At 61.9% G+C, this 230686-nt stretch carries 203 protein-coding genes and 7 pseudogenes (1 of these 210 cut by a window edge); 74 read left to right on the plus strand and 136 right to left on the minus strand.

Features of this window, described 5'->3' with window-relative positions:
- Nucleotides 1-372 precede the first annotated feature (372 nt).
- On the plus strand, nucleotides 373-609 hold the full coding sequence (locus tag JP75_RS26315; RefSeq protein WP_152565891.1) for a hypothetical protein: 237 nt from the start codon (nucleotides 373-375) through the stop codon (nucleotides 607-609).
- A gap of 88 nt (nucleotides 610-697) precedes the next feature.
- Nucleotides 698-2668, plus strand: coding sequence for a M23 family metallopeptidase (locus JP75_RS16790; protein ID WP_035085301.1), 1971 nt, complete (start codon nucleotides 698-700; stop codon nucleotides 2666-2668).
- Between the two features lie 4 nt (nucleotides 2669-2672).
- Here the strand turns inward: JP75_RS16790 and JP75_RS16795 are convergent, their stop codons facing one another.
- Both JP75_RS16795 and JP75_RS16800 read right to left on the minus strand, forming a co-directional pair.
- A complete protein-coding gene (locus JP75_RS16795; RefSeq protein ID WP_035085303.1) occupies nucleotides 2673-3014 on the minus strand; it encodes a VOC family protein in 342 nt (113 codons plus the stop codon).
- A gap of 61 nt (nucleotides 3015-3075) precedes the next feature.
- The gene (locus JP75_RS16800; RefSeq protein ID WP_051960824.1) at nucleotides 3076-3993 is read right to left on the minus strand and encodes a LysR family transcriptional regulator; all 918 of its coding nucleotides are present in this window, start codon (nucleotides 3991-3993) and stop codon (nucleotides 3076-3078) included.
- Between the two features lie 98 nt (nucleotides 3994-4091).
- On the opposite strand from JP75_RS16800, the gene JP75_RS16805 reads away from it, so the two are divergent.
- Nucleotides 4092-5090 (plus strand): MBL fold metallo-hydrolase, encoded by a 999-nt coding sequence (locus JP75_RS16805; RefSeq protein ID WP_035085305.1) that lies wholly within the window; start codon nucleotides 4092-4094, stop codon nucleotides 5088-5090.
- 157 nt (nucleotides 5091-5247) lie between these two features.
- Here JP75_RS16805 and clpB read toward each other — a convergent pair whose 3' ends face one another.
- Complete coding sequence (gene clpB, locus JP75_RS16810; RefSeq protein ID WP_035085307.1) at nucleotides 5248-7863, minus strand: ATP-dependent chaperone ClpB; 2616 nt, start codon at nucleotides 7861-7863, stop codon at nucleotides 5248-5250.
- 1117 nt (nucleotides 7864-8980) lie between these two features.
- Here clpB and JP75_RS16815 point away from each other — a divergent pair.
- Together JP75_RS16815 and JP75_RS27385 are read left to right on the plus strand one after the other, a co-directional pair.
- A complete protein-coding gene (locus tag JP75_RS16815; RefSeq protein WP_152565892.1) occupies nucleotides 8981-9310 on the plus strand; it encodes a hypothetical protein in 330 nt (109 codons plus the stop codon).
- Nucleotides 9311-9324: 14 nt separating this feature from the next.
- On the plus strand, nucleotides 9325-9657 hold the full coding sequence (locus JP75_RS27385) for a CPCC family cysteine-rich protein (protein WP_201772947.1): 333 nt from the start codon (nucleotides 9325-9327) through the stop codon (nucleotides 9655-9657).
- A 134-nt stretch (nucleotides 9658-9791) separates the two neighbouring features.
- Here the strand turns inward: JP75_RS27385 and JP75_RS16820 are convergent, their stop codons facing one another.
- The 7 genes from JP75_RS16820 to JP75_RS16850 all read right to left on the minus strand — a co-directional run bounded on the left by JP75_RS16820 (nucleotide 9792) and on the right by JP75_RS16850 (nucleotide 18482).
- On the minus strand, nucleotides 9792-10583 hold the full coding sequence (locus tag JP75_RS16820; protein ID WP_035085313.1) for an alpha/beta fold hydrolase: 792 nt from the start codon (nucleotides 10581-10583) through the stop codon (nucleotides 9792-9794).
- A 147-nt stretch (nucleotides 10584-10730) separates the two neighbouring features.
- Nucleotides 10731-11621: an alpha/beta fold hydrolase gene (locus tag JP75_RS16825; protein WP_051960825.1), complete on the minus strand. Its 891-nt coding sequence runs from the start codon at nucleotides 11619-11621 to the stop codon at nucleotides 10731-10733.
- A 235-nt stretch (nucleotides 11622-11856) separates the two neighbouring features.
- On the minus strand, nucleotides 11857-12483 hold the full coding sequence (locus JP75_RS16830) for a DUF4167 domain-containing protein (RefSeq protein ID WP_051960826.1): 627 nt from the start codon (nucleotides 12481-12483) through the stop codon (nucleotides 11857-11859).
- A gap of 339 nt (nucleotides 12484-12822) precedes the next feature.
- Nucleotides 12823-13728 carry a peptide chain release factor N(5)-glutamine methyltransferase gene (gene prmC, locus JP75_RS16835; protein WP_035085315.1) on the minus strand — a complete coding sequence of 302 codons (906 nt, stop codon included), beginning with the start codon at nucleotides 13726-13728 and terminating at the stop codon, nucleotides 12823-12825.
- Entirely contained in the window at nucleotides 13725-14801 is a 1077-nt protein-coding gene (gene prfA / locus JP75_RS16840; protein ID WP_035085316.1) for a peptide chain release factor 1, read from the minus strand. Before prfA ends, prmC begins: the two co-directional genes overlap by 4 nt.
- A 78-nt stretch (nucleotides 14802-14879) precedes the next feature.
- Entirely contained in the window at nucleotides 14880-17147 is a 2268-nt protein-coding gene (gene ptsP, locus JP75_RS16845; protein WP_035085318.1) for a phosphoenolpyruvate--protein phosphotransferase, read from the minus strand.
- 69 nt (nucleotides 17148-17216) lie between these two features.
- Nucleotides 17217-18482, minus strand: coding sequence for an aspartate kinase (locus JP75_RS16850; RefSeq protein WP_035085320.1), 1266 nt, complete (start codon nucleotides 18480-18482; stop codon nucleotides 17217-17219).
- Between the two features lie 184 nt (nucleotides 18483-18666).
- On the opposite strand from JP75_RS16850, the gene ubiG reads away from it, so the two are divergent.
- On the plus strand, nucleotides 18667-19407 hold the full coding sequence (gene ubiG / locus JP75_RS16855) for a bifunctional 2-polyprenyl-6-hydroxyphenol methylase/3-demethylubiquinol 3-O-methyltransferase UbiG (RefSeq protein WP_035085323.1): 741 nt from the start codon (nucleotides 18667-18669) through the stop codon (nucleotides 19405-19407).
- Nucleotides 19408-19410: 3 nt separating this feature from the next.
- Here ubiG and JP75_RS16860 read toward each other — a convergent pair whose 3' ends face one another.
- Nucleotides 19411-20136 (minus strand): DNA alkylation repair protein, encoded by a 726-nt coding sequence (locus JP75_RS16860; RefSeq protein WP_035085588.1) that lies wholly within the window; start codon nucleotides 20134-20136, stop codon nucleotides 19411-19413.
- A gap of 189 nt (nucleotides 20137-20325) precedes the next feature.
- Between JP75_RS16860 and JP75_RS25445 the strand changes: the two genes are divergently transcribed.
- Nucleotides 20326-21450, plus strand: coding sequence for a GGDEF domain-containing protein (locus JP75_RS25445; protein WP_160194707.1), 1125 nt, complete (start codon nucleotides 20326-20328; stop codon nucleotides 21448-21450).
- 528 nt (nucleotides 21451-21978) lie between these two features.
- A complete protein-coding gene (gene ilvD, locus JP75_RS16870) occupies nucleotides 21979-23832 on the plus strand; it encodes a dihydroxy-acid dehydratase (protein ID WP_035085325.1) in 1854 nt (617 codons plus the stop codon).
- Between the two features lie 243 nt (nucleotides 23833-24075).
- On the opposite strand, the gene JP75_RS16875 is transcribed toward ilvD, so the two are convergent.
- The 6 genes from JP75_RS16875 to JP75_RS16900 all read right to left on the minus strand — a co-directional run bounded on the left by JP75_RS16875 (nucleotide 24076) and on the right by JP75_RS16900 (nucleotide 27807).
- Nucleotides 24076-24942 (minus strand): aldo/keto reductase, encoded by an 867-nt coding sequence (locus JP75_RS16875; RefSeq protein WP_035085328.1) that lies wholly within the window; start codon nucleotides 24940-24942, stop codon nucleotides 24076-24078.
- 77 nt (nucleotides 24943-25019) lie between these two features.
- Nucleotides 25020-25379: an MmcQ/YjbR family DNA-binding protein gene (locus tag JP75_RS16880; RefSeq protein ID WP_035085331.1), complete on the minus strand. Its 360-nt coding sequence runs from the start codon at nucleotides 25377-25379 to the stop codon at nucleotides 25020-25022.
- Nucleotides 25376-25801, minus strand: a complete 426-nt coding sequence (locus JP75_RS16885) for a DUF1178 family protein (protein ID WP_035085335.1) — start codon at nucleotides 25799-25801, stop codon at nucleotides 25376-25378. The genes JP75_RS16880 and JP75_RS16885 overlap by 4 nt, the downstream gene beginning before the upstream one ends.
- 63 nt (nucleotides 25802-25864) lie before the next feature.
- Nucleotides 25865-26692, minus strand: coding sequence for a carbon-nitrogen hydrolase family protein (locus JP75_RS16890; protein ID WP_035085339.1), 828 nt, complete (start codon nucleotides 26690-26692; stop codon nucleotides 25865-25867).
- Nucleotides 26693-26715: 23 nt separating this feature from the next.
- Nucleotides 26716-26970 (minus strand): glutaredoxin 3, encoded by a 255-nt coding sequence (gene grxC, locus JP75_RS16895; RefSeq protein WP_035085342.1) that lies wholly within the window; start codon nucleotides 26968-26970, stop codon nucleotides 26716-26718.
- Nucleotides 26971-27000: 30 nt separating this feature from the next.
- Nucleotides 27001-27807 carry a ComF family protein gene (locus JP75_RS16900; protein ID WP_244446338.1) on the minus strand — a complete coding sequence of 269 codons (807 nt, stop codon included), beginning with the start codon at nucleotides 27805-27807 and terminating at the stop codon, nucleotides 27001-27003.
- Nucleotides 27808-27856: 49 nt separating this feature from the next.
- On the opposite strand from JP75_RS16900, the gene JP75_RS16905 reads away from it, so the two are divergent.
- The 4 genes from JP75_RS16905 to JP75_RS16920 all read left to right on the plus strand — a co-directional run bounded on the left by JP75_RS16905 (nucleotide 27857) and on the right by JP75_RS16920 (nucleotide 31765).
- Nucleotides 27857-28687: a methyltransferase domain-containing protein gene (locus JP75_RS16905; protein ID WP_035085345.1), complete on the plus strand. Its 831-nt coding sequence runs from the start codon at nucleotides 27857-27859 to the stop codon at nucleotides 28685-28687.
- Nucleotides 28688-28689: 2 nt separating this feature from the next.
- Entirely contained in the window at nucleotides 28690-29226 is a 537-nt protein-coding gene (locus tag JP75_RS16910; protein WP_152565893.1) for an AAA family ATPase, read from the plus strand.
- Between the two features lie 28 nt (nucleotides 29227-29254).
- Nucleotides 29255-29647 carry a cupin domain-containing protein gene (locus JP75_RS16915; RefSeq protein ID WP_035085348.1) on the plus strand — a complete coding sequence of 131 codons (393 nt, stop codon included), beginning with the start codon at nucleotides 29255-29257 and terminating at the stop codon, nucleotides 29645-29647.
- Nucleotides 29648-29812: 165 nt separating this feature from the next.
- Nucleotides 29813-31765 carry a methyl-accepting chemotaxis protein gene (locus tag JP75_RS16920; RefSeq protein ID WP_244446347.1) on the plus strand — a complete coding sequence of 651 codons (1953 nt, stop codon included), beginning with the start codon at nucleotides 29813-29815 and terminating at the stop codon, nucleotides 31763-31765.
- A 195-nt stretch (nucleotides 31766-31960) separates the two neighbouring features.
- Here the strand turns inward: JP75_RS16920 and JP75_RS16925 are convergent, their stop codons facing one another.
- The 4 genes from JP75_RS16925 to JP75_RS16940 all read right to left on the minus strand — a co-directional run bounded on the left by JP75_RS16925 (nucleotide 31961) and on the right by JP75_RS16940 (nucleotide 36788).
- Nucleotides 31961-32527, minus strand: coding sequence for a CarD family transcriptional regulator (locus JP75_RS16925; RefSeq protein WP_035085351.1), 567 nt, complete (start codon nucleotides 32525-32527; stop codon nucleotides 31961-31963).
- 368 nt (nucleotides 32528-32895) lie between these two features.
- Nucleotides 32896-33234 (minus strand): ferredoxin FdxA, encoded by a 339-nt coding sequence (gene fdxA / locus JP75_RS16930; protein ID WP_035085354.1) that lies wholly within the window; start codon nucleotides 33232-33234, stop codon nucleotides 32896-32898.
- Between the two features lie 150 nt (nucleotides 33235-33384).
- Nucleotides 33385-33789: an RNA-binding S4 domain-containing protein gene (locus JP75_RS16935; RefSeq protein ID WP_035085357.1), complete on the minus strand. Its 405-nt coding sequence runs from the start codon at nucleotides 33787-33789 to the stop codon at nucleotides 33385-33387.
- A 2-nt stretch (nucleotides 33790-33791) separates the two neighbouring features.
- Nucleotides 33792-36788 (minus strand): helicase-related protein, encoded by a 2997-nt coding sequence (locus JP75_RS16940; protein ID WP_035085361.1) that lies wholly within the window; start codon nucleotides 36786-36788, stop codon nucleotides 33792-33794.
- Nucleotides 36789-37273: 485 nt separating this feature from the next.
- Between JP75_RS16940 and JP75_RS16945 the strand changes: the two genes are divergently transcribed.
- The gene (locus JP75_RS16945; protein ID WP_035085364.1) at nucleotides 37274-37597 is read left to right on the plus strand and encodes a nuclear transport factor 2 family protein; all 324 of its coding nucleotides are present in this window, start codon (nucleotides 37274-37276) and stop codon (nucleotides 37595-37597) included.
- Between the two features lie 367 nt (nucleotides 37598-37964).
- On the opposite strand, the gene JP75_RS16950 is transcribed toward JP75_RS16945, so the two are convergent.
- Nucleotides 37965-38738 (minus strand): DUF3108 domain-containing protein, encoded by a 774-nt coding sequence (locus JP75_RS16950; RefSeq protein ID WP_035085367.1) that lies wholly within the window; start codon nucleotides 38736-38738, stop codon nucleotides 37965-37967.
- A 236-nt stretch (nucleotides 38739-38974) separates the two neighbouring features.
- Between JP75_RS16950 and rpmB the strand changes: the two genes are divergently transcribed.
- Nucleotides 38975-39259 (plus strand): 50S ribosomal protein L28, encoded by a 285-nt coding sequence (gene rpmB / locus JP75_RS16955; RefSeq protein ID WP_035085370.1) that lies wholly within the window; start codon nucleotides 38975-38977, stop codon nucleotides 39257-39259.
- Between the two features lie 120 nt (nucleotides 39260-39379).
- Nucleotides 39380-40072: a queuosine precursor transporter gene (locus JP75_RS16960; RefSeq protein WP_035085373.1), complete on the plus strand. Its 693-nt coding sequence runs from the start codon at nucleotides 39380-39382 to the stop codon at nucleotides 40070-40072.
- On the opposite strand, the gene JP75_RS16965 is transcribed toward JP75_RS16960, so the two are convergent.
- On the minus strand, nucleotides 40069-40779 hold the full coding sequence (locus JP75_RS16965; protein WP_035085376.1) for a hypothetical protein: 711 nt from the start codon (nucleotides 40777-40779) through the stop codon (nucleotides 40069-40071). The two genes, JP75_RS16960 and JP75_RS16965, sit on opposite strands and share 4 nt — an antisense overlap.
- A gap of 69 nt (nucleotides 40780-40848) precedes the next feature.
- A complete protein-coding gene (locus JP75_RS16970; RefSeq protein ID WP_201772948.1) occupies nucleotides 40849-41820 on the minus strand; it encodes a L,D-transpeptidase family protein in 972 nt (323 codons plus the stop codon).
- A gap of 334 nt (nucleotides 41821-42154) precedes the next feature.
- Here JP75_RS16970 and JP75_RS16975 point away from each other — a divergent pair, with 334 nt between their 5' ends.
- Complete coding sequence (locus JP75_RS16975; RefSeq protein ID WP_035085379.1) at nucleotides 42155-42694, plus strand: glyoxalase superfamily protein; 540 nt, start codon at nucleotides 42155-42157, stop codon at nucleotides 42692-42694.
- Between the two features lie 50 nt (nucleotides 42695-42744).
- Here JP75_RS16975 and JP75_RS16980 read toward each other — a convergent pair whose 3' ends face one another.
- The 6 genes from JP75_RS16980 to JP75_RS17005 all read right to left on the minus strand — a co-directional run bounded on the left by JP75_RS16980 (nucleotide 42745) and on the right by JP75_RS17005 (nucleotide 53633).
- Nucleotides 42745-44643, minus strand: a complete 1899-nt coding sequence (locus JP75_RS16980; RefSeq protein WP_035085381.1) for an ABC transporter ATP-binding protein — start codon at nucleotides 44641-44643, stop codon at nucleotides 42745-42747.
- Complete coding sequence (locus JP75_RS16985; RefSeq protein WP_035085384.1) at nucleotides 44640-46442, minus strand: ABC transporter ATP-binding protein; 1803 nt, start codon at nucleotides 46440-46442, stop codon at nucleotides 44640-44642. Before JP75_RS16985 ends, JP75_RS16980 begins: the two co-directional genes overlap by 4 nt.
- 335 nt (nucleotides 46443-46777) lie before the next feature.
- Entirely contained in the window at nucleotides 46778-50218 is a 3441-nt protein-coding gene (gene pyc / locus JP75_RS16990; protein ID WP_035085387.1) for a pyruvate carboxylase, read from the minus strand.
- Nucleotides 50219-50325: 107 nt separating this feature from the next.
- Complete coding sequence (locus tag JP75_RS16995) at nucleotides 50326-50742, minus strand: protein tyrosine phosphatase family protein (protein ID WP_035085390.1); 417 nt, start codon at nucleotides 50740-50742, stop codon at nucleotides 50326-50328.
- A gap of 104 nt (nucleotides 50743-50846) precedes the next feature.
- Nucleotides 50847-52418, minus strand: coding sequence for a putative bifunctional diguanylate cyclase/phosphodiesterase (locus JP75_RS17000; RefSeq protein ID WP_051960830.1), 1572 nt, complete (start codon nucleotides 52416-52418; stop codon nucleotides 50847-50849).
- Between the two features lie 156 nt (nucleotides 52419-52574).
- The gene (locus tag JP75_RS17005) at nucleotides 52575-53633 is read right to left on the minus strand and encodes a glycine betaine ABC transporter substrate-binding protein (RefSeq protein WP_160194711.1); all 1059 of its coding nucleotides are present in this window, start codon (nucleotides 53631-53633) and stop codon (nucleotides 52575-52577) included.
- Nucleotides 53634-53854: 221 nt separating this feature from the next.
- On the opposite strand from JP75_RS17005, the gene JP75_RS17010 reads away from it, so the two are divergent.
- Nucleotides 53855-55051: an ABC transporter substrate-binding protein gene (locus JP75_RS17010; protein ID WP_035085396.1), complete on the plus strand. Its 1197-nt coding sequence runs from the start codon at nucleotides 53855-53857 to the stop codon at nucleotides 55049-55051.
- Nucleotides 55052-55122: 71 nt separating this feature from the next.
- Nucleotides 55123-55716: a class I SAM-dependent methyltransferase gene (locus JP75_RS17015; protein WP_035085400.1), complete on the plus strand. Its 594-nt coding sequence runs from the start codon at nucleotides 55123-55125 to the stop codon at nucleotides 55714-55716.
- Nucleotides 55717-55719: 3 nt separating this feature from the next.
- Here JP75_RS17015 and JP75_RS17020 read toward each other — a convergent pair whose 3' ends face one another.
- The 13 genes from JP75_RS17020 to JP75_RS17080 form a co-directional block, all read right to left on the minus strand.
- Entirely contained in the window at nucleotides 55720-56391 is a 672-nt protein-coding gene (locus JP75_RS17020) for an RES family NAD+ phosphorylase (protein ID WP_035085403.1), read from the minus strand.
- Nucleotides 56382-56915, minus strand: a complete 534-nt coding sequence (locus JP75_RS17025; RefSeq protein WP_051960831.1) for an antitoxin Xre/MbcA/ParS toxin-binding domain-containing protein — start codon at nucleotides 56913-56915, stop codon at nucleotides 56382-56384. The genes JP75_RS17020 and JP75_RS17025 overlap by 10 nt, the downstream gene beginning before the upstream one ends.
- 60 nt (nucleotides 56916-56975) lie before the next feature.
- Nucleotides 56976-58265, minus strand: a complete 1290-nt coding sequence (locus JP75_RS17030; protein WP_035085406.1) for a branched-chain amino acid ABC transporter permease — start codon at nucleotides 58263-58265, stop codon at nucleotides 56976-56978.
- Complete coding sequence (locus JP75_RS17035; RefSeq protein WP_035085409.1) at nucleotides 58262-59266, minus strand: branched-chain amino acid ABC transporter permease; 1005 nt, start codon at nucleotides 59264-59266, stop codon at nucleotides 58262-58264. The genes JP75_RS17030 and JP75_RS17035 overlap by 4 nt, the downstream gene beginning before the upstream one ends.
- Before the next feature lie 3 nt (nucleotides 59267-59269).
- The gene (locus JP75_RS17040; RefSeq protein WP_035085411.1) at nucleotides 59270-59974 is read right to left on the minus strand and encodes an ABC transporter ATP-binding protein; all 705 of its coding nucleotides are present in this window, start codon (nucleotides 59972-59974) and stop codon (nucleotides 59270-59272) included.
- Nucleotides 59975-60026: 52 nt separating this feature from the next.
- On the minus strand, nucleotides 60027-60812 hold the full coding sequence (locus JP75_RS17045) for an ABC transporter ATP-binding protein (protein WP_035085413.1): 786 nt from the start codon (nucleotides 60810-60812) through the stop codon (nucleotides 60027-60029).
- Between the two features lie 156 nt (nucleotides 60813-60968).
- Nucleotides 60969-61331, minus strand: coding sequence for a methylglyoxal synthase (locus JP75_RS17050; RefSeq protein WP_051960832.1), 363 nt, complete (start codon nucleotides 61329-61331; stop codon nucleotides 60969-60971).
- A gap of 35 nt (nucleotides 61332-61366) precedes the next feature.
- Entirely contained in the window at nucleotides 61367-61726 is a 360-nt protein-coding gene (locus tag JP75_RS17055) for a DUF1801 domain-containing protein (RefSeq protein WP_035085415.1), read from the minus strand.
- Nucleotides 61727-61809: 83 nt separating this feature from the next.
- On the minus strand, nucleotides 61810-63423 hold the full coding sequence (locus JP75_RS17060; protein ID WP_035085416.1) for a globin-coupled sensor protein: 1614 nt from the start codon (nucleotides 63421-63423) through the stop codon (nucleotides 61810-61812).
- A 150-nt stretch (nucleotides 63424-63573) separates the two neighbouring features.
- The gene (locus JP75_RS17065) at nucleotides 63574-65274 is read right to left on the minus strand and encodes a methyl-accepting chemotaxis protein (RefSeq protein ID WP_051960833.1); all 1701 of its coding nucleotides are present in this window, start codon (nucleotides 65272-65274) and stop codon (nucleotides 63574-63576) included.
- Between the two features lie 365 nt (nucleotides 65275-65639).
- Nucleotides 65640-68048 (minus strand): methyl-accepting chemotaxis protein, encoded by a 2409-nt coding sequence (locus JP75_RS25450; RefSeq protein WP_051960834.1) that lies wholly within the window; start codon nucleotides 68046-68048, stop codon nucleotides 65640-65642.
- A 249-nt stretch (nucleotides 68049-68297) separates the two neighbouring features.
- Nucleotides 68298-70334, minus strand: coding sequence for a methyl-accepting chemotaxis protein (locus JP75_RS25455; RefSeq protein ID WP_051960835.1), 2037 nt, complete (start codon nucleotides 70332-70334; stop codon nucleotides 68298-68300).
- Nucleotides 70335-70494: 160 nt separating this feature from the next.
- The gene (locus JP75_RS17080) at nucleotides 70495-72501 is read right to left on the minus strand and encodes a methyl-accepting chemotaxis protein (protein WP_051960836.1); all 2007 of its coding nucleotides are present in this window, start codon (nucleotides 72499-72501) and stop codon (nucleotides 70495-70497) included.
- Here JP75_RS17080 and JP75_RS26815 point away from each other — a divergent pair.
- Nucleotides 72488-72802 (plus strand): hypothetical protein, encoded by a 315-nt coding sequence (locus tag JP75_RS26815; protein ID WP_169745533.1) that lies wholly within the window; start codon nucleotides 72488-72490, stop codon nucleotides 72800-72802. The genes JP75_RS17080 and JP75_RS26815 overlap by 14 nt on opposite strands.
- Here the strand turns inward: JP75_RS26815 and JP75_RS27075 are convergent.
- The 5 genes from JP75_RS27075 to JP75_RS17105 form a co-directional block, all read right to left on the minus strand.
- Entirely contained in the window at nucleotides 72799-75309 is a 2511-nt protein-coding gene (locus tag JP75_RS27075; protein ID WP_051960837.1) for a methyl-accepting chemotaxis protein, read from the minus strand. The genes JP75_RS26815 and JP75_RS27075 overlap by 4 nt on opposite strands.
- A gap of 222 nt (nucleotides 75310-75531) precedes the next feature.
- Entirely contained in the window at nucleotides 75532-75921 is a 390-nt protein-coding gene (locus JP75_RS17090) for a response regulator (RefSeq protein WP_035085417.1), read from the minus strand.
- A 112-nt stretch (nucleotides 75922-76033) separates the two neighbouring features.
- Nucleotides 76034-77080, minus strand: a complete 1047-nt coding sequence (locus JP75_RS17095; protein WP_035085418.1) for a protein-glutamate methylesterase/protein-glutamine glutaminase — start codon at nucleotides 77078-77080, stop codon at nucleotides 76034-76036.
- Nucleotides 77077-77919: a CheR family methyltransferase gene (locus JP75_RS17100; RefSeq protein ID WP_035085419.1), complete on the minus strand. Its 843-nt coding sequence runs from the start codon at nucleotides 77917-77919 to the stop codon at nucleotides 77077-77079. Before JP75_RS17100 ends, JP75_RS17095 begins: the two co-directional genes overlap by 4 nt.
- A gap of 173 nt (nucleotides 77920-78092) precedes the next feature.
- On the minus strand, nucleotides 78093-78683 hold the full coding sequence (locus JP75_RS17105; RefSeq protein ID WP_051960838.1) for a chemotaxis protein CheD: 591 nt from the start codon (nucleotides 78681-78683) through the stop codon (nucleotides 78093-78095).
- Between the two features lie 163 nt (nucleotides 78684-78846).
- Here JP75_RS17105 and JP75_RS17110 point away from each other — a divergent pair, with 163 nt between their 5' ends.
- Nucleotides 78847-79200, plus strand: a complete 354-nt coding sequence (locus JP75_RS17110) for a hypothetical protein (RefSeq protein WP_152565894.1) — start codon at nucleotides 78847-78849, stop codon at nucleotides 79198-79200.
- 123 nt (nucleotides 79201-79323) lie between these two features.
- Here JP75_RS17110 and JP75_RS17115 read toward each other — a convergent pair whose 3' ends face one another.
- The 5 genes from JP75_RS17115 to JP75_RS17135 all read right to left on the minus strand — a co-directional run bounded on the left by JP75_RS17115 (nucleotide 79324) and on the right by JP75_RS17135 (nucleotide 83513).
- Nucleotides 79324-79749 carry an OsmC family protein gene (locus JP75_RS17115; protein WP_035085421.1) on the minus strand — a complete coding sequence of 142 codons (426 nt, stop codon included), beginning with the start codon at nucleotides 79747-79749 and terminating at the stop codon, nucleotides 79324-79326.
- Between the two features lie 152 nt (nucleotides 79750-79901).
- Entirely contained in the window at nucleotides 79902-80390 is a 489-nt protein-coding gene (locus JP75_RS17120) for a chemotaxis protein CheW (protein WP_035085422.1), read from the minus strand.
- Between the two features lie 108 nt (nucleotides 80391-80498).
- Nucleotides 80499-82832, minus strand: coding sequence for a chemotaxis protein CheA (locus tag JP75_RS17125; RefSeq protein WP_051960839.1), 2334 nt, complete (start codon nucleotides 82830-82832; stop codon nucleotides 80499-80501).
- Nucleotides 82833-82860: 28 nt separating this feature from the next.
- Entirely contained in the window at nucleotides 82861-83226 is a 366-nt protein-coding gene (locus JP75_RS17130) for a response regulator (protein ID WP_035085423.1), read from the minus strand.
- Nucleotides 83223-83513 carry an STAS domain-containing protein gene (locus JP75_RS17135; RefSeq protein ID WP_035085424.1) on the minus strand — a complete coding sequence of 97 codons (291 nt, stop codon included), beginning with the start codon at nucleotides 83511-83513 and terminating at the stop codon, nucleotides 83223-83225. The genes JP75_RS17130 and JP75_RS17135 overlap by 4 nt, the downstream gene beginning before the upstream one ends.
- A 163-nt stretch (nucleotides 83514-83676) precedes the next feature.
- Between JP75_RS17135 and JP75_RS17140 the strand changes: the two genes are divergently transcribed.
- Nucleotides 83677-84996 carry an NAD(P)H-dependent oxidoreductase gene (locus JP75_RS17140; RefSeq protein ID WP_035085425.1) on the plus strand — a complete coding sequence of 440 codons (1320 nt, stop codon included), beginning with the start codon at nucleotides 83677-83679 and terminating at the stop codon, nucleotides 84994-84996.
- Between the two features lie 15 nt (nucleotides 84997-85011).
- On the opposite strand, the gene JP75_RS17145 is transcribed toward JP75_RS17140, so the two are convergent.
- Nucleotides 85012-85983: a zinc-binding dehydrogenase gene (locus tag JP75_RS17145; RefSeq protein ID WP_035085427.1), complete on the minus strand. Its 972-nt coding sequence runs from the start codon at nucleotides 85981-85983 to the stop codon at nucleotides 85012-85014.
- A 120-nt stretch (nucleotides 85984-86103) separates the two neighbouring features.
- Between JP75_RS17145 and JP75_RS17150 the strand changes: the two genes are divergently transcribed.
- Entirely contained in the window at nucleotides 86104-86913 is an 810-nt protein-coding gene (locus JP75_RS17150) for a siderophore-interacting protein (RefSeq protein WP_035085429.1), read from the plus strand.
- 33 nt (nucleotides 86914-86946) lie between these two features.
- Here the strand turns inward: JP75_RS17150 and JP75_RS17155 are convergent, their stop codons facing one another.
- The 3 genes from JP75_RS17155 to JP75_RS17165 form a co-directional block, all read right to left on the minus strand.
- Nucleotides 86947-87438, minus strand: coding sequence for a hypothetical protein (locus tag JP75_RS17155; protein ID WP_051960840.1), 492 nt, complete (start codon nucleotides 87436-87438; stop codon nucleotides 86947-86949).
- A gap of 67 nt (nucleotides 87439-87505) precedes the next feature.
- Entirely contained in the window at nucleotides 87506-88390 is an 885-nt protein-coding gene (locus JP75_RS17160) for a carbohydrate kinase family protein (protein ID WP_035085430.1), read from the minus strand.
- Complete coding sequence (locus JP75_RS17165) at nucleotides 88387-89358, minus strand: pseudouridine-5'-phosphate glycosidase (RefSeq protein WP_280113999.1); 972 nt, start codon at nucleotides 89356-89358, stop codon at nucleotides 88387-88389. Before JP75_RS17165 ends, JP75_RS17160 begins: the two co-directional genes overlap by 4 nt.
- Before the next feature lie 401 nt (nucleotides 89359-89759).
- Here JP75_RS17165 and JP75_RS17170 point away from each other — a divergent pair, with 401 nt between their 5' ends.
- The 4 genes from JP75_RS17170 to JP75_RS17185 all read left to right on the plus strand — a co-directional run bounded on the left by JP75_RS17170 (nucleotide 89760) and on the right by JP75_RS17185 (nucleotide 94027).
- Entirely contained in the window at nucleotides 89760-90851 is a 1092-nt protein-coding gene (locus tag JP75_RS17170; protein ID WP_152565895.1) for a polyamine ABC transporter substrate-binding protein, read from the plus strand.
- 57 nt (nucleotides 90852-90908) lie between these two features.
- The gene (locus JP75_RS17175; protein ID WP_035085436.1) at nucleotides 90909-92063 is read left to right on the plus strand and encodes an ABC transporter ATP-binding protein; all 1155 of its coding nucleotides are present in this window, start codon (nucleotides 90909-90911) and stop codon (nucleotides 92061-92063) included.
- Between the two features lie 298 nt (nucleotides 92064-92361).
- Nucleotides 92362-93216, plus strand: a complete 855-nt coding sequence (locus tag JP75_RS17180) for an ABC transporter permease subunit (RefSeq protein WP_244446348.1) — start codon at nucleotides 92362-92364, stop codon at nucleotides 93214-93216.
- A gap of 1 nt (nucleotide 93217) precedes the next feature.
- A complete protein-coding gene (locus JP75_RS17185; protein WP_035085439.1) occupies nucleotides 93218-94027 on the plus strand; it encodes an ABC transporter permease subunit in 810 nt (269 codons plus the stop codon).
- A 635-nt stretch (nucleotides 94028-94662) separates the two neighbouring features.
- Here JP75_RS17185 and JP75_RS17190 read toward each other — a convergent pair.
- Nucleotides 94663-95022, minus strand: coding sequence for a hypothetical protein (locus tag JP75_RS17190; protein WP_035085441.1), 360 nt, complete (start codon nucleotides 95020-95022; stop codon nucleotides 94663-94665).
- 399 nt (nucleotides 95023-95421) lie between these two features.
- Here JP75_RS17190 and purU point away from each other — a divergent pair, with 399 nt between their 5' ends.
- Complete coding sequence (purU, locus tag JP75_RS17195; protein WP_035085443.1) at nucleotides 95422-96276, plus strand: formyltetrahydrofolate deformylase; 855 nt, start codon at nucleotides 95422-95424, stop codon at nucleotides 96274-96276.
- Nucleotides 96277-96447: 171 nt separating this feature from the next.
- On the opposite strand, the gene JP75_RS17200 is transcribed toward purU, so the two are convergent.
- From JP75_RS17200 to JP75_RS17220, 5 genes and pseudogenes are all read right to left on the minus strand, one after another.
- A complete protein-coding gene (locus JP75_RS17200; RefSeq protein WP_035085445.1) occupies nucleotides 96448-96888 on the minus strand; it encodes an RrF2 family transcriptional regulator in 441 nt (146 codons plus the stop codon).
- A 619-nt stretch (nucleotides 96889-97507) separates the two neighbouring features.
- Nucleotides 97508-99295: pseudogene (locus tag JP75_RS17205) on the minus strand (cation:proton antiporter domain-containing protein); the annotation flags it as partial.
- A gap of 147 nt (nucleotides 99296-99442) precedes the next feature.
- Complete coding sequence (locus tag JP75_RS17210; protein ID WP_035085446.1) at nucleotides 99443-100534, minus strand: ATP-dependent DNA helicase; 1092 nt, start codon at nucleotides 100532-100534, stop codon at nucleotides 99443-99445.
- The gene (locus JP75_RS17215; RefSeq protein WP_035085448.1) at nucleotides 100534-101217 is read right to left on the minus strand and encodes a fumarylacetoacetate hydrolase family protein; all 684 of its coding nucleotides are present in this window, start codon (nucleotides 101215-101217) and stop codon (nucleotides 100534-100536) included. Before JP75_RS17215 ends, JP75_RS17210 begins: the two co-directional genes overlap by 1 nt.
- The gene (locus tag JP75_RS17220; RefSeq protein ID WP_035085450.1) at nucleotides 101210-102271 is read right to left on the minus strand and encodes an aldo/keto reductase; all 1062 of its coding nucleotides are present in this window, start codon (nucleotides 102269-102271) and stop codon (nucleotides 101210-101212) included. The genes JP75_RS17215 and JP75_RS17220 overlap by 8 nt, the downstream gene beginning before the upstream one ends.
- Before the next feature lie 328 nt (nucleotides 102272-102599).
- On the opposite strand from JP75_RS17220, the gene JP75_RS17225 reads away from it, so the two are divergent.
- The 3 genes from JP75_RS17225 to JP75_RS17235 all read left to right on the plus strand — a co-directional run bounded on the left by JP75_RS17225 (nucleotide 102600) and on the right by JP75_RS17235 (nucleotide 105477).
- The gene (locus tag JP75_RS17225; protein ID WP_035085452.1) at nucleotides 102600-103466 is read left to right on the plus strand and encodes an EamA family transporter; all 867 of its coding nucleotides are present in this window, start codon (nucleotides 102600-102602) and stop codon (nucleotides 103464-103466) included.
- A gap of 59 nt (nucleotides 103467-103525) precedes the next feature.
- Entirely contained in the window at nucleotides 103526-103927 is a 402-nt protein-coding gene (locus tag JP75_RS17230) for a YciI family protein (RefSeq protein WP_035085454.1), read from the plus strand.
- A gap of 95 nt (nucleotides 103928-104022) precedes the next feature.
- Nucleotides 104023-105477 (plus strand): GumC family protein, encoded by a 1455-nt coding sequence (locus tag JP75_RS17235; protein WP_051960841.1) that lies wholly within the window; start codon nucleotides 104023-104025, stop codon nucleotides 105475-105477.
- Nucleotides 105478-105503: 26 nt separating this feature from the next.
- On the opposite strand, the gene JP75_RS17240 is transcribed toward JP75_RS17235, so the two are convergent.
- A complete protein-coding gene (locus JP75_RS17240) occupies nucleotides 105504-106295 on the minus strand; it encodes a WecB/TagA/CpsF family glycosyltransferase (RefSeq protein ID WP_051960874.1) in 792 nt (263 codons plus the stop codon).
- Nucleotides 106296-106405: 110 nt separating this feature from the next.
- Nucleotides 106406-107464, minus strand: coding sequence for a glycosyltransferase (locus tag JP75_RS17245; protein ID WP_035085455.1), 1059 nt, complete (start codon nucleotides 107462-107464; stop codon nucleotides 106406-106408).
- A 121-nt stretch (nucleotides 107465-107585) separates the two neighbouring features.
- Here JP75_RS17245 and JP75_RS17250 point away from each other — a divergent pair, with 121 nt between their 5' ends.
- A complete protein-coding gene (locus tag JP75_RS17250; protein ID WP_035085457.1) occupies nucleotides 107586-108446 on the plus strand; it encodes a DUF6492 family protein in 861 nt (286 codons plus the stop codon).
- Here JP75_RS17250 and JP75_RS17255 read toward each other — a convergent pair.
- Both JP75_RS17255 and JP75_RS17260 read right to left on the minus strand, forming a co-directional pair.
- On the minus strand, nucleotides 108443-109366 hold the full coding sequence (locus JP75_RS17255; protein WP_035085608.1) for a glycosyltransferase family 2 protein: 924 nt from the start codon (nucleotides 109364-109366) through the stop codon (nucleotides 108443-108445). The two genes, JP75_RS17250 and JP75_RS17255, sit on opposite strands and share 4 nt — an antisense overlap.
- Nucleotides 109367-109406: 40 nt before the next feature.
- A complete protein-coding gene (locus tag JP75_RS17260) occupies nucleotides 109407-110732 on the minus strand; it encodes an O-antigen ligase family protein (RefSeq protein ID WP_035085459.1) in 1326 nt (441 codons plus the stop codon).
- Nucleotides 110733-110969: 237 nt separating this feature from the next.
- Between JP75_RS17260 and JP75_RS17265 the strand changes: the two genes are divergently transcribed.
- The 7 genes from JP75_RS17265 (at nucleotide 110970) to JP75_RS17295 (ending at nucleotide 119502) form a co-directional block, all read left to right on the plus strand.
- Complete coding sequence (locus JP75_RS17265) at nucleotides 110970-112025, plus strand: endo-1,4-beta-xylanase (RefSeq protein WP_035085460.1); 1056 nt, start codon at nucleotides 110970-110972, stop codon at nucleotides 112023-112025.
- A gap of 6 nt (nucleotides 112026-112031) precedes the next feature.
- Nucleotides 112032-113468, plus strand: a complete 1437-nt coding sequence (locus JP75_RS17270) for a lipopolysaccharide biosynthesis protein (protein WP_035085462.1) — start codon at nucleotides 112032-112034, stop codon at nucleotides 113466-113468.
- Between the two features lie 301 nt (nucleotides 113469-113769).
- The gene (locus tag JP75_RS17275) at nucleotides 113770-115209 is read left to right on the plus strand and encodes a UbiA family prenyltransferase (RefSeq protein WP_035085464.1); all 1440 of its coding nucleotides are present in this window, start codon (nucleotides 113770-113772) and stop codon (nucleotides 115207-115209) included.
- On the plus strand, nucleotides 115209-116546 hold the full coding sequence (locus tag JP75_RS17280; protein WP_035085466.1) for an FAD-binding oxidoreductase: 1338 nt from the start codon (nucleotides 115209-115211) through the stop codon (nucleotides 116544-116546). The genes JP75_RS17275 and JP75_RS17280 overlap by 1 nt, the downstream gene beginning before the upstream one ends.
- Before the next feature lie 9 nt (nucleotides 116547-116555).
- Nucleotides 116556-116978 carry an EamA family transporter gene (locus JP75_RS17285; RefSeq protein ID WP_035085467.1) on the plus strand — a complete coding sequence of 141 codons (423 nt, stop codon included), beginning with the start codon at nucleotides 116556-116558 and terminating at the stop codon, nucleotides 116976-116978.
- A gap of 56 nt (nucleotides 116979-117034) precedes the next feature.
- A complete protein-coding gene (locus JP75_RS17290; protein ID WP_035085469.1) occupies nucleotides 117035-118045 on the plus strand; it encodes an NAD-dependent epimerase/dehydratase family protein in 1011 nt (336 codons plus the stop codon).
- A gap of 11 nt (nucleotides 118046-118056) precedes the next feature.
- Nucleotides 118057-119502 carry an aspartate aminotransferase family protein gene (locus JP75_RS17295; protein ID WP_035085471.1) on the plus strand — a complete coding sequence of 482 codons (1446 nt, stop codon included), beginning with the start codon at nucleotides 118057-118059 and terminating at the stop codon, nucleotides 119500-119502.
- A 49-nt stretch (nucleotides 119503-119551) separates the two neighbouring features.
- Here JP75_RS17295 and JP75_RS17300 read toward each other — a convergent pair whose 3' ends face one another.
- Nucleotides 119552-121237: a hypothetical protein gene (locus tag JP75_RS17300; protein WP_425277289.1), complete on the minus strand. Its 1686-nt coding sequence runs from the start codon at nucleotides 121235-121237 to the stop codon at nucleotides 119552-119554.
- 226 nt (nucleotides 121238-121463) lie between these two features.
- On the opposite strand from JP75_RS17300, the gene JP75_RS25465 reads away from it, so the two are divergent.
- Both JP75_RS25465 and JP75_RS17310 read left to right on the plus strand, forming a co-directional pair.
- Entirely contained in the window at nucleotides 121464-122879 is a 1416-nt protein-coding gene (locus JP75_RS25465) for an exopolysaccharide biosynthesis polyprenyl glycosylphosphotransferase (protein WP_051960843.1), read from the plus strand.
- Nucleotides 122880-122964: 85 nt separating this feature from the next.
- Complete coding sequence (locus JP75_RS17310) at nucleotides 122965-124698, plus strand: GumC domain-containing protein (protein ID WP_035085473.1); 1734 nt, start codon at nucleotides 122965-122967, stop codon at nucleotides 124696-124698.
- On the opposite strand, the gene JP75_RS17315 is transcribed toward JP75_RS17310, so the two are convergent.
- Together JP75_RS17315 and JP75_RS17320 are read right to left on the minus strand one after the other, a co-directional pair.
- Nucleotides 124695-126122 carry an aminobutyraldehyde dehydrogenase gene (locus JP75_RS17315; RefSeq protein ID WP_035085475.1) on the minus strand — a complete coding sequence of 476 codons (1428 nt, stop codon included), beginning with the start codon at nucleotides 126120-126122 and terminating at the stop codon, nucleotides 124695-124697. The genes JP75_RS17310 and JP75_RS17315 overlap by 4 nt on opposite strands.
- Nucleotides 126119-126886 carry a gamma-glutamyl-gamma-aminobutyrate hydrolase family protein gene (locus JP75_RS17320; RefSeq protein WP_051960844.1) on the minus strand — a complete coding sequence of 256 codons (768 nt, stop codon included), beginning with the start codon at nucleotides 126884-126886 and terminating at the stop codon, nucleotides 126119-126121. Before JP75_RS17320 ends, JP75_RS17315 begins: the two co-directional genes overlap by 4 nt.
- 102 nt (nucleotides 126887-126988) lie before the next feature.
- Here JP75_RS17320 and JP75_RS17325 point away from each other — a divergent pair, with 102 nt between their 5' ends.
- Together JP75_RS17325 and JP75_RS17330 are read left to right on the plus strand one after the other, a co-directional pair.
- Nucleotides 126989-128350 carry a glutamine synthetase family protein gene (locus JP75_RS17325; RefSeq protein ID WP_035085476.1) on the plus strand — a complete coding sequence of 454 codons (1362 nt, stop codon included), beginning with the start codon at nucleotides 126989-126991 and terminating at the stop codon, nucleotides 128348-128350.
- The gene (locus JP75_RS17330) at nucleotides 128350-129651 is read left to right on the plus strand and encodes an NAD(P)/FAD-dependent oxidoreductase (RefSeq protein ID WP_035085478.1); all 1302 of its coding nucleotides are present in this window, start codon (nucleotides 128350-128352) and stop codon (nucleotides 129649-129651) included. Before JP75_RS17325 ends, JP75_RS17330 begins: the two co-directional genes overlap by 1 nt.
- Here JP75_RS17330 and mnhG read toward each other — a convergent pair.
- From mnhG to JP75_RS25470, 21 genes are all read right to left on the minus strand, one after another.
- Nucleotides 129648-130013, minus strand: coding sequence for a monovalent cation/H(+) antiporter subunit G (mnhG, locus tag JP75_RS17335; RefSeq protein ID WP_035085480.1), 366 nt, complete (start codon nucleotides 130011-130013; stop codon nucleotides 129648-129650). The genes JP75_RS17330 and mnhG overlap by 4 nt on opposite strands.
- A complete protein-coding gene (locus JP75_RS17340; protein WP_035085482.1) occupies nucleotides 130010-130291 on the minus strand; it encodes a K+/H+ antiporter subunit F in 282 nt (93 codons plus the stop codon). Before JP75_RS17340 ends, mnhG begins: the two co-directional genes overlap by 4 nt.
- Entirely contained in the window at nucleotides 130288-130773 is a 486-nt protein-coding gene (locus tag JP75_RS17345; RefSeq protein ID WP_035085484.1) for a Na+/H+ antiporter subunit E, read from the minus strand. Before JP75_RS17345 ends, JP75_RS17340 begins: the two co-directional genes overlap by 4 nt.
- Nucleotides 130770-132368 (minus strand): monovalent cation/H+ antiporter subunit D, encoded by a 1599-nt coding sequence (locus JP75_RS17350; RefSeq protein ID WP_425277290.1) that lies wholly within the window; start codon nucleotides 132366-132368, stop codon nucleotides 130770-130772. Before JP75_RS17350 ends, JP75_RS17345 begins: the two co-directional genes overlap by 4 nt.
- 1 nt (nucleotide 132369) lies before the next feature.
- Nucleotides 132370-132705, minus strand: a complete 336-nt coding sequence (locus JP75_RS17355) for a Na+/H+ antiporter subunit C (protein WP_035085486.1) — start codon at nucleotides 132703-132705, stop codon at nucleotides 132370-132372.
- Complete coding sequence (locus tag JP75_RS17360; RefSeq protein WP_051960845.1) at nucleotides 132696-135599, minus strand: monovalent cation/H+ antiporter subunit A; 2904 nt, start codon at nucleotides 135597-135599, stop codon at nucleotides 132696-132698. The genes JP75_RS17355 and JP75_RS17360 overlap by 10 nt, the downstream gene beginning before the upstream one ends.
- Before the next feature lie 150 nt (nucleotides 135600-135749).
- Nucleotides 135750-136580 carry a phosphonate ABC transporter, permease protein PhnE gene (phnE, locus tag JP75_RS17365; RefSeq protein WP_035085488.1) on the minus strand — a complete coding sequence of 277 codons (831 nt, stop codon included), beginning with the start codon at nucleotides 136578-136580 and terminating at the stop codon, nucleotides 135750-135752.
- A 3-nt stretch (nucleotides 136581-136583) separates the two neighbouring features.
- Nucleotides 136584-137495: a phosphonate ABC transporter, permease protein PhnE gene (phnE, locus tag JP75_RS17370; RefSeq protein ID WP_244446340.1), complete on the minus strand. Its 912-nt coding sequence runs from the start codon at nucleotides 137493-137495 to the stop codon at nucleotides 136584-136586.
- Nucleotides 137496-137556: 61 nt separating this feature from the next.
- On the minus strand, nucleotides 137557-138477 hold the full coding sequence (gene phnD / locus JP75_RS17375) for a phosphonate ABC transporter substrate-binding protein (protein ID WP_035085490.1): 921 nt from the start codon (nucleotides 138475-138477) through the stop codon (nucleotides 137557-137559).
- 32 nt (nucleotides 138478-138509) lie between these two features.
- Nucleotides 138510-139325 (minus strand): phosphonate ABC transporter ATP-binding protein, encoded by an 816-nt coding sequence (gene phnC, locus JP75_RS17380; protein WP_035085492.1) that lies wholly within the window; start codon nucleotides 139323-139325, stop codon nucleotides 138510-138512.
- A 55-nt stretch (nucleotides 139326-139380) separates the two neighbouring features.
- Complete coding sequence (locus tag JP75_RS17385; RefSeq protein WP_035085495.1) at nucleotides 139381-140580, minus strand: alpha-D-ribose 1-methylphosphonate 5-triphosphate diphosphatase; 1200 nt, start codon at nucleotides 140578-140580, stop codon at nucleotides 139381-139383.
- Complete coding sequence (locus JP75_RS17390) at nucleotides 140567-141298, minus strand: phosphonate C-P lyase system protein PhnL (RefSeq protein ID WP_035085497.1); 732 nt, start codon at nucleotides 141296-141298, stop codon at nucleotides 140567-140569. The genes JP75_RS17385 and JP75_RS17390 overlap by 14 nt, the downstream gene beginning before the upstream one ends.
- Before the next feature lie 9 nt (nucleotides 141299-141307).
- On the minus strand, nucleotides 141308-142129 hold the full coding sequence (locus tag JP75_RS17395) for an ATP-binding cassette domain-containing protein (RefSeq protein WP_051960846.1): 822 nt from the start codon (nucleotides 142127-142129) through the stop codon (nucleotides 141308-141310).
- The gene (locus JP75_RS17400; RefSeq protein WP_035085498.1) at nucleotides 142126-143040 is read right to left on the minus strand and encodes an alpha-D-ribose 1-methylphosphonate 5-phosphate C-P-lyase PhnJ; all 915 of its coding nucleotides are present in this window, start codon (nucleotides 143038-143040) and stop codon (nucleotides 142126-142128) included. The genes JP75_RS17395 and JP75_RS17400 overlap by 4 nt, the downstream gene beginning before the upstream one ends.
- The gene (locus JP75_RS17405) at nucleotides 143037-144122 is read right to left on the minus strand and encodes a carbon-phosphorus lyase complex subunit PhnI (RefSeq protein WP_035085501.1); all 1086 of its coding nucleotides are present in this window, start codon (nucleotides 144120-144122) and stop codon (nucleotides 143037-143039) included. The genes JP75_RS17400 and JP75_RS17405 overlap by 4 nt, the downstream gene beginning before the upstream one ends.
- Nucleotides 144123-144124: 2 nt before the next feature.
- The gene (phnH, locus tag JP75_RS17410) at nucleotides 144125-144664 is read right to left on the minus strand and encodes a phosphonate C-P lyase system protein PhnH (RefSeq protein WP_035085503.1); all 540 of its coding nucleotides are present in this window, start codon (nucleotides 144662-144664) and stop codon (nucleotides 144125-144127) included.
- Complete coding sequence (locus JP75_RS17415; protein ID WP_035085505.1) at nucleotides 144664-145107, minus strand: phosphonate C-P lyase system protein PhnG; 444 nt, start codon at nucleotides 145105-145107, stop codon at nucleotides 144664-144666. The genes phnH and JP75_RS17415 overlap by 1 nt, the downstream gene beginning before the upstream one ends.
- A complete protein-coding gene (gene phnF, locus JP75_RS17420; protein WP_035085507.1) occupies nucleotides 145100-145855 on the minus strand; it encodes a phosphonate metabolism transcriptional regulator PhnF in 756 nt (251 codons plus the stop codon). The genes JP75_RS17415 and phnF overlap by 8 nt, the downstream gene beginning before the upstream one ends.
- Before the next feature lie 120 nt (nucleotides 145856-145975).
- Nucleotides 145976-147064, minus strand: a complete 1089-nt coding sequence (locus JP75_RS17425) for a helix-turn-helix domain-containing protein (RefSeq protein ID WP_051960847.1) — start codon at nucleotides 147062-147064, stop codon at nucleotides 145976-145978.
- 401 nt (nucleotides 147065-147465) lie between these two features.
- Nucleotides 147466-148830, minus strand: coding sequence for a metal-dependent hydrolase family protein (locus JP75_RS17430; protein WP_051960848.1), 1365 nt, complete (start codon nucleotides 148828-148830; stop codon nucleotides 147466-147468).
- A gap of 136 nt (nucleotides 148831-148966) precedes the next feature.
- A complete protein-coding gene (locus tag JP75_RS25470; protein ID WP_051960849.1) occupies nucleotides 148967-149536 on the minus strand; it encodes an SH3 domain-containing protein in 570 nt (189 codons plus the stop codon).
- Nucleotides 149537-150293: 757 nt separating this feature from the next.
- Here JP75_RS25470 and JP75_RS17440 point away from each other — a divergent pair.
- From JP75_RS17440 to JP75_RS17465, 6 genes are read left to right on the plus strand one after another with little or no spacing between them, the layout of a single operon-like run.
- A complete protein-coding gene (locus JP75_RS17440; RefSeq protein ID WP_035085509.1) occupies nucleotides 150294-151736 on the plus strand; it encodes a basic amino acid/polyamine antiporter in 1443 nt (480 codons plus the stop codon).
- A 17-nt stretch (nucleotides 151737-151753) separates the two neighbouring features.
- The gene (locus JP75_RS17445; RefSeq protein WP_425277291.1) at nucleotides 151754-152992 is read left to right on the plus strand and encodes an arginine deiminase; all 1239 of its coding nucleotides are present in this window, start codon (nucleotides 151754-151756) and stop codon (nucleotides 152990-152992) included.
- 29 nt (nucleotides 152993-153021) lie between these two features.
- Nucleotides 153022-153402 (plus strand): PLDc N-terminal domain-containing protein, encoded by a 381-nt coding sequence (locus tag JP75_RS17450; protein ID WP_035085510.1) that lies wholly within the window; start codon nucleotides 153022-153024, stop codon nucleotides 153400-153402.
- Nucleotides 153399-154124, plus strand: coding sequence for an exopolysaccharide biosynthesis protein (locus JP75_RS17455; RefSeq protein WP_035085511.1), 726 nt, complete (start codon nucleotides 153399-153401; stop codon nucleotides 154122-154124). The genes JP75_RS17450 and JP75_RS17455 overlap by 4 nt, the downstream gene beginning before the upstream one ends.
- A gap of 46 nt (nucleotides 154125-154170) precedes the next feature.
- Nucleotides 154171-154734, plus strand: a complete 564-nt coding sequence (locus JP75_RS17460; protein WP_035085512.1) for a DUF308 domain-containing protein — start codon at nucleotides 154171-154173, stop codon at nucleotides 154732-154734.
- 1 nt (nucleotide 154735) lies between these two features.
- Entirely contained in the window at nucleotides 154736-156202 is a 1467-nt protein-coding gene (locus JP75_RS17465; protein WP_035085513.1) for a Na+/H+ antiporter NhaC family protein, read from the plus strand.
- A gap of 9 nt (nucleotides 156203-156211) precedes the next feature.
- On the opposite strand, the gene JP75_RS17470 is transcribed toward JP75_RS17465, so the two are convergent.
- Together JP75_RS17470 and JP75_RS17475 are read right to left on the minus strand one after the other, a co-directional pair.
- Nucleotides 156212-157246 carry a helix-turn-helix domain-containing protein gene (locus tag JP75_RS17470; protein ID WP_051960850.1) on the minus strand — a complete coding sequence of 345 codons (1035 nt, stop codon included), beginning with the start codon at nucleotides 157244-157246 and terminating at the stop codon, nucleotides 156212-156214.
- A 100-nt stretch (nucleotides 157247-157346) separates the two neighbouring features.
- Nucleotides 157347-157820: a hypothetical protein gene (locus JP75_RS17475; RefSeq protein WP_035085514.1), complete on the minus strand. Its 474-nt coding sequence runs from the start codon at nucleotides 157818-157820 to the stop codon at nucleotides 157347-157349.
- A 203-nt stretch (nucleotides 157821-158023) separates the two neighbouring features.
- On the opposite strand from JP75_RS17475, the gene JP75_RS17480 reads away from it, so the two are divergent.
- Together JP75_RS17480 and JP75_RS17485 are read left to right on the plus strand one after the other, a co-directional pair.
- Nucleotides 158024-159202: a succinylglutamate desuccinylase/aspartoacylase family protein gene (locus JP75_RS17480; RefSeq protein ID WP_035085515.1), complete on the plus strand. Its 1179-nt coding sequence runs from the start codon at nucleotides 158024-158026 to the stop codon at nucleotides 159200-159202.
- A 62-nt stretch (nucleotides 159203-159264) separates the two neighbouring features.
- Nucleotides 159265-159966 carry an META domain-containing protein gene (locus tag JP75_RS17485; protein ID WP_051960851.1) on the plus strand — a complete coding sequence of 234 codons (702 nt, stop codon included), beginning with the start codon at nucleotides 159265-159267 and terminating at the stop codon, nucleotides 159964-159966.
- A gap of 143 nt (nucleotides 159967-160109) precedes the next feature.
- Here JP75_RS17485 and aceA read toward each other — a convergent pair whose 3' ends face one another.
- Both aceA and JP75_RS17495 read right to left on the minus strand, forming a co-directional pair.
- Nucleotides 160110-161405 carry an isocitrate lyase gene (gene aceA / locus JP75_RS17490; RefSeq protein WP_035085516.1) on the minus strand — a complete coding sequence of 432 codons (1296 nt, stop codon included), beginning with the start codon at nucleotides 161403-161405 and terminating at the stop codon, nucleotides 160110-160112.
- Nucleotides 161406-161484: 79 nt separating this feature from the next.
- Nucleotides 161485-161712, minus strand: a complete 228-nt coding sequence (locus JP75_RS17495) for a hypothetical protein (RefSeq protein WP_035085517.1) — start codon at nucleotides 161710-161712, stop codon at nucleotides 161485-161487.
- A gap of 153 nt (nucleotides 161713-161865) precedes the next feature.
- Between JP75_RS17495 and JP75_RS17500 the strand changes: the two genes are divergently transcribed.
- The 6 genes from JP75_RS17500 (at nucleotide 161866) to JP75_RS17525 (ending at nucleotide 168460) form a co-directional block, all read left to right on the plus strand.
- Complete coding sequence (locus tag JP75_RS17500; protein ID WP_035085518.1) at nucleotides 161866-163272, plus strand: helix-turn-helix domain-containing protein; 1407 nt, start codon at nucleotides 161866-161868, stop codon at nucleotides 163270-163272.
- A 110-nt stretch (nucleotides 163273-163382) separates the two neighbouring features.
- The gene (locus JP75_RS17505; RefSeq protein ID WP_201772949.1) at nucleotides 163383-163571 is read left to right on the plus strand and encodes a hypothetical protein; all 189 of its coding nucleotides are present in this window, start codon (nucleotides 163383-163385) and stop codon (nucleotides 163569-163571) included.
- 84 nt (nucleotides 163572-163655) lie between these two features.
- Complete coding sequence (locus JP75_RS17510) at nucleotides 163656-163934, plus strand: YtcA family lipoprotein (protein ID WP_035085520.1); 279 nt, start codon at nucleotides 163656-163658, stop codon at nucleotides 163932-163934.
- Nucleotides 163934-164977 carry a multidrug transporter subunit MdtN gene (gene mdtN / locus JP75_RS17515; RefSeq protein WP_051960852.1) on the plus strand — a complete coding sequence of 348 codons (1044 nt, stop codon included), beginning with the start codon at nucleotides 163934-163936 and terminating at the stop codon, nucleotides 164975-164977. Before JP75_RS17510 ends, mdtN begins: the two co-directional genes overlap by 1 nt.
- Nucleotides 164958-166946 carry an FUSC family protein gene (locus JP75_RS17520; protein WP_051960853.1) on the plus strand — a complete coding sequence of 663 codons (1989 nt, stop codon included), beginning with the start codon at nucleotides 164958-164960 and terminating at the stop codon, nucleotides 166944-166946. The genes mdtN and JP75_RS17520 overlap by 20 nt, the downstream gene beginning before the upstream one ends.
- Nucleotides 166946-168460, plus strand: coding sequence for a TolC family protein (locus JP75_RS17525; protein WP_051960854.1), 1515 nt, complete (start codon nucleotides 166946-166948; stop codon nucleotides 168458-168460). Before JP75_RS17520 ends, JP75_RS17525 begins: the two co-directional genes overlap by 1 nt.
- A gap of 467 nt (nucleotides 168461-168927) precedes the next feature.
- Here JP75_RS17525 and JP75_RS17530 read toward each other — a convergent pair whose 3' ends face one another.
- On the minus strand, nucleotides 168928-169929 hold the full coding sequence (locus JP75_RS17530; protein ID WP_035085523.1) for an oxidoreductase: 1002 nt from the start codon (nucleotides 169927-169929) through the stop codon (nucleotides 168928-168930).
- Nucleotides 169930-170022: 93 nt separating this feature from the next.
- Here JP75_RS17530 and JP75_RS17535 point away from each other — a divergent pair, with 93 nt between their 5' ends.
- Nucleotides 170023-170949 carry an AraC family transcriptional regulator gene (locus tag JP75_RS17535; protein ID WP_160194712.1) on the plus strand — a complete coding sequence of 309 codons (927 nt, stop codon included), beginning with the start codon at nucleotides 170023-170025 and terminating at the stop codon, nucleotides 170947-170949.
- A 148-nt stretch (nucleotides 170950-171097) separates the two neighbouring features.
- On the opposite strand, the gene JP75_RS17540 is transcribed toward JP75_RS17535, so the two are convergent.
- From JP75_RS17540 to JP75_RS17555, 4 genes are read right to left on the minus strand one after another with little or no spacing between them, the layout of a single operon-like run.
- Nucleotides 171098-172693, minus strand: a complete 1596-nt coding sequence (locus JP75_RS17540) for a glycoside hydrolase family 43 protein (protein WP_035085527.1) — start codon at nucleotides 172691-172693, stop codon at nucleotides 171098-171100.
- Between the two features lie 50 nt (nucleotides 172694-172743).
- The gene (locus JP75_RS17545) at nucleotides 172744-173679 is read right to left on the minus strand and encodes an aldo/keto reductase (RefSeq protein WP_035085528.1); all 936 of its coding nucleotides are present in this window, start codon (nucleotides 173677-173679) and stop codon (nucleotides 172744-172746) included.
- Nucleotides 173676-174710 (minus strand): L-idonate 5-dehydrogenase, encoded by a 1035-nt coding sequence (locus tag JP75_RS17550; protein WP_035085529.1) that lies wholly within the window; start codon nucleotides 174708-174710, stop codon nucleotides 173676-173678. The genes JP75_RS17545 and JP75_RS17550 overlap by 4 nt, the downstream gene beginning before the upstream one ends.
- An 18-nt stretch (nucleotides 174711-174728) precedes the next feature.
- On the minus strand, nucleotides 174729-175796 hold the full coding sequence (locus JP75_RS17555) for an ABC transporter ATP-binding protein (RefSeq protein ID WP_035085530.1): 1068 nt from the start codon (nucleotides 175794-175796) through the stop codon (nucleotides 174729-174731).
- A 105-nt stretch (nucleotides 175797-175901) separates the two neighbouring features.
- Between JP75_RS17555 and JP75_RS17560 the strand changes: the two genes are divergently transcribed.
- The gene (locus tag JP75_RS17560) at nucleotides 175902-176678 is read left to right on the plus strand and encodes a GntR family transcriptional regulator (protein WP_035085531.1); all 777 of its coding nucleotides are present in this window, start codon (nucleotides 175902-175904) and stop codon (nucleotides 176676-176678) included.
- 43 nt (nucleotides 176679-176721) lie between these two features.
- Here JP75_RS17560 and JP75_RS17565 read toward each other — a convergent pair whose 3' ends face one another.
- From JP75_RS17565 to JP75_RS17605, 9 genes are all read right to left on the minus strand, one after another.
- A complete protein-coding gene (locus JP75_RS17565; protein ID WP_035085532.1) occupies nucleotides 176722-178683 on the minus strand; it encodes a LamG-like jellyroll fold domain-containing protein in 1962 nt (653 codons plus the stop codon).
- A 16-nt stretch (nucleotides 178684-178699) separates the two neighbouring features.
- Complete coding sequence (locus tag JP75_RS17570) at nucleotides 178700-179530, minus strand: carbohydrate ABC transporter permease (RefSeq protein WP_051960855.1); 831 nt, start codon at nucleotides 179528-179530, stop codon at nucleotides 178700-178702.
- A 3-nt stretch (nucleotides 179531-179533) separates the two neighbouring features.
- On the minus strand, nucleotides 179534-180421 hold the full coding sequence (locus tag JP75_RS17575; RefSeq protein WP_051960856.1) for a carbohydrate ABC transporter permease: 888 nt from the start codon (nucleotides 180419-180421) through the stop codon (nucleotides 179534-179536).
- Nucleotides 180422-180488: 67 nt separating this feature from the next.
- Nucleotides 180489-181787: an ABC transporter substrate-binding protein gene (locus JP75_RS17580; protein WP_035085533.1), complete on the minus strand. Its 1299-nt coding sequence runs from the start codon at nucleotides 181785-181787 to the stop codon at nucleotides 180489-180491.
- A gap of 79 nt (nucleotides 181788-181866) precedes the next feature.
- Nucleotides 181867-182001: an SDR family oxidoreductase gene (locus JP75_RS27390; protein ID WP_201772950.1), complete on the minus strand. Its 135-nt coding sequence runs from the start codon at nucleotides 181999-182001 to the stop codon at nucleotides 181867-181869.
- A 560-nt stretch (nucleotides 182002-182561) separates the two neighbouring features.
- Nucleotides 182562-183347 (minus strand): SDR family NAD(P)-dependent oxidoreductase, encoded by a 786-nt coding sequence (locus JP75_RS17590; RefSeq protein WP_035085537.1) that lies wholly within the window; start codon nucleotides 183345-183347, stop codon nucleotides 182562-182564.
- A 9-nt stretch (nucleotides 183348-183356) separates the two neighbouring features.
- Entirely contained in the window at nucleotides 183357-184235 is an 879-nt protein-coding gene (locus JP75_RS17595; protein ID WP_035085538.1) for a carbohydrate ABC transporter permease, read from the minus strand.
- Nucleotides 184235-185167, minus strand: a complete 933-nt coding sequence (locus JP75_RS17600; protein ID WP_035085540.1) for a carbohydrate ABC transporter permease — start codon at nucleotides 185165-185167, stop codon at nucleotides 184235-184237. The genes JP75_RS17595 and JP75_RS17600 overlap by 1 nt, the downstream gene beginning before the upstream one ends.
- 1 nt (nucleotide 185168) lies before the next feature.
- The gene (locus tag JP75_RS17605) at nucleotides 185169-186419 is read right to left on the minus strand and encodes an extracellular solute-binding protein (RefSeq protein ID WP_035085542.1); all 1251 of its coding nucleotides are present in this window, start codon (nucleotides 186417-186419) and stop codon (nucleotides 185169-185171) included.
- A gap of 99 nt (nucleotides 186420-186518) precedes the next feature.
- On the opposite strand from JP75_RS17605, the gene JP75_RS17610 reads away from it, so the two are divergent.
- Nucleotides 186519-187427, plus strand: coding sequence for an N-acetylglucosamine kinase (locus JP75_RS17610; RefSeq protein ID WP_035085543.1), 909 nt, complete (start codon nucleotides 186519-186521; stop codon nucleotides 187425-187427).
- A gap of 17 nt (nucleotides 187428-187444) precedes the next feature.
- On the plus strand, nucleotides 187445-188467 hold the full coding sequence (locus JP75_RS17615; RefSeq protein ID WP_051960857.1) for an SIS domain-containing protein: 1023 nt from the start codon (nucleotides 187445-187447) through the stop codon (nucleotides 188465-188467).
- On the opposite strand, the gene JP75_RS17620 is transcribed toward JP75_RS17615, so the two are convergent.
- On the minus strand, nucleotides 188464-189651 hold the full coding sequence (locus tag JP75_RS17620) for an ROK family transcriptional regulator (RefSeq protein WP_244446341.1): 1188 nt from the start codon (nucleotides 189649-189651) through the stop codon (nucleotides 188464-188466). The genes JP75_RS17615 and JP75_RS17620 overlap by 4 nt on opposite strands.
- A 68-nt stretch (nucleotides 189652-189719) precedes the next feature.
- Between JP75_RS17620 and JP75_RS17625 the strand changes: the two genes are divergently transcribed.
- The 5 genes and pseudogenes from JP75_RS17625 to JP75_RS25950 all read left to right on the plus strand — a co-directional run.
- Nucleotides 189720-190706 (plus strand): phosphotransferase, encoded by a 987-nt coding sequence (locus JP75_RS17625; RefSeq protein WP_051960858.1) that lies wholly within the window; start codon nucleotides 189720-189722, stop codon nucleotides 190704-190706.
- Nucleotides 190703-192016: an aspartate aminotransferase family protein gene (locus tag JP75_RS17630; protein ID WP_035085546.1), complete on the plus strand. Its 1314-nt coding sequence runs from the start codon at nucleotides 190703-190705 to the stop codon at nucleotides 192014-192016. Before JP75_RS17625 ends, JP75_RS17630 begins: the two co-directional genes overlap by 4 nt.
- Entirely contained in the window at nucleotides 192016-193482 is a 1467-nt protein-coding gene (locus JP75_RS17635) for an NAD-dependent succinate-semialdehyde dehydrogenase (RefSeq protein ID WP_051960859.1), read from the plus strand. Before JP75_RS17630 ends, JP75_RS17635 begins: the two co-directional genes overlap by 1 nt.
- Before the next feature lie 88 nt (nucleotides 193483-193570).
- Nucleotides 193571-194608, plus strand: a complete 1038-nt coding sequence (locus JP75_RS17640) for an ABC transporter ATP-binding protein (RefSeq protein WP_035085548.1) — start codon at nucleotides 193571-193573, stop codon at nucleotides 194606-194608.
- Between the two features lie 178 nt (nucleotides 194609-194786).
- Nucleotides 194787-195014: pseudogene (locus JP75_RS25950) on the plus strand (DUF983 domain-containing protein); the annotation flags it as partial.
- Between the two features lie 53 nt (nucleotides 195015-195067).
- On the opposite strand, the gene JP75_RS17650 reads toward JP75_RS25950, so the two are convergent.
- From JP75_RS17650 to JP75_RS17685, 8 genes are all read right to left on the minus strand, one after another.
- Entirely contained in the window at nucleotides 195068-196864 is a 1797-nt protein-coding gene (locus JP75_RS17650) for a GH39 family glycosyl hydrolase (RefSeq protein WP_160194713.1), read from the minus strand.
- Nucleotides 196865-196871: 7 nt separating this feature from the next.
- Nucleotides 196872-197633: an SDR family oxidoreductase gene (locus tag JP75_RS17655; protein ID WP_035085550.1), complete on the minus strand. Its 762-nt coding sequence runs from the start codon at nucleotides 197631-197633 to the stop codon at nucleotides 196872-196874.
- Nucleotides 197630-198469: a 5-deoxy-glucuronate isomerase gene (locus JP75_RS17660; protein WP_035085552.1), complete on the minus strand. Its 840-nt coding sequence runs from the start codon at nucleotides 198467-198469 to the stop codon at nucleotides 197630-197632. Before JP75_RS17660 ends, JP75_RS17655 begins: the two co-directional genes overlap by 4 nt.
- Nucleotides 198470-198476: 7 nt before the next feature.
- Complete coding sequence (locus JP75_RS17665) at nucleotides 198477-199523, minus strand: ABC transporter ATP-binding protein (RefSeq protein ID WP_035085554.1); 1047 nt, start codon at nucleotides 199521-199523, stop codon at nucleotides 198477-198479.
- Nucleotides 199520-200602: an ABC transporter ATP-binding protein gene (locus JP75_RS17670; protein WP_051960861.1), complete on the minus strand. Its 1083-nt coding sequence runs from the start codon at nucleotides 200600-200602 to the stop codon at nucleotides 199520-199522. The genes JP75_RS17665 and JP75_RS17670 overlap by 4 nt, the downstream gene beginning before the upstream one ends.
- Entirely contained in the window at nucleotides 200577-201707 is a 1131-nt protein-coding gene (locus JP75_RS17675; RefSeq protein WP_051960862.1) for an ABC transporter permease, read from the minus strand. Before JP75_RS17675 ends, JP75_RS17670 begins: the two co-directional genes overlap by 26 nt.
- Before the next feature lie 10 nt (nucleotides 201708-201717).
- A complete protein-coding gene (locus JP75_RS17680; protein WP_035085555.1) occupies nucleotides 201718-202704 on the minus strand; it encodes an ABC transporter permease in 987 nt (328 codons plus the stop codon).
- Nucleotides 202705-202797: 93 nt separating this feature from the next.
- Nucleotides 202798-204726, minus strand: a complete 1929-nt coding sequence (locus JP75_RS17685; RefSeq protein WP_051960863.1) for an ABC transporter substrate-binding protein — start codon at nucleotides 204724-204726, stop codon at nucleotides 202798-202800.
- 158 nt (nucleotides 204727-204884) lie between these two features.
- On the opposite strand from JP75_RS17685, the gene JP75_RS17690 reads away from it, so the two are divergent.
- Nucleotides 204885-205925, plus strand: a complete 1041-nt coding sequence (locus JP75_RS17690) for a LacI family DNA-binding transcriptional regulator (RefSeq protein WP_084587758.1) — start codon at nucleotides 204885-204887, stop codon at nucleotides 205923-205925.
- Nucleotides 205926-206017: 92 nt separating this feature from the next.
- Here JP75_RS17690 and JP75_RS17695 read toward each other — a convergent pair.
- Nucleotides 206018-206925, minus strand: a pseudogene (locus JP75_RS17695) (LysR family transcriptional regulator).
- 190 nt (nucleotides 206926-207115) lie between these two features.
- On the opposite strand from JP75_RS17695, the gene JP75_RS17700 reads away from it, so the two are divergent.
- Nucleotides 207116-207937: an aldo/keto reductase gene (locus tag JP75_RS17700; RefSeq protein ID WP_035085654.1), complete on the plus strand. Its 822-nt coding sequence runs from the start codon at nucleotides 207116-207118 to the stop codon at nucleotides 207935-207937.
- A 167-nt stretch (nucleotides 207938-208104) separates the two neighbouring features.
- The gene (locus JP75_RS17705) at nucleotides 208105-208551 is read left to right on the plus strand and encodes a PPC domain-containing DNA-binding protein (protein WP_051960865.1); all 447 of its coding nucleotides are present in this window, start codon (nucleotides 208105-208107) and stop codon (nucleotides 208549-208551) included.
- Nucleotides 208552-209110: 559 nt separating this feature from the next.
- Here the strand turns inward: JP75_RS17705 and JP75_RS27395 are convergent.
- On the minus strand, nucleotides 209111-209470 hold the full coding sequence (locus JP75_RS27395; protein ID WP_051960866.1) for an ABC transporter permease: 360 nt from the start codon (nucleotides 209468-209470) through the stop codon (nucleotides 209111-209113).
- A 17-nt stretch (nucleotides 209471-209487) separates the two neighbouring features.
- Between JP75_RS27395 and JP75_RS17715 the strand changes: the two are divergent.
- Nucleotides 209488-210144, plus strand: a pseudogene (locus tag JP75_RS17715) (ABC transporter permease); the annotation flags it as partial.
- 18 nt (nucleotides 210145-210162) lie between these two features.
- Here the strand turns inward: JP75_RS17715 and JP75_RS26620 are convergent.
- From JP75_RS26620 to JP75_RS17735, 5 genes and pseudogenes are all read right to left on the minus strand, one after another.
- Entirely contained in the window at nucleotides 210163-210312 is a 150-nt protein-coding gene (locus JP75_RS26620) for a hypothetical protein (protein ID WP_160194714.1), read from the minus strand.
- A 165-nt stretch (nucleotides 210313-210477) separates the two neighbouring features.
- Nucleotides 210478-210684, minus strand: coding sequence for a sigma factor-like helix-turn-helix DNA-binding protein (locus tag JP75_RS17720; RefSeq protein ID WP_035085556.1), 207 nt, complete (start codon nucleotides 210682-210684; stop codon nucleotides 210478-210480).
- An 8-nt stretch (nucleotides 210685-210692) separates the two neighbouring features.
- Nucleotides 210693-210902 carry a sigma-70 domain-containing protein gene (locus tag JP75_RS17725; protein WP_035085558.1) on the minus strand — a complete coding sequence of 70 codons (210 nt, stop codon included), beginning with the start codon at nucleotides 210900-210902 and terminating at the stop codon, nucleotides 210693-210695.
- 168 nt (nucleotides 210903-211070) lie between these two features.
- A complete protein-coding gene (locus JP75_RS17730) occupies nucleotides 211071-211571 on the minus strand; it encodes a VOC family protein (protein WP_035085560.1) in 501 nt (166 codons plus the stop codon).
- Nucleotides 211572-211594: 23 nt separating this feature from the next.
- A pseudogene (locus tag JP75_RS17735) lies at nucleotides 211595-212415 on the minus strand (aldo/keto reductase).
- Nucleotides 212416-212520: 105 nt separating this feature from the next.
- On the opposite strand from JP75_RS17735, the pseudogene JP75_RS17740 reads away from it, so the two are divergent.
- The 3 genes and pseudogenes from JP75_RS17740 to JP75_RS17745 all read left to right on the plus strand — a co-directional run bounded on the left by JP75_RS17740 (nucleotide 212521) and on the right by JP75_RS17745 (nucleotide 214420).
- Nucleotides 212521-213434 (plus strand): annotated as a pseudogene (locus JP75_RS17740) (LysR substrate-binding domain-containing protein).
- A 208-nt stretch (nucleotides 213435-213642) separates the two neighbouring features.
- A complete protein-coding gene (locus tag JP75_RS26625; protein ID WP_160194715.1) occupies nucleotides 213643-213828 on the plus strand; it encodes a hypothetical protein in 186 nt (61 codons plus the stop codon).
- Between the two features lie 96 nt (nucleotides 213829-213924).
- Nucleotides 213925-214420 (plus strand): annotated as a pseudogene (locus JP75_RS17745) (Dps family protein).
- A gap of 152 nt (nucleotides 214421-214572) precedes the next feature.
- On the opposite strand, the gene JP75_RS17750 reads toward JP75_RS17745, so the two are convergent.
- The 4 genes from JP75_RS17750 to JP75_RS17765 form a co-directional block, all read right to left on the minus strand.
- Nucleotides 214573-215340 (minus strand): alpha/beta fold hydrolase, encoded by a 768-nt coding sequence (locus JP75_RS17750; protein WP_051960867.1) that lies wholly within the window; start codon nucleotides 215338-215340, stop codon nucleotides 214573-214575.
- The gene (locus tag JP75_RS17755; protein ID WP_035085562.1) at nucleotides 215337-216806 is read right to left on the minus strand and encodes an NAD-dependent succinate-semialdehyde dehydrogenase; all 1470 of its coding nucleotides are present in this window, start codon (nucleotides 216804-216806) and stop codon (nucleotides 215337-215339) included. The genes JP75_RS17750 and JP75_RS17755 overlap by 4 nt, the downstream gene beginning before the upstream one ends.
- Before the next feature lie 37 nt (nucleotides 216807-216843).
- On the minus strand, nucleotides 216844-217257 hold the full coding sequence (locus tag JP75_RS17760; protein ID WP_035085563.1) for a carboxymuconolactone decarboxylase family protein: 414 nt from the start codon (nucleotides 217255-217257) through the stop codon (nucleotides 216844-216846).
- A gap of 76 nt (nucleotides 217258-217333) precedes the next feature.
- Nucleotides 217334-218533 (minus strand): CaiB/BaiF CoA transferase family protein, encoded by a 1200-nt coding sequence (locus tag JP75_RS17765; RefSeq protein ID WP_035085565.1) that lies wholly within the window; start codon nucleotides 218531-218533, stop codon nucleotides 217334-217336.
- Nucleotides 218534-218685: 152 nt separating this feature from the next.
- Between JP75_RS17765 and JP75_RS17770 the strand changes: the two genes are divergently transcribed.
- Together JP75_RS17770 and JP75_RS17775 are read left to right on the plus strand one after the other, a co-directional pair.
- On the plus strand, nucleotides 218686-219519 hold the full coding sequence (locus JP75_RS17770) for an alpha/beta fold hydrolase (protein ID WP_035085567.1): 834 nt from the start codon (nucleotides 218686-218688) through the stop codon (nucleotides 219517-219519).
- Between the two features lie 67 nt (nucleotides 219520-219586).
- A complete protein-coding gene (locus tag JP75_RS17775) occupies nucleotides 219587-221062 on the plus strand; it encodes an MDR family MFS transporter (protein ID WP_051960868.1) in 1476 nt (491 codons plus the stop codon).
- Nucleotides 221063-221260: 198 nt separating this feature from the next.
- On the opposite strand, the gene JP75_RS17780 is transcribed toward JP75_RS17775, so the two are convergent.
- The 7 genes from JP75_RS17780 to JP75_RS17810 form a co-directional block, all read right to left on the minus strand.
- Entirely contained in the window at nucleotides 221261-222259 is a 999-nt protein-coding gene (locus tag JP75_RS17780; protein WP_035085568.1) for an ABC transporter permease, read from the minus strand.
- A 16-nt stretch (nucleotides 222260-222275) separates the two neighbouring features.
- Nucleotides 222276-223796 (minus strand): sugar ABC transporter ATP-binding protein, encoded by a 1521-nt coding sequence (locus tag JP75_RS17785; RefSeq protein WP_051960869.1) that lies wholly within the window; start codon nucleotides 223794-223796, stop codon nucleotides 222276-222278.
- Between the two features lie 31 nt (nucleotides 223797-223827).
- Entirely contained in the window at nucleotides 223828-224772 is a 945-nt protein-coding gene (locus JP75_RS17790; protein ID WP_244446343.1) for a sugar ABC transporter substrate-binding protein, read from the minus strand.
- A gap of 184 nt (nucleotides 224773-224956) precedes the next feature.
- Entirely contained in the window at nucleotides 224957-225913 is a 957-nt protein-coding gene (locus JP75_RS17795; RefSeq protein WP_035085572.1) for a Bug family tripartite tricarboxylate transporter substrate binding protein, read from the minus strand.
- A gap of 314 nt (nucleotides 225914-226227) precedes the next feature.
- A complete protein-coding gene (locus JP75_RS17800; RefSeq protein ID WP_244446344.1) occupies nucleotides 226228-227844 on the minus strand; it encodes a GMC family oxidoreductase in 1617 nt (538 codons plus the stop codon).
- Between the two features lie 36 nt (nucleotides 227845-227880).
- Nucleotides 227881-229356 carry an aldehyde dehydrogenase family protein gene (locus JP75_RS17805; protein WP_244446345.1) on the minus strand — a complete coding sequence of 492 codons (1476 nt, stop codon included), beginning with the start codon at nucleotides 229354-229356 and terminating at the stop codon, nucleotides 227881-227883.
- Nucleotides 229357-229588: 232 nt separating this feature from the next.
- A protein-coding gene (locus JP75_RS17810; protein ID WP_035085576.1) for a tripartite tricarboxylate transporter permease crosses the window boundary here: on the minus strand, nucleotides 229589-230686 show its 3' portion. The gene runs 411 nt beyond the window's last position; 1098 of the gene's 1509 nt are visible here — the last part of the coding sequence; its start codon lies beyond the right edge, outside the window — the gene reads right to left on this strand; it ends in the stop codon at nucleotides 229589-229591.

The raw sequence follows: 230686 nt of genomic DNA on the forward strand, positions 1-230686 counted from the left end.
TCAAAGAGCTGACCTTCAAACCACACAGGCAGAACGTCGGTGAGGAATTACCCTCGAATTTCAAACCCAACCAGAAGCAGTTCTTCCCCGGCCTAAACCGGCGTCATACCCGCCTTGTCAGATTTTAACGCCAAACAGTGGGAACAACCAAAGTCGTTCGCGTCGTCAGCGCCGCGGTAGATAAGTGAACCAGGGCTCCTTGTCAACACCGCTTTTCAGAATTTCGGCAGAACCGATTTTCTCGGTCACTTAATTGTCGAATTTATCATTCGTTTTCAGTGACTTGCTTCCGTGCCCGCCGCCGTTTGGCGCCGCGCTCTTCAGCGATGAGCGGGTTATAGGGGCGACCCGTTTTCCTGTAAAGCCCCCTCCATGACAAAAACGACATTTTTCGGTTTTGACCTCGTCCTGCGTGTGGAAAACACGACTGGATCACCAGAGATTTCAGGCGCCTCCGGCCCTTTGTGGTTTTCGGCAGATTTTTCAGGACCTTCTCCCCTTTATAGGGGCGGTTATGATCGCGAACGGCACGATATCCCAAAACTCCGCGCTTTCGCCGCATTTGCGGAAGATATGACGGCCATTGAAATCATTGTCGGCTCTCCTTAGGCTGCGCCTCACGCTATACCTATATAGAGAAGAGGCCGCTCGCTTCGGCCCCTGGGGGAAGACCTATTCAATATCAAAGGACGGCGCGTTGAACGCTGCGCAACGAAATCGCCACGCTTCCCTGCTGCGTGCCAGCGGGTTCGAAGATGGCCCGGCCCTGACAGTTCAGTCGACCGACGGTGAAATTCCGCAGGGTCGCGAGCTGAGTTTTGCCTGGTTGAGCGGCACGGTGATGACCGGCCTTACCTCGGTCCTGCTCATGGGCGCGGCGCTCTATGTATCCTTCCAGGGCCAGGACACGTTTTCGACTGCCTATAAGGCGCTGCAGCTCGCGGCACCGAAACTCGAACAGCCCTTTGCGACCGATATCACCGCAAAGTCCTCGCGTATTCGTCCCGTCGCTGCCACCCGTTCCGACCTCGAAACCATCGAGGCTTCCATTCGCCAGGTGGTCGATGGCCGCGAGATCCTGCGCAACCAGCCTTTCACCCGCCTCCGCGCCACACTCGCGACGACAGCGACTTCTCTTTCTGCCGATGCGCCGGCCTATGATCCCGTCGCCATTCTCAATGCCACCCAGCCGCTGCAGGCCGGCGCCCTCGATCTCAATGCCGACGTCTATGGCACCGATGTCGATGGCGAAGTCGCCGTGCGCCAGGCCGACATGCCGGCAAGCTTCATTCCCGCCCGCGCCATCAGCGATGAAGTGGCCGCCGATTTCGTTCGCGGTTCGGCCGAAGCGACCTTCTACACGGAAGATGCACCGCCGACCCTGGCCTATGCCGCGCTCGGCCCCAGCCTCGATGCGCTGGCCAAGGAGGGCACGCCCTCTTCTCCCAATGGTATTGCGGAAAATGTGACTGTCGTTCCCAAGACGACCCTTGCCGCCAATAACGGCCCCGGCCGCACCGAGCGTTTTCTGACCGTCCGCGAAGTCGGCCCCCTCGCCGATACCCTGGTACGCAACGGCTTTACCCGTGCCCAGGTCTCGATGGTGGAAAACACCCTCGCCAATCTCATGCCGGCAAGCGGCCTGCCGGCCGGCATTCGCCTGCGCATTCTCTATGGTCCGCTGACCAGCGACAGCAACAGCCTCGTGCCCTACCGCATGTCGATCTATCGCCCCGAAGGGGTGCAGGGCGATCCGCATATCGCAACGGTCGCCCTCAGCGACAATGGGCAATATGTCGTGGGCTTGCAGCCCGATTGGGTCGATTTCCCGCATGAAGATATCGAGCAGATCAATGTGGGCAATCTGCCCACGGTCTATCGGTCGATCTGGGAAACCGGCCGCAAGCACGACCTCGACGACGACACTATCCAGCGCATTGTCGGTATGTTCGCCTATGACGTCGACATGACCAAGCGCATCTCGGCCGGCGACACCATCGAAATTCTCGAGACCCAGGACGCGCCGGATGCCAAGCCCGAGCTGCTCTATGTCTCGCTCAACCTCTCGGGCACCAAGCGCCAGCTCTATCGCTTCGCCACAGAAGACGGCACCGTCGATTTCTATGACCCCGATGGCGAAACCGGCAAACGCTTCCTCAATCGCCGTCCGCTCGAAGGCGGCGGCACCCTGCGTTCGCGCTTCGGCTATCGCATTCATCCGATCTTCAAAACGCGAAAACTGCATACCGGCGTCGATCTCGCCGCCCGCTCCGGCACGCCGATCTATGCAGCCGGCGACGGCGTCATTTCCTATTATCGCTGGCAGTCCGGCTACGGCAACAAGATCGAGATCCAGCACGTCAACGGCTATGAAACCGCTTATGGGCACCTCTCGCGCTATGTCGACGGGCTCGGCGTCGGCAGCAAAGTGCGCCAGGGCCAGCTCATCGGCTATGTCGGCTCGACCGGCCAGTCGACCGGCCCGCACCTCCATTTCGAAATCCTGATCAACGGCAATCTCGTCGATCCCCTGAGCGTGAAACTGCCCAAGGACAATGTGCTGGCGCCGCAATATCGCGACGCCTTCAACCAGGCCATGGCCCAGATCGACGACCTGCTGGCTCGCGAGGGCACTCCCACGCAGGTCGCCGCCGCCAAGACCCCATAAAGGCCTATTCCGCGCGCGCAACCCAGACGGCAAGCTGATTGCCGCCGGGCTCGCGGAAATGAAACCGCCGCCCGCCGGGAAAATCGAACTGGGCGCGGGTGATCACGCCGCCCGCGGCAATGACGCGCCGCTCGGCATCGTCGAGATCGTCCGTCCTGACAATCGCCATGGTCGCTGCAACGCGGCCTTCCGCCTGATCAATACCGCCATCGATCCCCGCATTTTCGAGCCCGTCATAATCCGGCCCATAGCTGGTGATCCCCCAGCCGAAAGCCGCAGTGAAGAAGGCGCTGCTCTTCGCCCGGTCCGTCGAGGGAAACTCGACATAGTCGATCTTGTCAGCCATTTTTGCGCACCTGTTTGTTCTTGTTATGTTCTAGATCGTCGCTGAACGAAAAGCAAGCCGTTCAAGCCGCAAGATCGGCACTGATAGCAAAACCCGGCAGGCCAGCCAGATGCTCGACCAGCGCCGCACGAAAAGCGCGGACATTTGGCGTGTCCTTCAGGTGCGCGCGATATACGAGATAAAGCGGCTTGGATATGGTCACGTAGCCCGGAAGCACCACTTCCAGGGTCCCTGCCTCCAGCCGGTCGCGAATATGAAAAAGCGGCGCCTTGGCAAAACCGATCCCATTGAGCACGGCATGTAGGGTGAGATCGGGATGCTGGGCGGAAAAGGCGACGGAAACCGGCGCCGAAAGCGCCTCCTCGCCACGAGCCAGCGCCAGGCTGTGCTCCTCGGGATCGTCACGATATTGAATATAGCTCAGGCGCTGCAAATCTTCCGGCCCCTCTGGCCGGCCGACAGCATCAAGATAGGCCGGCAAAGCAATAAGCACACCTTCCATGAACCCGATGCGCCGCACCAGGCCCGTCCCGTCCCCGGGACGCCCGCCGCGCACGGCGATATCGACGCCTTCCGCTTCAAGATCGATCACCGCATCGCTGGTGATGACATCGACCCGCAACCCGGGATGACGCTCCCGCAGCAGTGCCAGCACCGGTCCCATCACCGCTTGCCCGAACAGCATGTTGACGGTAACCCGCAGCTTGCCGGAAACTTGCCCGCGCAAATCTTCCAGCGCCGATTGCATCTCGGCCAGTGAAGCCAGCACCCGCAAGCCATGCCTATTGACCAGGAGTCCCGCCGCCGTCGGCTGTACGCCATGGCGCGACCGCACCAGCAATTGCTGGCCGACAGCGGCCTCAAGCCCGGCGATTTTCTGGCTTATCGCCGGCTGGCTCACCCCCAGCCGCCGCGCCGCCGCCGTCAGCGATCCGGTTTCGAGGGCAAGGGCGAGACTGCGCAGGGCCAGATCGTCCATAATCGTTCCTTATGTAATCCCTAACAAAAACCCATCTGAATATCGCATCTGCTTATATCTAACTGATCCCTCGTTGTCATCGACACTGGAGGTTCATCATGACGCAATCCGCCCTCTCCCGCCGCAGCCTGCTCGCCTCGCTGGTTGCTGCCCCTGCTTTCCTCGCCTTGCCGGCTTTCATCCGCACCGCCAATGCCGAGGCCACGGAAAGCGTCCCGGCCAGCAACCACAGTGCGGTGATCCGCCGTCGCGTCGGCGATATCGAGCTTTTCGCGCTGGCCGATGGTTTTTCCAGCCTGCCGAGCCAGATTCTTGTCGGCATGGAGAACGAGGTCGCCACGGCAGCCGCCCGCATTGCCCACAAGCCCCACGATCCGGCGAGCCTCACCATCTCCATCAATACCTATTTGATCCGCAGCGGCGATCGCCTCATCGCCGTGGATACCGGCGCCACATCCGCCATGGCACCCACGCTCGGCGCCTGGCGCAGCAGCCTCGCCGAGGCCGGCATTGTCCCCGAAGATGTGGACACGCTTTTTCTCACTCATGCCCATTCCGACCATGTCGGCGGCATGACCGACGCGGCGGGCGCCCGCACCTTACCAAATGCCCAATTGCTTCTCGCCGAAGCCGAATGGAGCTTTACCCATGACGAGGCGCTCTATGCCTCGCTGCCACCCGAATTCCAGCCCAATTTCCGCTTCTCGCGCGGCCAGCTCGCGCCCTATGCCGAGGGCCGCAAGGAGCTGGCCATGACCAAGGAAACCGAAATCGCCCCCGGCGTCACCGCCCTGCCCATGCAAGGGCACACGCCGGGCCATATGGGCCTGCGCCTCGAAAGTCAGGGCGAAACCCTCCTCATCTGGGGCGATGTCGTGCACGCGCCGGCCTATCAGTTCACCCGGCCCGATTGGTCCGTCGCTTTCGATGCCGACATGGCCTCGGCCATCGCCACCCGCCAGCGCCTCCTCGATATGGCGGCGACGGACGACCTGATGGTCGCCGGCATGCATCTCGATTTCCCCGCGCTCGGCTATGTCGAGCGCCACGGCACCGCCTATCGTTACCTCGCGGCCCCACCCGATTTCCGCGTCTAGAGCATGTCTCCCGAAAGTGGGTACCGGTTTCGGGATAAAGACATGCGTAAAACCAAAGACCGAAAGCGCGTAGAGCGAATCTAAAAGATCGCCACGCGCTTTAGGCAAACAAAAAGGGCGCCGTCACCGGCGCCCTTCTCTCAAAAATGCTCTTCGCCTATTCGGCGGCCCTGCTTTCGGCGTGACCACCAGGCAGCAGCACAATGCCGTCATCGTCGGCATCGACCACCACGCGTTCGCCATCGGCAACCTTGCCCGAGAGAATTTCCTCGGCAAGGCCATCCTGCACTTCGCGCTGGATAACGCGCTTTAGCGGACGCGCACCGTAGGCTGGGTCATAGCCTTCATTGGCGAGCCATTCCCGCGCCTTGGGCGTCAGTTCGAGCGAGATATCCCGGTCCCTGAGCAGCTTTTCGAGCCGCCCAAACTGGATATCCACGATCGAACCCATATGCTCGCGACCGAGGCGATGGAACAGCAGGATCTCGTCGATACGATTGAGGAATTCCGGCCGGAACGCCGCCTTCACCGCATCGAGCACTTTTCCGCGCACCAGTTCCACCGGCTCACCATCCTTGAGCTCGACCAGGTATTCGGCACCGAGGTTCGAGGTCAGGATGATGACCGTATTGCGGAAATCGACCGTACGCCCCTGCCCATCCGTCAGCCGCCCATCATCGAGCACCTGCAGCAAAACGTTGAACACATCCGGATGCGCCTTTTCGATCTCGTCGAAGAGCACGACCTGATAGGGCCGGCGCCGCACGGCTTCCGTGAGCACACCACCTTCGTCATAGCCGACATAGCCCGGAGGCGCGCCGATCAGCCGAGCCACGGAGTGCTTTTCCATGAACTCCGACATATCGAGCCGCACCATGGCGGTTTCGTCGTCAAAGAGAAACTGCGCCAAAGCCTTGGTCAATTCGGTCTTGCCGACGCCCGTTGGCCCGAGGAACATGAACGAGCCGATCGGCCGGTTCGGATCCTGCAAGCCGGCGCGCGACCGCCGCACGGCCTTGGCCACCGCGGCCACGGCTTCGGCCTGCCCGATGACGCGAGCGCCAAGCGAGCTCTCCATATGGAGGAGCTTTTCCTTTTCGCCTTCCATCATCCGGTCGACGGGAATGCCGGTCCAGCGCGACACCACCTGCGCAATGTCGGTCGGCTCCACGGTTTCCTTGGCCATCAGCGGATCGGGCTTGCCGTCGCCATCCGGATCATCGGCCGTCTTCAGCCGCTTTTCGAGATCGGGAATGACGCCATAGGCCAGCTCACCCGCCTTGGCGAGATCGCCCTGGCGCTGCGCAATTTCGAGCTGCGAACGCGCCGCATCCAGCTCTTCCTTGAGCTTTGTGGATCCCTGCAGCCTTTCCTTTTCCGCAAGCCACTTCGAGGACAAAGCCTGCGCCTGTTCCTCGAGCCCGGAAAGCTCATGCTCCAGCCGATCGAGACGAGTCTTCGACCCGTCATCGGTTTCCTTCTTCAGCGCCTCGCGCTCGATTTTCAGCTGCATGATGCGCCGGTCGAGTTCGTCCAGCGCTTCGGGCTTGCTATCGACCGCCATGCGCAACCGCGCCGCCGCCTCGTCCATCAGGTCGATGGCCTTGTCGGGCAGGAAACGGTCGGTGATATAGCGGTTGGACAGCGTCGCCGCGCTCACCAGTGCCGAGTCGGCAATGCGAATGCCATGATGCAGCTCGTATTTTTCCTTCAAGCCCCGCAGGATCGAGATCGTATCTTCCACGGTCGGCTCGGACACAAACACCGGCTGGAACCGCCGGGCCAACGCGGGGTCCTTCTCCACGTGCTTGCGATATTCATCGAGCGTCGTCGCACCCACGCAGTGCAGTTCGCCGCGCGCCAAAGCGGGTTTGAGAAGGTTCGACGCATCCATGGCGCCATCACCCTTGCCCGCCCCCACCAGCGTATGCATTTCGTCGATGAACAGAATGATCTGCCCCTCGGCCGACTGCACTTCGTTGAGCACGCTCTTCAGCCGCTCCTCGAACTCGCCCCGATATTTCGCGCCGGCAATCAGCGCACCCATGTCGAGCGCAAGCAGGCTCTTGTTCTTGAGCGATTCCGGCACATCGCCATTGACGATGCGAATAGCGAGACCCTCGGCAATCGCCGTCTTGCCCACGCCGGGTTCGCCAATAAGAACCGGATTGTTCTTGGTCCGCCGGCTCAGCACCTGAATGGTGCGCCGGATTTCCTCATCCCGCCCAATAACGGGATCAAGCTTACCTTCGCGCACATCCTGCGTCAGGTCGCGCGCATATTTCTTCAGCGCATCATAGGCATTCTCCGCCGAAGCCGAGTCCGCCGTGCGCCCCTTGCGAATTTCCTCGATGGCCGTGTTCAACCCCTGCGGCGTCACCCCAGCCGAAGCCAGAATCTTGCCCGCATCGGTATCCTTCTCGACCGTCAGCGCCAAAAGCAGCCGCTCGGCCGTCACATAGCTATCACCAGCCTTCTGCGCCGCGCTCTCGGCCGTGTCGAAAACACGCGCCAGTTCGCGGCTGAGATAAAGCTGCCCGGCATCGCCCGAAACTTTTGGAATCTTGTTGAGCGCAGCTTCAACGCCGGCCCGCGCCGCCTTGGCGTCGCCACCCGCGCGTTCGATCAGCCCCGAGGCGAGCCCCTGGTCATCGTCAAGCAGCACCTTAAGCAGATGGACCGGCGCAAACTGCTGATGGCCCTTGCCCAAAGCTGCCGTCTGCGCGCTCTGGATAAAGCCGCGCGAGCGCTCGGTATATTTTTCGATATTCATTCAACTCTCCTTGTCTCGCTCGCCACCCAGCCCTCGATAGGCACCGGCATGACGACGGAAGCGTCGTGTGCAAAACGCCCGGCAACCCGGCGCGCTCCGTCACACGAGGATATATGGGGAGGTTTTTAGAACGGGCAATGCCGTGGCGGAGCTAAATTGGAAGCGGCGCTGCGTCCTTGAGAGGTCCCAGCCTGGTCTGTTGCGACAATGTCGGCAAGGGGGTGGTAAGCCGACAGTCAGGTTTTGGAGCTGCAGATAGAAAAGCGGCCAACACACTGTCATTCCAACAAGCACCATCGCCCAATACGGCCCTATGAACTCTGGGCCGCTCGCTCTAGATATCGCGAATACCTTCCGAAGCGGTACCTACGCGTAAGTCATGACCACTGCGCCAACAACGCCTTATCGAGTCATCGGCGACAACGGCCGGGTAGACGGAGGATATTGGACGAGGACCAAGCCCACGGGGCCGCTAGCATCGGTGATAGACAGCGCACTGGATCAAAACTGGGGAAACACCGCGACAAGGGTTGTTGAAATGACAGTACCTGCCGGAACTCGTCTGTTTGAAGGTATCGCGGCGCCTCAGCGTGGCCTAGTGGGTGGTGGTAACCAGATCTATTTCGATCAGAATCTTAACCCCCTCAATCCAACCTGGATAAAGTAATGTCGGAATGCACATGGGAAGAAATTCACGGCTTTAGCTCGTTGGGCGAACACACGCGCTTTGTGTCCTGGATCGAGAGACAGAAAGAAATGAACGTTTGTGAAGAACTCCTCCAGCCTGAAAGCCCCTTAGGCGCCTTTCCGAGTCGCTTATTCAAATGCCGCGCCGACGGAGCAATTTGGAAATTGACGGTCCCGGACCCTGGATACTTCCCGGGATCGTGGCTTCCGTCGGACGACCGGTAACGAGCCGATCGACGCAACTGTCACCCGTCCACGTCAAAGGCGACCGGAAGGGCCTTTGATCGGGTTGCGTACGTTGCTAGGGCCCATTGACGAAGGAGGCAACGTAAAGTTGCGACCGCAGCATGAATAGGTGCTCTCCCAACGTAGATACTGAGTGCCTCTACGATCCCAAACTTGCGGACACACGATGATAGTACTGACAAGAATGTTCGATGGAGATCTGCGGGTCAATCGCACGGTGTATTCGATCTATTGGCCCCGGCTTCCGGCGCACTCAGCGGACGTGCGCCACTACCTCGTGGTTGCCGATGAAAACTGGTCTGGTCTCACTACAGCAACTGAAGACATGTGCGAGGTCGTTGACCCCGACCTGAGCGATTTTGACCTCCGAAAAGGAGCGGATGGAAGAGACATGCTTGTCCACTGGGCGGCAGTTGAAGACGCACTGCTCGACAGGATGATCGAATACGACCAAGCAGCAATGATGGAATTTCGACGAAGGCTTGAGGGGGGACGCCCCGCCATCAGGGTCTAAGCGCAGTTGAGAAAGTGAGTATTATCCTACGCTTTCCCTGTTCATGCTGCGGGTTTCTAACGTATGTCTATCCGCCCGCTGGAGGCTACGAAGTCTGCCCGGTTTGCTTCTGGGAAGACGACCCTGTCCAGGCAGCGGACGAAAACTATGCAGGGGGTGCAAATCGCGTCAGCCTTTCCACAACCCGCAGAAATTTCCGCGAGTATGGGGCCAAGGACCGACTGTCGTTGCCGCATGTTCGTCCGCCAGAACCACGCGAGCTGCCAGCTGACTTGTCGACATCCCCTCTTTGGGCAAGGTCAGAGTTCCGCTGCTCTCGCTCCTGTCTGGCGACTATTCGGAGCTAGACAAGCCGATAGCGAGTTCGGCGCATCTAGTGTCCTCTTTTGGCAAACGGCCAGACGCCGTGCTCCGACTGGAATGGGGTCGAAAGCAGCCGAGTCTAAATGCACCACTTCGGCCACCGAGGCCTCCCGCCCACCTACCCCTGCAAAAACGCCCTCGCATGCTCAAACACCGCCGGCGCCCCAATAATCGTATGATGCGTCACCCCCGGAATGATGGCCAGCCGACTTGGGGAGCGCAGTGATCCATCGAGGCCCGCGTCCCTCTGCCCGCCACCGAGCAATTTGTAGAAATCGACCACATGCTCGGGTCGGATGGAATCGGCATCCGCGAAAACCAGCAGCGTCGGCGCCTTGATGGTTTTGACCCCTTCGGACCAGTCATAGTCCCTGACGCCGAGCTGGCCCGATTTGCGCATCACCCTCACCCAATCGACATCCGGGTAAAGCTCAGCCAGAGGCGATTGGGCGATGCTGCCGCCGATTGCATCGGCCATGTCGGGCATTTTCTCGAATGCCGCCCTGACTTCCGGATAGTCGCCATTCCGGGCATAGCCGGCCGACACGATCACCAGTTTTTCCAGCATATCGGGATGTCGAATGGCAAACTGGATCGCGATCTTGCCACCGAACGAATAGCCCATGACGCTGGCCTTCTCGATTCCGCGATCCCGCAGCACCGCGGCAACGTCATCGGCCGCCTGCTCGATGGACCAGGGCGTGTCGCTATCCTTGCTCAGACCATGCCCGCGCGCATGAATGGCGATCACCTTGAAAGCCCCGGCCATGGCCGCAAGCGGCGCACCGAAGAAACCGGAAGGGTTCACGCCGCCATGCAGCATGAGCAGCGGCGCACCTTCGCCATGGATTTCGTAATAGAGCTCGGTTCCCTCAACCGGCGCATATCCGCTCTCGATCGCCTGCGACATGGTGTTTCCCTCTCCTGATTGGGCCGTAACTTTTGTGGGCGCCGCCAGCGCGGCGAAAACCAAAAGCACCCCGACAATTGCTTTCAACATCGCCTCCCCTTGAGCCCGCAGGCCCAGACCCGGCTTCGGATCCTCAGCCTAGTTCCCTCATTCCTCGATCGCCAGAAAGTCGATCACCGCCTCGGCAAACCGCGGATCGGTATTGATGTTGTAATGCGTCGCACTGGGAACGACGGCAAACCGATTGGGCGTCATGCCTTCGCCGGCCCAGCCGCCATCGGCCTGACCACCGCCCAAAAGTTCGAAGAAGCGGGTGGCATGACTGATCCGCACCGCGTCATAATCGGCGACGACAAGCAGGGTCGGGGTTTTGATCTCGCCGATCTCAGACGACCAGTCATAGTCATTGCCGATAAAGGCACCCATCTGCCCGAGCAGTTTTGGGAAATTGGCAGGGTCAGGCGCGATCGCCTTATAGGCTTCGTAGAGCGGGGTTTGCATCAAGCCCTCGGCCTGCTCCGCGCTGATGCTCCGCATCCCCTGGGCGTTATAGTCGTGCCAGCCGGAATAGGCATAGGGCGCCGAGGCGACCACCAGCCGGTCCAGCACTTCGGGATGATCGATGGCAAGGCGAATGCCGGTGATCCCACCCATGGAATAGCCCACGACATCGGCCCGTTCATGCCCCAGCCATTTTATGAGTTCGGCGACATCGGTCGCGAAAGCTTCAAAACTCATTGGCCGATCAAAGGGCAAGGTGCGGCCATGCGCCTGAAAATCCACGGCGATCACCTGGTGCCCCTTCGCCAGTGCGGTGAGCGTGGGACCGAAATCATTCATATTCTGCAGTCCGCCATGCAGCAGCACCAGCGGCTCGCCCTCGCCGAAAACGGCATAGGCCAGGTCGATGCCATTGACGGGCGCATAGCCCGACTGGCTTGGGGTAGGAAGAGACATGTCCGCCTCCTGGGCGCGAATGGAGGGATTGGCGAAGACGAAAGCTGTCGCTGCAAGAAGGCTGGCCAAAAGTTTCAGCATGGTCATTCCCCTGAGGTGCAATTGTCAGGGCGACGAATGAGCGATGGCATTTTCGACAGGGGAGCCGAACAAACTGCCTCGGCCCGGGGCAGTGTGAGACTGCCAAACCGCCAAACAACAGAAATGCAATGGGGAAGACTGCGCGCCAGATCGGACGGGACCGCGACGCGTCTTGGCCGCAACAGCAGCCAAAAACAAAAGGCCGGGCATCTCGCCCGGCCTTTTTCTGAAATTCTTACTCCGCTGCCGGAGCCGTCCCTGCCGTCAGGAAGGCCGGCAATTCGCCGACATCGGGCTGCGGCGCATTGGCGGGATCGACATTGCCTTCCCCGCCAGCCGGACGACGGCGGCGCGGACGACGCTCGCGCGGCTTGCGGGCCGGCTGTTCGCCGCCTTCGGCAGCAACCGCCGGCTGAGCCGCTTCGCCACCCTCTGCCGCAACCGGCTCGGCGCTTTCAGCGACGGCGGCCACGACACCGGGCTGCTCGTCATTGGCCTCGTGGCCATTGTTGACCTGCACCGGCTGGGGCGAAGAGAAGCGCGAGTTCATTTCCGAGACATCGTCATCGAACTCGTTATCGTCCTGGTTCTGGCCATCGCGCTGGCCATTCATGGCCTGCTGGGCGGAAGAGACGATGCGGAAATAATGTTCTGCGTGCTGGAGATAATTCTCCGCCATCACCGAGTCACCAGACGACTGGGCATCGCGCGCCAGTTGCAGGTATTTTTCGGCGACATGAGCCGCATTGCCGCGGACCTTTACGTCCGGACCGTTGCTCTCATAGTTGCGCGACAACGGATTGACGTGCTTGCGTCCACCGTTCCGGCCACGCTGCCGGTTCTTGTTCTGGTTTGGTCTCATCGGGTCGCTTTGTCTAACTCTAGATCGGTAAGCGTCACATCTGGGCGGACCGGACTTTTGGCGGGTCTCGCCCCACATCCCGCGAACATCGCTGTGGATGGGGTTATACTGGTTTCATGAAGACCGTATGCTCTCTGCAGCGCCCCCGGAATAATCCGCCCTTTTGATCCCGCTTAGTCCCCAAAGGGAACAAGCACGGCCCCTGCCGCAAGATTTGGATATAGGGTGTGGTCGCCGCGGCGCCCATGATGCGCCATTGACAGCAGGGTCAAACTAGCGGTTTTCGCCGATCTTGACCAGCACAAAGTATCTTGTGCCCAGTTTCTGCCTTTCGACACGCTAGATGTGGTGCGCCGAAACCACACGATCAAGGCCCGCCAGGTCCTTCTCGACCGCAATTTGCGAAAAACCTGCCGCCCCAAAGAGATTCGAAACCGCCTCCCCCTGATCATAGCCGATCTCGACCAGAATTTTGCCACCAGGCTTCAACCACCGCGCCGCCTCGGCTGCAATGATCCGATAAGGCCCCAATCCATCCGGTCCCCCATCCAGCGCCAGCCGCGGATCAAAGTCTTTCACCTCGGGCGAAAGTGTCTCCACAACCTCGGACGAGATATAGGGCGGATTGGAAAGAATGAGATCGAAGCGCACGTCCAGCCCCGCGCCCGATGCAGCACCCTCCCCCTCGCGGGGAGGGGTGGGGAGGGGGGCCAGAGCCCCGAACCAATCCCCTTGTCTCAGGTGCAATCGATTAGCCACCCCGTTCCGTTCGGCATTCCGCCCCGCCATTTCCAGCGCCCGCGGATTGATATCCGTCGCCACCGCGCGCGCATCCGGCCTGTTCGCCAAAACCGAAATCGGAATACACCCCGATCCCGTCCCAAGATCGACGAACCGTCCACTCTTCGGCAGCGCCTTCAGCGCCAGATCGACCAGCAGTTCCGTGTCGGGTCGCGGCTCCAGCGTCGCTTCGTTCAGCGCGAACTCGAGCCCATAAAATTCCTTGTGCCCAAGAATCCGCGCCACCGATTCACCGGTCAGCCGCTTCTGCATCAACTTGGTGACATCAGATGCTAACAGTCTGCTAACCAACTCGCTCTCACGCACCGCCAATTGCAGCGCATTAAAACCGAGCGCGTGCCCCACCAGAAGCTTGGCATCCAGCGTCGCCGTGCCAACGCCTTTTTCCGTGAACACATCCCGCCAGCGCCGCCAAAGCGCGCCGACAGTAACCTCGTCACTCAGTTGGAACTCTCCATGGCGGCGAGCTGCGCCGCCTGGTTTTCGGTGATCAGCGCCTCGATCAGTTCGTCCAGCGCTTCGCCCGCTATCACCTTGTCGAGCTTATATAAAGTCAGGTTGATGCGATGATCGGTAACCCGTCCCTGCGGGAAATTATAGGTCCGGATACGCTCCGAACGATCCCCCGAACCCACCTGCCCCTTGCGCTCGGCGGAGCGCGCGCTATCCCGCTCCTCGCGCTGCATTTCATAAAGCCGCGCCCTAAGCACCACCATGGCCTGCGCCCGGTTCTGGTGCTGCGATTTCAGTGCCGACGTGACGACAATCCCGGTCGGCAAATGGGTAATGCGAACCGCCGAGTCGGTGGTGTTGACGTGCTGCCCACCGGCACCCGAAGCGCGCATCGTGTCGATGCGGATATCTTCATTTTTGATATCAATATCAATGTCTTCTACCTCGGGCAGCACCGCCACCGTCGCCGCCGAAGTATGGATGCGACCCGAGCTTTCTGTCGCCGGCACACGCTGCACGCGGTGCACGCCGGACTCATATTTCATCCGCGCATAAACGCCCTTGCCCGACACATTGGCGATGACTTCCTTGTAGCCCCCCATTTCGCCAGGGCTCTCTTCCATCAGCGTGACCTTCCAGCCGCGCAGCGCTGCATAGCGCTCATACATGCGGAAGAGATCACCAGCGAACAGCGCCGCTTCATCGCCACCCGTGCCGCCACGGATTTCGAGGATGATCGATTTCTCGTCGGCCTCGTCCTTGGGCAGCAGCATGACGCGGATCGATTGGGTAAGAAGCTCAATCTTTTCATCGAGTTCTTCGATTTCCGCGGCGGCCATTTCGGCCATGTCCTTGTCCGGTCCCCTGGCAAGGGACTCGGCCTCGGCACGGTCGCGCTGGGCCTTCTGATAGGCATTGATTTCGCCCACGATCGGGGAAAGGTCCGAATGTTCCTTGGAGAGTTTTGCCAGCTCATCCGGGCTCGCGCCGCCGGAAAGGGCAGCTTCGATATATTGGAAACGGGTGGCAAGCGCGTCGAGCTTGTCCTCAGGCAAAGCAGGCATTCGGGATCTTTCCGGAGCTATCGGGGCTCTGGATAGTCGCCATCCCCGCCAATCGCAAGCAGAACTAGGGTCGAGACCCTAGCCCATGGGCAGGTTCTGCTTCTCCACCCATTCTTTCAACAAGTCCCGAATAGCGACGCCATCGGCACCCACGCTCAGGGCCGCCGCAACCGAATCCTGGATCGGCTTGAGGTCGACATTGAGCACCAGTTCCTTGATCGGCCCGATGGATGCCGGCCCCATGGAAAGCCGCGTCATGCCAATGGCCATCAGTGCCAGCGCCTCCATCGGCTTGCCCGCCAATTCGCCGCACATGGTCACCGGCTTATTGTGCCGCCGTGCCGCATCGACCACCAGCCGCATGGCGCGCAGACGGGGCAAGGCGATGGCGTCATAATTCTTGGAAACGCGCGGATTGGCCCGGTCGGCGGCGGTCAGAAACTGCACGAGATCGTTCGAACCGATAGAAACGAAATCGGCCTCGGGCATGATCTGGTCCAGCTCGAACAGCAGCGATGGCACTTCCACCATGGCCCCCAGTTCAAGCCGCGATGGTATGGGCTCGCCGGCACGACGCAGGCGCTCCATTTCCTTGGCAACCACGAGCTTGGTCTGACGGAACTCAAACGTCTCCGTGACCATCGGCACGAGAATCTTGAGCGGGCGCCCCTTGGCCGCCATCAGCAGCGCCCGCACCTGGGTGCGCAGCAGGCCCGGCCGATCAAGGCCAAGCCGGATCGAGCGATAGCCCATGGCCGGGTTTTCCTCAGCCATCGAGCGCAGATAGGGCACGACCTTGTCGCCGCCGATATCGAGCAGACGGAAGACCACCGGCCGGTCGCCGGCAATCGCCATGGCCTCGGCATAGAGGTCGACCTGCTCCTGCAGACGCGGCAGCTTGCTCGCGATCATGAACTGCAATTCGGTGCGGAAGAGACCGACCCCGCTCGCACCGGTATCGTCGAGCATAGGCAGGTCGGCCACGAGCCCGGAATTGTGCAGCAGCGTGATATCGACGCCGTCCTTGGTGACGCTCGGCTTGTCCTTGAGCGCGGCATAGTGCGCCCGGCGCTTGGCCGAAATCCGCACCTTGTCGACATAGGTCTGTTCGACATCGGGCGTCGGCCGCAGATGCACCTGCCCGGCTGGACCATCAATGATGATGTCGTCGCCGCTTTCGCACATGGAGACGATGGAATCGGCCTGCCCCACCGCCACGAGCCCAAGCGAACGCGCAACGATGGCAACGTGCGCCGTCGCCCCGCCCTCTTCGAGCACAAGCCCGCGCAGCTTCTTGCGGTCATATTCGAGCAGTTCCGCCGGCCCCATATTGCGGGCGACGAGAATAGCATTGTCGGGCAGTTCGCGATGCGCGGGCTGGCTCGTATTGGTCAGGACGCGCAGGAGGCGATTGGCGAGATCGTCGAGATCGTGCAGCCGGTCGCGAATATAGGGGTCGGTTTGGCGCAGCATGCGGGCGCGGGTATCGTTCTGCACCCGCTCCACCGCAGCTTCAGCAGACAGGCCATTGTCGATCGCCTCGGTCAGCCGGTTCACCCAGCCCCGGTCATTGGCGAACATGCGATAGGTTTCAAGAATCTCGCGATGGTCGGAACTGGGCTGCATGTCGCCATGGTCGAGCATGGCATCGATGGAGACGCGCATGCTGGCCAAGGCCTTGTCGAGCCGCGCCTTTTCCGCCTCGGTATCGTCGGCGATGAAGTTGACGACGACCACGCGGGGATCGTGCAGCACCACGGTGCCGAGCGCGATTCCATCGGTAAAGCTAACGCCGTTGAACATGCGGGGACGCCTGAGATCGATATCGGACCCCGGCTTGATCAGATTGTCGAAATCCGAGGTCGCGACCATTTCCGCAAGGATTGTGGCCGTAGTCAGCATGGCCTCGGTTTCATCCTCGCCATAGTGGCGGCGCTCGGCATTCTGGACGACCAGAACCCCCAGGGTTTGCCCGGCTCTGAGCACCGGCACGCCGAGGAATGAATTATATTTGTCCTCGCCCGTTTCGGGGCGATAGGCAAAGCCGGGATGGCTCGGGGCGTCGTCGAGGCTGAGCGGCTCGGCCTCGGACGCGATCAGGCCCACAAGACCCTCGCCGAGGCGCAGCGTCGTCATGTGGACCGATTCGGCCTTGAGGCCCTTGGTGGCGAAGAGTTCGAGCGCACCGTCATCGCGCAATACATAGAACGAGCACACATCGGCCCGCATATTGTCGGCGATCAGGCCCACGATCTTGTCGAGTCGCGCCTGCGAAGCCAGAGGCTCCGCCATGGTTTCGCGCAATTGCCGCAGCAGCACCCTTGGGCCGCCTATGGTCGTGACCATCCCACTATCGGCAGCCCCGCCGAGCCGCCCCCCTAGTTCGGACGCGGCTCCTTTCCCCTCGAAACGAGATCAGGCGTCCTTCTTGTCCAATCCGTAATAGGTGTGCAGAGCGCGAACCGCAAGCTCAGCATATTCTTCATCGATCAGGACCGAGGTCTTGATTTCCGAAGTCGTGATCAGCTGGATATTGATGCCCTTGTCGGCCAGGGCCTTGAACATGGACGATGCAACGCCCGCATGGCTGCGCATGCCGACGCCCACAACCGAGACCTTCGCCCCGCCCTTGGATCCCGAAAGGCGGGCATATTCGAACTTGCCGCCATTCTGTTCAAGCGCCTTGACCGCCTTGTCATATTCGCTGTCAGGCACGGTGAAGGTGATGTCGGTGGTCGCGCCATCATCGGCAATGTTCTGCACGATCATGTCGACGATGATGCCTTCGTCAGCGAGCTGGCCAAAAATGGCAGCGGCAACGCCGGGCTTGTCCTTGACGTCGCGAAGGGTGATCTTGGCCTCGGCCTTGGCGAGCGTCACGCCCGAAACGATCTGCTTTTCCATGATCTCATCCTCATCGCAAACGAGCGTGCCGGGGACACCGGGCTTTCCATCAGGCGCAATCTGGGGCGCGTTGGGGTCATCAAAACTGGAGCGCACCAGGAGGCGCACCTTGTGGGCCATGGCCATTTCGACCGAGCGGATCATCAAGACCTTGGCGCCGAGCGAGGCCATCTCAAGCATTTCCTCGAAGGAAATCTTGGTCATGCGCTGCGCCTTGGGCACGATGCGCGGGTCCGTCGTGTAAACGCCGTCCACATCGGTATAGATGTCGCAGCGATCTGCGCCGACGGCCGCAGCCACGGCCACAGCCGAAGTATCCGAACCACCGCGACCCAAAGTCGTCACGCGGCCATGGGGCGAAATACCCTGGAAGCCGGTGATCACAGGCACCCAGCCATCCTTCATGCGCTTGTCGAGTTCGGTCGGCTCGATGCCGGTAATTCGCGCCGCGCCATGCGCATCATCGGTATGGATCGGCACCTGCCAGCCCGCGAACGACCGCGACTGGATGCCCATTTCGCTGAGCACGATCGCCATGAGGCCGGCCGTGACCTGCTCGCCCGAGGCGACCACGGCGTCATATTCGCGCGCATCGTGGAATTTGCTCGCCTCGTTGACCCAGCCAACCAGTTCATTGGTTTTGCCCGACATGGCGGAAACGACGACGGCCACTTCATTGCCGGCTTCGACTTCGCGCTTCACATGGAGGGCGGAATGGCGGATGCGTTCGATATTGGCCATCGAGGTGCCACCGAACTTGACGACGATACGGGCCACTTTCTTCCCCGGTCTTCCGCCGAACCCGGCGGTACGCTTTCATTAGCGCGGGGAAATGCCACAAAGCGCGGTTAGGATCAACTGGGATCACGCGCTCAGCGTCACCAGTGATCGCGCCCTGCGTCACCCCGCGCCTTGAACCAGCCCCGGATGCTCTGCCATATGGGGGAAGAAGGAGCACGCAATGTCCCAGACCACGATCAACGACGCCGAGATCGCCAAGTTCACGGCCATGGCCGAGGAATGGTGGGACCCCAAGGGCAAGTTCAAGCCGCTCCATAAGTTCAATCCGGTGCGTCTGGCCTATATTCGCGACAATCTGGTCTCCCATTTTGGCCGTGATACTTCGGGCATGCGCCCTCTTGAGGGCCTAAGAATCGTCGATATCGGTTGTGGTGGTGGCCTCCTTTGTGAACCACTTACCCGGCTTGGCGCGAAAGTGACCGGTGTCGATGCTGCCGAGCGCAATATTAGCATCGCCAGGATCCACGCGGATAAGTCGGGGCTCGATATCGACTATCGCGTCACGACGTCCGAAGCCCTGGTCGCGGCCGGCGAGAAATTCGACGTCGTCCTCAACATGGAGGTCGTGGAACACGTCGACAATGTGCCGCTCTACATGAAGAGCTGCGCCGATCTCGTGGCGCCGGGCGGTTTGATGTTTACCGCCACGCTCAACCGCACTGCCCGCGCCTATGCCCTCGCCATTCTCGGCGCCGAATATGTGCTGCGCTGGCTGCCCAAGGGCACGCATGACTGGAAGAAGTTTCTTACCCCCGACGAGATACGCAGTCTCCTCACCCGCAACGGGCTGAAAGTCACCGAGGGCAAGGGCGTCACCTTCAATCCCATCGCCGACGAATGGCGGCTCTCCTCGGATATGGCGGTCAACTACATGCTGCTGGCGGAACGCCCTACCGCCTGATTTTCATTTGCCGCGCTTGAGCCATTCGGCGCGTTCGGCAGCGGAAAAATGCTCGATGGCATAGCGCAGAGCGACGCGCGGCATGGTATCGGCATGCCTGTCGAGAAAGGCGCGCAATCGCTCCTGCGCAGAGCGCTCGGTCTCACGCAGCACGCCGCCGACCACCTTGTTGATGAGATCCTGAGGGTCGTGGACGAGAATTTCGGCGATGGCAAAGACGTCGTCGAGATCGCCCTTGCGGGCAAAGGCCATGGTCGCAAGCATGGCCGTACGCCGTTCCCAGAGATTTTCTGAACGGGCCAGCGTGTAGAGCACCGAACGATCGCGATCGCGCAGCCAGACGCCGACGATCTGCGGCGCGCCAAGATCGACCAGGTCCCAATTGTTGATCCGGTCGTGTCGCCGCAGATAGAGCGCCGCCAATTCCCCACGCCGCTCTTGGGTGGTTTTCTTGAGGCCGAACTGCTTGGCCATGATCGAAACCGCACCGGCCCGCGCCTCGTGGATATCGCTGTCGAGGAGCTTTTCGATTTCATCGAGCGGCATCAGCACATGCTCTTTGGCGAGCGCAAAGACCGTGCCCATGCGCACGCCGATAAACCGGTCGCCCTCGCCATATTCGCCCTTTCCCGATTTGAAATAGCGCCCGATCTTGCGCAGTTCCTCGTCGGACTGGTTGGCTTCGAGGGCCCTGACAAAATCCTCGGACCTCGGAAAACGATCAGCCATCGCCTGCCCTCCCCGTTGCTTGCTTGAGATCACCACGAAAATCGCCATCAGATCGAGTTCGATGATCTGCCTTAACGCCTGCTCAACACACTGCATCGAAAATGCTCGCCGGGGCACGATCAAATCAGCGATTGGGATTTTGATAGCCACTCCATGCCCGATAGCCAGCAATTCAGTGCGACATCGCCCGTGAAGAATTTGAGACAGGCGGCCTTTGACTGGCTGACGACGCCGGCTGACCCGGCCAATGAGAACATTCGCGCCGAATTGTGCCGTACCCTCGTGACGAGCAAGACCGCCGTCGCCCTTGGCGCAGCCAGCGTGATCATCCTCGTCGCCGCCATCGGCCTGCTCAAGGACGCGCTGGAAGGCATCTGGGTTGGCGCCGCCATAGCTGCCGCGCTGGCGCTTCGCCTCTATTCGCTGATGCGCGCAGCGGCAGCGCCGGAAAGCGAAAACGCCATGCGCATGGTGGTCGAGGCGGGGCTCCTCTATGCCGTGGGCATCGGCCTTGCCGGCGTCGCCGCCATTTCGAGCGGCCAACTGGCCATCGTCGTTCTCGGCGCCCTGGTCGTGACCGGGCTCGTTTTCGGCTTCTGCATCACCAATAGTGGCGTACCGCGTTTTGCCACGACGCAGGCCCTGATCGTCATGCTGCCCTTCATCGCCGCAGCGGGCATTTCCGGCCCTCCCGAAATGCTGATGGTCTTCCTGCACGCCCCCATCTGGGTCGGCGGGTTGATCCTGCTCATCAAGACCAGCCACCAGCGTCTTGCGAGCCTGATCAAGGCGCAGGCGACGAGCCGATACCTGGCCTATAACGACGCTTTGACCGGCCTCGCCAATCGGGCCCAGGTGATGAGCACATTGCAGCAATTGGCCACCAACCGCCCCGGCCCGCGAAAACCCGTCCAGACCCATACGCCTTACCTCTTCTATCTCGACCTCGACGGGTTCAAGGGCGTCAACGACAACTTTGGCCACGGTGCCGGTGACGCGTTGCTGCAGGCTGTCGCGCAACGGCTCAAGGACAATGTCCGTCTCTCCGATCTGGTTGGGCGTCTGGGCGGCGACGAATTCGTCCTCATTCTCGAAGACTATCCGGCCGACCGGATCAGTCTGCTGGCGGAACGCCTCACCCAGGCCATGGCCGAACCATTCGACCTGCCCGAAGGCGAAAAGGCCCTGATCGGGGTCAGTATCGGCGGCGCCCCGCTGGGGATTGATCCGCACCTCGCCCTCGCCCAGGCCGACACCATGCTCTACCGCGCCAAGCATCGCGGCCGCGGCACGCATGTCCTCGCCGGTATCTGAAGCCAGGCCACGACCATGCGCTCCCATCGGCCTTCGCCGTGGGATTTTGCTGTTGGACGGACCCCGGAGCGGCATTCGCCTCGAAGTATTTTGATAATTGAAGCGGATACCGCTCCGGAGTGCCCTCTTTTCGGGCGGGAACTATGGGCGACCCTTGATCGCTCGTCGCAGGCGGCCAGCCCCGAACGTACGCTGGAGACGATCCAGCGCCGGGCCCCCTCGCTACTGTCGTCTGCAGACCGTCCGTGCGAGGTTGGATGGGGCTATTATGGGGGCAGAATTGGAGGCGGGGATAAGATGGATATCTTTTGTCCTCATCCATCCCGCCAGTCGTCACCACCGGAGCTGGATTGCCGGGACGAGCCCGGCAATGACGACGGATCGACCAGGGCGGGGGCGAGGTTCCAGGCCCGCAATATCGAGAGTACCGTACGGTACGGTACGGAAAATCCTTGAAGCTCCTCTGGAATGGGTCTAAAGAAAAGGGAACTCCGGCCCCACCGGCGACAACGTATTGAGGAAACCGCCATGCCTGTCTATCGCTCCCGCACAACCACTCATGGCCGCAACATGGCCGGCGCGCGTGGCCTGTGGCGCGCCACCGGCATGAAGGAAGGCGATTTCGGCAAGCCCATTATCGCCGTGGTTAATTCCTTCACCCAGTTCGTGCCCGGTCACGTGCACCTGAAGGATCTTGGCCAGCTCGTTGCCCGTGAAATCGAAGCCGCCGGTGGCGTCGCGAAAGAGTTCAACACCATCGCCGTGGACGACGGCATCGCCATGGGCCACGACGGCATGCTCTATTCGCTGCCGAGCCGCGACATCATCGCTGACTCGGTCGAATACATGGTCAATGCGCATACCGCCGACGCCATGGTCTGCATTTCCAATTGCGACAAGATCACGCCCGGCATGCTGAACGCGGCCATGCGCCTCAACATCCCGGTGGTCTTCGTTTCCGGCGGCCCGATGGAAGCGGGCAAGGCAATCGTGAAGGGCAAGCTGCAGGCGCTCGATCTCGTCGACGCCATGGTGATGGCTGCCGACGATCACTATACCGACGAGGAAGTGCAGGCTGTCGAAGAAGCCGCCTGCCCCACCTGTGGCTCGTGCTCGGGCATGTTCACCGCCAATTCGATGAACTGCCTTACCGAAGCCCTGGGCCTCTCGCTGCCGGGCAATGGTTCGACGCTCGCTACCCACTCGGACCGCAAGCGCCTCTTCCAGGAAGCCGGCCACCTGATCGTCGATCTCGCCCGCCGCTATTACGAGCAGGACGACGAAACCGTGCTGCCGCGCTCGATCGCGACCAAAGAGGCGTTTGAAAACGCCATGGCGCTCGATATCGCCATGGGCGGCTCGACCAATACCGTGCTGCACATCCTCGCCGCTGCCCATGAAGGCGGCGTCGACTTCACCATGGACGATATCGACGCCCTGTCGCGTCGCGTGCCGGTGCTTTCCAAGGTGGCCCCGGCCAAGAACGACGTGCACATGGAAGACGTCCACCGCGCCGGCGGCATCTTTGCAATTTTGGGCCAGCTCGATCGTGCGGGCCTGATCAACCGCAAGGAACCAACAGTTCACGCCGCGACCATGGGCGATGCCATCGACAAGTGGGACATCTCCCGCACCAATTCCGAGAGTGTTCGCAACTTCTACATGGCCGCTCCGGGCGGCGTGCGCACGACGGAAGCCTTCTCGCAATCCAATCGCTGGGCCGAACTCGACACCGACCGCACCAATGGCGCGATCCGTTCGCCCGAACACCCCTTCTCCAAGGACGGTGGTCTCGCTGTCCTCAAGGGCAATATCGCGCTCGATGGCTGCATCGTGAAGACGGCGGGCGTCGATGAATCGATCCTGAAATTCACCGGCCCGGCCCGCGTCTTCGAAAGCCAGGACTCAACGGTGAAAGCGATCCTTTCCAACGAGATCAAGCCCGGCGACGTGCTGGTGATCCGCTATGAAGGCCCCAAGGGCGGCCCCGGCATGCAGGAAATGCTCTATCCCACGAGCTACCTGAAATCGAAGGGTCTGGGCAAAGCCTGTGCCCTCCTCACCGACGGCCGCTTCTCCGGCGGCACTTCGGGCCTCTCCATCGGCCATGCTTCGCCTGAAGCGGCCGAGGGCGGTGCCATCGGCCTCGTGCGCGAGGGCGACATCATCGAGATCGACATCCCCAACCGCACCGTCAACGTGCTGGTGTCGGACGCCGAAATGGCCAGCCGTCGCGCTGAACAGGACAAGCTCGGCTGGAAGCCGGCGCATCCGCGCAAGCGCAAGGTGACCACGGCGCTCAAGGCCTATGCCGCCCTCGTGACCTCGGCCGCCAAGGGCGCCGTGCGCGACACCAAGGCCATCGACAAGCTCTGGAACTAGGCACTCGACCGCGCCACCAAAAGCGTCATCCTCGGTGAACCCCGAGGATGACAGGCTGTGAATTTGCGACAATCGCGTGACAAGCAGCAAGAGCGGTGCTAAAGCCCCGCTCAGCCACTCAGCGGTCTGCCAAGACAGCTGAACTGGTCAGGCCCGATAGCGGGGATTCCACCCTCCCTATTGGGCCGACCCTAACCTTCCCGACATTGCCGGACGCATAGCCGCCAGATCGAGACGGAAGCCTTAGCGGCGACCGATCGCGTCCAGCGTCGCAAAATCCTCGTCGCTGAGCTTGACCGCTGCCGCGGCGACATTGTCATCGAGATGCTTCACTTTGCCGGTGCCCGGAATGGGCAGCATGACCGGGGAGCGTTTCAGGAGCCAGGCAAGCGCGATCTGGCTGCCGGAGGCATTGTGCTTCTGGAGAATCGCCTTGGCGCCCTCATGGCCTTCGACGAGGTCGCCACCGGCCAGCGGGAACCACGGAATGAAGCCGATGCCGTTCTTCTCGCAATAATCCAGCACCGCTTCGCTCTTGCGATTGGCAAAGTTGTAGAGGTTCTGGACGGTCGCGACCTTGAAGTATTTGGAGGCTTCCTCGATGTCGGCGACGCTGACTTCAGAAAGGCCGACATGACGGATGAGGCCCTCCTTCTGCATGGCGGCGATGACTTCGAACTGATCGGTGCGCGGTACCTTGGCGTCGATGCGATGGAGCTGCCAGAGATCGAGGCGTTCGAGCTTCAGGCGGCGAAGGCTGGTCATGACGCCCTGGCGCAGAAATTCGGGGCGACCGACCTGGTGCCATTCATCGGGGCCGGTACGGGTGAGACCGCTCTTGGTGGCAACGATCGTGCCCTGCGAATAAGGCGCCAGTGCCTCGGCGATGAGGTCTTCGCTGATATAGGGACCGTAGCTTTCGGCGGTATCGATGAAATCGACATTGAGTTCCGGCAGGCGTTTCAGCACGCGGATGGCTTCGTCGTGATCTTCCGGCGGCCCCCAGATGCCCTTGCCGGTGATGCGCATGGCACCAAAGCCCAGGCGGTTGACGTTCAGGTCTCCGCCGATGGCAAAGCTGCCCGACAGGCTTGCGTCGAGTGTGGTCATCTCAATCACTCCATAGATGGGCGCGAAAGGCGGCGGCCCGAAGACAGGCCGCGACCCCACGCTCAGGATTTTGAATTTCAGCCCTCGAGGATACCGAGTTCTGCCCGCAGCTTTTTGGTCAATCCCTTGGCGACCAGTACATGCGAGCGCCCGATATAGGCGAGAAGGTCATCGGCACTGAGGGGCGAGCCCTCGGTCACCGAAACCCATTGGCGCTTGGCGAAATAGGCAGCCTGCTCGACGCCTTCAAGGGCCGTCAGGATATCAAAACTGTCTTCGCCGCATTTAAACACCAAACGCAACGGCGCAGCATCGGACAAAAGACAAAAGACCTTGCCGCCGACCTTGGCGACGCGCGCATCCCATTGATCGACGAAGGTCACGCCCGGGCGTTGGGCGAGCTTCTGGTCAAACTGGGTGCGCTCGAAAAGGTTCAATTATGTTCCTCGGGAACATCAGGCAGCGGCAGGAAATCGACGCCGTCTTCGAGAAGAGCGGTTACTTCGTCGCGTGTCGCTTCGCCATAGATGCCGCGCGCTTCGACTTCCTCGAAATGGATCTTTCGCGCCTCTTCGGCAAAGCGATCGCCGACATAATCGGCTTCCGTCGTCACCTGCCGGCGATATTCGCGCAGCATCTCGCGAAACTTCTTGGCGTCGGGGTGAGCGGCGGAGAGCGGCACGCGCTCATTGTCGGTGCGCGCCACCGCGGGGGCCATCGGCGCCTTTTCGACATGGGCTTCGCCGCAGACGGCGCAATTGACGATGCCGCGGGCCTGCTGCTCGTCATAGGCGGCAGCGCTTTTGAACCAGGCGTCGTAGCGATGCCCGTTCGAACACTGGAGTGCGTACTGGATCACGTTTTTTTCGTTTCTTGGGAGGCGCCAAGGCTGCGCCTCACCTCAAGCATATAGGATCGGGGATCAGCCGTGCAAACTCGGCTTTGCAAAATCGCGCGCATTGGCGAGCGCCGGAATGCGCTGCCGCGCTTCCACCACCGCCTGCGGGTCGATCTCGACCACCAGCACGCCCGGCTCATCGTGGTCGAGCTCGGCAATCACCTTGCCCCAAGGGTCGATGATGAGCGAGTGGCCATAGGTCGAACGGCCATTGGCATGCGTGCCGCCCTGCGCGGCAGCAATGACATAGGAGCCGGTCTCGATGGCCCTTGCGCGCAAAAGCACATGCCAATGCGCCTGCCCCGTCGGCACGGTAAAGGCAGCCGGCACGGCAATCAGGTTGGCCCCGGCATTGGCGAGCGTGTTGTAGAGTTTTGGAAAGCGCATGTCGTAGCAGATGGAAAAGCCCAAGGTGAATGGGTCCAGCGGAACTGTGACGGCCTCTTCGCCACCCTTATAGGTCGCGCTTTCGCGATAGGCATTGAGCCCGGCAATATCGGCATCGAAGAGGTGAATCTTGTCATAGGTCGCGAGCTGCTCGCCCGTCGGCGCGAACAGCACCGAGCGATTGGCAAAGCGCCCGTCTTCGAGCGGAATCGGCAGCGAGCCGATATGGATATGCAGCCCGAGGCGTTTCGCGAGGTCACCGACCCTGGCCAGTTGCGGATGGCCTTCGAAGGGCGCCGCGACCGAGCGCAACTGGTCGCGGTTTTCCGGGAAGATCATCGTCACTTCCGGGGTAAGGGCATAATCGACGCCCTGCGCCGCCGCCTCGGTGAGGAGCGGTTCGAGCGCAGCAAGATTGGCTTCCGGATCAAGGCCCGAACGCATCTGGATGGCGGCGATTTTCATCTTTTGGTACCCGGAAAGGACTTTTACTGGGCAAGCAGCGGATCGAGCCCGCCGGCGCGGTCGAGGGCCGCCATATCATCGTAGCCGCCGACATGGGTCTCGCCGACGAAAATCTGCGGCACGGTGCGCCGGCCATTGGCGCGCTGCGTCATGGCTTCGCGCAATGCCGGATCGAGCACGGTGATTTCGGTATAGTCGACGCCCTTATCCTCGAGCAGCGCCTTGGCGGCGTGGCAATAGGGACAGGTCGGAGTCGTATAAATTTCAACATTGGCCATGGATCTGGGGCTCCAAAATCATTTTCATCCTTATATGGGCACTTCCTCGCCGCTGACAACGCGGGCAAAGGTCAGAACGTCAACTTCGCTTGCGCCACTGCGCAACAAGACGCGCGTCACCGCCTTTACCGTGGCCCCGGTTGTATAGACATCATCGACCAGCACCACGCGTCGCCCCCTGATGCGCACGAGCGCCTCGGGATGGGCCGAAAAGGCACCCTGCACGTTTCGCGCACGGCCATCGCCGGAAAGCCCGATCTGCGACCGCGTCTTCTTGTGCCGTCTGACGAGGAATGGATCGACATCGAGCCCGAGCTGGCGGCCGAGCGCCTTTGCCAGCAGGTGGGACTGGTTGTAGCGGCGAAAGCGCAGGCGGCTGCGGTGCAGGGGTACGGGCACGAGCAGCGGCCGCGCAGGCCAGAATTCGTGGCCGGCGCCCGCCATCAGCCGCGCACAGAATTGGGCCAGTTCGGTCCGGTCGCCATATTTGAGCCGCGTCACCAGAGACTGCGCCACCTCGCCATAGCGCACGGCGGCGCGAGCCCGAGCAAAGGGCGGCGGATCGGCGAGGGCCTCTGCGCTGACGGCATCGGGCCCCAGCGTCGCCTCGAAGGGCAGGCCAAGCACCGGACAGAGTGGCGCGGTGATCGGCACGAGGCCGGCAAAACATTTCGGGCAGAGACCAACACCCTCGGCGATGGGCATGCCGCAAGCGGCGCAGGCCGGCGGGTAGAGCTGGTCGAGCAGAGCAAGGGCGGCGCGACGCCCGCCCTGCAGCACAAGGCCTGCGAAACCCCCGCCTTTGACTTCCCGCGCCCCGCTCTCCATAAGGACCATAGTGCTTCAAGGCTGCTCCATCGGCCAGTTGTTTTGAGAAGTTTCGGTTTTGTCCCAGCCGCCTCGCCTGTTCGATCCCGCCCAGCTCGCCCGCAACCTCAAGCGACGCCCCTCGCGCGAAAATTTCGTGCGCGATCTGGTCTTTGACGATCTGGCGGATCGGCTCGGCGCGCATATGCGCAATTTTGCCGACGCCGTGCTCATTGCGCCCGATGTCGACCTGCTGCCCGAGCGGGTTGCTACCGCCTCCGGCACCGTCAGCTTCCACAAGGTGGAGGCCTTTGCCGGCGACGACGATTTTCCCGCCCTGCCAGAGGGAAATTTCGACCTCATCGTCTCCCTGCTCCACCTGCAAGCCGTCAATGACGTACCCGGCCACATGGCACGCCTCCGCGCCCGGCTGCGGCCAGATGGCCTCCTTCTCGTCGCCATGATCGGCGGTGAGAGCCTTTCGGAATTGCGCGAAGCTTTTTTGGCCGCCGATCTCGCCGTCGCCGGCGGCGCCTCTGCCCGCGTCGCACCGATGGCGCAGGTCCGCGATGCCGGGGCGCTGCTGCAGCGCGCCGGCTTTGCCCTGCCGGTGGCCGATGTCGAAACCCATCGCGTCCGCTATGCCAATGCCTTTGCGCTGATGACCGAATTGAAGGCTCTGGGCGCCGCCAACCCGCTGACCGACCGCCCCCGGCGTTTTGCCACCAAAAGCCTGCTCACCCAGGCGGCGGCCGCCTACCAGGAAGCGTCTGCCGATGACGATGGCCGCGTGCGGGCGACGCTGGAGGTGATCTGGCTCGCCGGCTGGGTGCCGCATGAAAGCCAGCAGAAACCTCTGCGGCCGGGCAGCGCCAAGGTCAGCCTCGGCGACATTCTCAAGAAGGGCTGACCATGCTGGATCTGGCGGGCCATATCGCGATCATTTCCGGCTCGCCCGGCTCGGGCAAAACCACCGTCGCCGACGCAATGGCGCATCTGCCCGGCGTGCCAAAGGTGCATGTCCATTCCGACGATTTCTGGGGCAATATCAAGCATGGCCATATTCCGCCCTGGTTGCCGGAATCGGACGAGCAGAACCGCATGGTCATGCAGATTGCCGCCGACGTCTCCGCCAGCTATGCGCGCCACGGCTATTTCGTAGCGCTCGATGGCGTGGTGCGGCCCTGGTGGCTACCGGCCTTCGAAGCCCTCGGCCTGCCGCTCCACTATCTGGTGCTGCGCCCACCGGTCGAAGAGGCCATTGCCCGCTGCACGGCACGTGGCGGGGATAGCCTCACCGATCCCGCGGTGGTTGCCGATCTCCATGGCCAGTTCGCCGATCTCGGCGTCTATGGGCGGCACGTGCTCGACATAACCGGCCTTGATCGGACCGGGACCCTCGACGCTGTCATTGCGGCACTCGACAGCGGAGCCTATCGTCTCACCTGACGGAAGGGACGTCGGGGAGGGACGAAAAATGAAAGAATGCAAGGTTATCCGCGGCGGCCTGGGCTTTCACGGCAAGCAGGGCATGGACTATTTTTCGGGTGTTTCGGCCGAAAGCGCCGGATCGACCGGCATTTGCATGCACATGCTGGTACTGCCGCCCGGCGGCAAGGCCAAGCCGCATTTTCACGAAAGCCATGAGACGGCGATCTTCCAGCTCGAAGGCTCGACCTCGTTCTACCATGGGCCCAATCTGGAGTTCTTGGACGAGGTCCATCAGGGCGACTATGTCTATATCCCGGCCGGCGTGCCGCATCAGCCCTTCAACCCGACGGATAGCATCGCCCGCGCCCTGATCGCCCGCACCGATCCCAAGGAGCAGGAAAGCGTCGTGCTGCTGCCCGAGAGCATGAGCCGTTTGTAGGCCTCGCGCGCTTACCGAAAATTATCCAAGCCACCCTAGAACTGGACGGAAAGCCCAAAGGGCGTTCGGGAGGAACTGAGATTTTTAGCGGTCCGCAGGAGCGGCCACAGGAACCCCATGTCCCTCAAGCATATGCCTATCCTTCAGAAATTCCTATTGACCATCGTGGTCATGGCCGCCGCCGGGGTGATCCTCGGCACGGTGAGCTGGCGCGAAATCACCAGCCTCAAGGACACCATGCTGACCGTCGGCGCCAAGGAAGAGGCGGCGCGCGAAGCCATGGACCTGCGCATGGACATCATCGCCATTTCGCGCATGACCTATCAGCTCGCCATGGCGCCTGAGCGCTCCGCAGACTTCGTCGCCGAAGCGGCACGCCGCACCGAAGAAATGCTCGGTCGCTTCCCGAAAATCGAAGCGGCAGCCGATGCGAAGGAAATGCAGCTCCTTGCCGATATCAAGCCGGTCATGACGGCCTATTTCGGCAAAATCGACGCCATGCTGGCCGTTGCTCCTGGCGGCGACATGACCGCTATCCGCGCCGCGCTCGATGAAGCGCTCACGGCCCAGAAAGTCGTGACCGACACGGTAAAACTCTACAGCACCTATTCGGGTGAGCTGATGGCTTCCATGCGCACCGAGGCCGAGGCCCGCGCCAATACCGCCCTCGTGGTCGTCATCGCGACCGCTGCAACCGGCATCCTGCTCGGGCTCATTCTCTCGATCCTGATCGGCCGCCGCGCCATCGTCGCTCCGGTCCGTGCCCTCACCGAGAAGATGGAGCTGCTTGCCGACGGCCAGCTCGACATTACCGTCGAGGAAGCCAGCCGCCGCGACGAAATCGGCAATATGGGCCGCGCGGTCGAAATTTTCCGCGAAAATGCCCGCCAGATCGCCGCGCTCAGCGCCGAGGAGGCCGAGCGCGCCCGCGCCCTCGTCACCCGCGCCGAGGTCATGGATCGCATGGCGACCGAAGTGCACACCGTGGTGGAAGCGGCAAGCCGCGGCGACTTCACCTATCGCGTTTCCGGCAATTTCGGCGATGAAGGGCTTAATGCCATCGCATCGAGCCTCAATGGTCTCGTCGAAACCGTCGATCGTGGCCTCAACGAAAGCGGCGAAGTGCTCTCGGCCCTGGCCGACGCCAACCTCAACAAGCGCGTCGAGGGTCATTATGAAGGTGCCTTCGCCCGCCTCAAGACCAATACCAATGCCGTGGGCGATCGCCTGACCGAAATCGTCGGCCGCCTGCGCAATACCTCGCGGGCGCTAAAAACCGCGACCGGCGAAATCCTCTCCGGCACCAATGACCTCGCGGAGCGTACCACCCGCCAGGCCGCGACGATCGAAGAAACCTCGGCCGCCATGGAGCAGCTCGCGTCCACCGTGCAGCAGAATGCCGAGCGCGCCCACGAGGCCAGCAAGGCTTCCGGCGCCCTGACCACTGCCGCCGAAGAAGGCGGCGCGGTGATGAGCGACACCACCGCGGCCATGGAGCGCATTTCGTCTTCCTCGGCCAGCATTTCCAACATCATCGGCCTCATCGACGACATTGCCTTCCAGACCAACCTCTTGGCGCTCAACGCATCCGTGGAAGCGGCGCGTGCCGGCGAGGCCGGCAAGGGTTTTGCCGTGGTCGCCGTGGAAGTCCGCCGTCTCGCCCAGTCGACCGCGGAAGCCTCGCGCGACGTGAAAAACCTCGTCGAGCAGAGCGGGCGCGAGGTCGCCAGCGGCTCCCAGCTCGTCGTCGAAGCGGCCAAGAAGCTCAACATGATGCTCGACATGGCCCGCTCCAGCAATTCGCTGATGGACGGCATTGCCCGGGACAGCCGCGAACAGGCCTCCGCCATCGACGAAGTCGCGGTGGCCGTACGGCAGATGGACGAAATGACCCAGCACAATGCGGCGCTGGTCGAAGAGACCAATGCGGCCATCGAGCAGACCGAAGGCCAGGCCAGCGAACTCGACCGCGTGGTGGATATTTTCAGGCTCGATGGCGGCTCCGCCGCACGCCCGGCTGCGCCGCGGGCCAAGCCCGCTGCCGCGGCAAAGCCTGCTGCCAGCCGTTATCTGTCGCAGGGCAATGCGGCGATCTCGGAAGACTGGAGCGAGTTTTAGGAACTCAAAGGCCCCCTCACCCGCCCCTTCGGGTCGACCTCTCCCCCAAGGGAGAGGCAGGCTCCGACCTCTCCCTTTGGGGGAGAGGTCGACGGCGAAGCCGGCGGGTGAGGGGGCCTTCCACCGATAACACCCAAAAACAAAAAGGCCGGCATTGCTGCCGGCCTTTTGCATTCTCGGTGTCGAAAAGACTGCTTACGCAGCTTCCTCGTCGCTTTCCGATTCAGCGGCATCCGCCTTGGTGCGCTTCGGGCTCTTGGCGAGCTGCTTTTCGATGAGCTGCACGGCCTCGGTCAGCGTCAGCTTGTTGACGGCGCTGATTTCGCGGCTCATGCGGTCCATGGCCTGCTCGAAGAGCTGGCGTTCGGAATAGGACTGCTCGGGCTGGTCGTCGGAGCGATAGAGATCGCGCACGACTTCGGAAATGGCGATCAGGTCGCCCGAATTGATCTTTGCTTCATATTCCTGGGCGCGGCGCGACCACATGGTGCGCTTGACGCGAGCCCGGCCCGTGACGGTTTCGAGGGCCTTCTTGACTTCGTCTTCTTCGGCCAGCTTGCGCATGCCGACGGACTTGATCTTGGCAACGGGAACGCGAAGGGTCAGCTTGTCCTGCTCGAAGCTGATGACGAACAGTTCGAGAGTGAGGCCAGCGACCTCTTGCTCTTCGATGTTCACGATCAGACCGACGCCATGGGCCGGATAGACGACATACTCACCCGTCTTGAAACCGAGCCGCTGCTGAGACTTCTTGGCTACCATATGCTGGAACTCCTTGTTGACGCCCCAGAATGAGCAGTTCCTTGCGGGAAGGACTGGTCATCCACACTACTTCGCCCGTTCATACGGGCTCTTTTACAGTACGAGCACCCACGGTCTTCGGTTCCGCTTTGTTCCGAAGCGCCATGCAACAGGGAATGTTGTGTCAAAAAAATCGTGCCTTGCGGCACGGTCTGGGTGAAGGGCTGAACTGCATTTAGAAGGACCATAGCACAAAAATTCAGCAAAATCAAAAGGAACGAATCGCCTCCGCGACTCGTCCCTCCCGCGTCATCGACTGCCCATGACAGCTCAATGACAAATCCTTGCAAATGCTTAACTTCTCGGCGCCAGTAGAAGCGCCCGACCAATCAGTCGCCTTCGCCGGGGGCTTCGGAAAAATACTTTTCGAGCTTGCCGGTCTCGCCATCACGTTCTTTTGCCTCTGGCAGGGCATCGCGACGCTCGGTCAGATTGGGCCAGGCGGCGGCATATTTGCGGTTGAGTTCGAGCCAGTTGTCGAGGCCGCTTTCCGTGTCGGGCCGGATGGCCTCGGCGGGGCATTCGGGCTCGCAGACGCCGCAATCGATGCATTCATCGGGATGAATGACCAGCATGTTCTCGCCTTCGTAGAAACAGTCCACCGGACACACTTCCACGCAGTCCGTATATTTGCAGGCGATGCAATTATCAGTGACGATATAGGTCATAGAGAGGGCAGTCCTTGGCGGTCGCCGCGGCCCGGGGGCTGGCTTGGCGGCAGTCTCAACGGGTTTGGTGCTAAACTCTTTTCAGTTTTCGGGCAAGGCGCTAGCGCGGGACGGATTGGCGCAATTTCAGGCTGTGCTGAAAATGTGTGCCTAGTCGCCTTCGTCCTTGAGCGCGTCGGTCTCGCGGCGCTCCTTCTTGGTCGGTCTGCCGGCGCCCGCAGGACGCTCGGCAATGGCCGCTTCGTAGGGCGAACGCTCGGCCTTTGGCAGCGATGGCGGCGAAATATCTTCGTAGAGCCCCTGCGCTTCGCTTGCGGGCCCACGCCGCGTACCGGCATCGAGGATACGCCAGACAAGGATGCGGCCATGGAGCGACATGGTCAGCACGTCGCCCGCGCCGACCTTGTGATCGGTGCGCTCCGTCCGTTCGGAATTGACCCGAACGGCGCCGGTTTCGATGAGTTTTTGCGCCAGGGTGCGCGATTTGACGGCGCGCGAGAAAAACAGGAACCGGTCGAGCCGCTCCTTGTGGAGCGTATCGCCCGGCCCTGCCAATCTTACTCCGACTTGCCGCGCAGGGCGGCAAGGGCTGCGAACGGGCTATCGGGATCGAAGGCCACCTTGCGCTCTTCGCGCGGCGGGCGGCGATCGCCACGTTCGGGGCGTTCGTTCTTGTGGTCCGGACGCGGACGTTCCTCGTTGCGCGGGCGCGTATTGGCCGGACGGGTATTGCCGGCGGGACGCGCGGCAGCGGCCTCGCCTTCGGGACGACGCGGACCCTTGGGACGCGAGCGATCCGGACGGCCACGACCCTCGGTCTTGGCTTCGCCACCCTCGGCATTGTCGCGGCGACGACCTTCCGAACGGGCCTTGCCATTGTGATTGTGGTCGTTGTGGCGACGGCCACCGGGGAACCAGATTTCGTCGAATTCCGGCTCGGCGGGGGCAGCAGCTTCAGCGGCGACCACGTCTGCGGCAACGGCTTCAGTAGCGGCCGGCGCTTCAGCTTCGACAACCGGCGTGTCTTCGGCCGGAGCGTCGACCTCGGCCGGATTGTCGGCGAGCACTGCATCGAGCGCCGGCGCTTCAGCACTGGCTTCGGCAGCAGGCGCCGCAACCTTGGGGGTGCGACGGACGCGGTAGCCGAGCGAGGACAGGATCGAAGCGAAATCTTCGCCCGAGCAACCGAGGAGGCTGGTCATTTCCACCGTAACGCGGAAACCATTACCCTCGGCAGCGCCGGCCGGCGGCTCGCCTTGGAAACGGGTCGGGTCGATGGCGATCAGCGGACGGATGATGTCGGCGAGGCGTTCGAGAATGTCGACGCGCACGGCGCGCTTGCCAGCAACCTTGAAGCCGGCGATCTCATAGAGACGCGGATCGACTTCAGGATCGACGAGGAAGGACGTACGGCCTGAGAGCACGATATGCGGAATATCGGTGACGCCCGGCTGGCGGATGCCGCCATTGCGCAGCGCAAAGAGGATAAGGGCCAGCTCACGCGGGGCCGGCTTCAAAGAAAGCGGCACATAGATGTGGTAGGCGCCGAACTTGATGCCGAGCTTGCGCATCTTGCCGCGCACGTCCTGGTCGAGGCCTTTCACCTCGTCCGAGACCTGTCCACGGGGCAGGAGACCGAGATGCTCGAAGAGCTGGAAAGCGATGCCGCGGGCGGGACCATCGACATCGGCCGGCGCTTCGAGCGCCATGACCTGTTCGAGGGTCGTGTTGACGTGGTGGCGCAGCCAGAGCGCCAGACGATCCTGCACGCGTTCGAGATCGACGCCGGTCAGCGATTCGTCGGCGAGGATGATGATGCGCGGCCGATAGAGGCTGTCGCCTTCGGCAAGTTCGGCCACCACATCGCCGCGCCAGCGCAGGCGACCATCGGTGGCGAGAACGAATTCCTCGTTGGGCGCGCCGGCCAGGCGATCGGCGCGATTGCGGATCTCCGGCGCCACGACCTGATCCGCTGCAGTGCGGGTGCCCTTGGCATCGAGCTCGCCATCGGAGCGCGCCAGGGTGAAGCGGAAGCCTTCGAGCGTGCCGAGAAGGTGGCCTTCCAGCCTTACTTCGCCGCGCTCATTGATCTCGGGAGATACCATACGTTTGTCTTTCAGGTGGCGGAGCAGCACGCTGGTGCGCCGGTCGACGAATCTCTGGGTGAGGCGCTCATGGAGGGCATCACTCAGGCGATCTTCAATCTCACGGGTCTTTTCGCGCCAATAGTGTGGGTCTGCAAGCCAGTTTTTGCGGTTGGCGACGAAGGTCCAGGTCCGGATCTGACGGATCCGGTGACTGAGCGTTTCAATGTCACCTTCGGCATTGTCGCAAAAGCGAACCTGCTCGGCAATCCAATCAGCGTTGACGGATACATTTTGCCTCAAATCCGAAAAGATCCGGGTGACGATCTCGCCATGCGCCGCCGGCGAAATCCCCTGGTAGTCGGGAATCCCGCAGCATTCCCAGAGCAGTTTGACCGCTTCGTGGCCGCGCGCGAGCCCAGCCGCCTCATTTCGCGATAAAAATTCCAGCGCCAATTGATCGGTCGCCATGGGCACGCGGGTGAGGTTCTTATCGTCGGGCGACTTTTCAAGGCTCGAGCGCAGCCGGTCGATGGAGGAAAAATCCAGCGCCGAATTGCGCCACTGCAAAACTTTCACCGGCTCGAAGTCATGCGTTTCGAGCTGAACCACCAATTCTTCGTCAAAAGCATCGGTGCCGCCGGTCACGCCAAAAGTGCCATTGCGCTTGTGACGTCCAGCGCGGCCTGCGATCTGGCCGATCTCGGCAGGGGTCAGCGGCCGGGTCTGGTGGCCGTCAAATTTTGTGTCATCGGCAAAGGCGACGTGGTGGATATCGAGATTGAGCCCCATGCCGATGGCGTCGGTAGCGACGAGAAAATCGACATCGCCATTCTGATAGAGCTCCACCTGCGCATTGCGGGTCCGCGGCGAGAGCGCGCCCATGACCACGGCAGCGCCCCCACGTTCGCGACGGATCAATTCGGCGATGGCATAAACCTGCCTCGCTGAGAAAGCGACGATGGCACTGCGGCTCGGCTGACGCGAGATTTTCTTCGAGCCGGCATAGGTCAGTTGGGAAAAGCGCGGCCGCTCGATGATTTCGGCATTGGGCAGAAGTCTCTTGATGACATTGGCCATCGTGCCCGAGCCCAGGAGCAGCGTCTCGTGAAAGCCGCGCGCTTTCAAGATGCGATCGGTGAAGACATGGCCGCGATCGAAATCGGTCGCCGTCTGGATTTCGTCGACGGCAACGCAGTCGACATGGATATCCATGGGCATGGCTTCCACCGTCGCCACCCAATAGCGCGGCTTGGGCGGCACGATCCGCTCCTCGCCCGTCACCAGGGCTACGGCCTGCTCGCCGACACGCTCGACGACGCGGGCATAGACTTCGCGCGCCAGCAGGCGCAGCGGCAGGCCGATCATCCCGGTGGGATGGGCCAGCATGCGCTCGATGGCGAAATGGGTCTTGCCGGTATTGGTCGGCCCAAGGATGGCCTTGACCGACTGGGAGTTTGCAGAAGTCATCGCAGCTCTATTTAGGGTGCCGCACGGCCCATGGCGAGGGGCGAGAGCAATTGTCCTACGAAAGCACGCCTTTTTGTGACAGGGCGTTCGCTGCTTAAGATTTGGAACGGAGATAGAACGAACAGGGACAGAATCAGTTTCGACTCATGAATCCCGATTTGTTCACGGCAATATCTAGTGGGCCGACAAAGGGAAAAGCCACTATCGCTGTCACACCAGCGTCGCGCATGACCGATTTACGGAAAATCCGAGTCAGTTTCATTACGAAATCATGAAAATCGAGTGATTCCAGTTATTTACGAATGAAAAATGAAGGTGCGAGCGTAAAAAAATTCTTTGCCGTTAGCCTTCGGGTCCGGCCGATCTGCGGCTCCGGAGCGGCATGTTCACACTTTTCCGTTTGACGTCCCAAGATGGGTCGGCTGCTGACAGGGATCGTCAGCGGACCGGGCATAGAACAGCTCCTGACAACAGTGAGGTTCTTCATGACCGTCTCCCCCGCCCTGCCCTCCCCGCTTGCCGAATATTTCGGCCGGACCGATGCCACCCAACTGCTGGGGCTTTTTGCGCCCGACGCGACCGTCAGGGACGAGGGCCGGGTTCATCAGGGCACTGCGGAAATCTCCGAATGGCTCGAAAGCGTCGAGGCTCGCTACCACCCGCGCTATCGCGTGATTAAGGCGGAAGAGGACAGCGAGCGCGTGGCCGTGACCTTCGAAGTGTCCGGAACGTTCCCGGGGAGCCCCGCGATCCTCAGCCAGAATTTCGTGCTGACGGGAAACCGCATCCAGCGCATCGAAACGCTGTGATGTCCCAAAGCTAGGCACTTCCGGCCAATCCCGGCACCCTCGTTAACACTTGATCCAAAGCAAGAACGAACAGGGTCAGAATCGGGATTGGCCGGTCTTTTCCGCCTTTGTTCCATACGATGGCTGGGGCCACCGGCCCGCTAGTCATACTAGTGCAGGCTTTGACCAGCCAAATGGTAGGAAATCACATTCACCTGCATAAACAATGACTTAATTCTGGTCTGCGACTCGGCTTTCCTGCCGCTTCGTTACCCGAACGAAAAGGGGCGCCGAAGCGCCCCTTAATCCCTAAAACCCCGGAATCCGGGCTCAAGAAAATGCAAAATTGAGAAAAAACCCTTTGACCGTCCCAGCTTAGGACAGCAGCTCAAAACTCGGCTTTGGTCAGGACCATGGAGAGATCGCCCATCGAGGTGCCGAGCAGCACGCGATAGGGAATAAAATAGCCGGTCTCACCGAGCGGCATGTACCAGACGAGAATGCGGCTCTCGTCGGCGAGGTAATTGGTGATCTCGTTGTTCTGGTAGTGGCCCGAAATCGGCTCATAATTGATCGAGCAGAGCACCACCGGTCCCTGATAGCCCGTGCGCGGCGAGGTGGCGTTGTCGTCGCTGACGAAACTCATATTGAGATTGAAGCGCTCGACCCCGGTAAAGACGCGCATGCGGCGATCGCAAAGGCCCTTGTCCAGCGCCCTTCCCTTGAGCACGAAGGACGAAACGAAATCCGCCACCCCCGTAAGATGGCTGCGCTCGATCGGCACGCGGTCATAATCGCTGACCGGCGGTTCGACCTTGAAGGAGGTGACATTCTGGCCGGCAAAGCCGACATCGACCGTAAAGGTCTGGCCGCTGGCGCGGGTTTCAAGCGCAAAGCTTTCCGAGCGCAGCGTTCCGCCCGTGGATTTACCCTTGGCCGTGACATTGGCCGTGCCGCTCGCCACCACGGCCCCGAGCCCGGCGACATTGGCCTTGATGCCAAGCGTATAGGAACTGCCGTCGTCATCGAGATCGATATGCATCATGGCGACATTGATGCCGCCAAGGGTGAGCACATAGCTGGCCGTCGCATCGACCGGCGCGGCTTGAACCTGGGAGAGGCCAAGAAGAAGAGCGGAGGCGGCAAGGCTGGTTCGGATCAAGATAGGGTCTCGTATCATGCAGATCGGCTTCGGACGGGCCTTTCCGCGAATCACCGATGAAAGACCAAGGTGCCGCCCAGATGTGGTACTGGCAAGGCGCTCGCAGGGGTTTGAGCCCCGCCCGGCTTGACGGATGGCCCCCTTTTCTCTAAGACGCCCGCAGATTTCACCACAATCGAGGCCCGTAGCGGGTTTTCCCGCCACGCAGGACCTTTACACAAATTAGGATATCTAACATGGCACGTCGCTGCGAACTGACCGGCAAGGGCGTTTTGGTGGGCAACACCGTTTCGCACGCTCTCAACCGTCATCGTCGTCGTTTTCTCCCGAACCTGATCAACGTGACCCTCATCTCCGACGCGCTGCAGCGCCCGGTGAAGCTGCGCATTTCTGCTGCGGCTCTCCGCTCGGTCGAGCACCGCGGTGGTCTCGATGCCTTCCTCATCAAGCAGGATGACGCCGACCTGTCCCCGCTGGCTCTGGGCATCAAGAAGGAAGTGCGCGCCGCTCTCGCGGCCTAATAGCGCTTCTGCTACAGTTTGAGCCGCGCGTGCCCCTAGGCCGCGCGGCTTTTGCTTTTTATGTAAGTCTCATCCCCGCACCGGTCTTCTGCCGGCCAGCGGATAAAAGAGGGCATTCTGATGCTATCTCGTTTCCTGGCGGCCGTGGCCGCCATGGTCGTGGTCGTTGCCGCGTCCAATATCCTGGTGCTCTATCCGTTTCAGGTCCAGCTCGGCTCGGTCAATCTCGCCGATCTCCTGACCTGGGGCGCCTTCACCTTCCCCTTCGCCTTTCTCATCACCGACCTCACCAACCGCTATGATGGCCCGCGCAATGCGCGCCGCGTCGTGCTGGTGGGCTTTTTGGTGGGTCTCGCGGTCTCGTTCTACCTGAGCTTTAATCCCCTGCCCTGGAATGCCGGCGGCGCTTCGGCAACGACGCAGCGTATCGCGCTGGCTTCGGCGGCGGCCTTCGTCACCGGCCAATTGCTCGATATCGGCATCTTTTCCCGCCTGCGTGCTTCGCGCGCCTGGTTCCTGCCGCCGCTGGTCGCCTCGCTCTTTGGCTCCATGATCGACACGGCTATCTTCTTTACCGTTGCCTTTGCGCCGGCTCTGGCCGGTATCGACGCGCTTTTCGGCCTGCAGGACGGTTCGCTGGCCTTCCCCGCGCCCTTCCTCGGCATTGGCCCGGAAGTCCCGCTCTGGACCTCACTGGCCGCCGGCGATTTCCTGGTAAAGTTCCTGGCGGCATTGGTGCTGCTGGCGCCCTATCGCGCGCTCATGGGCAAGCTCAAGCCGCTGCTGCCGTTGGGCAACCACACACTCGCCTAGCAGGTGACGCGAATCTCGGCAAAACCGGTGGTGGCTTCATCGCCGCCAGAGGTGACCGCGATCATGCAGGCCGTGCCCGGCAAGGGCACGGTGCCGCCCGATGGCACGGTGGTGCCGTCGGTCAGCGAGATATAGCCATTGTTAACATTCATCACTTCGATGGTCGTCTCGGTGCCGCAGACGGGATAGGAATCCCCGGAGGCAACAAGCAGGCGCATGCCTGAGGGCAGGCAATCGCCATCGCTTTCAGTGGACGCCGTGGGACCCGACGCGGCCGGCGTTGCTGTCGGCACTGCCTCGGCGGCCGCAGCCACGCCGCGCCAGTTCTGCTCAAGGATGGCAAGGCGATTTTCGAGCGCCGAAAGAGCAGCCGTGTCGGGTGCCTGCTCCGCGACCGGAGCCGGTATCGTCTGCGCTCCGCGCTGGACATAAAGATCAAGGCTGAGGCGCAACTGGGCGATCTCGGTTGAAACCCGCAGCATTTCCCGGCGCATATCGGTATAAATCCAGGCGCTGGCTGCGAGGGAGGCGAGCCCGATCACCGCGGCGCAAATGCCGAAGATCAGGCTCTTTTTCAACCGACGCCGACGGCGGTGCCGCCTGACGCTGGCAAGGGCCGGAGAGTCAATATCGCCCACGAGCACGTCAGGGGCCTCCCCGGCATTGCCAGTTTCCGGCGATGTCTTCTCGCTCGGCTTGTCGTCCACGCCGCTCGCTCCTCGTCACATTGGCGTGACGGAGGTCACACCAAACTGGGGCCGAACTAAGGACCAAATCTATTGCGCAGGCGTTGCAGCGACTTCGGTCGTCGACTGCGGATTGCCCGTAATCATATTGCCAATGCCCGAAAAGAACCCGGACACCGCCTCGCTTCTTTCCTTGAGCGCCGCTTCATTGGCCGCCTGACGTTGGACGCCTGCTGCCACATTGGCGAGAGCGCTGGCATCGGCAACCTTGCGGGCTTCAACCTCGGCATTCTGGTAGGTCGCCGGGCACGGCCCGATGGGATTGAGCCCCGATGCCGTCGGATTGAAGATATAGCGCTGCTCGCACACGTCCCAGGCCGGCGGAGTCTTGGTCAGGTCGAAGTAGTCGTAGCCTTCCTTGATATTCTGCCAGAATGCGAGGTGCTGATTGGAGGCGTTCTGGGTCAGGCTGGCCGTGGTCATGCGGAAGGGGAATATCTGCACCTGGAAGCTCGGATTGCCACCCTTGAAAGTTTCGCGGGCCAGGGCATAGATTTCGGCAATGCCGGCATCGGTCATGGCATAGCAGCCGACCGACTTGCAGTCCCCATGCACCATCAGGTTCGAGCCCGAACGGCCATTGGCACGGTCGAACTTGTTCGGAAAGCCGGTATTGAAGGCCAGAAAGTAGTTCGACTTGGGATTCATCAGGCCGGGCGTGATCGTATAGAAGCCTTCCGGGCTCTGATAATCGCCCTCTTTGAATTTTGGGCCGAGATCGCCCGAATAGGAGCAGATCTCATAAGTCTTGAGCATCTTGTACTGGCCCGAGCTCGTGCGCTTCCACACTTCGAGCTGCTCTTCCTTCTTGAAGATGCGCACAACCATGGCTTCGCCCGGCGAGGAGCCCATGTCGTGAAGCGCTTTCACCATGGCTGGGGCCAGGGGGACATTGTGCCGGTTGTCGCCACCCCCGACGAAGTTGGAGCAGGCGGCGAGCCCGAAGCCCAGCCACGCGATGATGATGAACGCTGCGATGCGATGAAAGATATTGGCAGTCACGAACAGGGCCCGAAAAATCCGCCCAGAGGGGCATGGTTAGCGCAGCATGACTAGGCTGGGTGAAGGAAGCCTTATCACGCCGCCCGGTCAGGCGGAAAGCTCCCCACTTTCACGCAATAGTGTGGATACCGGCCGCGCATTTTGACCCGATGACAGGACTGCTCAAACCCGCTAGAAAGCCTGCAGTGGCCGGAAGGTGGCCCGCAGCTCGCGCCTGGTTTCAGGCATGGCAAATGCCTTCCTCTTGCGACACGCGCTTTCCCTTTCCTTCCGGGCGACGCCGTCGGCAATGCGAGCGCTGACCCGGACGTTTCGCCCCTATGGAGACGGAACCATGCGCGATTTTCGCGATGCAAAGGCCATGGCCAAGGCTTTGAAACTGGCCCTCGAACAGGACGGCGCCGAGATTGCCCATACAAGGGCGCTCGAGATCGTGGCCCGCCAGTTCGATTTCCCAAGCTGGAACGTGCTTTCAAGTAAGATCGAGACACAGGAAGACAAGCCTGCCATCGCCTTCGAACAGGCGGTGCCGATCGTGCGCATCTTCGATCTGGCAAAGACCCAGGAATTCTATTTCGATTTCTTGGGTTTCTCGCTCGATTGGGAGCATCGCTATGGCGAGAATTTCCCGGTCTATATGCAGGTCTCGCGCGGCGGACTGCGGCTGCATCTTTCCGAACATGCCGGCGACGCGACGCCCGGCGGCAATATGTGCGTCTATATGAAAGGCATCCGCGCCTTTCATGCCGAGCTCACGGCCAAGAATTATCGCTACATGAAGCCCGGGCTGGAAAAGAGCGATGATCGGCTGGAAGTGACCGTAACCGATCCCTTCAACAATCATATTCGCTTCATGGAAATCGTCGGCGCCTAGGCGCCACATCCGCCGTCATTGCCTTGGCAGTGACGGCGGATGGCATGTCTTCAGGTACTGGCCGCCTTGGCATTGGCCTCGGCCACCAGTTCGTCAGGAATGTCGTCGAAACTGGCATAGTTCATGTTGTAGAGGCGCGAATAGAGGCCACCCAGCTCCATGAGTTGGTCGTGATTGCCCTCTTCGATCTTTTCCCCGTTCTGCAACACGATGATCCGGTCGGCACCGCGAATGGTGGCGAGACGGTGCGCAATGACGAGGCCGGTGCGGCCCTTGAGCAGGATTTCGAGCGCCTTCTGAATCTGCCGCTCGGTATAGCTATCGATATTGGCCGTCGCTTCGTCGAGCACGAGAATTTTCGCGTCCGCAACGAGAGCGCGGGCAAAACTCAGGAGCTGGCGCTGACCCAGGGACAAGTTCGAACCGCGTTGTTCGAGCTTGCTGTCATAGCCGCCCGGCAGGCGTTCGATGAACTCATGCGCGCCGACCGCCTTGGCCGCCGCGATGACATCTTCGCGGGTCGCCGAGGCCTTGTTGTACTTGATGTTGTCGAACACCGAGCCGGTGAAAAGGAACGGCTCCTGCAGCACCATGGCGACCTGCTCGCCCAGGCTCTCCTGGGTGACATTGCGCACATCGTGCCCGCCGACCAGCACGGCCCCGCCCTGCACTTCATAGAAGCGATGGACGAGCGACATGGCGCTGGTCTTGCCCGAGCCGGTCGGCCCGACAAGCGCGACCGTCTCACCCGGATTGACCCGGAAGGAGACATTTTTCAGCACCGGCCGATTGGGATCGTAGCCGAAAACCACATCGTGGAAGGCGACCGAGCCATCCATGTCGCCGGTCAGCGTCAGCGCATCGGGCTTGTCGGTGATGGTCACCGGCAAATCCAGCACTTCGGTGATGCGGCGGCCCGAGGTCATGGCGCGCTGCATGATCGAATACTGCATGGTCAGCGAGCGGATCGGATCGAAGAAGCGCTGGATGTAGAACAGGAACGCGACGATGACGCCAACCTGCAACGCGCCATTGAGCACCAGCGAGCCGCCGACCAGAACCACGGTTGCCATGGCGATACCGGTGAGGCTGTCGACGATGGGGACCATTACCTGCGCATATTTGGAGCCGGTAAGCTGGGTTTCGAGGTTGTGATAGGCCTTGTCGTCATAGAGGTCGAAATTGACCTGCTGGCGCTCGAGGTTCTGCACCGTGCGCACGCCATTGATGCCTTCGGCCATGGCGCCATTGGTCAGCGAGTTCGTCTCATGCGCCGCCCAGAAGGCGCGTTTGGCCGGCGGCAGCCAAAAAATGCGGACGATGAACAGCACCGGCATAGTGACGAGAGTAAGAAGACCCAGCCATGGATCGAGCGTCAGCAGCACCACGACAATGCCGACCAAGAGCACGATATCGCCCACGGAAATAACGGAAGTTTCCAAAAACTCCTGCATGGAATTGACGTCGCCCTGGAGGCGGCTCATCAGGCGACCGACTTCGGTCTTGTCCATGAAGCTGAGGGATACGCGCTGCAATTGCGCGAACATGGCGCGGCGCATGTCGAAGAGGACGTTTTCCGCGACCTGCCCCACCTGCGTTTCCTGCACATAGGAAGCGCCGAAATTGAACAGCACGGCCACGGCAAAAGCGACCACGGCCCAGATGAGATTATTGGCATTGCCGCCCGCCACCATGGCGCCGTCAATGGCCCAGCCGATGATGAGCGGAATGGCGAGCTGCGTGGCGGTAAAGACCAGCACGGCCGCGACGGAGAGGTAAATCTTTGTCCGATAGGGTTTCACGAAGGCCCAGATGCGGCGCACCGTCTTGGGATCATAGGCCTTGCCAAAGACCTCTTCCTCGATGCGGTGGCTGCCTACGGAGGCGCGCGGCGGCCGCTGGCCCGGAAAACTTGCGACGTCCCGTTCGTCGTCCTCGACCACGCTCATTGGGCGGCCCTTTCTACGTCGATATCTTCGGTCGGGCGTGTCTGGAGGTCATAGAGCGCCGAATAGCGCCCGCCCAGAGCCAGGAGCTCGGCATGGCTGCCGCGCTCGACGATCTCGCCGTCTTCGAGGAACAGAATGGTGTCGGCATGCATGAGCGAAGACAGGCGATGCGCGATGATGATGGTCACGCGATCGCTGGCGTAGGCGCGGATGGCCGAGCGGATACGATGCTCGGTGCCGGCGTCGATGGCGGCGGTCGAGTCGTCGAAGACCATGACGGCCGGCCGCATCACGAGGCTGCGCGCAATGGCAAGGCGCTGGCGCTGGCCGCCCGAGAGCGACACGCCACGTTCGCCCACCACCGTGTCATAATCGGTCGGCAGGCCCATGATGTAATTGTGGAGCTGCGCGCTTTCCGCCGCCTTCTCGATCTTGGTTTCCTTGGCCCAGGGATCGCCATAGGCGATGTTGTTCTCGATCGTGGTGGTGAAGAGGAACGAGTCCTGCTGCACCACGCCGACCTGCCGGCGCAGCGATTCGATGGTCACGTCGCGCACGTCCTGGCCATCAATAGTCACGCGGCCGGAGGTCACGTCATAAAAGCGCGGGATGAGATGGGCGATCGTCGACTTGCCACTACCAGGCGCGCCGACAATGCCGATGGTCTCGCCCGAGCGGCCTTCGAAGGTAATGCCCTTGAGGGTCGGATGCGTGGCACCGGGATAGGTGAAGTGCACGTTCTCGAAGCGCAGCGTGCCTTCGCCGAGTTGCAGGGGCTTTGCGCCGGGCTTGTCCTCGATTTCGATCGCCTGATCGATAAAGGCATAGAACCGCTCGCCGCAGGTATCGGCGCGGGCGAAGGAATTGACCATGAGGCCAAGCTGGCGCACCGGCATCTGCAGAATGGTCATGAAGGTGAGGAAGCTCGCCAGCGTACCGACGCTCATTTCTCCACCGATCACCTTGTTGCCGCCGACCCAGAGCACCAGGCCCATGGCGGCAAAGAAGGAGAAGGTCATCATGGAAGTATTCTTGACGCGGATCAGGACGCGATCATGCGCCAGCTCCAGCGCCGACTTGGATGCCTTGTCGAACTTATTGAGCTCGAATTTCTGGCCCGAAAAAGCGCGCACCACGCGGATGCCGCCGAGATTTTCTTCCATCACCCGGGTCAGGATCGAGAGCCGCTCCTGCAGCACCACCCAGGTGGCGCGGAGGGTCAGTTGCGCCACCGAGGAACGCCAGGCGACAAAGGGAACAAAGCTCAGGGCGAGAAGACCCAGAACGACGTCGGTCGTCAGCAGCATATAGGCGCCGACCCCGATCAGCACCGTGAGCAGGATGGTGCGCACGAAGCCGGTCGAAAAGAACATGCGCACGCCGTCGAGATCGAGCAGGCCCAGGGTGATCAGGTCGCCCGAATGCACCCGGTCATGATAGGAATAGGAGAGCTTTTGCACCTTATCGTAGAAGGCAAGGCGCAGCTCGTAGCCGACATGATGGCCTACCGATTCCGAATAATAGTTCTGGACCAGGGTGAAAAGGCCGCGCGCTACCGAGACGAGGAGCAGCGTCGCCGCGCTCCAGAACAGGGCCTGCTGCGCCCCTTCGGCCGCTGTGCTCAGCACGTTCTGCGCCTGATCGACCGCATGGCCGAGCAGGCGTGGGATCATCAATTGCAGCACCGAGGCGATGATCGTTGCGCCAATGGCAAGGCTCGCCTGCCAATAGTGTCGCAGGGAGAAGAAGGTTATGCGCAACAACGGGCTTCGGCCTTTGCCGGCATAGACGGCGGCCAAGTGAGCCCGAGCATCGCCGCGTGAACGTTCGCGGCCAGCCTTGAGGGTAGGCAAGGGACTATCCAGACATCAAAAAGTGGGGCCCGAAGGGGGAGGCGGGGGTCCCGTCGACCGGGATCGGGCAAATCAATGCCTGCCTATAAAAGTCGCATTGCGCGTACCATTCAAGGTGCAAATTGCGCAAAATTTGCAACTTTTTGACGTCCCGAAGGGTGAAAGGCTCCAGTGGAGCCTTTCAAGTCGAAAAGGCCATCAGACCTATGGTCGAATGGCATGCACGGACGGCGAGGCAGCAAAGCCGCCTCACCCGAAATCGCTGGGCCAGGGCTAAGCCCCTATTCCAGCCGAACCAACAGGTCTTTCGCGTCGATCTGATCGCCCGGACGGATCAGCAGTTCCGCCACCGTGCCACCGACTTCGGCATGGATCGCCGTTTCCATCTTCATGGCTTCGATCGAGCACAGCACATCGCCGGCCTCGACCTTCTGGCCTTCCTTGACGGCGAGGGTCGAGATGACGCCCGGCATCGGCGCGCCGACCTGCTTGGGGTCGCCCGCCACGGCCTTGGCACGAACCTTGACTTCGCCCGCCTTCAGGCGATCGGGCACCACGATGGTGCGCGGCTGACCGTTGAGATCGAAGAAGACGCGAACCTCGCCCTTTTCATTGGTCGGAGCGCGGCCGAGATAGTTGACGACCAGCGTCTTGCCCTTCTCGATGTCGACAAGCAGCTCGTCGCCTTCCTCGAGACCATAGAAATAGACCGGCGTCGGCAGGGCTTCGGTCGGACCATAGCGATCCTGGGTCTTTTCGAAATCCGAATAGACTTTTGGGTACATCAGGTACGAGGCGAGGCGGAAATCGTCGACCGGCATGCCGACCTCGTCCGAAATCTTCTTGCGTTCGGCTTCGAGGTCGACATCCTTCAGATAGGACCCCGGCCGCTCGGTCAGAGCCGTCTTGCCCTTGAGCACCTTCTTCTGGAGAGCCTGCGGGAAGCCGCCGGGGGGCTGGCCGAGATCGCCGGCAAAGAAGCCGACCACGGAATCGGGGAAGGCAATGTCCTTGTCCGGATTTTCGACGTCGCTGCGGGTAATGCCGGCCGAAACCATGGCCAATGCCATATCCCCGACGACCTTGGAAGACGGTGTCACCTTGACGATGTCGCCGAACATCTTATTGACGTCGGCATAAGTCTGGGCGACCTCGTGCCAGCGGGTCTCAAGACCGAGCGAACGGGCCTGTTCCTTGAGATTGGTGAACTGGCCGCCCGGCATTTCGTGGAGATAAACTTCCGAAGCGCCGCCCTTGAGATCGCTCTCAAAGGCCCGGTACTGGGTGCGCACGGCTTCCCAATAGAAGGAAATCTGGCGGATCGCCTTGGAATCGAGCTGCGGATCGCGTTCGGAGCCATCAAGCGCCGCAACCAGCGAACCCAAAGTCGGCTGAGACGTCGTCGAGGACAGAGCGTCCATGGCGGCATCGACCGCATCGACACCGGCTTCCACCGCCGCCAGCACCGTGGCCGCCGAAGCGCCCGAGGTGTCGTGGGTGTGGAGGTGAATCGGCAGGTCGGTTTCGTTGCGCAGCGTCGAAATCAGCTTCTTGGCCGCAGCGGGCTTGAGCAGACCCGCCATGTCCTTGATGCCGAGAACATGGACGCCGGCAGCTTCGAGCTCCTTGGCAAGACCCACATAATATTTCAGGTCATACTTGGAGCGATCAGGGTCAAAAAGGTCGCCGGTATAGCAGATGGCGCCTTCCGCCACCTTGCCCTCGGCCGCCACGGCATCGATCGAAACACGCATGTTTTCGACCCAGTTGAGGCAGTCGAAAATGCGGAAGATATCGACGCCGCCGCGAGCAGCCTGCTTGACGAAGAATTTTACGACATTGTCGGGGTAGTTCGTATAGCCGACGCCATTGGAGCCGCGCAGCAGCATTTGCGTGAGAATGTTCGGCGCACCCTCGCGCACCTTGGCGAGGCGCTCCCACGGATCCTCATTGAGGAAGCGCATGGAGACGTCGAAGGTCGCGCCGCCCCAGCATTCCAGCGAAAAGAGGTTCGGCAGGCCACGGCTATAGGCTTGGGCGATGCGGGTGATGTCGAACGAGCGCATGCGCGTTGCGAGCAGCGACTGGTGCGCGTCGCGCATGGTCGTGTCGGTAAAGAGCACGCGGCCCTGGCGCTTCATCCACTTGGCAAGACCAACCGGACCATCGCGATCGAGCACCTGGCGGCTGCCTTCGATGACGATCAGCGGATCGAATTCCGGCACGAAGGGCGCCGCGGCATCGGCGGGCGGACGCGGGCGATCGCGCACTTCCGGATGCCCGTTCACGGTCACGTCGGCGATGTAGGAAAGGAGCTTCGTCGCACGATCGCGGCGCGGCTTGAAGTTGAACAGTTCTGGTGTCGTATCGATGAAGCGCGTCGTGTAGCGGTTCTCGACGAAATCGGGATGCGTGATGATGTTTTCGAGGAATGCGAGATTGGTCGCGACGCCACGAATACGGAACTCGCGCAGGGCGCGGTGCATACGCGCAATGGCTTCTTCAGCCGACGGCGCCCAGCAGGTGACCTTTTCCAAGAGCGGATCGTAGTAGCGGGTGATGACCGCGCCCGAATAGGCCGTGCCGCCATCGAGGCGCACGCCAAAGCCCGTGGCACCGCGATAGGCGGTGATGCGGCCATAGTCCGGAATAAAATTCTGTTCCGGATCTTCCGTCGTCACGCGGCACTGGATGGCATTGCCGTTGAGCCGGATGTTTTCCTGCAGCGGAACGCCCGATTCCGGGGTGCCGATCACGGCGCCATCGAGCAGGTGAATCTGCGCCTTGACGATATCGATGCCCGTCACTTCTTCGGTGACGGTATGCTCCACCTGAATGCGCGGGTTCACTTCGATGAAGTAGAACTTGTCGGTATCAGCATCCATGAGGAATTCGACGGTACCGGCGCCGCGATAGTTCGCGGCATTGCCGAGGCGCACGGCAGCATCGGTCAGGTCCTTGCGGACAGCGTCGGACAGATAGGGCGCCGGGGCGCGCTCGACCACCTTCTGGTTACGGCGCTGAACGGAGCAGTCGCGCTCGTAAAGATGCACGAGATTGCCGTGATCGTCGCCGATGAGCTGGACTTCGACGTGGCGGGCGCGCTCGATCAGCTTTTCGAGATACATCTCGTCCTTGCCGAAAGCCGCCTTGGCCTCGCGCTTGCCTTCCGAAACTTCCGAAAGCAGCGTCTTTTCATCCATGATGCGGCGCATGCCGCGGCCGCCGCCACCCCACGAGGCCTTCAGCATCAGCGGATAGCCGATCTCGGCGGCGAGCTTCTTGATCGCTTCGGGATCATCGGGCAGCGCTTCGGTCGCCGGCACGACCGGCACCTTGGAGGCAATCGCCATATTGCGCGCGGCAACCTTGTTGCCGAGATCGCGCATGGTCTGGGCGCGCGGGCCGATGAAGATGATGCCGGCATCATCGCAGGCATCGACGAATTCCGGGCTTTCCGAGAGAAGGCCATAGCCGGGATGGATCGCATCGGCGCCGGAGATACGGGCGATGCGGATATATTCTTCGATCTGCAGATAGGCTTCGACCGGGCCCTTGCCCTTGCCAATCAGATAGGCCTCGTCGGCCTTGAAACGGTGCAGCGCCAGCTTGTCTTCTTCGGCATAGACCGCGACGGTTTTCAGACCCAGTTCGTTGGCGGCGCGAAACACGCGGATGGCGATTTCGCTGCGGTTGGCGACGAGGATTTTCTTGATTGGCATCGATTTAAATTCCGAGCAGGAGAGGTTGAGGACCCGTTTGCCCGGGTCCGGCTCAGCAGTGTCGGTAGAATGGATGGCGGGCCATCCACGCCGCCATGGTCTTAATGTCAGCTTCTCGAAAGAATGCCGGCCAGATGGCTCATGTCATAGCCGGCCTCAGCCGCCTGCGAGATGATTTCCGATGCATCCATTTCACCGGCCTGGCTCAGCGCCCACAGGGTCGTCGAACGCGTACCGGAACGGCAGAAGCAGAATACGGGGCCGTCGCTCCCCTCGATGACGGCCTTGGTCTTCTCGACGAGTTCGGCATTGACGCCCTCTCGCCCCAGCGGAATGGCATGATAGGCAAGCCCGGCTGCCTTGGCCGCTGCTTCGATCTCCTCACCCGCCGGCTGGTCGGGAGATTCACCGTCGGGACGGTTGTTGACGATGGCAACGAAACCCAGGGATTTGAGCGTGGCGACATCTTCGGGGCTGATCTGCCCAGAAACGCTGACGTGATCGTTGATCCGCTTCAAGTCCAAGTCGCTACTCCCCAAATCCGCCCATTGGCTTCCCGCCCCCCTTATATCCACCGGGCGGCAAGCCATGCAACTGTCGGTTAGTCGAAGAGTACTGATAGTTACGCTCAGGCCGCGTCGGCGACCGCCAGACGCTTGAGCGGCGCCGGCCGGCCGAGGAGATAGCCCTGAAAGGCGCTGCAACCGGCGCGACGCAGCATGTCGAGCTGCGCTTCGGTCTCGACACCCTCGGCAATCACATCGACTTTCAGCGAGCGGGCAATATCGCAAATGGCGCCGACGATCATGGCATCGATCCGGTTGTCGCCCAGATTGGCGATATAGGTGCGGTCGATCTTGATGATGTCGAAGGCAAAGCCGCGCAGATATTGGAGGCTCGCATGCCCGGCGCCGAAATCGTCGATGGCGACCTTCAGCCCCAAAGCACGGATGGCATCGAGATTGGCCTGCTCCACCGCGCCCGCCACCATGGGCACTGTCTCGGTGACCTCGACAATCAGCATGCCCGGGTCGACGCCCATTTCCTCGACCACAAGGCCCAATTGCCGCGCAAAATCAGAGCGGCGCAACTGGGCGGGCGAGACATTGACGGCAACCGGGGTGCGCAGGGTTTCGAGATCGGCACAGGCCCGTCGAAGCACCCATTCGCCGAGCTTGTCGATCAGGTCGCTTTCCTCGGCAATGGCGATGAACTGGGCCGGCGGAATCATCCCGCGCACCGTGTGCTTCCAGCGGAGGAGTGCTTCATGCGAGCGCACGCGCATGTCGGCACCAAAAACCGGCTGGTAGTGCAGTTCAAGTTCATCCATCAGCAGCGCTGCGCGCAATTCGCGCTCGATGAAGCGGCGATGACGCTCGTCACCCAGCATGTCGGGATCGAAGGCCACGACCTGTCGCCGCCCCGCCTTTTTGCCCTTGTAGAGCGCCAGATCCGCCTTGGCGATGAGATCGTCGACATCGGTGGCGTCGGCCGGGGCCAAGGCTAGGCCGATGGTCGCCGAAAGCCGGGTCGGACGCCCGGCGACATTGACCGGCTGATCGAGCCGGCGCAGCAATTCTTCGCCGAGCCGCCGCAACGCGCCGCGATTGTCGCAACCGGGAATGGCAATGCCGAATTCGTCGCCCCCGAGGCGGCCAACAACGGCGCCGGGCATGACGATGCCGATGGTCTTGGCGAGGTGCGTTAGGGCAGCATCGCCGGCCGCGTGCCCTGCCCCGTCATTGAGCACCTTCAAATTGTCCATATCGAGCAGCAGATAGCCCAGCGACTTGTCCGAGCCGTGATGCACGTCGTTGCGTAGCGCTTCCATGAAATAGGAGCGCGTGAAAACCCCGGTCAACGCATCGCGATGCACCGAGGCCATGACGGCTCGCGTGGTCCGCGCCGAGCGCAGGAGGTCGCGGCGGATCGTGCGATGGCCGGCAATCAGCCCAACCAGCCCCAGAGCCGATAGCGCTGCAACGACAAGGATCATGAAGGGGTCGAGCCGGTCCGCGACGCGGCTGACAAGCAGCAGCGCGGTCGCGACCGCAGCCAGAAAACTGAGGGCAACGAGAATGGCAATGGAGCGATAATTCGACAGGATGAGCCCGAAGCGGTCGACCTGGCGAATATCTCGGTCACTGGCACTGCTTCTGCGCAATGCACGGCCCGGTCGGGAAAGACCACGAGCAAGCATCGCTCGGCTCCGCTCTCTTAACGAAAGATTCATAAATAGTTCAGGGGCTTAAAGGCGCATATGGCAGCACATTACGTGACCGGGCAGCGTCCCGGATGACGGTTCGATGACAAATCCTCGAAGCCCAAACTTATGGTATATGGCGCGTAAAGCCGCTCAGGGGGTCGCGCCGAGCCAGGTGCCCCAAAGATCGCGACGCGTGGCGACGAAGCGCTCCGCCATTCCTTCGGCCGTTGCGCCGGGCTCGTTGAGCTGGCCAAGCAACGTATTCATTTCCGCGATCGGCATTGTGGCCCGCTGGAAATAGGACGCGACGGTTGGGGCTTCGGTAAAAACCCACTCCGCCAATGCGGTGACGACCGTTTCGGCCGGAAAGGAAGAAGGCTTGGGCGCCGCACATTCAAGCCGCGCCAGACATTTCATCGCCTCGTCGTCATAGGCACCCATATCGAGAGCCCGGAAATCGAGCTGTGCCAGAACGGCATTAGGTTGCCAGTAATAGAGGACAAAATTCTCGCGCCGACTTACCGCTTCGGCAATCAGGGCATCCATTTCGAAGCGATTGGCCGGCTCGACCAATTGCACGAGATTGGTCAAGCCATAGGCGGCGATGAGATTGCGATTGATGACCGAACAGGCCCAGTCCGCGGGACAGGAAATGAAGCGGACGGGGCTTTCGCTTGTCTGGGTCGAGAGCAGCGACTGCAGGGCTGCCGCGCTTGGCGGTCCGCCAAAGGCGCCCTCCATATAGGCCGGCACAAACCAGCCCTCCATCGTCGCTTCGGCATAGCTCGGCGCGACACTGCGCACCATCTGGGTTTCGATGGTGCCGTTCCACACATCAGCGATCCGGGTCACCCACATTTCCGGCGCCACGGTCGGCTGCCCCGTAGACCCCATGGAAGATGCGGTTGCAGCGAGATCGCCGGGCACGATGCGCGCATCGCAGGCGAATTCGGCATTGAGGATCCGGGTGTGGATTTCTGCGAGCAGTTCTGCCGACGGCCAGCTCATGCGCGCAATGGTCATGGGCTGGGTGCCGCAGGGCGGTGGCGGGGTTGCGGGCGCTTCGACGACTTCGCCCGCGGGCTCGGCCGGCGCGGCGGCGCCTTGCGGTTGATCCTGGGCACTGTCGAGCACAGTGATCTGCGCCAGGGCCGGACCGGCCAAAAGGGCCAGCATCAAGCCAGCAAAGACAGGGTGCCGAAATCGCATGCGCATCCTCATTCCACCGGTGCCAGTCTATGCGCAATCGCCTTGCCTTAAGCAACCGCGAGCGTTCACCATTTTGCCCAAGACCCCCGGTGACTCCCCACACGAAAATGTGCAACAGTCGCGCCAGCGGGGCGCGTGAGGCGCCCCCGGTATTCGTTGTGTCGCTGCAAGGAGGAGGCTGGCAAGGCCGCCCGGCACACAACGGCAACAGAGGGACGTCCATGTTCAAAAAAACCCTGACCCTGGCGGTCGCCGCCACTGCTCTGTCCATCGCCGCTCCGGCCTTGGCCCAGGACACCGGCGCCACCATCGGCTTTATCGGTGGCTTCACCGGCCCGATTGAATCCCTGACCCCGCCGATCTTTGGCGGCGCTGAACTGGTCGTGAAGCAGATCAACGAACAGGGCGGCGTTCTCGGCGGCGAGCTCAAGCTCATCTCCGCTGACGGCGCTTGCGACGCAACAGCCGCTGCCGCCGCTGCCGACAAGCTCATCAACACCGACAACGTGACCGGCATCGTCGGTGCACTCTGCACCGGTGAAACCATCGGCGCCTTCAACGGCTCGGGTCTCTCGGGTGGCGTGGTCTTCATCTCGCCCGCCTCTTCGGCTCCGGCTCTGACCACGCTCGAAGACAATGACCTTGTCTATCGCACCACCCCGTCCGACGCGCTCCAGGGCGTGAAGCTGGCCAACCTGCTGCTGGCCAAGGGCGTCAACGACATCGCCATCACCTATGTGAACAACGACTACGGCAAGGGCTTTGCCGACGCGCTGGCTGCTGCCTACACCGCCGGCGGCGGCACGGTTGCTGCCAATCTCGCACACGAAGAAGGCAAGGCCGACTATCGTGCCGAACTCGGCAATCTCGTCGCGTCGCAGAACCTCGTGATCCTCGCCTATGCCAACGCTTCGGGTAACACCGTACTGCGTCAGGCCGTCGAATCCGGCAACTTCACCACCTACGTTGGTGGCGACGGCATGGTTGGCGACGACCTGCTGAACGGCATCGACACCGCTGCTGTGGAAGGCCTGATCGCGACCCGCGCCGGCGCCCCGACCGGCGAGGCTGTCGATATCTACAACGCCTTCACCGGCGAGAACTTTACGGCCAACGCCACCTACGCTCCGCAGGCCTATGACGCCGCCTTCCTCCTGGCTCTCGCCATCGAGAAGAACGGTTCGACCAGCCGCGAAGGTCTCGCCGCCGCGCTGCGCGACGTTTCCTCCGCTCCGGGCGAAAAGATCCTGCCCGGCGAATGGACCAAGGCTGTCGAGCTGATCAAGGCCGGCACCGACATCGACTATGAAGGCGCCGGTGGCCCGCTCGACTTCGACGCCGCTGGCGACGTTGACGGCATCATTGTCGAACTCGCTGTCGAAGGCGGCAAGTTCGTCGAAAAGGGCGCGATCCAGTAATTTCGACGCCACACGAATGGCAAATTGCGAGGCTCGGGAGCAATCCCGGGCCTTTTTCTTGGGAGAGTTTGATGGCCGACGACCCGACGCTGCGCTTTTATGCCGACAATGCCGCGGTCTATGCCGAGCATGTGACAGTGCCGACAGGAAAGCGGCTCGACGCGTTCCTGGCTCTGGTTCCAGCGGGCGGCAAAATCCTCGAACTCGGCTGCGGCAATGGCAGGGACGCAGCACACATGCTTTCCCTCGGCTTTGATGTCGATCCCACCGATGGCACGCCGGAACTCGCGGCAGAGGCCGAAAAGCGGTTGGGCCGACCGGTTCGCATCTTGCGCTTCGAACAATTGGACGCAATTGCCGCCTATGATGGCATCTGGGCCTGCGCCAGCCTTTTGCACGCGCCGGCTTCGGACCTCGTCAGCATTCTGGGCCGCATCCATCGCGCCCTGCGCCCCGGCGGCGTCTTCACCGCCAGCTTCAAAGGCGGAACCGGCGAAGGACGCGACGAGCTTGGCCGCTACTACAATTATCCGACATCGGAACGCCTTCGCGCCGATTACGCAGCCGCCGGCTGGACCGACCTCACGCTCGAAGCGAATATGGGCAGCGGCTATGACGCAAAACCCACCGAATGGCTCTGGGTCACGGCGCGGCGAGCTGCCTAGACGCTATTGCGACAGCGTCTCGACCGCGATCTGCGGTCCATCCGTGCGCACGGTCACCGACAAATGCTGGGCCTGAACCACATCGAGCACCTTGCTTGGCCGATAGGCGCAGATCGCGATGCCGCCTGCAAAGCGCAGGCTGTCATAGAGAATGCCGTCTTCCCCCGCCGCCCGCTGCTGCTCCCCAAACGCCTGGCTCGCCATATAGTCCTGCCGATCGTAGAGCTGGGGTTCATCGGCGCCGCAGAGATCGACAAAGGCTCCCTCGAGCCGCGCGACATAGACCCGAAAGCAGCGCGTGGCGCTGGGTTGCCGACGCGTAAAAGCCTCGCGTCGGAGATGGTGCGCCACCTCGGCAAGACTGGCTTCGATCTTGTCCGCAGCGTACCAGGCGCCAAGGTCCGTGCCTGAAAAACGCCCGCCGCCCGGCGCCGCATGGAGGAATGCCGCCATGACGATGGAGGAGTTGATCCGACCGAACACCCATTCGTCCCGCGGCAAGCGGGCAATGCGTTCAGCCACCAGCCGGTCATTGGTCCAACCGGCCAGTTCCATCACTGCCTCGAGATCGGCAGCGCGCGAAACAGTGTCGAAAAGCCCGATGGGCGGGAATTGCGACGGGATGAGGCGATAGCTCGGTTGCGGGGCCGGCGCGTGGCGTTTTTCTAGCGCCACACGATATCTCCGGCTGTGGTCGCCGGAAAATCGGCATCGAGCCCATTGGGCGGCATATAGACCCCGCCCCGCGCCGCATCGAGAAAGCGCCGCACCTGCAGGATACCGTCAAGCGAACCCGATACGACGAGGCTCAGCGGTGCCTGTCCGCCAAAGAGCGGCGCATCATGCGGTCCCTTGAGCCAACCCAATTGCTCCCTCGCATCGGCAAAGAGTACGCCCAAGGCCTGGTGCACGCCGAATACTGCCGAAAGACGCATCAGCGCATCGACGTCGAGCGTGACCTCGCCCTGCTCGCGCGCCAGTTTCATCCAGTTCTGATAGGTCGAGCGGCTTGGATAGCCCAGGACCAGCCGACGCTGTTCCTCGTTGAGCCCCCAGAGATCGGCAATGGCGGCAAAGGTGCGCAGCGCCGGTGCGCTCAGCCGTCGGCGATTGGCAGGCTCAAAGCGTTCAACGCCGAGAACCTGAGCCTGACCGGCAAATGTAGCCTGCGGTGCCTCACCCAACCCAAATACGGACATCTCGATCTCCTTCGAGACCAAGATTGTCCATATTTAGACATTTGTCAAGTTTTAGACAAATCAGCTTTCGCGTTTGACCACTTCGGGAATGAGGCCCGTGGGCGCAAAGCGGAGTGCAATGGTGATGACAAGACCGAGAACGAAGACGCGCATCTGGGCCGAACGCGCTTCGATCTCCGGAATCGCACCCCAGCCGAATTGCGTCGACCAGGTGCTGACGAAATCAAACACGGCCTTCGATAGTGGCTCGGAGACGACCCAGATCAACCAGAGCAACACGGCTCCGAAGAGCGCGCCCCAGTTGTTGCCGGCCCCGCCGACGATCACCATGACCCAGATGAGGAAAGTGTGATTGATCGGCTGGTAGCTTGAGGGGTCGAAAATCTGCACGAAACTGACCAGCATGGCGCCGCCGATGCCCATCAGCACCGAGCCAAAAACAAAAATTTCGAGCTGGCGGGCGGTGACGTTCTTGCCCATGGAGGTCGCGGCAATGTGGTTGTCGCGGATGGCGCGCATCATGCGGCCCCAGGGGCCGGCATAGGCGCGCGAGATCAGCCACAGCACAACGCCAAGCACGACCAAGGCAAGCAGCAGATAGCCTGCGCGCGCCGCGAGCAGCGAATTGGCGATATTCATACCGCCGGCCTGGAATTCCTGCGGCAACGGCGTCGGCCATGGGATCGGCGAGACGGTCAGCGTGCCGCGCGTCAGCCAGTCCATGTTCTTGATCAGCGCGCGGATGATTTCCGAAATGCCGATGGTGGCGATGGCAAGATAGTCGGTCCGAAGGCCCAGACAGATCTTGCCGACTACATAGGCGATACCGGCAGCAAGTACACCGCCGAAGACCCAGCCCAGGATCGGGTGGCCGCCAAGGCCGCCGACCCAGCCGCCACCGGCCGCGGATTCGATATAGGCCGCTGCCGGATCGAGCTGGCTGCGATAGAGCACATAGGCAACGAACCAGGCGAGGACGGTAAGAACCGCCTTCCACTTGCCGGTAATGCCGATACGGTCCGCCTTGCGCGCGGCAAGGACGATCAGCGCGCCGCCGGCAAAGGCGAGCAGTGCCTTGCCCAGCATGGCCGGACCTTCACCACCCCAAAAGACCGGATTGACCGGATAGGAAATGAAGGTGACGGCCGCGCCGCCGACCATGAGAAAGCCCATGATGCCGAAATTGAAGAGCCCGCCATATCCCCACTGGATATTGAGGCCGAGCGCGATCAGTGCATAGGCAGCAGCTTCGACGAGCCGCGACGAGGTAAAGGGCGCGCCCATCACCCAGCCCATGAGCAGAATGAGCACGAAAAGGCCGCCGAAAAGCGTCAGGGAACGCTGGATCATGACGAGGCTCCCTTGAAAATACCGGTGGGTCGTACAAGCAGCGTGACGACGAGAATGACGAAGGCGACGGTGAGCTTGTATTCGGTCGGCACCAAAGCCAGCGTCGGCGGCAACTGCATCCAGTCGGGCAGGATGGCATTGAGCGGCCGCAGCAGCATGGTCCAGTTGAACACCGCAAGCGTTTCAGCAAAGCCGATGAGCAGGCCGCCCGCGATGGCGCCATAGGCCTGCCCGAGGCCGCCGACGATCGCGGCGGCAAAGATCGGCAGGATGATGTTGAAGGCGAGGTCCGGCTTCAGCGTCACATCGAGCGCCAGCATGGTGCCGGCCATGCAGCCCAGCGCCCCGGCGATGATCCAGGTGACGCGCACGACGAGCGCGGTATTGATGCCCGAAACCTGAGCCAGATCGGCATTGTCAGCCATGGCACGCATGGCCTTGCCGAGCCGCGAGCGGGTCAGGAAGAAATGCAGCGCCAGGACGGACACGAAGGTGACGAGGATCATCAGCACCTGCGGCTCGGTGATCACCAGTGGCCTTGTCGAACCGATCCCGGTCAGGTCGAAGCGGAACACTTCCTTGGCTTCGGTTTCGAAGAAGGAATAGGAACCGGCGCCGAAGAAGAGGCGAATGAGGCCCTGGATCATCAGCGTCACGCCGATGGAGGCGATGAGCAGCGTCACGGGCTTGGCGCCGCGCTTGCGCAGTGGGGCATAAAAGCCCTTGTCGATGCCGAGCGCCAGAATGGCGGCCAGCACCATGGCGATGGGCAGGACGACAAAACCGGTCGGGATCGGTGTAACAATCCCCCAGGCGGCAAAGAGGCTGGCGAGCAGGAAGGCGATAAAGGCGCCGCCCGTCATCAATTCGGAATGGGCAAAGTGCGCAAAGCGCAAAATGCCAAAAATCAGCGTGATGCCGATGGCGCCGAGCGCATAGATGCAGCCCAGCACCAGACCGGAAATGATCACCTGATTGGTGAAGAAAACGAGTTCGGTCACGGCTCAGCCCCCGAGGAAAGACTTGGCGACTTCCGGGTCGGCGATCAGCTCCGCCCCGGTGCCGGTGAAGCGGTTCTGCCCGCTGGCAAGCACGAAACCCTTGGAGGCAAAGGCCAGGGCTTGGCGTGCGTTCTGCTCGACCATGAGAATGCCAACGCCTTCCTTGTTGACGCGCTGGATAGTCTCAAAGATTTCGATGACATAGCGCGGCGAAAGGCCAGCCGAAGGCTCGTCGAGCATTAAGAGCGTCGGCTTGCTCATCAGCGCACGGCCCATGGCCACCATCTGCCGCTGGCCGCCTGAAAGCTCGCCCGCCGGTTGCCGGCGCTTTTCGCGCAGCACCGGGAACATCTCGTAGACCCATTCCATGGTGCTGGAAAAATCGTCGGTGCGCGTAAAAGCGCCCATTTCGAGATTTTCCTCGACCGACATCGAGGTGAAGACGTTCTTTTCCTGCGGCACGAAGCTCAGCCCCTTGGGCACGAGCTTGTCGGGCAGGGAATTGGCGATGTTCTCGCCGCCGAAGTCGATCGTCCCGCCGGTGACCTTCAGGAGGCCAAAGATGGCCTTGAGCGTCGTCGATTTGCCGGCGCCGTTGGGGCCGACGATGACGCCGATATCCGATTTCTCGATGGCGATATTGACGCCATTGAGAATGGGCGCGCCGCCATAGCCACCCACCACGTGCTTGAGTTCAATAAGCGGCATCAGCGGGTCTCCCCAAAAAGTGGAAACCGGTTTTTGGACAAGGAGACCCGCATCAAGCAACTACCTCGGCAGGCGAGCCGAAATAGGCTTCGACGATTTGGGGATTGGCGCGGATTTCGGCCATCGGGCCCTCGGCGATCTTTTCGCCCTGCGCCATGACGATGACGGGATCGCAGAGCCGGCCGATCAGGTCCATGTCATGCTCGATGACGAAGAAGGTATAGCCAAGCTCACGATTCATGCGCTCGATATTGCCGGCCAGATCATTGAGAAGGCTCTTGTTGACGCCCGCGGCGACTTCGTCGAGCAGCACGACCTTGGCGTCGACCATCATGGTACGGCCGAGCTCAAGCAGCTTCTTCTGCCCGCCAGAGAGGTTGCCGGCCAATTCATTGCGCACATGGCCCAATTTCAAAAAGTCGATGACGTCGAGTGCCTTCTTGCGCACCTCGGTCTCGCGGCTCTTGACGAGGCCGGGCCGAAACCAGGTGGACACCAGATGCTCGCCCGGCTGATCGCCAGGGACCATCATCAGGTTCTCGAGCGCCGTCATCTGCGAAAATTCATGCGCGATCTGAAAGGTGCGCAGCATGCCGATGCGGAAAAGCTGATAGGGCTTCATACCAGTGACATCGGCGCCATCGAAGATGACCTGGCCGCTATCGGGCGTGATATTACCGGCGACCATGTTGAACAGGGTCGACTTGCCCGCGCCATTGGGGCCGATCAGCCCGGTGATCGATCCGCGACGGACCGAGAGCGAGCAATTGTTGACGGCCTTGAGGCCGCCAAATCTTTTAGAGACGTTGCGAACGTCTATAACCAAATCGGTGGTCACTAAGCGCCCCGAATTTCCTGAATGCCATGCCGCCCGGTTCAATCCAGGCAATTTTGGGGCATCTGCTCACAAGCAGGACTTATGGTCAACGCCGCTGCGCGGCCCCTGGGGACAAAAAGCCCGGGTGAAATCGATTTTTGATTGGATATCAGAGGCTCAGACCGCGGCCAGAACCGCATCGGCAGTCGAGCGATTATTGGCCAGCGGCACGTCGTAGAGTGTCGCGAGGCGCGTCAAGGCCTTCACATCGACATCGTGCGGCTGGGCCGAGAGCGGATCGATGAAGAAGATCAGCACATCGAGCCTGCCTTCGCAGATCATCGCCCCCAATTGCTGGTCCCCGCCCAGCGGCCCGCTTTTGAGCAATTGCACGGTGAGGCCCGTGGCGGCCATGACCCGGCTACCGGTCGTGCCCGTGCCCCAGAGCTCATGCTGCACGAGCTTGTGCCGATGCCGTTCGGCCCAGGCGCAAAGGTCATCCTTCTTGTCGTCGTGAGCCACGAGCCCGATGCGCGCCATGCAAGCCTCCATATGTCAGGCGTTTCAAGCACGGCTCAGGCAAATAGCGCAATGGCTTCCATGAGAAAGAGGCCGATCTCCTTGTCGGGCACGGCCTGGCCGGGAGCAAGGCGCAAAATGCGTCCCTTCTTTCCCGGCTCGCCCACCAGCAGACCATCGGGATCGGACAACAGGCTGCCGCGCTGGAAGAAGATCGAGACGCGCTCGGGCTGGGCCAGTACGGCGCAGACATAGCCCGCTTTGGCATGGCTGAAATTGACAGAGCGCCAGCCGGCCATGACCTTGCCCGAAAGCTGGGGATGGCCGGCGATGAGCGTGACAACCTCGCGGGTCAGCGCCCCTATCGCGGGCGGCATGGGTTGCAGGATGGTATCAAGGCCCTGCAGATCACCCATGCGAAACTCCCCAATGGCGAAGCGCCAGTGCCAAGTGGCGCCTCTCTGTCGGGCCCGGCAATGTCAGTCTGTGTCAGCAGACCTCAGAACTCGTCCCAATCCTGGGCCAGGGCCGCGTTGCCATGGCTCTTGGGCATTGGTTTTGCCATGGGCTTGGGCCGACGCACTGCCGAAACCGGGGCCGCCGCAAGACGCTGGTGGCCTTCGATGCGGAAGACGTCGACGATCTTGTCGAGTTCGCTCGCCTGAGCCTCCGTCTGCTCGATCGCGGCATTGGTTTCTTCCACCAGCGCCGCATTGTGCTGGGTCATCTCGTCCATCTGCCGGACGGCGACGGTGACTTCCTCAAGCGCGGCCGACTGCGAGCGGTTGGCCTGCGCGATCGTATCGATCAGGTCAGAGCTTTCCTGCGCGCCGGCAAGAATGTCGAGCAGCACTTCGGCAGCGCGGGCCACCAATTGCGTACCGCTGCGCACTTCGGCGGCCGATGTTTCGATCAGGGCTTTCACTTCCGAGGAGGCATTGGCGGCCGATTGCGCGAGACGCCGCACTTCCACGGCGACAACCGCAAAACCCTTGCCCGCCTCGCCGGCCCGCGCCGCTTCGACCGAAGCATTGAGCGCCAGGAGATTGGTCTGGAACGCGATATCGTCGATCATGCCGATGATATTGGAAATCTTGGCCGACGAGGTTTCGATGGCGCCCATTGCTCCATTGGCGGCCGTGATCGCCTCACCGCCGCTCGTCGCGCTCTCGGCCACACTGCGGGCCTTGTCGCTGGCCGTCGCCGCGCGCTTGGCATTCTCCACCACCGCCGTCGAAAGCTGCTCGATCGCAGCCGTGGTCTGCTCGATGGTCGCGGCCTGGCGGGTCGTACGATCTGCCAGGTCATTGGTGCCCGACAAAATTTCGCTGGTTGCCACCTTCATCTGGCGCGAGGTCTGCTGCAATTGCGCGACAATGGTGCTCAGGCGCTCGGCTACCGCATTGGTGTCGTGCTTGATCTGGTCGAATTCCGGATCGAGATCTGCGGTCACGCGCGTCGTCAGGTCGCCGCGCGCCACGTCCTGGAGCACCGCGCCGGCCGCCGAGACGGCCGCCTGGATCTTGGCCTTGGCCGCGTCGTCGGCCTTCCTGGTATCGTCATTGAGCTTTTCGAAATAGGCGGAAACGCCGATATCGATATCGAGCATGATGGCCTTGAGCACCGAGACCAGCGAACTGGTCAGCACCTCGACATCCTTCATGACGTCCTTGGGATCGCGCGGCACCGAGCGCCCGAAAGCGCCCTTGGTCGGGGCCAGGGCCGTGGTCATGTAATCGGTGATAATCCCGGTCACCAGCGTTTCGACGATGAGGCTATAGCCCCCGATATGCCAGCGCGGCTCAAGCCCGATCTGGGCGTGGCGCAGGCCGACGCGGGTGCTTGCTTCGAAATAATTGGCATCGAGTTGGCCCGAAGCAATGGCGCTCCAATGGCCGACCTGCTTGCCCTGGGCACGGGCCATCTGCGGCTTGCCATCGAAGAAGCGCGAAACGGCCGGAACCTTGGCGATATGGCCATAAAAGCGTTCAAGCGCCGGCACGAGATGGGCTTCGATCAGGGGGCGGATGCGCGGCAGGCGGGCCCGGGCCTCTTCATCGAGTTGAACGAAATCCAGCCGCGACTGCAGCAGCTCGTGAGAAGATTTAGACATGACCGGCCTTTAGACTAGCAAAAGAGTGCTTAGTTTTAACCGCGGGCAAGTTCCCAATCTTGATCACGATCAACTCGACAAACTTATGGTGGTCTTGGTAAATTTCCGGTTTATCGGTCCAGGAACTGCCTACATAAAGGGCAGTCCGGGCTAGGCCGCCGAGCGCTCCTGCCGCGCGCTCCTTTGCTCCTGGCGGAAGACGTCGACAATGCCGTCGAGCTTGGCGGCCTGGGCCTCGGTCTGCTCGATGGCGGCATTGGTTTGCTCCACCAGCGCCGCATTGTGCTGGGTCATCTCGTCCATTTGCCGAACGGCCGTCGCGACCTCGTTGAGCGCCCCCGATTGTTCGCGGCTGGCCCTGGCCATATCCCCGATCAGCCCAAAACTGTCCTCGGCCCCGCGCAGGATATCGTCGAGTTTTCGCGCCGCCTGCTCGACGAGCTGGGCGCCGGTCCGCACTTCGCCGGCGCTGGTTTCAATGAGTGCCTTGACGTCGGCCGAGGCCTGTGCCGCCGATTGGGCAAGGCGGCGCACTTCCACGGCCACCACGGCAAAGCCCTTGCCCGCATCGCCCGCCCGAGCCGCCTCGACAGAGGCATTGAGGGCCAGGAGATTGGTCTGGAAGGCGATATCGTCGATCAGCCCGATAATGTTGGAAATCTTGCCCGAGGAAGCCTCGATGGCCGCCATGGCCTCGGTCGCTTCCCCCATCACCGCGCCGCCCTTGGTCGCGTCTTCGGCAAGATTCTTTGCCTTTTCGCTGGCCGCCGCCGCGCGCTTGGCATTTTCCGAAACGGTCCCGGCCAGTTGTTCGACCGCGGCCGAAGTTTCCTCGATCGTCGCCGCCTGCCGTGTCGTGCGCTGCGAGAGATCATTGGCGCCGGCCAGGATTTCGGCAGTCGCGGTTTTCAGCGAGCCCGATGTGGTGCGCAAACCGCCGACAATGGTTTCGAGCTGGCTCAGCGATTGGTTGAATGCCTGCCGGAGTTGCTCATATTGGCCGATAAAGCTGGTATCGATCCGTCCGCCGAGATCGCCATGAGACATGCGCGCCAGGCTCTGGGTCAAAAGCGCGATAATGCCTTCGGCCCGCTTGCGTTCGGAAATGTCGGTGGCGAACTTGACCACCTTCACCACCTTGCCGGCGGCGTCGAAGATCGGGTTGTAGCTGGCCTGGATCCAGACTTCCCGCCCCCCCTTGCCGAAGCGCTGGAACTCGGCCGAGATATATTCGCCTGCTCCAAGCCTTTGCCAGAAAGACCTGTAGTCGGCGCTGGCGGCAAAGTCCTTGTCGCAGAACATCGAGTGGTGCCGCCCGACGATTTCTTCGAGGCGATAGCCAAGGGTCGCGAGGAAATTCTGGTTGGCCTCGATAACCGTGCCATCGAGCTTGAAAGCGATGACGGCCTGGACGCGGGAGATCGCTGCCACCTGCGCCGCATGGTCGGCGGCAACGCCCACCTGCTCGGTAATGTCGGTGGCGAACTTGATGACTTTTATCGGCTTGCCGGACTTGTCCATGACCGGATTGTAGCTGGCCTGGATCCAGATTTCCCGCCCGCCCTTGGCGAGCCGCCGATAGGCACCCGACTGAAACGAACCGCGCCGCAGCTCGGCCCAGAAATTCCTGTATTCTTCGCTCCCCGCAAAAGCGGGATCGCAGAACATCGAATGATGCTTGCCGGCGATCTCCTCAAGGCGATAGCCCGTCGCGCCAAGGAAATTCTCATTGGCTGTGATGATCTTGCCTTCGAGGGTGAATTCGATGACTGCTTGGCTGCGCGAAATAGCCGCGCACTTGGCCTCAAGATCTCGTGTTGAGGCACTCTGTCCAAAGCCCAGAGCTCGCATGATTTTGGCCTTTTCTCCGGGGCAACAGCCGCCTATCGCCCTCTCCATGAGGCTGCTCCCAGAGGGTTAACAAAACCCTGCTCAGCAAATAGAATGTTTTTCGTATTTCGGCAGGCAATATGTAAAAAGACATATCCGGAATTAATATGACAATTTCGATCAATACTTGCCGCAACAGTGCTTTCAGCAAAACTGCGTATTCACGACTGCATCGACCATTAGCAAGTCGGGAGCGATGCTGAACGCGTCCTCTATTAAGGTACAGTCCCAGAAAATGAGAAGGGGCGCCATTTCGGTGCCCCTTTGCTTTGAAAATTCTACGGATAGAAGCTTCAGCTTGGTGCTGCTATTGCGTGAGGTTCTGCTCAGAACTCATCCCAATCTGCCGAGATGGCAGCATTGCCCTGGCTGAGATAGGCGCTGGCGGCCTTCTGGGTGCTCGCGGGCCGCGGAGCGGGACGGGCAGGTTTTGACACTACCGGCTGCGGCGCAGCAGAGCGATCGTCTGTGTGGAACACCGCCACGATCCGGTCGAGTTCGCTGGCCTGGGCTTCGGTCTGCTCGATGGCGGCATTGGTTTGTTCCACCAGCGCCGCATTGTGCTGGGTCATCTCGTCCATCTGCCGCACGGCGACGGTGACTTCCTCGATTGCTGCAGCCTGTTCGCGACTGTCGCGCGCCATGCCTTCCATCAGCGCCGAATTGGAGCGCGCCGCCTCGAGCATGGCGGCGAGCTTTGCCGCCGCTTCTGCCACGAGCTTGGTGCCCGCACCCACTTCACCCGAAGAGGCTTCGATCAGCGCCTTGACGTCCGAGGATGCCTGCGCCGCCGATTGGGCGAGGCGCCGCACTTCCACGGCCACCACGGCAAAGCCCTTGCCGGCATCGCCCGCCCGCGCTGCTTCCACCGAAGCGTTGAGGGCAAGGAGGTTGGTCTGGAAGGCGATATCGTCGATCAGCCCGATAATGTTGGAAATCTTGCCCGACGAGGTGGAAATCTGCTCCATCGCCTTGGTGGCGCGGGTCATCACTTCCCCGCCCTCTTCGGCCGTACGGCTCACCAATTGCGCATCGGCATTGGCATCGCGCGCCCGGTCGGCATTCTGCAAGACGGTATGGGCGAGCTGCTCCATCGCCGCCGAGGTCTCTTCGATTGTCGCCGCCTGCTTGGTGGTGCGTTCGCTGAGATCATTGGCGCCGGAAAGAATTTCCCCGGTTGCCGTCTTGATCGAGCGCGAGGTCTGCTTGAGCTGGCCGACCACATCGCTCAGCGTCTCGGCCACGGCATTGGCGTCGTTCTTCAACTTGGCGAAGGCGCCGCTGAAATTGCCCTGCATGCGGACGGTGAGGTCGGTCTGGGCCAGCGCGCCGAGCACGATGCCGGTTTCCGACACGCCGCTATCGACCGTCTCGACCAGCGAATTGACGCTGCGTGCGAGGCTATTGAGTTCGGCATCGGGGAATTCGGCATGCACGCGCTTGGTGAAATCACCGGCAATGGCGGCATCCACCACTTCGCCAAAGGCGGCCTGCAGGTCGGTCATCATGGCACGACGCTGCTGCTCGTCCGCCACGATGCGCGCGGCTTCCGCCTCGGTCATCTGGCTGATCTTGAGCCCGTTTTCGCGGAACACTTCCACGGCCCGCGCCATATTGCCGATTTCGTCCTTGCCCTGCTGATAGGGCACGTCGAGGTCGTACTTGCCCTGCGCCAGTTCGCGCATGATGGCCGTCATCTTCTGGATCGGGCCCGAAATGAAGCCAGCGCCGAACCAGACCAGACCGAGCGCAACCAGCGCCAGGATCGCCGCGGCGCCGATAGCCAGATTGCGGGTATTGTCCACGCCGGCATAGATCGTTCCCAGCGGCACCTGCATGATCATGGTCCACTGCTCGGGCACGCCCGGGAACTGCATCTGCGTGGTCACGGCAAACTGTTGTACCCCTGCGGCATCCACATAGGCCATGCCCTGTTCCATGCGCGCCGTATCCTTGAGCGCCGCGGCAACGTCGGGGGCAACAGGTGTGCCGGCCAGGGTCGGATCGGGATTGACGATCCAGAGGCCATTATTGCTGATGAGCTGGACGGTGCCGACGTCAAAGGGCTTGAGCTGACCGATCACGCCGGCAATGGTGTCGAGCGTCAGGTCCGAGGTCAGGATGCCGATCGGCTTGTCGTCCTTGCGGACAACGACGCTGACGGTCGTCATCAGCACGGTCTTGCCACCCACCGTATAGCTATAGGGCGGCACCAGGGTGTTGCGGTTTTCCTTGATGGGCAGGTCATACCAGTCGCCGGTGCCGGCTTCGGGCGACATGTCGAGCTGCTCGACGATCAACTCGCCATTGGGCCGGGCAAAATAGGGCACGAAACGGCCGGTCGCGTCCGAATAGGCATGGCCGATGAATTCGGCGTCGCGTCCATCGGGCTGGTTCGGTTCGAAGGCCAGCGTCATGCCCATCAGTGTTGGCCGCGCTTCGATGGCCTGGGTGACGATGCGCCCAAGCTGGTCGCGATCGATCACCTCGCTTTGCATGGCGCCTTCGATGGCCGCACCCACGCCCTGGGTCATGTTGACGATGCCGCCGAGCTGGCCCGAGGCCATCTGCGAATAGGAGGCAACAAGCGCCCTGGCGCGCTCCTGCGCTTCAGTGCCCGCCGTCTGGTACATCAGGGCGATGCCGCCGGCGATGAGCCCGGCCATGCTGACCGCGAACAGAACCCCGGCGCCCGTTACCAGCTTGGCGCGAATGGAAAGATCGGAAAACTTCATTTCAACGCAATTGCCTCCACACCCTTCTGGGCGGAATTCCCTCGCACAGCCATTGCCGTCCCCCGGCTGAGCCAAGAGAAAGCACCAGTGAAGGGCCGTCTGGTGGCCGCCGAAGCGGACCATGATTTGCAATGTCTGCGTCCGACGCTAGCAATGCACGATTTGGGTTAAGTGCCGGTAAAGCATAGCGGCAAACGAAGACGGCGCCCGAGGGCGCCGCCATGCATGCTTGGGTCTCAGAGAGGAAAATCAGAACTCGTCCCAATCGGCCGCCAGCGCGGCATTGCCCCTCGATTTGAGAACGGGCGCTGCTGTACGCGCGGGAGAAGCAGGCTCGGCGCGGCTCTCGTCCACGGTAAAGATGTCGACGACCCGGTCGAGTTCGGCCGCCTGGCTTTCGGTCTGCTCGATAGCGGCATTGGTTTGTTCCACCAGCGCCGCATTGTGCTGGGTCATCTCGTCCATTACCCGCACCGAAGAGCCGACTTCGTCGATGGCCTGGGCCTGCTCCCGGCTCGCCTTGGCAATGGTCTGCATCACCTCGGCATTGCGCGCTACCGCATCGAGCATGCCTTCGAGCTTCTTGGCCGCGGTCGACACGAGGCGCGAGCCGCCGCTGACTTCCATGGCGCTCTTTTCGATCAGGTCCTTGACCTCGGACGAGGCCTGCGCCGCCGATTGCGCGAGGCGCCGCACTTCCACCGCGACCACGGCAAAGCCCTTGCCCGCTTCCCCCGCCCGCGCGGCTTCCACCGAAGCATTGAGCGCCAGCAGATTGGTCTGGAAGGCGATGTCGTCGATCATGCCGATGATGTTGGAGATTTTTGCCGAAGACTGGGTGATCCGTTCCATGGCTTCATTGGCCTCGCCCATCACCGCCCCGGTTGCCTCGGCCTCACGCGACACGCTTTCGGCATCGGCTCCAGCCTTGCCGGCCAGTTCCGCATTGCTGGCAACGGTTGAAGCCAACTGCTCCATGGCGGCCGAGGTTTCTTCGATCGTCGCCGCCTGCTTGGTGGTGCGTTCGCTGAGATCATTGGCGCCGGAGAGAATTTCCCCCGTGGCGGTCTTCAATGCTCGCGAGGTGACGCGCAATTGGCCGATGACATCGCAAAGCTTGTCGGCAACGCCATTGGTATCGCCGCTGAGCTTTGCGAAAGCCCCCTGGTAATTCCCCGCCATGCGATGCGTCAGGTCTGCCTCGGCGAGCCGCGACAGCACTTCCCCGGTTTCGCTGAGGCCGCGATCGACGGTTTCCACCAGCCGATTGACGCTGCCGGCAAGGCTGTTGAGTTCGGGATCGGCGAACTGGGCGTGAACCCGCTTGGAAAAGTCCCCGGCAATGGCGGCATCGACCACTTCGCCAAAGGCTGCTTGCAGGGCAACCATCATATCGGTGCGCTCGACGCGCCGCCGCTGCGAGGCGAGCCGCTCTTCCTCGGTCATCTCGGTCATCTTGAGGCCATTGACCCTGAAAACCTCGACCGACTTGGCCATGGCGCCAACTTCATTGTTGCGCGCCACATAGGGCACGACGGCGTCGTAGTCGCCGCCCGAAATGGTCTCCATGACCTTGGCCAGCCGCGGCACCGGGGCCAGCAGCAGCCGCGCCACGAAAAATCCGGCGACGCCGAGCACGACCAGCACGCCGCTGCCAACCGCCAGGAGCAATTGCAGCAATTGCTGGATCGTGCCGTCGACCCGGGCCCGGTCGACCCCGACATAGAGTATGCCCAGCGTCTTGCCGCCCTGATCGACGATCGGCTGATAGGCGGTGTAATAGGGCCGCCCGACGATCATGGCTTCGCCGAAATAGGCCTTGCCGGCCATGACCGAGTCATAGGCCGGGCTGGTCTTGCCCAGCACGGTGCCCAGAATCCGTTCGCCCTTTTCATCGACGATCGTCGTCGTCATGCGCACGAAATCCTGCTGAGCCTCGTCCCAGCCGAAAATCGTCGCGGATTCTCCCGTCAGCCGCACGATCGAGTCGACAATGTCATGATTGAGAAACTGGCGCGGCATGGCCCAGGCGACCATGCCGTCGAGGTCCCCATTCTCACCCCACTTGGCCTCGGAGCCCGGCAGGTTGCCCGAAAGGATCGTTGCCGCCGTCTTGAGATTGGCATGCTGTTGTTCGATCGCCTGCGCACGAAGAGCCGTACCGAGGCTGGAATAAACAGCAAATGTCACGGCGCTGATGGATAGAATAATGGTCACGACGACCAGACAAACGATGGCAGAGGTAACTTTGACGTCGGCAACAAAGGCCGAAATTCGGCTGAACATGAAATACCCCCTCAGGCGCTCGATTAAGACGAGTTTTTGCACTATCGGGGAATGTTAGCATTCGGCCATTAACCGAATATTATTGCTGATCTTCAGACGAAAATCCCGATCGACACGAGGCCGATCGGGATCAATATTGTTTGCAAACGACTGTTATTACTTAAAATTCATCCCAGTCTGCCGCGAGGGCCGCATTGCCGGCGCTCCGTAGAGCAGGCGTCCCGCCGCGTGGCGAAGCCGCGACATGCTTCTTCTCGGACGGGCGAACACTTCCAGCGCTACGGTCGTCGAGCCGAAAAATGTCCACGATCCGATCGAGTTCGCTCGCCTGGGCCTCGGTCTGCTCGATGGCGGCATTGGTCTCTTCCACCAGCGCTGCATTGTGCTGGGTCATTTCGTCCATCTGGCGCACGGCGGTCGAAATCTCCTCGATGGCGCCGGCCTGATCGCGACTATCGCGGGCAATGGCTTCGAGCGAGACGGTATTATCGCGGATGGCCCCCAGCACCGAAGCGAGCTTGTTCGCGGCCTCCTCCACGAGCCGCGATCCCGAGGCCACTTCGCCCGCGCTTTGCTCGATCAGCACCTTCACCTCGGCCGAGGCCTGTGCCGCCGATTGCGCCAGGCGGCGCACTTCCACGGCCACGACCGCAAAACCCTTGCCGGCATCGCCCGCCCGCGCCGCTTCCACCGAGGCATTGAGGGCCAGAAGATTGGTCTGGAAGGCGATATCGTCGATCATGCCGATGATGTTGGAAATCTTGGCCGAAGACTGGGTGATCCGCTCCATGGCGACGGTCGCATCCTGCATGGCGAGACCGCCATGCTCCGCCGTCTCCGTCACCTGCGCTGCATTGGCGCTGGCGTCACGGGCGCGCGCAGCATTGCCCATGACGGTCGATGCCAACTGTTCCATGGCCGCCGAGGTTTCCTCGATGGTCGCCGCCTGCCGGGTCGTGCGCTCCGAAAGGTCATTGGCGCCGGACAGGATTTCGCCGGTCGCCGCCTTCAGCGCTCCGGAGGTGGAGCGGAACTGGGTGACGATATCGGTCAGCTTCTCGGCCACGGCATTGATGTCGGTCTTGAGTTTGGCAAAGGCCCCGCGATGCTCGCCCCGCATGCGCTGGGTCAGGTCGGTATTGGCGAGGGAATTGAGCACGTTACCGGTCTCGCCAAGCCCGCGATCGACGCTTCCCACCAGCGTATTGACCGAATTGGCAAGGCCGTTGAGTTCGGCATCCGGAAATTGCTCCGGCACGCGCCGCGAGAAGTCGCCATCGATGGCGGCATCGACCACGTCGCCAAAGGCGCGCTGCAATTCGATCATCATGGCCTGACGCGCTTCGGAATCGCGGATGATGCGCGCCGCCTCCGCCTCGGTCATCTGCGCAACTTTCAGTCCGCTCTCGCGAAACACTTCCACGGCCCGCGCCATGGCGCCGATCTCGTTGCCGCGCTGCACATAGGGCACATGGGTTTCGAACCGTCCCTCGGCAATGGCCCCCATGGCCGCCGCAATGCGCGGCAGCGGACGGGTGATGATGAGACTCAGGAGATAGCCGAGAATGCCGAGCACCAGCGTCGTCACGACGGCAATGGTCAGCATGAGCACCATCATGCCCTGCACCGACTGCTCGATGGCTTCCAGTGTTTCCCCGACCAGGATAGCGCCGGCCACCGCGCCATCTTCGCGCACCACCGGATGATAGGCGGCATAATAGGTCTTGCCGCCGATCGTCTCCTCACCGAGCCACGAGCGGCCTTCCTTCATGGCCGTCATGACCGCGCCTTGCGGGTCCATGATCCCACCCTTGAGGCTGGTGCCGGCCTCATCCACAAGCGTCGTCGTGTTGATCACCAGATCCTTGGTGTCCTTGTCGGCAATGTAGATCGCCGTCTCGCCGCCGGTAACGCGCGAGATGCCGTCGACCAGTTCGGTATCGAAGAAGGGCAGCAGCGCCCAGAGCGTCACCTGGCCCAGCGCCCCGTCGTCGCCCCAATTGACCACAGTTCCGCCGGCCTTGTTGGTCGCCGCGGCGAAGATGGTTGCGGCAGTGCGCAAATTGGCTTCCTGGCGGTCGCGCCCCTGCTGCATCATCGTGCTGGAGAAGTTGAGGTAGATGCCGATCGCAACCACGCTAATCGAAACGACAATGGCGGCGGTCACCAAAGTCGCAATAATAAATCTCAGGCTTAGGCGCCCGAAAAAGGCGGATACAGACCGTGCCATTCTTGTCCCTCGGATGAGCAGCGTGGCGCGAATCTTAGAGGCGTCAAATTTAATCAAGTATTACAATGATTTAGATCGTCGTCATTTTCATTTTTTCGCCATGGCGCTGAAAATGCGGCCGATGAAATCGACACCTGGCACGAGCTTTTTCAGTAGAGGCTCCTCAAACGAAAATAGGGAAGGCTCGTTGCCGAGCCTTCCCTATATCGAGCGACGTTTCAGGATGCGTTTTACCTAGAACTCGCTCCAGTCGTCGGCCTTCACCGCGGCATTGCCGTGATTGAGATAGGCCTTGGCAACCGACTTGAGCTTGTTCTGCAGGCCGCGTGCGCCCTGCGGCTGCGACTCGGCGGGACGGGCGGCCGAAGCCACCTTCCTTCCGTCCGTTGCGAAGATATCGACGATCCCGTCGAGCTTGGTGGCCTGTGCCTCCGTCTGCTCGATGGCGGCGTTCATCTCTTCGACCAGCGCCGCATTGTGCTGGGTCATTTCGTCCATCTGCCGCACGGCCGCATTGACCTCCTCGATAGAGGACGCCTGTTCGCGGCTTTCGCGAGCAATGCCATTCATCAGGTCATTGGACGACCGCGCTGCTTGGAGCATGGCTGCAAGCTTGGAAGCTGCGTCGCTGACAAGGCGAGTACCGCCCTTCACTTCGCTGGCGCTTTGTTCGATGAGCTGCTTCACATCCGACGAGGCGCTGGCCGCAGACTGCGCGAGGCGCCGCACTTCCACGGCCACGACGGCAAAACCCTTGCCTGCCTCGCCGGCCCGCGCTGCCTCCACCGAAGCGTTGAGGGCAAGGAGGTTTGTCTGAAAGGCGATGTCGTCGATCATGCCGATAATGTTGGAGATCTTGGCCGAAGATGCCGTGATCTTTTCCATGGCCTCGGTCGCCTGCGCCATCACCTGCCCGCCGACTTCGGCAGAATTCGTCACGTCGCCCGCAGCCGCACTGGCTTCCTGTGCCCGCTGCGCATTCTGCAGCACGGTCGAAGCAAGCTGTTCCATCGCCGCGGAAGTCTCTTCGATCGTCGCCGCCTGCTTGGTCGTGCGTTCGCTGAGATCATTGGCCCCGGAAAGGATTTCTCCGGTAGCCGTCTTCAAGGTGCCCGAGGTTGTCCGCAATTCGCCAACCACGTCGGTCAGGCGATCGGCCACCGCATTGACGTCCGACTTGAGCCGCGCAAAGGCGCCCTGATAGTCCCCTTCCATGCGATGGGTCAGATCGGTATTGGCCAGCGCCGAAAGCACGACACCGGTCTCGCCGACACCGCGATCCACGGTTTCCACCAGCCCATTGACCGACCGCGCCAGCGTGTTGAGTTCGTCATCGGGGAAATCGGCTTCCACCCGGCGCGAGAAATCGCCTGCAATGGCCGCATCCACCACATGCCCGAACGAGCGCTGCAATTTCTGCATCATGGCGGCGCGATCCGCCTGGCCTCGAATGATTGATGCCGCTTCCGCCTCGGTCATTTCCGCCATGCGCAACCCGTTCTGACGGAACACCTCAACCGCCCGCGCCATGGCGCCGATTTCGTCGCCGCGATGACCGCCCGATACCTCGACGGCAAGATCGCCCTCGGCCAGCGTCTCCATCGTATGGGTCAGGCGAGAAATCGGCCGGCTGATCGAGCGGGCAAAGAAGAAGCCGAGCACTGCGGCGATAGCCAGCAGAACCCCGCCGACCAGCAGCGTCATGTTGCGCATGCTGACAACAGGCGCCAGCGCCTCGTCTTCGGGCTGCACCGCCGTCACCGCCCAGGTCACCCCGCCCACGCTGACGGGTTCGGCCCGCACTACCATGGGGGCACCGCGATAATCCGTGCTCATCCCCTCGCCGCTCTGGCCGGAGAAGGCGGCAGTCACGACGTCGGAGGTCAGCGTCGTGACGAGGACGTCGTCAGCCGCCGTCTTGGGGGATTCGCTGCGCAGGAGGCCATCCTGCCCGACCACCACGACTTCGCCGCTCTTGCCCATGCCCGAAAGCTCGGACACCCTGCTGCTCATGGCCGCGGGCGAAATCGCCAGCACCATGACGCCGGTATTTTCGTCCTTGTCGAAAACCGGCATGGCCATGAAACTTTGCGGCGTGCCGGCCGGTCCATAGACGGAGAAGTCGACAAAGGCGGCCGAACCATCCGGCAGATCCTTGGCTGCCGTGAAGGCCTGGCCCAGGCCGGAGGCAGCCAGAACCGGGTCGGTGACCACATTGCCGGCAAAATCGATATTCTTGGCGACCGAGTAGACGACGTCCCCGGTCGCGCTCACCAGCAGCACGTCGGAATAATCGCGCTCAAGTTTGAGCGTCCGGAAGCCGGGATGGAACCGCTTGTGCGGCGCGTCATAGGTCGCGCCCTTGCCATTGGCGCTGTCGAGCGCCGAACGATCGTCCTGGTTCGGGTTTTCGGTGACATAGGCGGTCTGCAATTGCAGCGCCGCGCGTTCCTTGAGCCCCATGCGCAATTCTTCGAGCGCACGCGTCAGGTTCTTCATCGCCGTGACCGTATCGGAGCGCTGCACGAAGAGCCGCAGATCCACCTCGGCGCTCGAAAAATACTCGCTCACCATGGTCGTCGCCGTATTGAGCGAAGCCTGCATGGACTGGTCGCGCTGTTCCTCAACCGTGCCAAGGCCAATAAAATAGCTGGCAATGCCGACACCGGCACTCACCACCAAAGCCGAGCCAACCAAAGCCAGTGGCAGTTTCTGCGCAATGCGCAGCTGCGGTATAAATCGCACCCTTGTTCCCCCCAAGCATGATCCGACCCAGCGGCTTTCAAGCCGGCCGCGTCCCAGCCAGCGCCAGGCGCTGCGGGTCGGCAAATCTCCTTCCGCAATCGTTACATATTTAGGTTTAACCACTTATTACGGCGTCAACGGACGTGAAAGCGGCCCGCAAAGCAAAGCGCCCGCAACCGGATGGTTGCGGGCGCTTCAGGAAATGGTTTCGTCGCTAGCCGATCAGGTCAGCGCGCCGATCACTGCCTCGATACGCTTCTTCATGGTCGAAACGTCGAACGGCTTGATGATGTAGTTGTTGACGCCAGCGGAGATGGCTTCCTTCACCTGTTCGGCGTCCGAACGGCCCGTCGCCATGATGAAGGGCATGGCCTGGGTGCGCGGATGCTTGCGGATCACCTTCAGAAGCGTCAGCCCGTCGATATCGTCCATGTTCCAGTCGGAAATGATGAGATCGACATTGGCGCCTTCGAGCTTGCCCAATGCATCGCGACCGGACTTGGCCTCGATGATGTCCTTGAAGCCGAGTTGGTTGAGAATGTATTTACAGATGCCACGCATGGACTGCTGGTCATCAACGATGAGAACGCTGACAGCACTGGCTTTGGGCATGGACTCTATCTACCTCTTACTCGCCGGCGCCTGAGCTCCGGTATTCAAGATCATCCTAAGCGGGAGAGGTTACAATTCTCTCAATCGCACAGGGTGCATTGCAGCCTTGCCGTTAAGCTGCCGAACGCAAACGAACGAGCGCATTGGCCAGTTTGGCCGCGACCTGCTCGAGCGGCGCCTGCTCGACCACCGCGCCTTCCTCGAAGGCAACGCGCGGCATGCCATAGACCAGAGCCGAAGCCTGGCTCTGCCCCACCGTATAGGCGCCGGCATCGCGCATGAGTTTCAGGCCTCGCGCCCCATCGCGTCCCATGCCGGTGAGAATGGCGCCGACCGCCATATGCCCCACCGCCTTGGCAACCGATTCGAACAGCACGTCGACGCTCGGACGATGGCCGCTGGTCAATTCGTCCTGGCTCAACCGGCATTTGAGCTGCCCCGAAGAGCGCTCGACGCGCAGGTGATAATCGCCGCGCGCCACATAGGCATGGCCGCGTTCGAGCACCATGCGGTCCTCGGCCTCGACCACTTTTATGGCGCAGAGTTCGTCGAGACGCGCCGCAAAGCGGCCGGTAAAGCCGGCCGGCATATGCTGGGCAATGACGATGGGCGGGCAATCCGCCGGCATATTGGTCAGAACAGCGCGAATGGCTTCGACGCCACCTGTGGATGCGCCGATGGCGATGAGAGCGCCGTCGGGCGCCGCCGCCGTCTTGACCGCGGCCTTGGGCGTCTCGATCCGGGTTGCGGCGCCCCGCACGTCGGTGCGCGCCGCATCGCGGATCTTGTCGCGCAGGCTCGCGCCAAAGGCATCGAGCCCGCCGGCAAATTCGGCGCTCGGCTTGGCCACGAAATCCACGGCGCCCAGTTCAAGCGCCAGCAGCGTTTCGCTCGCCCCCTTCTTGGTCAGGGTCGAGACCATGACCACAGGCATGGGCCGCAGGCGCATCAGCTTTTCGAGGAAATCGAGCCCGTTCATATTGGGCATTTCGATATCGAGCGTCACCACATCGGGATTGAGCTGCTTGATCTTCTCGCGCGCTTCGATGGGATCGGTTGCCGTGCCGACGACATTGATGTCGCCGTCGCGCGTCAGCATGCGGGTGAGCACCTCGCGAATGAGGGCCGAGTCGTCGACGACCAGAACCTTGATAGTCATGCTGCTTCTCGTTTGTTCATCCGCTTGGATTGATAGATGGTCTTGCCCACGAGGCGGAAACCTTCCCCGCCCGAGCCCAGGTTTTCCGAGTGGCCGATATAGAGGAAGCCTTCGGGAGCCAGGAGCTTGCCGAAGCGGCCGAACACGGCGCCTTGCGTCGGCTTGTCAAAATAGATCGCCACATTGCGACAGAAGATGGCGTCGAACGGCCCCTTCATCGGCCATTCGGCAATCAGGTTAAGCGGCTTGAACGAGACCAGTTCGCGCGCCGCCTGCGGCACCTGCACCGTGCCATCGCTGAGCTTCTGGAACGGCCGCGCCCGTTCGCCGCTAAGGCCCGAAAGTTCGTTTTCCGGATAGATGCCGCGCGCCGCCTTGGCGATCACGGCCGTATCGATATCCGTGGCGAGGATCTTGAAATCCCAGCGCTTGAGTTCGGGAAAGGCATTGAGCAGGTCCATGCCGATCGTATAGGGCTCCTGCCCCGTCGAGCACCCGGCCGACCAGATGCGCAGGCGCTGGCCGCGCGGTCGCTCGCTCATCAGCGCGCCGACATAGGTCTTGAGGTGATCGAAATGGTGATCTTCGCGATAAAAACGCGTGAGATTGGTCGTCAGCGCATTGACGAAGTCCTGCCCGTCGCTCGCCGACGCACCCTTTTCGAGATAGTCGACATAGTCGTCGAAGCTGGACAGATCGAGCGCCCGCACGATCTTGGAAAGGCGCGATACCACCAGGGTCCGCTTGGCGTCGCTAAGGGAAATGCCGGCGACCTTGTAGACGCGGCTTTTGATCCGCGAAAACTCGCGCTCGCTGAGGGAAATTTCTCCCTGTTCCATGAAACCTTCCCCGACTAACCAAGCCCTTGTCACGGAGCGGCAAGTTACCGTTCCGCGAGCATGGTCGCGATTGCCGCGCCATGCTGTTGAGCGAAAGTCATTCTGGCCGGTTCATTCCTTAGATTGCGTAAATTCTGCCCGGAATGCCGGGCAATATTTGCGCCATTGGCGCCTCAGAAAAGTTCGATGTCGTCGACCGGGGCCGGCACCACGACGCGGCGCTTGGCCAGCGCCAGTTCTTCCTTGGCGACATTGGCGCCGACATCACTGTCGAGGCGTTTTACGAAGGCGCGGCCCGAATGGGGCTTGAACAGCACGCGCCTCGCAAACATGCCGCCGAGGTCTTCGCTCGAAGCCATATAGCCTTCGTCGGCGAGGAACTGGCGCACGAATTCGATATTCTTGGCCCCGACATCGTCGAGGGCCGAATTGATCTTGCCGCCGCCGAACACCTTGATCTCGAGGTTGGACTTCTTGCCCGAGCCCTGCGAGAGCACCTTGTTGATCAACTGCTCCATGGCAAAGGCCCCGTAGCGGGCCGATGCGCCATACCGGTCCTTGGCCGAACCCGACTGTTCGGCGAGAAGGAAGTGGTTCATCCCGCCGACATTGGCGACACGATCCCTGACGCAGGCCGAGATGCACGAACCGAGCACGGTCGAGAACGTGACATCCTGAGCCGAAGAAACGTGGCAATCGCCCTGATGGACTGTAGTGACGATACCTCTGTCGAATTCAGGCGGCAGGGAGCTATTCTGGCCCATTTGTCTACGAATACCCGTCGAGTCCAATTGCTTCCGACCTTAGCTTTAACTCGTTAGCCAAACGCTAACCACGCCAAGCGGGGAGTCCCGATCTCGCCGCAACAGCAAGAAGCGGTTTAGAAATATTCGGATAATGTGGGCCGGTAGACCTGAGGTTATGCGTATGTCATTGCAGAAGCTGGCAAGAGAGCTCGACGAGACGGCCCGTCAGTCCGCCGCAATGCTGGAAGGGATCACCGAAGCCCTCGAACTCCTGACGGATTCGACGGCCGGCAAGGACGCATCCGTGCGCCAGGGCATGATGATGATCATCACCGCCCTCCAGGGCCAGGACCGCATCGAGCAGCGCTGCCGCAACATGGCCCTCGCCGCCCGCCAGTTCTCCCTCCTGCCCCCGACGGCGCCCGAAAGCGTCTACGACGAAATCTGGCAGAGCCTCACCCTCGACGAACTCCGCGTCCCCGCCCTTTCCGGCGTCGCGGCCAACCAGGCACACGGCGAGATCGAACTGTTCTAGTTCGACGGCTTCCCACTCCATTTCGTTCGATTTGCCTCAAGCCTGGCGGCGAAGCCCATAAGGCAAGCAGCGGAACGTCACCCCTCCTCGCCCCTGAGGCGAAGAGGGCATTGAGGCCAAGCCTCAGGCGAGCCTGGCGTCCAGCGTAACCTCGATGGCGCCCAGCGCCTTTGACACCGGACAATTGGCTTTCGCCTTTTCCGCCAGTTCCTGAAATGTGGCATTGTCGATGCCGGGTACGGTTCCGACCAGGGTCAACGCGCTGCCCGTAATGCCGGTGCCGGGAATGAGCGTGACTGCCGCCTCGACCTTGAGATTGGTAGCCGGGGTCCCATTCTCGGCAAGGAAATGTCCGAGCTGCATCGCAAAGCACCCCGAATGTGCTGCGGCAATCAGCTCTTCCGGATTGGTCCCCGACTTGCCGCTCTCATCAACAAACCGCCCCTTATAGGTATAGGGCAGCGCCGAGAATGCGCCACTCTGGACATCCAGGGTGCCCGTGCCTTCGACAAGTGTTCCTGTCCAGTTCGCAGTGGCCGTGCGCTTCATCGTGCTCTCCTCAGGTTGGATCCATGCACTTCATGGCAGCGCGGAGACTAGCAGTTGCGACCATGAAGCCCAAGCATCGACATGCGCCGGCAGTCTCCCCAAACAGAAAGGGCGCCTTGCGGCGCCCTTGTCAAACTCATGCTCGGCTGGCCTTAGCCGTCGAGCTTGGCGCCATTGACCACGGCGTGGAGGTCGATGAGACCCACCATGCGGCTGTCATGGGTGATGATGCCGTTGAGGAGTTCGGTGTCGATGGCATTGCCTTCGGGCACGTTGTGGATGTCTTCGCGGCTCACGGTCAGAATATCGGACACGGCGTCGACGAGGATCCCGACCCACTTGTCACCCACGCTCATCACCACCACGACGTGGTTCTTGGTGGGCGAGGTCTGGCCGTCGCCGAACCGGGCGCGCAGATCGAAGATCGGCACGATGGTGCCGCGCAGGTTGATCACGCCGCGCACGAAGTCGCGCGTGTTCGGCAGCGGGGTGGCACCATTCCAGGCGCGGATTTCGCGCACCGTGGTGATCTCAACGCCGTAAGTCTGCTCTCCGATGGAGAAGGCGATAAGTTGCAGGGTGTTCTGGCCAACGACGGCCGTTTTATCCCCATTGTCTTCGCGGAGGCTGAGCGCTTCCATTTTCCTGGCCTTTCTGCCGCCCTTCTGGGCCGGTTACACACTGTGAGCGGCTGACGCGCCGCGCTTTACTCGTAGTCCGGCGCGGCATGCCGCCACGCCACTTGGCCACTAGGCCGCGTTCTGATGGATCTGGTGGACCCTGAGGCCCTGCACGTCGACGATCAGCGCGACATTGCCGTCGCCCAGGATCGTACCGCCGGCAATGCCTTCGACCTGCTCGAAATTTTCTTCGAGCGATTTGATGACGACCTGCTGCTGGCCGATGATGTCGTCGACGACGAGCGCCACCTTCTGGCTGCCCTCGCTTTCGCACAGCACCACGAACCGATCGTCCGGCGCCTTGGTCGAATGCATGCCGAAACGCTGGGCCACATCGATGACCTGCACATATTCGCCGCGCACCTGCAGCACCTGGCCGCCGGAGGGGACGCGCTCGAAGATGGCGCCCGAGCACTGCATGGTTTCAACGATCGAGGAGAGCGGCACCACATAGGGCGACTCGCCGACCTTGACGAGCATGACATCGAGCACGGCCAGGGTCAGCGGCAGACGCAGCGTCATGCGCGAGCCCTTGCCGGTCCACGAGCGGACATGCACCGAGCCGCCGATCTTCTTGATGTTGGAGAGCACCACGTCCATGCCGACGCCGCGGCCGGAAATGTCGCTCACCGCATCCGCCGTCGAGAAGCCGGGGGCGAAGATGAGCTGGTCGATCTGCTCATCGGTCGGCGTGATGTCGGGCGCAACGAGGCCCTTGTCACGGGCAAGCTGCAGCACGCGTTCGCGGTTGATGCCGTTGCCGTCGTCTTCGACGATGATGAGAATATTGCCGCCGGCCTGTTCGGCCGAAAGGCGAATGGTGCCGATTTCGGACTTGCCGCGCGCCTTGCGCTTTTCCGGATCCTCGATGCCGTGGTCGGCCGAGTTGCGGATCATATGGGTCAGCGGATCGGAAAGCTGTTCGATGACCGTCTTGTCGATTTCGGTGTTTTCACCGATCGTCTCGAGCTTGATCTTCTTGCCGGTCTTGGTGGCGAGTTCGCGCACAAGGCGCGGCATGCGCGAGAACACCGATTTCACCGGTTGCGCGCGGATGGCCATGACCGAGTCCTGCAAGCCACGCGTCGTCTGGGCCAGCACTTCGAGGCCACGCACCAGTTCGGTATAGCGGGCGCGAAGGTTTTCATCCATCTGCTGGGTCAGCATGGACTGGGTGATCACCAGTTCCGAGACCATGTTGACGACGCGATCGACCTTGTCGAGATCGACGCGGATCGACTGCACGCCGGAGCTGCGATTGCCACCCTCTTCGCCGCCTTCGCCGCTGGCAGCGGGTTTTGGTGCGGCAGCCGGCTTGGGCGCTGCAACCGGCACGGGGCGCGGCGGCGCGGAAGCTGAGATTTCATTGGCGAGATCGGCAAAGCTAAGCGCCGGTTCTTCGGCAACGGGCTCTGCTGCGGCAGGGGCGGCCGGCGCTTCGGCAACGAGGCGCACGGGAGCGGAAGCCACTTCGTCTTCGGTCAGCGCCATGAGATTCTCGTCGGCCTTTTCAACTTGAACGACCGCGACAGGCGCGGGAACAGGCGCAGCGGCAGGCGGCACGACATGGCCGAGCGGCACAACTTCGATGCTGCAATCGCCATCGACGAATTCGAAAACTTCGCGGATCGCGGCTTCCGTCAGGTCGGGCGCGAAGAGCGAGATTTCCCAGGAGCAATAGACGCCGAAGGGTTCGAAATCGCTCAGCGGCGGAATATCGGTGAGAATGGCGCGGACATTGATCTCGCCCAGCACCGCCAGTTCGCGGAACAGCAGCAGCGGATCATTGGCGCGCGAATAGAGCTGGCGATAGGGCGTGAACCGCACTTCCCAATGGCCCGGCTCGACCGGCATCGGCGGAGCGTCAAAGGTATCGGGCTCGACTGCTGCAACCGGCGCTTCGATTGGCTCGGCCACTTCGTCGTCAGCGACCGCGAGCTCGACGCGAACCGGCGTAAATTCGATATCGAATTCCTCGATGATCTCGCCGCTCCACTCGTCTTCGTCGCCGCCGCGCTGGCCGCGGGCAATGGCGTCGAAACGCTGCTTTTCTTCCTGGCCATAGTCGGCGTCGAGTTCTTCGCCGCTCTGGGCCGCATTGATATGGTCGGCGACGATATCATTGGCGCGGATGCAGAGATTGACCACGTCGTCGGTCATCTCCACGCGACCATCACGAACATAGTCGAGCAGGGTTTCATAGGCATGGGCGAAGCCCACAAGCCCCGAGAACCCGAAGGCGCCGGCGCCACCCTTGATCGAGTGGATGGCACGGAACACGGCATTGAGCCGGTCGGCGTCGCGCTCGCCACCTTCGATCGCGGCAAACTGTTCTTCGAGCTCGTTCATGAGCTCGGAACATTCGTCGAAGTAAGTGGCCTTGAAGTCGTCTAGGTCGCTCATGGCGCCGTACCAGCCTTAGAAGAACGTATTAGTGGACCACGCGATGGATGACGCTGATCAGCTTGTCGGGGTCGAAGGGTTTGACGATCCAGCCCGTGCCGCCAGCGGCCTTGCCCTGGTCGCGCTTGTCCTGGCTCGTTTCGGTCGTGAGAATGAGGATCGGCAGGCTCTGGTACTGGCCGCTGGCCCGCACATTCTTGATGAATTCGATGCCGTCCATGACCGGCATGTTGATGTCGGTGATGACGACATCGATATCGTGGCTCATCAGCACATCGAGACCCTGCTTGCCGTCTTCGGCCTGCAGCACCTCGAAACCGGCATTGCTCAGGGTATGATGCAACATGGCCAGGATGGTTCTGGAATCATCCACAGTCAGTACGCGCAATGTCATGGTCTCATCATCCCTGAAAATTGTGCGCCAAGGCCCAATCGATCGATCGCGGCCAACATGGCGGCGCTCGGCGCGTCGACAGCAAATTCATTATGGTTGCGGCGGGCGCTTTCGGCAGCGCTGATCAACATCAGCAGACCATTGGTCGACACGCGCTGCACGGCGCTGGCGACGACGGTCACCGCACCATCCTCGACAGCGTCGATCAGCTTGTCACGAATCGCGTCCAGCGCGTCGAGGTCGATGACCTCTGGCAAGGTGATCGCGCTTGCTTCCTGATGTGCCATTTCGTGGCCAGCCCCCGGAGTTCTCTCCTTCGCCATATTCATCTGGAACGGTTTAAGAAGTGCTAATCGCCCGGAAGCCGGGGCTTAGCGCCGTGCGACTTCCGGCGCGCTTGCCGAGGCGGGCAAGTGGCTGTAACGAGGCGGCAGTATCAGGACAATTGCCATGACCACCAAGATCGCCCTGACCGGGCTCGCCCGTGACCTCGCCGCCCGCGCCGATGCGGGCAAGCCCATTCGCGTCGGCGTCATCGGCTCGGGCGAAATGGGCACCGATCTCGTCACCCAGATGAGCCTGATGAAGGGCGTAGAAATGGCTGCCATCGCCACCCGCCGGCCCCATACCGCGCTCGCCGCCATGACCATCGCATATGGCGACGACAGCCACGGCAAGGTTGTCGACACCCCGGCTGCCGCCACCGCCGCCATCGAACAGGGCAAGATCGCCGTCACCTCGGCTGAAACTTTGGTCACGACGCCCAATATCGACGTCGTCATTGATGCGACCGGCAAGCCCGGCGTTGCCGCCGATTTCGACCTGACGGCCATGGAACATGGCAAGCATCTCGTGATGATGAATGTCGAGGCCGACGTCACCATCGGGCCCTATCTGAAAGCCCAGGCCGACCGACTCGGCGTCGTCTATTCGGTCGGTGCCGGCGACGAACCCTCGTCCTGCATGGAACTGATCGAATTCGTCACCGCGCTCGGCCTCGACGTGGTCGCGGCCGGCAAGGGCAAGAACAACCCGCTCAAGCACGACGCCGTCCCTGACGACTATCGCGAGGAAGCGACGCGCCGGAACATGAACCCGCGCATGCTGGTCGAATTCGTCGATGGCTCCAAGACCGCCGTCGAAATGACCGCCATCGCCAATGCCACCGGCTTGATGCCCGACATTCCGGGCATGCACGGCCCGGCAACCAATCGCGACGACATGGCCAAGGTTCTCATCCCCAAGGCGGATGGCGGGATTCTGAATTCATCAGGCGTCGTGGACTTCACCATTGGCAAGGGTGTGGCGCCCGGCGTCTTCGTCATCGTCAGGGCTGACCACCCGCGCATCATCGAGCGCATGGACGATCTCCATATCGGCCACGGCCCCTATTATGCATTTTTCCGGCCCTATCACCTGACGAGCCTCGAAGTGCCGCTGACCTGCGCGCGCATCATGCTCCACGGCAAGCCCGACATGGTGCCCCTGCCCCGACCGGTCGCCGAGGTCTGCGCCGTCGCCAAGCGCGATCTGCTCCCAGGGGAACCGCTCGATGCGATCGGGGAGACCTGCTACCGCTCCTATGCCATGACGGCCACTGACGCCCGCGCCGCAGGCGCCGTGCCGGTCGGCCTTCTCGAAGGCGGCAAGGTCACCGCGCCGATTGCCAAGGGCGCACTTCTTACGACAGCAAACTGCCAGCCCGATTCCTCGACCCGGCTGTTCGCTCTGCGCCACGAACAGGACGTTATGCTTGGCTACGCCTCGTAACAGGGCCGGGGGGCCTTAGCTCCCCTTGATAGCGATCTTGCCCCTGCGGCCGGGTTCGCCGCTGGCCCGCACGGCTTCTGCGACTTCGCTAATGGGATAGGCCGCCTCGATATCGAGCACCAACTTGCCGGTGGCCGCATCGCGAACCAGTTCGCCCAGCAATTCGCCAATCCGCTCGGGCTTGACCGGCGGCTTGGCACCCCAGAAGCCCTTTACCGAAATATTGCGGAACAGCAGTTCCCCGGCGGAGATTTTCAGTGGCCGCCCGGTCATCGCGCCAAAACTGATGAGCTGGCCACCATCGGCCAGAATGCTCGAAAGCTGCGCCGCACCATCGCCGCCAAGCGACTCGATCCCGCGCACAATCGGCGCCCCGCCGGTAATTGCCCGGACCTTGTCCTGCCAACCTTCACCATCGGTCGCGACCACTTGCTTGAACCCGAGCACGGCCATTTCCTCGACTGCCGCATTGCGACGCACGAGACCCAGCACTTTTACGCCCTTCTCAGCCGCGTACTGCGTCAGCAGTTTGCCCACCGCGCCATTGGCCGCATTGATGGCGATCCAGTCGCCCGCGCTGACATCAAGCGTGTCGAGCAGCATCTTGGCCGAGAGCGGCATGGAAACGAGCTGGCAGGCAGTTTCGTCACTCACACTGTCCGGAACCGGCAGCAGCCGCGCAGCGGCGCCAACATAATATTCCGCCCAGGTCTTCTCCCCGCCGCCGGCAACGCGCTGCCCGACCTTGAGATGGGCAACGCCTTCGCCCAGCGCTTCGACAATACCAACCGCTTCCGTGCCCGGCACGGCGGGAAGGCTGGGCTTGAACCCATATTGGCCGGCAATGGTCATCAGGTCGTGGTTGTGGACCGGTGACAGCACCATCTTGACCAGTACCTGACCGGGCCCCGGCTGCGGTCGCTCTACGTCCTGCGTCGTCAGAACTTTTTCCGGCGTGCCGAATTCGGAATAGATGGCGGTCTTCATGGCCGGCTCCTGTAAATTGCTATGCGGCAAAGATATGTCTCGCGCTTTGGTGTTCAAGCCCGGCTTGCCATCCGGGACCACATGAAATAATTGCTGACTGAATTATTCAGGATTAAAGCCATGACGACCGAAGCTCTCGATCCCCGTGCGCCGCAGCGCGTTCGCCACGACACCAAACTGCGTTTGCTGACCGTCACCGCCGTCACCGACATTACCCCGCTCATGCGTCGGGTCCGTCTCACCGGCGATATGGAGGGTTTCGTTTCTCCCGGCCATGCCGATCATATCAAGGCTTTCTTCTTTCCTGAAGGCGTGACCCCGCTGCTGCCCGTCATCGGCCCCAATGGCGCCGAATTCGAACCCGGCACCCGCCCGGAAATGCGCGATTATACTCCGCGCTACTGGAACAGTGCCGAAGGCTGGATCGAACTCGATTTCGTGCTGCACGGCGATGGCCCTGCCTCGAGCTGGGCCGCGGCGGCAGCGCCGGGCAAGACCCTCGTTATCGGTGGGCCGCGCGGCTCCATGGTCGTCCCGGCGACCTATGACTGGTATCTGCTCGTCGGCGACGAAACCGCCCTCCCGGCCATCGGCCGCCGTATCGAGGAATTGCCCGAAGGCGCCGTCGTCGTCGCCGTGGTCGAAGTCGACTCCGCCGCCGAGGAACAGAGCTTTGAGACCAAGGCCGATCTCGACCTGATCTATGTGCACCGCAATGGCGCCGCAGCCGGCAGGACTACGCTGCTCATCGACAAGGTCCGCTCGCTCGACCTGCCCAAGGGCGATGCCTATGCCTATATCGCGGGCGAAAGCGGCATGAGCAAGTCGGTCCGCCAGCACCTCACCGAAGAACGCGGCTTCAGTTCCGAATGGGTCAAGGCCGCTGGTTACTGGCTGCTCGGCACCGCTGACGCCCACGAGCCGCACTGAGCCTAAGGCCGGTCCCTTGGGGCCGGCACTCGCTTACTTGGTTTTGGTCTTTCCGGTTGCCGGCGCATTGGCTTCGGCCTGCAGCCGATCCATCAGCGCACGCCATTCTTCATAGGCCGCTTCCTGATCCGGCAGGGCTTCGCGCGAACCGCCGAGCTCGACCAGTTCACCCAGCACCTTTTCGACGTCGGGACCCTTTTCCGCGCATGTGCCGGCCTCGTCCAGGGCATTGAAGGCAGGGGTGTAGTAATTGGTGTCGTAGTCGTCGGTACTCAGCTTGAGCTGGCCATAGGCAAGCAGATCCGCGGCGTCGGTCAGCAGCGACCAATCCTCGTCCGTCACCTCATAGCCTTCGCAATTGCTGGAGACGACATTGGCGAGGACGACCCGTTCCAGGAATGCCTCTGCCTCTGCCCCCGAATAGGAGGTCACGTCGGGTAGCTGCACGAAGATCTTGCCATCGGCAGCGGCCTGCTGCGCTCCCACGGCAAGAAGAAGTCCTGATATCAGCGCTTTCTTGAGCATTTTGCATTCCCGATTGTTGGCTTGCCCCGAAGGTACTGAGCTTCATGGAGAAATAACGGCAGAAGGACTATTGCGGCTGACCACCCACGAATTGTACTGCCCGTGCGCCATTGGCGATGCCGCGTTCAAGGCAGTTTTCCACTGGAAGCCCCTCGGTCAGCGCAGCGATGAAGCCGGCAGCGAAGGCATCGCCCGCCCCAGTTGAATCGACGACATTCACGATTGGCGCCGGACGGCTGAAATCGACGCCATGCGCCCCGCCGACGGCGGCCCCGAACCGGCCGCGCTTGATAAGGACGTGTTTGAACTGCGCACCGAGGACGCGCATCTGCTCGTCAAAGCTGGCCACGCCCGCCAGCATTTCCGCTTCGCTCTCATTGGCAAAGAGCCAGTCTGCCCGGCCCACCCAATTGAGGAAGGTCTGCGGCCCAACCTCTTCGAGAAAGCCGATCGAGGCCGGGTCGATGGCTATGGGAATATTGCGCTTTCGTGCCCGGCCCAGCAGTGACTGCACGGCGGCGCGCGGCCCCGGCGCGAAGAAGCTATAGCCCGAGACCAGCACCAGACCCGCGCCTTCGAGGAGGCTATCGGGCAGGTCATCGGCACAGAGGTTGAGATTGGCCCCGCGATCGGTGAGGAAGCTGCGCTCGCCGCTCGGATCAAGAAGCGTCACCAGCACGCCCGATCCCAACTGTGGATCGCCGGCCAGCATCGGCGTCACGCCGCGCAGACGAAAATGCCCTTCGTGGCTCGCCTTATCGACCATGCCGACCCGGGCCGCGAACACGACATCGGCCCCAGCCGCACCTAGCCAAACGGCCTGGTTGGCACCCGAACCACCGGCGCGGCTTTCGATCGCCGCGCGCCGGTCGGAGCCGAACACGATCGGCCCCTCGGGCTTGACGATGACGTCGGTCATCACATCGCCGACGACGAGTACCCGCTTGTTCATGCGCGGCGAACGGGTGCCTTGCCGGCCTGAAGATGGGCCAAAGCAACGGCGATTTCGCCCGCCACCCGCGCGTTGTTCTTGACGAGCGCAATGTTAGACACCAGCGACTTGCCCCCCGTCAGCTCGAAGATGCGCTGCAACAGAAAGGGCGTCATCGCCTTGCCCTTCACTCCCTTGGCGTCGGCGTCGGCCAGAGCCTGAGTAATAAAGCCTTCGATGGCGCTGGCTTCCCAGGCATCGGCTTCCGGGATGGGGTTGGCGATAAGGACGCCGCCCATGTCGAGATCGGACTGGATGGCGAGCATCTTGGCGACGCCCTCGGCATCGTCGAAGCGGTGATCGACCTTGAACCCGCTTTCGCGGGCCCAGAAGGCCGGGAAATGATCGGTGCCGAAACCGAGGACCGGCACACCATTGGTCTCGAGCACTTCCAGGGTCTTGGCGATATCGAGGATGGACTTGGCGCCGGCGCAGACGACGGCGACAGGCGTGCGGCCCAGCTCTTCGAGATCGGCCGAAATATCGAAGCTGTCCTCGGCGCCGCGATGCACCCCGCCAATGCCACCGGTGGCAAAGACCTTGATGCCGGCGAGCGCGGCGATCTGCATGGTTGTGGCCACAGTGGTGCCGGCCGTGGTGCCGCTCGCTAGGAGCGCCGCAACGTCACGACGGCTCGCCTTGGCGGCCTTGTGGCCTTCCTGGGCGAGACGTTCGAGATCTTCCCCGGAGACGCCGACGCAAAGGCGGCCGTCCATGATGGTGATGGTGGCGGGCACCGCGCCGGTCGAGCGCACCACATCCTCGACTTCCCGCGCCATTTCCAGGTTCTGCGGATAGGGCATGCCATGGGTGATGATGGTGGATTCAAGCGCCACCACGGCCTTGCCCGCAGCCAGCGCCGCCTTCACGTCTGCCGATATTGAGAGATAGGCCTTGCCGCTCATCCATGCCTCTTTGGAACTGTTCATGGGCATATAGGTCTGCCCCTTGTTGCCAGCGCTTTTGCGCCCGGGCAGTTCTCTGGTCAACCCCTGCAAAAACTTCTGTTTGTCAGTCTTGTCGCTCCCAAAAAATGACTTTAGTTTGCCTCTTGATCAGAGAGGGAAAGGGCACTTCGCTGACCAGGTCTTTTGTTGATGGCGCAGCGTCTGCGCCTCGATATCAGCCCGTATCCGGGCCGATCGCAGCGATAGTCCCGGGCGCCTTTCGGCGTCCCCTAGAGACGTGTTCCCAATTGTTCACCTATTCTATGCCGGGCACTCAAAGATGAGCGCCCGGGCCTGAGCGCGGCTTGCCGCAAAGCCTGCCATTCGAACTTCCCTCCCCAAGAGGGTCTATGCCCCCGATTATTACTTGGAGCTTCCACGTTATGAACAAGACGCTCGCCCTCGCCTTTGGCGCCCTGGTGGTCGCAAGCCCCGCCCTGGCCCAGGAGGAACCGGTCCTCAACGTCTATAATTGGTCCGACTATATTGCCGAGGACACTATCGCCAATTTCGAGGCGGAGACCGGCATCAAGGTCAATTACGACGTCTATGACAATAACGAGATCGTCGACGCCAAGCTTCTCGCCGGCAATTCCGGCTATGACATCGTCGTGCCCTCGGGCAATTTCCTCGAACGCCAGATTCTCGCCGGCCTGATCCTGCCGCTCGACAAGTCCAAGCTGACGAACCTCGGCAATCTCGACCCGGCCGTGATGGCGACTGCCGCGAGCCAGGACCCGGACAACGCCCATGGCGTTCCCTATATGATCAACACCATCGGCCTCGGCTATAACGTCGCCAAGGTGACCGAAGCCCTCGGCCCCGATGCGGACCTTGAAAGCTGGGACCTGCTCTTCAAGCCCGACGTCGTTTCCAAGCTTGCCGGTTGCGGCGTTGCCGTGCTCGACAGCCCCTCCGAAGTCACCGGCATTGCGCTCCACTATCTCGGCCTCGATCCGAATTCGGAGAGCGAAGAAGACCTCGCCAAGGCCGAGGAACTGCTGAACTCGATCAAGCCCTCGATCCGCTACTTCCATTCGAGCCAGTATATCGACGACCTCGGCAATGGCGAAATCTGCCTGGCGCTCGGCTATTCCGGCGACATCTTCATCGCTTCGGACGCTGCCGCACAGGCCGGCCAGGGCAATGAAGTGACTTACCTCATCCCCAAGGAAGGCGCCGCGACGCTCTTCGATTTCCTCGCTATCCCGATCGATGCCCCGCATCCGGACAATGCCCACAAGTTCATCGACTATATCCTCAAGCCCGAAGTCGTGGCCGCGATCACCAACTACGTGTTCTACGCCAACCCGAACCTGCCGGCGCTCGAATTTGTCGACGAGGAAGTGAGGTCCAACCCGGGCATCTATCCGCCCGCCGAGACCATCGCCAAGGCATTCGTCATGAAGGCGCACTCGCCTGAATTCGAAGAGGTCTTGACCCGCACCTGGACCCGCATCAAAACCGGCCAGTAATTTTTCCGACAGGGGCGGCTTTCCGGCCGCCCCTTCATCCTTTCCGTAGGGTCCGTCATGGCCAAGAAGTCGACACAGCTCGCCATCGATACGCGTCCGTGGCGTGACACGGCCAATAACAAGCCGTTTGTCCGCATCAAGAACGTCACGAAGAAATTCGGCGACGTATTGGCGGTGCACGATGTCTCGCTCGACATCTATCGCTCCGAACTCTTTTGCCTCCTCGGCGGTTCGGGCTCGGGCAAGTCGACGCTTCTGCGCATGCTGGCCGGCTTCGAGCAGCCGACCTCGGGCACCATCGAGATCGATGGTCAGGACATGACCGAAGTCCCGCCCTACAATCGTCCGGTCAACATGATGTTCCAGTCCTATGCGCTCTTCCCGCATATGTCGGTGGAGCAGAACATTGCCTATGGCCTCAAGCGCGACAATCTCCCCAAGGCTGAGATCAATGACCGCGTCGCCGAGCTTTTGAGCCTCGTCAAATTGCAGGACTATGGCCGCCGCAAGCCGCACCAGCTTTCCGGCGGTCAGCGGCAGCGCGTCGCCCTCGCCCGCGCCTTGGCAAAACGTCCAAAACTCCTCCTCCTCGATGAACCCCTTGGCGCGCTGGACAAAAAGCTGCGCGAGGAGACCCAGTTCGAACTGGTGAAAATCCAGGAAAGCCTCGGCGTGACCTTCATCGTCGTGACGCACGACCAGGAAGAGGCGATGACCCTCGCCACCCGTATCGGCGTCATGAACCTCGGTGAAATCGCCATGGTGGGCGAGCCCACCGACATCTACGAATTCCCCAATTCGCGCTTCGTCGCCGGTTTCATCGGCTCGGCCAATATGGTCGAAGGCATTGTCACCGAGGACGAGCCGGGCCATGTGCGCATCCGTTCGAGTGAACTGGGCTGCGATATCTATGTCGGCCATGGCGTCGACTGCGCGCCCGAACAAATCCTCTGGTGGGCCATTCGCCCCGAAAAGATGTCGCTCAGCCGCGAAAAACCCGTCACCCCCCATGATGCCAATGTCACTTCGGGCATTGTAGAGGAGATCGCGTACCTCGGGGATATCTCTTTGTATCAGGTGGCGCTCGAGAGCGGCAAACGCATCCGCGTCAGCCAGACCAATTCGGTCCGCGGCAATCCCGATGCCATCACCTGGGACGAGAAGGTTTATGTCACCTGGAGCGACAGCTCCGGTTCGGTGCTGACAGTATGATGATGGTTGCAAAATACCCCTCATCCCAACCGAAATTCGCAAACGCGAATTCGGTGACCCTTCGGGCACCTTCTCCCGCAAGGGGAGAAGGGAAGCTCCGTGCCTCCCCATGCACCAGCGCCCCCCTCGCCCCTTGCGGGAGAGGGTGGATCGCGCCTAGCGCGAGACGGGTGAGGGGTATTGGCAGGAGGGGGCGCCCATGACCGCCACCCATACCCCAACCATCCCCCCGCCCCGGCGCCTAAAACCCTGGAACGCGGTTGAGCGCAGCTTGGCCAAGGTCGGCATATCGGGTCGCATGCTGGTGCTGGCGGCGCCGGTGCTTTGGCTGCTGGTCTTCTTCCTCATTCCGCTGGCTGTGGTTTTCGGCATTTCGCTCGCCACCAAGCAGTTCGGCCGCCCGCCCTATTCGCCGCTTCTCACCACCGAGGAAGGCACGGTGCAACTGACGCTGCACCTCAACAATTACATCCGCCTCTTTACCGACAATCTCTATATCGCGGCCTATCTGTCCTCGATCCGCATCGCCTTCATCGCGACGGTCATTACGCTCTTTGTCGGCTATCCAATGGCCTATGCCATTGCCCGGGCTCCTGATCGCTGGCGCAATATTCTCTTAATGCTCGTGATCCTGCCCTTCTTCACTTCGTTCCTGCTGCGCGTTTATGCGCTGACCGGATTCATGCGCGGCAATGGCGTGATCAATCAGTTCCTCGGCCTCTTCGGCGTGGAACCGCTGGTGATGATGCAGACCGATTTCGCCGTCTATGTCGGCATCGTCTACACCTACCTGCCGTTCATGATCCTGCCGCTCTATACAACGCTGGTAAAACTCGACGTGTCGCTGTTTGAAGCCTCGGCCGATCTCGGGGCGCGGCCGCTGCGCACCTTCCTGTCGGTGACGCTGCCGCTCTCGCTGCCGGGCATCATTGCCGGCTCCATGCTGGTCTTCATTCCCGCCATCGGCGAATACGTTATTCCCTCGCTGCTCGGGGGGCCGGAAACGCTGATGATCGGCCGCGTGCTCTGGGACGAATTCTTCACCGCCGCCAATTGGCCGCGGGCCGCGGCCGTGGCTGTGGCCATGCTCCTCGCCGTGGTGGTGCCGATCATGCTGTTGCAGCGCGCCCAGAGCGCCGTGGTGGAGAGATAACATGCGTCGCGGCTGGTTCCTCCCCATCGCAGCAGCTTTGGGCTTTTCGTTTCTTTATGCACCCATCGTTTCACTGGTGATCTTCTCCTTCAACGAGAGCCGCCTGGTGACCGTCTGGTCGGGCTTTTCGACCAAGTGGTATGGCGAACTGTTCCGCGATCCGCAGATGCTGGGCGCCGCCTGGCTGAGCCTGCAGATCGCCGCCATTGCCGCGACCATCGCGCTGGTGCTCGGTACGCTTGCGGCCGTGGCGCTGGTGCGCTTCCGGCGCTTCAAGGGCCGCACGCTGTTTTCCGGCATGGTGTCGGCGCCGCTGGTCATGCCCGACGTGATCACCGGTCTCTCGCTGCTGCTGCTCTTTGTTGCCATGGAAGGGTTTTTGGGCTGGCCGCGTGGCCGCGGCATGCTGACCATCGTCATCGCCCATGCCACCTTCTGCACTGCCTATGTCTGCGTCGTGGTGCAATCGCGCCTGTCGGATTTTGATCGCAGCCTCGAAGAGGCGGCCATGGACCTTGGCGCGAGCCCGGTTCGCACCTTTTTCGACATCACCCTGCCGATCATCGCCCCGGCTCTGGTTTCGGGCTGGCTCCTCGGCTTTACGCTCTCGCTCGACGATCTCGTCATTGCGAGCTTCGTGTCCGGTCCGGGCTCCTCGACGCTGCCCATGGTGATCTTTTCCAAGGTGCGCCTCGGCGTCTCGCCTGACGTCAATGCGTTGGCGACCATCATTATCGGCCTCGTGGCGACGGGTGTTCTCATCGCCACCATCATCCAGCTTCGCTCGAAGCCGAAGAAGGCAAAGGCCTGAACATCTCGGGATGTCACCCCGGCGAAGGCCGGGCGTGAACACTTTGGGCGTTTGGCTCATCAGTGAAATGACCACCTCCACGATGCGGCCCTCGGACCTGATCCGAGGGCCGGTGCGGGAGCCGCAGAGTTTGTGCTTGAGATGCGTGGCCCTCGGGTCGGGCCCGAGGGCAGCCCGGTGGGTGGAATGACAAGGGTCTGAAACAAGCATTTCCGGTGGGCACTCACTGATATCCAGCGCCAATGGCCGCCCAGCCTTTTCGGCTTGCGGTTGCATGGTCGCGACGCCCTTTGGGCGCACGGTCGCGACGCCCTTCTGGAGCACGGTGAAAAGCGGCTTTCGCCCCGAAAAATGTAAAAATAGAAGAGGCGAAAGCCGCTTCCCACGATCGGGATTTTTTGCGCACGCCTCGAGCGGTCCCCTTTTGAGGTTTTACGGTCCAGTTCGCCGTCGGAAGCATCCGGGGATGCAACGGGGGCTCACTGCCGCTTGGCCGGTGGTCGGCATCCACGCATCCGCCTGAGCGACCTCAAGCAGCCCGTCTCCCCGCCCGGCACTTCGTCGGTGCCGCGTGTTGTCGGCGGGAACGGGCAAAGAATGGCACGGTTTTGCGGGACGGGGATAAGATGGATAGATCAGGCCGGCGGGCCCTGCACCAACCAGCCATCCTCGCGAAAACTGTCGGGATCGGAATGGGCGCGGCGGAAGGCCAAAAGGCCGGCCTCGGCATCCTCGAGCGCGCGGCGTAGCGGCTCCGGCGCGATTTCCGCGCCCGCAGGCAGGCGCAGCAGGGACCGGCTGCCGGGCTCGCGCGAGATCAGGCGATAGATATCGGCCATGAACCGCCTGATGGCCACCGCCATGAGACCGGTGACCGGATCATTTTCGCGGCGCAGCGATAGTTCGAACTGCAACTCTTCGAGCTGTTCGCTGAGGCGCTGGTGTTCGGAAACCTGGTGGCCGGGAATGGCGATCTTTTCAATGAAACTGGGCATGGGTGCGGCTCCTCTCTCTTGACGGAGAGTGTGCGGCCGGATTGCGCAGGCGGGGATAGATTTGGCGGCGTCTCGCCTATGCGAAGTTTTTGTGACTGGACAGGTCCGGCGAACGGGCGCAAGCTCCTCTCATGTTCAACCAACTTTAAGGAGGTGATCCAGTGTCTTTTGAGAATGCGGTACTCGATAGAGGTCTGGGATTGAAGGTGATGTCGGGGAGTGATCTCTGCTAACACCAACCTCCTAGGCCCTCGAGGCCTATGACTCAGGGAAGGGCTGCTCCATGGAGCGGCCCTTTTCCATTTTGGCGATCAGGGGACAGGATGGGCGGCGTTTGGGCTTGACGGAAATCTCCAAGCCATTGATACCGCTGGCCGACACCTTCCTCGGAGGCCCATCTTGTCCTCGGCCAATTTCGTCCTGACCCTTTCCTGCACCGACCGTCCCGGCATTGTTGCCGCCGTGACCACGGAGCTGGCGGCGCTCAACGCCAATATCGCTGAATCCAACCAGTTCTGGGACAAGGAAACCGGTCGCTTCTTCATGCGCCTGGCCTTTACCGCGCCCGAAGGCGTGGGCCGCGACAAAATCGAGAAGGCGCTGAAATCGCCGATCGAGCGCTTTGACATGAAGACCGCGCTCAGCGACGAAGGCCGCCGCAAGCAGGTCGTTATCCTGGTCTCAAAATTCGACCATACGCTGCTGCATCTTCTCTACCAGATCCGTGTCGGCTGGCTCGATGCCGATGTGGCCGCGGTGATTTCCAACCACGAAGACGCCCGCAAGATCGCCGAAGACGCCGGCATTGCCTTCCACTACCTGCCGGTGACCAAGGACACCAAGGCGGCGCAGGAGGCCCAGGTGCTCGACATCGTCAAGACGGTCGGCGCCGATCTCGTCGTGCTCGCCCGCTATATGCAGGTGCTTTCCGACAATCTCTCCACGCGCCTCTTCGGGCAGGTGATCAATATTCACCACTCGTTCCTGCCCAGCTTCAAGGGCGCCAAGCCCTACCACCAGGCGCATGAGCGTGGCGTGAAGATCATTGGCGCCACGGCGCATTATGTGACGCCTGATCTCGATGAAGGTCCGATCATCGAGCAGGAAACGGCACGCGTGACCCATGCCATGAGCCCGGATGACCTGGTGGCCGCCGGCCGGGACATCGAAAGCCGTGTGCTGGCGCGGGCGGTCAAGCTGCACCTTGAAAGCCGGGTCATGCTCAATGGGCGCAAGACGGTGGTTTTCGGCTGAGGGCTCTTCTCCTGTCCACCAGACGTCACCCTCGGGATTGACCCGAGGGCTCTGCGCTTTCATGCTCCAGCTAAGTGAAGTGTCCTCGGGTCAAGCCCGAGGATGACGCGATGTGGTGGCGGCGTCATCGGCGAAGGACCAAAAAATCAGGCCGGCCTAAACGCCCAGCGCTTAAGCCACTTCGTCGACCGGCAGGTCTTCGAGATTGAGGGAATCGGCCAGACTCGTACTGTCGAGCACGGCGCGGGTGGCGAGGGTTACCCGCTCGAAGACGTGGCGGATTTCGCAGGAGCTCTCGTCCTTGCAGTCCTCGCATTTGCGATAGGCGATTTTCGAGAGGCAGGGCAAAGGCGCGATCGGCCCGTCGATCAGGCGCAGCACTTCGCCATACATGATCTCTTCGGGCGCTTTCACCAGTTCATAGCCGCCCATACGGCCGCGCCGGCTCGAAACCATGCCGGCGCGTTTGAGTTCGAGCAGGATCTGTTCGAGGAATTTTTTCGGAATCGCCTGGTCGCGGGAAATTTCGCCGATCATGCGGCTCTCGCCGCGCCCGGCCCGGGCCAGTGCCACAAGGGCGCGGAGCGCATATTTGGCCTTCTGCGACATCATGATGCCACTACTCCCTCGGCTCCGGCTTGACCACCGGCACGTCCGGCCCGGCCTCGTCGTCCTGCGGCCCCGGCGCTGGTTCTTCGGTCTCGGTTTCGGACGGCTCGGTGTTCTCGACCGTGTCGCCTGAGACATCCGTTTCCGGCGGCGGGAGGATTTCGACCGTTTCGGTCGCGGGCTCGGACGCCGTTTCCGAGGGCTTGGCCGGCAGGACGATGATCTCGTCGATGGCAGGCGGCGCTTCGCCGATGGACGGGGTGTCCTCTGCCTCGGGCTCCGGGGTTTCGGCCGGCTCGAGCACGACCAGTTCAACCGGTGGCGTCTCGTCTGCCGCGGCATCTGACTGATCGGCCGGTTCAAGCACGACAAGTTCGGCCGGTGGGACTTCGGCTGGCTCGGGTTCCGGGGCGGGCGGGGGCAGTTCGATGACGGCGGGGGCTTCGATGACTGCGATGGTTTCGGCGGGCTCTGGTTCCACCGGCGTTTCGACGGCGGCGGGCATGGGGATGATCGGCTCAGCGACCGCGACGATGGCAGCGGCCTGGGCCAGGATATTTTCGCTCGGCGGCAGGGGGCCGGCAGGTTCCGTCGATGCCGGTTGTGCCGGCAATTCATCGCGCAGCAGGCCCAAAATACCCTTGCCGATTTCGCGCTCGCCGCGAATGACAATGGTGGCGCCGAGGCCGCGGAGAAAGTCTTCCTCTTCCTCGGAATAGGCGCGGGCAATGATGCTGATCTCGGGATTGAGCTTTCGGCCGCTCTCGCAGACCGTGCCGGCCTCGAAAGCATTGGAAATGGCGACGACGAGGTTTTTGGCCTGACCGAGATTGGCGAGCTTCAGCGTCGCCTGGCTTGCCGCATTGCCATAGATGACTTCCAGACCCGCGGCGCGCGCGGCGGCAACGTCGTGGTCGGAATCCTCGATCACCACGATGGAGCGGCAGGCGGCCTTGAGCCCATCGGCAACGATGCGCCCGACCTGGCCATAGCCGACCAGCACGGAATGACCCGCGACAGTGAGGGGTTCGACCACATCGTCATCCGGCCCCGGCGCACCGCGCTCGATGGCCGCTTCGCGCGGCATGTCGGTGGTTGCCGGCCCCATCGAGGCGGCGGAAAGCTCGCCGGGCTCGACCCGGGTTTCCGGTGTCGCAACAGCGACGCGGCCGCCGAAGCGGGCTTCGACGCGGGGGCGCAAAAATTCGAGAAGGAAGAAGACGATGGGGTTGAGGACGATGGAGATCAGCGCGCCGGCCAGGATCAGGTCCTGCCCCTCTTCGGGCATGATGGCGAGGCTGACGCCCATGCTGGCGAGGATGAAGGAAAATTCGCCGATCTGCGCCAGGCTCGCCGAAATAGTCAGCGCCGTGCCGGCCGGGCGGCGGAACAGCAGGACGATGGCAAAGGCGGCGAGGGACTTGCCGACGACGATGATGAAGACGGTCGCCAGCACCGGCAGCGGATCGGTGAGGATGATGGTCGGGTCGAAGAGCATGCCGACCGAGACGAAGAACAGCACCGCAAAAGCGTCGCGCAGCGGCAGCGTTTCATTGGCGGCGCGATGGCTGAGTTCGCTTTCCGAAAGGATCATGCCGGCAAAGAACGCGCCGAGCGCCAGGGACACGCCGAAGAGTACGGCCGAACCCAGGGCGACGCCAAGCGCGATCGAGAGCACGGCGAGACGAAAAAGCTCGCGACTGCCGGTATGGGCGGTGAAGTGCAGCGCCCAGGGAATGACGCGGCGGCCGACGATCAGCATGAAGCCGACAAAGGCAGCGATTTTCACCAATGTGATTGCAAGCACGCCCCAGATGCCGACATCGGCATTGAAGATGCGCTCGACGAAGGACACGAAGGGATCGTGGACGCCCGTATCGGTGCCGTTGAGCCCGGCAAAGGCCGGGATGAGAACCAGCGCCAGCACCATGGTGAGGTCTTCGACGATGAGCCAGCCGACGGCGATGCGGCCGCGCTCGCTCTCGATGAGGCGGCGGTCCTGCAACGCCTTCAGGAGCACGACGGTGGAGGCGACCGAGAGGGCGAGGCCAAAGAGCAGCGAGCCGCCGAGATCCCAGCCGAGCAGGGTACCGAGACCCGCGCCGAGGGCCGTCGCCACCGCGATCTGGGCGATGGCACCGGGAATGGCGAGGGCGCGCACGCTCATCAGGTCTTTGAGCGAAAAGTGAAGACCGACGCCAAACATCAGGAGGATGACGCCGAGCTCGGCCAATTCGGCACCGAGCGCCTGATCGGCGACGAAACCGGGCGTATAGGGGCCGGCCAACACGCCGGCAAAGAGATAGCCGACAAGAGGGGGCAGGCGCAGCTTATTGGCCAGCATCCCGAAAATATAGGCCAGCACCAAACCCGCGACGATCGTGGTGATCAGGGGGGTATCGTGGTGCATCGGCCGTCCTCCGGGGCGAGAAACTCTAGTATGATGATGGGGTATCACCGTGTCAGGCGCAAGAAGCAAAGGCCTCGAAAGATCAATCCCTTGGCTCAGGCACGACAGAAACTCTAGAGAGAGGGCAAACTTGGCTGAACTGTGACTTCAGCTCACGATGGTGATGCGCTCGGCGGCGCGGGTAATGCCGGTATAGAGCCAGCGCGCCCGCTCCTCGCGAAAGACGAAACTCTCGTCGAAAAGATAGACATTGTCCCACTGGCTGCCCTGCGCCTTGTGGACGGTGAGGCAATAGCCGAAGGTGAACTCGTCGAACTGCCGCCGCTCGGCCCAGGCCATGCTTTCTTCTTCGCCGGCGAAGAAGGCCTTGTGCGTAAGCACCTTGGCTTCGCCCTTGCCCTCGTCATCGGCGAGGAGCAGCGACCATTTTCCGTTGGTGCGACGCGTCGCATCGGTGACGATCCAGATCTGGCCGTTGAGGAGCTTTTTGCGCGGATTGTTGCGCAGGCATACCATGCGGTCGCCCACCACCGGCTCGTGGAAAGGCAGGCCCTTCAATTCGCGCAGGCGGTCATTATAGGTGAGGCGCGTCTTGTTGCGGCCGACCAGCACCTGATCGGCTTCGAGCACGGCATCGCGATCGACCTGGTCGCGGCCGACGACGATGCTTTCCCCATAGCGGCCATGCTCCAGAAAGCCGCCTTCGCGCACGGCCATCGAAAGCTGGATGATGGGATTGTCAGCCGCCTGGCGATGAATTTCGGTGAGCATGATGTCGGGCTCTTCGGTGGTGAAGAAGCCCGCGCCCTGCACCGGCGGGAGCTGGAAAGGGTCGCCGAGCACGAGGATTTTCACCCCGAAAGAGAGGAGGTCGGCGCCCAATTGCTCGTCGACCATGGACACTTCGTCGATGACGATGAGATCGGCATCGGCCGCGGGGCTTTCGGGATCGAGCACGAAGCGCGGCTCGCCCTCTTTTTCCGAGACCAGGGTATAGATCAGCGAGTGAATGGTCTGCGCGCCCTTGCAGCCGCGTTTTCGCATGACGAGGGCGGCCTTGCCGGTAAAGGCGGCATATTTGACCGAACGAATGTCCTGCGCCAGATGCACGGCGAGCGTCGACTTGCCGGTGCCGGCCCAGCCGAAGAGCCGAAAAACCTGCGGACCGTTCTCGTCCTTGAGCCATTTGGACACAGCGATGAGCGCCGCATCCTGCTGTGCGGACCAGACAGGCGCCATCAGTCGATCACCGTGCGCACCGTGCCGACGCCTTCGATCCGGCCTTCGATGACGTCGCCCTTGACCACGGCGCCGACGCCGGCCGGGGTGCCGGTCATGATGATGTCGCCAGCCTTAAGCGTCACGAACTGGCTGAGAAAAGCGATGGTTTCGGCAACGCTCCAGATCTGGTCGCCAAGATCGCCGCTCTGGCGTTCGGTGCCATTGACGGAGAGCGTGATTTTTCCCGTCGCCGGATGACCGATGGCGCTGGCGGGTTCGATGGTGCCGATGGGGGCGGAATGGTCAAAACCCTTGGCCATTTCCCAGGGGCGGCCGGCCTTTTTGGCAATGGCCTGAAGATCGCGCCGGGTCATGTCGAGGCCGCAGGCATAGCCATAGACGTGGTCGAGCGCATCTTCGGGGGCTATATCACTGCCGTCCTTGCCGATGGCGACGACCAGTTCCACTTCGTGCTGAAAGTCGTCGGTCTTGGGCGGATAGGGGGTTGCAGCGCCGCCGACCACGACCGCATCGGCGGGCTTGGCAAAGAAGAAGGGCGGATCGCGCACGTCATTGCCCATTTCCCTAATGTGCTCGGCATAGTTGCGGCCGACGCAATAGACGCGCCGCACCGCATAGAGACCACCGCGGGCGATGGGGATGGACACCGGCGCATGCGGCTCGAACAGGAAATCAGCCACGCGAAAACTCCTTGGCATAGGGCCCGATGAGGTCGAGATCGACGGGGCTCAAGCGGTCCTGTGCGCTAAACGACTGGTGCCAATAGGGGTAGAGCAGCGGCGGACGGCTGACGTCGTCGAGGCGCTGGCGTTCTTCGGCGCTTAGCACGAAACTTGCCGCGGCGATATTGTCGCGGAACTGCGCTTCGTTGCGCCCGCCGATGATGACCGAGGTAACGCCCGGCCGGCCGAGCAGCCAGGAGAGCGCCACCTGCGCGCCGGACACGCCCCGGGCCTCGGCAATGGCCACGAGCGTATCGATGACCGAATAGAGCTTTTCCCAATCATAGACCGGCGGCTCGCGGAAACCGCCGACATGACGACCGGAATCCGGGCCACCGTCACGGCGATATTTTCCGGACAGCAGCCCCCCGGCGAGGGGCGACCAGACCAAAATGCCAAGGCCCTGGTCCTGCGCGACCGGCACCAGCTCATATTCGGCATCTCGGCTATGCAGCGAATAATGGATCTGCTGGGAGATGAAGCGGGAGCCATGACGTTTGTCGGCTGCCATCAACGCCTTCATCATGTGCCAGCCGGAATAATTGGAACAGCCGATATAGCGCACATGGCCATGGCGCACGAGCGTATCGAGCGCTTCCATGGTCTCTTCGATGGGGGTTTTGCCGTCCCATTCATGCACCTGGTAGAGGTCGATCACATCGGTCTTGAGCCGTTTCAGGCTCGCCTTACACTGCTCGATGATGTGGTGGCGGGAAAGGCCGATCTCATTGGGCCCATCGCCCATCTTGAAGCGCACTTTCGTCGCGACCAGCGCCTTTTGCCGGCGGCCATTCTCTTTGAGAATGTCGCCCAGAATTTCCTCCGAGACGCCGGCATTGTAGACATTGGCCGTGTCATAGAGGTTGATGCCGGCATCGAGGCAAAGGTCGACCTGCCGCGCCGCATCAGTGGGACTGGTATTGCCGATCTTCTCGCTGCCGCCAAAGGTCATGGTTCCCATCGTGAGAACCGAGACTTTGAGACCCGAGCGTCCGAGATAGCGATACTCCATCGACATTCCTCCTTTGTTCCGGCGCTTCAGGGCTAAAGAATTGCGGGATTCGGGTCAATCGGTGAACGGCGATATTAGCGATATGGCGTGCTTTTGGGCTTGCCGGCGCTTCCCGGACCGCCCAGCACTTTGCTTTCCATCCACGATGTCATTCCCGCGAAAGCGGGAACCCCTGTTTTGAAACGGAGGTCCCCGCTTTCGCGGGGATGACACCGTGATAACCAAAAGAACGGCGCTTGCTCCATGCAAGCGAGGGCGATCGGGAGGGGGTGTGCTCCAGGCTCGAACGCTGCTAATGCCACGGCACATATTTTAGAAAGCCCGTCACTTGCGGTCGCCCTCCATTCTCGTTCCCGTCCTGCTCGTTACGCTGGGCATGGTTTTTACCCAGACCGGCGCCAGCTTTGCCAAGATGCTGTTTCCGCTGGTGGGCGCCAATGGCGCGACGGCGCTGCGCCTGACCCTGGCGGCCATTGTCCTCGTCCTTGTTTTCCGGCCCTGGCGCTACAGGCTTGACCGGGCGCAATGGCGGGCCGTGCTGCTCTATGGCGCGGTGATGGGGGCGATGAACCTCTTCTTCTATGCCGCGCTCGAACACATTCCCCTGGGGATCGCCGTGGCGCTCGAATTTACCGGCCCGCTGGCCGTGGCGCTGTTCGGCGCGCGCAAGCCGCTCGATTTCGTCTGGATTGCCTTGGCGGTCTCAGGCTTTGCCACGCTGCTGCCCTGGACCGGCTTTGCCGGCGACATTTCTCCGCTCGGCATTGGCCTCGCGCTCTGTGCCGGGGCCTGCTGGGCCGGCTATATCATCTTTGGCCAGAAGGCCGGGACCGGTGGCGGCGCCCATATCGCTGCGCTGGGTGTGGCGACGGCGGCGCTGATCGCCCTGCCCTTCGGCATTGCCAGCGCCGGACCGCTCTTGATCGATCCGGCCATCCTGCCGCTGGGGCTGGCGGTGGCGCTGCTCTCCAGCGCCATTCCCTATGCGCTCGACATGGTCGCCCTGCCCCATATTCCGGCGCGGCTCTTCGGCATTTTGATGAGCGGGCAACCGGCCCTTGCGGCGCTGTCAGGGCTCGTCATCCTTGGCGAAAAACTGACGCCGGGGCAGGTGGCGGGCATGGCGGCCATCATCGTGGCCTCCATCGGCGCCACGGCGACCATTGCCCGGCCGGTGCGGGAACCCCAGCCCTAAAGACTGGATTTTCGCGTCGCGATGGGCATAGTGCGTCCCTCGGGAGAGGAAGGTGCAACATGCTCTATGCCGTTTTGTGCTATAATGACGAGAAGGCCGTTTCCACCTGGACCAAGGAGGAAGACGACGCCTGCATGATGAGGCTCGGCCGGGTGCAGGACGAATTGCGCAGCGAAGGCCGGCTCGGCCCGGTGGTGCGCCTGCAGAACACCACGGAAGCCAAGACCCTGCGCAAGGCCAATGGCGAACACGTGGTCTTTGACGGCCCCTTTGCCGAGACCAAGGAACAGTTTCTGGGCTTTTACGTCGCCGATGTCGATACGATCGACGAGGCGGTCGAATTTGCGAGGAAGCTGGCGATCGCCAATCCCGGCCTCGGCTCCTATGAAATCCGCCCGCTTCGCGTCTATCTGCCGAGCGCCCTGCCGAGCGAAGCCATGGTCACCGAACCGGCGGAATAAGCAGGTTCTCCTTAACCTCGTTGGGCAATAGGCCGCGCGAAAAGTCTGGTTCCGGCCTATATTTAGGCTCGGATTTCCAGAGACCGCCGGGCCCCATGTACCAATCCCTCAAACCAGACGCAGCAGCGCCGCAGCCCAGTGCTGTGCCGTTGCGCGCGGTCGAGGGTGCGCCGGCCGCCACGGCGCCGAAGCGGCCGGGGCCAAGCCCCTTGGCGGGCATTACCCCCTTCATGATCATCGGCTGGGTCAGGCGCTTCTGGATCGTCGTCGTCGTCCTGGCCGTGCTCGGCGCCCTTGCCGGCTATGCCGCGGGCACGCTGATCCCACCGCGCTATACCAGCTATTCCGACATCCTGCTCGACCCCAACGACCTGCAGCTTGTGGCCGACGATCTCTATACCCGCGTCGCCCAGGGCGAGGCGCAGTTGATCGATGTCGAAAGCAAGATGCGGATTCTCAGTTCCATCAGCGTGCTGGGCCGCGCCGTCGATCAGCTCGACCTGACCCAAGATCCCGAATTCGTCGATGCCGACAATGCCTCGGCATCGGCCGATGACAAGCGCATCGCCGCCGTCCGAACGCTGGGCGACCGCGTCCGCGTCAGCCGCGAGGAGCGCTCCTATGTGGTCACGACCTCGGTCTGGGCCAATACGCCGGAAAAATCGGCCGCGATCACCGATGCCGTGGTCAATGCCTTCCTGATCGAACTGGCGGCGGTGGAATCCGATGGCGCGCGCAATGCCTCCGACGCGCTGAACCAGCGCCTCGCCGAACTGCGCAATGATGCGGCCAAGGCCGAAGGCGCCGTGGTCGACTATCGCCGCGAACATGGCCTGCCGGCGACCGGCGATGGCCAGCTCAGCGCCCAGACGGCAGTGCAGATCAATACCCAGGTCGATACCGCCCGCGAAACCCTGATCGCCGCCGAAGCGCGCTATGCGTCGCTGACCTCCAGCACCGGTGGCAGTTCGCAGGAATCCGAGACTTTGGCGCAGTTGCGGACGGAATATGCGACGGCCAAGCAAAGGGCCGACGCCCTTGCCGCCACTCTTGGCCCCCGCCATCCGAGTCTCGCGACGGCCCGCGCCGAACAGGCAGCCTTGCAGGGCGAAGTCGACCAGGAAGTCGCCCGCATCGTCGAGGCGGCCCGGATCGACCTGCAACGGGCTCGCGATGTCTTCGACCAGTTGAGCAATGCCGCCGGCACCCAGCTCGGCAGCGTCTTCTCGGACGAACAGGCCCAGCTCGAACTGCGCCAGCTCGAGCGCACCGCGACCTCGACCGTGGCTATTTATGAGGCCTATCTGACCCGCGCCCAGCAGGTTGCCGAACGCAGCCAGCTCAACACCAGCAAGGTGCGCGTCATTTCGCCGGCCATGGCGCCGATTGCGCGCAGCTATCCGCCACGCACGGCACTGCTCGCCGCAGGCGGGCTGGTCGGTGGCCTCCTGGCGGGGCTGGCGCTGGCAGCGGGCCTCGGCTTTCTCCAATATCTTTTTCTGACGACGCGGCCCCGGCCGACCGCACCGCCGCGCATGCGCGCCGCCTGAGGGTCAGAAGGCCGGTCGCGTAAAACCTATTTCGAATGAAAAATGATCTGCCAGAGGGCGGCAGGATTGGTCTTGAGATAGCGGCCGAGGAGGCGCCGCGGCTCGATCATGGTGCGATAGACCCATTCGAGCCCGGCATTCTGCATCCATTGCGGCGCGCGGCTATTCTTGCCGGAGAGAAAATCGAAGAGCCCGCCCGAGGTCTTGATGACCCCGACACCGCGCAGATTTTCGAGATTGCGTGAAACGAATTCCTGTTCGCGCGGCACACCGAGCCCGATCCACAGGATGTCGGGCTGACTGGCGACGATCTCGGCAACGATGCCGGCTTCGTCCTCGGGCTTATAATAGCCATCGCGGGCGCCGGCAAAGATCAGGTTCGGATATTGCGCGCGCATATTGGCGACGGCGCGGCGATTGCCCTCGGGCGTGGCCCCGAAGAAATAGAAACGCAGGCCGGCCTTTTGCGCGAGGCGCGCCACGGCATGCACGAGATCGGTCGTCGCCACACGCTCGCTGAGTTCTTCGCTCGCCACATAGCCCGAAAGCCGCACCATGGGCATGCCATCGGCATGGATCTGGTCGGCCTCAGTGAGAAGCTGCTTGAAATCGGGATCTTCTGCGGCGAGTGCAATGACCTGGCCATTGGCGGAGGTCGAATAGAAGGGCAGCGCGTTTTGTCCGCGGGCCCGCAAGGCGGTGCGCACCAGCATGCGGGCGGATTCTTCCATGCCCAGAACCGAAATCGGCAGGCCGCCGATATTGGTGCTCGGCTCGATTTGCGTGCCGCTTATGTCGCTGTGGTCAACCGGCCGCATGGCCCATCCTGAATCATCGTCCCCCGCAAAGACGCAGGGCCAAGCAAAAGCATTCGGGCAAAACATTTAATGGCGGGTTCAGCCGATGGATTGCATTGCAGGCAAAGCCATCATTGGTCGATGCGGGTACCGATCGAGGTCCAGAGTGCTTGGACTTCCCGAGCCACATCGAACGGTTCGACGGGCTCGCTTCCGGCGGCAAGAACGGCGGCGGCAACGGTGGGAATATCGGCATCCGTTGGCACCAAGCGAATGGTTGAGGTCTCGATCAGGCGCTGGAAGAGGAGATGATGATCGAGGGCGTCCGCGGCCAGCGGCGCATTGACCACGACCCGGCGCCCCGACAGCGCGGCTGCCAATACGCTGCCGCGACGCGAAGTGAGGCCTTCGGCGAAGAGGTAGCAGAAGACGTCGACCTCGGCGAAAATGCGGGCCAGCACATCATCATCGGCAATATAGCCCGTCACCGTCACGCGGTCGGCAAGTCCGAGCTCTTGCACGCTGGCGAAGAAATTCTCTTCGACATTGTCCATGCCCCTGATGAAGGAGCCGGCAAAGACGACGCCGACATCATGTCCGGCCCGCAGCAGTTCGGCCGCCACCTGCAGCACCACGGCGGACTGTTTTTTTGGATAGATCGAACCGAACTGACCAAGGATCAGCCGTCCGGCCCGACGCTGGGCCGACAGGGCGCGGCTCCTCTCGCTCTCGACCTTTTTCTCCGAGGGCAAGATATTGGGCGGAATGGGCACCACCTGCCGCCTGCCGGTCACGAAGCGCGAAAAGCGCGTGGCGGCGAACTCGGCGGCGATTTCGGGCGCGGAAAATTTGAGACGCGTGGCGCAGAGGACGACGGGGGCGAGGACGATCCGCCGCTTCCAATCGAGCGCCAGCCATTCGTGGAGGAAGACGACGACATCCTTCCCCATCAGCCGGGCGACAAGGGCGGCAAGGCCGGGTGTGAAGAGGCGGCGCTTCCAGCCCACAATGGGAAAATTGAAGGCGACGGCATCTCGGCCCCTCAGCGCACGCAGAAGTCCCAAGAGATCGGCATCGAGCACATGGGCTGTGGCGCGGGAACCGAAATGCTGGGCCAGAAGCCGCGAAAACGCCTCCACGCCGCAGAGCTGGCGGGCCGCCGACACGAATACGAGATATTTTTGGCTCACCGCTGCGTTCCCAGCGCCGAAGTCTCGGCTTTTGCGTAACGCAACCTTAGATTCCCAGCGTTAACATGGACTTGCCTCTCGGCTTGCCGCAAAGGGCAGGTCGACCTTGCTGGAGACGCCGATGGCCGCCTCGATTTCGCTTGTTACCCCGAGCTATTCCGGGGATTTTGCGGCCTGCCAATTGCTCTGCGCATCCATGGACCGGTTCGTGAGCGGCTTTGACATGCACTATATCGTCGTCGGCGACGAGGATGCAGCGCTCTTTGCTGGTCTCGCCGGACCAAAGCGACGCGTGGTCACCAATGCCGAACTGCTGCCCAAATTCTGGTCGATCGGACGCTGGCGCGGCCGGCGCTATTCCTGGGCTCTCGGGCTCGGCCTGCCGGTCTATGGCTGGCACCTGCAGCAATTGCGCAAGATCGCCATGACCCTCGCCCAGGAGAGCGAGTGGGTGATGTGCGTCGATTCCGACAATTGCTTCGTTCGCCCGTTCGATCTTTCGACTGTTACCGTCAGCAACAAGGTGCCGCTTTTCGTGACACCGGCCGGCATCACGCCCGACCGACCCAATCACGTCACCTGGCTTGGCAATGCCTACGTCTTGTTTGGCCTGCCCGCTCCCGCACTGCCTGCCGATGACTTCATCGGGCCGATGATCGTCTGGGAACGCGAGACGGTCAGCCAGATGGTGCAGAAGATCGAAAGCTTTGCGGGAAAACCCTGGTGGTCGGCGATCGCCAGGCAGCGGCAGTTTTCCGAATACCTGATCTATGCCGCAGCCGTCGCCAGCGACCCCGCCATCGCCGAACGGCATGAGAAAACGACGCAATCCTGGTGCCTGACCTATTGGGAAGGGCCGGCGCTCGACGACAAGGGGCTGGCTGACTTCATCGGCCAGCTCGCGCCGCACCAGAATTCCATCACTATCCAGTCCCATACCCACACGCCGGCAGACGTGATCCGGCGCGCCGTTCTCGGCTAGCGCGAAGCCTTGTAAGGCGTCGGCAGGATGCCGAGGCTCGCCATGATGCGGCCGACGGGCAAAAGCAGCGGATGGCTGGCGCCAAGCAGCGAACCGGTCCGCAGGAGGACGGCGGCGCCGCGCACAATGCCGAGACCGAGACTCCCGACATTTTTCATCACGGCCGCAGCCGGCGACATATGCGTGCGATCGACGACATAATTGATGCTGCCGGTACGAATGGAGCGACGGGCGAGGAATTTTGCCGTGACCCGCTCAGCCGGAACGAATTCGTGAATGACGGCCTCTTCGCACCACCAAGTCTGAAAACCCGCGCGCTTGCAGCGGGTGAAGAATTCCATGTCGCCTCCGCCGAGGAAATTGAAACGGATGTCGAAGGGCGGCCTGGGCATGGAATCAAAGACCCGGCGACGGGTGAGGCAATTGCCCGAGCCATGCAACTGGTCGACCTGCCTTGTGACCCCGTCGATGGAAATGAAGAGCGGGTGCTGGGCAATGGCTTTTGACACGGGCACATCGAAGCGGCGTTGCACCGGTCCACCCACGAGATCGGCATTTTCCTTTTTTGCCGTCGCGACCATGGCGGTCAGCCAGCCGGGCATCGCCTCTTCGTCGTCGTCGATCATCAGGAAGAATTCGGCTTCCGGAAAGAGGACCTGCGCCTCGCCGAAGGCGCGATTGATGGCGTGGCAATTGCCCTGCTGCGGCTCGATAAAAATATGGCTCGGGATTTTGCTGTTGGCGAGCAATTGCCGGGCTCGCGCCGCGCCCTCGGACTTTGCCCCATCGTTGTCGACAACGACGAGGGCGAAGCCGAAATCAGGCTCCTGGGCCAGAACCGAGCCTATGGTTCGTTCGAGCCAATCGGGTCGGCGGAAGGTTGGAATGCAGATGACGGCCTCGATGGGCTTCTCCGTCACTCTTGCTGCCGTTTGGTTCGAAGCCATTGCGCCCAAGCTCTCAGGATAGCGCCGCACGCAGATCGCCGGGCGCTATCTGGGGTTTCTCCACCAGATCGGCATGGGCCTGCAAGCGCAGCCCGAAAACGGCGATCAGCATGGTAAACCAGATCGGACCGGAATTCTCGAAGAACGGGCTTTCAAAGCAACTGGTGAAGAGGCCGAACATCCAGATGCGGAGATAGAGCCGCGTCAGGTCTTTGTCGCTGCCGCGCGCCAGCGCCACGGATGCATGACGGCAGGGCAGAACGACGAGCCAGATCAAAACGAGGATCAGCAGCGGCCAGCCACCATTGATCAATTGGTCGAGATAGGCGTTGTGGGCATTGGCCGCTGTGACCGCCCAGGTCGAGGCCGAGGCATTGCCGTAGAAGAGCGCATCGGTCTGCCAGAAGGACTGAAAACCGTAGCCTGTAGAAGGCCGGCTGCCGATGGACGACACTGCCAGCTGCCAGATCGAGGTGCGGTCGGTAAAGGTCGCATCGATCCCGAGACCCGTGACGAAGGCGTTGATCTCGGGGGATACCGCGACGGAGAGAATGACGAAATTGATGAGGAACAGACCGCCACCGACGAAGAGCAGGCGGAACATGCCGAGGCGTTCGAAGAGCCAGACAGCAACCAGCACGGCCGGCAGCATGGCGGCCGAGGTCTTGCCACCAGAGCTGAGGAGGAAAAAGGCTGCGAGCACTGTCAGCGTCAGCCCGCTCCAGAACATTTTCATCCTAAAAAGATAGAGGCCGAAGAAAACCGCAAAGGCCATGGCGGCCGCAGCCGTATTCTTGTGACCGAAATGGCCGCGCCAATCCCCGGCCAACGCAGCTTCCGCCGCGTCGGTCGCCTGATGGATGGCGCGGGCCGGCATGAATAGAACACCGAAATAGGAGAGCGCCACCGCCAGGCAGATGCAGATGCCGACGAGCTTTGCAAATTGCGCATTGTCGCGCGGCAGCAACAGCACGGCGCTGGCCGAGAGGATGACGAGCGCCGAATAGATGGTGCGCCGCAGGGCGGCATCGGGCGTGTCGGAAAAAAAGATCGTCAGCACGATCCAGAAGAACACCAGCGCGAGGGGACCATAGGCGCGGATCGCGAGGTCGCGCGCCGGATGCAGGAACAGCATGACCAGCACCAGCCCGGACATGCCGAGCACGATCAACTGGTTGAAGGCATTTGAGCTTTCGCCATAGGCGGCAAGCTGGGCGCTGCTGGCCGGATTGGGCAGCGGGTCGAGCCCGATCCAGAAATAGAGGAAAACCAGGACTAAGAGCGCGGACGCAAACCACCCACCCTGGGGGTTATATGTTTCCGCGCTTGGGTCAGACACCGGCGCCTCCCATGGGAGCCAATCGCATTCTCGTCCCCGTGGCAGGCGGTATCGACCCCCGCACCAGGGTGGCAAAAGCCTGACAGGAAAGTCTGGATAATTCCTTCATGCCGGGGCCACGATTAGCCCCACATTAACGGTCCCCCGCTTGGAAGGGTGAGATTTCCGGCCGATGCCGCTATGGTGGATAAAGGCATCTATGCGCGCGGTTGCGCGGGGACACAAAGGGCATCTTTCATGCGCAGGCGAGACTTCGTCTTGGGTGCATTGGGCACGGGCGCCCTGCCCTATGTCCTGCCGCAGGGTGCCGTCGCGCAAACCGGGCGAACGACCATCCCCTATGGGGCCGCCATTCGCATCGACCCCATGTTGGAAGAGCCGGACTATAGAAAGGCCGTGCTCGACTATTGCCAGGTGGTCGTCGGCGAAGGCGGACTCAAATGGATCGACCTGCGGCCCGACCGCGACAGTTTTGTTTTCGACCAGCCCGACAGGCTTCTGGCCTTTGCCGAGGAGCATGGACTGGAGATGCGTGGGCATACCCTGGCCTGGTATGCGGCCATGCCCGACTGGGTCGAGACCATCGCCTCAGCCGAGGAAGCCCGGACGGAGCTAGTGCGGCACATCGAAACGGTCGTTGGCCGCTATAAGGGCCGCATTTCGAGCTGGGACGTCGTCAACGAACCCATTGCCGACCATCCGACACGCGAGGCGCCGATCCGCGACTCCGTCTGGCAGCGACATCTGGGCAAAGACTATATCGAACTGGCCCTGCGCACGACCGCCAAGGTCAATCCCGATGCGCGGCTGGTGATCAACGATTTCGACTTCGAACAGCCGACCGACAAGGCCCGCGCCCGCCGCAAGGCCTTTCTCGACCTCATTCGCGAGTTGAAGGCGCGCGACGTTCCGCTGCACGCCATCGGGCTCCAGGGACACTTGCAGGGCGAAATCGCCATCGATAAATCCGGACTGACGGCCTTCGTCGCCGAACTGGCATCGATGGACCTGGCGATAATGGTGACCGAACTCGATATCATCGACAATCTGTTGCCCGGGCCCGAGATCGAGCGCGACGGGATCATCGCCCAGCGCGCCAAGGATTTTCTCGACGCTATCGGCGCCGCCAAGCGGCCCGAAGCCGTGCTGACCTGGGGCATCAGCGACAGACATACCTGGGTGCCGATCTGGTTCAGCCGCGACGACGGCATGCCCAATCGGCCCTTGCCGCTCGATGCCGATTTCCGGCCCAAGCCGCTGATGCAGGTCATTCAAGATTTTTGTGCAGAATAGCGGCTGATGGTCCGGCAGGTTTCCTCATACATGCTCGCCAATATTGTCTCGGCAATGTTCGGCTTTGCCTCGGTGGTGATCTTCACGCGCCTGCTCGGTCCGTCCGAATATGGCATCTACATCATCGGCTTTTCCATTGCGGCCATGATCTCGTCCTTGGCCTTTGGCTGGATCAAGGCCTCAGTCGTGCCGTTTACCGCCCATGATGACGGCGCCGATCTGCGGGCGACCACCGGGTTCGCCTTCATCGCGCTGATCCCGCTCGTTCCGATCCTCTACTTCGCCATTTCGGCCTTCGCGCCGCAATATCAGGACTACCTGCTGGCCGCGATCCTCCTCGCCTTCGGCATCGGCTTTTTCGAATTCTATCTCGAAACCTTCAGGGCCAGGCAGCAGACGATTCCCTATCTTTGGGCCACCGTGATCCGCGCCGCGCTGGCGCTGGCGCTTTCCCTCGTGCTGGTGCTGGTCTTCGATTTCGGTGGCGCGGGCCTCGTGCTCAGCGTCATGGCCTCCTATTTCGCCACGAGCCTCATCTTCGCTTCCATGGTCTGGCAGAGCCCGAGAAAACCGTTTGATCCGGCCATGCTGCGCGCCATGCTGGTCTTCGGCTTGCCCATGACCGTTTCCGGCGCGGTCTTCGTGCTGCAATCCATGCTCGATCGCTTTGTCCTTGCCGGGTCTCTGGGCGAACATGCGGCGGGCATTTACGGCGCATCAGCCGATCTCGTGCGCCAGATCATCCTTTTTCCCGGCGTCGCCATCGGCACGGCGGTGGCGCCGATCGCGGTGCAATTGCTAGCGCGGGGCGAAAAGGCCGAGCTTGACCGGCACCTGGTCGACAGCACGGAAATGCTGCTGGGCGTGCTCGCTCCGGCGGTTGCGGGCCTCGCCATCATTGCCGCCAAGCTCGCCTCGCTCGTGCTCGGCGCCGATTTCCGGCTCGACGCGGCAAACCTCATTCCGCTCATCGCGCTGGCCTGGCTCTTCCGCTCCTTTTCCTATCAACTGCTGCATGTCAGCTTCCAGATCCGCAAGACGCCCGGCCTGATGCTGGCGCAGGGCCTTGCCATTCTCGTCATCAATGCGCTGGCGCTTTTCATTCTGGTGCCGCGCTTCGGCCTCATGGGAACAGCTTTCGCCTTGGTCATTTCCGAAGCCGCGGGCATTGTCATCGGCTATCTGTTGACGCGCCGCGCCTATCCTCTGCCGCTTGATCCCCGCCCCTTCCTCAAGGTGGGCCTTGCGACGCTGGGCATGGCGGTTCCCACCTATCTCGTCGATCGCGCCCTGCCGGACATGGGTGTGCTGGATATTGCGCTCCCGGTCCTTGTCGGTGTGCTCACCTATGGGCTCTGCGCCTATGCGCTCGACATTGCCGGTATCCGCAGCCGTTTGAAGACGCTGCGGACGCGTTCGTCGCCGCTTCCCGCCGGTCGCTAAAAATTTACGGATTCCGCCAAGGATCCCTAAACCCTGATGCAAGATATGGCCCCGAGATCGACTGTTCCGGCCGAGCTAAACCCCGCGCATTAGTCCAAATTAACAAGTTGAGCCGCTAGATTTACGCCAGTTCGGGGCGGCAGTTTTCGCGAAGAGCAAGAGCTCCGCCCAAAATACAAAGCCCAAGAATGGGCGTCAGGCCGGGTGCAGGACAGCGCCTGGCGGACAGGCGAGGTTGGCTTGGTATCGCTGCGCGTCAGCGAAACAGTCGCCGCGCCGGTCTTGTGGGACAGGGTGCGACATGAACGTGCGGGTACAGAACAGCAAAGATCTGCCTTTGGCCGTCGATCTCGACGGCACGCTGATATCGGCCGACCTGCTGTGGGAAAGCATTTTCCAGCTCCTCAAGAAGAACCCGCTGTTCCTGTTCATGCTGCCGGTCTGGCTCATGGCGGGCAAGGCGCACCTCAAGGCCGAGATCGCCAGCCGCGTGGATTTCGATGCCGCCATCCTGCCCTATCGCCAGGAATTTCTGGATTTTCTCAATGCCGAAAAGGCGACCGGCCGCGAAATCGTGCTGGTGACGGCGGCGGCCGAGCCCTTTGCCAGCGCCGTTGCCGCCCATCTCGGCATTTTCACCACCTTTCATGCATCGAGCCGCGACACCAACCTTGCCGCCCACCGCAAGGCGGCCCTGCTGGTCGAGCATTTTGGCGAGGGCGGCTTCGACTATGCCGGCAATGACCGCGCCGATATTCCCGTCTTCAAGGTCGCGCGCGCGGCTGTGGTCGTCGCACCGGACCGGACGGCTCACCGCTATCAGCAGACGAGCGGCGCCCGCCGTTTCGAGCGCACCAAGCCGAGCTGGAAAACCTATGTAAAGATGCTGCGGGTGCATCAGTGGCTGAAGAACCTCTTGGTCTTCGCCCCGGCCATCCTGGCGCACCAGATCACCAATCCCGAGGTGCTGCTGCCCTCGCTCGGCGCCTTCGTCGCCTTCTGCGCCGCGGCCTCGGCCATCTATATCATCAACGATATTCTCGACCTGCCGCTCGATCGCCAGCACGCGACCAAGCGCAATCGGCCCTTCGCCAATGGCACGCTGTCGATCCCCTTCGGGCTTTCCGTATCGGCCGGGCTGATCGCGATCGCGGTCGTAGTCTGCGTCTTTCTTCCGCCCGTCTTTGCGCTGGTCATCGGCCTTTATGTCGTGTCGACCACCGCCTATTCGCTGGCGGTTAAGCGCATGCTGCTGATCGACGTGCTGTGCCTTGCCGGCCTCTATACGCTGAGGATCATCGGCGGCAAGGCCGCGGCAGACCTGCCGCTATCCTTCTGGCTCATCGCCTTTTCCATGTTCTTCTTCCTCTCCCTGGCGCTCGTGAAGCGCTATGTGGAGCTGCAGACCTCCAAGGTCAGCGAGCGCGACCGCATTGCCGGGCGCGGCTATCGGCCCGAGGATATGGCCATTGTCGGCCAGGCCGGCATCGCCTCCGCCTTTACCGCCACGCTCGTGCTCTCGCTCTATATCCAGAGCCAGGAAATCATCGGCTACTATTCCTCGCCCTGGCTGATCTGGCCGCTGGTGCCGATCGTCCTCTACATCGTCATTCGCATCTGGATCCTCGCCTATCGGCGCGAGATGCATGACGACCCGGTGGTCTTCATCGCCACGGACTGGCGCAGCCAGATTTTCGTCGCCTTCGGCGCCCTGCTGATGATCGCGGGGAATTTCATCTGATGGCGGCCAATCTCGACAGCTTTGGGCGCATCGATCGCCATTCGCGCCGCTCTCTGGCGCCTGATCTTGCCATGGAGAGCCTCGATGGGAGCAGCGACGAACCGAGCCTTCTCGCCTTCGGCAATGGCAAATCCTATGGCGATAGCTGCCACAATGAGGGTGGCGCGCTGGTGCCGATGCGCTCGCGCCGCGACATCCTGCATCTCGATATTTCGAGCGGCGTGCTGAAGGCGGAAGCCGGCGCCACGCTCGAAGAAATCATCGCCCACGCCGCCCCGCATGGCTTTTTCCTGCCTGTTACCCCCGGCACGCGCTTCGTCACCCTGGGCGGGGCCATTGCCAATGATGTGCATGGCAAGAACCACCATGTGCGCGGCACCTTTGGCTGTCACGTCACGGGCTTTGACCTGCTGCGCTCGGATGGACGGCGCTATGCCTGCTCGCCGAGCGAGAATGCGGAGCTCTTCGCCGCCACGATCGGCGGCATGGGGCTGACCGGGATCGTGCTCAGCGCCAGCATAAAACTGATGCGCGTGGGATCGCTCGATGTCGAGGAAGAGATCACGCCCTTTGCCGATCTCGAACGCTATTTTGAGCTCGCCGAGGCTGCAGACGCCGCCAACGAATATGCCGTCGCCTGGGTCGACCAATTGGCCCCGACCAATCGCGGCGTGATTCTTACTGGCAACCACGCGCAGAACGGCAATTTCCAGACTGCGAAGTCGGCGACCCGGCTCACCGTACCCTTCGAAATGCCCTTCTCCATGCTCAATGGCTGGAGTTTGAAGGCCTTCAACTTCGCCTATTTCCACGCCAAGGCGCGGAAGAGCGGCAAGAAGACCCTCAGTGCCTATGGCAGCTTCTTCTACCCGCTCGATGCGGTGGGGAACTGGAACCGGCTCTACGGTCCCAAGGGCCTCTACCAGCACCAGAGCATCATTCCCTTCGCTTCCGCCCCTTCGGTTATCCCGCAACTGCTCGACGCCAGCCGCAAGGACGGTCAGGCCTCTTTCCTGACCGTCCTAAAACGCTTTGGCGCTGTGGCTTCGCCCGGCCTCTTCTCGTTCCCGCGGCCCGGCTACACGCTGACCATGGACTTTTCCAACCGTGGAGCTTCGACCTTAAAGCTGCTCGAAAGGCTCGATGCGCTGACCGTCGAAGCCGGCGGGCGCGTCAATCCCTACAAGGACCAGCGCATGAGTGCGGCGACCTTTGCAGCCGGCTTTCCCGAATGGACCGAGCTCGAACGCTATCGCGACAAGCGCTTCTCATCCGATTTCTGGCGGCGCACCGCGCTCAGCCTTTCCGCCGAGGCGCCGGCCCTGGCCGCCGAATAGAGGACAAACATGACCTACCTGCCCTTCATCCTCTTCACCGTTTTCACCAATGCCGCCGCCCAGCTCATGCTCAAGGCCGGCATGAGCTCGATGGGCTCGATCAGCTTTACCGCGGATACGGCGATCTTGCGCATCTTCCAGATCGTCTTCAATCCCTGGGTTTTTGCCGGGCTCGTGACCTTCGTCATCTCCATGGCCTCGCACCTTTATGTGCTCTCCAAGGTCGATATCTCCTTCGCCTATCCTTTCCTGAGCCTTGCCTATGTGGCCGTCGCCATCTTTGCCTGGCTGGTTTTCAAGGAAGACCTCGGCGCCTTCAAGATCGCCGGCATTGCGCTCATCTGCGTCGGCACGGTGCTGATCGCGCAGGGCGGAACCAAGCATGTCGAGGCGACTGAGACCGTCGCCAGCCTCGATCAGGCGCGGACCTGATCGCCAGATGATTCAAGCCAACAACAATAGTTTTCACAGATAGGGCGGAACGAAACATGAGACACATTATCTTCGGCGGTGATGGCTTCGTTGGCCGGCATCTGGCCCCGCGTCTTCTCAATGCCGGTCACGAGGTTATCGTGGCCGATATCGTCAGGTCGGACCTGCCGCACTATCGCGATGTCCAGTTCGTCAAGACCGATGTCACGAGCGACGTTTCCGTGCGCGATCTCGGCATCAAGCCGGACGACATGGTCTATAACCTCTCGGCCAAAATGCTCTCGCCCATTCAGGTGCGGGCCAAGCGGCACGATTTCTTCTTTCCGGTGAACTATTACGGCACCGAAAACATCATCCGCGCCATGGACAAGGCCGGCGCCAATCGCCTCGTCCATTTCACCACCGACATGGTCTATGGCCACACCTATACCTGGCCGCAGAAAGAGGACCATCCCTGCGCCCCGCTCGGGGAATATGGCCTTTCCAAATACAAGACCGAGCTGCTCGCTGCCGAATGGCGCGAAAAGGGCATGAACATTTCCCTCTTCCGTCCGCGCCTGATCATCGGGCCGGGACGCCTCGGGATTCTCGCAAAACTCTTCAAGCTGGTCGACATGAACCTGCCGGTGCCGATGATCGGTTCGGGCAAGAACCCCTATCAGTTCATCTCGGTCTTCGACTGCGCCTCGGCGGCCCATGCCGCCTTTACCGCCGGCGTGCCGAACGAGGTCTATAACCTGGGTTCGCTCAATCCCCCGACGACGCGCGAGCTTCTCACCAAGCTGATCAAGCATGCCGGCTCGCGCTCGCTGCTGGTGCCGACGCCGGGCTGGGCGGTCAAGCGAACGCTCGACCTGCTTGATCTCATGAACATGCCGATCATGGACCCCGAGCAATATCTGATCGCCGACGAGATGTGCATTCTCGACGTTTCCAAGGGCGAACGGGAACTGGGCTGGGTGCCGCAATATCGCGACGAGGACATGCTCGTCGCCGCCTACACCGAATATCGCAAGAAGCTGGCCGGTGCCGAGCCGACGGCCGCAACGCAATCCAAGGCCGCCTGAGGAGACCGCCCATGAGCAGTGTGATGAAACTCTCCGACGCCCCGGCGCGCGAAACCAGGACGGTCAAACCTGATCTTCTGACGGTCGAAGACGCCAAGGCGCTCGACATCAAAAAGATCAACGAGCTTTTCACCGAGCATATGAATCCCGGCCAGCTTCACTTCATGAAGCTCTTGGGCTTCCACAAGGTGAAAATCGAGCGTGCCGAGGGCATGTACTATTTCGACCAGAACGGCAGAAAGATCCTCGACTTCTTCGGCGGCTTTGGTTCGCTCGCCTTCGGCCACAACCATCCGCGCATTCTCGAAGCGCGCAGGAAATTTGCCGAGGAAAAGCGCCAGGAAATCGCCATCGCCTTCCTCTCGCAATATGCGACCGCGCTGGCCGCCAATCTTGCCGCGTGCTCGCCGGGCGATCTCGATATGGTGTTTCTCGGCTCCTCCGGTTCCGAAGCCATGGAAGCGGCCATCAAGGTTGCCGAACGTGCTGCCGGCCCGAACCGTCCCAAGATCGTCTATGCGGAAAATTCCTTCCACGGAAAGACCAAGGGCGTGCTCTCGATCACCGATGGCGCCCTCTATCGCGGCCAGTTCAAGCTGACCGACAATACTTTCCGTGTGCCCTTTGGTGACATCGACGCCATCGAGGCAGCCTTCAAGTCCGACCCGACCATCGGCACCATCGTGCTCGAAACCGTGCAGGGCGGCGGCGGCATCATCGAGGCGCCGGCCGAATTCTGGACCAAACTCCGCGCCCTTTGCGACAAGTATGGCGTGCTCTGGGTGGCCGACGAAGTGCAATGCGGCTTTGGCCGCACCGGCAGATTCTACGCCTTCGAACACTATGGCGTCGTGCCCGATGTGACGGCCCTCGCCAAGTCGCTCGGCGGCGGCAAGGCGGCCATGGGCGCCATGATCGCCAGCCGCGAGGTCTATATGAAGGCCTATGGCACTTCAAAGACCGCGATGATCCATGCCATGGCCACCTTTGGCGGCATCGGCGAGGCTTCGATCACCTCGATCGAAGCGCTCAATGTGCTCTACGATGAAGGCCTGATCGACAACTCAGCCGAGACGGGCGACTACCTGATCGAAAAGCTGCGGGGGTTGCAGGCCAAATACCCCACCCTGCTGAAAGAAGTGCGTGGCCGCGGCATGATGGTCGGCCTTGAATTCCACGATTTTTCGCAGACCCTGCCCATGGTCCTACGTCCAGTCGTGGCGGCGCTCGACGACAAATTGAAGGGTTCGCTGCCCGGCTTCATCGGCAGCCACCTGCTGCGCGATCACGGCGTGCTCGTCGCCTTCACCGAATACAACCGCAACGTCATCCGGCTAGAGCCGCCGCTGATCTGCACGCGCGAAAATGTCGATGAATTCATCACTGCACTCGACGAGGTTTTGGCGCGCGGTGTGGTGAAGATCGTCACGGATTTCGTGCGGGCCCAGGTGGGCTAAAGCACGAGCAGGAAAAAAGGCCGGGCCGGAGCCCGGCCTTTTCACTTTGCTATGATGGCAGAATACCGTCGCGGATGAGAAGGTCCCAGCAGGGATTGAGCGCGATTGCCTGCCGACCGGCCAGCGCCTCAGCAAAGGTTGCTTCGATATCCCGCCGCGCCCAGGTGACCGGGCATTTTGCGCGCAGGACGCCATCGGCCGCTTCGATAGCGGCCTTGGTCTCGGGCTTGAGGGCGCCGAAAGTGCGGGTGGGATCGGCGCCGATCTGGAGATGTGGCGTCGGCTGGCGATCCAGAATCCAGGGCAAGGGATCGGTGAAGTCGAGGGTCATGAGGCCCTCGAGCCTGACATTGTTTTCAGCCTCGAAGGCGAGGAGCGCTTCGACCGCGCTTTCGGCCGACAGCACCCACTGCACCTGATTGTCGATATCGGCGAAATATTGCCAGTTGGGGAGCTGGTCCTTGCGCGCCAGATCCTCATAGGCCTCGCGGAAATCGGCATAGTGCACACCGATCATTTCGGCGCGCTCGATCATGTCCCAGCGCGCGGACACCTGACCGATATTCTTGAGGAGCGGTGCATCGACCTGGGCATAGGTCACGCCCGCCGCGAAGGCCCTGACACTTTTGGAGATGATCGTCGTCATGGTCGGCACGATGGCGAAGGCGGCGAGCACCAGGACGGCAGTCCGAAAATGGCCCTTGAGATTTTTGGTACGTACCAGAATGAGCGCGAGCACCGGCCAGATGAAGATGAATTCCTGGCTGCCGCTATTCTGCGTTTCAAAGATGATGCCGCCGAGAATGGCGACGGAGAACCAAACAAAGCTGCTATCGAGGATGCGCTGAAATCCATCGCACCAGTCGAGCGCGAGCAGCACCAGGGCCAGAAGCGCAGCCGGTAGCAGGACGTCGAGCTTGTTGGTGATGACGGTACGGAAGCGCGGCAGAAGGGTCGATGAATTGCTTCCCGCGAGTTCGGAAATGTCGCGCAGATAGGCCGAAACCATACCGGTCAGCAGTTCCAGCGCAACTAGAGGCAAAAGAAAAAGGCCGGCGGCGAGGAAGGCATTGGCCCATCTAATGCGCCCGGCCAGTACGGCCAGAGCGCAGAAAAGCCCGCCGACGATAAAGCCGGTGATCTTGGTGAGAAACAGCGCCAGCATGGTGGCGCCGCAGAAGAGGGCAAGCGTGCGCCCTTCGCGCAGGAACAGGAGGCCGCTCAGCAGCACATAGAGCAGGACCACCACGTGGCGATTGTAGATGCCGAAACCATCAAGACCTGGCAGCGGATGATAGAATTGCGCATTGGACGGCGCGATGGCGAAGACAAGGAAGGGGCCGAGCAGCAGCAGCGACAGCGCACGATCGCGACGCGAAACCTCCCAGAGCACCACGGCCATGAGCGGCGCGGCGACGACGAGCAGCGCCCATTGCGCGAGCAGGAGGGGTTGCGCTGCCGGGAAAAGCTCAAGTCCCCAGGCAAAGAGATAATAGCCGAGCGGACCGACCGGCATGGAGAAATCGACGCTCGGCAATTGTCCGCTGGCAATACGATGCGCGGCGTCGAGATAAAGATAGGTATCCCAGTACATCGGCCCGATGGGCACGACGAGGGGCAGCGCCAGAAGGCCCGCCAGTGCGGATAGGACCAGCAGCAGCCAGAGCAATGGCTGTGTCAAAAAGCCTGCCCGTTCAGTCCGACGTGCCCTCTCCCCCAGACCCGCAGATGCCATGGACCACGCTTATCCCCTGCTTTCCTGACCGGCTGATATCTCGCCACTTTCCGGCAACGACACACTAACGGTTTTCGACCTTCCCAATTCTTAATTCTGGAGAAGAAGTTAACGGGTTCGGTAATATTGTCTCTATTAACTCAAGTCCAAGGCAGAACTGAATTTTCCTGCGGTTGGTGCTACAAACAGCCTGGGACAAAAGTGCTTTGCGACAGGCGGATTTGGGATGAGCATCCTCCTGGAAGGACGAGAGGCGCGGCGGCGACGGCGGTTCAAGCTGTCCGGACGGGCGACCCTGGGGGGTATCGTCGGGGCCGTGGAAGGCGCGGCGGCCGCAGGGCTGAGCCTGATGCTCTCCTATGCCCATGACATCCTGATCGTTCTGGCCGTGGGGGCCACTGCCGGCCTCATCTATGGCGTGTTGGCGTCGCGCGCCGCGCGCAAGTTCCTGGCCTATGCCGACCTGCGTCAGCCCTATGCCCTCCATGCCGTGCTGAGCTGGTTCCCGGCCGCTGCCATCGCATTTCTCGTGGCGCTGGCCGTCTCGCGCTGGGATCTGATCTGGGGGCGCACCTTCTGGGGCTGGCTGTTCATCACGCCATTCGTCCTGACCATTCTGCGCATCTATCTCTATCGCCGCATCGCCACCATGCTGGCGCGGGGGCAGTTCCAGGTCGAGCGCATCGGCGTCATCGGCGACGAAACGGCCATATCGCAGCTTCGCGCCGACCCGCGCATCTGGCAGCAGGGCGGACAGGTCGTGACCGATCTCATCCTGCCCGAAGGCATGGCGGGCAAATTGCCTGTGCCCGAAGCCATTGCCGCCTTTGCGCGCCGCTGCATCGAAAAAAATTGCCAGCACGTGCTGCTGGTGGGCGATCTCAATGACCTTGAGGCCATCGAGACCATTGTGGATCCGTGCCGTCCCTATGCGCTCAATGTCCTGCTCTATCCGGCGCGCGGTTTTGAGAGGCCGAAGGTCGATCTTGTCGATATCGTGCCGCTGGGCTCGGTCAATTCGGTGCGTGTCCTCAGCGCGCCGCTCAACGATGTGGGGCATCTTCTCAAGCGCAGTTTCGATATTGCCGCCGCCGGCTTTGGACTCTTGCTGCTCTCTCCGCTGCTGCTGGCCGTCGCTGTTGCGATCCGGATGACCAGCCCCGGCCCGGCGCTTTATCGCCAGGAGCGCCGCGGCTTTAACGGCCGCAATTTCCATATCCTGAAATTCCGCTCCATGCGGGTGATGGAAAGCGGCCGCGCCATGCGCCAGGCCGAGGTCAACGATCCGCGCATCACGCCTATCGGTCGTTTCATCCGCCGCACCAGCATCGACGAACTGCCCCAGCTCATCAATGTGCTGCGCGGCGAGATGAGCCTGGTCGGCCCGCGGCCGCATGCCATTTCCCACGATGACGAACTGTCGGAAAAGTTCGAGCTTTACGCGCAGCGCCAGCGCATCAAACCCGGCATTACCGGCTGGGCCCAGGTCAATGGCCATCGCGGCAATACGTCCACCCAGGACAAGATCGAAGCGCGCACGCTGCACGACCTCTATTATGCCGAGAACTGGTCCATGCTGCTCGATATCTGGATCGTGCTCCTGACTATTTTCTCCCCGCGCACCCGGCAGAACGCCCACTAATCGCCGGGCCCGATTTGCATTTTGCGGGCAGATTTGGGGAATATTAACCACGTTGCGTCATCGTCTTTTCCAAACGGAAATGGCGATGACCAACAAAATCATGCAGCAGGCTGAGCCTCTGATCGAAGGGGGCAGGTTCCTCGTCGCGCTGGCACCGCGCCTGCCGCGCATGGCGGGCGCCACGGCCGTCGTGATGTTCCTTGCCTTCGCCGCCATTCAATTCAGCCCGCAGACTTTTGAGGCGAGCCTTGCCTTGCGGGTGCCGGCCGGCAGCGAGCCGGCGCGGGAAGCGGAAAAACTGACCGACCAGCAATATCTGGGCGATGCGGTTTCCCGGCTCGCGCCCGACATCGTCGCCGACTTGCGTCAGGGCGGCGGCGGCGTGCTCGATACGACCGCCCTTTTGGGCAAGCGCCTAAGCCTGCGGCCGGCCGATGACGGCACCAATCTGGAGCTGACGGCCACGGCCGGAACGCCGGCGCGGGCCAAAGCCATCGTGACCGCGATAGCGGAAAGCTATGTGACCCTGGCGGGATTGCCGCCGGCTCTCTCCGGAGCCCCGCCGGAACAAACGGCATCGACCACGGCGGACGCCATCCCGTCCGCTATTTCCGCCAATGAGGCGGACACGCAGCTGCTGCAAAAAAAGTTGAGCCTTGCCTGGGAAGAGCGGATCCGGCTTGAAAGCCGTGCACAGCGCATCCAGTCGCTGGTTGCCGATGGCAATTATGCCATGCTGGCGCTCGATGCCGAGAACCTGCCGAGCTTGGGCCGGCAAATCGACGATCTCGCAACGCTCGAAGTCGAACGCCAGAAACTGGCCGTCGATCTCCTGCCCCAGCACCCGCGCATGCGCGTACTGCAGGAGGAAATCGACCAGCTTACCGCCGACCTCGATACGGGCATGCAGCAATTGGCGAAGCTGGTCGTTGCCGACCGCGATGCGGCGCGGCGCCTCGAAGACGGGCTGCGAGACCAGTTGATCGCCGCCACGACGCCGGTCTCGGTCGATACGGATGTCCTGACCGGCGCCATTGGCGATCGCCTGGAGCCGAAAGTAACGGCCCTGCCCCGACCGGTCCGGACCGACCTGGTTCTGGCCCTTTCAGGCGGCCTCGCCTTTTTTGGCCAGATCGGTCTTTTTGCCTTTTTGCGTTCGCGGCAAAGGGCGGCGGATGACGTAGTGGAGACGGAATATGCCATGGAGCCGGTGGACGACACGGTCTATGCGCCGGTCGACGCGCTTCAGCCGGAAGAGGACGTAGCGCATAACTGGCTCGACACATCGGTCGCGCCGGAAACCGCGGTCGAAGCGGCGTGGCTCCCCGAGCCTCTAGTGGCCGATCCGGTTGTCGAAGAGGCCAAAGGCCCGGCCGAGGTGCAGGCGACCACCCATGGACTGGACGATGCCCATATCGTCGCCATTCGTTGCCGGGGCGACATGGGCGCCGCCGCGCGGCGACTTCTCGGGCAATATGAAGGCCAGGGCCGGCGCGTGGTCTTCGTCGATGCGGCCAGCCGCCGCCGCGGACGCTCGCCCGGCATCAGCGATCTCTCGCTGGGTCTGGCATCCTTTGCCGATATCATCCATGGCAGCGGTTCCCACGAAACCGCGCTCGTGCCCTGGGGCCGGCAGGCCCAGTTCGACCCCGCCGCTAAATCGGTGCGCATCCTGATCCAGGCGCTGGCCGAACTCTATGACGTCGTCATCTTGACGCTCGACAGCGACAATCTCGCGGCTTGCAAGCCCCTCACGGCTCTGGCCGACCTGACGCTGGATGCGAGCGATATTCCAGGCTTTGCCAAGGCGGCAGCCTAGCCGAACATCAGGTGCCGGATCTGCGTATAGTCGAGCAGGGACTGCATGGAGAGATCGGAGCCATAGCCGGAATTCTTCATGCCGCCATGCGGCATTTCCGTTGCCATGAAGCCATGGGTATTGATCCAGGTCACCCCATATTCGAGCGCATCGGCTAGCGCCAAAGCCTCGTCGGCATTGCGCGACCAGACCGATGAGCCAAGGCCATATTCCGAGGCATTGGCCCAATCGACGGCGGTCTGCAGCGTGTCGAAAGGCGTGATGCTGACGACGGGACCAAAGACTTCCTTCTGAACGATCTCGGCTTCAATGGGGGCGGCGACAAGCGTTGGGGCGAAGAAGAAGCCGTCCGCTTCCGCCGCCCGGCCTTGCATGACATCGGCACCAGAGCTTTTGGCGCGATCGACGAAGCCCGCCACGCGCTCGTGGTGCCGCGCGCTGATGACGGGACCGAATTCGACATCGTTGCGCTCGGGGCGGCCATAGACGAGCGAGCCGAGCATGGTTTCGAGCCTGTCGGTCAAAGACTGGACAATCGTTTTGTCGGCAAAGATGCGGCAGGCGGCGGTGCAATCCTGCCCGGCATTGTAAAAGCTCGCTTCGCGCAGCGTTTCCACCAGTTTGTCGAGATCGGCATCGGCCGCAACGATCACCGGCGCCTTGCCGCCGAGTTCGAGATGGGTGCGCTTGATCATCGGCCCGGCGGCAGCCTGCAAGACGGCGCGCCCGGTGCGGACGTCGCCGGTCAGCGAGATCATCCGCACGAGATCATGCGAAATCAGCTTTTGGCCAACATCAGGCCCATTGCCGCAGATGATGTTGATGACGCCGGGCGGCAGCACCTCGGCGAAAATCCTGGCCAAGGCCAGGAGGCTCAGCGGGGTGAGTTCGGAGGGTTTTATCACCACCGTATTGCCCGCGGCGATGGCCGGGGCGATCTTCCAGGCAGCCATGAGCAGGGGATAGTTCCAGGGCGCGATCTGGGCGATGACCCCGATGGGGTCGCGGCGCACCAGACTCATGCGCTTGGAAGAGCGGTAATTGCCCGCCGCTGGAGCGGGCATATTGCGTACCGCGGTCGCAAAGAAACGGAAGACGTCGACGACATTGCCGATTTCGCCGCCCCGCGCATAGCGCAGCGGCTTGCCGGCGTTTCGCGACTCGATCGTGCCGAGCGTTTCGGCTGAAGCTTCGATCCTGTCGGCAATGGCCAGGAGGGCAGCGCTGCGTTCGCGTGGCGTGGTTTTCGACCATGCGGCAAAAGCCCTATGTGCCGCGCGGATGGCGCGATCGATCTGATCGGGGCTGGCCGACGCAACCTCGGCAAGCCTCGTGCCCAGCGCCGGTTCGAAGACGGTTTCAATCGCGCCCTCGCCGGCAACGAAATCGCCATCGATAAAGAGACGCGTTTCGAAAGCGGTCATGCGTTTTTCTCCAATTGAGCCGCCGGCAGATAGTGGGCGCGGGCCGCTTCGCCGAGATAATTCCAGAAGGCCAGGTCATGAGGACGGCCCTCGGGACGCCATTCGGGGTGCCACTGCACGGCAAAAACCGGCGCCGTCGTGCCGGTTGCGGAAATGGCCTCGATCACCCCTTCGGGGCCGGTGGCATTGACCGCCAGCCCCTCGCCCAGGCGGTCGATGGCCTGATAGTGGACGCTGTTGACGTCGAGAACCCCGCTGCCCGAGAAACGCTGCAGCATGCTGCCGGCCACCACGTCGACCTTGTGACCATAACCGAAAGTGTCGCCGAGATCGGCCTCGGCAGGCGCATGGTGTCTTTGCGCGAGATCGGCCTCCCTCAAATCACGAAGTGTGCCGCCGAGGGCCACATTGATTTCCTGCAAGCCGCGGCAGATGCCGAAGACCGGTTTGCCGGCATCGATGGCCGCGCGGATCAGAGCGTGCCCAAAAAGATCGCGACCGCGGTCGGTCGGCGCCTGAGCCGGCACCCGCGACCCGTAGCGAACAGGCTCGATATTGGAGCCGCTGCCGGTGAGCAGCAGAGCATCGAGCCGCCCGACGATTTCGGCTGCATTGGCCTCCGGCTGATTGGTTGGAATGATGACGGGAACCCCGTTCGCGAACCGCTCCACCGCTTCGAGATAGCGATGCTTGACCGCCTGGGCGGGCTCGCCCTCGACCTGACGCTCGCAGGCGATGACGCCGATAAGAGGCCGATGCTGCATGATTTTCTTCCCGCCCGCGCGAAAATGCCTTGCTGCCTTCCCCTGACGTGAAGGCTCCTGCTAGGGTAACGCTGGAACGCACCAAAAGTCGACGGACGAGGCATGAGCATCGAAGCGACAGTGAATACCGACATCGTGAGCTGGCTCGAGCAGAACCCGCAGATCGAAGTTTTGCATACCGCCGTCTGTGATCTCAACGGCATCATGCGCGGTAAGCGCATCCCCATCGACCAGGCCCGGCGCATCGGCGAAAACGGCATCCGCATGCCGCTGTCCATCGTCGGCGTGGACGTCTGGGGCGAGGATATCGTGGGCAATCCCATGGTCTATTCGAGCGGCGACGTCGACGGCATTTGTAGCCCGACCGGACGCGGCGCCCTGCCCATCAACTGGACGACGCGACCGAGCGCCATGATCCCGCTCTGGCTGTTTCAGGATACGCGCACGCCGTTCCTTGGCGATCCGCGCCAGGCTCTGGCGCTGGTGCTGCGGCGCTATTCGGAAATCGGGCTCAAGCCGGTGGTCGCCACCGAACTCGAATTCTATCTCGTCGATCCCGACGCCGACTCTGCGCAGCCGCCGATTTCGCCCTATACAGGCAAACGGCTCGATTCCGACGCCATTCTCTCGCTCGATGAGCTCGAAGATTTCGGCGAATTTTTCCGCGACGTCTATCTGCAATGCGAGCAGCAGAATGTACCGGCTGACACCGCCGTCGCCGAAAACGGGGTCGGGCAGTTCGAGATCAACCTGCTCCACACCGACGGGCTGAAAGCCGCCGATGACGCCGTGCTCTTCAAGCGCATCGTCAAGGGCGTGGCGCGCAAACACAAGCTCGTCGCCACCTTCATGGCAAAGCCCTATGGCATGCGCTCGGGCAATGGCTTTCACGTGCATTTCAGCCTCAATGATGCGGCCGGCAACAATGTCTTCGACGACGGCACGGAAACCGGCTCGGAAGTGATGCTGCATGCGGTCGGCGGGTTGATGGCCGGCATGGCGGAATCGACGCTGCTCTTTGCCCCGCATTTCAATTCCTATCGGCGCCTGCGCCCCGATACGCATGCGCCAAGCTCGATTTCCTGGGGCTATGAAAACCGCACCACGGCCCTTCGCATTCCCGGCGGCAATCCCAAGGCGCGGCGCATCGAGCATCGCGTGGCCGGCGCCGATGCCAATCCCTATCTCGTCCTCGCTGGTATTCTGGGCGCCGCCCTTGTCGGCATCGAGGACAGCATAAAGCCGCCAAAGCCGTTCAAGGGCCGCGCCTATTCAGAACGCCTGCCGAAACTGCCGGCCGACTGGGCTTCGGCGGTCAATGCCTTTGAAGACGGCGACATGATCCCGCGCATTTTCGATACGACGCTGCATTCCATGTTCGTCGCCTGCAAAAGGCAGGAGATCGCCGGCTTTGCCTCGCAGGTGACCGACCTCGAATTCTCCGCCTATCTCGAGGTCGTGTGATGGCCGAAGTTCCGAACGCCAATTCGCCCTATCCGCCGAGCTATTATGCGGCCTCGCGCAACATCATCCGCGATACCCAAAAGCTCGAAGGCGAGGTGACGGCCGATATCTGCGTTGTCGGGGCCGGCTATTCGGGCATGTCGACGGCCATTCATCTCGCCGAACAGGGTTTGAAGGTCGTGGTGGTCGAAGCCGCCGAAGTCGGCTGGGGCGCTTCGGGGCGCAATGGCGGGCAGGTGGTCAACGGGCTCAATGCGAGCCTTGCGACTATCGGCCGGCGCTATGGCGAGAAAACAGCCAATTTCGTCGGTGGTCTCGTGCAGGAAGGCGCTGGGATCATCTATGACTGGGTTGCCCGCTACGGCATCGACTGCGATCTCAAGCGCGGCAATATCTATGCCGCCTATACCGAACAGCACATGCGCGACCTCGAGGCCAAGAAGGCGCTCTGGCGGCGCCATGGCATGGACGACCATGAGCTGCTCGACCGCGCGGCAGTCCGCGACCATATCGGCTCCGATGTCTATGCCGGCGGCATGATCGACCATTCGGGCGGGCATATGCATCCGCTCAACCTCGTGCTCGGCGAAGCCCGGGCATTCGAGGGGCTGGGCGGGATGATTTATGAGCATTCCCCGGTGACGCGGGTCAGCCAGAGCCCCGATAGCGCCGTGGTAGAGACGGCGAGTGGACGAGTGACGGCCAAGACCGTTGTCGTCTGCGGCAATGCGTATCTCGGCAATGTCGTGCCCGAACTGACCTCGCGCGTCATGCCGGTTTCGACCCAGATGATGGCGACGGCGCCGCTCGGCAAGGAGCGCGCCGAGGCCTTGCTGCCGACCGGCATGTGCGTCGAGGACGTGCGCTATATTCTCGATTATTTCCGCATCAGCGGGGATTATCGGCTGATCTTCGGCGGCGGCGTCGTCTATGGCGGCACCGACCCGGCCGATGTCGTCGCAAAGCTGCGGCCGAATATGGAAAAGGTGTTTCCGCAACTGAAAGGCGAGCGGATCGACTTCGCCTGGAGTGGCAATTTCGCGCTATCCTTCTCGCGCGTGCCGCAGATGGGGCGCCTCGGCAATCGTATCTATTTCGCCCATGGCTATTCCGGCCACGGCGTCACCGGCTCGCACCTGTTCGGACGCATTCTATCCGAAGCCATTCAGGGCAATACCAAACGCTTCGACACTTTTGCGGCGCTGCCCTGGATCCCTTTCCCCGGCGGTCGTCTGTTCCGGGCGCAATATTCCACCATTGGCTCGTGGTGGTACGAGCTGAAGGATCGCCTGGGGCTTTAGGGCGAGGCCGGCGTTTCGGCCTTTTCCGGCCGCTTAGGCACGCCTTCATTGCCCTCGACGCGATCGCGGAAGAGGGTGGCGCGAGCAAGAAGCATCAGCGTCACCGGCGTGGTCAGGGTCACGAAGAGGAAAATGACCAATTCGTGCACCACCAGCCGCTCGCGGGTGACGGTAAAATAAATCGCCGAAGCGAGAAGGATCAGCCCGCCGCCCATGCTGGTGCCCATGGTGGGACCATGGATGCGCAGGTAAAAACTCTTGAGCCGGACGAGGCCGAAGCAGCCCGCCATGGTGAGGAGGGCGCCGAGGACGACGAAGGCCGAGACGAGAATGGAAAGCCAGAGCGGCAGGTCGGCGATCATTCGATCACCTCGCCGCGCATGAGGAATTTGGCGAGAGCTACCGTGCCGACAAAGCCAAGCAGGCCCATGAGCATGGCCAATTCGAAATAGACCTGCGAATTGGTGCGGATGCCGAGTGTGATCAGCAGCAGGAGCGCGACCACATAGAGTGCGTCAAGGGCGAGGATGCGATCCTGCGCGCGGGGGCCGACGACCATGCGATAGAGCGTTGCCAACATGCCGAGGCCCAGCATGATCTGGGCGGCGAACAGACTCCATTCGAGGATGGTTACGCTCATTGGAAAATCTCCAGCAATAGCGCCTCGTAGCGCTTCTTGACCGTTGCGACCCATTCGTCTTCGTCGACGAGGTCGAAGACGTGGATGAGCACGGTGCTGCGCGCGCGATCATATTCGAGCCAGGCACTGCCCGGGGTCGCCGTGAGGATGACGGCTAGGATAGCCAGGGCGAAGGGGTTCTTGAGGGTCAGGTCCATTTCGATGAACCCGGCCGTAGGATTGGGCCGCGGATGGAAGAGGACCGACATGACCGCCAGGTTCGAGCGGATGATGTCGAGGCCAGCGACGAGAATGAGCTGGATGAATTTCAGCGGGCGCCGGATGACGACGCGCTCGGGAATGATGGCGCTGGCGGCCATGGAGACAGCAATGGCGATCACCCCGCCGAAGAGGATATGCCCAAGCCCGGCCGACTGTTGCAACACCAGCCAGAGAATGAGCAGGAAACCGGCAAGGATCGGGTGCGGCAAGAGACGTCTCATGGCGTCTCTCCCTTGGGCAGGACCAGATCGATATAGTTCTGGGGCGAATGGATGAACTGGGCGGTATCGGCAAAATAGCTCAGCGCCGGTCCGGCAAAGACGGCCATCAGAACGCAAAGCGCCAGGAGCACCATGATCGGCCCGACTTCGAGCGGTCGCAGCGCCAGGCCGCCATCATCGGGCAGCGAGGTCCAGAAGATGTTGATGCCGTTGCGCACCATGGCGATGAGCACGAAGAGGCCGGAGATGATGAGCGCGCCGGTGATCCACCAGGTTGCGGCCGTCGGCGCGCTGGGCGCATTGAAGGCGGCGGACAGCATGGCGAATTTCGACAGGAATCCGGAAAGCGGCGGCAGGCCGGCCATGACCAGGGCGGCGATGGCAAAGCACCAGCCGAGAAGGGTCGCGGCCGCGGGAAAACTGCGGCTGACTTCCTGGTCTTCGTCGATGACGTCTTCCTCGTCGCCGTAGAATTCGAGCGAAACGGCGAGGATTTGGGCTTCGGCGGGAAGCACCTGGTCGATGACATCCTTGAGGAGGAAGAGCGCTCCCGCCGCGAGGGTCGCGACGACGACATAGTAGAGCGCGCCGGTGGTGACGCCGGGCACGTTATAGGCGACTGCGAGGAGCAGCGTGCCGGCGGAAACCAGGATCAGATAGCTCGCAAGCCGATCGAGCGCCTTGCTCGATAGGGCACCGACGCTGCCATAGGCGACCGTGGCAATGCCGAGGACGAAGAGCACATTCTGCCCGAAGGCCAGTTCGGGCCCGGTCTGATTGGCAAAGACCAGCGTCCAGAGCCGCAGGATGGCGTAAAAGCCCACCTTGGTCATGATGGCGAAAAGTGCGGCGACAGGTGGGGCGGCCGAGGAATAGGTGTTCGGCAGCCAGAAATGCAGCGGCCAGGAGCCGGCCTTGATGAGGAAGGCAATGCCGAGGACGGCGACGCCGGCTTCGAAAAGGCCCACATTGTCAGCCGCGATATGCGGCACGGCGCGGGCAATGTCGGCCATGTTGAGCGTGCCGGTCGTGCCGTAGATCAGCGCCACGCCGATGAGGAACAGGAAGGACGCGACGAGGTTGATGACGATGTAATGCATCGCCGCGCGCACGCGATTGCGTCCGCCGCCATGGAGCGCGAGACCATAGGATGCCGCCAGTAGCAGTTCGAAAAAGACGAAAAGATTAAAAAGGTCGCCGGTGAGGAAGGCGCCATTGAGCCCCATGACGAGGGCATGAAACAGGGGGAAGAAATTGGTGCCGCGGCTATGCCAGCGGGCCGAAGCAAAAATGAGGGCGGCGAGCGAGAGGATGGAGGTCGTCAGCACCATCACGGCAGCCAGGCGATCGGCCACGAGGACGATGCCGAAGGGCACGGGCCAATTGCCGAGCGGGTAGACTGCGGCGGCCGCCGTGTCCGATTGGGCGAGGACCGCCACCAGCAGGATCGAAACCAGCAATAGCAAAACGCTGAAGCCGATATTGATACCGATGATGCGGCGATTGCTGCGTCCGTCGCCGCCGATGAGGTTGAAAACCGCCGCGGCCATGGGAATGAGGATCGGCAGGATGGCGATGTGGTTCATGCCGGTCATCTCAATCCCCCTTTCCGTCAACATGGTCGGAGCCGCTGAGGCCGCGGGCGGCGAGCAGCACGACAAGGAACAGGGCCGTCATGGCAAAGCCGATGACGATGGCGGTGAGCACCAGCGCCTGCGGCACCGGATCGGCATAATTGGTGATATCGGCATCGGCCCCGGAAAGAATCGGCGCCGCATCCATGCGCAACCGCCCCATCGAGAGGATGAAGAGATTGACCGCATAGGAGACGAGCGAGAGCCCGATGATCACCTGAAAAGTGCGCGGGCGCAGCAAGAGGTAAACGCCGGACGCGGAGAGCACGCCGATGGCAATGGCGAGGGTCAGTTCCATTTGTCTGTCCCCGCGCGCTGCTTGGGCTTGTTGGAGCCCGCGACTTTTGGTCGACGAATGGATTGGTGCGCCAGAGCGATCAGCATCAGGACCGTTGCACCGACAACGAGGGCAAAGACGCCAAGATCGAAGATCAGCGCCGTGGCCATGGGCACCTTGCCGATCAGAGGAATATCGGCATAGGCGAAGGCCGAGGTGAGGAAGGGCGCGCCGAGCACCATGGCGCCGATCCCGGTGAGAAGGGCCAAGAGGAGACCCCAGCCGATCCAGAGCAGCGGCAGGATGCGCAGGCGTTCTTCCACCCAGCGGGTACCGCCGGCGAGATATTGCAGGATGAAGGCCAGCGACATGATAATGCCGGCGATGAAGCCGCCGCCCGGCAGATCGTGGCCGCGCATCAGCATATAGATGGCGACGACGACGACGACCGGGAACAGCCAGTTCATGATCAGCGCCGGAATACGCAGGAAATCGTCGGCGACATTCTCGCTGGAACCAGGCGCGTAGTCGTCGAGTACACGCTGCTGTTCAGGACGCTCCGCACTGTCCGAGGCCGGACGGAAGCGACGCAGGAGGCCGAAGACGGTCAGGGCGACCACGCCGAGCACGGTGATTTCGCCCATGGTATCAAAGCCGCGGAAATCGACCAGCATGACATTGACGACATTGGTGCCGCCGCCTTCCTTGTAGGCATTGGCAAGGAAGAAGTCGGAAATACCCTCAGGCGCCGAGCGCGTCATGATGGCGTAGCTGGCAAGAGCCGTGCCCAGACCGACGAGACCTGCAAGAGCCACGTCGCGATAGCGGCGCAGCCGTGCGGCCATGGGTGTGCTCTCCGGCACGGGGCTGCGCTTGGGCAGCCAGCGCAGGCCGAGCAGAATGAGAACCGTGGTGGCGATTTCAGCAAGGAGCTGGGTCAGCGCCAGGTCGGGCGCGGAGAACCAAGCAAAGGTGAGACAGGTCGCAAGGCCCGCACCGCCCATGAGGATCATGGAGGCGAGGCGATGGAACTTTGCCTGCTGCGCGGCAGCCAGCGCACTGATGCCGCCAAGGAGCCAGACGAGACCCAGAACGGGATCGAAACTCTGCGGCAAGGGCAGATTGCCCATGCGCGCCCAGCCCGCGGCAATGCCGGCCGCCAGCGCGAGGAAAATGACGACGAAGATCTGCGGCTGCAGGCGCTGCGTGCCGAAGGCGCCAACGAGATGGCGGGCCCAGCGATTGGTGGCGGTGACGAGGATGCGCTCGAAGACGCGCTGACCCATAAGGCCGCGCGTCAGCGGCACGCCATCGATATCCCTGAGCTTTCGATAATAGGGCACGTAAATGACGGCCCCACCAACCATGGCGATGATGCTCATGATCAAAGGCAGATTAAAACCGTGCCAGACGGAAAGGCTATAATAGGGCGTGTCGGCGCCGAGCACCGAATGCACGGCCGCGGCGAGATAGGGCGCGATGGTGATGCCGGGGATAATGCCGACGGCGAGACAGATCAGCACCAGGATTTCGATGGGGCGACGCATCAGCGCCGGGGGCTCATGCGGCACCTTTTCGAGCTCGGTCGGCGGCGGACCAAAGAAGACACCGTGCACGAATTTGATCGAATAGGCGACGCTGAGCATGCCGGCGAGCGTGGCGCCGATCGGCAGGGAGAGATTGACGAAGACGTTGGGATCGAATTCGGCCGTCTCGGTGAAGAACATTTCCTTCGAGAGAAAACCGTTAAGCAGCGGCACGCCGGCCATGGCGGCGCTGGCGATGATGGCAAGGGTTGCCGTGAAGGGCAGGTATTTCCTGAGGCCACTCAACTTGCGCACGTCGCGCGTGCCGGTTTCGTGGTCGATGATCCCAACCGCCATGAAGAGCGAGGCCTTGAACGTGGCGTGGTTGGCGATGTGGAAGATGGCGGCGACGGCCGCGAGGGGCGTCCCCATGCCTAAAAGCGTGGTGATGAGCCCGAGATGGGAAATGGTCGAATAGGCGAGGAGGCCCTTGAGATCGCGCTGGAACAGCGCGGTATAGGCCCCGAAGATGAGCGTCGCGAGCCCCGTATAGGTGACGATCCAGAACCAGAGCTGGTGGTCGTGCATGACCGGCCAGAAGCGCGTCAGGATGAAGACGCCGGCCTTCACCATGGTCGCGGAATGGAGATATGCCGAAACCGGCGTCGGCGCCGTCATGGCATTGGGCAGCCAGAACTGGAACGGGAACTGCGCCGACTTGGTGAAAGCCCCCAGAAGGAAGAGGATCAGCGCCACCGGATAGAGCGGGCTTTCGACGATCTTGCTGCCCGAAGCCAGCACATCGTCGAGCTCGTAGCTCCCAACGATATGGCCGATCACCAGCATGGAGACAAAAAGCGCGAGGCCGCCCGTGCCGGTGATGATCAGCGCCATGCGCGCACCGTCGCGGGCGTCGCCGCGGTGATACCAGTAGCCGATGAGGAGGAACGAGACCAAGCTGGTCAGCTCCCAGAAGATGGCGAGCTGGATGATATTTCCCGACATGACGAGGCCGAGCATGGCGCCCATGAACGCGAGCAGCAGCGCATGGAAGCGCGCGATCGGGTCCTTGGGGGACATATAGTAGCGCGCATAAAGCACGACCAGAAAGCCGATGCAGGTGATGAGCACGGCAAAGAGCCAGGCGAGCCCATCGAGGCGCAAGGTCAGGTTGAGCCCGAGTTGGGGCACCCATTCGATGCGGCTGATCAGCACCTCGCCATTGGCGATGGACGGAAAGAGCGCCAGGGACAGGAGGCTGAGAATGGCCGCGACGACCGCCGTGACCCAGGCCGCACCACGTATCTTTTCGCCCGGCGCGGCCAATACAAAAACGCTAGCCAGAAACGGGAGAAAGCAGAGAAGCGGAAGGGCGAAGTCGGTCGGTATTGAAGGCAGGGGCCAATCCTCGGGCTCGAATCTATTGCCAAGGTATAGGGATGCTCACGCCTCCTGAGAAGACCACTTTGGACTTAACTTGCATGCTCTTGCCGTCACATGAAATTCATAGTCCGCAAAGGGGCAGAAGTTCTGCCTTCTTCAGGTCAATTTGGCGCGGATGCGACGGGATATCGCATCGATGATCGACACCGTGACGAGGATCAAGAGAATGATGAAGGCGGCGGCCTGCCAATTGTTGATGCGGATGCGATCGGAAAGTTGGAGACCGATGCCCCCTGCCCCGACAATGCCGAGGATGGTCGCAGAGCGGACATTCGATTCGAAGAAATAGAGCACGTGGCTCATCATCACCGGAAAGACCTGCGGAAAGACACCGAGCCGCATGACGTGCAGGCGCCCACCGCCTGAGGCGCGCACGCCGTCGACCGGCTTTTTATCGACATTCTCGATAGCCTCGGCAAAGAGTTTGCCGAGCACCATGACATCGCCCACGGCAATGGCGAGCACGCCGGCAAAGGGGCCGAGGCCGACGGCGGAGACGAAGATCAGCGCCCAGACGAGACCATCGATGCCGCGGAACGCGTCGAAGAAGCGCCTGATGCCGAAATGGAAGGCCCAATTGGGCACGATGTTCTTGGCGCCCATGAAGCCGAGCGGAACCGCCAGCACCGCGGCAATGACGGTGCCGAGAAAGGCCATGGCGAGCGTTTCCAGCATGGCCAGCAGATAGTCGGGCAGGCCATCGCCGGGCCAGGGCGGGATCATCAGACCGACCAGCATGCCGAGCTTGCCGAGCCCATTGAAAATGCGCATGGGCGAGGCATCGATCCACCAGAGTCCGAAGCCGAGAACCGCGATAAACGCGGCCCATATGCCCCAATCGCGCAGACGCTGCGGCAGCGGGCGACTGAAAATTTCGGGATTGGTGCGGCGAAGACGGGCAATGTCGGCGTGCTGAGCGGTGTTCATGGGTTAGGCACCCTGCGTGAGGTCGTTGCCGATCAGGCGATGGCGGATGGTTTCGCAGATGATGTCGATCACTGACGTGGTCAGGATCAGCAGCAGCAGAATGGCGGAGATATCGGTATATTCGAACTGGCGGATGGCGACGTAGAGATCCTCGCCAATACCGCCGGCACCGACAAGGCCGAGCGCGGAGGCCCCGCGCACATTGATCTCGAAGCGCAGCAGCAGGTAGCTTGCATAATTGGGCAGGGCCTGCGGCACGACGCCGAGACGCATGATCATCGGCCAATTGCCGCCCGAAGCGCGCACGCCCTCGATGGGGCGCGGATCGACGTTTTCATTGACCTCGGCAAAGAGCTTTCCGAGCGAACCGGCGGTGTGGACGGCGATGGCCAGGACGCCGGCAAAGGGTCCGAGGCCAAAGGCAAAGACGAAGATCAGCGCAAAGACCAGTTCGGGCACGGTGCGGCAGAATTCGAGCGCGCGGCGCGCGGCAAAGTAGATGCCGGTATTTTCAACGAGGTTTCGCGAGGCCGGAAAGCAGAGCAGGAGAGCCAGAATACCACCGAGAACCGTGCCGACAAAACCCATGAGAATGGTTTCGACGAGCAGCCGCAGCCAGAAGCGCAGGCCCCAATACCATTCGGCGAGATCGCCCCAGAGGTTTTCGATCGTCAGCTTTGGCAGGGTGCCGGCGATATAGTTCCAGGCCATGGGCAGGCCCTTGATGAGGCCGGGAATGCTGAAATCGCTGACGCTGATGGAGCCCACAAGCGCGGCGAGAAATAGCACGCCATAGAGAAGCGTCCAGTTGCGGCGGGTAAACTGCTGCTGGCGATAGCGGCCTTCGAACGAGAGGAGGCGCTCCTCCCGCGTCGTCGATGACAGCCGGCCATTGGTGGGGGTCAAAGTGGACACGGGGCCCTCGCAGATGAAAAAGGCCGACGCACGGGATGCGCGCCGGCCAGGGGACAAGAGATCAGTTGCCGTTCTTGCGGCGCTCTTCGGCGTTGAACTCGGTGATGGCGACGAGGTCGAGATAGTCCTCGTGCTTGGCTTCGACATAGCCGCTGGACGTGCCGTTGCTGTAGATGGCAAAGCCTTCCGGGTCCTTTTCCGGGAAAGCCATCAGCGCAGTCTTGAACGCATCCTGCAGTTCTTGCGGCAGGGTGGTCAGCATCATGACCGGGGTATTCGGAATAACCGGGGACTTCCAGATGATGCGGGTCGAACCGGCAGGGATCAGGCCCTTCTTTTCCATGGTCTGGATATTGCCGGCAGTTTCATTGCGCCAATGGGTGGCGACGGCTTCAAACGTGCCGTTGACCAGCGCCATGACGCTCTGTTCATGGCCGCCAGAGAAGGCGACTTCGCCGAAATAGTCATCGGCCGAGGTCTTGAGTTCGGTCGAGAGATAATAGGAGGGAACGGCATAGCCCGAGGCCGAATTGGGGTCGGCAAAGGCGAAGGATTTCCCCTTGATATCTTCCAGCGACTGATAGGGGCTGTCGGCGCGCACCGCGATGACGGAATAGTAGCCGAGATTGCCATCCTGATCGAGGGTGACCGCCACCGGGGCGATATCTTCGCCCATGACCTTGCGGGCGAGCGCATAGGCGGCAGGACCGACCGAGGCGAACTGCACGTGGCCCGAGCGCATGGCTTCGATCACGGCGGCATAGTCGGTACCGCGCACGATATTGACCGGCACGCCCAGCTCGCGGCTGAGATAATCGGCATAGGGCTGGGTGCGGGCAATGGCATCGGTCTCGTTCTCGCCCGAGGAAATGCCGATGGTCAGTTCGGGATATTCCGTCTTCCATTCTTGCGCGAAGAGGGGGGGGACAAGCGCGAGCGAAACCAGCGCAGCCGCAAGGCCGCGACGCGTCAAGGTGAGCATTGGTGAAACTCCGGGTTGGGAAAGGAAGGGCCCTAGTGAGCCGCCTCCATCTGTCGTCCTGCGGGACTGGTTCCAGTCATGGTCGAGGTCAGGTTTTCGTCCACGGCTGTTTCGGTATCGTCACCATAGATCTCCTGGATCACCGAAGAGGTGAGCTGGCTCGGCGTGCCGTCGAAGACGACGTGGCCATGCGCCATGCCCACGACGCGGTCGCAATAGGCGCGGGCCGCATCGAGCGTGTGGAGATTGGTGATGACGGTAATCTTGTCCTGGCGGTTGATGGTGCGCAGTGCATCCATCACCAGCCTTGCATTGCGCGGGTCGAGCGAAGCGATGGGCTCGTCGGCAAGAATGAGGCTCGGCTTCTGCATCAGGGCGCGGGCGATGGCGACGCGCTGCTGCTGACCACCGGAGAGCGTATCGGCGCGCTGCAGCGCCTGGGACAAAAGGTCCAGCCGATCGAGCGCCATGGCGGCATTGGCCCGGTCTTCGGCTGGAAAGCGCTTGAGCATCACCGGCAGCGTCGCCGCGGTGCCGATGCGGCCGATCATGACATTGGTGAGAACGTCGAGACGGTTCACGAGGTTAAACTGCTGAAAGATCATGGCGCAGCGGGCCCGCCAGGCCCGCAAGGCTTTGCCTTCGAGCGCGCCGACATCGGTGTCGCCAAAACTGATGCGACCTTCGCTGACGCCGGCGAGGCGGTTGATGAGACGGAGGAGGGTCGACTTGCCGGCACCGGACCGGCCGATAATGCCGACCATCTGGCCCGGGGCGAAGGTGAGCGACACGTTGTTGACGGCAATCGTGTCGCCAAAAGTCTTGGTGACTTTTTTCAGTTCCAGCATGACGCACCTTGCCGTTGCTCTATGCGTAAAACCCTAACCCGTCTCAATGACACGATTAACTCATTCGAATGACTGTCTCGTGACGTGTTGAAAGGCCCGAAAGGGCGAGCGCGCCGTCCGAATGGACGAAGCGGCCGCGTGAGAGGGTCGCATGGACGCGACCGACACCGGCATCGCTGGCAATAAGGAGATCGGCACGCAGGCCGACACGGATTTCGCCGCGATCTTCGAGGCCGAGCGCCCGGGCCGGATTGAGCGAGGTGAGCTTGGCCGCGCCCGGCAGGCCATTGGGATCGGTCTTGCCCAGGACCAGCACGGCCGGCAGCATGGCGGAGGGGTGATAGTCGGCGGCAAGAAGATCGAGCACGCCGGCTTCATGGGCTTCGCGGGCCGAGAGATTGCCGGAATAGGACTGGCCGCGGAGAGCGTTCGGCGCGCCCATGGCATTGAGCATGCCCCGGCGATTTGCTTCCTTGGCGGCTTCCAGAGTCACCGGGAATTCCGAAATATTGGCGCCGAGGGAATCCATCAGCTCCACTTTTTCGATCGTGTCGTCATCGTGGCTCGCGACCGGCACGCCATGCAGCGCGCAATATTGGGTGATGGCGCGGAGGGTCGCGGTCATGTCGCCGGCGGTTTCTTGGCGGTCGCGAATGCGCTGCTGCAATTGTTCGGCGGCGGCTTCGAGCGAAATGCCCTTGTTCTTGGAAATGTTGGCGGCCTGGAGTTCCAGATTGCGATACTGCCCCTGCCCCGGCGTGTGATCGCAGAGGGAAACGAGATCGACCGAGCCCTCGCCGACGAGTTCCTTCACCACAGACAAGGCAGCCGGGAAAGTCACTTCAAAACGGGCATGGACGCGGTGGTCGATCAGCAGGTTCGGCCGCGCCGCGACGACGGCGCGGATCATTTCGCTGGTAAAGTCGTAGGAGCGCATATGGCCATAGGTGGAGCCCGGCGCGAAGGAGAGCGAGGCATAGGCCGTGGTGACGCCCGCCGTTGCAAGCTTCATGTCGAGATCGCGGAGGCCCATTTCCATCGGCATGCGCACGCCCGGACGCGGCTCGATTTCCCTCTCGATCATGTCGCCATGCATATCGATCATGCCCGGCATGAGGAGGAGACCACGACCGTCTACGTCGGCATTGGCGACGGGCGTTTCGCTGATCTCGGCAATGATGCCGTCTTCGATACTTACCGCGCCGTTTTCGATGACGCGATCGGCGAGGACGATACGGAAATTAGAGAGCCACATTGTCTTCTTCCTCGCTCTGGTCGGCAACGACCTTGGTATTGAGATTGATTTCGCGGTCGATCAATTGAGCGACGTCGCCGGGGTGATGGAACACGCCAATGATGGCGACACCTTGCGCCTTCAAATCGGAGAGGCGACGCACGAGGGCGGCGCGGGCACCAACGTCAAGCGATGCCGTGGGCTCATCGAGCAGCAGCAGTTTTTGCGGCAGGATCAGCGCACGAGCCAGATTGACCTTCTGCTGTTCGCCACCTGAGAAAGTGCTGGGATAGGCACGCCAGAGTTCGGGGCGTACACCGAACTGGTCGAGCCAGTGCCGGGCTTGATCGAGTGCCTCGGGCTGCGAGGTGCCCGCGAGAAGCAATGGCTCGGCGACGATATCTTGCGCCGCTACGCGCGGTCGTGCATTGAGGAACTGAGTGACAAAACCGATTTCCTCGCGGCGGAGCAGCGCGATATCGACATCGGCCGCATTGGCGAGGTCGATATCGCCGTGATTGGAGCGGTACCAGACGTGGCCGCCAACCGGCAGATAGGAGCGCCAGATGGTGCGCAGCAGCGTCGACTTGCCGGCGCCATTGTGCCCGCGCAGCAGCAGAAATTCGCCTTCATGAAGGTCGAAGCTGACCCCTTCAAAGGCATGCAGCATGCTGTCGAGATGATACATGCGGAAGGTCTTAGTGAGCCCATCGACACGCAGCAAGGGAGTGGAGTTCATGGGATCACCTCAGAGCTTTGCGTGCACGAGTTGCTGGGTATAGTTGTGCTGCGGGTCCTGGAACACCTGATCGGCAAGACCCTCTTCCACCACTTCGCCATGGCGCATGACCATGACACGGTCGGCCATCGTGCGGATGACGCCCAGATCGTGGCTGACCAGCACCATGGTGATTTTCCGGTCGCGCTGAAGCCGCTTTAGCGTATCGAGCACCAGCGCCTGCACGGAAACGTCGAGACCCGTCGTGGGCTCGTCGAGCAGCAACAAAGCAGGTTCGAGTGCGATGGCCTTTGCCAATTGCACGCGCTGCTGCATGCCGCCCGACAGCTCGATAGGCCGCGCATCCATGCGCGAAAGCGGGAATTCGGAGGCATCGAGCGCTTCGCGTGCCTTGGCCCGGAGCACATCAAAGCTGCGTTCGCCGGCAATAAGCAGCCGCTCGGCGACATTGCCGCTCGAAGAATGCTTCATCAGCAGGCCCAGATGCGGGTTCTGGTAAACGATGCCGATATGCCGAGCGCAGAGCATGCGGCGCTCGTAGCGCGTCAGGTCGAAGAGATTGCCGTCCTCGCGGTTCGGAAGGCGCAGCGTGTAGTCGCCGCTATCAGGCGTGTCTTCGAGGTTCATCATCCGCAGCAGCGTCGACTTTCCCGAGCCGCTTTCCCCGACAATGCCCATGACTTCGCCGGGATAGACCGTGGCATCGACATGGCGCAGGGCGCGGACGTCACCGTAGGTTTTGGAAATATCGCGCATCGTAAGAAGCGGTTCGGCCCGCATCAGGCGCGGCGCGGCGCGGTCCAGCGCCGCGGGGCTCATATCCAAGCTCATGCCGAAAACTCCCCATTGCGATACCAGGTCTTGCCGATCTCGACCGGTGTGCCTTCCGCCTGTTGGATGGCCTTGATGCCAAGATTGCTGTCGGACACTTCAAAGGCAGAACCGCCGCCGTCGATGGGCAATTCGTTCATGAAATAGCCGGACACGCCGGAGCGGCGGCAGGTAAGATCCGCATGGTCCTCAACCCGATAGGGACGGTCGGAGAAAACCAGCGGCTCGACGCGGGTAAAGGGCGGAACGGCAAACAGCCGCTTTTCCCGACCCGCGGAGAGGAATGTGAGATGCTTGGCCATGTTGAGCTTTGGCACATCCCAGCGCGGAATGGGCGAGGGCGTCATGACGTGGCGGCCATTGACCATCGAGGGGTAGGCCGCGCCCTGCATGATCCGACCCTTGCGAACGATCTGCTCGTAAAGCGTCAGCCAGAGCTTTCCGTAGTCGGCATCGGCGTGCATCTGCCGGGCGATGGAGATGTTGGGCTCCACGCCACGCAGGGGCTCGGGATTGGGCACCTGCAGCACGAGGATCTGATCCTCGCGCATTACCTCTTCGGGCACGCGGTGACGCGACTGCACGATGGAGGCGGCGAGTGTGTCCCAGGTTTCGCTCGCGCCCGACACCCGCGAAATGAAGCGGCGGATCGAGGCGGCATTGACGCCGTCGTCAGCGCCTTGGTCGATCACCTTTACCGTCGAGGTCGGGTTGACCAGCGTGAGGGTCACCTGCAGCCCGCCGGTGCCCCAGCCGCGGGCCATCGGCACCTCGCGGCTGGCATAGGGCATCTGGCAGCCGGGTACTGCGATGGCTTTTAGCATCTTGCGGCGCAACTCGCGCTTGGCCGAGGCGTCGAGAAAACCGTAACTGGTCGCAGCCCAGGGCCTTGTCAGGGATGAAAGGCTCATTCTGCTGATTCCATCTGGCGCGTTTCGGCTGGCTTTTGCTCGGCCGCCGCCTTTTTTGCTTTGGCGTCACGCATGGCATCGAGGATCGACTGGAAGGTGACGTAGTGGGGCAGCTTGAAGTGGATGCAGAAGCCCGAGGCCTCTACGCTCTCGGTGTGATAGAGATAAAATTCTTCGTGGACGGGCGAGCCCACCGGCGCCTCCGCCGAATTGAGATCGAGCGTTGCTGCCGCGATCACCTTCACTTCGTTCCAGCCGAAGGTCGCGGCGAAGCCCAATTCCAGAAATCCGCCCTTTTCCTTGGACGTGACTTCGGCTTGGCTGACGCGCACACGCCCGGCAGAAAACTCGGTGCCGCTCGGATGGCGCACGACGACTTCCGCCTCGCCAAGACGCAGTTCATTGACCGTCGGATGGGCATTGCCGTAGCCGCGCATGGCCGAGTAACCGAGGGCCAGAACGCCACCGGTCTCGGCACGGGCGAGGCTCTGCAGGCGATGCGCACGGGAGGCCGGGAAAAGCAGGGGTTCGCGCGTCAGGTCCGGAATGTCTTCGGGCGCCACATCGGAAGCATTGGCGGGAGCGACCAGACCCTGCTGGCGCTGCCAATCGGCAAGCGAGGGCTGGCGCGACGGCGCAGGCTTGGCCGCAGCCTCTACGGCCGGTGGCGCATAGGGCTTGCCTTCGAGTACGTCGGTCGCCAGCACGCGGTGCGAATAGTCGAGGGTTGGCCCAAGAATCTGACCGCCCGGAATATCCTTGAACGCCGCCGAGATGCGGCGTTGGGTGAGGATTTCGTCCTGCTGTACCGGCCGGGCGATGGCGATGCGCGGCTGGGTGGTGCGCCAGGCGCGCAGCACCAGCACCGCTTCGGAAAGTTCGCCGCCGGTCTGCGCTAGCGCAAGGGCCGCCAGTTCCTCGCTATAGAGCGAGGCTTCGCCCATCACGCGATCGATCAGATAGGGCATGGTCTGCTTAATGGTCTCGACGCGGCTCGCGTCGATGGTCCCCAGATCCTGCCGGAAGAGGCGCTCGGCCTGCTCGATGGCCTTTTCGCCACCGCGGGTTGCGACATAGGCCATTTTTAGAGGACCTCTACCTTGGTTGAACGCGGAATACCGATGACCGAACGGCCATCGACGAGGAGCATGTCAAAGCCTTCGGGATAGGCGCAGAGCATGGCGCGCATGGCCCAAAAGCCGGACGCAATGCCGAGGGTTACTTCAATGGTGCCATCGACGCCCGGGCCGGAAAGCCGCACGCGCTGGCCGACGCCATGGCGAACTGCTGCAACGAGCGTTGCGCCATCATCGGGATAGAGCGCGCTGCCGCAGCGGAGCGCGACAAGCCGCGCTTCCGCGCCTTCGAGCGAGGACAGGAACACGTGGTCTGCCTGGGAAACATCTTCGGCCTGAAGCGCACCTGTCGCCGCAATCTGCGCGCGCAGGTCCGGATCATCGGAAAACACGGTGCATTCAAGATCGACCAGCGTTTCGACAACCGCGGAAAACCCAGCCTCGGGCATGTCCCTGATATCGCCGGGGCGCGAAAGGGCCCACATCAGCGCTTCGAACGTCGCATTGGCGCGCAGTTCGACGGCATCGGGAGGAGCAACGGTCAGCATCAGAACGTCTCCATTTCGACGCGCGTGGCTTCCACCTGCCGCATGCGCTTTTCGTCTTCGGCGACGAGATATGCCCGTTCCTCGGAGAGAAAGTCCGTCGTGGTCGGCTCTTCGCCCAGGGTCGCGATCCGAAGATCGACGACGGCCATGGCCATGGCGCGTTCGAGATCGCGGCCGGTGACCATGCCATAGCCGACATGCCCTGCGGCATCGGTGATATGGGCTTCGCTCACCAGGACTTCGCCGAGGTGAAAATCGACATTTTCGACCGTGTCGCGCATCGGCACCATGACGAGGCCGGTGCGGTTGGTCAGGACGGCGATCTCGCCCATGCTTTCGAGCAGGGTTTCGGCAAGCGCCTTTAGCCGCTCGGGCCGGGCCCGCGCCAGAATGCCCAGCATGGCGCCTTGATCGGGTCCGCCGGAGGGAGTTTCGCTAAACATCATTGCTTCTTTCGGTCGTCAACACGGTCGGCTGGTCGGTTTCGAAGGTGAACTGCACCCGGTCACCGGCCCATACCGCCTCGGAAAATCCAATCGGCCGCCCGTCGAGATCGGCGTCGACCTTCTGCACCACGAGCACCGACTGGCCCGGCCGCAGCATCAGCATGGCCGCCTCGTTTTCGGAGGCGATGCGGGTGAAGACGGTGGTGCGCAGGCGCCGGTAATCGGTGATGCCGTAGGAATGGTAGACCTTGGTGATGGAGGTCAGTTCGCGCCGCCGTTCCTGCAGGTCCGGAAAGCGCGTGAGGTCGTGATAGGCCCAGCCCATGCTGATCGGCAGGTCATTGGCAAAGCCGCGCCAGGAGCGGGCGATGACCGGCGCGTCGATCTCAATCTGCAGGGCCGCGGCCACGCGGGTGCTGGCCGGAATATGCATTTCCGACAGCGTTTCGCCCGAGGCCGTCAGGCCCTGGGAATTAAGATTTTCGCGGAAGCGCGTGCGCGGGCCGATGACATAATTGAGCAAAGGGGCGCGCTCGACAAAGGTGCCGCGCCCATGTTCGACGCGCAGCTTGCCCTCGGATACCAGCGCCGCCAGTGCCTTGCGCAGCGAATGGCGCCGCGCCCCGTAAAGCACGCAAAGTTCAGGTTCAGACGGCAGGCGCGTATCCGGCGCGAGGCGTCCCGAGACGATTTCTTCACTGATCCTGTCCCGGGTTTCCTCCCAGGAATGGCCTTGATTGCGCATGGTACCAACTCATTCGAATGAGCTGGTTGTAGCCATGGTCAATGACACGCGCGTGACATGTGGCGGCCCGATTGCGCCGCCGCCGGCCTTTGGCAGATTCGTTGAAAAGCCGGATGACGCCTAGCTCTGCATGCCCTTGAGCAGGTCCGTCAGGTCCCTCGCATAGGGATTGATATGGACGCGCTCGACGACGGGGCGCTGCCGGTTGGCCCTGACATCGGAGGGGCTATAGGCAAATTCACGCCGGAAGGCGCGGCTGAATTCGGCGGCGTCATTGAAGCAGAAATCCTCGGCAACCTCGAAGATGCGCCGGCCGCTCAGGGGATCGGCAAGCACCTTGTGCGCCGCCAGCAGCCGCCGCTTCTGGATATAGTGCATGATGCCGCCCGAGGCTTCGAACAGGCGATAAAGGCGGGAGCGGGAAACCCCGAGGCCGCGCAGGATGAAACTCACGTCGAGCGCGGGGTTTTGGAGATTATCCTGCACGCATTGCCGGGCGCGCTCGAGGAGGGCGTGATTGATCATGGCGCCGGCCTCTTCGAGCCGATCCGGCGAGGGCGCGATGGCTGCGAGGAGCAGGGCGCGCGTGGCCGCGACGAGTTCGGCGAGATCATCGGGCTGTAATTGCGACATGCGGCTTTCAAGGCTCAGCATATAGTCGGCAAAAATGCCGCCCATGCCGTCCTGGAGGAGGGTGAGCGAGGCTGCGTCGAGGAGGTGGGCGGTATCGCGGCAGGTGTCGCGCGGGATGTAAAGGAGGTGCGCCTTGCCCGCCGTGACCTGGCCGTGAAAGGGGTCGACAAGCGAGGTAAGTTGCGGAACGCCCGCGATATTTTCGAGCAGAACCCGCGATCCCTCGATGGTGCAGCGGCCGGTGACGAAGAGCGAAACCACCCAGTGATCCAGCGGATCGCGCTTGGCTTGCTCGGCAAGGCTGGCAAAGCGCAGGCTGTCGGTCTCTACGGTCTGGAAGGCCATGCCGCCGAGGTCCCAGGTGCGATGCCGCGCCCGGAAATTGCGGTTGGCTTGGCTTGGAAAAAGATCGAAGGCAGCGGAGTGGACGTCGCGCCAGGCCTCGAACCGATCTTCCGCAGCCACTTCGCTGGTCGAAAAATCTATAGGCCTCAGGCTCTTGGGATCATCTTCCGGCAGGCCTATCAGCGGCATGGCCGGTTGATATCGTGGGCGAATGCTGGACGCATGGTACATTCTGACGCTCTCCTTCGAGCCCTTCGCGTCGACGACGGCGGAGGGCAACTCACGACGGAGGGGCTGCGGAACAGCCCATCCTTGCTTTGCGGCAGGCCAAGGGGCACACGGCAGCAAGAAGTTGAGAAAGTCGAAGGGGCAGTATGACTATGCTAGAATTTTATCCGAATTTTGCCGCCGCAAGCAATTTGCTTGGCTTCAATGGCCGAAAACAAGCGAATTGCCAATCGACAATACCATATACTGTGGCAAACGCATGTGCATTCCGTCCCAGGCCTTGTCTTTCTGTTCCAATCTGGCCGGCGGGAAACGACGCCTTTGCGCCTCTCGGTTAACAGACTGTGACCCTCGAGAGGCGCGCCCGCGCGAATTGGTGAAGCCTTGCGTGAACGGGTTGCGGCCTAGTCCTGATCGCCGGTGATATCCTTGTAGATCACCCCATCCTTCATGATGATGAGGAACTTGTTTTCGGGATCAGCGACGAGGCTCAGGTCTTCGAGCGGATTGCCATCGACGAGCAGGAGGTCGGCATAGGCGCCTTCCTCGATGAGGCCGATGCGGCCGGGATAGGGATTGCGCTTGCCCGAGAGCAGCAACAGTTCGCCATTGGTGCCGGTCGCCATCTGCAGCGCTTCCGCGGGCGTGTACCATTTGAGCAGGTTCAGCAGCATATGGTTCTGGCCGCGGGCCAGAATGGGCGAGAACAGGATGTCGGTGCCCCAGGCCGTCTTGAGGTCGTACTTCCTGGCAAATTCGTAGATATTGCTGGTGCCTTCCAGCACCTCGTGGAATTTTTCCATGGACGAGGGCGGCAGGCCGGCGCCCATCGCTTCGTCAAAGGGCTGGGTGCTGAGCCAGATGTCCTTTTCGGCCATGAGCTGCGCCGTCTCGTCGTCGATCAGATGGGCGTGCTCGATGACCTTGACGCCCGAATTGATGGCCGTCTGTACTGCCTGGGGCGTATAGGCATGGACCCCGACATAGGTGCCCCAATTGGACGCGGCCTGGACGGCGGCTTCGATTTCGGCATCGGTAAAGGTCGAGGCATCGAGCGGGCTGAAGGGTGAGGCCACCCCGCCGCCGGCTGTCAGCTTGATCTGGGAGGCGCCCTGCATCAACTGCTCGCGCGTGCGCATGCGCACCTCGTCGGGCGAGTCGGTGACCATGGCCATCCCCGCCTCTTCCATCGGCGTCAATTCGCCGATCCTGCGGGGCAGATCGGCAAAGGTGCGGAAGTCGCCATGACCGCTGGTAATGGTCAGGATGGCGCCGGAGGGGTAGATGCGCGGCCCGGGAATGAGCCCCTGATCGATGATTTTCTTGAGCCCGAAACTCGGTCCGCCGAGATCGCGCACCGTGGTAAAGCCGCGCATCAGCGTCGCCGTCGCCTCGACCCCGGCAATCAGGTGCGTATAGCCCATATCGGCGAGCCCGGTATCGGGGGTGACCCCGATCAGCATGGTGTGCCAATGCGCGTCGATCAGGCCCGGCATCAGCACCTTGCCCTCGCCGTCGATCACCGTTGCGCCGTCTTCGCTGATGTCGGCGGTCGAAATGCCGGCGATCTTGCCATCCCTGACGAGGACATTGGATGGACCGCTCAAGGCATCGGACTGCCCGTCAAAGATCCTGACATTTTCGAAGACGACCGGCGGTCTTGCCGGCTGCGCCAGAGCCGCCGGCGCCGCGGCCAGGAGGGCGATAGCCGCAACGGCAGGACCCGCAAAAAACAGTGAAATCAGGGACTTGGCTTTAGAGATACTCATGGCGCGCAGAGCTCCATACACTTGAGGGAGTAAAGTTTAGTCGGATCGGAGGTGCCAACAATCGCACTCCGTCCCAATAGGCAGCCTGCCGTCCCAACTGTGGCGAGGGACGGCGGGAGGTGGGCGCGGCGGCGCCCTACCAGACCTTGACCGAGGCAATGGCCCCCTGCAGGTGACGGCTCACATTGGCCATGTCGTCGCGGATCGAGGTGCAATTGCGGAAGTTGCGGGCCGTGCAGAGATCGACGCTGAGCGAATGGCTCTGGCCACCACGAAGGGCCACCGAGGCGATCCGGTTGCGCCAATTGCCGAGGTCGTCATTGCCATTGCCGGGCCTGAGGCAAAAACTGTCGCCGCGGAAATTGGGCCGATCGTAGAAGCAGACACGCGTCGGGCCGGTATCGAAGTCGAAATCGGGCCAGAGCGGCGGCGGCGGCGCGGCGATGACGCGCATCACATAGTTCTGGGCGAGCCAGCCGGTCTCGCGCCCGGCATTGACGAGGCACCAATTGCGCTCGCAACGGACGATCGTCACGTCCTCGCCCGAGCGCACCACGCGGATCACAGCATGATTGGTGCCGGGCCCATTGCGCAAATTGACATTGGCGACCGTGACGGCCGGCCCGAACATCTGCGCCAGGGCCGGCAGGGACAGCACCAGGACCGCGGCAAGCGCCATGGCCAGCCGGACAAATGTCTTCATCATCGTAAGCCCTCCCTATCGGACGCAATTGCTGACCTTGCTGGCGTCAAACCAATGTCACGCCGAGCAAAACCGGCCAAAATTCCAAAAATTCGAAATAGTCACGCTTGTTTGACTGACGTTAGCACAGAGAAAAATCCGGACAACGCCGGGACAAGCCTGAATCTGAAAAGATGGACGGAATGCCAAGAATATGGACTGGAAGACAAGAGAGTTTGTGGAGTTTATATTTTGCTTTTGCTTGGTTGTCTGGGTTTGAAGTTGGCTCGGGGCCTGGCCCTGGTGACTCTCTCCCCCCACCCTCGTTCCCTCCCCACGAGGGGGAGGGAGGCGCAGGCTTCAGTCTTCCGGGTTCTTCGCTTCCTCCGTAAGGAGCGCACTCTCCTCATTCCACCCACTGTGCTGCCCTCGGGCTCGACCCGAGGGCCACACAGCTCATGCATGAAGTCCGTGGCTTCCGCACTGACCCTCGGATCAAGTCCGAGGGCAGCACGGTGGGGATGAAGACGGCGCGGGCCGACCGAGCATTTGCAGTACTGTCGCTGAGAATGATGGACCATCAGCAAGGCGCCGCGGTTCCGGTGCCAAGGCTACCCGCGTTTCCATCGGTTCTTTCGCGCACAACCAAAATCATGAAGCGGGACGCCCAGCCTAATGCGGGGACGCCGCGCCATTCTCCTCACGCCCCGGTGAGCGGTAGCCTCAACGGGCTCCACACCGGATTTATGTTTTGTTGGAGCCTGTTAGGGGAGACGGCAATATGGCGGCGGGGGCTGACAAAGGGAAACTATCGCTCAATGCGCTGACGGCGATGGTCATCGGGTCCATGATCGGGGCCGGCATCTTCAACCTGCCGGGGAGGTTTGCGACCGCTACCGGACCTTTTGGCGCCATCATCGCCTGGGCCATTGCCGGCACCGGCATGTATATGCTGGCCCGCGTCTTCCAATCGCTGGCGACCAGAAGGCCCGATATCGATTCCGGCGTCTTCGCCTATGCCAAGGCCGGTTTCGGCGACTATATGGGCTTCCTCTCCGCCTTCGGCTATTGGCTCGGAAGCTGCCTCGGCAATGTCTTTTACTGGGTTCTCATAGGCTCGACGCTCGGGCGTTTCTTCCCCGAGCTCTTCGGCGATGGCAGCAGCCCCATAGCGATCGTGGTTTCCCTGGTCGGCATCTGGGCCTTCCACTTCATGATCCTGCGCGGCGTCGAACAGGCCGCCTTCATCAATACCGTCGTCACCATCGCCAAGATCGTGCCGATCGTCGTGGCGGTGCTGATCTTCATTTTCTTCTTCAATTACAACCAGTTCTCCGAAAACTTCTTCGGCGGGCTCGACATGCCCGAAAAGAGCCTCGTCGCGCAGGTGCGCGACACCATGCTCATCACCGTCTTCGTCTTCCTCGGCATCGAGGGGGCGAGCGTCTATTCCCGCTTTGCCAAGAAGCGCGAGGATGTCGGCACCGCCACCGTGCTCGGCTTTGTCGCGGTGACCGGCCTTATGGTCGCGGTCACCCTCCTGCCTTTTGCCACCGCACCGCGCGCGGCGATTGCCGGGGTGGCGAACCCATCGCTGGCCGGGGCGCTCGAACTCGTGGTCGGCCATTGGGGCGCGGTCTTCATTTCCATCGGCGTGCTGGTTTCGGTGCTCGGGGCCTATCTTGCCTGGTCGCTGATCTGCGCCGAGGTGATGTTCGCCGCGGCAAAATCGCAGGACATGCCAAAAATGTTCGCGGCGCAGAACGACAATGGCGTGCCCGCCAATGCGCTCTGGCTGACCAATATCGTGGTCTCGATCTTCGTCATCTCGACCTATTGGTCGGCCGACGCCTTCAACTTCATGCTCGACATGACCAGCGTCACCGCCCTCCTGCCCTATCTCCTGGTGGCCGGCTATGGCGTCATCGTCGCCCGCAGGGGCATCGGCTATACGGCGAGCGAGGCCAACGAACGGCCGATGGACCAAATCATCGCCTGGATCGCCGTCATCTACACGCTCTTCATGTTCGTGGCCGCGGGGCTGAAATATGTGGTGCTGGTGGCCGTTCTCTTCGTGCCGGGGACCATCATCCTCTATTTCTGGGCCCGCCGCGAGCAACAGGCCCGCTTCTTCACGCCGGTGGAGCTGGTGGTTTTTGGCATCACCGTTCTCGCCGGCATCATCGGAACAGTGGGTCTCGTGACCGGGACCATTACCCCCTGAAATCAAGGAGTTTGACGATGGAATCCAGTTTTGGCGTCCATTCCGAAGTCGGCCAATTGCGCAAGGTCATGGTCTGCGCGCCCGGCAAGGCGCATCAGCGGCTGACCCCATCCAATTGCGACGACCTGCTATTCGACGACGTGCTCTGGGTCGATGTGGCCAAGCGCGACCACTTTGATTTCATGAACAAGCTGCGCGAGCGCGGTGTCGACGTGGTAGAGATGCATAACCTGCTCGAACAGACCGTGGCGCTGCCCGAAGCCAGGGCCTGGATACTCGACAACCAGATCGTGCCCAACAAGGTGGGGCCTGATCTCGTCAACGATGTCCGCTCCTATCTCGATGGACTATCCAACCGGCAATTGGCGGAGACTTTGATCGGGGGCCTTTCCACTTACGAATTCCCCGATTCCGTCGGCGGGGAGCGCATGAACCTGGTGCGCGACGCGGCGGGGGTGAACGAATATCTGCTGCCGCCCCTCCCCAACACGCTCTATACCCGCGACACCACCTGCTGGATCTATGGCGGGGTGACGCTCAACCCGCTCTATTGGCCGGCGCGGCACGAGGAAACGCTGCTCACCAGTGCGATCTACAAGTTCCATCCCGACTTTGCCGGCAAGGTGAATGTCTGGTGGGGCGACCCGACCAAGGAATGGGATCTCGCGACCCTCGAAGGCGGCGACGTCATGCCCATCGGCAAGGGCAATGTTCTCATCGGCATGAGCGAGCGAACCTCGCGCCAGGCGATCGCCCAGCTTGCCAAGACGCTTTTTGAAAAGGGCGCCGTGGAGCGCGTCATCGTCGCCGCCATGCCAAAGCTGCGCGCCGCCATGCATCTCGACACGGTCTTCACCTTTGCCGACCGCGACTGCGTGCTGATCTATCCCGATATCGTCAACCCCATCGAATGCTTCTCCTATCGGCCCGATGGCAATGGCGGGCTGGAACTGAAGAAGGACAAGGGCGGACTCGTCGAAACCGTGCGCGAGGCGCTGGGGCTCTCGGAAATCCGCGTCGTCGAGACGGCGGGCAATGACTATACCCGCGAGCGCACCCAATGGGACAGCGGCGCCAACCTCGTCTGCGCTTCGCCCGGCGTCGTCTTCGCCTATGACCGCAACACCTATGTCAACACGCTGCTGCGCAAGGCGGGCATCGAGGTCATCACCATTTCCGGCTCCGAACTGGGGCGCGGACGCGGCGGCGGCCATTGCATGACCTGTCCCATCATTCGCGACGCCGTCGACTACTGAGTTTTTCAAACGCGTATCGAGGTGCAAAAATGTCTAGCAATTTCTGGGAAATTCTCTGGCTGATCCTCTCCACCTTCTTCCTCATCACCTATCTCATCGTGCTGTTCCAGATCATCATCGACCTGTTCCGCGATCGCGAGATCGGCGGCTTTGCCCGGGCCATCTGGGTGATTGCGCTGATCTTCCTGCCCATGCTGACGGCGCTCGCTTATCTGCTCACCCGCGGCAGCGGCATGGGTCGGCGGCAGATTGCGGCCAATCAGGAGGCGCGGGCGGAAGCTGAGACCTATATCCGCAATGTCGCCGGCACCTCGCCCGCCGAACAGATCGCCCGGGCGAGCAGCCTCCTCAAGGAAGGGGTGATTTCCGAAGCCGAGTTCAACACGCTCAAGGCCAAGGCATTGGCATGAGCGAGACGGGTCGGGATGGCTCAACGGGCGTTGCAGGCATGACCGACGAAAGTCCCGGCCATGACCATGACCATGGCCACGACCCGATCATCCCCATCGTCGATGTCATCGTCGCGCAATTGCGCGAGCGGGCGGGGCGGCCCGATGCCGCCCTGACCTGCGCCGATCTCCTCGCCATGGTGGGGGAGCGTTCGCATGTGCTGGCTATCATGCTCTTTGCCCTCCTCAACCTCTTGCCCGGCCCGCCGGGCTATAATTTCCTCATGGCGGTCGCCATGTTCGCGGTCGGCATAGCTATGCTGCTGGGTCGCCCGATGAGCTTTGGCAACTGGTTCGGGCGCATGCCGCTGCCCCTAAAAGTCATCAAGAAACTGCTCGAGGCGCTAGCGGTGATCGTGCGCTGGGCGGCAAAGATTTCGGCGCCGCGCTGGCGTGGGCTCGTGGGGCCGGGCGCCATGCCGTTTCTGGCGGTGATCGCCATCTTCCTCGCGCTCGTCAACATGGCGCCGGTGCCGTTCATGAACCTCATCCCCTCGGCGGGGCTGGCGGTCATCTGCATGGGCGTTCTCAACCAGGATGGCATTGCCGTTCTGGTCGGCATTGCCATTGGCGCATTGGGGACGGTGGTGGCGCTGGTCGCCATCTGGCTGATCTTCGTGCTGGCCTTTGCCCTCGGCGATATCGTCGAGCATGTGGTCGAGGGGGACGACCCCACACAATAAATCCGGCCTCCGGGCCAAAGCGACAACAAGTGCAAGGAGTTACCAAATGGCGGCGTCTTCCAAGCGTTGGGCGGTTACATTCAGCCTGTTGCGCGGCGCGCTTCTGCTGATCGGCGGGCTCGTCGCCCTGTTTCTCCCCGATTATGCGCTCAAAGTCGTGGTCGTGGTCGGCGGCACGGTGCTGCTGGTGGATGGCGTGCTGGGGGCCTTGGCGAGCCAGAACTATGGCATCGAATCGAGCTGGCCCTTCTGGCTGAGCCTCGTGCGCGGGGGGCTGGCGGCACTGGCCGGCATCCTGCTGCTCTTGAGCCCCTTCCTCGCGGGCGTCTTGACCGTCGATCTCCTCTCCTGGCTGATCGGGCTCGGCGCCATTGCCGTGGGCCTGACGGAAGCCTTCATCCTCATCCGCTACCGCAAGAATTTTCCGCCGGTCTGGACCTCGGTGGCGGGTGCGGCCATCTATATCGTGCTCGGCGCCCTGCTCATTGCCCTGCCGATGACAGGCGCACTGCTGCTTATGCAGATCGGCGGCGGTCTCGTTGCCCTCTTTGGCCTGATCCAGATTGTGAGAAGCTGGGGCGCGGCCAAGGAAAGGCTGGCGCGGGTCTGACATGGAGCCCATCCAGCCGCAAAGGGTGATCAGGGAGCCATCGCTGCTCGATGCGCTGATTCCGCTCATCGTGCTGGCGGTGCTGATTTCGGCGGCGGTCTATCTCTTCGGCAATGCGGCCATGGACGGGCCGCTGCAGGTGGCGCTGATCTTTTCCGCGCTCACCGCGGCGCTCATCGTGCTCAAGAACGGCCACGCCTGGGAGGAGGTGGCCGAGGCCGGGCGCAAGGGCGTCTCCTCGGTCGTCAGCGCCATTTTCATCCTCTTTGCCATCGGCGCGCTGATCGGGGCCTGGAACATGGCGGGCACCATCCCGACCCTGGTCTATTATGGCATCACGGTCGTCGATGCCGACTGGTTTTATCCGGCCGCTTTCCTTGTCTGTGCGCTGATCTCCTTCGGCATCGGCAGCTCCTGGACTACGGCGGGGACCATCGGCGTCGGCCTTGTGGGCCTCTCCATCATGGTGGGTGTATCGGCCGAAATCACCGCGGGCGCGGTTATCTCCGGGGCCTATGTGGGGGAAAAGATGTCCCCCTTGTCCGAAACCGCGATCCTTGCCGCGCAATTGACGGATACACCCATCCATACCCATTTGCGGGCGCAGGCCTGGAGCTCCGGCCCGGCACTGGTCATCGCGCTTGTCGGCTTCGTGCTTATCGGCACCCTCGATGGTGCGGCCGGGGCGAGCGAGGCGCTGATCGATTCCGAGCTTGGCGCCCTGTCGCAGCTTTTTGCCATTTCCCCATGGACGCTACTGCCGGTGGTGCTGCTCGTCGCGCTATCCGTACTGAAAGTGCCAGCTTCGCTGGCCATAGCGGCTTCAGCGCTGTCGGCCGCGATCCTAGCGCCGTTTCTGCAATCGGAAGCGGTGTTGCGCTTCATCGATGCGCCTGATCTTGCCCCGATCATCGCTCACATAAAGGCCGGCTGGCAGGTGATGGCCACCGGTTTTGAGGCCAAATCCGGTCTCGAACAGGTGGATAGCCTGCTCTCGCGCGGCGGCATGGCGAGCATGCTGCCCACCATCTGGCTCATTCTCGGGGCGCTGGTCTTTGGCTCGCTGCTCGACGAATTCGGGCTGCTCCTAAAACTCGTGACGCCGCTGATCGCCCGGGCGAAATCGACGGGCGCGCTGGTCGCCACTGTGGTCGGCTCGGCCTTCGGGCTCAATGTCGTGGCGGGGGATCAATATGTGGCCGTGGTCTTGCCGGCCCGGATTTTCAGCGCCGAGTTCGGCAAGCGCGGCCTGGCCTCGAGCAACCTGTCGCGGGCCGTCGCCGATGGCGGCAGCGTCACCTCGCCGCTGATCCCGTGGAATTCCTGCGGCGCCTATATGGCGGCAGTGCTGGGCGTGCCGACGCTGACCTACCTGCCCTTTTGCCTCTTCAATATCGCGAGCCCCCTCATGACCCTGCTGATCGGCTATACCGGCTGGCGCATTTTGCGCGCTACCGCCCCGGCGTGAAACTCTGCCTCAGGCCAATGCCGCGAGGATTTCGGCAATATTGGTGATGGAGGCGGTCGGCGGACCGGGCGAGCGCGATGGGATCGACCGCCCCTCGTGGCGCGCCTCGCTGGGGCTGTAGCCGAACTGACGCCTGAAGGCGCGGCTAAATTCGGAGGGTTCGAGAAAACCGCGTTCGGCGGCGATTTCGTGAATGGGACGCATATCCGCGCCCGAGGACAGGGCCCGATGCGCATCCTGCAGCCGGGCGAGGCGGATATATTGGACGACACCGCCCATGGGTTCGAACAGGCGATAAAGCGCGGTTCGCGACATGCCCAATTGCCGGCACAGCTCCCGCACAGTGAGCCGGGGCGATAGCAGGTTCTGTCGGATGAGGCGCTTGGCGCGCTCCAACTGCGTCGCCTGCAGGGCCGGCATGGCCTCGGCCAGCGCGTCCCGGCCCGGCGCCGTGCAGGCGACCAGCATGGCGCGCGTTGCCGTGGCGACGGCGGGCAGGTGATCGGCACTGAGACGCGGCAATTGTCGCCGCAGCGAATGGAGATAATCGGCGAGGAGCCCGCCGAGCTGAGAGGCGACATGGCGCTCATGCAGCGCATCGAGGCCCTGCGCGCCGGCCGGACAGAAATCGCGCGGCACGACCAGGGCGACGGCATCGAAATCGGTGGTGGAGCCGGCGCTGATCCGGTGCATGGACCGCACATAGCAGAGCCCGGCGCCCGCCCTGTGCCCGGCCTCCGAGCGCATGACGCCGCGCCGCGGCGCGACCAGCAGCCAGTGATCCACCGCATCGGCCCGCAGGCGGGAGGTATCGCGGCGGAAATCGAGAGCGGGCATGACCGTATGGGTCAGGGCCAGGGCGCCCATGTCCCAGGCCAGCGACTGGGCCCTAAACCCCTTGTCGTGCGGGGTCTTTGGTTCCATGGCGACGAGAGGCCGCATGATCGACACCCAGGCATCGAACTGATGCCTGGCCTCTACCGCGGCCGTCGAGAAGGCGTAACTCGGGACGCGGTCTGCGGGACTGGCGGTCGCTTCGGTCATGTCGGCACCCTTGGCGCTCTATCTCAAGGCTATATGCACCGCCGCCATCCCGGCAAGGAGCCGGGTTGGCGCGCGGGCGCCGGGGGGTTCGGCAGGAGGCCTAGATCCGCGTTGCCGTAAAATTCCGGCGCGACACGCCGGGCACGGTTGGATGGTAGGTGCAGCGCAGGGTGCGGATGCGGGGCGTATCGCCGACGATGACGCGCCCGAGATTGCCCAAAAACCCAAGCGGGCGGCAATCGACCGAGGCGGCTTCCCAGGCCTGGCGGCGACCGCAGGAGGTGCGGTGCAGGTCCATGAAAATATCGCGGCCCGAGGTATGCCAATCCATGCGGCCATCGCATCTGGTGCCGCCGCCGCGCACCTGGAAGGTGCCGCGCCGGTCAAAGCAGAAGGTCACCCGATAGGGACCGAAGAGGGTTTCATTGGACCGGAAGCAGCCATTGACGGAAACGCCGCCGGGATGATCGGGCACCATGACCAGGGGCGCGATATCCTGCGCCTGAATGGCGGAGCCGAAACCTGCAACAAGTATGACGGCCGAAAAAAGTAGTTTTAAATTAAAGCCTTTCACGAGAGCACCCTCCTCTAAATGGTGACTAGCCATTCCCGCTCCGGGCAATCTTAGCGAATGGACGAGGCACTTTTGATGTGCATGGCGTCCCACGGCTTTACTCTATGTCCCTATTTGCAAGGCCGCCCTGGGCGATCCTTTCCCGCGCCCGCATTCTTGGATTAGCTAAAACCCTGTCGTGGTTTTCAAGAAGGAGAGAGTTCATGAACAGGGATCACGAAGAGGGTTTTGATCGCCGCGACTTCATGATTGCCTCGCTGGGCGCCGTCGGCGCCGCGGCCGCCCTGATGTCGGCTCCGGCCCTGGCCCAGGACGCGACCACGCCGAAAGCCGAAGGCGGCACGGTCTTTACCGGCGACATCATCAGCGGCAAAAAGGTGATCTCCACGCTCGATATCGACACGCTGGAGCCGGGCCGGCACTTTTTCTATTTCCAGGGCGTGCAGATGCCCACCGGCCAGCACTGGTATGTGTCCGTCGCCGTGATCAAGGGCGAAAAGCTGGGCAAGCGGGTGGGCCTGATCAGCGGGGTGCATGGGGATGAAATGAGCCCCATCCACACCATCCAGACCGTGATGGCCGCGCTCGATCCCGCGGAGATGTCGGGCAGTGTGCTGGCCGTCTACGACCTGTCGCGGCCGGCCGTGGAAGACATGACCCGCCGCTGGCACAATTCGGGGCGCGGCATGGACCTGATCGACATGAACCGCCTGTTCCCGGGGAATGAAAACGCGCCCGATGCGCCGGTGCGCCATGCCGGCCTGGTCTTCAACCGGTTGCTGCGGAACAATCTCGACTATGCCATCGACTTCCACACCGCCGCCACGGGCATGGACGCCACGTCCTTCCATCTGGCGCGGATGGAGCTGCCCGAAGTGCGGGAGATGGCCGAGCTCTATCCAATCGACCACATCTTCGACAACGTGGCCTATCCCAGCATTTTGCCCAATGCACTGATCGATGTCGGCATTCCCTCTTTCACGCCGGAAATCGGCCGCCCCCGCATCTTCGACCACGAGATGATCCCGCTCTTCGTCGAAGGCACGATGAACGTCCTAAAACATCACGGGGTGATTGCCGGGGAGATCGGGCGAACGGGCAAGGACAGCGGCGTTGTCATCGGCGATGCCATGGCGCCCGTCATCACCACCCATGGCGGCTTCGTCGAACTGCTGGTCGAGCTCAAGGAAAAGGTCGAAGCGGGACAGAAGGTCGCCATTCAGCGCAATACTTTTGGCGAGATCGTCGCCGAATATACCGCACCGCGGAGCGGCGAGGTGCTCGCGCGACGGACCGACGCCACCTGCGAGGAGGGGATGATCATTCTCTCCTTCCTCTTCGACAGCACGGTGCCGGAGGGTGGGGACCAGATCGTCGAATGATCTTTTTGGGGGCCGGGTCCCGCCCGGTCCCTTTCCACCAACCTGATTTTCGGGAGCTGCCCATGACTAAGGGATTTCATCGCTTTTTCAGGACCGCATCGCTGCTGGTCGCCGCCCCGCTGCTGCTCGGCGGGGCGGCCGAGGCGGCGAGCTGGACGGCGCGCGGCAATGAGCCGGGCTGGCACATTGACGTCAGCGACAGCGCGATCAGCTTTTCCAGCATGGAGGGCGAGACTTTTAGCATCGAACCCGTGCCGGAGCCGGTGCGCGCGGAAGACATTGAAGTCTATACGGGGACAGCCGGCGACAAGGCCTTTACGCTGGTCGCCATCGACAAGATTTGCACCGACAATATGTCGGGCATGCCCTTTCCCAAGGCCGTGGTGGTGACGATTGGCGAGCGGGCGCTGGTCGGCTGCGGCGGCGATCCGCTGAGCCTGCTTATTGGGGACTGGAAGGTCGAGGAGATTGCGGGAGAGCCTGTCATCGCAACCTCGGAAACCTCGCTCGCCTTCGATCTCGACGGCAGCATGCACGGCAATGCCTCATGCAACCGCTTCTTCGGCGGTTTTAGTCTCACCGGCGAAGGGCTGACCCTGTCGCCCGGCGGGGCCACCATGATGGCCTGCGAAACCGGGCTGATGGAGCAGGAACAAAAGTTCCTGGCGGCGCTAGAGCAAGTCAATCGCTTCGAAAGCCTTGCCGACGGGCGGCTGAGACTGGTGGACGTGGAAGGCAATACGGTGCTGGCGCTGCGGCAGTAGGGGGGCCCGATCTCACGCCCTCCCGGCGCGTCACCCTCGGCTTGACCCGAGGGCTCTGCACTTGCTGCGTCTTCGGGAAGTTAAGTGTCCTCGGGTCAAGCCCGAGGATGACGAGCGGTGGGTGGGGAGCCAGTTGCTCACCCTCAATGAAACTGCGCCGTTTCCGTCGATTCACCCATGGCCGTGGTGGCGCTCTTGCCTTCGCTCACGGCGAGGGAGACGGCGTCGAAATAGCTGGTGCCCACTTCGCGCTGATGGCGGACGGCCGAGAACCCATGGGCTTCGGCGGCGAATTCGGCTTGTTGCAGGCGGGAATAGCCGGCCATGCCATCGGCCTTATAGGCGCGGGCCAGTTCGAAGGTGGTGAGGCTGAGATTGTGGAAGCCGGCCAGGGTGATGAACTGGTATTTGTAGCCCATTGCGGCGATTTCGCGCTGGAAGCTGGCCATGGCGGTCTCGTCCATGTGGCGGGCCCAGTTGAAGCTCGGTGAGCAATTGTAGGCCAGCATCTGGTCTGGATGCACTTTGCGCACCGCTTCAGCGAATTTGCGCGCCTCGGGGAGGTCTGGCTTGCTGGTTTCGCACCAGATGAGATCGGCATAGGGCGCATAGGCGATACCCCTGGCGATGGCCGCGTCGATGCCGCCCCTGAGGCGATAAAAGCCCTCGGGGGTGCGCTCGCCTGACACAAATGGCTTGTCGTAGTCGTCGATATCCGAGGTGATGAGGCGCGCGGCTTCCGCATCGGTGCGGGCCATGATCAGGGTTGGCACATCCATGACATCGGCGGCGAGACGCGCTGCGTTGAGGGTGCGGATGAATTGGCTCGTGGGCACCAGCACCTTACCGCCGAGATGGCCGCATTTCTTTTCCGAAGCAAGCTGATCCTCGAAATGCACGGCGGCGGCGCCGGCTTCGATCATGGCTTTCATCAGCTCAAACGCATTGAGCGCGCCGCCAAAGCCGGCTTCGGCATCGGCGATGATGGGGACGAAGAAGTCGAGATCGGTGGTTGGGAGACCATCGGCCTGTTCCATGCTCTGGATCTGGTCGGCGCGCTGCAGGGCCTTGTTGATGCGGCGGACTACGGCGGGGACGCTGTCGACGGGATAAAGCGATTGGTCGGGATACATATTGCCCGAGGAATTGGCATCGGCTGCGACCTGCCAGCCGGAGAGATAGATGGCCTGCAAACCGGCTTTCACCTGCTGCACCGCCTGGTTGCCGGTAAAGGTGCCGAGAGTGGGCACGAAATCCTGGCTGTGCAGCAGCTCCCAGAGGCGGCGGGCGCCGTTTTCGGCCAGCGTGTGGCGGATCGGCAGGGAGCCCGAGAGGCGCGCGACGTCGGCACGGGAAAAGGTGCGGGAAATGGTCTTCCAGCGGTCGGGCGCATAGTCGGGCGCCGGAAAATGTTCGGGCTGGCTGGGCTTGTCGAGCATGTCGGGTCTCCTCGATTGGACATGGCTTCGCCGGTCCCGCCGGGAGGCGGGATCAGGCATTTTGCTGAGATGGCGGGGTTTAGGCGGTGACCTTGCGGCTGAAGGTGGCGGCGAACATGCCGCCGCCGGAAAACAGTTCGGTGCTGTCGGCGCCGCTGACCAAAGCAAACTGATGGCGGCCGATCTTGCCGGCAATGGCGTAGCCCTGTTCGTCGAGGCCGCGCGCCTTGAACTGGGCCATGGCTTCATGGGCACTGGGGGCGATGATGGTCAGATATTCTTCGCGTTCGCTGCTGCTGGGGCTCATCTCCAGAACTCCTCTTGGCTGGATGATGTAAAGATTTGACAATTCTCTTCCGAATGCAAGAATAGACCAGAAATCAGCGAGTAAAGCTGTCAATCACAGTCAATTTTGGCGCTGCGAATTGTAAAGTCTGTAAAGACAGGCACGGAGGAGACGATGGTTGCCGAGGCCGAGATGCAGATCGGCGGCCGCATCAAGCGGCTGCGGCGGCAGAAAAAACTGTCGCAGGCGGACCTGGCGCAGGCGCTGGGCATTTCCGCGAGCTATCTCAACCTCATCGAGCACAATCGCCGCAAGGTGACCGTGCCACTGCTGTTTTCGCTGGCCGGGCAATTGGGGGTCGAGCCCGGCGAGCTGGTGGACAGTGATGAGGGACGGCTGGTCGGCGACCTTATGGAGGCCTTTGGCGACGATCTTTTTGCCGATAGCGACATCACTAATCTGGAAATCCGCGACCTCGCGCAATCCAATCCCGCCGCGGCGCGGGCGGTGCTGCGGCTTTACGATCGCTATCGGCGACTGGGTCAAACGGGGGTGCAGAAGGTCGATGCGGCGGAGCCGCCTTTTCATATGGCGACAGATGCCATTTCCGATTTCCTGCAGGAGAATGCCAACCACTTTCCGGCGCTGGAAGCGGCGGCGGAACGCATTCGCAGCGACATCGACAATTTTGGCGACAGTTTTGAAAGTGGGTTGAAGGCCTATCTGTTCAATGTCTTTGGGCAGGAGGTACGGCTGGCCTCGCTGCCGCATGGCATCGCGCGGCAGCGCGATCCCTCGGGGCGAGCTATCCTGATTTCTGATCTGCTGCCGAGCGAAACCGCGCAGTTTTTGCTGGCTCATCATCTCGGCGAGCTGGCCACTGGTTCCGAAATAGATGCGATCATCGGCGCTTCGAACCTTGCCGAGGGCGATGCGCCGGCTTTGGCGCGAAATGTCCTGGCGGCTTATTTCGCCGGGGCGTTGATCATGCCCTATGAACCATTCCTGAAGGCCTGCCGCGACCATCGCTATGATATCGAGCGGATCGGGCGGCGCTTTGCGGCCAGCTTCGAGCAGGTCTGCCACCGCATGACGACTTTGCAGCGCAAGGGCGCGCAGGGCACTCCGCTGCATCTGGTGCGCACCGATATTGCGGGCAATATTTCGAAGCGCTTTTCGCTTTCGGGAATCCATATTCCGCGCCATTCGGGCGCCTGCCCGCGCTGGAACATGTATGAGGCTTTCATGGCGCCCGAGCGCATTCATGTGCAGGTGAGCCAGATGCCCGATGGGCAGCGCTATTTCTGTATTGCCCGCACCATCACCAAGGGCGGTTATCGCTACAATGCGCCCAAAAGCTATCTCTCCATCGGCCTTGGCTGCTCGGCGCATCACGCGCGGGACATGGTCTATGCCGATGGCATTGATGTGTTTGGCGAGGGCCAGGCCGTGCCGGTGGGAGTCGGGTGCCGCACCTGTCCCCGCATGGAATGCGGCCAGCGGGCGCATCCGCCGGCCGATCATCGCTTCAGTCTCGATGGATCGAGCCGACCGGAGAGTTTTTACGGCCGGATGAGCTAGTGAAAGGCTCGACAAAGGGCGAGTTTTCAGGACGAAACTGCAAATATTGCATGTTGTATGGTAGACTATCTGCCGCCGATTAGGTGCTGAAGACGCAGAACCCGACCGAGGTGCTGTTCCGCGTCGCCGATGAAACCGGGGGCATCCTGCTGCCGGGCAGCGGCTTTGGGGTGCTTCATCCTTCGGGCCGGGCGTCGCTCGCAAATCTGCAGGAATATCAATACGCCGCCATCGGAAAATCGCTTCGCAAGCTGGCGGAGGAATATTATGAGGATTTCAAGAAAAGCGGCGGCAAATAGCTTTTTCGTCTCGTGACAAAGGCGCGGACCATGAACGGTGTGCACCGAACGGGTCCATTGGCGCGATATGAGGACAGGACTGACATGACACGGTCGAGCCGATACGGCGCCGCCACTCTGGTAACCGCTTTACTCGCAGGCTGCAGCGCCACGGGTGGCCCGCCCTCCGTGCCGATTTTCGGATCGTTCTTTCCCGCCTGGGTCATCTGCGCGATCGGCGGCATCTTCGTCGCCGTGATCGTGCGGGCACTGCTCATTGCCCTTCATATCGATGAGCATCTGCCGGCCCCGCCGCTGGTCTATCTCTGCCTTGCCATCAGCGGTGGCATCGTCCTGTGGCTGGCATGGTCGGGAGTGGTGTGATGCGGGCGGTTCTGGGCAAGATCATCGGCTATGGAGTTTTTATCGGCACGGCGGTGCTGATCTATCTCGCCTGGAGCGCGGGCCAAGCCAGTCCCCGCTCCGACGTCGCCGAGATCGAGGCGCCGGTGATCCAGATTTCGTCCAATGTGCCCGGACGCATCATTTCCATTGCGGTGAGCAACAACCAGGCGGTGAAAAAGGGCGACATGCTGTTCCAGATCGACCCCGAGCCCTATCGGCTGCGGCTCGAACAGGCGCAGGCCGAACTGGCGGCGGCGCAATCCGAACTGGCCCAGGGCGAGCGCAATATCGCCACCGAACAATCCAATGCCGATGTCGCGCAAAAGCAGATCGAGCGCGCCCAGTTCAATGCCGACCTCGCCCGCCAGACACTCGAACGGCTCGAACCCCTCCTCGGACGCGGTTTCGTGACGGCCCAGCAGGTCGATCAGGCGCGCACGGCCTATAACGATGCCCTTGTCAGCCTCGACCAGGCCTTGCAGCAATCCCAGGGGGCAAGCCAGGTGATCGGCACGCTCGACACGCGGTCGGCCCAGGTGGATGTGGCGACGGCCACCGTGGCGCTGGCGCAGCGCGATCTCGACAATACGACCATCCGCGCCCCCTTTGACGGCATCATCTCGGGCCTGACCATGCCGGCGGGCGAATATGTCATTACCGGCCAGAGCGTATTCGCAATGATCGACACCTCCCATTGGGAGGCGGTCGCCTTTTTCCGCGAGACCGAATTGCCCAACCTGGCCGTCGGTGACAGTGTCGACGTCTTCGTCATGGCCAATTCGCGCGTCGCCGTGCCGGGCACCATATCCGCCATCGGCTGGGGCGTGCGCTCCACCGATGGCGCCACCATTCTGGGCCTCCCGATCATCGCCAATTCGCTCAACTGGGTGAAGGTCGCCAAACGCTTCCCGGTCTATGTGGAACTGCACGAGCCGCCGGTTGACCTGATGCGCGTCGGTGCTTCCGCCGTGGTCGTGGTGCGCGGAGAGACGGAAGCGGGCAATGGCGGCGACCAGCACTAGGCCCGGCCTTTTCGAGGTTTTCGTCGACGAGTTGCGGCCTTTCGAGGGCCGGCTGGGCGCCTCGCTGCGCATGACGCTCTGCTGCGTCATTGTCGTGGTGCTCTCGATGAGCCAGCATGTGCCCGAAGCCGCCCTCTCCTGCTATCTCATCTTTTTTGCCAGCCGCGACAATGCGGCGAGCGGCATTCTGATTGCGCTGGCCCTGATCATTGCCGCCTCGGTGGGCATCCTGCTCGGCCTCCTGTTCCTGCAGATCGCCGCCGACGAGCCCATGTTGAGGCTCTTCTTCATGGCGGCCTTCACCTTTGGCGGCATGTATTTTTCGGTGGCGACCAAGGCCGGACCTATTGCCGCCACGGTCGGCTTCGTCTTCGCCTTCGTGATGACGCTTAACGATTTCGTCCCCATTCCCGAACTGCTGTCGCGCGGACTGAGCTGGATGTGGGTCGTGGTGTTTTTCCCCATGGCGACCCTGGTTCTCGTCAATGCGCTGATCGGCCCCAATCCCGCAAAACTCGCCCGGCGCTATACGGCAAGGCGGCTCGCCGCCGCTGCCGGCGTGTTGGAAGATGAGCCCGGCGCCAGGGAACAGGCATTGGAACTGCTCGCCGAAGGGGCGGGGGAATCGGGCGCCTATACCAGGCTCGGCGCGCTTTTCGGCTTTCATTCCAAGGCCGAGGCGGCGCGGCTCGCCGCTATTGCGCCCGAAGCAAGGAGCATTCTCACCGACAGTTTTGGCGCCCGGCCCGATCCTGCCCTGGCGCAAAGTTTTGCGCTTCTGGCAAAAGCCATCGAAGAACGCGGCGTGCTTCCGGCACTCTGGCGCCCCTTTGCCGATATTCCGGCCAATCTGCCGCTTGCCGCTTCTGCCGAACGTCTTGCCGGCTGGTGGAGCGGGCGCCTGCCATTGCCGGCGAACGAAGCCGAAAAGGCGGCGCCGGCCGACACTTTTACCAATCCCGCCTATATGCAGTTCGCGCTCAAGACCATGCTGGCGGTGTTCATCACCTATGCCATCTATACCGTCGGCGGTTGGTTCGAAATCCACACGGCCATGATCACCTGCTTCTATGTGGCGCTGGGCACGACGGGCGAGACGCTGCACAAGGCGACATTGCGCATTATCGGCTGCCTCATTGGGGCGGCCATGGGTGTCGGCAGCATCATCTTCATCATGCCGCACATGACCGATATCGGCCATTTGCTTCTGCTGGTGGCCGCAGGCAGCTTTATTGCCGCCTGGGTCGCCAATGGGTCGAGCCTCGTCCAATATATGGGCTGGCAGATGGCGCTGGCCTTCTTCCTCTGCGTTCTGAAAGGTTTTGGGCCGGCCTTCGACATCGATGTCGCCACCGACCGCATCCTCGGCATCCTGATCGGCAATGTCGTGGTCACCATAGTTTTCCTCTGGCTCTGGCCCACGAGCGTATCCACCAGCATTGCCTGCAATCTCTCCGAAGCGGCGAAAAAGCTGGGCGAAGCGCTGCGCCCCTTTGGCACCAGCCTTGCCGCAATAGCGCCGAAACTGGGGGAAGCGGAGCGGCTGGGGCGGCTCTCGAATTTCGAAGCCAACCGGCTGCGCCTGGTCTCCCCGATCCTGCCGCATGCTGCGGCCATAGAGGCGGCCACGCAGGAGGCCCTGCCCGAAGTGGCGCGGCTGCGGCTGCTTCGCCAGCGCCAGCGCTACCTTTTTGGCGCGCCGCGCTGTGTGAAAGCGGCAACGCTTGCACAGGAAGCAGAAACGGCCGGGTTTTTGAATCTCGCCGCCACCGCTATCATGGCGCCTGAACCACAGGCCCGGACCATGCTGAACCTTTCGCTGCACCGATCGACCGAGGCCCTGCACAGACTTGAGCGCTTGGCGCACAAGACCCCGCCCCGCGCGCCCTGGCGCCGCGACCTCGTCGAAACCGCTGGGTCCTATCGCAAGCTGGTAGACGGCTTTGCCCGCACGCTGGAGGCGCTGTGATGGCTTTTCGTCCGCTTTTCGGTATTGCCGCCGGCTTCGGCGCCCTGCTCCTGCTGGCCGCCTGCTCGACCTCGGCGCTGAACCTGGCGCCTGCGAGCCCGACAACGCCCTATCGCGGCACAGCCGGCACGCCGGCGGCGAATGCGGTCGGCGCCGATTTCGCGGTAACCCCCGATCCAAGCCTGCCGATCACGATCGCTGCGCCAAAACTCGACCCCGCGCATAATTACGGCCTCTCCGAACTCATCAACATCGCCCAGCTTTCCAATCCGGCGACCCAGGCCGCCTGGCAGCGGGCCCGCGAGGCGGCAGCGGCGACCGGCATTGCCGAAGGCGCCTATCTGCCGATCCTCACCGCCGACGTTCTGGCCGGCTATGCCGTCACCTCCACCACCGCACCGGGTTTTGACGGCGTGCTGGTGGACATTCCCAATGGCAGCATCACCACATCAGGCACGCAGATCATGCCCTCGCTGGCGGTCAAATGGCTGCTCTTCGATTTTGGGGAGCGCGATGCGGCGCTGGCGACTGCGCAGCAATTGTCCTTTGCCGCCAATGTCGGCTTCAATGGCGCGCATCAGACGCTGATCCACGAGGTCAGCATTGCCTATTTCCAATATAGCGCCGCACGGGCCCAGTCCCGCATCGATGCCGCCGCGCTCGACAATGCCAAGGTGGTGCTGACCGCCGCTGAGGCGCGCGTGGAACAGGGCGTGGCGACCACGATGGAAGTGGCGCAGGCCACCCAGGTGGTGGCGCAGGCCGAGTTCGACCTGACTTTGGCGCAGGGACGCGAGCGCAGCACCTATTCGGCCCTCCTCGGCGCCATGGGCATTTCCCCGGCCACCCGCATAAAAGTGCAGGATCTGGGCGGCAAGCCGCTACCACGACAGGTGCCGGCAGACCTCGAACAGTTGATCACCACCTCGCTGCAACGCCGCCCGGACGTGCAGGCGGCCTTTGCGCAGGTCAAAGCCAGCGAACAGGGCATTTTGGCCGCAGAGGCCGGGTTCTTGCCCAAGGTGGCGCTGACCGGGACGGTCAATCGCACCTTTGGCAGCTATTCGGTGACCGATTCGCGCTTTGATTCCACCGCCACGCTCGATGTCAGCCAGCCCAATGCCGCCGTGCTCCTGGGCATTTCCGTGCCGATCTTCGACGGGGGCATGCGCGACGCGCGGCTCGACGCCGCCAAGGCCAATGCCGCCGCCTCGCAACAGGATTTCGCCCGGCTGCAGGGCGCGGCGGCGCAGGAAATCGTCGTGGCCTATGACGTGCTGCGCACGAGCCTTTCCGCCTATGCCGCCGCCACCGCGCTGGTGAATGCCGCCAAGGTCAACAATGAAGCCGCGCTCGACTATTACAAGAACGGCCTTGGGACGCTGGCCGATATCAGCGTCACCCAGACGGGCCTCTTAAAGGCGCAATATGCCCAGGCCCAGGCCCGCAGCGACGCCTTTGTCGCCGCGGCGACGCTGGCCTTTGCCACCGGGACACTGACCAGCGCGCAATAGCACGATCCAGGAAAGGAGGGTATCGGCCGACTTCGCCTAGAATTTTCGAAGGAAGTGGCGGAGAGGAACGGACAGCACTTTCAGCGTCACAGGCTCGAAAACCAATGCTTATCAGGCACATTTCGATTTCAAAGCGGGGATGGCCTAGCCAGCTCTAGCCTGATTTCGAAGCTCTTCGGACGCTGCATTTCGCGGTTGCCGCGGCACATCGATCAAGTTCTTGTTGCTATGGTCGGCCATTGAGCAAAGTCTGACTTTTCATGCTTTCATATAGTCAACGAATGCTCTGAATATCGCGGAGGAAAGGTGGCGCCATCGATACGCTCAAGCGCGTCAAATGGAGCCTCGGCCGCACAAGAATAGAGGGCGCTCCTGCGACCGCCCTCCATTTCCATCCTGCAAGGGAATGGTTAAGGCGGAGAGCGTCGAAGCGTTGCGTCCGACGTTCCTCCGACTTCAAGAATCGCCTATTCGAACGCTATGCCGGTCATGGTTTCGCTGATGGTCCAGAGGCGCCGAGCGGAATCAGGGTCGATCGCATAGGCTGCGACGTGGGAGGTGCGCCGGTCGCGGCCCTCAAGCGTCAATGCCGTCTCGCCTTGCTCTATGGCTGCAATGTCCGAATTGGCACAGAATACGCCGCCCATGCCTTCGAGCTGCGGACTGACGGCGCACCAGATATGGGTGGCGCCGCCCTGCGGCAGCGATTTCATATCGCGGTCCGGATCGATGACCGGCTCGCCATCGGCATCGAGATTGCCCATTTCCTTCAACCTTTCGGTGGGCAAATGCTTGGCAAGGCCGGTGACGATGCCGCCCGGATGCAGCGAGAAGGCGCGGATGCCGTGGTCGCGACCCAGCCGATCCAGTTCCACCGCGAACAGGATGTTTGCGGTCTTGGATTGGCCATAGGCGCTCCAGGGATCGTAGGGACGCGTCGCGAAATTGATGTCGTCCCAGACGATATCGGAGAAGCGGTGGCCCATGGACGAGACCGAGACCACGCGCGCACCAGCGGCGCGCTTCAGCGCCGGCAACAGCCGCAGCACCAGTTGGAAATGCCCCAGGTGATTGGTGGAGAACTGCATCTCATTGCCGCGCGCATCGCGGGTCAGTTCGGGCACCGCCATGATGCCGGCGCTGTTGATGAGGATATGCAGCGACAGCCCGGAGCTGACGATGCCGCGGGCGAAACTGTCAATCGAGGCGGGGTCGTTGAGGTCCATGGGCCGCACTTCGATGCCGCCGCCGATCTCCGAGATGGCGCGGCGAGCGCGCTCGACATCACGTGCCGGCACGATGACGCGCGCGCCGGCTTCGGCCAATGTGCGCGCGGCTTCAAGCCCGAGGCCCGCATATCCGCCAGTGACGATGGCGAGTTTGCCCACAAGATCGATGCCGGCGATGACATCGAGCGTGGTCGTGTGGGCGGAAAACCCCAAGCCTAGCGGGATCTGGGGAGTGGTCATTTGGTTTTCTCCATTCTTGAGGCTTGGATATGGCGGGGGTTGCGCGTATTTTGAATGTGCAAAAATCCCGTATTCCTTCGCCTGCGTTCAGAAATGCCTCGTGACCCCCTGTCTCAAACTCTCGAACTGGTCGATGCCCGCACCATCTATGCCGGCGGTTTCATCGGTGGCGGCAAATGGTCGATCCGTTTCGAGCCGCCCAGGAAGATCAAGTTTTTCGTCATCGGGCGCGGTCGGTGCTACCTGGCCCTGGATGGGACCGAGCCGCCGTTCCTCCTGGAAGAGGGCGATATTTTCCTGCTCACGCGCAATGCTGGCTTCACGGTTGCAAGCGACCTGTCGATGGCGCCGCGTCCGTCTGCGGACCTGTTCCGGGGCGCCGGCGCGGCCATCGTCCCTGTCGGGGAAGGCGACGATTTTCTGTTTCTAGGCGGGCATCTCGATACCGACCAGGCCGGCGGACGGCTGATGGTGGAGAGCCTGCCCGATTTCATTCACCTGACCGCCACCGATAGCGGCGCCGGGCGGCTGGCGGCCCTGATCGGCGAACTTGTCGAGGAAGCGGCGGGCCGGGCGCCGGGTGCGGAGATGGCCTGTTCCAGCTTGGCGCATCTTTTGCTGATCCAGATATTGCGCCGTCACCTTGCCGCCGGCAACACGGTGGAGGTGGGCTGGCTGCGCGCCGCCTGCGACCCGCGGCTGGTGCCGGTGCTGGCGCTGATCCATGGCGATCCGTCACGCCATTGGTCGCTGGCCGAGATGGCGCGCGCCGCAGCGATGTCGCGCACGACCTTTGCCACGCATTTCAAGGCCGTAGCAGGCCTTCCGCCGCTGGCATATCTGACGGAATGGCGGATGCGGCAGGCCGACCGGGCACTGCGCAGGGAAGGCAGTTCGGTCTCGCGGGTGGCCCATGACGTCGGCTATAGTTCGGAGGCGGCGTTCAGCACCGCCTTCAAGCGCGTCATGGGCTATTCGCCCCGGCGGCAACGCGATCAGGCTCCGGCTTTCGCCGAATGACAGTAGGCGTCCGGCTCAGGCATATGGGCGCTCAGCGCTTGGTGAATTGTCCTGCCAGTTCGCCCGTGTGCTTTCCTGGAATTGAGTCATCGCAACCGACCGCGATGAATTGGAAGCCCCAGGCGACGCGGTGCCGGTCGCTGCCAAATCAGACCTTCGTAGGAACCGGCACGTAGTTGAAATAGGCGAAGTCCGCGGGTGTTGCGGTGCCATTCAGGTCATTGGCAGCCATGCCCACGAATGCTCCCGTAAAACTGCCGTCGACGCCATAGGCCCCGCCTTCGTCAGATAGCAGCGAAGCGTCGAGAACCGGCCCTACCGGAACCAGCGGACCGTCTGCGCCGACGCCATAGAAGAATTGAAGACCGGCTTCGCGGACCGAAAGCGCCAGCCTGATAGCGCCGGCCTGCGGCAAAACTACGGGCGGCGCAGGAAACTGCACATTGCCATCAGGGAAGCTGCTGGGAGAACTCATGATCAGCAATTCGCGCTGGCCATCGGCACCCGCGGTGATAGCGAGATAGTGGAAATTGTAGCGCTGATAATAGGCGACGAGCCCTGCCATGACGCGCTCGTCGGTCGGCGCGACCTCCACCAGAGTTTCGGCGTCGTAATCAAAATGGGTCTGCCGGCGCGCCACCAGCGCCTGCTCGAACCATGAACCGATGGATTCTCGCCCAAAAAGACGCAGTTTGTCGCCAGTCACCGCAAAGATGCGTTCCGGCTCCGGCGTGCGCAGCCATTGAAAGTCACTGTGCAACGCATCTCTAAAACTGTAGTGGCGCGGCGCATCAAGAAGGCCGTTCGAGGTTGCGGGTAAATCGACGGCGACCTCGGGCAGAATACCGCCCCTTTTGAGCCACAACCAATCGTCCCGCCATTCCACTTCCTGAATAGCCGCCTCCCGCCCCAGCACGCAGCGGCGTTTCTGGGTGATGGGTCGGCCCGCCAGATGCACGATGAACTGGCGGCCGTCCGGTGTTTCGACCCAGTCACCATGACCCGTCCGCTGCAACGGGTGGAGAGGCGCATCCTTGGCCGTGAAAATGTGCTTTTGCGGATGGGTTTCGTAGGGGCCATCAATCTGCCGCGAACGCGCCAGGGTCACGGCATGATCATAGCCAGTACCGCCCTCGGCGGTCAGCAGATAGTACCAGCCTTTGCGCTTGTAGAGATGCGGTCCTTCCGTCAGCCCGAGATCCGTTCCGTGCCAGATGGTCTTGACCTCTCCAGTCAGCCGGCCGAGCCCCGGATCGAATTCCTGCAGGCGGATACCGGCAAACATATTTGGCCGGGCGCGATGGTCCCAGAGCATATTGACGAGCCACTTGCGCCCGTCGTCATCGTGGAAAAGGCTGGGGTCGAAACCGGAGGAATTGAGATAGAGCGGATCGGACCAGGGGCCCTTTATGTCCGCGGCGGTGACCACGTAATTATGCGTATCCTTGAACGATCCGTCCTTGCGCTTGACGTTCGTATAGACCAGCCAGAATTTTTTCCCGTCATGGGTGAGACACGGCGCCCATACCCCGCAACTATCTGGATTGCCGCGCATATCGAGCTGGCTCTTGCGGTTGAGCGGTCGCGTGATCAGCGTCCAGTTCGCAAGGTCCGTGCTGTGATGAATCTGCACGCCCGGAAACCATTCGAAGGTCGAGGTGGCGATATAATAGTCTTCGCCCACCCGCAGGATCGAAGGGTCCGGGTTGAAGCCGGGCAGGATCGGATTGGCGACGAGCGGCATGGCGATCCTCGGTCAGTGATGATTTTGGGCAGGCGAGGGGTCGATGCGCATCAATCCCAATCCTTGCCGGCAACCGGCGCGAGGATGGCCTGAACCCCCGCGACCAGTTCGGAATCTGCCGGCGTGCCCAACCAGGAGAGACAACGTTCGAGCGAGGACCGGCTGGCGGTGCTGAACATGGTGGTGGCAATCTCGGGGTGACCGGTGGAAAACTGGAAGGCCAATTGACTGATCGAGGTGCCGCTTCTGGTGCAATAGTCCGCGGCCGCTCGGAAAACGGCGCGATCCTCGGGCCCGGCGGCATGCCAGTCCGCCGGCCCACGCTCCGTAAGTAGGCCGCTGGCAAAGGGCGAGGCATTGATGATGCCGATGCCCTTTTCGTGCGCCTTCGGCAACAGCGAGGTCAATCGGGTATCGTTGAGGCAGTAGTGGTTGTGGACAAGGGCCGCATCCACCGGCAACTCGGCAAAAATGCGATGCCAGAGATCCATCGGATAGATGCCGAAACTGACCGAACCAATGCGACCCTCGAGCTTGAGAGCAAGCAGCGTCTCAAAACCCTCGGTCAGCGCCTGATCAAGATGGCTTCGGCCCTGATATTCGATGTCGTGAATATGGACGATGTCGAAATAGTCCGTGCCGAGCCGGGCAGCGCTTTCATCGAGCGAAGCCCTTATACGCGCGGCAGAATAATCGAGCGTATCGTGTCCATATTGGTCGGGGTCGGTATATTTGCCCACCTTGGTCGAAAGCACATAGCTCGACCGGTCGATACCTTTGAGCGCCTTGCCCAAAACGCTTTCCGAGCGACCGCCGCCATAGGCGGGAGCAACATCGAAATAAGTGATGCCGGCATCGAGCGCCGCCTGCACCGTGGCGATGGCCTCGGCCTCATCCACGTCGCGAAAAACACCGCCCAGCGCCGAAGCTCCGAAACTGAGGGCTGAAACCTCGAGCCCCGTGTGACCCAAAGCATTGCGCTTCATGGTTCGACCTGCACCTTGATCACCCCATCCTTGCCCACGGCGCGCGCCATGGCAGCGTCCATTTCGGCAAGCGGATAGGTGGCGTTAACGAGCCGGTCCACCGACACACGCCCCGATGACAGCAGATCGAGGGCAATGCCGAAGGCATTGGCGAAGCGGAAGGAGCCGAGATAACTCAATTCGCGCGCCATGATCGTGTTAAGCGGCGCAGTGACATCGGCCGGCAGCGTCCCGATCTGCACGATCGTGCCGCCGCGCCGCGCGAGGGCGATGGCAGCGGAAACCGCCGGCGGCGCGCCCGAGGCTTCGAAAACGACATGAAAGCCTTCTGGGGCGAGCGCTTCGGCCGCACCAACGATATCCGGATCGGCTGCATCTAGCGCTCCATCCGCACCAAGCTCGACCGCCAAGGCGCGCGGAAATTCAGCAATGTCGGACAGCACGACACGGCTGGCGCCGAAGGCCCGCGCCACCAATGCCGTCAATTGGCCGATAGCGCCGCCGCCGATCACCAGCACCGATTTGCCAGCCAGTGTGCCAACCCGCATGGCGGCGTGCACGCACACCGAAAGCGGCTCGGTCATCGCGGCTGCGGTCCAGTCCAGGCCTTCAGGCAGGACGTGGCAATTGGCGGCCGGCGCCACCGCATATTCGGCAAATCCGCCATCCACATGCGGGTCGGTACTTGCCGATCCGTAGAACCGCATGTTGATGCAGAGGTTGTAGCGCCCTTCGCGACAATAGGCGCAATACCCGCAGGGCATGGACGGATCGATCGCCACACGCTTGCCGAGCAGATTCGCGTCACCGCCCGGACCCGCCGCCACCACTTCGCCCGCGATCTCATGGCCGAGAATGAAAGGCCGCTTGGGGACGAAGCTACCAGCCCTGCCGTGCAGAAAGTAATGCATATCCGAACCGCAGATGCCGGCGCGTCGAACGCGTACCAGCACCTCCCCCGCCGCCGGCTGCGGGGTCGGAACCGTCTCGGCCCGCAAGTCGCGCTGGCCGTATAGAACAATGGCTTTCATATCGTGAAGACTCGGGAGTTATCGCGGACGCAGCGCCAGACCATCCGCAGCGAAAAGATGCAGCCGGTCCGCCGGCGCGGTCAGCGCCACCGCATCGCCGGGTCGCAGACTGCTATTGCCCGGCAGCTTAACGATGACGGGTTCTGGCGTTCCGGCGTCGACGTAGACAATCGCCAGTTCGCCCAGATTCTCGATCACCGAAGCACGGCCGCGAATAAGCGCGGAACCGCTCGCCAGCGTCAGATCTTCGGGGCGCACCCCCAGAACCGTCCCGGCTTCGACCGGCGCAGAAAAGGGTAGATCAATGGCATCACCCTCGACAGCCTTGATCCGGCCATCGTCGACCCGAGTGACCGGCAGGAAATTCATGGCGGGAGAGCCGATGAACCCTGCCACAAAGCGATTGGCCGGGGTGTGATAAAGCTCGAGTGGCGTTCCAACCTGCTCCACGCTGCCTGCCCGCATCACCACGATGCGGTCGGCGAGGGTCATAGCCTCGACCTGATCATGGGTAACGTAGATCATGGTCGTATCGGGCATGGACTGCTTGAGGCGGGCAATCTCGATACGTGTCGCTACACGCAACGCGGCATCGAGATTGGACAGGGGCTCATCGAACAGAAAAACCTTTGGATCGCGCGTAATCGCGCGGCCAATGGCGACGCGCTGGCGCTGGCCACCCGAAAGCTGCTTGGGCAAACGATCAAGCAGAGGCGTGAGCTGCAGCATCTCGGCCGCCCGGTTCACCCGCTGTTCGATCTCGGCCTTCGGTTCCTTGGCCATGCGCATGCCGAAGGACATATTGTCCCTGACAGTCATATGCGGATAGAGCGCGTAGGACTGGAACACCATCGCAATGGCGCGGTCTGCGGGTGGCAGGTCATTAACGACGCGACCGCCGATGGCAATGCTGCCATCTGTAATGTCTTCGAGCCCCGCGATCATGCGCAGCAAAGTGGATTTGCCGCAGCCCGAAGGGCCCACGAAAACCACGAACTCGCCAGCCTCTATGGTAAGGTCGATGCCCTTGAGCACGCTTACGCTGCCATAGGACTTTTTCAGTCCGGAAATCCGCAAATCGGACATTGGCTTCCTCACCTCAAAACTAATATATCGGTATATTGCTATACTGGTAGTGTCAACCGCCCTCGAATGTGTCAAGGTCGGAATCCCACTCGTTTAGGAGACACGATGCCCCGGCCCAGGCGGATCGAAGCGAAGGACAGCATCGATATCGGTGCGATCTTTTCAGCGAGCGACATCAATCCTGCACTCCCCAAGACTGCCCAGGTTTATGACCTCGTGCGGGGCGCCATCGTGTCCCTGGAAATGCCACCAGGCGTGGCGATCAACGAAAAAGAAATTTGCGAGCAGTTGCAGGTCTCCCGCACACCTCTGCGCGAGGCCATCTTGCAGCTCCATGCCGAGAACCTGGTCGATGTCCGCCCCAATGCGGGCACCTTCGTCGCACCGATCGATCTGCGTTACGTGCTCGAAGGACAGCTCGTCCGCGACGCTCTCGAGGTAAAGGTCGTGCGGTTTGCAGCGCGGCGGGTTAGCAAGGCTTTCCTTGCCCGGCTCGACCTCAACATGCATCAGCAAAAGCTGATGGCGACCGATAGCGACTACGACCAGTTCTACGAGCAGGATGAGGCGATGCACCAGCTCATCTGCGAACATGGCGGTTCGCCGCGTATCTGGCGCCTCGTGACCGGCGCCAAGGCCCAGCTCGACCGCGTACGCCGCCTGCAAATGCCTGAGCCCAACCATATGAAAATCGTGCTCGACGAGCATGAAGCCATCGTTGAAGCCATCCGCGCCGGTGACGAAGACACCGCGGCCAAGGCGATGAAGATCCACCTCGACCGGGTCTTCCTCACCATCCGCCACCTGATGACGCAGCGGGCCGAACTGTTCGCGCCCGAAGCCGGACAATTGCTGGAAGAATTCGAACGTTTCTCGCTTTGAGAACCGGCGGCGCGACGGGAGGATTTGCCGCGCCGCCGGCCTCTTACTGCCGGACCTGGAAGGAAAGGTGGACCGGCCGTGTGGCTGAAATTTCGACCCAGATCACCAGATCGCTGCGCTCGGCGCTGTGTCGCCAACCCAGGCGCAGATGCTTGCCCGGCAAAATCGCCTCGCCGTCGATCTCGACGCTGACTTCACCCGGGCAATCGGTAATGATGAAGGCGGGGTTGATGATCGGCGTTTGCGCGCTTCCCATGAGGGTAAACCCTCTTCCCGCGCCCGCGGCCAGAACATAGGCCTTTTCTACCGGATCGAACTGCCCCTTCGCGCCCGAAAGCGGCGCCGGCGAGAGCCAGGCGGCGGCAAGCGGCACCAGATCTTCGACCTTCCGATCGGTCAGCCCATGCAGCATGACGCGCTGGCGCGAGGTTGGCGTCACCTTGTAGTCAGCCCATTCCGAGCCGGTCAGCACCGAAGAATGCGAAGCCCGGTCGGCCGCCACGGCTCGCCGGCCGTCGGATGGAATATCGCTCGTCGGCCAATGATTCCACCAGGGGAACGTCTGCCCCTCGCTCAGGGTCTCGTGATAGTAAGGAGGAAAGAGCGGCGCAGGCTGCGGACCGTCGTCGCGCGTCAGGCAGGGCTCATCCGAAACGATCATATAGGGCCGCTGCGCGGCCTTGGTATTGATCAGCGCGATATTGGCGCGTGGCGGTTCCGGCAGATGCCGTGGCCGGCCATTTTCCCAGGAATAGGTTTTGGCTTCGCCCGCCATATTGGCCAATGTCACCGGCTCGATCTCCAATACATCCTCCGGTCGCTGCCCGGGGCCGAGCACCACGATGGACTCCTGAAATTCGTGCGATTCCATCGGCTGGGTAGAATGGAGCGTGATCGAGCGCGTCGCGGTGCCATCGGGATAGATGGTGTAGACCTCGTCAGAAAAATCCGTCCAGCCGCTCACCGGGTCCTTGCGCGGTCGCACATCGAGCACGTCGACCAGGGCGTAGCGCCAATGCACGACGACACGAGCATCATGGCTTTCGATGATGCGCACATGCGAATAGGCACAGTGCTTGTCCGACATCGGCTCGGCACAGCCGGTGGCGCCATTGCCCCAGGTTTCGTTGAATTCGTTGGTGTACCAGACGCCCTCTCCGCTGACCCAGCAGGGGATGTAATTGGTGCCGCGCCAGAATACGACCCGATAGTCGGCCTCGTCGAAGCGCACCAGAACGTCAGGATGCTCGCCGACGCGCCAGCGCCGATCCCAGCCATCGTAATATTTGAGATGCTCATATGTCGCCCCGAAGCGCCCCTTACCGGCTGGCCCGGCAGGTAGCTTGCGAGGTGCCAGATCGGGCAATTCCGAGGGGCTCCCGACGGACCCAGCAGGAGCCACGCCCGAACCGATTGTGACCGCTTCGATCAGCCCGTCGAAATAAACGGTAATGGGCAGATGCGCGTAGGGGCGGATCGGTCCAGTGGGAATAATCTCATGGCGCGTGCGGCCAATGAGCGCCTCGCTCGCCTCCGATGGCCGATAGGTGCCCGAGACGCTACTCCGTCCGACCTCCTGCCCATCGACAAGGATGCGCATGGCAGTGCCGGGCTCGTATTCGAAGACGACCCGATGCCAACGATAGAGATCAAGCGCCATCTCCCCATTGAGCACATGCAGGCCCGTGCTGGTCACAAGGGTGAAGCGCGGCCGCCCCCTATCGTCAATGGCAATGCTGAAGCCGGATTCACCACCGTCCCGCTCGAGCGTCAAAGCATCGAGAAGCGGGCAGACATTCCAGGGATAGGCGGCAAGCGCCAGATTGACGGCGATATGGAACGAGCCAGCCAAGCCGGTTGGCGCCGGCCCCGACACATAGCCGGAGAAACCGTCGAAGATCAGGGACCGGTCTGCGTCGAGCCCCTTAGCCGCGACGAGATAGCCATGGCGCGTATATTCTGTTTGAGCATCGCCAGCGGTCCAGCGATAGGACGAAGCAGACATGGATATTCCTTGAGAATTATGCCTTGAGCGCGCCTTCGATCAGACCGTTCTGGATCTGGCGGCGGAAGAGCAGGAAGACGATGAGCGGCGGCGCCGTTGCGAGCAGCAGGGCGGCGACCTTGAGATTCATGAGAGCGGCATGGCTGCCCTGGAAGGCCATCATCCCGAGCGTGACGGTGCGCAGCGACTGGTCGTTGAGATAGATCAGCGGCCACATGAAATCGTTGAAGATCCAGATGAAATAGACGATGCCCACTGTCGCCATGGCCGGCTTGGCCAGCGGCAGCATGATGCGGGTGAAGATGTTCCATTCGGACACCCCTTCCACCCGCGCAGCCTCGGCGAGTTCGCGCGGAATGCCGGCGAAATAGGCCCGGAAGAAGAAGATGGCGAAGGGCACCCAGGCGAAATAGGTGAGGATCACCGCCCAATAGGTGTTCACCAGGCCCAGCGTCGCCATGATCTTGAAGCTCGGGACCAGGATCACCTGCGGCGGGATCATCATGCCCGCGAGAAAATAGAGAAACAGCGCCTCGCGGCCGCGGAACTGGAAATGCGCCAGCGCATAGCCGGCGGCGCTGCAAAAGGCGATGAGGCCGGTAACGGAAAGGGCCGTGATGCCCAGCGAGTTGAGATAGAGCCGCGTAAAATTGCCCTGCTGCCAGGCATCGATGAACACCCCAAAATTGGGCGCTGCCGGCAGCGAGAACGGCGACTGGCTGATTTCCGCGGTGGTCTTGAGCGCCGTGGCGATCATCCACAGGAAGGGCAGCACGATCGAGACGGCAAGAGCCAGTAGCAGAAAGTAGGCAGCGATCCGAACGGCGAGTGGAAGCGATTTGAACATGGGCTATGCCGCCTTCTGGCCGCGGCCGGACAGCGCCAGTTGAATGACGCTGACGCAGAGAACGATGACGAAAAGCATCATGGCAATGGCCGTGCCATAGCCTGGATTACCCTTGAGGAAGGCCTCGGAATACATGAAGACGCTCAGAACTTCCGATGCGTGGAACGGACCGCCATTGGTCATGACGACGACGAGATCGAAGAGCAGGAAGGCATTGGTGGTGACGAGCACGATGACCACGGTCAATACCGGCCGCATCAGCGGCAGGGTGATGTGTCGCGTGATATTCCAGGCGCTGGCGCCATCGACGCGCGCCGCTTCGATATAGTCGTTGGGAATGGTCTGGAGCCCGGCCAGCAGCAACAGAATAGCAAAGCCCAATTGCTGCCAGACATAGACCATCATGATCATCGGCAGCGCCGTATCGCGACTGCCCAGCCATTGGTGCTCGGCGACACCCGGCACGCCCAGAGCCGAAAGAGCCGGACCAACCAGACCTACGGTGGGGCTCAGCATCTGCGTGAACAAAAGGCCGATGACCACGCTCGAGAGAACGATGGGGATGAAGAAAATGGTCGAAAAGACCGAATGTCCGCGCGGCCTGGCATTGAGGATCAGCGCATAGGTCATCCCCAGCACGATGATCGCGCAAAGCACCACAGCAACGAACAGCAGATTGTTGCGCAGCGCGTTCCAGAACCAGCGATCGTCGAAAAGCTCGACATAATTAGCCAGTCCCACCCAGCGGATGGAGGCGAGGCTGACCCCGTTCCACTGCGTAAAACTGGACAGGAAGGCCACGACCGCCGGGACGATCCAGAACACGGTATAAAAGGTAAAGGCCGGTAGCAGCAGCCAGATGTGGAACTTGGTCCGGCCCGAACGGCGCACGGCACTTCTCCTCGGCGATAGACGGAAAGGGGGAGGGAGCGGACGGCCGCTCCCTCCCGGATCGGCATTACCAGTTGCGCGAGGCTCGCAGGTCGTCAACGCATTCCTGATGCATGTCGCCGGCATCCTGCGGGCTGAGATCGCCGGTCAGCACCGCGACATTGGCCTCGTTCACATTCTCCTGCATGCACTGCACATCCTCGATCATATCGAGGAAGGGCGAGGCGTTCTGCGCGTTTTCGAGCAAATCGCTCACCTGGCGCAGCATCGGATCCATGGTCCAGGATGACATGTCGTAATTGTAGGGGCTGAGGTCGAAATTTTCTTCCACATAGAGCTTCTGGACTTCCTCGCTGGTGAGGAATTCGAGGAAGCGCTTGGCCGCATCTGCGTCCTTGGTGGTGGAGGGAATGGTGAACAGCAACGAATTGGTGACGATGGCCGTCGGCTCCGGGCTATCGGCAACCGGAGGGAACAGCGTCAGCGCGACATCTTCGGCTCCCGCGCCCTTGGCCATGCCAACGCCCCAGCTGCCCGTGGAATAGAATGGCGCCCGGCCCGAGAAGAACAGGCCTGCCGCCGTGTCGTTATCATCCGAGAGATAGCCGGGGGTGAAATATCCGGCATCGGCCACGGCCTTGAACAATTCCCAGGCGCGCACTGGCTTCTCATCGCTCCATTTGATGTCGGAGGTGACGGAGGGGTCGAGCGTCTGCAGGCCAATACGATCGTATTCGTCCTTGCTCAATACGCCATGCAGGATGTGGTTGAAGTAGTGATTGCCAGTCCACTGATCGCGATCGCCGAAAGCGATGGGCGTAATGCCGGCATCGAGGAAGGTTTGGCTCGCATCCATGAACCCTTCCCAAGTGGCAAGACTAGCCGGGTCGACGCCCTGCTCTTCGAGCATTTTCGGATTGTAATAGAGGATATTGCCAACCTTGAGGCCCCAGAGCACGCCGTAGGACTTGCCGTCGTACTGATACATGGTCTCAAGGCCTGGACGCAGCTTGGCCTCGATCGGTGTGACAAAGTCGGTCAGATCCAGCAGTTGCCCGGACTGGGCGTATTGAAAAGCGTTGGAACCGGCATTGACCTCGGCAATATCGGGCGGCGTGCCGCCGGCAAAGGCCGTGCGCAGCGCGGTTTCATAGGCGGTGTTTTCAAACGCGGTATGTTTGACCACGATGTCGGGATTGGCCGCATTGAACATCTCGACCGCCTTATTGAGCACGGTGGATTCTGGAGGAGCCGAAAGCTCCGACCAGAGATTGAGTTCAACGGTTTGCGCCATTGCCCCGCCCTGGGCGATTGCAAAGGCAACGCCGGCCAGGGCCAGAGCGCGCAAGGTGCGAAGTGTCGTCATGACCGATCGGTCCTCCCTTTCGTATCGGGACTTGGTCCCTCAAATACTAATATATCGGTATATCGGAAACCAGAAGACGTCAAGGCAAAGAGGCGCTCTCGCGCCGACCCCACCACCCGCCGTCGACTACGACAAATTGTCCGGTGATCATCTTGGCACGGTCGGAGGCAAGAAACGCGACGAGTTCGGCAAAGACGCGGTATTCCGCATTCACGGGGCGGGGGTCGGCGCCAGCATGAAGGGCACGGATATTCTAGTCTGGAAGACGGCTCTCGACATTAGCGGCGGTCGCATCGATGCGACTGGCTCGCAATTGCTGTCTTCGGAAAAAGCCCGGATCGCGTCCGCGGGGAACCTAGTCCGATCGGTGGGGAACTGTTCGCCGACGGCGAGATCGTTGTTTCGGGGACCGGCGCACTTTCGAACTCTATGCGCATGCGGCCGGCCGACGGCAATTCCGCAGATTCCCTAAATCTGCCCACCGGCGCGCTTTCCCATCAGCTGGTTGGTGACCCACGCGTAGCGCCGCGAGGTAACGATTGACCGTTGAAAAACGCTCGCGCAGGCCGAGGCACTTGGTTCGAAATATGCCGACATCGAGGTTTAGGCGCCGCCAAAGGCAACGGCGCCAAACAACAACTGCGCGGTATTGTGACCTGCGGCCCTAGGTCTCTTCCAGATATCCGGGATTCTTGCCCACCAAGGGGACGAACGAGCCAAGCCGCATTCACTAGAGAACAATTTCTATTTCTCTAAAGCCGAACAAGAGCGGTCTTAGGGTAGTGGGTTTCCTACTGTGAGGTGTGTTCCGGAATCGATAACGAGCAGTTGCCCGGTAACGCAGCGCGCACCAACGACTAACCATTCGATCATGTCAGCGACGTCATCGGGCGAAGGGATCGTTTTCAGCGGGGCGATGTCAGCAACACGCCGCTTGAAATGCTCATAACTATCAGAATTTTGCCAAGCGAGCGCCCAGTTGGTGTCCACGAAACCCGGACAGATGGCATTGACGCGTATCTCTGGCGCAAGTTCTCGGGCCAATCCTATCGTCAGAGTATTGAGAGCTCCTTTTGATGCGGCATAGGAAAGCGAAGAGCCATCGCCGGTAATCCCTGAATCCGAGGAGACATTGATTATGGTGCCAGCGCCGGAGCGCTTCAGGTGGCGTGCTGCGGCTCGGATCATCTGAAACGCGCCGGTGACGTTGACAGCATTAACTGCCGAAAAGTCATCACTGCTGAGGGCGTCAAGATCATTGGCCGGAACACGACGGGTGACGCCGGCGCAATTTACCAAAATATCGAGACGCCCAAGAGAAGCGACAGTTTCCTCTGCCATATGGCGGCAGTCGGCATCACTGGCGACATTGCCCTTCAGCGTAATGGCATTCACACCCAGAAGCCGGCAACTTTCGGCTACCGCTTCGGCGCCGGCGCTGTTGCGAGAATAGTTGATCGCAACAGAACATCCTATTTCAGCCAGTCTCGCTGCGGCGGTGGCTCCAATGCCTGAGCCACCCCCAGTGATGAGAGCGACGCTCCCCTCGGCACGTTTCATTGCGTTTTCCTATTTGATAGCGCCCTGCGTCAATCCGGCGATGAACTGACGAGAAAGCAATATGTAGAGAAGCGTGATGGGCAACGCAGCAAGGGTCAGCCCAGTAAACAACACGCCCCAGTCCGTCACGAATTCGCCCATGAACACGGTCAGTCCCTGCGGCAGGGTCTTGAGGCTGTCCGAGGTGATCAGGATCAGAGGAAAGAAGAAGTCGTTCCAGATGGGCACGGCATTCTGGATGGCGACGATGACCATGGCCGGGCGGGCCAGCGGCAGCATGACCTGCCACATGATGACCAATTCATTGGCGCCATCGATGCGAGCGCTTTCCTCAAGCTCCTTGGGCAGTGCGCGCAGGAATCCGGTCATAATGAAGACTGCCGAGGGAATGCCCATGGCCGTATAGACCAGGATGAGCCCGGCATAGGTATTGAGCAGGTTGAGCGCATTAAGCTGCAGGAACAGCGGAATGATCGCCAGCTTGAGCGGAACGGTCATGCCCGAAAGGAAGAACATGAGCCAGAGCCCGGAATGGCGGAACTCGTAGCGGGCTATGGCATAGGCCGCCATGGTGCTGACGACCAGGATCAGCGCCACCGAGGCCGTAGTGACCAGCAGCGAATTGCCCATATATTGCAGGAAATTGGTCTCGCTCCAGACCTTTTCCAGATTGGCGAAGTTCAGGCCCTGAGGCAGCGCCAGCGGTGACGAGAAGATCTCCGCATTGGACTTGAACGAGGACATGACCATGACGAAGAGCGGGTAGAGCATGATCACGGCATTAAGCCAGAGCAGGGCCTGAATGGCCCCGTTCTTAAGGCCTTCGCCCTTGTAGGTGGACGGACGCGACGAAGACTGGGCGGGCGAGGTGCTGGTGATATCGGTCATCAGATTTCGATCTCGCGGCTGCGCAGGTACTTGAGGGCAACCACGGTGACAGCGCCCACGAACAGGAACATCAGCACGGCAAGGGCGCTGCCCTGGCCAAAGTCCTGGATACCGCTGGTGACGCTACCGAAGGCGGTGCGGTAGAAATAGAGCGCAAGCACATCGGTGGAGCGGCCGGGCGAGCCTTCCATATCGGCCATCATCAAGGGCAGTTCGAACCAGTTGAAGCTGCCGATGAAGGTGAGCACGGTGACGATGGTGACGCTGGGGGCGATCAGCGGCCAGACGATCTTGGTAAGGATGGTCCAGTCGCCAGCGCCATCGAGGCGGGCGGCTTCGAGCACTTCGCGGCTGATGCGCTGCATGCCGGCCAACAGGACCAAGGTGGGGAAGCCCATCCAGTGCCACACATTGGCAAAGACGATCGAACCCAAGGCAGTGGGTTCACTGCCCAGCCATGCTGGGCCCATGATGCCGAAGAGGCCGAGCGCGGCGTTGACGACGCCGAACAGCGGATGGAGCAGCAGCTTCCAGAGGAAAGCCACGATGACGGCGGATAGCACCACCGGCAGGAAGACAATCACCTGATGCACCCGGTGGCCGGGCAATTCCTTGAGCAGGGCATAGGCAATGAGCAGGGCAAGGCCGTTTTCCAACACCATCAGGGCGAAGAAAACGACGATATTGTGCCAGAGTGCGTTGTAGGTAGCTTCGCGGAAGGGGCTTTGGAACAGCACCTTGTTGAAGTTTTCGAACCACACGAAATCGCCAGGCGTGAGCCCTTCAAATCTGAAAAACGAGAGTTGAAGGGCCGACATCAGCGGCCAGACCACGAAGGTCATCATGATCACGGCCGCTGGCGCCAGAAGGAAAGCGATCCAGAGCGACCGGCGCGACAGGGGGGAGGAGTTGCGGCGCCGTTCGGCTGTCATCTTACTTTCCTTGGAAGGGGGCGAACCAAGTGGCAATGCCGTTGGTCATTTCCACGCCGACTTGTTCGGGCGTCATATCGCCAGCCATCATCTTGGTGATGTTGGCCTGGAGTATTTCGGAGCCAGTGGGCTTGCCGAAGCGGAAATATACCACATTGAGATGCGGCACGGCGGTCTGATTGAGCTCAGCAACGTGGTGTAGGATCGGGTCCGTGATCTCCACGCCATTGATGGGCGAGATATTGCCCAGCGTGTTGGAGAACATGTTGCCGAACTCGGCCGTGCCCATCCAATTGACCAGACGCTCTGCTGCTTCCTTGTTGGGAGAAGCCGCGTTCACCGCATAACCACCGTCATAGAACTTGGACGCATGTGACGCGTCGCCGGCAGATGCGGCGGGCGGAGCGATGAAGTCCATGTTGATGGCAGGGTTGAGCTTGCGATAGTTGGCGATATCGAAGCTGCCGCCGGCCAGCATGGCGGCGCGGCCCGACAGGAATAGCTGCCCAGCGGTGTCATAATCGACGCCGGCATAATTGGGCGGCATGTAGTCGCGCAGTTCGAGCAGCTTGGAAAGCGCGGCGGCGTAACGCGGGTCCTTATAGGTCGTAGCGCCCGTGCTGAGCTCGGCACCGAAATCGGACCCTAGGAACGGGCCGGTGAACACCGAGACAAACATCTCGTTGAACCAGCTAGTGCCCAGACCATTGGCCAGTGGGATGATACCCTGGGCCTTGAGCGCTTCGCTCACGGTCTTGAACTCTTCCCAGGTGGTGGGCGGGGTGAGGCCGGCCTTCTCGAACACGTCCTTATTGATAAACAGGCCCAGCGTCATGGTGGCGAATGGCACCGCATAGACCTGATGGTTTTCGCGGAAGCTCAGCGCTTCGATCGCGTCGGGCGTAAAATTGGCGAGGCTGGGCACGGCAGCCTGATCGAGCGGCTCCAGATAGCCGGAGCGCACGAATTGGTCGAGCCAGCCATAGGCATGGGTATGAATCACGTCGGCAGCCTTGCCGGCGGCAAGGCCCGTCGACACCATGGTGGGATAGGTGTCGTCGGGCAGCGCCTCGAACTTCACGTTGATGTCGGGATTTTCGGCCGTAAACGCGGCGAAGAACTGTTCGTAGGCGGCCTTATCCTCCTGCCGCCAGGTCCAGAAAGTGATGTCCGCAGCGAGAGCTGCATTAGTGACCAGCCCTGCGGTAATCCCCCCGAGCAGAACTGTCCGCACTAGCTTTGCGATAGTCATTGCCTTCTCCATTGGCACCCTTGACGACATCACCAAATCATAGTTTGTAGGCCCTGACTAGATAGTTTGTAATCTTTCCTAACTAAGTAGGTGGCCCTGATGGACCAGTTGGTCGCAGGCATGGATGTCGGCGGCACCAAGACCCAGGTCATGGTGCTGCGTGGCGACGTAGTGATTGCCAATGAAACCGTAGCGACGTCGTCGTGGCGAACATGGCGTGTGGAAGATGACGCGAGGGGCCTCGCCGAATTTGCGCGTCGAGTGGCAGGCGCTCCCCTGCAAGGCCTTGCGGTAGGTGCGCATGGCTGTGACAGCGACGCGCAATGCCGGGCGCTGCAGAAGGCCCTTGAGACCGAGCTGGGCTGCCAGGTCACCGTGGTCAACGACTCCGAACTCCTGGTGCCGGCGGCAGGCTATGTTTCAGGGATCGGGGTCGTTTCGGGCACAGGCTCCATTGCCGTCTCACGCGACGGCGAGGGGCACATGCTCGCTGCCGGCGGGTGGGGCTGGATACTCGGCGATGAAGGCAGTGCAGCAGCCATCGTCCGCGAGGCGGCCAAGGCAGTGCGCGGCGCTATTGACCGCAATCGCCTGGACGATCCGCTCATCGGTTCCATGCTCGCGGCCCTGGGCACAACGGAAGTCACCAAGCTGGGACGACTGCTCAATGAGGTGCGCGGCGCGGCCGAATGGGGTCGCCATGCCAATATGGTGTTCGATGCCGCCAATAACGGCTCAGCGCTAGCACGTCGGGTGATTGTGGAAGGCGCCGAGGCATTGGCAGGACTGGTGCGTATTCTTGTTGATCGCGGCGCCAATAGCTCGATCGTGGTGGCCGGCGGCACTGTCTTCGCCCGACAGGAGCTGCTGTTCGACACCTTCCGTACGGCCGTTCGCACTTTTTCCCCACAGAGCGAAGTCGTGCTCCTCACCGCCGACCCGGTTGTCGGGGCAGCAGCCATGGCCGGCCGTGTCCTCACCGGCCGCCCTGTTCAGCGGGCACTTTAGCAATGGAGACCCATCCCATGAATAAGCGTATCGGATACCGCGACGCTGTGGCCCGGCAAGTCGAGAGCCTGTCCGAAGTTCGCACGGCAGTCGCAGCAGGCCTGAAGGAACTCGACCTCAGCGATTTCAGCGGACATATAGGCCTTGCCGGCATCGGAGCCAGCTATCAGGTTGCCATGCTCGGCGCATCCTATCTGCGCCGCCGCAACATTGCAGCCACGGCCTATTGCCCCACCGACCTCTACGACGCGGTCGACAGCGCAGGCTCCTCCTTCGTCGCGCTCTCGGCATCGGGCCAAAGCCGAGAGATTTCCGAAGTCATGGCAATGCGAGCCCATCTGCCACGCGTCGCGCTGTGCCGGTCGCCGGGCACGCCCCTGGCCCAGTTGACGGGCCGGGAACTTCCCTTTGCCTCGGGCGCCGACAATGGCGCGAGCTCCACGGGCTACACAGGCATGGCGCTGGCCGTCGGCATGCTGGCCGATGCACTGGTAGGCAAAGGGCAGAGCCCCGCATGGGCATCTCTGCCCGCCTTGGTCGGTCAGGTGCTGGCCAACCAAGTCGACAACGCAGCGGCTGCCGCGCACATTCTCGCGCACCGTGCCTCCATTGACATCGTAGGCGCACGGGCCGGCTTTGCCACCGCCGGGGAAGCGGCCATGTTGATCCGCGAGGCAGTGCGCGTACCAGCTTGCGGCTGGGATACGCTGAATTATCTGCATGGACCAATGGAGTCTCAGGACAGCCGCACGGGGGTTATCGCGCTGGGCGATGATCGCGAAACCAAGATCGCGCAGGATATGGCGGAGCTCGGCCCCGCCGTACTGATCACCTCGAGAACTGACATCCCGTCCACAGGCAACCTGGTCGTTATGCAGGTTCCGTCTACCGACAACGAAATCGCCGCCGCCATCCTTGATATCGTCGCCATACAGATGATCACGGGCGATATGCAGGACGCTGCCGGACTGACCAATGTCACTTTCCGCTATCGCCAGGCGGACACAAAGCTCAAGCCATGGTCACCCACGGAAGTCTAGATCAGTGGCGGCAGCGCCACGCTTGGATGGATTGCCTCACCCAGGATAAGGCCCAATCCATAGTCGATGGCCAATTGCACAGCGCCCAGCACGGTTCCGGCATTGCCGAGGCGACTGACCTCGATTTCGGTCGCCCACGTCAGATCGCGCGTTACCTTGCGGACCTCACCCAGCAGCAGGGGGTTCTGACCGACGCCGCCGCCAAGAACCACAAGGCCGGGATCGAGTACACCGACCACGCCGGACAACAGTCGACCGACGTCGGCGGCGTGGCGGAAAACCCAGCTTCTTGCCAGCTCCGAGCCATCTTCCGCCATTTCGAAAAGTTCGCGTGCCGAAAGTGGCGCCGGACCTTCGGACAATGGCCAAGCGACGGCGCAACGCTCGATGAGCGCATCGGACCCCAAATAGTGCTCGAGCCCCTCGCGTTCCGGCACTTCGCTGGTCGACCACGGAAAGGGCAAACGTCCAACTTCACCGGAAGCGCCGTTTACACCGCGGAACAGCTGCCCATTGATGACGATGCCCAGACCGATGCGTACGCCAACCTGCACGAAGGCAAAGGTCGCGCGGTTGCGTCCGGCACCATGCCGCCATTCGCCCAGAGCAGCGCAGTTGACGTTGTTCTCGATGATCACAGGCACGTCGAAATGCGAACGCAGCCCCGCAAGAACCGCCTCGGGCGGGCGGCGCTTATTGAGATGAAGCGGGCTGGTGGCCACGACGCGCGGTACTGCCACAGCAATGGAGCGCAAAACCGATTGGCGCTGGCCAACTGCGGAAATGGCCGAACGCACGACATCCAGTACTGTCGCGGAAATAGTTTCGGTGCTGGCATTCTGCCCGCGCGGCACTTTGGATTCGACGCTGGCCAGTTGTTGACCATCCAGGGCATGCGCCACCGCCCGAATCTGGGCGGCGCCCACATCGACGCCAATGGCATAGCCTGCCTGCGGACCCAGACCATAGACGACTGCGGTCCGGCCCATAGCACCTTTATGCGAACCGGTGGACTGCACCAGACCCAGCGCGCCGAGTTCAGCGATGGCTGCCGACATGGTCGGTTTGGACAGGTTGAGCGTGTCGCCGAGCTGTCGCCGTGTCACTTCTCCGCGAAGCGCCAGAAGGCGCAGCACCGACCTGGAACTCTCCGTCAGGCTGGGGGCATTGGCGGGTGTCATCATCAGGTCGGCCGTCCGGGGCTGGCAAGGTAAAGCATATGAGCACACAACTACAAAACCGGGCAGCGCCAATGACGTCCGATGAGGCCGTGAACCTTCTGCGCGACATCTTTGGGCTGGACGGATCCGCGGATCGACTGCCCAGCGAAGTGGATGACACGTTCCGTATCACCGCTGCCGATGGCAAGCGCTACACGCTCAAGGTCGCTGGCGTCAATGAGCGCGGCGATGTTCTCGCCTTCCAAACCGGCGCGCTGCAACATCTCGAACGCACCGCTCCGCAACTTCCCGTTCCGCGTGTTCGGCGGACGCTCGATGGCGCTGCAATGGCAGAAGTGCCGGTGTCTGGGAAAACGCGATTTGTTCGCCTGCTGGGTTGGCTCGAGGGCATGCCCATGCATGCGATGGCAGGGTCACCCACACAGACGCGTGCTCTTGGCGAGGCCTTGGGGACACTTGACCGCGGCCTGGCCGACTACGAGCGGCCATTTCCCCATTTTGAGCTGCTTTGGGACATCACCCACGCAGCCAGGGTTACCGACTGGACCCAATCGATTGCCGATCCCGCCCTGCGCATGTTGACAGATCGCGCATTCTCAGACGCGACGCTGGATCCCGCGCTTGAGGTCAGGCTGCCCCGCCAGGTCATTCACAACGATATCAACCCGCACAATGTTATCGTCGGAGAGAAAGATGCGGACCAGATTGCGGGCATCATCGACTTCGGGGACCTTATTCAGGCAACCCGCATCAACGATTTGGCGATCGCGCTCTCCTACCAGTTGGGTCAACCAGATGGCCTGGCGCGCGCCGCCGCCATGATCAGCGGATACCGTGGCCAGATCGCATTGACGGCCGATGAGTGCGATGCACTGCGGCCTCGCATCCTGGCGCGTCTGGCGATGACCGTCACGATCACCACGCGACGCGCCGCCGACGATCCGGGGCATGCCGCCTATATTCTGCGCAATCGTCCGGCCTCCATCGCCGGGCTTGAACAGCTTGCCACCCTGTCGCCGCGAGCCTGGGACACTATTCTCGAAGGAAATCTGCCATGAACGACAAGGCCATGATCAATGCTTTTGGCCAAGCCGATTTCTCGCGCCTCTCCGCTGCCGAACAGGCGCTTGTCGCGCGCCGCGAACGCGTGCTTGGTCCGGCCTATCGCCTCTTTTACGAACGGCCGGTGGAGTTCGTACGCGGCGAAGGCACCTGGCTTTTTGACCGCGACGGTGAGGCCTACCTAGACGCCTACAACAACGTGGCCTCCGTCGGCCACGCCAATCCGCGCGTTGTCGCTGCCATGACCGATCAAGCAGCGCGGCTCAATACGCATACGCGCTATCTCAACGAAGGCCTGCTCGACTATGCCGAGCGTCTCGTGGCCACGCTGCCGAGCGAACTGAGCCAGGTCACCTTTACCTGCACCGGCAGCGAAGCCAACGACTTGGCCTGGCGCGTGGCCCGGGCGCGCACCGGCGGCACCGGGATTATCGTCACGTCCCTGGCCTATCACGGCGTGACCGACGCGGTCGCCGCCTACTCGCCCTCGCTGGGCGCGGCTTCGCCACTAGGCGCCCATGTGCGCACCGTGTCCGCGCCGAGCCTCTATCGCCAAAGGGACGATGTGGGCGCCCGTTTCGCCGCTGACGTCCGTGCGGCCATCGCTGATCTTCAAAGGCATGGTTTGCACCCGGCCATGCTGATCGTTGACACGATCTTTTCCAGCGACGGAGTCCTGGCCGACCCCCCGGGCTTTCTCACGGAAGCTGCTGCGGCAATACGGGAGGCCGGTGGCCTCTTCGTTGCAGACGAAGTGCAACCCGGTTTCGGCCGCACCGGTGATGCCATGTGGGGCTTCGCGCGTCATGGTCTTGTGCCGGATCTGGTGACCATGGGCAAACCAATGGGCAATGGCTATCCCGTCGCCGCTCTGGTTGGGCGTCCCGATGTACTCGCGCCATTTGGCCAGAACATCCGCTACTTCAATACATATGGCGGAACGCCTGTCGCTATCGCGGCCGCCGGTGCGGTGCTCGACGAGATCGAGGAGCGAAACTTGATGCTCTCTGCCCAGGCAGTGGGCCGGCTCCTGCGAGGCGACATTGCCGCCATTGGCAATGCTGCCATCGGTGATGTCAGGGGGGCGGGCCTTTTCATCGGTGTCGAAATTGTCGGACCTGATGGCGAACCAGATGCGGTGCTCACCGGCCGCATCGTCAACGGCATGCGGGAGCGGCGTGTGCTGATCAGTGCTTCTGGCCCCTCGGCCAATGTACTCAAGATTCGGCCCCCTATGGTGTTCGATGCCGGCAATGCCGAGCAGTTCACCGCCACCCTGGCCCAGGTTCTCAAGGAAAACACGTGATGCTGTACCTGCCGCCCCTGCTAGCAAGTAGCGAACTGGAGTCCTTGACGCGCACCGATCTTTTCATCGGCGGCGCCTGGCGCATCGGCAGCGCCGATCGCATCCCCGTCATCGACCCCTCAACGGCCAATACGATCACCGAAGTCGCCGGAGCAAGCACGGCCGATGCGCTGGAGGCCGTCGAGGCGGCTCATGCCGCAGCGGCGAACTGGGCGGCGACGCCCCCACGCCGCCGCAGTGAAATCCTGCAGCGCGGTTTCATGCTCATGATCGAGCATGCAGAGCAACTGGCCCAGCTCATCAGCCTCGAAAACGGCAAGACGCTGACCGATGCGCGCGGCGAAGTCACCTATGCGGCCGAATTCTTCCGCTGGTTTGCCGAAGAAGCCGTGCGCATGGGCGGCGAGACGGGCATCGCACCGGCAGGCACCAACCGCATGCTGGTGCAATACCAACCCATTGGCGTCAGCATACTCATTACGCCGTGGAATTTTCCCGCGGCCATGGCCACGCGCAAGCTCGGCCCAGCCTTGGCGGCCGGCTGCACCTGCGTGCTCAAGCCCGCCAACGAAACCCCGCTCACCGCCTTTGCCATCGTGGCCCTGCTCGAAGAGGCCGGACTGCCGCCAGGCGTGGTCAATGTCGTGACGACCGTGGACCCAGCCGCATCGGTTTCGGCAATGCTCCATCACCCGAAGGTGCGCAAACTCTCCTTCACCGGATCAACGCAGGTGGGCCGCCTCCTTCTCAAGGAAGCTGCCGATACCGTGTTGAGTTGTTCGATGGAGCTTGGTGGCAATGCACCATTCATCGTTCTCGATGACGCTGACCTCGACGCCGCTGTCGAAGGCGCGATGCTCGCCAAAATGCGGAACGGCGGCGAAGCCTGTACGGCCGCCAACCGCTTTATCGTACATGCCAGCCTGGCTGCCCGTTTCGCTGACGCTCTGGCCAAACGCATGAGCCGCCTCCAACTCGGCCCTGGCTATGACCCCGCTTCCGGGCTTGGGCCCATGATAAACCGGCGAGCCGCCAATCGTATCGCCGAAACGGTTGATGCCGCCAAGGCGAGTGGCGGCCGGCTCCTGACCGGCGGAGACGCGGCGCGAGACTGCTACTATCCGGCAACCGTCATTGTCGATGTACCGCCATCAAGCACCCTAGTTCGCGAAGAAATATTCGGGCCTGTCGCGTCGATCCTCTCCTTCGAGACCGACGATGAGGCCATCGCCCTCGCCAACGACACCGAATACGGCCTGGCGTCTTACCTCTATGCCGGCGATCTGCGCAGGGGCCTTGCCTTGGCCGACCGCATCGAGGCAGGCATGGTGGGACTCAATCGCGGGCTGGTATCAGACCCGGCAGCGCCCTTCGGTGGCGTCAAGCAAAGCGGCCTAGGACGTGAGGGCGCTCATCACGGCATCCTCGAATTCTGCGAAACCAAATATGTGGCGGTCCAGTGGTGATGCGCCACCGCCCCCTCAACTCCACTTGCAATCTTCAAGCCGGCCCTGCGGCCAAGTCCACGCCGGCCATTTCAGAAAGGAACGACAAATGGCAGGCGTAACCATCTCGCGCGTAAGCAAGCATTACGGTCAGCTCGAGATCCTCAAATCAGTCTCGACCGACATTGCAGACGGCGAATTCGTTGTCCTGGTTGGCCCGTCCGGCTGTGGTAAATCCACACTCCTACGCATGCTCGCCGGCCTGGAGAGCATTACCGGCGGCGAAATCTATATCGGTGATCGTCTCGTCAACGATCTTCCGCCAAAGGATCGCGACATTGCCATGGTGTTCCAGAACTACGCGCTTTATCCGCACATGACCGTTGCGGAGAACATGGCCTTCTCGTTGAAACTCAAGGGCATCGAGAAGCAGCTTCGCGACAGCAAGATCAAGTCGGCGGCCGAGATTTTGGGCCTCTCCAACCTGCTCGATCGTTACCCGCGTCAACTCTCGGGCGGCCAGCGTCAGCGCGTGGCCATGGGGCGCGCCATCGTGCGGGACCCGCAAGTCTTTCTATTCGACGAACCGCTCAGCAATCTGGACGCCAAGTTGCGCGTCCAGGTGCGATCCGAAATCAAGGAAATGCACCAGCGTCTGGGCACTACCACCATCTATGTGACCCATGATCAGATCGAAGCCATGACCATGGCTGACAAGATCGTGGTAATGCGTGAAGGCAATATCGAGCAGATCGGCTCTCCGCTTGATCTCTATGATCGGCCAGCCAATCTTTTCGTTGCCGGCTTCATCGGCTCCCCCGCCATGAATTTCCTCTCGGGCTCCCCACTGCCTGACGGCTTCTCTCTTGGTGCTGGCATCGCCTTGCCTTTTTCGGCGGCGCAAACCACTCGAACGCTGGGCATTCGTCCCGAGCACGTGCGGCTCGATCCCAACGGCATCCGTGCTACCGTGATACTCATTGAACCGACCGGCGCGGAAACTCAGATCGTGGTGCGGCTGGGAGAGCAAACCGTCACTGCGGCATTGCGCGAAAGGATCAATGTCAGGCCCGGCGACACGCTCCATATCAGCATGGATGTCGAGCAGATTCACCAGTTCGATACAGACGGAAAACGAACCATATGACGATGAGCGATGTACTGCTTGCCTGATTACCGCATTTAGGATCGGCGATGCCAAACGGCGTCGTCGATCGTCGTTAGGGGCGCTGGCTGCGCGTGCGGAACCGCTTCGTGGAACTATGGGGCGCTCAGTCTTATCTTGATCCACTTCGGTATGGTCGAAACGTTCGAGTCATGGCAGGGCCGATGATTTCCCGCCCTATATCGCCATTACCATTGTCGGCCAGATCATCGTTGCCGCGATGATGCATTTCGAGATGTCGGCGCCGCTCTCGCCCATGATGTATATGGTCACCATGCTGCCGGCGGCGATCATCCTGTCACTGGCCTTCCTTCGGCCGGTGAAGGGCTTTGTGGTGGGGATGCAATGGGCGACTAAGATGCATGGCTTTGCCACAGCGAATGCTTAGCCAAACGTGCCCGCATCGCGGTGCGGAAAGGCCAATTCAAAATCGTGCTCGTTCTAGCGTTTAATCGAAGAGATGGGCAACGCCTGCCAGGTTTCCTGTGAGCGTTGTCCGTCCAGACTTTCTGCCGTTATCACAATTGTGCATCCATCGTCGGGCACGTCGACCTGGGCCACGTGGGCAAGTATGTGACTGGATACTGGGGTGAATGGTCCCGCCGGGCTGGTGGCCTTGGCAAGGCTGTAGCGCGCGAAGCCTTCGGCCGGCGCCCAGCCGAGAATGACCTGCCTGTGCCCATTGAGACCTCTACACTCTTCGGCGAATCGCACCTCCGGCCGCGTGGGCGCGCCAGACTTCGGGGCAATGAGCAGCAGGTGAACGGAAGGCAACTCGAGGATCAGGTCGAGCTGCAAGCGGCCGTCGGCCCTACCGCCTCCCATTGCGAGTGGTTCGCCCAGGACGCGCAGGCGCGCCAGTTGCTCGTCACTGGGCTCGGCAGGCGCCCCCATGCTTTCCCAGGCACCGAAGGCAAGGTCGCCACTCAACGCATGAAGGGCATAGCTATATTGGCCCGGCGGCAGAGCGAGGTCGAGATGTACCGCCTCTTCGCCCGACGCGCGAATACGGTCGACGCTGTTGTAGAGAAGAATTGCAATCCGGCCATCGCTATGGCGGGTAGGGATGACGCCAAGACGGTCACCCACGGGGCTATAGGCAAGGCGCTCTTCACCCAGCAGGCCCATCATGTCCATGACCGCCTGGGAAGGCTTCTTGACCATGGAGAAACGTGACTCGACCGGCTCTGTGCCAAGAGCAGACTGGTCCGTGACGAATTCGTGCTGGGCTTTGGTGTAAACCTTCGAGCCGAAATAGGCGAGTTGGGTGCGGTGACCCCAGGTGCCAATGAAGCCATTGTCATTGGCGAGCAGCTCATAATCGACACCGGCATCATCGACCATCAGCTTCTGGTGCTGGTCGATGATGCGCGCCATAAGGGCGGCGACATAGCTCGTGGCGTTCCAGCTATGGGTATCGCGCCAGCCCACCTGCGGGTCGCATTCATTGTTGACGATGGGCACATGGGCAAGGCGAGGGTGATGCTGCCTTATATGCTCTACTGCCAGCATTTCGCGTTGGCAGATGCCGAGGCTATCCGGGGTCAACTCCTCGAGATGCTGCTGCACGCCCTTTTCATGAATGGAGATGAAATCGAGGCGCGGCGGGCCATCGCCGCTGACGGCGCTCACCCCGCTATCGCAATGGGCGATGAAGGCCTTGAACATGTCGGACATGGTGCGCGCCGTGCCCGGTCCGCCGATACGCAGACCGGGATCGACCGCGTCGATGCCGGCGACGCATGCGTCGTAATAGTTGAGAAAGCCGCGCTCGCCATGTTGCCACCACGGCAAGTCGGGCTCATTCCAAGTTTCGAAATACCATTTTTTCACCTCTTCCGCGCCGTAGCGGCTCACGAAGCGCTCGACGAGAGCGGTGACGAAATCGCGCCAGAGCAGGATGTCGTCTTTTTCCGTAAAGCAGGTGAAGACGCCAGAGGGATTGCCCATGATTTCGAAGAAGGGCCGGAAGCCGAACTCGACCATGGTGTCCATGGCCTTGTCGAGCAGCGTCCAATCATAGGTTATGCGCTGGCCATGGCGGCTGGCGCGCACCAGTTCGAGCATGAAATGGGGGCGCAGGAATTCGACGCCATGGCCCGGCGCCCCGCTGACAATGGCGAGCGTGGCGCGCATTTCGGGGGTGAGAAGCAGTTCGCCGGGGGAAAAACCACTGGCGCGCCAGAAGCGCTTGAAGGGCTTGGAGGGGCCGGCGGCGTCAATCTGAATGGATGTCATGGAAAACTCACAAGGCGGCCAGGATGCCGCCATCGACATAGACAACCTGTCCATTGACGAAATTGGAGGCGGGGGAGGCGAGGAAGACGGCTGTTCCGACCAGTTCTTCGGGCTGGCCCCAGCGGCCCGCCGGGGTGCGGGCGCGCACGAAACCGTCGAATTCGGCGTCATCGATAAGGGCGCGGTTCATGTCGGTGACAAAATAGCCAGGACCAATGCCGTTGACCTGGATATTGCTGGCGGCCAGTTCGGTGGCCATGGTGCGCGTCAACATCTTGAGCGCGCCCTTCATGGTCGCATAGGGGGCGATTGTGCGCCGCCCCACTTCGCTCATCAGCGAGCAGATATTAATGATCTTGCCGCCGCCCCGCGCGATCATCCCGGGAATGACGGCCTGCGAGGGCAGGACCGCGCCCATGACATGGGTGTCGAACATGGTCCGCCAAGTGTCGGGCATATGCTCGACAAAGGGGGCGCGGATCTGGATACCGGCATTGTTGACCAGCACATCGACCTGACCGAGGCCGGCAAATGCCGCTTCGACCGCATCCGGGCGGGTGATGTCCGCAACGAGGCCATCGGCGGTAAAGCCTTCGGCGCGGAGGCTACTTACAGCCGCGTCAAGCGCTTCGGCATTGCGGCCATTGAGGGTGACGCGCGCGCCGGCGCCGGCAAGGCCGCGGGCCATGGCAAAACCGAGGCCTCGGCTCGCTCCGGTCAGGACAACGTGGCGGCCCGAGAGGTCGAACAGTTTTAGGGTGTCGCTCATTTGAACTTGTCGCGCATGGCCTGGATGCCGGGAAAGGCGTCCATCAGATAGTGGTGGCGCGGGTCGAAGCGCTGCACCAGACCCCGCTGATGCCGACCGACAAGAATGGTGAAGATGTAGCCCCGGTGGCCCGGCGAGGTCGAGGTGGGGTGATAGCCCTTGTCGAGAAGGAAAGTGTCGCCATTGCGGGTAACGAGATTGCGCGGGGCACCGTCGGCCTCATAGACGATCTGGCTGCCAAAGCCAGCTTCGGGCAGGAAGCGGTAGTGATAGAGTTCCTCATGGTCGGTTTCGACGCCGGCCTCCTCGGTATCATGCTTGTGGGGCGGGTAGCCCGACCAGCAGCCGGGATCGGCATAGAGTTCGCTGACCAGCAGGCGGCCGACACGGCCGGTCTGGCGCTGGCCGAGAATGTGGAAGATTTTACGCCGGGTATGGGTTTCGGGCGAGCCGACATCCACCGGATCGACCTCTTCGGGCGCGATGCGAAAGGCAGCGAGCTTTTCGTCGGTGATGCCGCCGGCAATGGCGATTTCGGCGGAAGGGCTGCGGGCCGCGATTGTGACTGCCGCGCCGAGCGGAGCATAAACCGAATCGGCTTCGCCGGACCAGATGTCCGCCCGCTGCCCAACGGCGGAGAACACCTTGCCATCCACTGAAATGTCGACCTGGCCTGACATGACGACCACCAGGGATTCGTGGCGCGGCAGGGCATAATTATGGGTGTCGTCGCGCGGAAGGGTCACGCGGTTGAAATAGACCAGGTCGAGCGTGTCGTTGTCCTGATCGACAATGGGCGCATTGGCATTGTCATAGGCGGTGATGAGTTTGGCCATGGTCTATCTACTGGATATCGAATGCGCCGCGCAGGTCGAGGCTGTCGGCATAGTGGCAGGCAGCCTGATGGCCCGGTGTGGCCGTGGGCTGAAGGGCAGGAGTTTCGACCTTGCATCGGTCGGTAGCGAAGCGGCAGCGGGGGTGGAAGGCACAGCCGGGGGGCACATTGCCGGGATCGGCGACATCGCCGGGGAGGCGAATGCGGCGGGAGCGCCCCTTGATCGTGGGATCGGCTACCGGAACCGCCGAAAGCAGTGCCTCGGTATAGGGATGGCGCGGTTTGGCGAAAATGTCCTCGACATCGGCGATCTCGACAATGCGGCCCACATACATGACCGCGACACGATTGCAGATGTGCCGCACGACGCTGAGGTCGTGCGAGACGAACAGATAGGTCAGGCCCAGCTCCGCCTGCAGATCCTGAAGCAGATTTATGATCTGAGCGCGCACGCTGACATCGAGCGCTGAAACCGCTTCATCGGCGATGACAAAGCGCGGATTGGGCGCGAGGGCACGGGCGATACTGATGCGCTGGCGCTCGCCGCCGGAAAAGGCATGCGGAAAACGCCACATGGCTTCGGGCGGCAGCCCGACCTTGCGCAGGAGTTCGCCCACCCGCGCTTCGAGCGCCGGGCCCGAGGCCAAGCCATTAACCAGCAGCACTTCGCCGATGATGTCGATGACGCGCATGCGTGGATTGAGCGATGCCTGAGGGTCCTGGAAGACGGCGCGCATGTCGCGATAGACCGGCACCATGTCATCTTCGCTCGCCTTGGCGATGTCGATATGACTGCCATCGGGCTTGCGATAGTCGATCCGGCCATCGGTGGGTGGGGTGACACGCAGCAGGGCGCGAGTGGTGGTGGATTTGCCGCAGCCGCTTTCTCCCACAAGGCCGAGGGTTTCTCCGGCATTGATGTGGAAGCTGACGCCGTCGACAGCCCTGATGCGGCTGACCTCGCGCTTGGGAAAACCGATGCGGATGGGAAAATGCACCTTGAGATCGTGCACTTCGAGCAGACGTTCGGGAGTATTCGGCGCGGTGGCGGTCATGATTGGCTCTCCAAGGCGCGGTCGATCTCGGCCCGGTCGGCATGCAAGTGACACCGCACCGTGCGTCCCGGCCCGACATTGACCGGCCAGGGCACGACGCGATTGCAGACGCCGGCAATGGCTTCTTCGCAGCGCGGATTGAAAGTGCAGCCCGTGGGTCGGGCAAAGGGCGAGGGCACCATGCCCCTGATGGTTTCGAGACGGCCGCCACGGGTGCTGGCAAAGGTTGGAATGGAGCGCAGCAGCGCGCGGGTATAGGGGTGCTTTGGGTCCTTGAAAATCGAGACACTATCGCCCTGCTCGACGATGCGGCCGAGATACATGACGGCAATCTCATCGGCGATTTCGGCGACGACACCGAGATCGTGGGTGATGAACATGACGGATACGCCCAGTTCGGATTGCAGATCGAGCAGCAGGTCGATGATATTGGCCTGAGTGGTCACATCGAGCGCGGTCGTCGGCTCGTCGGCGATAAGGAGGCGCGGTGAACAGGCCAGCGCCAAGGCGATACAGATGCGCTGGCGCATGCCGCCGGAAAACTCGAAGGAATAACGATCGAGCCGTTCAGCGGGGCGCGGAATGCCAACCTTGGCCAGCATCTCAACAGCATGCGCATCGGCTGCCTTGCGGCCGAGTTTGAGGTGAAGCTGGATGGCCTCGCGCATCTGATTGCCGATGGTATGGACCGGGGACAGGGCCGCCATGGGCTCCTGGGAAATAAGCCCGATTTCGCCGCCGCGAATGGCGCGCATATCGCGTCCGCGCGGATCGAGCGTGGTGATCTCGACCGGCGCGGCATCCGGCTCGCGGAAATAACGGATGCTGCCGCCCACGACCTTGCCAGGCGAAGGCACCTGATTGAGCAGGGCCCGGCCAGTGATGGACTTGCCCGAGCCGCTTTCCCCCACAATGCAGAGGGTCTTGCCGCGTGGCACGGTCAGCGACACGTCTTCGAGAGCTTCGACCACACCATCGTCGGTAAAGAAGCGCACCTTGAGCCCCTCGATTTCGACGAGAGGGTCGTGGGCCGGCCGCGCCGTCTGGCTGAAATCAGCGTGCATAGGGATCGACTGCATCGCGCAAACCGTCTCCGAGGAAATTGAGGGTCAAAACGGCGATCACGACGGCAAGGCCCGGCAGGAAGAGCCAAGGCGCGCTCGATACGGCTAGAATGTTCTGCGCCTCCTTGAGCAGCACGCCCCAGCTGACCACGGGTGGCCGCAGGCCAATGCCGAGGAAGGAGAGCGCCGTTTCGGCCAGGATCATGCCGGGAATGGCCAGGGTCACCGAGGCGATGATGTGGCTCATGAAGCTCGGCACCATATGGCGCCAGATGATGCGCTGCTGGCGGCAGCCATCGAGCCTTGCCGCCACGACAAAATCTTCGGTGCGCAGCGAGAGGAAGCGACCGCGCACGACGCGGGCAATATCGGTCCAGCCGAGAAGCGAGAGGATTACCGTGATCCAGAAATAGACCATGAGCGGGTCAAGACTGGGCGGAATGGCCGCCGCAAGGCCCATCCAGAGTGGAATGGTGGGGATGGACTTGAGAAATTCGACGAGGCGCTGCACGCTTTCATCGATCCAGCCGCCATAATAGCCCGAGATACCACCCAGAAAGATGCCAAGTAGGAGGGAGATGGTCACCCCGACAAGGCCGATGGACATGGAGACACGCGCGCCATGAACGGTGCGACTGAAGACGTCGCGGCCAAGCCGGTCGGCGCCGAAGAGATAGAAGGGATGGCCCTTTTCCTGCGGTCCGAAGAGGTGCACGTCCCAATCAAATAGGTTCCAGAGCTTGTAAGGTTCGCCGCGGACGAAGAAACCGACCGGGATCACCTTGTTTGGATCGGTTTCGAAAGCGCGAGAGAGCGAGATGGGGTCGATCTTGACGGTATAGTCGTTGACGTAAAACAGGTGCGTACTGCCCTCGGCATCGGTGCCGAACATCCTGACCAACTGCGGCGGCGCATAGGTGTAATTGGCCGAATAGGTTTCGGTGGAGAAGGGCGCGATGATCTCGGCAAAGAGTGCCACGAAATAGATCATCAGCACGACGACGCCGCTGACCAGAGCCAGCCTGTGTTTCTTGAAGCGGCGCCAGGTGAGAAGCCAGGGCCCGGCAGAACCCGGGCCGCTTCGCGGCGCGACGATGGGCGCTTGCGCAGTGTCGGTCACGGCGTTTTCCTTACGTATAGCGGATGCGGGGGTCAAAGACCGCCAGGAGAATGTCGGAGAGCAGCGTGCCCACGAGCGTCAGCACCGAGAGCAGCAGGATGAGCCCCCCGGCCAGGTACATGTCCTGCGAGAAGAGGGCATTGAGAAGCAGTGGTCCAGCGGTAGGCAGGCTGAGGACGATGGCGGTGATCACCTCGCCCGAGATCAGTGCCGGTAGCACCCAGCCCACGGTCGAGATAAAGGGGTTGAGCGCCACCCGCACGGGATATTTGAAGATCAGACGGGCCTCGCTGACGCCGCGGGCGCGGGCGATCTCCACATAGGGCTTGTGCAATTCATCAAGCAGGTTGGCCCTCATGATGCGGATCAGGGCCGCCGCACCGGAGGAGCCCAGCACCAGCACGGGCAGCCAGAGATGGGTGATAAGGTCCCAGACGCGACCAAGGCTCCAGCCGGCATTGGCATATTCGGGGGAGAAGAGGCCGCCCACGCTCTGGCCGAAAAAGCGTGAGGCGAAATACATCAGCACGAGCGCCATGAGGAAATTGGGGATGGCAAGGCCAAGAAAGGCCAGGAAGGTAGCGATCATGTCGCCGGGGGAATGCTGGCGCACCGCCGAATAGATGCCTACCGGAAAAGAGACGAGCCAGACAAATACCAGGGTGGTGACCGAAACGATGAGGGTCAGCCCCAACCGATCCCAGATAAGGCTCGATACCGGCAGGTTCCATTCGAAAGATTGGCCGAAATCGCCGCGAAAGAGGATGCCACTGATCCACAGCCAATATTGCGTGTACCAGGGCTGGTCGAGCCCATAGCGTTCGCGCAAGGCCAGGACGAGGGAAGAATCCAGGGTTTCGTTCTGCTGGGCGCGCTCGGCTGTGAGCGCGGTGAGAAAGTCGCCCGGCGGCAACTGGATGACGATGAAGGTGACTACCGAGATCGCGATCAGCGTCGGGATCATAAGCAGAATTCGCCGCAGGATGAACGAGAACATCGCGCGCTCCAAACTGGCCGTGAGGCAGGTATCGAAAGGTGGGCGCAAGCCGGACCGTGGCTGGGAGAACAGGTCCGGCTCGCGCGGGGCCGGTCAGTTCTGGGAGAAGTAGAACTGCTCCGGGTTGGTCGGTCCGGGTGTCATGTAGAACCAGGTGTTCGGCATGGACGCCGGCACATTGTGCATGTTGTTTTTGACGATGCCGACCTTATCGGGCTCCATATTGGTGCCGATGATATTAAAGCGGTCCTTGGCAGCGGCGATGATCTGGGCCATCAGGTCCATCTGCTCATCGAGGGTCGCAGCGCGCTGAACCTGGCGATAAAGGTCTTGAACGGCCTTGATGTCGGCGGGCGGCTCTTCGCCATGCGGATCATTGGGGTTCTGGAAATAGAGGCCCCAGGCGGTGGCATAGCTCGATTCCATGTTGAAGGGCACATACCACTTCGGATCGAGCAGGCCGAGCAGATCGTAGCCACCACCGCCGACCCAAGCGAGCGCGTCGTGGTCGTTGGACTGGAGACGGGCAAAGGCCAGCGACTGTTCGGTGGGACGCACCTGCATGTCGATCCCCACCTTGGCCCAATAGGCCTTGATGCGTTCGAGCGCGTCGATCTGGGTCTGAAGGGCCGGGAGCACGTCGACGGCAAAGGAGATGCGCTTGCCATCGGCATCGAGCCTAAAGCCCTGCGCATCCTTGTTGGTCAGGCCGGCGGCATCGAGATGCTCATTGGCCTTTTCCGGGCTGAACTCGGTATATTGGAGCGCCATATCCTCGTCGTAGAGGCGCGTATCGGGGCGCGGAGCTGCCTGATAGGGGCGGCCGACGCCGGCATAGATCAACTGGTTCAGTTCTTCGCGGTCGATGGCATAGCTGAGGCCGATGCGGAAGTCCTTGTTGGCAAAGACCTCACGTAGTGCCGAATTCTTGTGCGTCTGGTTGAGGTTGATCTGCATGGCGTTGGAATAGGCCGGCTGCGAGACGAACAGGTGATAATCGCCCTGTTCCTGCCCGCCCACGATCACCGGACGCACATCGACGGAGTCGAGATAGAGCGTTTGCATGTCGATATCGCCATTGGCAGCTTTCAGCACCACCGCCTGGGCGTCTTCGAGCACGTCGAAGGTCAGCCGGTCGATATAGGGCAACTGGTGGCCTTCGGTATCGACCTTGAAATAGTAGGGGTTACGCTCAGCGACGACCTGCGAGGTGCCGACATAGGGCACGGTCAGCTTCCACGGGTCCATGACCGGCCGATCGGCGTCGCGCCAGCGGCTGGGATAGGTGATCTTGTTGGTGATCAACTGCACCCAGTCGGTGGAACCCGAGCTTTTGACCAGGGCATCGATGCCGTCGGGATTGTATTTGGCGTGGAACTGCTTCAGCCAATGGGCCGGAGCGCCCGCAATGACGTCGGCGCCGGCGGCAGTCGCCATGGTGGTGAGAAAGAGGCCATTGGGACCGGCAAATTTGAAGGCGACTTCATAATCGCCGCGCTTTTCCACCACGACCGGTTCGCCGCCGCCACGCAGCCAGCTCGGAACGGCCGGGGTGATCTCGGGGTTCATCAGGATATCGTTGTACCAGAACATGATATCGTCGGCGGTGAAGGGCTCGCCATCGGACCAGCGGGCGCCCTCGCGCAGCTTGAAGACGAATTCGGTGGCGTCCGCATTCTGCGTCACGCTCTCGGCGATATCGGGCACGACCTCCGTCCAGGCGGTGTTCCAGCGCACGAGACGCGTATAGCCCACGGTACGTTCGGGCAAGCTGTCCGAACCACCGATCATGGCCTGGCGCCAGGTACCGCCATATTGACCCACGGACTCCACGGGCTGGACTGTCAGCGGATTTGCCGGGAGCCGCTCATCAAGGGGCGGCAAAGTTCCAGCCACAACCTGCTCGGCCAGCGAGGGCGCCTCAGAATAAGTCTGCGCCAATGCGCTGGTGGTCAAAAGGACAGCCGAAAAAAGGCCAAAGAAAATTCCTCGCCCCCAAGCTGGAGCGCTTCTGGTCAACATGGCAGTAACCTCCCGGTTGCGTATCTCCTCGGATACGTTAACGCTAACGTAGATTCTGCTGGTCGACCCTGTCAAGTCCAATCGCCCCATCGAACTCAGAAGCACTATTTTGAGAGATATACGTTGAAGTTAGCCGAGAGATATCGTTATCTCAAAATATGAACTCTAAAGTCTCCAAGACGAAACTTGCAGATATCGCCCGTGCGGCCGGTGTGTCACCGATGACCGTTTCGCGGGTGCTCAATGGTCGCGGTGGCGCCAGCCCTGAAACCGCGGCCAAGATTGAGCAATTGGCCGATGAAATGCGCTATCGTCCCAATGCCGTGGCGCGCGCGCTCAAGTCGGACCGATCCGGCATTATCGGGGTTGTTGTTCCTGACATCGCCAATCCGTTTTTCCCCGATGTCATCCGTGGCGTTGAAAGTGTCGCCATGCAGAATGGCTACAATCTCCTGCTGTGCAATGTTGTCGAAAGCGCCGAGCGTGAACTCAACTTGGTGCGTATTCTTGAAACCCACCGGGTTGACGGGGTAATCCTCTGCAGTGCGCGCCTGCCCGATGCCGCGCTGAGCAAGGCCTTGCAAGGCTATAAGGCCGCAGTGCTGCTCAATCGGACGTTAGCGCCCGAGACGGCGGGCAGTATTACCATCGACTATCGCGCCGGAGCGGCCGACGCGGCGCGGCACTTGCTAAATCTTGGGCGCCGGAAAGTGGCCGTCATTGGCGGCCCCACCACGTCGGTGGGGGCGGCCGAACGCCTGGAGGGAATACGCTCTGCATTTCTGAGCGTTGGGGCAGATTCGCCTGTAGTCGTTCACTGTATGCCCGATATCGCAGGTGGAGCGGCAGCGGCGGCGGAGTTGCTCAAGGCCCATCCAGATATCGACGCATTGATCTGCTACAACGATCTTAATGCAATCGGTGCCTTGCAGTATTGCGAAGCAACCTTCCGGTCCGTGCCCAAAGACATAGCTGTCATCGGCTTTGACGGGATTACCTTGGGAGAACTGGTGCGGCCGCAGCTTTCCACAATGCATGTTGATAAATACGCGATTGGAGAGCTTTGCATGCGCATGCTTCTGGATCGAATAGACGGAAAATTCATCCAGCATCGCATTGTAGTGCGCCCCGAACTCATTGTCCGAACTTCAACCATGCTCGAACAGCAAGCGATCTCCGGACAGGTAGACTTCGCGTAACTTCCGGTTTCTTCCCGCGGTGTGGGCCGGGCTGTATGGGCGCGCAGTCTTTCGACAGTTGCACGTGACACCACACGGCCCTACTAGGACGATCACAGCGCCCTCCCGGTAACAAAGGCCTGCAACTTCGGGCATAAAAAATCGAGGAAAGCACGCACGCGCTGCGGCAAGCGTGCACCACCGAGATAGACGGCGTTGATCTGTTCCTCATCACCCTCCACTGCATCTGAAAGCACTTCTACAAGGCGACCGGCGGCGATGTCTGCCCGGGCATGATAGTCGCCCAGACGCGCCAGCCCCACTCCGGCGACCGCCAGGCGACGGACGGTTTCGCCATTGTTGGCCAGCAAAGTACCATTCACAGCGCGATCGACGATCCGCCCGCTCTCCCTCAGCGGCCAGACCGGGGCAGCCCGGCGGAAATTGAAGCCCAGACAATTATGATGCAGAAGATCGTCGACGGTTCGTGGCACACCATGGCGCTCCAGATAGGCGGGCGCCGCAACGATCTTTCTATGAGCAACGCCTATATGACGGGCCGTCATGCCGGAATCTGGCAGCGGCCCGGTGCGGAAGGCAATGTCGGTTCGATCGAGATAGAGGTCGACTATCTCGTCCGAGAGTGACAGATCCACAACGATATGCGGATTTGCCTCCCAGAAAGCGGGCAATAGCGGCTCCAGTGCCAGGACCCCAAACGCCACCGAAGCATTGACCCGGATTGTTCCGCCAGTGCTGGCAGCGCCAAGCGCCAGGCCCCTTTCCATATCATCGAGTTCGCCCAGCAAGGCTAGGCTCCGTTCGTAGTAGACCTGTCCTTCCGAAGTCAGGGACAGACGGCGCGTGGAGCGCTCGATCAAGCGCACGCCAAGGCGCTCCTCAATGCGGCCAACGAGCTTGCTAACGGTTGACGGCGTCATCATGAGCGCGCGGGCCGTTGCGGAAAAGCTCCCTGTTTCCACTACACGGATACCCGCATTTCGCCGACTCGATTGTCCAAGAACCCGTTCCATCTATGAAATTGTTTCTCAGATAATGTGGAAAAGCGGCCAATTATCAAGACGCTTCCAGCTCCTTATCTACCTGGCCATGAAACGAAATGCGGCATTAGAGCTGCGGAATAGATGACGCCCGATGGCCACTTGCCGGTCGCTCACGCTAGACGCGACCTGAACGAAAGGACGAACAATATGCACATGATAAAGGCAGACGGGACGGAGATTCCGGCTCTCGGTTTTGGCGTCTTCCGCATGTCGGATAGCGAGGTGGAAGCGGTCGTACCCGCTGCCCTAGAGGCCGGTTTCCGGCATTTCGACACCGCACAGATCTATGGCAACGAAGCAGCGCTCGGCACCGCCCTGCAGAGGGCAGGCGCCCGTCGCCAAGACCTGTTCATCACCACCGAGGTTTGGGTGGACAATTACAGCGAGGCGCAATTCGCCACCTCGGTTGAGGAAAGCCTGGACAAGCTGAAGGTCGACCATGTCGATCTGCTTTTGCGGCACTGGCCTGCCGACAAGGTCGCCATTGCCGATCAGATCGCCTGGCTCAATGAGATGCAGGCCGCTGGCAAGACGCGCCTGATCGGGGTGAGTAACCAGAACATCGCGCAGATGAGAGAATCTGCCGCCCTGAGCAGCGCACCGATCTTCACCAACCAGATCGAGGCGCATCCCTATCTCGACCAGAGTGCCGTTGCTGACGCAGCCAAGGCCCTGGATATCGCTATCACCGCCTATTTCGGCATGGCCGATGGCGCTGTGCCGCGCGATCCAGCACTGCAACAGATCGGTGCCAAATACGGCAAGACGGCCGCTCAGGTCGCTCTGCCCTGGCTGGTACAGCTCGGTTATGTCGCTCTTTCAAAAACGTCAAAGCCCAGTCGAGTCGCCGAGAACTTTGCAATCTTCGACTTCGCACTGGATGACGGCGACATGGTTGCTATTGCAAAGCTTGCTCGTCCGGGAAGCCGGCTTGTAAGTCCTGCTGGCCTGGCTCCAGCCTGGGACTGAAGGACGGTCTATCACGAGCGAGACAGTCCAGATGCACATGGGTTGCGGCTATGCCGCAATTTCAACTGATGGCGGCGCTTGGCTATATTTGTTTGGATGGGAAGAACAAGGTCCCGACTAGACCGTTCAACTGACGTAATCACCACCCCCGATGCGTAGGAGACGACATGACGCAGGAAGCACCTCGCAATATTGCCACGCCTGGCGGCTTCCTGATGGTGCTGCGCCAGGGCGACGATGTGTTGGCGCGATTGGAGGCGCTAATGCTGGAAAAAGACATTCCATCTGCCTCGATCCAGGGCATGGGCTTTGCCGGATTGGTCCGGTTCGGCTTCTTCGATTTTGAGCGCAGCGATTTCCAGCCGCGCGACTTTGCCGACATGGAAATTACCGGCCTCGTGGGAACTCTCGCCTGGAAAAAAGGCAAGCCGGCTATCCATGCCCACGCCACCGCCAGCGGCCGCGATTTCCAGGCCTTCGGCGGACATCTGCTGGCCCTTACGGTGGGGCGCGGCTCGTTCGAAGTTACCATAACGGTTCATGACCGACGGCTGCAGCGGCAGCATGATGAGAGCATTGGCGCAAATATCCTACTGCTTCCGGACATGGATTAACGCCTGAAGCATCGGGTTTCATTCCTAACTTCTCAGCAGGAATAGAACGACTGCTTGTCAGTTTTATTGAGGCATCTATATCCCCGGACCACTTGAAGGACTGGAGAAGACCACGTGCCCCAATGAGGAAGTCCTTGCGACATTGCCGCCACTGCACCGACTTTCGACATAGGCGGACTTGGCGGCCCTGCTCGTCTCCGCCTCCAGAGCCGATGGGCCGGAGAACAGAATGACACATCCATGAGACCCGAAGATTCTACGGAATCCTAGGCCACTGGAACTTTGACTTAGAGAAACTGGCGGAGAGAGAGGGACTCTCCGGGAGTTCCGGAAGCGCGGGACTTTCAGCGTCAGAGGCTCGAAAACCAATGTGCATCAGGCACATCTCGATTTCAAGATTGGTATTGAGGCACGAAAGGCGCCTGCCGGCCAGGGTATTGCACATCTCGAAAGACTCTGCGACCGCCTGCACTGCCCGAACATTCGAAGGATGATAGCGCTTGAGGCGGAGCTATTGGGTCATCCATCGCGACCGTCGTAAGCGCTGAGCTTCCCAGCGCTACCGCCTACTCACCCGAAGTCTGTCCAGCCGGAGGCGCTCGCGTTCGTCGCTTAAACGTCTCGACGCCAGCCAGACGCCCACAATTACACTACCGATAGACGAAGAGCACAACAGGCACATCAGATAGATCTGGGATTGTGCAGCCACCAAGGGATCGGTACCGGCCAGAATCTGGCCACTCATGATCCCCGGCAAAGTGATGATCCCTGCCCCAGCCATCTGATTGAACACAGGGATCGTTCGGGCATGGATAGCACGTCGAACCCCTGGCCCCATCGCCTGTCGCCGGGTTTTACCGAGCGCCAATTGCGCTTCGATCGCGTTACGCTGCGACGAAACGCTATCGAATATGCTCACCCGCCCTGGTGCGGGCTGCAGTGAACACCGTGTCCTTCTCAGCGACCGCAACGCTCGTCGTCGTCCTTCTAGGTTTTGTCGTCGCTTATTCCGCTCGCTTGCGGCCCGGGCCGGGTGCCGCCATGTTGTCTCGCATCGCAGCTTTGGGCTACGCGGTGCCTGGAACAGTCCTGGCAATTGGCATCCTCGTTCCGGTGGCCGCGCTTGACCGCACGCTCGACGGCTTCTGGCGCGCATGGACCGGAACGTCGATGGGCCTGCTGGTCCTCGGTTCCGGGGCCGCACTCATCTACGCCTACGCTGCGCGTTTCCTCGCGATATCGGCCGGAGGCGTCGAGGCCGGCCTGAGCCGCATCCCGCACTCCTACGATCATGCCTCTCGAACGCTGGGGCACAGCTCCCTTGGCACGCTTTTGCGCGTTCACCTGCCGCTCTCTCGTACCGCGTTGACCGCCGCCGGTCTCCTCGTCTTCGTCGACTGCATGAAGGAACTGCCGGCCACACTTCTCCTCCGCCCTTTGAATTTCGAAAGCCTCTCCACGCTCCTGTTTGGTGAAGCCGCTCGCGGGACCTACGAGGATGCGGCGCTTGCAGCTCTGATGATCGTAGCCATCGGTATTTTGCCTGTCGCCTTGCTAGCCCGCGTGGGCCGTTCAACTGCTAACGGGCACTAGATTTGCGCCCTGATCGTCTTATTCCTCCTTGAACGCTCTGGCGATCTGGTCGGTGAAAGGTTTGGCAAAGTAGGCGATGGCGATTTGCTCTTCTGTTTGCACGAAGACTTCCACGGGCATCCCAGGAAGAAGGCCAGTCGGCCCCAGGACGTCGAGATCGCCGATCACTTGAGCGGCCGCCAGCACTGCCAGCGGTAGAGGTCGACGCTGCGAAGCGACTCCACCAACGCCGTCGCTCGCGGGGGGGGGGCGTACTGGTCCGTTCAGTGGACATCGAGCACCCTTTAACCCTCTCGGTCCTACTCGGTGCGATAACCGCGGCAGCGCCTTAACCTAGATCTGACGGATCCGTTCACGTGTGGTGTCGAACGTTTCGCCGGCCTGCTCCAAGGTAAGCTCGTCAACCATGCCAATACCGAATCTCAGCTGAACCACCCTTTCCTCGCGTGGCATCAGCTCCAGCAGCTGATCCGCGATCTCCTGCCGCCTCCTCATCGCATCCTCCTGGTTGGATTGAGGATACACGAGGCCTGTGGTCATTTCCCTTGTCAGTCGCTGTTGCCCCGCGTCACGAGAGCGCCCGTCAGCCTCTGCAGCCGGATAAGCGCTTCGAATGGGATTTCCAGCTCCGTCGCCAGCTCGGCAGCGGTTGCCGAACGACCGAGCTCGACATGCAGTTCCTGCCGAACCTTCTCCAGCTTGCGCGCTCGCTCCTGAAGATGAACGGCGCCCCTGATCGTGCGGCAAAGGTCGGCCATTGCTCGCGTGGTGGCTTGCCGTATTCAACTGGTTAATCTGGCTGACTGACCCGGGCTAGGAACGGCCAACTGGTTTTAGGGTATGGAGAAAATCTGCATACAATTCGACGACATATTCGAGGTGCCCGCCGCCCCGATCCATCTCGCCAATGAGTGACGGCGACGTTGTTACAGTATTGTGCGGGCGAATGGTCCCTGCGGTTCGATGATTTCGAGATGGGTGCCGTCGGGATCGGCGAAATAGGCGACCTTGGTACCCTGACCGCTCCTGAGGCCATCAGCGTCCTGGAAGGTGATGGGCTCGCCCGAAAAGCTGACGCCGGCGGCCGTCATGCGGTCATAGACGGCCTGCAGATCATCGACCTCGAAACACAGATGCATGGCGCCGATATCGCCATTGTCATACTGCGCCCGGCCGGGCTTGGGCTCGTCATATTGCAGCAGGTCGAGGTTGAGATTTTCCAGGTGCACGTTGGCGTAGCGGATAAGGACCTTGTCGAGGCCCTGGACGGCGGCCATACGGGGGCCGCCAATGCTATCGACATTGGCAATTTTGGTGCCGGTCAGCGCCTCGTAGAAGCGGATGGACGCATCGAGGTCGGATACGGTGATGCCGACGTGATTGGCGCGGCTGAGGCCGATAGTTGTGGCAAGGGTTTTGCTGGTCATGATCTATCTCCTGATGGTTGATTTCAGTCCCATTGCGGCGCCAGGCCGGGTGGGCTCACGAGGCGTTCGTTGCGCCGGTTCAGTGCGGTGATCTCGGCCATGTCGGCGTCATCAAGGACAAAATCCATGCTGGCGAAGTTCTCGGCCAGCCGACTTTCCGTCGCCGTCTTGGTCAAGGCGACCATGCCCTGCTGCACGGTCCAGCACAGCACCACTTGGGCGACGCTGCGGCTATTGCGGGCGGCAATCGCGCTCAGGACGGGATCGTCGAAGACCTTGCCGTCGGCCATGGGATAATATGCCGAAATGGCCGCACCTGCAGTTGCAGCTGCCTGTCGGACAATGGACTGATCGATAAAAGGATGCAGTTCGACCTGATTGGTCACGATCGGGGCGGCGCTCAGCGCCACGCTGCGCTCGAACAGGTCACGGGTGAAATTGGACACTCCGATATGGCGCGCCTTGCCGCTGCGCTGCGCGGCATTGAGCGAAGCGATCTGGCGCTCCAGCGACACGGCGTTATTGGGCCAGTGCAACAGCAGCAGGTCGACATGATCGGTGCCCAGCTTGCGCAGGCTCTCGTCGACCGAAAGCTCGAACCTGTCTTCGGCATAGTTATCCACCCAGACCTTGGTGGTGAGGAACAGGTCGCGGCGTGAGATGTTCGAGGCGCGGATCGCTTCGCCTACCGCGGCTTCGTTGTCGTAGATCTGGGCGGTGTCGATATGGGTGAAGCCAGCGCCGAGCGCGGCCTTCACCATCGCAAAGTGTCCGGGCCGGACATGCGGAACGTACCGAAACCAAGGGCCGGGATGGCCGCGCCGCCTGCGGTGATCGTGTGCATTATCAGTCTCCTATTCAACTACGATCTATTTAGGCGGAGCGGCATTGCGTGATAATCTGCTTAGGTGGACAATGATCTTGGAATTTATTTCGGAGATGAGCCGCGATGGACGAACGTATAGGCGAGATGGACGTGATGATCGCGGTCGTCGAGCAGGGCAGTTTTTCGGCGGCTGCACGGCGTCTCGACCTTACGCCCTCTGCCGTCGCCAAGCTCATCGGGCGGCTCGAGGAGCGGTTGGGCACGCGCCTTTTCCAGCGCTCCACCAGAAGCCTGGTGCTGAGCGACGAGGGTGAGCGCTATTTCCAGCACTGCAAGCGGCTGGTCAGGGAGATTCAGCTCGCCGAGGCGGATGTCGCGGGCGGTGCGACCCTGGAGCCGCGCGGTCTCTTGTGGGTCAGTAGCTCAGTCGGCTTCGGACGCGAGTCCTGCTACCGCTTGTGCCGGGATTTCTGGCAGCTTACCCGGCGGTCGAGCTGGACGTGACCCTGAGCGATAACATCATCGACCTCTATGAAGAACGTGCGGATGTGGCCATTCGGTCGGGCGCGATCAGGGACAGCCAGCTCAAGACGCGGAAGATCCTGGATATGCGCCGGGTGGTGGTGGCGTCGCCTGACTATTTGGAGAAGCTCGCCCGGCCGAGGCATCCCTCAGACTTGGCCAAGCACAATTGCCTACGATTCAACTTTCGTAGCGCACGGGACACCTGGCCGTTTGTCGACGATATGGGGCGAGCCATAACCCAGCCCATAGGCGGGAATTTCCTGGGCGGTTCAGGCGCCGACATTCGCCAGCTTTGTGCGCTTGGCGCCGGAGTAGCGCGGGTCGGGCGTTTCTATGCCGAGCCCGAAATTGCTTAGGGACGGCTTGTCCCCCTGCTGGAAGAGTTCAATCCGGGGGACATTGAAACGGTCAGCGCCATGTTCGCCGGGCATGCCCATCTGGCGAACCGAGTAAGGGCATTCATCGATTTTCTGGTCGCCAATGTGAGCCAGGCCTGGCCTGGTTCGTATTAGGCCCTATCGTAGTCCGCGGCGTGCTTGCATCGTCGAGGGCATCGTGGAACCTTGAATGGCGGTCACGGCGATCCGATCGTCAAGAGGTCACCAGCGCCGGACTTGATCAGTCTCGCACCCTTATCGGTTTGACCGGTACATGCGCGCTAAAACTGCCCACGTGATCGAGACCAATCCCACGAGCACTGGCGGTCAAGTAGGCGGTTGCATGTTGGCAATAGCGCCACTGGCAGAAGCCCATCCCGGTTCGGCCGCCCAGCTTGAGGCCGTTGACGTCGCTGACATGCCGGTGGTCCGCGAGGAAATCGGTGACGGTCCGCGCTTCTACCTGCTCGCTCAACAATTGGATGGCCCTGACACCGCCCGATCTTATCCGCGGCCACCTCAATCTTGACGATGCGGCGATACGGGCCCTCCGCCGCGGCCGCCTGCCCACCGTTCGCTGAACCACGGTATTATCGACTGGCCGCCAACGCCTAAAGGACATTCGATGAAGGACTTCACTGCTCCCCTGCACACATCAACCGATTTGGGCGCCAATGCCAGCAAGGACATTTCGGCCGCGCTGACCGGGCTGCTGGCCGACACTTTCGTGCTCTGCGTGAAGAGCACAAACTTCCACTGGCACATGTCCGGTCCCCATTTCCGCGACTATCACCTAATGCTGGACGAACAGTCCGACCAGATCTTTGCCATGACCGACGCCATTGCCGAGCGAGCCCGCAAGCTGGGCGGCACGACCCTGCGCTCCATTGGTCACATTGCCCCGTTTGCAGCGCATCGCCGACAATGATGCCAGTTATGTTACCCTGGACGATACTCTCGCTGAGCTGGCCAGCGACAACCGTCAATTGCTGGGCTTCCTGCGGTCAACACATGCGGTTGCCAGCGAGCACAACAATGTCGCGACAACCAGCCTAATCGAGGTGTGGATCGACGAAACCGAACGGCGCGCGTGGTTTCTGTTTGAAACAAGCCGACGTTGAGATCTTTTTCCGTCCGCCGCTATCCGGAAGAGAGTCGTCCTAAAGTACTGCAGACCTGAAGGAGGCCTCAATCTGAGGGCATAACTGGGCTGGCTCCGCATCGACTGGAAACTCTAGTCAAGCGCAAGAAGCCTCACGCCAAGACCTTTCATTCAGAAGGCGTCACTGGCGATAAACAGCCGCAATTGCTCGACCAATGCAGCCGGTTGCTCAAGCTGCATCATATGCGGCGCCCCCGGCAGCGTCCGATATTCAGCGCCTGCAATACAGTCGGCCAATGCCTTGACCATGACGGGTGGCACGGCTTGATCGAGTTCTCCGGCGATACACAGCACTGGCACGTTGAGCGCGCTCAGCTCGGCCTTGTGGTCGAGCTGGGATATCGCGCGCCATGTGGCGGCCCAGGTCTCAGGCTCATCCGCCAACAAACGCGCGGCCACCGGGGCGGCGCCACCGTTAGCGATGAAATCTGGGGTAAACCAGCGCTGGAGCGTCTCTTCAATCACTGCCTGCATGCCGTCCGCAACGGCTCGCTCACCCCGGCTGGCGATGGCGGGACGGGCCTGATCGGGAAAAGTCGCCGGGCAACCGCACAGGACAAGCTTCTCGACAAGCGCTGGATGCCTGAGAGCCACCGCCTGGGCGACCATGCCGCCGCAAGACAGGCCCGCAACAGTGGCCAAGGGTACTTTAAGGTTCAGCAGGAGGTCAGCAACCCTGTCGGCGAAGTCATTGAGCGTCGCGGAGCCATTGAGCTTTGAGCCGCCATGCCCCGGCAGGTCGACCGCAATTATGTCCAAACCCTGCAGCCCGGACATCACTGCGGCCCAGCTGTCGCTATCGAGCCCCACCGGATGCAGCAAAACGAGCGTGGGGCCCGCACCACTGCGCTTATAAGCAAGAGTTTCCGGCCCGATCACCAGCTCACCGCCATATATTTGAGTTCCATATAGTCGAGCATGCCCCGATGGCCGCCTTCACGGCCGATGCCACTCTGCTTGACCCCGCCGAAAGGTGCGGCTGGCTCGGAAACGATACCGCGATTGACCGCAACCATTCCCGCTTCGATTTTGCTCGCCACCCGCATCGCCCGGCCTAGATCCCGTGCGTAAACGTAGGATGCCAGACCAGATTCCGAGTTGTTCGCCAACGCGATTGCCTCGTCCTCGTCCTCGAAGGCCGTTATCGGCGCTACTGGTCCAAATATCTCCTGGTCAAGCAATTTCGACGACGAGGGCAGATTGGCGATCACTGTGGGCGCGTAAAAGTAGCCCGGGCGGTCGGGCGCGACGCCGCCGCTCAGCAGCGTGCCGCCCTCAGCAAGACCCAGGGCCACCGCTTCCGCTATGCCGGCCCGGGCCTTTTGACTGACCATCGGCCCGACATCGGCGTCAGGATCGGTTCCTTTTCCCATGCGTAAGGCGCCCATGCGCAGAGCCAGACGTTCGCCAAACGCCTCGGTGAGCGAGCGGTGAACCAAAAACCTGTTCGCCGCCGTGCAGGCCTGTCCGCCATTGCGCATCTTGGCGATCATGGCGCCCTCGATGGCCAGGTCGAGGTCGGCGTTTTCCAGCACGATGAACGGCGCGTTGCCGCCAAGCTCGAGGGAGCACTTCACGATGCGTTCGGCCGCAGCCTTGGCCAGGGACCTGCCAACCTGGGTCGAGCCGGTGAATGACAGCTTGCGCACGCGTGTATCGGCCATCATGGCACCGACCGTCAAAGGCGATTTCGATGTAGTGACCACGTTGATGACGCCCGGCGGCAGGCCGGCATCGGAAAGAATGTCGGCCAGCGCGTAAGCGGTGAGCGGAGTTTCGACCGCAGGCTTTAGAACGCAGGTACAACCGGCGGCAAGTGCAGCGCCAAGCTTGCGTGTCGCCATCGCGGCAGGGAAATTCCACGGGGTCACCAACAGACACACGCCTACGGGCATGAACTGCACCAGAATGTTGGTCCCCCCGCTCGGTGCCGTGCTGAACTCGCCAATCGCACGCACGGCCTCTTCGGAATACCAGCGGAAGAACTCAGCGGCGTAGAGCACTTCCGCCCTGGCATCGGCCAGGGTCTTGCCGTTCTCGAGCGAAATCAGATGCGCCAATCGCTCGGCGTCCGCGATCATTCGCTCGAAAGCGCCTCGCAGGATCTCCGCCCGTAAGCGTGGGCCTGTGGCCGCCCAACTGGAAGCGGCGGCATCGGCCGCATCGACAGCAGCGATACAATCGGAGACTGCGGCGTCTGGTACGGTGCCAATTGGCTGTTCCGTGGCAGGATCCAGAACATCGATGCGATCAGCCGTTTCTGCCTCGACGAGAGAGCCGCCGATCCGAAGAAGCGGATGAAGATCAAACCCGTCGAGATGGTCTTGGAGGCGATAATTCGTCATTGAGTGTGCTTACGATTCTGCTGTCTTGAAACCGGCTCTATGCAGACGCGGCGGGAGCAGATGAAGCTTGCTCAGCGTCTGCTTCGGAAAACGCGGTTCGAACGATCCGCATGGCATCTAGAGCGGCCGGACAACCACAGTAGATGGCGTTCTGCAGGACGACCTCGACGACCTGCTCCTTGGTGCAACCATTTCGGAGGGCACCGCGAACATGCTGATGGAGTTCATGCGGACGGTTCAACGCCATTAGCGTGCCGACGTTCACCAGGCTGCGGACGTTTCGATCGAGCCCAGGCCGCGTCCAGATAGTGCCCCAGGCAAATTCGGTCACAAGCGTCTGCAGGGGCTGCGTCAGATCGTCGGCGGCCTGGAGGGCGCGCTCGACATAGTCTTTACCCATTACAGCCTTACGGACTTCCAGGCCTTTTTCGAACAGGGGGGAGTTTTCCATTTTATGCTCTCTAGATGCCGGCCTTGCCAGCGGATTGCCGCGCGATCCGGCGGCTGGATAGTCGATTGGGACTGGGCTAGATCGCCCCGGATTGACGCAATGCGTCGATCTGTTCGCGGGAGCGCCCGAGCAGACCGCTAAAGACGTCATCGTTGGACGCCCCCATGGCCTGCGCTGCATGCCGGACTTCTCCCGGCGTTGCGGAAAGCTTTGGCACGACGTTCTGCATGCGCACCGGCCCCAGGTCGGGGTCCTGGACGGTGACAATCATCTCGCGGGCCGCAATCTGGGCATGGGCCAGGAGATCGGCGCCGCTCATGACCGGCGCGCCTGGCGCCTTGAACTTGATGAACGCGGCCTGCACTTCCTCGAAGGTGTGGCGCCCCATCCACTCGCTTGCCGCGGCATAGAGCGCATCGATGTTCCGAAGCGAACTCTCGTAGTCGGCGAAGCGCGGATCGCCATACATTTCCATGGCGCGCAGAATGTCGTCCGTACTGGCGACGGTGGAGGCGCCATAGGTGAAGTACTTGCCGTCACTGGTCTTGAACGAACCGATGAAGGGCACATCGCGGTGGACGTTACCGGCTCGGTTGACGGATTTCCCCAACTGATCGGGAACAATGATCAACTGCTCGATCTGGCGGAAAAGGCCCTCGTAAAGACCGATATCGATCAGTTGGCCCTTGCCGCCGCCCTGGCCGTCGCGCCAGTAAAGCGCCATCATAATGCCCATGGCGGCCCAGACCGCGCCGACGGTGTCGCCCAATGACATGGTGGAGTGCATCGGCGCCCCGTCGGCCTCGCCGGTGATATGGGCAAAGCCGCCAAAGGCCTCGCCACTGCGGCCATAGGCACGCTGGTCGCGCAACGGTCCGTTCTGTCCGTAGCCCGACATTCGGCTCATGATGAGCCGGGGGTTAATGGCCGACAGGACATCCCAGCCGCAGCCCAGGCGCTCCATAACGCCGGGACGGAAATTTTCAACGACGACGTCGGAGATGGCAACCAGTTCGTGGAACAGGGCGCGACCTTCATCGCTTTTAAGATTGATGGTGACGGCCTTCTTGTTGCGCCCCTGAACCTTGTACATCAGGCCGACATCGCCCTTTTTGTACATTTTACGGAGGGGGTCGCCATAGCCCGGACGCTCGATCTTGATCACCTCGGCCCCAAAGTCCCCAAGGATGGAACAAGCCATGGGGCCAGCGATCAGGTGACCGACGTCCAAAACCCGAACTCCCTCAAAAACGCTGCGCTTCAGTGCTTCGGGCATCCATTCCTCCATTGACTGCGATCAAAACTAGCGCGCGGAACCGGGAGCGTCAATTCCAATACTACTAAATTCTCGTAATATGGTCATTCGATGGGATTGCAGTGACGTGACCGCTTGGCTATGGTTTTACGAAACATTTGAGGAGGCATGCCATGCCATTAGCCAAGCTTGACGATGTCAGCATCTATTACGACGAGCAGGGGGCCGGGGACACGCTGGTGCTGATTCCGGGCCTGGGTTTCGACCACCGGTATTATCGTTTTGCCGTGCCGATTCTGTCGCAGCACTACCGCGTCATATCGGTGGATCCACGCGGAATCGGGCAGTCGACCAAGGCACCGCCGCCTTATGAAGTCGAGGTCTGGGCGGCCGATTTCGTTAAGCTGATACCGCAGTTGAGCGATGGGCCGGTGCATGTGCTGGGCACCTCGCTGGGCGGCGCGATGGCCCTGGCCGTGGCCGAAAGCGCACCGGGCCTCGTGCGAACCCTGTCGGTCATTGGCGCTTTCAGCGAACTGGACCGAGCCGCGCAGATCAACTTTGCGCTGCGGTCACGACTGATCGAGCGGCTTGGCCTGAGCGACGAAGTTGCGACCTATATGGGGCTGTGGACCATGTCGCGCACGTTCCTGAACACCGACGAGGGGTTCGAGCAGATGAAGCTTAATCTCTCGATCATCTCGAAAAACGACCCAGTGCTATACAAATGCTTCGTCGATTCAGTGCTTGCATGGGGTCGCGTACTGGACCCGGCCGACACGCGCCCGAAGTTCACCACCCGGCTTGGCAATATCGGTGCACCCACGCTGGTGATCGGGTCGGGCAATGATCACCTCATCCCGCTCAGCCTGTCCAAGATCATCGCGGACGGCATTGCCGGCGCCGAACTGGTGGTGATGGACGAAGGGGGGCATATCCCCTTTATCGAGCGGCCGAAGGATGCGTGCGATATTGTCCTGCGCTTCCTCGGGAAGCATGGGCGGTAGGATGCGGCGGTACTAGTAACCACCAAAGGGCGGCAATTGCCGCCCTTGTCTTTTTCCGGAGCGATCGATGACGGTAGTGAAACATACGCGCCGTGGCGCCGTGCTGGTCGCGGTCATGCTGTCCATGTCCATGGTGGCGTTTGAGGCGACCGTTGTGGCGACGGCAATGCCACAGATTGCCGCCGAACTTGGCGATCTGAGCCTCTACAGCTGGGTCTTCACCGCCTACCTGCTGGCCCAGACCGCGCTGACCATCGTCGGGGGAAAGCTGGCGGACGTTTATGGCCGCAAGCCGGTCATACTGTCTGGCGTGGCGGTATTTGTGCTCGCATCAATTGCTGCCGGCTTTGCTCAGTCCATGATGATGCTGATCATCGCGCGGCTGTTGCAAGGGGTCGGCGCTGCGGCATTGCAGCCGGCTGCCCTCACGATCATCGGGGATCTTTATCCAGGGCGCGAACGAGGCAAAATCCAGGGTTATCTGGCGGGCGTATGGGCCGTTTCCGCCGTGATCGGCCCCCTGCTTGGCGGCGTCATCGTCGATTGGCTGACCTGGCCGTGGATCTTCTGGATCAACGTTCCTCTTGGCTTGATCGCCGCCGAGGTGTTTCGGCGGTATTTTCACGAGCCGGAACAGGCTCGCTTTGCCTCTGTGGACTGGATTGGCACGGCGTTGCTGACCCTGACCATCTGCGCGGTCATGATCCTCATTGGCGAAGGGTTGCGGGCGGGCCCCCTGGTCCTGGTGACGACCGCGGCCATCGCCCTGGTTGGCCTTGGACTCTTTATCGTGCAGCAGCGCCGCAGCGCCAATCCGATCATCTCGCTGTCGCTTTGGCGCAGGCGTCGGATCGCGGTAGCCAATGCGGCGACGCTCTTCTCGGGCGGCGCGCTGATGGGCCTTACGGCCATGCTGCCCATCTATGTCCAGGTCGTCCTGGACGCCTCGCCCATAGTCGCCGGAATGGCACTGACGATTATGATGGTGGGTTGGCCGATGGGAACGATGGTAGCGGCGCGCCAGTATCATCAGCGGGGCCCACGCATCCTGATGATCGCGGGCGGAGTGTTCCTGCCCGTTGGCGCAGCCGTCCTCCTTTTCCTCCAACCCATATCGTCGCCCTGGCTGGCGGGCGTGTCCTCCCTGGTGATGGGGCTTGGCATGGGGCTGATCAGCGTCACCTCCCTGATGACCATCCAGGAAGCCACCGAAGTCTCTGAACGGGGCGCCGGTACGGCGTCCAATCTGTTCGCGCGCAACCTTGGTAACACACTGGGGGCCGCCATTCTGGGTGGCATTGTCAGCGTTCGCCTTTATGGGGACGAGGGACTGGGCGCGTCGACCGACGAGCTTAGGACGGCTCTGTTGTCCAGCGCGGGCACGGCGACCGATATGGCCTTGAGGACCACGCTTCAGGAGGCTCTGCATCTGGCCTTCTTCGCCACGTTCGCCATGGCCGTCATGGTCACGATCGTGGCCTTGCTAATGCCGCCAGGGCTGCCGGAGCGCGATGCACATATTACTGAGCACCCCCATCCATAGATTGCATGAAGCGAAAGGCCGAACTAACTGGCAGGGTCAGCCGAGCGATGCGCCACAATGAAAAAATCCCGGCGACGCGTTTCGCCGAGATTTTCGGATGGATTGGCGTTGGCTAATCTGCCGCCAACGGCCGGGCAAGCGCGCCACACAGGGTCACCGTGAAATTTTGCTATGGCGCACCCTTGCATTGTGCCTCGCTCAGCTCTCGGCAAGTAGCCGGCTGAAGCTCGATATGCCGACTGCAACGATCAGAATCGCCCCCTGAAGCAGGTATTGCGAGAAGGTCGGCGCCCCGAAAATGTTCAGCCCATTAAATCCGAAGGCGATGATTAATGCGCCAATGACGGTTCCCAGGATGTGAAATTCGCCATCTCTGAGTGTGGCGGAGCCCAGGAAAACGGCGGCGAACGCGGTCAGCAGGTAGCTATCCCCAGCCCCCGGCGTGCCGCTGCCCAGTCGCGAGGCCAGCAGAATGCCCGTGATGGCAGCGCCTGCTCCTGAGAGCATGAAGCCGATGATCTTGATCTTGTCGACGCTGATGCCGGCCAGCCGCGCTGCCGACGCATTGCCGCCGACAGCCTGCACTTCCTGCCCAAAGGGCGTGCGTTCCACGACGAACCACAAAAGTCCGGCAAGCAGCGCCATCAGCACGATATTGTTGGGAATGCCGGGTATCCAACGCCCCAGCGATATGTCGACGAAGATCGGAGGAACACCTGAAACCAGCGGTGCGCCGGCCGAATAGGCAAATGCCAGGCCGGTCAACATGGTCCCGACGCCGAGCGTGGCAATCACCGAGTTGATCTTCAGTTTGGCGACAAGCACGCCGTTTATGAAGCCTATGGCGGCGCCGATGCAGATGACGGCGGGAATGGCCAGCCATACCGGCAGGCCGTTGGTGGTCATGAAGCCTACGACCAGAATGCCGCAGAGGCTCGCCACATATCCAACGGACAGATCCAGTTCTCCCATCATGACGGTCATCGTCAGGCCGACGGCGATGATGACCACCAGAGACGCCTGGTTGACAACATTGACGAAATTGGACACCGTCGGAAACGCAGTTGGTGACAGCAACGAGAAGGTCAGCACCATCAAGGCCAGGCCTATGAGCGTTGCATATCTGGCAAACAGCGAAAGATTGCGCTTGGCCCCTACGCCCATACGGCGCTCGGACGATCGGCTTGGAGTGTTCATTTGTGGTTCCCTGCCCTCAGGCGTAGCTTGCGGCGATGATTGCGTTTCTTGTGATGTCGGATCCGTTGAGTTCTCCATTGATGGCCCCTTCGGCCAGCACGATAACTCGGTGACACAACTCGGGGAGCTCATCGGGGTCCGATGATATGACCAGCACCGCCACCCCTTCCGTGGCGAGCTGACTGATCAGCCGATGGATTTCCGCACGGGCCCCGATGTCGACGCCGCGTGTGGGTTCGTCAAGAATGAGCACCTTGGGGCGCCGCAGCAACCACCGGCCGATGACCACCTTCTGCTGGTTCCCGCCGCTCAATCGGACTACCGGCACATCCACGTCGCGCGGCTTTATCAACAGTTTGTCGGCAATCTCTTTGGCTCTGGCTTTGCGTTCCGACCAGTTGAGGATCGGAATCGGCGCAAAGGTGATCTTGGCAAGGCTCGACAGGTGCATGTTGAAGGCGATGCTGCGGTGGGGGATGATACCCTCGGCCCGGCGCTCCTCGGGCACCAGGCCAATGCCGCGCTGCACGGCGTCGGTTGAAGATCGTGGGTCATATGACTGGCCCTCCAGTTCCATGATGCCGGAATCGCGCTTGTCGGCGCCATAGATCAGTCGGGCAAGTTCGCTGCGCCCCGCCCCGACCAGCCCGCCAACGCCCAATATCTCGCCCCGGTGCAGGTCGAAGGAAACCGGCTTGACCCTGGGCGCCCGGGAAAGGCCCTCGACACGAAGCGCCACTTGGCTGTTACGATCGGGGAAATGCTTGGGCTCGTATTGCTCACCGAGTTCGCCACCGACAATCGCCTTGATAAGAGAAGCCTTGCTCAGGCTGGGACCGCTGAGTTCGCCGATTGACCTTCCGTCCTGAAAAACGGTGGCGCGCTTGCACAGCCGCATGACTTCGTCGAGGCGATGGGACACATAAAGCACTGCGACGCCGGAGGCCGTCAGGTCCTCGACTATGGCCATCAGGCGCTCGGCTTCGGGAGCGGCCAATGCAGCGGTCGGCTCGTCCATCACGATCAGCCGCGCGTCGCGCACCAGTGCCCGGCAGATATTCACGAGCCAGTTCTGGGTTGGGGATAACGTTTTGGCACTGGCGCCCAGCGGAACGTCAAGTCCGACCCGCTGGGCTATCGGTGCAATCTGCTTGCCGATCGCCTGCCAGTCTATCGACCCCAGGCGCGTGCGCTTGGGCAGACCGAGCATGATGTTCTCAAGCACGGTCATATGCGGGATGAACGCGAGCTCCTGGTGGATGAACGTCATGCCGAGGTGGGTTGCATGATGTGGATCGCCGATTGAAACCTGCGAACCGTCCCAGGTGAATTGCCCCTCGTCGGGGCGGATCAACCCCGCCAGTATTTTGATAAAGGTAGACTTGCCGGCGCCATTGGCGCCGACAAGTCCGTGAGCTTCCCCGGCCCGAAGCACGAGCGAAGCCCCTCGCAACGCATGAATGCCCGCAAAAGACTTGGTGATCCCCTGGGCGTCCAGGAGAACTGCCCCGCCCTCCTCGTTGGGGAGGGTGTTCACGGTCCGGGCCAGGATTTGCTGTTGACTCACCTTAGTGACCGAGCACTTCGGGATGCGCGGCGACGAACTCCTCGACATTCTCGCGCGTCACCAACACGGCCGGAACTTCGGCGGCCCTTGGTTCCCAACCATCACCTTCCTCCAGGATGGTTTTGATCACCTTCACCATCTCGTAGCCTTCGGCGTAGGAATCCTGCCAGGCGGAAGCCGTCATAAAACCGCCGCGCATTGCTTCGATGGCCTGGGGACTGGCATTGGAGCCATAGACAAAGACATCGTTCCGTCCCTGCTGCCGCAGCGAACTCACAGCGCCAATGGCCGGATCGTCCCAGCAGGACCAGATGGCCAGATTGCGGCCGGCGGGATGGGAGGCGAGCCAGGCATTGGCATATTGCGCGCCATCCTCGAAGGCGCCGGGAATGCGCACTTCGTTCCGTACGATGGTGACATTGGGCCGCGTTGCCGCCATGGCATCGAGCATCTGCTCGCTGACGCGGCAGAACTCGCCCGCGCGGTATGTCAGCGCCAGAATGTCGCCATCGTCCTTGATGTCGGCGAACATGCGGTCGAGCGTCATCTGCGCCACCGGCTCGGCGGAGCCGTTGGTGGCGGCTACGGTGCCGCTCATGCCACCACCCCAGGTTACGACCGGCACGCCGGCGGCCTTGGCCGCCGCGAGGCCTTCCCCGAGGGAACTGGGCGGGAAAATCATGGCAACCACGGCTTTTGCGCCGCGGGTAACAAAGTTCTGGACGGCGGCATTGGCCTGATCGGCGCTGCCGTTCGCGTCGACGACCGATGTTGTCCAGCCCAATTCTTCTGCGGCCTTGGCAGCGCCCGCTGCGTAGGCCGCATTATGCGGCTCGACGGCTGTGATCGAGACAAGCCCGATCAAGGTTTCATCCTGCGCCCAGGCTGCCATCGACGTGGTCAGCAAAAGCGCTGCGACTATTCCCGATGTAAGTTTCTTTTTCACTGGCATCCTCCTCGCTGCCGCTATCCACCGGCAGCCAGCACCAAATACCAAATTCCGTTATGTCACGTCAATGACGGTATTATGAGATTATAGTACGTTGAAATGGCAAGGCGCGCCTGATAGCGCGCCTTGCGACGAAGACGTGATACGGATATCCACCGGGTGATCCACCCGTTACTGCTGATCAGTGGGGAATTTTCTCGATAAGCGCGCCAAATCGCTCAAAGTCGGTGCGCACCAGGTCGGCGAAATCGGCCCCCTTCTTGACGTCTACAACAGCGCCAAGTCCAAGAAGCTGCTCGCGAATTTCGGGCTTCTCGACGATCCGTTCGACAGCGGAGGCGATCGTGTCGCGCGCTGCTTCGTCCATATTGGCGGGGCCAAAAATGCCAAACCAGCTCGCCGCGTCATAGTTGGGAAACGTCTCCGAGACGGTTGGCGTATCCGGCAGGGTTTCATAGCGCGACGTATTGGTCACCGCGATGGGCTTGAGCGAGCCCGCCGCGAAAAGCGGCAGCATCGGCCCGATGCCGTTGACGATCACGTCGATCTCGCCGGACATGGCGGCGGTGAGCAATTCGGCGGACGATCCAAACCCGACAAATGTGAGATCGATTCCGGCCTCTTCGTTGAGCAGCAGGGCAGCCAGGTTACCCAGCGCCAGGGAAAACGAGCCTACTGTCAGGTCGCCTGGCTGCTCTTTGGCGGCCGCCACAAGCTCTTCGAGCGTATTATAGGGGGAGTCCGGCGGCACGCCGATCACCAGCGGTGCAACCCCGAACATCACCACGGGCGTGAGGTCATCGAGCGGCTTCCAGGGCAGCTGCGGGTTGAGGTGCGGCATCACGGAGAACACGCTGGAGGCTGCCGTCAGCAGGGTATAGCCGTCCCCTTCGGTCGTGGCGACCATCTCGCCGGCAATGGCACCATTAGCGCTTGGCCGATTATCCACCACGAACCGCTGCCCAAGTTCGGCGCTGAGCGACTCGGCCAGCGCACGACTGACGATATCGGTCGGCGTTCCGGCGGAGCCTGCCGCGATCAGTTGCACAGGTTTGGTCGGGTACTGTTGGGCATGCGCGGCAGTGGCGCCAAGCGCCGCGACCACAGTCAACGGCATGAGCCATTGCGTAAATTTCATCATCGTCTCCTCCTCAAGAAACAGCATACGATCATATCGTAGGATGGTCATTCCGAATGTCAAGCTGCCGCTGGCGGTCGGAACCCCCATTGGGCAAGTTCAAAGCTGAGGATGCTCGGATAGTGATCTCTCAAGGCAGTTGAGGAGCGGTGCGTTGAGATGCTGGAAGGGGGGCGTCGGCCGCCATGTTGATGCGCTCGCCCCCTGGAATGCCCTCCCGGCGAGCGGCCCCACTGGAAGGGAGAGGGTTGGTGGTCAGGCCACTCACCGGAAGAACCTGTTTGTCGCCACGCCAATCGGCTGGCAGCGAACCTTCAACTCGAAGACAGAACGAGATCGGCTGCCTTTTCGCCGATCATCACGGTCGCCGCATGGGTGTTCCCGCCGACAATCGTGGGCATGATTGAGGCATCCGCCACCCGCAGGCCGGCCATGCCGCGCACCCGCAGATCTGGACCCACCACGGCAAGTTCGTCCGTTCCCATCTTGCAGGTGCCGACCTGATGGTGGCTGGTGGAGGCCGATCGCCGAACCCAGTCGTCGATCTCGTCATCGGTCTGCACGGCCTTGCCGGGCGCCAATTCTACATCACGATAGGTGTCAAAGGCGCGCTGTTCCACAATGTGCCTTCCCTCGCGGATCACGCGCCGGAAGAAATCGCGGTCGAATTCGCTGGAGAGATAGTTTGCCTCGATGCGGGGCTGGATAGCATCGCCATCCCGGCGCAGCCCGATCCTGCCCCGGCTATGAGGCCGCAACTGGCAGGGGGCCAGCGCGAAGCCTTCCCGGTCAAGCAGATCGCCCCGGCGGTGTATTCCGGGAATGCGAACCCGGCGCGGTCCCAGTGCAATACCGAAATGCCACTGCGTATCGGGAACATCCAGGCCAGGCAGGGAGCGGGTGAAGGCGCCGCCCTGCACCGGGAAGTGGGCAAACGGACCGCTTCGCAACAGCACGGCCTGCGCCATCAGCAGGGCGGCCCGGTCCAGCCGGATCATGCCGTGAACGGTAATGGGCAGCTTGCAGCCATAGAGCATGTAGACCTGCAGGTGATCCTGCAGGTTGAGGCCCACGCCCGGCAGGTGATGGGCGACCTCGATGCCGGCGGCGCGCACTTCGTTCTCTGGGCCAATGCCGGAGCGCATCAGTAGCGAAGGCGAACCAATTGCTCCGGCCGCCAGGACCACTTCGCGCCTTGCCTCTATCCGCTTGACGCCCGACGGGCCGTTCAGACGAACCGCGACAACCCGGCCATCTGCGATCTCCAGCCGGTCGACTTCGGCATTGGTGATGACCCGAAGATTGGCGCGGCGCTTGGCCCGCTTGAGGTAGGCGACGGCGGTACTCTGGCGCCGACCGCGATAGACGTTGAAATCAAAGCGCCCAAAGCCGTCCTGGGAAGCGCCGTTGAAATCGTCGGCCAGGGGATGCCCGGCCTGCAATCCGGCCTGGACAAAGGCGTCGAACAGCGGATTGTCCATCGTGCCCCGGGTGACCCGCAAGGGGCCCTCCTGGCCGTGAAAGGGACCTTGGCGGTCCTGGTTGTTTTCCGATCGCACGAAATAGGGCAGGACGTCGGCATAGCTCCAGCCTTTGTTGCCCATTTGCGCCCAGCCGTCGAAGTCGGACGGGTTGCCGCGCACATAAACCTGGCCATTGATCGAGGAGGAGCCGCCCAGAACCTTGCCGCGCGGCCAGAACATCTGCCGGCCGTCAAGGTGTGGCTCGGGCTCGGTCCTGAACGACCATCCAAACAGGCCCTTGCGGACCAGTTCGCCGCTGCCGACAGGGACGTGGATCAACGGGCTCCAGTCCCGCCCGCCCGCCTCCAGCAGGATGACAGTGTTGGCCGGATTTTCCGACAGCCGGTCGGCCAGTACACAACCGGCCGATCCTGCTCCGACGATGATGAAGTCGGCAGCCATGTCCATATCGCTTCCCATCAGCTAAGTGACCTGTCGCAGCAATCAGGCGTCGAGATTGAGTATAAGCGTCTTCAACTCGGTGAACGCCTCGATGGTCGCCCATCCGCCCTCCCGGCCGATACCCGACCGCTTCACGCCGCCGGCGGGCGAATTGGGCATCAGCGAATAGCCGTTGATGCCCACCGTGCCGGTATGCATGGCGCGCCCGACGCGGAAAGCGCGGGACAGGTCGGTGGTGTAGACACCGCCGGACAGACCATAGACGCTGTCATTGGCGATCGTGATCGCCTCCTCCTCGGTGTCGAAGGGGATAACCGACAGGACCGGCCCGAAGATCTCGTCCTGGGCGATCCGCATGTCGCTGCGCACGTCGGTGAACAGGGTCGGGTTGATCCAGTTGCCATCAGCCAGTTCATTGCCGGGGCGATCCCCGCCGAAAACAAGCCTGGCGCCCTCGGCGCTGCCGGTCTCGATATAGCTCATCACGCGGTCGGTCTGGCGCCGGGAAATTATGGGTGCGGAGGTGGTGGTCATATCGAAGGGGTCGCCGAACTTGACGGCCGAAATCTGCTGCTGAGCGTGCGCGACAAACTCATCCACGACCGAGCGATGAACCAGCGCGCGGGTCGGGGTCGAGCACACCTGGCCGGACAGGAAGGTCGAGGACAGCGACATTATCGACGTCGCCGCCACCTTCAGGTCGCGGGTGTCGGGGAATACGATGACCGCGCTTTTGCCGCCCAGTTCGAGCGACAGGCGCTTCATATTGCTGCCGGCCTTGGCCATGATCCGTTCGCCGACCGCGGCGCTGCCGGTGAAGGAGACCTTGTCGACGCCGGGATGGGTGGACAGCGCCTCCCCCGTGGCGGGGCCGCCTGTCACCAGATTGAACACGCCGGGGGGCAAATCGCACTCCGCCACGATTTCAGCGAGCCTGAGCACGGCCAGATTGGCAAGCTCGGACGCCTTCATCACAATGGTGCAGCCGGTGGCCAGTGCAGGCGCGACCTTTAGCGCGAACATGACCAGTGGCGCGTTCCACGGGATGATCGCCCCGACCACGCCCACCGGGTCGCGGAAGGTCATATAGTGAAGATTGGCGGCGTCCGTGTAGCGCGGGAATGTTTCGCCGGTAATCTTGTCGATCCAGCCAGCATAATGGTCGAAAATGTCGACCGTCATATTGGCGGAGACACGCGAATTGAGGCTGAAATTGATCGGAATGCCGTTGTCGAGCGTTTGCAGGTAGCCCAGCTCTTCCTTGGCGTCTTCGATACGGGCCTGCAGCCTCACCAGTATCTTTTTTCGTTCCTTGGCGCCCATCCTGGGCCAGGGACCGGTGTCGAACGCCTTTCGCGCGGCGGCCACTGCCAGGTCCACGGCACCCGTTCCGGCATCGGCAATCGAGGTCACGATCTCGTTCGTGGCCGGGTGGATCTGGTCGAAACGCTCATCAACATCGGTCCAGGCCCCGCCGATCCATAGCCGGCCGGGTTTCACGCCGAAGCGGTCGACCATCTTTGTAACACTGCTCTGCATGGGTGCATTCCTTATTGGGTGCGTCAGGGGCCTGCCCTGACCGTTACTCCAGACACCTAATACGACTGCCAACGAGAGCGGTCAACATTCTATATGCTCATATTGCCGTAGTATCAGAATACGAATTTTACCCAAAGGGGGACGGTCCTGCCCCGCGCCCCGTAGCGACGCACCTCAAGCGATAATGCCTCGGTCTATCCGGTCCATGGCGTCAAGTTTCTTCGACAAAGGCCGCCTTGCGACCCCGGCGAATCGCCGGCAGCGCAAGCAGGACCAGCACTGCGACCGCCACCAGCAGAATGCCCGCGCTTATCGGCCGCGTGACCAAGACGCTTGCGTCCCCATGGGCCAACAGCAATGTCCGGCGCAGGTTGTCCTCCATCATCGGCCCCAGCACGAAAGCCAGAACGAGTGGCGCGGCCTCGAACTTCCATTTCATCATGGCATAGCCGAGCAGGCTGAAAGCCATCATCATCAGAACGTCAAAGCCCGAATTATTGACGCTGAACGCCCCGATGCAGCAGAAGACAAGGAGCGCCGGACCAAACAGGCGGTAGGGTATCTTGAGCATCGACACCCAAATTCCGATCAAGGGAAGGTTGATGACCACCAGCATCAGGTTGCCGATCCACATGCTCGCAATCAGGCCCCAGAACAGGTCTGGATTGCTGGTCATGACCAGCGGTCCGGGCTGAATACCATGCAGCGTCATTGCTCCGGCCAGCAGCGCCATGAGCGCGTTGCCCGGGATTCCGAGGGTAAGTAACGGGATGAATGAAGTCTGTGCGCCTGCATTGTTGGCGGCCTCCGGGCCGGCGACGCCCTCGACGGCGCCCTGCCCAAACTCCTTGGGATAGCGGCTGAGCTTCTTCTCGGTCGTATAGGAGATGAAGGACGCCAGGGTGGCGCCGCCGCCCGGCAATATTCCCAGCACAGAGCCGATAATGGTTCCGCGAACGGCCGCCGGCCAGGCACGACTGGCCTCCTTGCGGTTGGGCCAGAGGTCCTTCAGCTTGCTCTGGAGCACGCCATGCTCCTGCGGCGCCCGCAGGTTGGCCAGAATTTCGGGGACGGCGAACAGACCGATGGCCAGCGGCACGAAGTCCACGCCATCGACAAGTTCCGGTATGCCCATGGTCATGCGCAGCAGGCCGGAACTTGGGTCGGTGCCGACCAGGGACAGCAAGATACCCAGCGCAATCATGGCAATCGCCTTGAGAGGGTCCCCGTTTGCCATGGCTATGGAGGCCACCAGGCCAAGCACCATCAGGGCGAAATATTCCGGCGCGCCGAAGACAAGTACGAGTTT

The organism is Devosia riboflavina (genome assembly GCF_000743575.1).
Lineage (GTDB): Bacteria > Pseudomonadota > Alphaproteobacteria > Rhizobiales > Devosiaceae > Devosia > Devosia riboflavina.

What these genes read in the sequence shown, in the direction of transcription:
- JP75_RS26315 (WP_152565891.1), top strand. Translation starts at nt 373, where the DNA reads ATGACAAAAACGACATTTTTCGGTTTTGACCTCGTCCTGCGTGTGGAA.
- JP75_RS16795 (WP_035085303.1), bottom strand. Translation starts at nt 3,014, where the DNA reads ATGGCTGACAAGATCGACTATGTCGAGTTTCCCTCGACGGACCGGGCG.
- JP75_RS16800 (WP_051960824.1), bottom strand. Translation starts at nt 3,993, where the DNA reads ATGGACGATCTGGCCCTGCGCAGTCTCGCCCTTGCCCTCGAAACCGGA.
- JP75_RS16805 (WP_035085305.1), top strand. Translation starts at nt 4,092, where the DNA reads ATGACGCAATCCGCCCTCTCCCGCCGCAGCCTGCTCGCCTCGCTGGTT.
- clpB (WP_035085307.1), bottom strand. Translation starts at nt 7,863, where the DNA reads ATGAATATCGAAAAATATACCGAGCGCTCGCGCGGCTTTATCCAGAGC.
- JP75_RS16815 (WP_152565892.1), top strand. Translation starts at nt 8,981, where the DNA reads ATGTTCGATGGAGATCTGCGGGTCAATCGCACGGTGTATTCGATCTAT.
- JP75_RS16820 (WP_035085313.1), bottom strand. Translation starts at nt 10,583, where the DNA reads ATGTCGCAGGCGATCGAGAGCGGATATGCGCCGGTTGAGGGAACCGAG.
- JP75_RS16825 (WP_051960825.1), bottom strand. Translation starts at nt 11,621, where the DNA reads ATGCTGAAACTTTTGGCCAGCCTTCTTGCAGCGACAGCTTTCGTCTTC.
- JP75_RS16830 (WP_051960826.1), bottom strand. Translation starts at nt 12,483, where the DNA reads ATGAGACCAAACCAGAACAAGAACCGGCAGCGTGGCCGGAACGGTGGA.
- prfA (WP_035085316.1), bottom strand. Translation starts at nt 14,801, where the DNA reads ATGCCTGCTTTGCCTGAGGACAAGCTCGACGCGCTTGCCACCCGTTTC.
- ptsP (WP_035085318.1), bottom strand. Translation starts at nt 17,147, where the DNA reads ATGGTCACGACCATAGGCGGCCCAAGGGTGCTGCTGCGGCAATTGCGC.
- ubiG (WP_035085323.1), top strand. Translation starts at nt 18,667, where the DNA reads ATGTCCCAGACCACGATCAACGACGCCGAGATCGCCAAGTTCACGGCC.
- JP75_RS16860 (WP_035085588.1), bottom strand. Translation starts at nt 20,136, where the DNA reads ATGGCTGATCGTTTTCCGAGGTCCGAGGATTTTGTCAGGGCCCTCGAA.
- ilvD (WP_035085325.1), top strand. Translation starts at nt 21,979, where the DNA reads ATGCCTGTCTATCGCTCCCGCACAACCACTCATGGCCGCAACATGGCC.
- JP75_RS16875 (WP_035085328.1), bottom strand. Translation starts at nt 24,942, where the DNA reads ATGACCACACTCGACGCAAGCCTGTCGGGCAGCTTTGCCATCGGCGGA.
- JP75_RS16890 (WP_035085339.1), bottom strand. Translation starts at nt 26,692, where the DNA reads ATGAAAATCGCCGCCATCCAGATGCGTTCGGGCCTTGATCCGGAAGCC.
- grxC (WP_035085342.1), bottom strand. Translation starts at nt 26,970, where the DNA reads ATGGCCAATGTTGAAATTTATACGACTCCGACCTGTCCCTATTGCCAC.
- JP75_RS16900 (WP_244446338.1), bottom strand. Translation starts at nt 27,807, where the DNA reads ATGGTCCTTATGGAGAGCGGGGCGCGGGAAGTCAAAGGCGGGGGTTTC.
- JP75_RS16910 (WP_152565893.1), top strand. Translation starts at nt 28,690, where the DNA reads ATGCTGGATCTGGCGGGCCATATCGCGATCATTTCCGGCTCGCCCGGC.
- JP75_RS16915 (WP_035085348.1), top strand. Translation starts at nt 29,255, where the DNA reads ATGAAAGAATGCAAGGTTATCCGCGGCGGCCTGGGCTTTCACGGCAAG.
- JP75_RS16925 (WP_035085351.1), bottom strand. Translation starts at nt 32,527, where the DNA reads ATGGTAGCCAAGAAGTCTCAGCAGCGGCTCGGTTTCAAGACGGGTGAG.
- fdxA (WP_035085354.1), bottom strand. Translation starts at nt 33,234, where the DNA reads ATGACCTATATCGTCACTGATAATTGCATCGCCTGCAAATATACGGAC.
- JP75_RS16940 (WP_035085361.1), bottom strand. Translation starts at nt 36,788, where the DNA reads ATGACTTCTGCAAACTCCCAGTCGGTCAAGGCCATCCTTGGGCCGACC.
- JP75_RS16945 (WP_035085364.1), top strand. Translation starts at nt 37,274, where the DNA reads ATGACCGTCTCCCCCGCCCTGCCCTCCCCGCTTGCCGAATATTTCGGC.
- rpmB (WP_035085370.1), top strand. Translation starts at nt 38,975, where the DNA reads ATGGCACGTCGCTGCGAACTGACCGGCAAGGGCGTTTTGGTGGGCAAC.
- JP75_RS16960 (WP_035085373.1), top strand. Translation starts at nt 39,380, where the DNA reads ATGCTATCTCGTTTCCTGGCGGCCGTGGCCGCCATGGTCGTGGTCGTT.
- JP75_RS16975 (WP_035085379.1), top strand. Translation starts at nt 42,155, where the DNA reads ATGCGCGATTTTCGCGATGCAAAGGCCATGGCCAAGGCTTTGAAACTG.
- JP75_RS16980 (WP_035085381.1), bottom strand. Translation starts at nt 44,643, where the DNA reads ATGAGCGTGGTCGAGGACGACGAACGGGACGTCGCAAGTTTTCCGGGC.
- pyc (WP_035085387.1), bottom strand. Translation starts at nt 50,218, where the DNA reads ATGCCAATCAAGAAAATCCTCGTCGCCAACCGCAGCGAAATCGCCATC.
- JP75_RS17000 (WP_051960830.1), bottom strand. Translation starts at nt 52,418, where the DNA reads ATGCTTGCTCGTGGTCTTTCCCGACCGGGCCGTGCATTGCGCAGAAGC.
- JP75_RS17005 (WP_160194711.1), bottom strand. Translation starts at nt 53,633, where the DNA reads ATGCGATTTCGGCACCCTGTCTTTGCTGGCTTGATGCTGGCCCTTTTG.
- JP75_RS17010 (WP_035085396.1), top strand. Translation starts at nt 53,855, where the DNA reads ATGTTCAAAAAAACCCTGACCCTGGCGGTCGCCGCCACTGCTCTGTCC.
- JP75_RS17015 (WP_035085400.1), top strand. Translation starts at nt 55,123, where the DNA reads ATGGCCGACGACCCGACGCTGCGCTTTTATGCCGACAATGCCGCGGTC.
- JP75_RS17025 (WP_051960831.1), bottom strand. Translation starts at nt 56,915, where the DNA reads ATGTCCGTATTTGGGTTGGGTGAGGCACCGCAGGCTACATTTGCCGGT.
- JP75_RS17030 (WP_035085406.1), bottom strand. Translation starts at nt 58,265, where the DNA reads ATGATCCAGCGTTCCCTGACGCTTTTCGGCGGCCTTTTCGTGCTCATT.
- JP75_RS17040 (WP_035085411.1), bottom strand. Translation starts at nt 59,974, where the DNA reads ATGCCGCTTATTGAACTCAAGCACGTGGTGGGTGGCTATGGCGGCGCG.
- JP75_RS17050 (WP_051960832.1), bottom strand. Translation starts at nt 61,331, where the DNA reads ATGGCGCGCATCGGGCTCGTGGCTCACGACGACAAGAAGGATGACCTT.
- JP75_RS17055 (WP_035085415.1), bottom strand. Translation starts at nt 61,726, where the DNA reads ATGGGTGATCTGCAGGGCCTTGATACCATCCTGCAACCCATGCCGCCC.
- JP75_RS17060 (WP_035085416.1), bottom strand. Translation starts at nt 63,423, where the DNA reads ATGTCTAAATCTTCTCACGAGCTGCTGCAGTCGCGGCTGGATTTCGTT.
- JP75_RS17065 (WP_051960833.1), bottom strand. Translation starts at nt 65,274, where the DNA reads ATGCGAGCTCTGGGCTTTGGACAGAGTGCCTCAACACGAGATCTTGAG.
- JP75_RS25450 (WP_051960834.1), bottom strand. Translation starts at nt 68,048, where the DNA reads ATGAAGTTTTCCGATCTTTCCATTCGCGCCAAGCTGGTAACGGGCGCC.
- JP75_RS25455 (WP_051960835.1), bottom strand. Translation starts at nt 70,334, where the DNA reads ATGTTCAGCCGAATTTCGGCCTTTGTTGCCGACGTCAAAGTTACCTCT.
- JP75_RS26815 (WP_169745533.1), top strand. Translation starts at nt 72,488, where the DNA reads ATGGCGGCGGTCACCAAAGTCGCAATAATAAATCTCAGGCTTAGGCGC.
- JP75_RS17090 (WP_035085417.1), bottom strand. Translation starts at nt 75,921, where the DNA reads ATGCCCAAAGCCAGTGCTGTCAGCGTTCTCATCGTTGATGACCAGCAG.
- JP75_RS17095 (WP_035085418.1), bottom strand. Translation starts at nt 77,080, where the DNA reads ATGACTATCAAGGTTCTGGTCGTCGACGACTCGGCCCTCATTCGCGAG.
- JP75_RS17100 (WP_035085419.1), bottom strand. Translation starts at nt 77,919, where the DNA reads ATGGAACAGGGAGAAATTTCCCTCAGCGAGCGCGAGTTTTCGCGGATC.
- JP75_RS17105 (WP_051960838.1), bottom strand. Translation starts at nt 78,683, where the DNA reads ATGGGCCAGAATAGCTCCCTGCCGCCTGAATTCGACAGAGGTATCGTC.
- JP75_RS17110 (WP_152565894.1), top strand. Translation starts at nt 78,847, where the DNA reads ATGTCATTGCAGAAGCTGGCAAGAGAGCTCGACGAGACGGCCCGTCAG.
- JP75_RS17115 (WP_035085421.1), bottom strand. Translation starts at nt 79,749, where the DNA reads ATGAAGCGCACGGCCACTGCGAACTGGACAGGAACACTTGTCGAAGGC.
- JP75_RS17120 (WP_035085422.1), bottom strand. Translation starts at nt 80,390, where the DNA reads ATGGAAGCGCTCAGCCTCCGCGAAGACAATGGGGATAAAACGGCCGTC.
- JP75_RS17125 (WP_051960839.1), bottom strand. Translation starts at nt 82,832, where the DNA reads ATGAGCGACCTAGACGACTTCAAGGCCACTTACTTCGACGAATGTTCC.
- JP75_RS17130 (WP_035085423.1), bottom strand. Translation starts at nt 83,226, where the DNA reads ATGACATTGCGCGTACTGACTGTGGATGATTCCAGAACCATCCTGGCC.
- JP75_RS17135 (WP_035085424.1), bottom strand. Translation starts at nt 83,513, where the DNA reads ATGGCACATCAGGAAGCAAGCGCGATCACCTTGCCAGAGGTCATCGAC.
- JP75_RS17140 (WP_035085425.1), top strand. Translation starts at nt 83,677, where the DNA reads ATGACCACCAAGATCGCCCTGACCGGGCTCGCCCGTGACCTCGCCGCC.
- JP75_RS17145 (WP_035085427.1), bottom strand. Translation starts at nt 85,983, where the DNA reads ATGAAGACCGCCATCTATTCCGAATTCGGCACGCCGGAAAAAGTTCTG.
- JP75_RS17150 (WP_035085429.1), top strand. Translation starts at nt 86,104, where the DNA reads ATGACGACCGAAGCTCTCGATCCCCGTGCGCCGCAGCGCGTTCGCCAC.
- JP75_RS17155 (WP_051960840.1), bottom strand. Translation starts at nt 87,438, where the DNA reads ATGCTCAAGAAAGCGCTGATATCAGGACTTCTTCTTGCCGTGGGAGCG.
- JP75_RS17160 (WP_035085430.1), bottom strand. Translation starts at nt 88,390, where the DNA reads ATGAACAAGCGGGTACTCGTCGTCGGCGATGTGATGACCGACGTCATC.
- JP75_RS17165 (WP_280113999.1), bottom strand. Translation starts at nt 89,358, where the DNA reads ATGAACAGTTCCAAAGAGGCATGGATGAGCGGCAAGGCCTATCTCTCA.
- JP75_RS17170 (WP_152565895.1), top strand. Translation starts at nt 89,760, where the DNA reads ATGAACAAGACGCTCGCCCTCGCCTTTGGCGCCCTGGTGGTCGCAAGC.
- JP75_RS17175 (WP_035085436.1), top strand. Translation starts at nt 90,909, where the DNA reads ATGGCCAAGAAGTCGACACAGCTCGCCATCGATACGCGTCCGTGGCGT.
- JP75_RS17180 (WP_244446348.1), top strand. Translation starts at nt 92,362, where the DNA reads ATGCTGGTGCTGGCGGCGCCGGTGCTTTGGCTGCTGGTCTTCTTCCTC.
- JP75_RS17185 (WP_035085439.1), top strand. Translation starts at nt 93,218, where the DNA reads ATGCGTCGCGGCTGGTTCCTCCCCATCGCAGCAGCTTTGGGCTTTTCG.
- JP75_RS17190 (WP_035085441.1), bottom strand. Translation starts at nt 95,022, where the DNA reads ATGCCCAGTTTCATTGAAAAGATCGCCATTCCCGGCCACCAGGTTTCC.
- JP75_RS17200 (WP_035085445.1), bottom strand. Translation starts at nt 96,888, where the DNA reads ATGATGTCGCAGAAGGCCAAATATGCGCTCCGCGCCCTTGTGGCACTG.
- JP75_RS17210 (WP_035085446.1), bottom strand. Translation starts at nt 100,534, where the DNA reads ATGGCGCCTGTCTGGTCCGCACAGCAGGATGCGGCGCTCATCGCTGTG.
- JP75_RS17220 (WP_035085450.1), bottom strand. Translation starts at nt 102,271, where the DNA reads ATGGAGTATCGCTATCTCGGACGCTCGGGTCTCAAAGTCTCGGTTCTC.
- JP75_RS17230 (WP_035085454.1), top strand. Translation starts at nt 103,526, where the DNA reads ATGCTCTATGCCGTTTTGTGCTATAATGACGAGAAGGCCGTTTCCACC.
- JP75_RS17235 (WP_051960841.1), top strand. Translation starts at nt 104,023, where the DNA reads ATGTACCAATCCCTCAAACCAGACGCAGCAGCGCCGCAGCCCAGTGCT.
- JP75_RS17240 (WP_051960874.1), bottom strand. Translation starts at nt 106,295, where the DNA reads ATGCGGCCGGTTGACCACAGCGACATAAGCGGCACGCAAATCGAGCCG.
- JP75_RS17250 (WP_035085457.1), top strand. Translation starts at nt 107,586, where the DNA reads ATGGCCGCCTCGATTTCGCTTGTTACCCCGAGCTATTCCGGGGATTTT.
- JP75_RS17265 (WP_035085460.1), top strand. Translation starts at nt 110,970, where the DNA reads ATGCGCAGGCGAGACTTCGTCTTGGGTGCATTGGGCACGGGCGCCCTG.
- JP75_RS17270 (WP_035085462.1), top strand. Translation starts at nt 112,032, where the DNA reads ATGGTCCGGCAGGTTTCCTCATACATGCTCGCCAATATTGTCTCGGCA.
- JP75_RS17275 (WP_035085464.1), top strand. Translation starts at nt 113,770, where the DNA reads ATGAACGTGCGGGTACAGAACAGCAAAGATCTGCCTTTGGCCGTCGAT.
- JP75_RS17280 (WP_035085466.1), top strand. Translation starts at nt 115,209, where the DNA reads ATGGCGGCCAATCTCGACAGCTTTGGGCGCATCGATCGCCATTCGCGC.
- JP75_RS17285 (WP_035085467.1), top strand. Translation starts at nt 116,556, where the DNA reads ATGACCTACCTGCCCTTCATCCTCTTCACCGTTTTCACCAATGCCGCC.
- JP75_RS17290 (WP_035085469.1), top strand. Translation starts at nt 117,035, where the DNA reads ATGAGACACATTATCTTCGGCGGTGATGGCTTCGTTGGCCGGCATCTG.
- JP75_RS17295 (WP_035085471.1), top strand. Translation starts at nt 118,057, where the DNA reads ATGAGCAGTGTGATGAAACTCTCCGACGCCCCGGCGCGCGAAACCAGG.
- JP75_RS17300 (WP_425277289.1), bottom strand. Translation starts at nt 121,237, where the DNA reads ATGGCATCTGCGGGTCTGGGGGAGAGGGCACGTCGGACTGAACGGGCA.
- JP75_RS25465 (WP_051960843.1), top strand. Translation starts at nt 121,464, where the DNA reads ATGAGCATCCTCCTGGAAGGACGAGAGGCGCGGCGGCGACGGCGGTTC.
- JP75_RS17310 (WP_035085473.1), top strand. Translation starts at nt 122,965, where the DNA reads ATGACCAACAAAATCATGCAGCAGGCTGAGCCTCTGATCGAAGGGGGC.
- JP75_RS17315 (WP_035085475.1), bottom strand. Translation starts at nt 126,122, where the DNA reads ATGACCGCTTTCGAAACGCGTCTCTTTATCGATGGCGATTTCGTTGCC.
- JP75_RS17320 (WP_051960844.1), bottom strand. Translation starts at nt 126,886, where the DNA reads ATGCAGCATCGGCCTCTTATCGGCGTCATCGCCTGCGAGCGTCAGGTC.
- JP75_RS17325 (WP_035085476.1), top strand. Translation starts at nt 126,989, where the DNA reads ATGAGCATCGAAGCGACAGTGAATACCGACATCGTGAGCTGGCTCGAG.
- JP75_RS17330 (WP_035085478.1), top strand. Translation starts at nt 128,350, where the DNA reads ATGGCCGAAGTTCCGAACGCCAATTCGCCCTATCCGCCGAGCTATTAT.
- mnhG (WP_035085480.1), bottom strand. Translation starts at nt 130,013, where the DNA reads ATGATCGCCGACCTGCCGCTCTGGCTTTCCATTCTCGTCTCGGCCTTC.
- JP75_RS17340 (WP_035085482.1), bottom strand. Translation starts at nt 130,291, where the DNA reads ATGAGCGTAACCATCCTCGAATGGAGTCTGTTCGCCGCCCAGATCATG.
- JP75_RS17345 (WP_035085484.1), bottom strand. Translation starts at nt 130,773, where the DNA reads ATGAGACGTCTCTTGCCGCACCCGATCCTTGCCGGTTTCCTGCTCATT.
- JP75_RS17350 (WP_425277290.1), bottom strand. Translation starts at nt 132,368, where the DNA reads ATGACCGGCATGAACCACATCGCCATCCTGCCGATCCTCATTCCCATG.
- JP75_RS17355 (WP_035085486.1), bottom strand. Translation starts at nt 132,705, where the DNA reads ATGGAACTGACCCTCGCCATTGCCATCGGCGTGCTCTCCGCGTCCGGC.
- phnE (WP_035085488.1), bottom strand. Translation starts at nt 136,580, where the DNA reads ATGAACACCGCTCAGCACGCCGACATTGCCCGTCTTCGCCGCACCAAT.
- phnD (WP_035085490.1), bottom strand. Translation starts at nt 138,477, where the DNA reads ATGCTCACCTTGACGCGTCGCGGCCTTGCGGCTGCGCTGGTTTCGCTC.
- phnC (WP_035085492.1), bottom strand. Translation starts at nt 139,325, where the DNA reads ATGCTGGAACTGAAAAAAGTCACCAAGACTTTTGGCGACACGATTGCC.
- JP75_RS17385 (WP_035085495.1), bottom strand. Translation starts at nt 140,580, where the DNA reads ATGTGGCTCTCTAATTTCCGTATCGTCCTCGCCGATCGCGTCATCGAA.
- JP75_RS17390 (WP_035085497.1), bottom strand. Translation starts at nt 141,298, where the DNA reads ATGAACTCCACTCCCTTGCTGCGTGTCGATGGGCTCACTAAGACCTTC.
- JP75_RS17395 (WP_051960846.1), bottom strand. Translation starts at nt 142,129, where the DNA reads ATGAGCTTGGATATGAGCCCCGCGGCGCTGGACCGCGCCGCGCCGCGC.
- JP75_RS17400 (WP_035085498.1), bottom strand. Translation starts at nt 143,040, where the DNA reads ATGAGCCTTTCATCCCTGACAAGGCCCTGGGCTGCGACCAGTTACGGT.
- JP75_RS17405 (WP_035085501.1), bottom strand. Translation starts at nt 144,122, where the DNA reads ATGGCCTATGTCGCAACCCGCGGTGGCGAAAAGGCCATCGAGCAGGCC.
- phnH (WP_035085503.1), bottom strand. Translation starts at nt 144,664, where the DNA reads ATGCTGACCGTTGCTCCTCCCGATGCCGTCGAACTGCGCGCCAATGCG.
- JP75_RS17415 (WP_035085505.1), bottom strand. Translation starts at nt 145,107, where the DNA reads ATGTTTAGCGAAACTCCCTCCGGCGGACCCGATCAAGGCGCCATGCTG.
- phnF (WP_035085507.1), bottom strand. Translation starts at nt 145,855, where the DNA reads ATGCGCAATCAAGGCCATTCCTGGGAGGAAACCCGGGACAGGATCAGT.
- JP75_RS17425 (WP_051960847.1), bottom strand. Translation starts at nt 147,064, where the DNA reads ATGTACCATGCGTCCAGCATTCGCCCACGATATCAACCGGCCATGCCG.
- JP75_RS17430 (WP_051960848.1), bottom strand. Translation starts at nt 148,830, where the DNA reads ATGAGTATCTCTAAAGCCAAGTCCCTGATTTCACTGTTTTTTGCGGGT.
- JP75_RS25470 (WP_051960849.1), bottom strand. Translation starts at nt 149,536, where the DNA reads ATGATGAAGACATTTGTCCGGCTGGCCATGGCGCTTGCCGCGGTCCTG.
- JP75_RS17440 (WP_035085509.1), top strand. Translation starts at nt 150,294, where the DNA reads ATGGCGGCGGGGGCTGACAAAGGGAAACTATCGCTCAATGCGCTGACG.
- JP75_RS17445 (WP_425277291.1), top strand. Translation starts at nt 151,754, where the DNA reads ATGGAATCCAGTTTTGGCGTCCATTCCGAAGTCGGCCAATTGCGCAAG.
- JP75_RS17450 (WP_035085510.1), top strand. Translation starts at nt 153,022, where the DNA reads ATGTCTAGCAATTTCTGGGAAATTCTCTGGCTGATCCTCTCCACCTTC.
- JP75_RS17455 (WP_035085511.1), top strand. Translation starts at nt 153,399, where the DNA reads ATGAGCGAGACGGGTCGGGATGGCTCAACGGGCGTTGCAGGCATGACC.
- JP75_RS17460 (WP_035085512.1), top strand. Translation starts at nt 154,171, where the DNA reads ATGGCGGCGTCTTCCAAGCGTTGGGCGGTTACATTCAGCCTGTTGCGC.
- JP75_RS17465 (WP_035085513.1), top strand. Translation starts at nt 154,736, where the DNA reads ATGGAGCCCATCCAGCCGCAAAGGGTGATCAGGGAGCCATCGCTGCTC.
- JP75_RS17470 (WP_051960850.1), bottom strand. Translation starts at nt 157,246, where the DNA reads ATGACCGAAGCGACCGCCAGTCCCGCAGACCGCGTCCCGAGTTACGCC.
- JP75_RS17480 (WP_035085515.1), top strand. Translation starts at nt 158,024, where the DNA reads ATGAACAGGGATCACGAAGAGGGTTTTGATCGCCGCGACTTCATGATT.
- JP75_RS17485 (WP_051960851.1), top strand. Translation starts at nt 159,265, where the DNA reads ATGACTAAGGGATTTCATCGCTTTTTCAGGACCGCATCGCTGCTGGTC.
- aceA (WP_035085516.1), bottom strand. Translation starts at nt 161,405, where the DNA reads ATGCTCGACAAGCCCAGCCAGCCCGAACATTTTCCGGCGCCCGACTAT.
- JP75_RS17495 (WP_035085517.1), bottom strand. Translation starts at nt 161,712, where the DNA reads ATGAGCCCCAGCAGCAGCGAACGCGAAGAATATCTGACCATCATCGCC.
- JP75_RS17500 (WP_035085518.1), top strand. Translation starts at nt 161,866, where the DNA reads ATGGTTGCCGAGGCCGAGATGCAGATCGGCGGCCGCATCAAGCGGCTG.
- JP75_RS17510 (WP_035085520.1), top strand. Translation starts at nt 163,656, where the DNA reads ATGACACGGTCGAGCCGATACGGCGCCGCCACTCTGGTAACCGCTTTA.
- mdtN (WP_051960852.1), top strand. Translation starts at nt 163,934, where the DNA reads ATGCGGGCGGTTCTGGGCAAGATCATCGGCTATGGAGTTTTTATCGGC.
- JP75_RS17520 (WP_051960853.1), top strand. Translation starts at nt 164,958, where the DNA reads ATGGCGGCGACCAGCACTAGGCCCGGCCTTTTCGAGGTTTTCGTCGAC.
- JP75_RS17525 (WP_051960854.1), top strand. Translation starts at nt 166,946, where the DNA reads ATGGCTTTTCGTCCGCTTTTCGGTATTGCCGCCGGCTTCGGCGCCCTG.
- JP75_RS17530 (WP_035085523.1), bottom strand. Translation starts at nt 169,929, where the DNA reads ATGACCACTCCCCAGATCCCGCTAGGCTTGGGGTTTTCCGCCCACACG.
- JP75_RS17535 (WP_160194712.1), top strand. Translation starts at nt 170,023, where the DNA reads ATGCCTCGTGACCCCCTGTCTCAAACTCTCGAACTGGTCGATGCCCGC.
- JP75_RS17540 (WP_035085527.1), bottom strand. Translation starts at nt 172,693, where the DNA reads ATGCCGCTCGTCGCCAATCCGATCCTGCCCGGCTTCAACCCGGACCCT.
- JP75_RS17545 (WP_035085528.1), bottom strand. Translation starts at nt 173,679, where the DNA reads ATGAAGCGCAATGCTTTGGGTCACACGGGGCTCGAGGTTTCAGCCCTC.
- JP75_RS17550 (WP_035085529.1), bottom strand. Translation starts at nt 174,710, where the DNA reads ATGAAAGCCATTGTTCTATACGGCCAGCGCGACTTGCGGGCCGAGACG.
- JP75_RS17555 (WP_035085530.1), bottom strand. Translation starts at nt 175,796, where the DNA reads ATGTCCGATTTGCGGATTTCCGGACTGAAAAAGTCCTATGGCAGCGTA.
- JP75_RS17560 (WP_035085531.1), top strand. Translation starts at nt 175,902, where the DNA reads ATGCCCCGGCCCAGGCGGATCGAAGCGAAGGACAGCATCGATATCGGT.
- JP75_RS17565 (WP_035085532.1), bottom strand. Translation starts at nt 178,683, where the DNA reads ATGTCTGCTTCGTCCTATCGCTGGACCGCTGGCGATGCTCAAACAGAA.
- JP75_RS17570 (WP_051960855.1), bottom strand. Translation starts at nt 179,530, where the DNA reads ATGTTCAAATCGCTTCCACTCGCCGTTCGGATCGCTGCCTACTTTCTG.
- JP75_RS17580 (WP_035085533.1), bottom strand. Translation starts at nt 181,787, where the DNA reads ATGACGACACTTCGCACCTTGCGCGCTCTGGCCCTGGCCGGCGTTGCC.
- JP75_RS17590 (WP_035085537.1), bottom strand. Translation starts at nt 183,347, where the DNA reads ATGAAACGTGCCGAGGGGAGCGTCGCTCTCATCACTGGGGGTGGCTCA.
- JP75_RS17595 (WP_035085538.1), bottom strand. Translation starts at nt 184,235, where the DNA reads ATGACCGATATCACCAGCACCTCGCCCGCCCAGTCTTCGTCGCGTCCG.
- JP75_RS17600 (WP_035085540.1), bottom strand. Translation starts at nt 185,167, where the DNA reads ATGACAGCCGAACGGCGCCGCAACTCCTCCCCCCTGTCGCGCCGGTCG.
- JP75_RS17605 (WP_035085542.1), bottom strand. Translation starts at nt 186,419, where the DNA reads ATGACTATCGCAAAGCTAGTGCGGACAGTTCTGCTCGGGGGGATTACC.
- JP75_RS17610 (WP_035085543.1), top strand. Translation starts at nt 186,519, where the DNA reads ATGGACCAGTTGGTCGCAGGCATGGATGTCGGCGGCACCAAGACCCAG.
- JP75_RS17615 (WP_051960857.1), top strand. Translation starts at nt 187,445, where the DNA reads ATGAATAAGCGTATCGGATACCGCGACGCTGTGGCCCGGCAAGTCGAG.
- JP75_RS17620 (WP_244446341.1), bottom strand. Translation starts at nt 189,651, where the DNA reads ATGATGACACCCGCCAATGCCCCCAGCCTGACGGAGAGTTCCAGGTCG.
- JP75_RS17625 (WP_051960858.1), top strand. Translation starts at nt 189,720, where the DNA reads ATGACGTCCGATGAGGCCGTGAACCTTCTGCGCGACATCTTTGGGCTG.
- JP75_RS17630 (WP_035085546.1), top strand. Translation starts at nt 190,703, where the DNA reads ATGAACGACAAGGCCATGATCAATGCTTTTGGCCAAGCCGATTTCTCG.
- JP75_RS17635 (WP_051960859.1), top strand. Translation starts at nt 192,016, where the DNA reads ATGCTGTACCTGCCGCCCCTGCTAGCAAGTAGCGAACTGGAGTCCTTG.
- JP75_RS17640 (WP_035085548.1), top strand. Translation starts at nt 193,571, where the DNA reads ATGGCAGGCGTAACCATCTCGCGCGTAAGCAAGCATTACGGTCAGCTC.
- JP75_RS17650 (WP_160194713.1), bottom strand. Translation starts at nt 196,864, where the DNA reads ATGACATCCATTCAGATTGACGCCGCCGGCCCCTCCAAGCCCTTCAAG.
- JP75_RS17655 (WP_035085550.1), bottom strand. Translation starts at nt 197,633, where the DNA reads ATGAGCGACACCCTAAAACTGTTCGACCTCTCGGGCCGCCACGTTGTC.
- JP75_RS17660 (WP_035085552.1), bottom strand. Translation starts at nt 198,469, where the DNA reads ATGGCCAAACTCATCACCGCCTATGACAATGCCAATGCGCCCATTGTC.
- JP75_RS17665 (WP_035085554.1), bottom strand. Translation starts at nt 199,523, where the DNA reads ATGACCGCCACCGCGCCGAATACTCCCGAACGTCTGCTCGAAGTGCAC.
- JP75_RS17670 (WP_051960861.1), bottom strand. Translation starts at nt 200,602, where the DNA reads ATGCAGTCGATCCCTATGCACGCTGATTTCAGCCAGACGGCGCGGCCG.
- JP75_RS17680 (WP_035085555.1), bottom strand. Translation starts at nt 202,704, where the DNA reads ATGTTCTCGTTCATCCTGCGGCGAATTCTGCTTATGATCCCGACGCTG.
- JP75_RS17685 (WP_051960863.1), bottom strand. Translation starts at nt 204,726, where the DNA reads ATGTTGACCAGAAGCGCTCCAGCTTGGGGGCGAGGAATTTTCTTTGGC.
- JP75_RS17690 (WP_084587758.1), top strand. Translation starts at nt 204,885, where the DNA reads ATGAACTCTAAAGTCTCCAAGACGAAACTTGCAGATATCGCCCGTGCG.
- JP75_RS17700 (WP_035085654.1), top strand. Translation starts at nt 207,116, where the DNA reads ATGCACATGATAAAGGCAGACGGGACGGAGATTCCGGCTCTCGGTTTT.
- JP75_RS17705 (WP_051960865.1), top strand. Translation starts at nt 208,105, where the DNA reads ATGACGCAGGAAGCACCTCGCAATATTGCCACGCCTGGCGGCTTCCTG.
- JP75_RS17720 (WP_035085556.1), bottom strand. Translation starts at nt 210,684, where the DNA reads ATGACCACAGGCCTCGTGTATCCTCAATCCAACCAGGAGGATGCGATG.
- JP75_RS17725 (WP_035085558.1), bottom strand. Translation starts at nt 210,902, where the DNA reads ATGGCCGACCTTTGCCGCACGATCAGGGGCGCCGTTCATCTTCAGGAG.
- JP75_RS17730 (WP_035085560.1), bottom strand. Translation starts at nt 211,571, where the DNA reads ATGACCAGCAAAACCCTTGCCACAACTATCGGCCTCAGCCGCGCCAAT.
- JP75_RS26625 (WP_160194715.1), top strand. Translation starts at nt 213,643, where the DNA reads ATGTTGGCAATAGCGCCACTGGCAGAAGCCCATCCCGGTTCGGCCGCC.
- JP75_RS17755 (WP_035085562.1), bottom strand. Translation starts at nt 216,806, where the DNA reads ATGACGAATTATCGCCTCCAAGACCATCTCGACGGGTTTGATCTTCAT.
- JP75_RS17760 (WP_035085563.1), bottom strand. Translation starts at nt 217,257, where the DNA reads ATGGAAAACTCCCCCCTGTTCGAAAAAGGCCTGGAAGTCCGTAAGGCT.
- JP75_RS17765 (WP_035085565.1), bottom strand. Translation starts at nt 218,533, where the DNA reads ATGCCCGAAGCACTGAAGCGCAGCGTTTTTGAGGGAGTTCGGGTTTTG.
- JP75_RS17770 (WP_035085567.1), top strand. Translation starts at nt 218,686, where the DNA reads ATGCCATTAGCCAAGCTTGACGATGTCAGCATCTATTACGACGAGCAG.
- JP75_RS17775 (WP_051960868.1), top strand. Translation starts at nt 219,587, where the DNA reads ATGACGGTAGTGAAACATACGCGCCGTGGCGCCGTGCTGGTCGCGGTC.
- JP75_RS17780 (WP_035085568.1), bottom strand. Translation starts at nt 222,259, where the DNA reads ATGAACACTCCAAGCCGATCGTCCGAGCGCCGTATGGGCGTAGGGGCC.
- JP75_RS17795 (WP_035085572.1), bottom strand. Translation starts at nt 225,913, where the DNA reads ATGAAATTTACGCAATGGCTCATGCCGTTGACTGTGGTCGCGGCGCTT.
- JP75_RS17800 (WP_244446344.1), bottom strand. Translation starts at nt 227,844, where the DNA reads ATGGACATGGCTGCCGACTTCATCATCGTCGGAGCAGGATCGGCCGGT.
- JP75_RS17805 (WP_244446345.1), bottom strand. Translation starts at nt 229,356, where the DNA reads ATGGTCGACCGCTTCGGCGTGAAACCCGGCCGGCTATGGATCGGCGGG.